General features: G+C 49.0%; 205 protein-coding genes, 1 riboswitch and 1 other annotated feature (2 of these 207 only partly in view). Of the genes, 162 read left to right on the top strand and 43 right to left on the bottom strand.

Going from position 1 to position 230686, the window contains the following annotated elements; translation table 11 throughout:
- The 7 genes from AC0YNT_RS20350 to AC0YNT_RS20320 form a co-directional block, all read left to right on the top strand.
- A protein-coding gene (locus AC0YNT_RS20350; RefSeq protein WP_475806274.1) for a UDP-glucose dehydrogenase family protein crosses the window boundary here: on the top strand, nt 1–759 show its 3' portion. Its footprint begins 600 nt before the window's first position; only the last 759 of its 1359 coding nucleotides appear in the window; its start codon lies beyond the left edge, outside the window; the stop codon is at nt 757–759.
- Nucleotides 756–1793 (top strand): GDP-mannose 4,6-dehydratase, encoded by a 1038-nt coding sequence (locus tag AC0YNT_RS20345; protein WP_475806273.1) that lies wholly within the window; start codon nt 756–758, stop codon nt 1791–1793. The genes AC0YNT_RS20350 and AC0YNT_RS20345 overlap by 4 nt, the downstream gene beginning before the upstream one ends.
- Nucleotides 1786–2493 (top strand): glycosyltransferase family 2 protein, encoded by a 708-nt coding sequence (locus AC0YNT_RS20340; RefSeq protein ID WP_475806272.1) that lies wholly within the window; start codon nt 1786–1788, stop codon nt 2491–2493. The genes AC0YNT_RS20345 and AC0YNT_RS20340 overlap by 8 nt, the downstream gene beginning before the upstream one ends.
- 2 nt (nt 2494–2495) lie before the next feature.
- Nucleotides 2496–2819: a lipid-A-disaccharide synthase N-terminal domain-containing protein gene (locus tag AC0YNT_RS20335; RefSeq protein WP_475806271.1), complete on the top strand. Its 324-nt coding sequence runs from the start codon at nt 2496–2498 to the stop codon at nt 2817–2819.
- A gap of 330 nt (nt 2820–3149) precedes the next feature.
- Nucleotides 3150–7250 carry a discoidin domain-containing protein gene (locus AC0YNT_RS20330; RefSeq protein ID WP_475806270.1) on the top strand — a complete coding sequence of 1367 codons (4101 nt, stop codon included), beginning with the start codon at nt 3150–3152 and terminating at the stop codon, nt 7248–7250.
- A gap of 184 nt (nt 7251–7434) precedes the next feature.
- The gene (locus tag AC0YNT_RS20325) at nt 7435–7701 is read left to right on the top strand and encodes an autorepressor SdpR family transcription factor (protein ID WP_441892255.1); all 267 of its coding nucleotides are present in this window, start codon (nt 7435–7437) and stop codon (nt 7699–7701) included.
- A gap of 3 nt (nt 7702–7704) precedes the next feature.
- Nucleotides 7705–8385: an SdpI family protein gene (locus AC0YNT_RS20320; protein ID WP_475806269.1), complete on the top strand. Its 681-nt coding sequence runs from the start codon at nt 7705–7707 to the stop codon at nt 8383–8385.
- Nucleotides 8386–9307: 922 nt separating this feature from the next.
- Here the strand turns inward: AC0YNT_RS20320 and AC0YNT_RS20315 are convergent.
- Nucleotides 9308–9994 (bottom strand): TetR/AcrR family transcriptional regulator, encoded by a 687-nt coding sequence (locus AC0YNT_RS20315; protein WP_475806268.1) that lies wholly within the window; start codon nt 9992–9994, stop codon nt 9308–9310.
- A 179-nt stretch (nt 9995–10173) separates the two neighbouring features.
- On the opposite strand from AC0YNT_RS20315, the gene AC0YNT_RS20310 reads away from it, so the two are divergent.
- The 35 genes from AC0YNT_RS20310 to AC0YNT_RS20140 all read left to right on the top strand — a co-directional run bounded on the left by AC0YNT_RS20310 (nt 10174) and on the right by AC0YNT_RS20140 (nt 53507).
- Nucleotides 10174–11625, top strand: coding sequence for a DHA2 family efflux MFS transporter permease subunit (locus tag AC0YNT_RS20310; RefSeq protein WP_475806267.1), 1452 nt, complete (start codon nt 10174–10176; stop codon nt 11623–11625).
- 271 nt (nt 11626–11896) lie between these two features.
- Nucleotides 11897–12694 carry an ABC transporter permease gene (locus tag AC0YNT_RS20305; RefSeq protein WP_475806266.1) on the top strand — a complete coding sequence of 266 codons (798 nt, stop codon included), beginning with the start codon at nt 11897–11899 and terminating at the stop codon, nt 12692–12694.
- A 16-nt stretch (nt 12695–12710) separates the two neighbouring features.
- The gene (locus tag AC0YNT_RS20300) at nt 12711–13610 is read left to right on the top strand and encodes an ABC transporter permease (protein WP_475806265.1); all 900 of its coding nucleotides are present in this window, start codon (nt 12711–12713) and stop codon (nt 13608–13610) included.
- 81 nt (nt 13611–13691) lie between these two features.
- On the top strand, nt 13692–15308 hold the full coding sequence (locus tag AC0YNT_RS20295; RefSeq protein ID WP_475806264.1) for an FAD-dependent oxidoreductase: 1617 nt from the start codon (nt 13692–13694) through the stop codon (nt 15306–15308).
- A complete protein-coding gene (locus AC0YNT_RS20290) occupies nt 15305–15637 on the top strand; it encodes a 4Fe-4S dicluster domain-containing protein (protein WP_167279085.1) in 333 nt (110 codons plus the stop codon). The genes AC0YNT_RS20295 and AC0YNT_RS20290 overlap by 4 nt, the downstream gene beginning before the upstream one ends.
- A gap of 46 nt (nt 15638–15683) precedes the next feature.
- Nucleotides 15684–16760, top strand: coding sequence for an ABC transporter substrate-binding protein (locus AC0YNT_RS20285; RefSeq protein WP_475806263.1), 1077 nt, complete (start codon nt 15684–15686; stop codon nt 16758–16760).
- Nucleotides 16761–16793: 33 nt separating this feature from the next.
- Nucleotides 16794–17591, top strand: a complete 798-nt coding sequence (locus AC0YNT_RS20280; RefSeq protein ID WP_475806262.1) for an alpha/beta hydrolase family protein — start codon at nt 16794–16796, stop codon at nt 17589–17591.
- 235 nt (nt 17592–17826) lie between these two features.
- The gene (locus tag AC0YNT_RS20275) at nt 17827–18432 is read left to right on the top strand and encodes a thioredoxin family protein (protein WP_475806261.1); all 606 of its coding nucleotides are present in this window, start codon (nt 17827–17829) and stop codon (nt 18430–18432) included.
- 162 nt (nt 18433–18594) lie between these two features.
- The gene (locus AC0YNT_RS20270) at nt 18595–19995 is read left to right on the top strand and encodes an ABC transporter substrate-binding protein (protein WP_475806260.1); all 1401 of its coding nucleotides are present in this window, start codon (nt 18595–18597) and stop codon (nt 19993–19995) included.
- A gap of 146 nt (nt 19996–20141) precedes the next feature.
- The gene (locus AC0YNT_RS20265; RefSeq protein WP_475806259.1) at nt 20142–21248 is read left to right on the top strand and encodes an ABC transporter ATP-binding protein; all 1107 of its coding nucleotides are present in this window, start codon (nt 20142–20144) and stop codon (nt 21246–21248) included.
- Nucleotides 21249–21277: 29 nt separating this feature from the next.
- Nucleotides 21278–24286 carry an extracellular solute-binding protein gene (locus AC0YNT_RS20260; RefSeq protein ID WP_475806258.1) on the top strand — a complete coding sequence of 1003 codons (3009 nt, stop codon included), beginning with the start codon at nt 21278–21280 and terminating at the stop codon, nt 24284–24286.
- Nucleotides 24276–25325 (top strand): carbohydrate ABC transporter permease, encoded by a 1050-nt coding sequence (locus AC0YNT_RS20255; RefSeq protein WP_475806257.1) that lies wholly within the window; start codon nt 24276–24278, stop codon nt 25323–25325. The genes AC0YNT_RS20260 and AC0YNT_RS20255 overlap by 11 nt, the downstream gene beginning before the upstream one ends.
- Nucleotides 25322–26212, top strand: a complete 891-nt coding sequence (locus tag AC0YNT_RS20250) for a carbohydrate ABC transporter permease (RefSeq protein ID WP_475806256.1) — start codon at nt 25322–25324, stop codon at nt 26210–26212. Before AC0YNT_RS20255 ends, AC0YNT_RS20250 begins: the two co-directional genes overlap by 4 nt.
- A 16-nt stretch (nt 26213–26228) precedes the next feature.
- Entirely contained in the window at nt 26229–28352 is a 2124-nt protein-coding gene (locus AC0YNT_RS20245) for an SMP-30/gluconolactonase/LRE family protein (protein WP_475806255.1), read from the top strand.
- Nucleotides 28349–30655 carry a DUF5696 domain-containing protein gene (locus AC0YNT_RS20240; protein ID WP_475806254.1) on the top strand — a complete coding sequence of 769 codons (2307 nt, stop codon included), beginning with the start codon at nt 28349–28351 and terminating at the stop codon, nt 30653–30655. The genes AC0YNT_RS20245 and AC0YNT_RS20240 overlap by 4 nt, the downstream gene beginning before the upstream one ends.
- Entirely contained in the window at nt 30652–31527 is an 876-nt protein-coding gene (locus tag AC0YNT_RS20235) for a carbohydrate ABC transporter permease (RefSeq protein ID WP_475806253.1), read from the top strand. The genes AC0YNT_RS20240 and AC0YNT_RS20235 overlap by 4 nt, the downstream gene beginning before the upstream one ends.
- 49 nt (nt 31528–31576) lie before the next feature.
- Nucleotides 31577–32539, top strand: a complete 963-nt coding sequence (locus AC0YNT_RS20230; RefSeq protein WP_475806396.1) for a carbohydrate ABC transporter permease — start codon at nt 31577–31579, stop codon at nt 32537–32539.
- A gap of 308 nt (nt 32540–32847) precedes the next feature.
- Entirely contained in the window at nt 32848–34536 is a 1689-nt protein-coding gene (locus tag AC0YNT_RS20225; RefSeq protein WP_475806395.1) for an ABC transporter ATP-binding protein, read from the top strand.
- Complete coding sequence (locus AC0YNT_RS20220) at nt 34520–36370, top strand: ABC transporter ATP-binding protein (RefSeq protein WP_475806252.1); 1851 nt, start codon at nt 34520–34522, stop codon at nt 36368–36370. The genes AC0YNT_RS20225 and AC0YNT_RS20220 overlap by 17 nt, the downstream gene beginning before the upstream one ends.
- A 174-nt stretch (nt 36371–36544) precedes the next feature.
- The gene (locus tag AC0YNT_RS20215; protein WP_475806251.1) at nt 36545–38173 is read left to right on the top strand and encodes an FAD-binding protein; all 1629 of its coding nucleotides are present in this window, start codon (nt 36545–36547) and stop codon (nt 38171–38173) included.
- Complete coding sequence (locus AC0YNT_RS20210; RefSeq protein WP_475806250.1) at nt 38170–38523, top strand: 4Fe-4S binding protein; 354 nt, start codon at nt 38170–38172, stop codon at nt 38521–38523. The genes AC0YNT_RS20215 and AC0YNT_RS20210 overlap by 4 nt, the downstream gene beginning before the upstream one ends.
- A 39-nt stretch (nt 38524–38562) precedes the next feature.
- Nucleotides 38563–39189 carry a nitroreductase family protein gene (locus AC0YNT_RS20205; RefSeq protein ID WP_475806249.1) on the top strand — a complete coding sequence of 209 codons (627 nt, stop codon included), beginning with the start codon at nt 38563–38565 and terminating at the stop codon, nt 39187–39189.
- 29 nt (nt 39190–39218) lie between these two features.
- On the top strand, nt 39219–40172 hold the full coding sequence (gene cysK, locus AC0YNT_RS20200; protein WP_475806248.1) for a cysteine synthase A: 954 nt from the start codon (nt 39219–39221) through the stop codon (nt 40170–40172).
- Nucleotides 40173–40192: 20 nt separating this feature from the next.
- Complete coding sequence (locus AC0YNT_RS20195; protein ID WP_475806247.1) at nt 40193–41839, top strand: FAD-dependent oxidoreductase; 1647 nt, start codon at nt 40193–40195, stop codon at nt 41837–41839.
- The gene (locus AC0YNT_RS20190) at nt 41836–42216 is read left to right on the top strand and encodes a 4Fe-4S binding protein (protein WP_475806246.1); all 381 of its coding nucleotides are present in this window, start codon (nt 41836–41838) and stop codon (nt 42214–42216) included. Before AC0YNT_RS20195 ends, AC0YNT_RS20190 begins: the two co-directional genes overlap by 4 nt.
- A 128-nt stretch (nt 42217–42344) precedes the next feature.
- Nucleotides 42345–43022, top strand: a complete 678-nt coding sequence (locus tag AC0YNT_RS20185; RefSeq protein WP_475806394.1) for a response regulator transcription factor — start codon at nt 42345–42347, stop codon at nt 43020–43022.
- Entirely contained in the window at nt 43019–44398 is a 1380-nt protein-coding gene (locus AC0YNT_RS20180) for a sensor histidine kinase (RefSeq protein WP_475806245.1), read from the top strand. Before AC0YNT_RS20185 ends, AC0YNT_RS20180 begins: the two co-directional genes overlap by 4 nt.
- 65 nt (nt 44399–44463) lie before the next feature.
- Entirely contained in the window at nt 44464–45591 is a 1128-nt protein-coding gene (locus AC0YNT_RS20175; RefSeq protein WP_475806244.1) for an ABC transporter permease, read from the top strand.
- Nucleotides 45588–46265: an ABC transporter ATP-binding protein gene (locus AC0YNT_RS20170; RefSeq protein ID WP_475806243.1), complete on the top strand. Its 678-nt coding sequence runs from the start codon at nt 45588–45590 to the stop codon at nt 46263–46265. Before AC0YNT_RS20175 ends, AC0YNT_RS20170 begins: the two co-directional genes overlap by 4 nt.
- Nucleotides 46266–46610: 345 nt before the next feature.
- Complete coding sequence (locus tag AC0YNT_RS20165; RefSeq protein WP_475806242.1) at nt 46611–47147, top strand: hypothetical protein; 537 nt, start codon at nt 46611–46613, stop codon at nt 47145–47147.
- A 142-nt stretch (nt 47148–47289) separates the two neighbouring features.
- Nucleotides 47290–48309, top strand: a complete 1020-nt coding sequence (locus tag AC0YNT_RS20160) for a LacI family DNA-binding transcriptional regulator (RefSeq protein ID WP_475806241.1) — start codon at nt 47290–47292, stop codon at nt 48307–48309.
- 36 nt (nt 48310–48345) lie between these two features.
- Nucleotides 48346–50538, top strand: coding sequence for an alpha-galactosidase (locus AC0YNT_RS20155; RefSeq protein WP_475806240.1), 2193 nt, complete (start codon nt 48346–48348; stop codon nt 50536–50538).
- Between the two features lie 104 nt (nt 50539–50642).
- Complete coding sequence (locus AC0YNT_RS20150) at nt 50643–51290, top strand: hypothetical protein (protein ID WP_475806239.1); 648 nt, start codon at nt 50643–50645, stop codon at nt 51288–51290.
- Between the two features lie 200 nt (nt 51291–51490).
- Nucleotides 51491–52618, top strand: coding sequence for an S-layer homology domain-containing protein (locus AC0YNT_RS20145; protein ID WP_475806238.1), 1128 nt, complete (start codon nt 51491–51493; stop codon nt 52616–52618).
- A gap of 211 nt (nt 52619–52829) precedes the next feature.
- On the top strand, nt 52830–53507 hold the full coding sequence (locus tag AC0YNT_RS20140) for a VOC family protein (RefSeq protein WP_475806237.1): 678 nt from the start codon (nt 52830–52832) through the stop codon (nt 53505–53507).
- Nucleotides 53508–53573: 66 nt separating this feature from the next.
- Here the strand turns inward: AC0YNT_RS20140 and AC0YNT_RS20135 are convergent, their stop codons facing one another.
- Nucleotides 53574–54422 carry a helix-turn-helix domain-containing protein gene (locus AC0YNT_RS20135; protein WP_167279097.1) on the bottom strand — a complete coding sequence of 283 codons (849 nt, stop codon included), beginning with the start codon at nt 54420–54422 and terminating at the stop codon, nt 53574–53576.
- A gap of 123 nt (nt 54423–54545) precedes the next feature.
- Between AC0YNT_RS20135 and AC0YNT_RS20130 the strand changes: the two genes are divergently transcribed.
- On the top strand, nt 54546–56954 hold the full coding sequence (locus tag AC0YNT_RS20130) for a glycoside hydrolase family 2 TIM barrel-domain containing protein (protein WP_475806236.1): 2409 nt from the start codon (nt 54546–54548) through the stop codon (nt 56952–56954).
- 45 nt (nt 56955–56999) lie between these two features.
- A complete protein-coding gene (locus AC0YNT_RS20125) occupies nt 57000–58079 on the top strand; it encodes a glycoside hydrolase family 172 protein (protein ID WP_475806235.1) in 1080 nt (359 codons plus the stop codon).
- A 258-nt stretch (nt 58080–58337) separates the two neighbouring features.
- Here the strand turns inward: AC0YNT_RS20125 and AC0YNT_RS20120 are convergent, their stop codons facing one another.
- Nucleotides 58338–58748, bottom strand: a complete 411-nt coding sequence (locus AC0YNT_RS20120; protein ID WP_475806234.1) for a cupin domain-containing protein — start codon at nt 58746–58748, stop codon at nt 58338–58340.
- Complete coding sequence (locus AC0YNT_RS20115; protein WP_475806233.1) at nt 58745–59620, bottom strand: AraC family transcriptional regulator; 876 nt, start codon at nt 59618–59620, stop codon at nt 58745–58747. The genes AC0YNT_RS20120 and AC0YNT_RS20115 overlap by 4 nt, the downstream gene beginning before the upstream one ends.
- Before the next feature lie 174 nt (nt 59621–59794).
- Here AC0YNT_RS20115 and AC0YNT_RS20110 point away from each other — a divergent pair, with 174 nt between their 5' ends.
- From AC0YNT_RS20110 to AC0YNT_RS20090, 5 genes are all read left to right on the top strand, one after another.
- Nucleotides 59795–61159: an MATE family efflux transporter gene (locus AC0YNT_RS20110; RefSeq protein WP_475806232.1), complete on the top strand. Its 1365-nt coding sequence runs from the start codon at nt 59795–59797 to the stop codon at nt 61157–61159.
- A gap of 672 nt (nt 61160–61831) precedes the next feature.
- On the top strand, nt 61832–62170 hold the full coding sequence (locus AC0YNT_RS20105; RefSeq protein WP_475806231.1) for a hypothetical protein: 339 nt from the start codon (nt 61832–61834) through the stop codon (nt 62168–62170).
- A gap of 122 nt (nt 62171–62292) precedes the next feature.
- Nucleotides 62293–64176: a molecular chaperone HtpG gene (gene htpG, locus AC0YNT_RS20100; RefSeq protein ID WP_167279103.1), complete on the top strand. Its 1884-nt coding sequence runs from the start codon at nt 62293–62295 to the stop codon at nt 64174–64176.
- Between the two features lie 189 nt (nt 64177–64365).
- Nucleotides 64366–65886, top strand: a complete 1521-nt coding sequence (adh, locus tag AC0YNT_RS20095) for an aldehyde dehydrogenase (RefSeq protein WP_475806230.1) — start codon at nt 64366–64368, stop codon at nt 65884–65886.
- A gap of 16 nt (nt 65887–65902) precedes the next feature.
- Nucleotides 65903–66265: a DUF779 domain-containing protein gene (locus AC0YNT_RS20090; RefSeq protein WP_475806229.1), complete on the top strand. Its 363-nt coding sequence runs from the start codon at nt 65903–65905 to the stop codon at nt 66263–66265.
- Nucleotides 66266–66350: 85 nt separating this feature from the next.
- Here AC0YNT_RS20090 and AC0YNT_RS20085 read toward each other — a convergent pair whose 3' ends face one another.
- Nucleotides 66351–66569 carry a hypothetical protein gene (locus AC0YNT_RS20085; protein ID WP_475806228.1) on the bottom strand — a complete coding sequence of 73 codons (219 nt, stop codon included), beginning with the start codon at nt 66567–66569 and terminating at the stop codon, nt 66351–66353.
- A 152-nt stretch (nt 66570–66721) separates the two neighbouring features.
- Here AC0YNT_RS20085 and speD point away from each other — a divergent pair, with 152 nt between their 5' ends.
- From speD to AC0YNT_RS20060, 5 genes are all read left to right on the top strand, one after another.
- Complete coding sequence (gene speD / locus AC0YNT_RS20080) at nt 66722–67531, top strand: adenosylmethionine decarboxylase (protein WP_441892197.1); 810 nt, start codon at nt 66722–66724, stop codon at nt 67529–67531.
- Nucleotides 67532–67681: 150 nt separating this feature from the next.
- The gene (locus AC0YNT_RS20075; protein WP_475806227.1) at nt 67682–68170 is read left to right on the top strand and encodes a CYTH domain-containing protein; all 489 of its coding nucleotides are present in this window, start codon (nt 67682–67684) and stop codon (nt 68168–68170) included.
- Between the two features lie 13 nt (nt 68171–68183).
- Nucleotides 68184–68777, top strand: coding sequence for a P-loop nucleotide/nucleoside kinase family protein (locus AC0YNT_RS20070; protein WP_475806226.1), 594 nt, complete (start codon nt 68184–68186; stop codon nt 68775–68777).
- Complete coding sequence (locus tag AC0YNT_RS20065; RefSeq protein ID WP_475806393.1) at nt 68767–69297, top strand: hypothetical protein; 531 nt, start codon at nt 68767–68769, stop codon at nt 69295–69297. The genes AC0YNT_RS20070 and AC0YNT_RS20065 overlap by 11 nt, the downstream gene beginning before the upstream one ends.
- 127 nt (nt 69298–69424) lie before the next feature.
- Entirely contained in the window at nt 69425–70222 is a 798-nt protein-coding gene (locus tag AC0YNT_RS20060) for a hypothetical protein (RefSeq protein WP_475806225.1), read from the top strand.
- Between the two features lie 43 nt (nt 70223–70265).
- Here the strand turns inward: AC0YNT_RS20060 and AC0YNT_RS20055 are convergent, their stop codons facing one another.
- Both AC0YNT_RS20055 and AC0YNT_RS20050 read right to left on the bottom strand, forming a co-directional pair.
- On the bottom strand, nt 70266–71078 hold the full coding sequence (locus tag AC0YNT_RS20055; protein ID WP_475806224.1) for an ABC transporter permease subunit: 813 nt from the start codon (nt 71076–71078) through the stop codon (nt 70266–70268).
- Entirely contained in the window at nt 71078–71977 is a 900-nt protein-coding gene (locus AC0YNT_RS20050) for an ABC transporter ATP-binding protein (RefSeq protein ID WP_475806223.1), read from the bottom strand. The genes AC0YNT_RS20055 and AC0YNT_RS20050 overlap by 1 nt, the downstream gene beginning before the upstream one ends.
- A 151-nt stretch (nt 71978–72128) precedes the next feature.
- Here AC0YNT_RS20050 and AC0YNT_RS20045 point away from each other — a divergent pair, with 151 nt between their 5' ends.
- The 16 genes from AC0YNT_RS20045 to AC0YNT_RS19970 all read left to right on the top strand — a co-directional run bounded on the left by AC0YNT_RS20045 (nt 72129) and on the right by AC0YNT_RS19970 (nt 85417).
- A complete protein-coding gene (locus AC0YNT_RS20045; protein WP_475806222.1) occupies nt 72129–72731 on the top strand; it encodes a TetR/AcrR family transcriptional regulator in 603 nt (200 codons plus the stop codon).
- A gap of 86 nt (nt 72732–72817) precedes the next feature.
- A complete protein-coding gene (locus AC0YNT_RS20040) occupies nt 72818–72997 on the top strand; it encodes a DUF3934 domain-containing protein (RefSeq protein ID WP_475806221.1) in 180 nt (59 codons plus the stop codon).
- A gap of 249 nt (nt 72998–73246) precedes the next feature.
- Nucleotides 73247–73930, top strand: a complete 684-nt coding sequence (gene tenA / locus AC0YNT_RS20035; RefSeq protein ID WP_475806392.1) for a thiaminase II — start codon at nt 73247–73249, stop codon at nt 73928–73930.
- Nucleotides 73927–74742, top strand: coding sequence for an ABC transporter ATP-binding protein (locus tag AC0YNT_RS20030; protein ID WP_475806220.1), 816 nt, complete (start codon nt 73927–73929; stop codon nt 74740–74742). The genes tenA and AC0YNT_RS20030 overlap by 4 nt, the downstream gene beginning before the upstream one ends.
- Nucleotides 74742–75494, top strand: coding sequence for an ABC transporter permease (locus AC0YNT_RS20025; protein ID WP_475806219.1), 753 nt, complete (start codon nt 74742–74744; stop codon nt 75492–75494). Before AC0YNT_RS20030 ends, AC0YNT_RS20025 begins: the two co-directional genes overlap by 1 nt.
- Before the next feature lie 39 nt (nt 75495–75533).
- Nucleotides 75534–76562, top strand: a complete 1029-nt coding sequence (locus AC0YNT_RS20020) for an ABC transporter substrate-binding protein (protein ID WP_475806218.1) — start codon at nt 75534–75536, stop codon at nt 76560–76562.
- Nucleotides 76563–76925: 363 nt separating this feature from the next.
- Nucleotides 76926–77948, top strand: a complete 1023-nt coding sequence (locus AC0YNT_RS20015; RefSeq protein WP_475806217.1) for a thiazole biosynthesis adenylyltransferase ThiF — start codon at nt 76926–76928, stop codon at nt 77946–77948.
- A gap of 41 nt (nt 77949–77989) precedes the next feature.
- Complete coding sequence (gene thiE / locus AC0YNT_RS20010; protein WP_475806216.1) at nt 77990–78634, top strand: thiamine phosphate synthase; 645 nt, start codon at nt 77990–77992, stop codon at nt 78632–78634.
- Entirely contained in the window at nt 78618–78815 is a 198-nt protein-coding gene (gene thiS / locus AC0YNT_RS20005) for a sulfur carrier protein ThiS (protein ID WP_475806215.1), read from the top strand. Before thiE ends, thiS begins: the two co-directional genes overlap by 17 nt.
- Nucleotides 78816–78819: 4 nt before the next feature.
- On the top strand, nt 78820–79599 hold the full coding sequence (locus AC0YNT_RS20000) for a thiazole synthase (protein ID WP_475806214.1): 780 nt from the start codon (nt 78820–78822) through the stop codon (nt 79597–79599).
- A gap of 41 nt (nt 79600–79640) precedes the next feature.
- Nucleotides 79641–80747, top strand: coding sequence for a glycine oxidase ThiO (thiO, locus tag AC0YNT_RS19995; protein WP_475806213.1), 1107 nt, complete (start codon nt 79641–79643; stop codon nt 80745–80747).
- A gap of 28 nt (nt 80748–80775) precedes the next feature.
- The gene (gene thiD, locus AC0YNT_RS19990; protein WP_475806212.1) at nt 80776–81603 is read left to right on the top strand and encodes a bifunctional hydroxymethylpyrimidine kinase/phosphomethylpyrimidine kinase; all 828 of its coding nucleotides are present in this window, start codon (nt 80776–80778) and stop codon (nt 81601–81603) included.
- A gap of 61 nt (nt 81604–81664) precedes the next feature.
- Nucleotides 81665–82015 carry a hypothetical protein gene (locus AC0YNT_RS19985; RefSeq protein WP_475806211.1) on the top strand — a complete coding sequence of 117 codons (351 nt, stop codon included), beginning with the start codon at nt 81665–81667 and terminating at the stop codon, nt 82013–82015.
- A gap of 84 nt (nt 82016–82099) precedes the next feature.
- A riboswitch (cyclic di-AMP (ydaO/yuaA leader) is annotated at nt 82100–82236 on the top strand.
- 184 nt (nt 82237–82420) lie between these two features.
- Nucleotides 82421–83437, top strand: coding sequence for a KamA family radical SAM protein (locus tag AC0YNT_RS19980; RefSeq protein ID WP_475806210.1), 1017 nt, complete (start codon nt 82421–82423; stop codon nt 83435–83437).
- Between the two features lie 55 nt (nt 83438–83492).
- Nucleotides 83493–84605 carry an alpha/beta hydrolase gene (locus AC0YNT_RS19975; RefSeq protein ID WP_475806209.1) on the top strand — a complete coding sequence of 371 codons (1113 nt, stop codon included), beginning with the start codon at nt 83493–83495 and terminating at the stop codon, nt 84603–84605.
- A gap of 299 nt (nt 84606–84904) precedes the next feature.
- The gene (locus AC0YNT_RS19970; RefSeq protein ID WP_475806208.1) at nt 84905–85417 is read left to right on the top strand and encodes a C40 family peptidase; all 513 of its coding nucleotides are present in this window, start codon (nt 84905–84907) and stop codon (nt 85415–85417) included.
- 253 nt (nt 85418–85670) lie between these two features.
- On the opposite strand, the gene AC0YNT_RS19965 is transcribed toward AC0YNT_RS19970, so the two are convergent.
- Together AC0YNT_RS19965 and AC0YNT_RS19960 are read right to left on the bottom strand one after the other, a co-directional pair.
- Entirely contained in the window at nt 85671–86738 is a 1068-nt protein-coding gene (locus AC0YNT_RS19965; RefSeq protein WP_475806207.1) for a CapA family protein, read from the bottom strand.
- Nucleotides 86739–86751: 13 nt separating this feature from the next.
- Complete coding sequence (locus tag AC0YNT_RS19960) at nt 86752–87801, bottom strand: YheC/YheD family protein (RefSeq protein WP_475806206.1); 1050 nt, start codon at nt 87799–87801, stop codon at nt 86752–86754.
- 216 nt (nt 87802–88017) lie between these two features.
- On the opposite strand from AC0YNT_RS19960, the gene AC0YNT_RS19955 reads away from it, so the two are divergent.
- Nucleotides 88018–88767 (top strand): YheC/YheD family protein, encoded by a 750-nt coding sequence (locus AC0YNT_RS19955; protein WP_475806205.1) that lies wholly within the window; start codon nt 88018–88020, stop codon nt 88765–88767.
- 239 nt (nt 88768–89006) lie between these two features.
- A complete protein-coding gene (locus AC0YNT_RS19950) occupies nt 89007–89828 on the top strand; it encodes a squalene/phytoene synthase family protein (RefSeq protein WP_475806204.1) in 822 nt (273 codons plus the stop codon).
- Nucleotides 89829–89987: 159 nt separating this feature from the next.
- On the opposite strand, the gene AC0YNT_RS19945 is transcribed toward AC0YNT_RS19950, so the two are convergent.
- A complete protein-coding gene (locus AC0YNT_RS19945) occupies nt 89988–90701 on the bottom strand; it encodes an SDR family oxidoreductase (RefSeq protein WP_475806203.1) in 714 nt (237 codons plus the stop codon).
- A 152-nt stretch (nt 90702–90853) separates the two neighbouring features.
- Nucleotides 90854–91195: a winged helix-turn-helix transcriptional regulator gene (locus tag AC0YNT_RS19940; RefSeq protein WP_475806202.1), complete on the bottom strand. Its 342-nt coding sequence runs from the start codon at nt 91193–91195 to the stop codon at nt 90854–90856.
- A gap of 144 nt (nt 91196–91339) precedes the next feature.
- Here AC0YNT_RS19940 and AC0YNT_RS19935 point away from each other — a divergent pair, with 144 nt between their 5' ends.
- From AC0YNT_RS19935 to AC0YNT_RS19910, 6 genes are all read left to right on the top strand, one after another.
- Nucleotides 91340–91603: a hypothetical protein gene (locus AC0YNT_RS19935; protein ID WP_475806201.1), complete on the top strand. Its 264-nt coding sequence runs from the start codon at nt 91340–91342 to the stop codon at nt 91601–91603.
- 124 nt (nt 91604–91727) lie between these two features.
- Nucleotides 91728–92192 carry a heme-degrading domain-containing protein gene (locus tag AC0YNT_RS19930; protein WP_475806200.1) on the top strand — a complete coding sequence of 155 codons (465 nt, stop codon included), beginning with the start codon at nt 91728–91730 and terminating at the stop codon, nt 92190–92192.
- 88 nt (nt 92193–92280) lie between these two features.
- Nucleotides 92281–92931 carry an HAD family hydrolase gene (locus tag AC0YNT_RS19925; protein ID WP_475806199.1) on the top strand — a complete coding sequence of 217 codons (651 nt, stop codon included), beginning with the start codon at nt 92281–92283 and terminating at the stop codon, nt 92929–92931.
- A gap of 74 nt (nt 92932–93005) precedes the next feature.
- Nucleotides 93006–93479, top strand: coding sequence for an MEKHLA domain-containing protein (locus AC0YNT_RS19920; protein ID WP_475806198.1), 474 nt, complete (start codon nt 93006–93008; stop codon nt 93477–93479).
- 90 nt (nt 93480–93569) lie between these two features.
- Nucleotides 93570–94025 carry a hypothetical protein gene (locus AC0YNT_RS19915; protein ID WP_475806197.1) on the top strand — a complete coding sequence of 152 codons (456 nt, stop codon included), beginning with the start codon at nt 93570–93572 and terminating at the stop codon, nt 94023–94025.
- Between the two features lie 70 nt (nt 94026–94095).
- Nucleotides 94096–94704, top strand: coding sequence for a polysaccharide deacetylase family protein (locus AC0YNT_RS19910; protein ID WP_475806196.1), 609 nt, complete (start codon nt 94096–94098; stop codon nt 94702–94704).
- Nucleotides 94705–94852: 148 nt separating this feature from the next.
- On the opposite strand, the gene AC0YNT_RS19905 is transcribed toward AC0YNT_RS19910, so the two are convergent.
- Together AC0YNT_RS19905 and AC0YNT_RS19900 are read right to left on the bottom strand one after the other, a co-directional pair.
- Nucleotides 94853–95482 carry a M15 family metallopeptidase gene (locus AC0YNT_RS19905; RefSeq protein WP_475806195.1) on the bottom strand — a complete coding sequence of 210 codons (630 nt, stop codon included), beginning with the start codon at nt 95480–95482 and terminating at the stop codon, nt 94853–94855.
- A 277-nt stretch (nt 95483–95759) separates the two neighbouring features.
- Nucleotides 95760–95864: a sporulation protein YjcZ gene (locus AC0YNT_RS19900; RefSeq protein WP_167279142.1), complete on the bottom strand. Its 105-nt coding sequence runs from the start codon at nt 95862–95864 to the stop codon at nt 95760–95762.
- A gap of 230 nt (nt 95865–96094) precedes the next feature.
- Between AC0YNT_RS19900 and AC0YNT_RS19895 the strand changes: the two genes are divergently transcribed.
- On the top strand, nt 96095–97711 hold the full coding sequence (locus AC0YNT_RS19895) for an S-layer homology domain-containing protein (RefSeq protein WP_475806194.1): 1617 nt from the start codon (nt 96095–96097) through the stop codon (nt 97709–97711).
- A 119-nt stretch (nt 97712–97830) separates the two neighbouring features.
- On the opposite strand, the gene AC0YNT_RS19890 is transcribed toward AC0YNT_RS19895, so the two are convergent.
- A complete protein-coding gene (locus AC0YNT_RS19890; RefSeq protein WP_475806193.1) occupies nt 97831–98472 on the bottom strand; it encodes a TetR/AcrR family transcriptional regulator in 642 nt (213 codons plus the stop codon).
- Between the two features lie 163 nt (nt 98473–98635).
- On the opposite strand from AC0YNT_RS19890, the gene AC0YNT_RS19885 reads away from it, so the two are divergent.
- From AC0YNT_RS19885 to AC0YNT_RS19870, 4 genes are all read left to right on the top strand, one after another.
- On the top strand, nt 98636–99388 hold the full coding sequence (locus AC0YNT_RS19885; RefSeq protein WP_475806192.1) for an SDR family NAD(P)-dependent oxidoreductase: 753 nt from the start codon (nt 98636–98638) through the stop codon (nt 99386–99388).
- Between the two features lie 344 nt (nt 99389–99732).
- Entirely contained in the window at nt 99733–101196 is a 1464-nt protein-coding gene (locus AC0YNT_RS19880; protein ID WP_475806191.1) for an aminotransferase-like domain-containing protein, read from the top strand.
- A 129-nt stretch (nt 101197–101325) separates the two neighbouring features.
- A complete protein-coding gene (locus tag AC0YNT_RS19875; protein WP_475806190.1) occupies nt 101326–102237 on the top strand; it encodes a D-alanine--D-alanine ligase in 912 nt (303 codons plus the stop codon).
- A gap of 21 nt (nt 102238–102258) precedes the next feature.
- Nucleotides 102259–103428 (top strand): aminotransferase class I/II-fold pyridoxal phosphate-dependent enzyme, encoded by a 1170-nt coding sequence (locus tag AC0YNT_RS19870; RefSeq protein ID WP_475806189.1) that lies wholly within the window; start codon nt 102259–102261, stop codon nt 103426–103428.
- Nucleotides 103429–103526: 98 nt separating this feature from the next.
- Here the strand turns inward: AC0YNT_RS19870 and AC0YNT_RS19865 are convergent, their stop codons facing one another.
- From AC0YNT_RS19865 to AC0YNT_RS19855, 3 genes are all read right to left on the bottom strand, one after another.
- Complete coding sequence (locus AC0YNT_RS19865; protein ID WP_475806188.1) at nt 103527–104936, bottom strand: ABC transporter substrate-binding protein; 1410 nt, start codon at nt 104934–104936, stop codon at nt 103527–103529.
- Between the two features lie 78 nt (nt 104937–105014).
- Complete coding sequence (locus AC0YNT_RS19860) at nt 105015–105854, bottom strand: carbohydrate ABC transporter permease (RefSeq protein WP_475806187.1); 840 nt, start codon at nt 105852–105854, stop codon at nt 105015–105017.
- Nucleotides 105851–106717, bottom strand: a complete 867-nt coding sequence (locus tag AC0YNT_RS19855; RefSeq protein WP_475806186.1) for a carbohydrate ABC transporter permease — start codon at nt 106715–106717, stop codon at nt 105851–105853. Before AC0YNT_RS19855 ends, AC0YNT_RS19860 begins: the two co-directional genes overlap by 4 nt.
- A gap of 380 nt (nt 106718–107097) precedes the next feature.
- Between AC0YNT_RS19855 and AC0YNT_RS19850 the strand changes: the two genes are divergently transcribed.
- The 3 genes from AC0YNT_RS19850 (at nt 107098) to AC0YNT_RS19840 (ending at nt 109643) form a co-directional block, all read left to right on the top strand.
- Nucleotides 107098–107877: a glycerophosphodiester phosphodiesterase gene (locus tag AC0YNT_RS19850; RefSeq protein WP_475806185.1), complete on the top strand. Its 780-nt coding sequence runs from the start codon at nt 107098–107100 to the stop codon at nt 107875–107877.
- Between the two features lie 150 nt (nt 107878–108027).
- Nucleotides 108028–108918 carry a DUF72 domain-containing protein gene (locus AC0YNT_RS19845; protein ID WP_475806184.1) on the top strand — a complete coding sequence of 297 codons (891 nt, stop codon included), beginning with the start codon at nt 108028–108030 and terminating at the stop codon, nt 108916–108918.
- Between the two features lie 86 nt (nt 108919–109004).
- Nucleotides 109005–109643, top strand: coding sequence for a DUF2306 domain-containing protein (locus tag AC0YNT_RS19840; RefSeq protein ID WP_475806183.1), 639 nt, complete (start codon nt 109005–109007; stop codon nt 109641–109643).
- A gap of 24 nt (nt 109644–109667) precedes the next feature.
- Here AC0YNT_RS19840 and AC0YNT_RS19835 read toward each other — a convergent pair whose 3' ends face one another.
- Nucleotides 109668–110300 carry a TetR/AcrR family transcriptional regulator gene (locus tag AC0YNT_RS19835; protein WP_475806182.1) on the bottom strand — a complete coding sequence of 211 codons (633 nt, stop codon included), beginning with the start codon at nt 110298–110300 and terminating at the stop codon, nt 109668–109670.
- Nucleotides 110301–110587: 287 nt separating this feature from the next.
- On the opposite strand from AC0YNT_RS19835, the gene AC0YNT_RS19830 reads away from it, so the two are divergent.
- The 22 genes from AC0YNT_RS19830 (at nt 110588) to AC0YNT_RS19725 (ending at nt 143705) form a co-directional block, all read left to right on the top strand.
- Nucleotides 110588–112042 carry a 4-hydroxyphenylacetate 3-hydroxylase family protein gene (locus AC0YNT_RS19830; RefSeq protein WP_475806181.1) on the top strand — a complete coding sequence of 485 codons (1455 nt, stop codon included), beginning with the start codon at nt 110588–110590 and terminating at the stop codon, nt 112040–112042.
- Between the two features lie 34 nt (nt 112043–112076).
- The gene (gene ssuD / locus AC0YNT_RS19825; RefSeq protein WP_475806180.1) at nt 112077–113240 is read left to right on the top strand and encodes an FMNH2-dependent alkanesulfonate monooxygenase; all 1164 of its coding nucleotides are present in this window, start codon (nt 112077–112079) and stop codon (nt 113238–113240) included.
- A 19-nt stretch (nt 113241–113259) separates the two neighbouring features.
- The gene (sfnG, locus tag AC0YNT_RS19820) at nt 113260–114348 is read left to right on the top strand and encodes a dimethylsulfone monooxygenase SfnG (protein WP_475806179.1); all 1089 of its coding nucleotides are present in this window, start codon (nt 113260–113262) and stop codon (nt 114346–114348) included.
- A 128-nt stretch (nt 114349–114476) separates the two neighbouring features.
- Nucleotides 114477–115916, top strand: a complete 1440-nt coding sequence (locus tag AC0YNT_RS19815; RefSeq protein WP_475806178.1) for an APC family permease — start codon at nt 114477–114479, stop codon at nt 115914–115916.
- A gap of 27 nt (nt 115917–115943) precedes the next feature.
- Nucleotides 115944–117143, top strand: coding sequence for an acyl-CoA dehydrogenase family protein (locus AC0YNT_RS19810; protein WP_475806177.1), 1200 nt, complete (start codon nt 115944–115946; stop codon nt 117141–117143).
- Between the two features lie 18 nt (nt 117144–117161).
- Nucleotides 117162–118337 carry an acyl-CoA dehydrogenase family protein gene (locus tag AC0YNT_RS19805; protein WP_475806176.1) on the top strand — a complete coding sequence of 392 codons (1176 nt, stop codon included), beginning with the start codon at nt 117162–117164 and terminating at the stop codon, nt 118335–118337.
- Between the two features lie 63 nt (nt 118338–118400).
- On the top strand, nt 118401–119483 hold the full coding sequence (sfnG, locus tag AC0YNT_RS19800) for a dimethylsulfone monooxygenase SfnG (protein WP_475806175.1): 1083 nt from the start codon (nt 118401–118403) through the stop codon (nt 119481–119483).
- A gap of 302 nt (nt 119484–119785) precedes the next feature.
- Nucleotides 119786–120868 (top strand): PQQ-dependent sugar dehydrogenase, encoded by a 1083-nt coding sequence (locus tag AC0YNT_RS19795; RefSeq protein ID WP_475806174.1) that lies wholly within the window; start codon nt 119786–119788, stop codon nt 120866–120868.
- Nucleotides 120869–120949: 81 nt separating this feature from the next.
- On the top strand, nt 120950–121348 hold the full coding sequence (locus AC0YNT_RS19790; protein WP_475806173.1) for a hypothetical protein: 399 nt from the start codon (nt 120950–120952) through the stop codon (nt 121346–121348).
- Between the two features lie 15 nt (nt 121349–121363).
- Entirely contained in the window at nt 121364–121801 is a 438-nt protein-coding gene (locus AC0YNT_RS19785) for an SRPBCC family protein (RefSeq protein ID WP_475806391.1), read from the top strand.
- A 1-nt stretch (nt 121802) separates the two neighbouring features.
- Nucleotides 121803–122177: an ArsR/SmtB family transcription factor gene (locus AC0YNT_RS19780; RefSeq protein ID WP_167279509.1), complete on the top strand. Its 375-nt coding sequence runs from the start codon at nt 121803–121805 to the stop codon at nt 122175–122177.
- A 601-nt stretch (nt 122178–122778) separates the two neighbouring features.
- Nucleotides 122779–123831, top strand: a complete 1053-nt coding sequence (locus tag AC0YNT_RS19775) for an undecaprenyldiphospho-muramoylpentapeptide beta-N-acetylglucosaminyltransferase (protein WP_475806390.1) — start codon at nt 122779–122781, stop codon at nt 123829–123831.
- 111 nt (nt 123832–123942) lie between these two features.
- Nucleotides 123943–125343, top strand: coding sequence for a threonine synthase (gene thrC / locus AC0YNT_RS19770; RefSeq protein WP_475806172.1), 1401 nt, complete (start codon nt 123943–123945; stop codon nt 125341–125343).
- A 257-nt stretch (nt 125344–125600) separates the two neighbouring features.
- Nucleotides 125601–126380 carry an SDR family NAD(P)-dependent oxidoreductase gene (locus tag AC0YNT_RS19765; protein ID WP_475806171.1) on the top strand — a complete coding sequence of 260 codons (780 nt, stop codon included), beginning with the start codon at nt 125601–125603 and terminating at the stop codon, nt 126378–126380.
- A 208-nt stretch (nt 126381–126588) separates the two neighbouring features.
- Nucleotides 126589–128895: a helix-turn-helix domain-containing protein gene (locus tag AC0YNT_RS19760; protein ID WP_475806170.1), complete on the top strand. Its 2307-nt coding sequence runs from the start codon at nt 126589–126591 to the stop codon at nt 128893–128895.
- Nucleotides 128896–128927: 32 nt separating this feature from the next.
- On the top strand, nt 128928–130586 hold the full coding sequence (locus tag AC0YNT_RS19755) for an extracellular solute-binding protein (RefSeq protein ID WP_475806169.1): 1659 nt from the start codon (nt 128928–128930) through the stop codon (nt 130584–130586).
- 308 nt (nt 130587–130894) lie between these two features.
- Nucleotides 130895–131830 (top strand): ABC transporter permease, encoded by a 936-nt coding sequence (locus tag AC0YNT_RS19750; RefSeq protein ID WP_475806389.1) that lies wholly within the window; start codon nt 130895–130897, stop codon nt 131828–131830.
- Nucleotides 131831–131847: 17 nt separating this feature from the next.
- The gene (locus AC0YNT_RS19745; protein WP_167279157.1) at nt 131848–132756 is read left to right on the top strand and encodes a carbohydrate ABC transporter permease; all 909 of its coding nucleotides are present in this window, start codon (nt 131848–131850) and stop codon (nt 132754–132756) included.
- Nucleotides 132757–132889: 133 nt separating this feature from the next.
- Nucleotides 132890–134533 (top strand): extracellular solute-binding protein, encoded by a 1644-nt coding sequence (locus AC0YNT_RS19740; RefSeq protein WP_475806168.1) that lies wholly within the window; start codon nt 132890–132892, stop codon nt 134531–134533.
- A gap of 96 nt (nt 134534–134629) precedes the next feature.
- Complete coding sequence (locus AC0YNT_RS19735) at nt 134630–136300, top strand: right-handed parallel beta-helix repeat-containing protein (RefSeq protein WP_475806167.1); 1671 nt, start codon at nt 134630–134632, stop codon at nt 136298–136300.
- A 205-nt stretch (nt 136301–136505) separates the two neighbouring features.
- Nucleotides 136506–141305 (top strand): X2-like carbohydrate binding domain-containing protein, encoded by a 4800-nt coding sequence (locus AC0YNT_RS19730; RefSeq protein ID WP_475806166.1) that lies wholly within the window; start codon nt 136506–136508, stop codon nt 141303–141305.
- A 27-nt stretch (nt 141306–141332) separates the two neighbouring features.
- Nucleotides 141333–143705 carry a glycosyl hydrolase family 95 catalytic domain-containing protein gene (locus tag AC0YNT_RS19725; RefSeq protein WP_475806165.1) on the top strand — a complete coding sequence of 791 codons (2373 nt, stop codon included), beginning with the start codon at nt 141333–141335 and terminating at the stop codon, nt 143703–143705.
- A 91-nt stretch (nt 143706–143796) separates the two neighbouring features.
- On the opposite strand, the gene AC0YNT_RS19720 is transcribed toward AC0YNT_RS19725, so the two are convergent.
- Complete coding sequence (locus AC0YNT_RS19720; protein WP_167279162.1) at nt 143797–144306, bottom strand: methylated-DNA--[protein]-cysteine S-methyltransferase; 510 nt, start codon at nt 144304–144306, stop codon at nt 143797–143799.
- Nucleotides 144303–144872, bottom strand: a complete 570-nt coding sequence (locus AC0YNT_RS19715) for a bifunctional transcriptional activator/DNA repair enzyme AdaA (RefSeq protein WP_475806164.1) — start codon at nt 144870–144872, stop codon at nt 144303–144305. Before AC0YNT_RS19715 ends, AC0YNT_RS19720 begins: the two co-directional genes overlap by 4 nt.
- Before the next feature lie 155 nt (nt 144873–145027).
- Between AC0YNT_RS19715 and AC0YNT_RS19710 the strand changes: the two genes are divergently transcribed.
- Complete coding sequence (locus AC0YNT_RS19710; protein ID WP_475806163.1) at nt 145028–145933, top strand: DNA-3-methyladenine glycosylase family protein; 906 nt, start codon at nt 145028–145030, stop codon at nt 145931–145933.
- Nucleotides 145934–145952: 19 nt separating this feature from the next.
- On the top strand, nt 145953–146699 hold the full coding sequence (locus AC0YNT_RS19705; RefSeq protein ID WP_475806388.1) for an SDR family NAD(P)-dependent oxidoreductase: 747 nt from the start codon (nt 145953–145955) through the stop codon (nt 146697–146699).
- Nucleotides 146700–146967: 268 nt separating this feature from the next.
- Here the strand turns inward: AC0YNT_RS19705 and AC0YNT_RS19700 are convergent, their stop codons facing one another.
- Complete coding sequence (locus tag AC0YNT_RS19700; protein WP_475806162.1) at nt 146968–147981, bottom strand: LLM class flavin-dependent oxidoreductase; 1014 nt, start codon at nt 147979–147981, stop codon at nt 146968–146970.
- Nucleotides 147982–148154: 173 nt separating this feature from the next.
- On the opposite strand from AC0YNT_RS19700, the gene AC0YNT_RS19695 reads away from it, so the two are divergent.
- Nucleotides 148155–148433, top strand: a complete 279-nt coding sequence (locus AC0YNT_RS19695; RefSeq protein ID WP_167279166.1) for a hypothetical protein — start codon at nt 148155–148157, stop codon at nt 148431–148433.
- Between the two features lie 116 nt (nt 148434–148549).
- Here AC0YNT_RS19695 and AC0YNT_RS19690 read toward each other — a convergent pair whose 3' ends face one another.
- The gene (locus tag AC0YNT_RS19690) at nt 148550–150016 is read right to left on the bottom strand and encodes a hypothetical protein (RefSeq protein ID WP_475806161.1); all 1467 of its coding nucleotides are present in this window, start codon (nt 150014–150016) and stop codon (nt 148550–148552) included.
- Between the two features lie 193 nt (nt 150017–150209).
- On the opposite strand from AC0YNT_RS19690, the gene AC0YNT_RS19685 reads away from it, so the two are divergent.
- Together AC0YNT_RS19685 and AC0YNT_RS19680 are read left to right on the top strand one after the other, a co-directional pair.
- On the top strand, nt 150210–150782 hold the full coding sequence (locus tag AC0YNT_RS19685; RefSeq protein WP_475806160.1) for an RNA polymerase sigma factor: 573 nt from the start codon (nt 150210–150212) through the stop codon (nt 150780–150782).
- Nucleotides 150743–151765, top strand: coding sequence for a DUF4367 domain-containing protein (locus tag AC0YNT_RS19680; RefSeq protein ID WP_475806159.1), 1023 nt, complete (start codon nt 150743–150745; stop codon nt 151763–151765). Before AC0YNT_RS19685 ends, AC0YNT_RS19680 begins: the two co-directional genes overlap by 40 nt.
- Before the next feature lie 43 nt (nt 151766–151808).
- Here the strand turns inward: AC0YNT_RS19680 and argS are convergent, their stop codons facing one another.
- From argS to AC0YNT_RS19655, 5 genes are all read right to left on the bottom strand, one after another.
- Nucleotides 151809–153503, bottom strand: a complete 1695-nt coding sequence (gene argS, locus AC0YNT_RS19675) for an arginine--tRNA ligase (RefSeq protein WP_475806158.1) — start codon at nt 153501–153503, stop codon at nt 151809–151811.
- A gap of 47 nt (nt 153504–153550) precedes the next feature.
- Nucleotides 153551–153786, bottom strand: a binding site (T-box leader).
- 44 nt (nt 153787–153830) lie between these two features.
- Nucleotides 153831–154151, bottom strand: a complete 321-nt coding sequence (locus AC0YNT_RS19670; protein ID WP_475806157.1) for a thioredoxin family protein — start codon at nt 154149–154151, stop codon at nt 153831–153833.
- A gap of 41 nt (nt 154152–154192) precedes the next feature.
- Nucleotides 154193–155146, bottom strand: coding sequence for an L-lactate dehydrogenase (locus AC0YNT_RS19665; RefSeq protein WP_475806156.1), 954 nt, complete (start codon nt 155144–155146; stop codon nt 154193–154195).
- A 551-nt stretch (nt 155147–155697) separates the two neighbouring features.
- Nucleotides 155698–156387: a glycosyltransferase family 2 protein gene (locus tag AC0YNT_RS19660; RefSeq protein WP_475806155.1), complete on the bottom strand. Its 690-nt coding sequence runs from the start codon at nt 156385–156387 to the stop codon at nt 155698–155700.
- A 1-nt stretch (nt 156388) separates the two neighbouring features.
- Nucleotides 156389–157417: a glycosyltransferase family 4 protein gene (locus AC0YNT_RS19655; RefSeq protein ID WP_475806154.1), complete on the bottom strand. Its 1029-nt coding sequence runs from the start codon at nt 157415–157417 to the stop codon at nt 156389–156391.
- Nucleotides 157418–157610: 193 nt separating this feature from the next.
- Between AC0YNT_RS19655 and AC0YNT_RS19650 the strand changes: the two genes are divergently transcribed.
- From AC0YNT_RS19650 to AC0YNT_RS19630, 5 genes are all read left to right on the top strand, one after another.
- Complete coding sequence (locus tag AC0YNT_RS19650) at nt 157611–158603, top strand: sugar phosphate nucleotidyltransferase (protein ID WP_475806153.1); 993 nt, start codon at nt 157611–157613, stop codon at nt 158601–158603.
- Nucleotides 158600–159895 (top strand): UDP-glucose dehydrogenase family protein, encoded by a 1296-nt coding sequence (locus AC0YNT_RS19645; protein ID WP_475806152.1) that lies wholly within the window; start codon nt 158600–158602, stop codon nt 159893–159895. Before AC0YNT_RS19650 ends, AC0YNT_RS19645 begins: the two co-directional genes overlap by 4 nt.
- Nucleotides 159896–160674: 779 nt before the next feature.
- A complete protein-coding gene (locus AC0YNT_RS19640; RefSeq protein WP_475806151.1) occupies nt 160675–161634 on the top strand; it encodes an ABC transporter permease in 960 nt (319 codons plus the stop codon).
- A gap of 117 nt (nt 161635–161751) precedes the next feature.
- Nucleotides 161752–162666, top strand: coding sequence for a carbohydrate ABC transporter permease (locus tag AC0YNT_RS19635; protein ID WP_475806150.1), 915 nt, complete (start codon nt 161752–161754; stop codon nt 162664–162666).
- Nucleotides 162667–162733: 67 nt separating this feature from the next.
- Complete coding sequence (locus AC0YNT_RS19630) at nt 162734–164443, top strand: extracellular solute-binding protein (protein WP_475806149.1); 1710 nt, start codon at nt 162734–162736, stop codon at nt 164441–164443.
- A 79-nt stretch (nt 164444–164522) separates the two neighbouring features.
- Here AC0YNT_RS19630 and AC0YNT_RS19625 read toward each other — a convergent pair whose 3' ends face one another.
- The 4 genes from AC0YNT_RS19625 to AC0YNT_RS19610 all read right to left on the bottom strand — a co-directional run bounded on the left by AC0YNT_RS19625 (nt 164523) and on the right by AC0YNT_RS19610 (nt 167165).
- On the bottom strand, nt 164523–165260 hold the full coding sequence (locus AC0YNT_RS19625; protein WP_475806387.1) for a DUF4247 domain-containing protein: 738 nt from the start codon (nt 165258–165260) through the stop codon (nt 164523–164525).
- A 174-nt stretch (nt 165261–165434) separates the two neighbouring features.
- Nucleotides 165435–165941, bottom strand: a complete 507-nt coding sequence (locus AC0YNT_RS19620) for a DUF4178 domain-containing protein (RefSeq protein ID WP_167279179.1) — start codon at nt 165939–165941, stop codon at nt 165435–165437.
- Nucleotides 165942–165971: 30 nt separating this feature from the next.
- Entirely contained in the window at nt 165972–166373 is a 402-nt protein-coding gene (locus AC0YNT_RS19615; protein WP_475806148.1) for a DUF350 domain-containing protein, read from the bottom strand.
- A gap of 117 nt (nt 166374–166490) precedes the next feature.
- Nucleotides 166491–167165: a PspA/IM30 family protein gene (locus AC0YNT_RS19610; protein ID WP_167279181.1), complete on the bottom strand. Its 675-nt coding sequence runs from the start codon at nt 167163–167165 to the stop codon at nt 166491–166493.
- A gap of 190 nt (nt 167166–167355) precedes the next feature.
- Here AC0YNT_RS19610 and AC0YNT_RS19605 point away from each other — a divergent pair, with 190 nt between their 5' ends.
- Together AC0YNT_RS19605 and wsfD are read left to right on the top strand one after the other, a co-directional pair.
- Nucleotides 167356–167865 (top strand): DinB family protein, encoded by a 510-nt coding sequence (locus AC0YNT_RS19605; RefSeq protein WP_475806147.1) that lies wholly within the window; start codon nt 167356–167358, stop codon nt 167863–167865.
- Between the two features lie 184 nt (nt 167866–168049).
- Complete coding sequence (gene wsfD / locus AC0YNT_RS19600; protein WP_475806146.1) at nt 168050–169468, top strand: glycan biosynthesis hexose transferase WsfD; 1419 nt, start codon at nt 168050–168052, stop codon at nt 169466–169468.
- A gap of 67 nt (nt 169469–169535) precedes the next feature.
- On the opposite strand, the gene AC0YNT_RS19595 is transcribed toward wsfD, so the two are convergent.
- The 3 genes from AC0YNT_RS19595 to AC0YNT_RS19585 all read right to left on the bottom strand — a co-directional run bounded on the left by AC0YNT_RS19595 (nt 169536) and on the right by AC0YNT_RS19585 (nt 171689).
- Entirely contained in the window at nt 169536–169712 is a 177-nt protein-coding gene (locus tag AC0YNT_RS19595; protein ID WP_475806145.1) for a hypothetical protein, read from the bottom strand.
- A 42-nt stretch (nt 169713–169754) separates the two neighbouring features.
- Nucleotides 169755–169931, bottom strand: coding sequence for a hypothetical protein (locus tag AC0YNT_RS19590; protein WP_441892047.1), 177 nt, complete (start codon nt 169929–169931; stop codon nt 169755–169757).
- Between the two features lie 525 nt (nt 169932–170456).
- Nucleotides 170457–171689 carry an aminopeptidase gene (locus AC0YNT_RS19585; protein ID WP_475806144.1) on the bottom strand — a complete coding sequence of 411 codons (1233 nt, stop codon included), beginning with the start codon at nt 171687–171689 and terminating at the stop codon, nt 170457–170459.
- A gap of 313 nt (nt 171690–172002) precedes the next feature.
- Between AC0YNT_RS19585 and AC0YNT_RS19580 the strand changes: the two genes are divergently transcribed.
- Nucleotides 172003–173112 (top strand): M24 family metallopeptidase, encoded by a 1110-nt coding sequence (locus AC0YNT_RS19580; RefSeq protein WP_475806143.1) that lies wholly within the window; start codon nt 172003–172005, stop codon nt 173110–173112.
- Between the two features lie 504 nt (nt 173113–173616).
- Here AC0YNT_RS19580 and AC0YNT_RS19575 read toward each other — a convergent pair.
- Entirely contained in the window at nt 173617–174531 is a 915-nt protein-coding gene (locus AC0YNT_RS19575) for a proline dehydrogenase family protein (RefSeq protein ID WP_475806142.1), read from the bottom strand.
- Nucleotides 174532–174666: 135 nt separating this feature from the next.
- Between AC0YNT_RS19575 and pruA the strand changes: the two genes are divergently transcribed.
- The 3 genes from pruA (at nt 174667) to AC0YNT_RS19560 (ending at nt 179613) form a co-directional block, all read left to right on the top strand.
- Nucleotides 174667–176214 (top strand): L-glutamate gamma-semialdehyde dehydrogenase, encoded by a 1548-nt coding sequence (gene pruA, locus AC0YNT_RS19570; RefSeq protein ID WP_475806141.1) that lies wholly within the window; start codon nt 174667–174669, stop codon nt 176212–176214.
- 105 nt (nt 176215–176319) lie between these two features.
- On the top strand, nt 176320–177816 hold the full coding sequence (gene glpK / locus AC0YNT_RS19565; protein ID WP_475806140.1) for a glycerol kinase GlpK: 1497 nt from the start codon (nt 176320–176322) through the stop codon (nt 177814–177816).
- 108 nt (nt 177817–177924) lie between these two features.
- Nucleotides 177925–179613 carry a glycerol-3-phosphate dehydrogenase/oxidase gene (locus AC0YNT_RS19560; RefSeq protein ID WP_475806139.1) on the top strand — a complete coding sequence of 563 codons (1689 nt, stop codon included), beginning with the start codon at nt 177925–177927 and terminating at the stop codon, nt 179611–179613.
- Nucleotides 179614–179631: 18 nt separating this feature from the next.
- Here AC0YNT_RS19560 and AC0YNT_RS19555 read toward each other — a convergent pair whose 3' ends face one another.
- Nucleotides 179632–180558, bottom strand: coding sequence for an AEC family transporter (locus tag AC0YNT_RS19555; RefSeq protein WP_475806138.1), 927 nt, complete (start codon nt 180556–180558; stop codon nt 179632–179634).
- 23 nt (nt 180559–180581) lie between these two features.
- The gene (locus AC0YNT_RS19550; RefSeq protein ID WP_475806137.1) at nt 180582–181268 is read right to left on the bottom strand and encodes a metal-dependent hydrolase; all 687 of its coding nucleotides are present in this window, start codon (nt 181266–181268) and stop codon (nt 180582–180584) included.
- A gap of 134 nt (nt 181269–181402) precedes the next feature.
- On the opposite strand from AC0YNT_RS19550, the gene AC0YNT_RS19545 reads away from it, so the two are divergent.
- The 8 genes from AC0YNT_RS19545 to AC0YNT_RS19510 all read left to right on the top strand — a co-directional run bounded on the left by AC0YNT_RS19545 (nt 181403) and on the right by AC0YNT_RS19510 (nt 192075).
- Entirely contained in the window at nt 181403–182224 is an 822-nt protein-coding gene (locus tag AC0YNT_RS19545; RefSeq protein ID WP_475806136.1) for a PaaX family transcriptional regulator C-terminal domain-containing protein, read from the top strand.
- A gap of 550 nt (nt 182225–182774) precedes the next feature.
- A complete protein-coding gene (locus AC0YNT_RS19540; protein ID WP_475806135.1) occupies nt 182775–184391 on the top strand; it encodes a response regulator in 1617 nt (538 codons plus the stop codon).
- Between the two features lie 9 nt (nt 184392–184400).
- On the top strand, nt 184401–186197 hold the full coding sequence (locus tag AC0YNT_RS19535; RefSeq protein ID WP_475806134.1) for a cache domain-containing sensor histidine kinase: 1797 nt from the start codon (nt 184401–184403) through the stop codon (nt 186195–186197).
- Nucleotides 186194–187192: a substrate-binding domain-containing protein gene (locus tag AC0YNT_RS19530; RefSeq protein WP_475806133.1), complete on the top strand. Its 999-nt coding sequence runs from the start codon at nt 186194–186196 to the stop codon at nt 187190–187192. Before AC0YNT_RS19535 ends, AC0YNT_RS19530 begins: the two co-directional genes overlap by 4 nt.
- A gap of 214 nt (nt 187193–187406) precedes the next feature.
- Nucleotides 187407–188906, top strand: a complete 1500-nt coding sequence (locus AC0YNT_RS19525; protein ID WP_475806386.1) for a sugar ABC transporter ATP-binding protein — start codon at nt 187407–187409, stop codon at nt 188904–188906.
- 86 nt (nt 188907–188992) lie between these two features.
- A complete protein-coding gene (locus tag AC0YNT_RS19520; protein WP_475806132.1) occupies nt 188993–190009 on the top strand; it encodes an ABC transporter permease in 1017 nt (338 codons plus the stop codon).
- 69 nt (nt 190010–190078) lie between these two features.
- A complete protein-coding gene (locus tag AC0YNT_RS19515) occupies nt 190079–191077 on the top strand; it encodes a substrate-binding domain-containing protein (RefSeq protein WP_475806131.1) in 999 nt (332 codons plus the stop codon).
- Nucleotides 191078–191208: 131 nt separating this feature from the next.
- The gene (locus AC0YNT_RS19510; RefSeq protein ID WP_167279199.1) at nt 191209–192075 is read left to right on the top strand and encodes a YitT family protein; all 867 of its coding nucleotides are present in this window, start codon (nt 191209–191211) and stop codon (nt 192073–192075) included.
- A 5-nt stretch (nt 192076–192080) separates the two neighbouring features.
- On the opposite strand, the gene AC0YNT_RS19505 is transcribed toward AC0YNT_RS19510, so the two are convergent.
- Nucleotides 192081–192812: a glycerophosphodiester phosphodiesterase gene (locus tag AC0YNT_RS19505; protein WP_475806130.1), complete on the bottom strand. Its 732-nt coding sequence runs from the start codon at nt 192810–192812 to the stop codon at nt 192081–192083.
- 171 nt (nt 192813–192983) lie between these two features.
- On the opposite strand from AC0YNT_RS19505, the gene AC0YNT_RS19500 reads away from it, so the two are divergent.
- The 11 genes from AC0YNT_RS19500 to AC0YNT_RS19450 all read left to right on the top strand — a co-directional run bounded on the left by AC0YNT_RS19500 (nt 192984) and on the right by AC0YNT_RS19450 (nt 205820).
- Nucleotides 192984–193313, top strand: coding sequence for a metal-sensitive transcriptional regulator (locus tag AC0YNT_RS19500; RefSeq protein WP_441892016.1), 330 nt, complete (start codon nt 192984–192986; stop codon nt 193311–193313).
- Nucleotides 193314–193333: 20 nt separating this feature from the next.
- Nucleotides 193334–193534 (top strand): copper ion binding protein, encoded by a 201-nt coding sequence (locus AC0YNT_RS19495; RefSeq protein WP_167279202.1) that lies wholly within the window; start codon nt 193334–193336, stop codon nt 193532–193534.
- Nucleotides 193535–193672: 138 nt separating this feature from the next.
- Nucleotides 193673–194605: a hypothetical protein gene (locus tag AC0YNT_RS19490; protein WP_475806129.1), complete on the top strand. Its 933-nt coding sequence runs from the start codon at nt 193673–193675 to the stop codon at nt 194603–194605.
- Nucleotides 194606–194671: 66 nt separating this feature from the next.
- On the top strand, nt 194672–195412 hold the full coding sequence (locus AC0YNT_RS19485; protein ID WP_441892010.1) for a GTP cyclohydrolase II: 741 nt from the start codon (nt 194672–194674) through the stop codon (nt 195410–195412).
- Between the two features lie 85 nt (nt 195413–195497).
- Entirely contained in the window at nt 195498–196868 is a 1371-nt protein-coding gene (locus tag AC0YNT_RS19480) for an AraC family transcriptional regulator (RefSeq protein ID WP_475806128.1), read from the top strand.
- 195 nt (nt 196869–197063) lie between these two features.
- Nucleotides 197064–198632, top strand: coding sequence for a response regulator (locus tag AC0YNT_RS19475; protein WP_475806127.1), 1569 nt, complete (start codon nt 197064–197066; stop codon nt 198630–198632).
- Nucleotides 198610–200409 carry a sensor histidine kinase gene (locus AC0YNT_RS19470; protein ID WP_475806126.1) on the top strand — a complete coding sequence of 600 codons (1800 nt, stop codon included), beginning with the start codon at nt 198610–198612 and terminating at the stop codon, nt 200407–200409. The genes AC0YNT_RS19475 and AC0YNT_RS19470 overlap by 23 nt, the downstream gene beginning before the upstream one ends.
- A 17-nt stretch (nt 200410–200426) precedes the next feature.
- A complete protein-coding gene (locus tag AC0YNT_RS19465) occupies nt 200427–201974 on the top strand; it encodes a response regulator transcription factor (protein WP_475806125.1) in 1548 nt (515 codons plus the stop codon).
- A gap of 92 nt (nt 201975–202066) precedes the next feature.
- Nucleotides 202067–203785, top strand: coding sequence for an ABC transporter substrate-binding protein (locus AC0YNT_RS19460; protein WP_475806124.1), 1719 nt, complete (start codon nt 202067–202069; stop codon nt 203783–203785).
- A gap of 173 nt (nt 203786–203958) precedes the next feature.
- Nucleotides 203959–204828 carry an ABC transporter permease gene (locus AC0YNT_RS19455; protein WP_475806385.1) on the top strand — a complete coding sequence of 290 codons (870 nt, stop codon included), beginning with the start codon at nt 203959–203961 and terminating at the stop codon, nt 204826–204828.
- An 89-nt stretch (nt 204829–204917) separates the two neighbouring features.
- Nucleotides 204918–205820 carry a carbohydrate ABC transporter permease gene (locus AC0YNT_RS19450; protein WP_475806123.1) on the top strand — a complete coding sequence of 301 codons (903 nt, stop codon included), beginning with the start codon at nt 204918–204920 and terminating at the stop codon, nt 205818–205820.
- A gap of 642 nt (nt 205821–206462) precedes the next feature.
- On the opposite strand, the gene AC0YNT_RS19445 is transcribed toward AC0YNT_RS19450, so the two are convergent.
- The gene (locus tag AC0YNT_RS19445; protein ID WP_167279207.1) at nt 206463–206606 is read right to left on the bottom strand and encodes a DUF6254 family protein; all 144 of its coding nucleotides are present in this window, start codon (nt 206604–206606) and stop codon (nt 206463–206465) included.
- 128 nt (nt 206607–206734) lie between these two features.
- Here AC0YNT_RS19445 and AC0YNT_RS19440 point away from each other — a divergent pair, with 128 nt between their 5' ends.
- Genes AC0YNT_RS19440 through AC0YNT_RS19425 form a run of 4 tightly spaced genes read left to right on the top strand, consistent with a single transcriptional unit; the run spans nt 206735 to nt 211002 of the window.
- Nucleotides 206735–208261, top strand: coding sequence for a spore germination protein (locus AC0YNT_RS19440; protein ID WP_475806122.1), 1527 nt, complete (start codon nt 206735–206737; stop codon nt 208259–208261).
- Between the two features lie 24 nt (nt 208262–208285).
- A complete protein-coding gene (locus AC0YNT_RS19435; protein WP_475806121.1) occupies nt 208286–209470 on the top strand; it encodes a Ger(x)C family spore germination protein in 1185 nt (394 codons plus the stop codon).
- A gap of 1 nt (nt 209471) precedes the next feature.
- A complete protein-coding gene (locus tag AC0YNT_RS19430; protein ID WP_475806120.1) occupies nt 209472–209696 on the top strand; it encodes a hypothetical protein in 225 nt (74 codons plus the stop codon).
- Between the two features lie 10 nt (nt 209697–209706).
- Entirely contained in the window at nt 209707–211002 is a 1296-nt protein-coding gene (locus tag AC0YNT_RS19425) for a GerAB/ArcD/ProY family transporter (RefSeq protein WP_475806119.1), read from the top strand.
- Nucleotides 211003–211423: 421 nt separating this feature from the next.
- Here the strand turns inward: AC0YNT_RS19425 and AC0YNT_RS19420 are convergent, their stop codons facing one another.
- Nucleotides 211424–211762: a winged helix-turn-helix transcriptional regulator gene (locus tag AC0YNT_RS19420; protein ID WP_167279211.1), complete on the bottom strand. Its 339-nt coding sequence runs from the start codon at nt 211760–211762 to the stop codon at nt 211424–211426.
- Between the two features lie 154 nt (nt 211763–211916).
- Here AC0YNT_RS19420 and AC0YNT_RS19415 point away from each other — a divergent pair, with 154 nt between their 5' ends.
- Together AC0YNT_RS19415 and AC0YNT_RS19410 are read left to right on the top strand one after the other, a co-directional pair.
- Nucleotides 211917–212891, top strand: coding sequence for an aldo/keto reductase family protein (locus AC0YNT_RS19415; protein WP_475806118.1), 975 nt, complete (start codon nt 211917–211919; stop codon nt 212889–212891).
- A 69-nt stretch (nt 212892–212960) separates the two neighbouring features.
- Nucleotides 212961–214115 carry an MFS transporter gene (locus AC0YNT_RS19410; protein ID WP_475806117.1) on the top strand — a complete coding sequence of 385 codons (1155 nt, stop codon included), beginning with the start codon at nt 212961–212963 and terminating at the stop codon, nt 214113–214115.
- A gap of 72 nt (nt 214116–214187) precedes the next feature.
- Here AC0YNT_RS19410 and AC0YNT_RS19405 read toward each other — a convergent pair whose 3' ends face one another.
- Nucleotides 214188–214934, bottom strand: coding sequence for a hypothetical protein (locus AC0YNT_RS19405; RefSeq protein WP_475806116.1), 747 nt, complete (start codon nt 214932–214934; stop codon nt 214188–214190).
- Nucleotides 214935–215293: 359 nt separating this feature from the next.
- Here AC0YNT_RS19405 and coxB point away from each other — a divergent pair, with 359 nt between their 5' ends.
- The 11 genes from coxB (at nt 215294) to AC0YNT_RS19350 (ending at nt 225358) form a co-directional block, all read left to right on the top strand.
- Entirely contained in the window at nt 215294–216340 is a 1047-nt protein-coding gene (gene coxB / locus AC0YNT_RS19400) for a cytochrome c oxidase subunit II (RefSeq protein ID WP_475806115.1), read from the top strand.
- A 67-nt stretch (nt 216341–216407) separates the two neighbouring features.
- On the top strand, nt 216408–218252 hold the full coding sequence (ctaD, locus tag AC0YNT_RS19395; RefSeq protein ID WP_167279518.1) for a cytochrome c oxidase subunit I: 1845 nt from the start codon (nt 216408–216410) through the stop codon (nt 218250–218252).
- Nucleotides 218249–218866 (top strand): cytochrome (ubi)quinol oxidase subunit III, encoded by a 618-nt coding sequence (locus AC0YNT_RS19390; RefSeq protein WP_475806114.1) that lies wholly within the window; start codon nt 218249–218251, stop codon nt 218864–218866. Before ctaD ends, AC0YNT_RS19390 begins: the two co-directional genes overlap by 4 nt.
- Before the next feature lie 3 nt (nt 218867–218869).
- On the top strand, nt 218870–219193 hold the full coding sequence (locus tag AC0YNT_RS19385; protein WP_475806113.1) for a cytochrome C oxidase subunit IV family protein: 324 nt from the start codon (nt 218870–218872) through the stop codon (nt 219191–219193).
- An 83-nt stretch (nt 219194–219276) separates the two neighbouring features.
- Nucleotides 219277–220209, top strand: a complete 933-nt coding sequence (gene ctaG / locus AC0YNT_RS19380) for a cytochrome c oxidase assembly factor CtaG (protein ID WP_475806112.1) — start codon at nt 219277–219279, stop codon at nt 220207–220209.
- A gap of 182 nt (nt 220210–220391) precedes the next feature.
- Nucleotides 220392–220853, top strand: coding sequence for a DUF420 domain-containing protein (locus AC0YNT_RS19375; protein ID WP_475806111.1), 462 nt, complete (start codon nt 220392–220394; stop codon nt 220851–220853).
- 171 nt (nt 220854–221024) lie between these two features.
- Nucleotides 221025–221759 (top strand): hypothetical protein, encoded by a 735-nt coding sequence (locus AC0YNT_RS19370; RefSeq protein ID WP_475806110.1) that lies wholly within the window; start codon nt 221025–221027, stop codon nt 221757–221759.
- Nucleotides 221760–221777: 18 nt separating this feature from the next.
- Complete coding sequence (locus AC0YNT_RS19365; RefSeq protein ID WP_475806109.1) at nt 221778–222167, top strand: GntR family transcriptional regulator; 390 nt, start codon at nt 221778–221780, stop codon at nt 222165–222167.
- A 3-nt stretch (nt 222168–222170) separates the two neighbouring features.
- A complete protein-coding gene (locus AC0YNT_RS19360; protein ID WP_475806108.1) occupies nt 222171–223070 on the top strand; it encodes an ABC transporter ATP-binding protein in 900 nt (299 codons plus the stop codon).
- Between the two features lie 88 nt (nt 223071–223158).
- Complete coding sequence (locus AC0YNT_RS19355) at nt 223159–224064, top strand: ABC transporter ATP-binding protein (RefSeq protein WP_475806107.1); 906 nt, start codon at nt 223159–223161, stop codon at nt 224062–224064.
- Entirely contained in the window at nt 224057–225358 is a 1302-nt protein-coding gene (locus tag AC0YNT_RS19350; protein ID WP_475806106.1) for an ABC transporter permease, read from the top strand. Before AC0YNT_RS19355 ends, AC0YNT_RS19350 begins: the two co-directional genes overlap by 8 nt.
- A gap of 300 nt (nt 225359–225658) precedes the next feature.
- Here AC0YNT_RS19350 and AC0YNT_RS19345 read toward each other — a convergent pair whose 3' ends face one another.
- A complete protein-coding gene (locus AC0YNT_RS19345; RefSeq protein ID WP_475806105.1) occupies nt 225659–226534 on the bottom strand; it encodes a helix-turn-helix domain-containing protein in 876 nt (291 codons plus the stop codon).
- Between the two features lie 189 nt (nt 226535–226723).
- Here AC0YNT_RS19345 and AC0YNT_RS19340 point away from each other — a divergent pair, with 189 nt between their 5' ends.
- Complete coding sequence (locus AC0YNT_RS19340; RefSeq protein WP_475806104.1) at nt 226724–228535, top strand: beta-L-arabinofuranosidase domain-containing protein; 1812 nt, start codon at nt 226724–226726, stop codon at nt 228533–228535.
- Nucleotides 228536–228593: 58 nt separating this feature from the next.
- Here the strand turns inward: AC0YNT_RS19340 and AC0YNT_RS19335 are convergent, their stop codons facing one another.
- Nucleotides 228594–229493, bottom strand: coding sequence for an AraC family transcriptional regulator (locus tag AC0YNT_RS19335; protein ID WP_475806103.1), 900 nt, complete (start codon nt 229491–229493; stop codon nt 228594–228596).
- A gap of 153 nt (nt 229494–229646) precedes the next feature.
- On the opposite strand from AC0YNT_RS19335, the gene AC0YNT_RS19330 reads away from it, so the two are divergent.
- Nucleotides 229647–230686, top strand: partial view of a glycosyl hydrolase family 95 catalytic domain-containing protein gene (locus AC0YNT_RS19330; RefSeq protein WP_475806102.1) — the beginning only. The gene runs 1678 nt beyond the window's last position; 1040 of the gene's 2718 nt are visible here — the first part of the coding sequence; its start codon is at nt 229647–229649; its stop codon lies off the right edge, out of view.

Here is a 230686-nt window from a genome sequence, read left to right as displayed (position 1 = left end):
AACTGGGAAAGCTCCGAGATGATTAAATACGCGTCCAATTCATTCCTAGCGGTGAAAATTTCTTTCATTAATGAATTAGCCCTTTTATCCGAGAAGGTTGGCGCGAGAATTCAAGATATTGCGACGGGCATGGGGATGGATGACCGCATCTCGCCGCATTTCCTGCAGGCAGGCCCCGGTTATGGAGGCAGCTGCTTCCCGAAAGATACGCAAGCGATCGTGGATGTCGGCAGGAAGAACGGCGAGGAGCTTTATGTAGTGCGTGCGGCGATTGCCGCAAATGACAAGCAGAAGGCGAAGATGGTCTCGAAGATCGAAGAGGTGCTCTCATTTGATGGAACCTTAAAAGGAAGAACCATTGCGATATGGGGGCTTGCCTTTAAGCCGGATACGGATGATATCCGTTATGCGCCAAGCTATGAGATTATCCAAGGACTGCTCAGCAGAGGAGCTTCCGTTAAGGTCTATTGCCCGCAGGGGATGAGATTAGCGAAGCAGCATTGGACGGAGCTCAACAGCCGTATTCAATATTGCGATAGTGAAGCGGAATGCGCACAGCAAGCAGACGCTATTGTGCTTATGACGGAATGGGAGCAGTTCCGTACGAGCAGCTGGGAGAAGCTTGTAAGAACGATGCGCGGCAATGTCTTTTTTGATATGCGGAATATGTTCACCGAGGATTCAGCTGTGCGTCAATGGTTTCAATATTACCCAGTTGGTTCAAGCGAATACGGGTATCTATTGCAGGAGGCACAATGAAAACCTACTGCGTAACCGGGGGAGCTGGTTTTATCGGCTCTCATCTTTGCGAGCAATTGCTCAGCCAAGGCCATCGTGTCATTAATATCGATAATTTCAATGACGTGTACGACTATAAAACGAAAATCAGGAATATCCTGAGTAGTACAGGATCGAGTTTTCCATATTCCTATTCGGGAGATAAAGCGGAGGATTTGGCCAAGCTTCAAGCCATGGTGGAATCGGATCATTACCGTCTGGTGATCACGGATATACGTCATATGGACGAGCTGGATGTGGTATTTGCAAGCGAGAAGATTGATGCGGTCATTCATCTTGCAGCAATGGCTGGGGTTCGGCCTTCTATTGAGGATCCACTGTTATATGAGGAAGTGAATGTGAAGGGCACTCTGCATGTGATGGAGGCGATGCGTAAGCATGGCGTTCGCAAATGGCTGTGCGCTTCTTCTTCTTCAGTGTATGGGAATAACAAGAAGGTGCCTTTTTCCGAGGAAGATGTGGTAGATTACAGTATTTCACCTTATGCGGCAACGAAGAAGTCTTGTGAGGTGCTGGGACATACTTACTACCATCTGTATCATGTCGATACGATTATGTTGCGTTTCTTCACTGTCTACGGAGAGCGGCAGCGGCCGGATTTAGCGATCCACAAATTCGCCAAAATGCTCGATCGCGATGAAGAACTAACGATGTACGGGGAGGGTTTCTCGAGACGGGACTACACGTATATTGGTGATATTATCTCCGGTATTCTTGGCGCGTTATCGTATGTTGAACAGAACACTAGCGTCTATGAAGTTGTGAATTTGGGCACGAACCGAACCATCACGCTCCGAGATTTAATTACAAGCTTGGAACAGGAGTTTGGCAAAAAAGCTCTTATTCGTACATTGCCTAACCAGCCGGGAGATGTGGAGCAAACCTACGCAGACGTATCTAAGGCGAATCGGTTGTTCGGCTATCAACCACAGACCGATTTTGCCGAAGGATTACACAAGTTTGTTAGATGGTATAGGGGGGATTCAAATGGTTAAATTATCGGTCGTAGCGCCAATATATAACGAAGAAGAGAATATTAAACTGCTGCATGAGGCCATTACGAATGCGGTGAAAGATAAAGTTGAAAGCTATGAAATTGTACTGATTAACGATGGCAGCAAGGATCGCAGCGCGCTTCTGCTGGACGAACTGGCTGAGCAGGATCCTCACTTGAGAGTCATTCATTTCGAGAAAAACTGCGGCCAAACTGCGGCCATTTATGCGGGCTTGAAAGGCTCAGCGGGGGAGCTTGTTGCACTTATAGATGCCGATTTGCAGACGGATCCACGTGATATTTTCAAGCTGATGCCTTATATTCCAAATATGGACTTCGTTAACGGCAAGCGTGTTAGACGAAGAGACACGGTCGTGAAGAAAGTATCCTCCCGTGTCGGGAATGGCGTACGTAACTGGCTGACGGGAGATCAAATCTATGATACGGGCTGCCCGATGAAGCTGATGAAGCGTGAAGTGGCAGACAGTTATTATTTGTACGAGGGACAACATCGCTTCCTGCCGACATTAGCGAAGATCAACGGCTTTAAAGTGATTGAGGTTGCGGTATCCCACCAGGAAAGACAGCATGGCGTTTCCAAATATGGCGTATTTAATCGGGCATTCGTAGGACTTATGGATGCAATCGTCATTGGCTGGCTCCGTAAACGGGTCATTCGCTATCAGATTAAAGGCCATTAATCATGTGGTGGCATTCGATAATAGGCAATGTGTCGGCTGGCAACATGGGATGGATTATCTTTGGTTTCATTGGACAAATCATGTTCACGATGCGGTTTATAACCCAATGGCTGGCAAGCGAAAAAGCGAAACAAACCGTCATTCCTCAATCATTTTGGATCTATAGCATTCTAGGCAGTGCCGTATTATCTATTTATGCGATTTATCGTAAGGATCCAGTATTCCTGCTTGGTCAACTGCCAAGCGTCTTCATCTATTTCCGTAATATTATGCTGAATCGTAAAGCACGAATGCAAACCTCGAACAGCAATTCCGTTGATCTCTGAACGTTTGATGCACCTCCGGACAAGATCATCGGCTTACCTATTTAGGTAATCCGGTGGATTTTTCCGGTGGTGCATTTTTATTTGAGAGAAGAAGGGACCAGGACTATGCGATTACAAAAGGACAAGCTCAAGAGATCGTGGCATAAAACGCTAATTATTGGCATGTTCTTCCTTTATGCCCTAGAAGTATACTAATCCGTGCATGGTGATGAAAGCGTTGCCAGTAATCGTTGATTTGGAAAGGAGGGCTGACAGGAGGCAAATCATGCGATTGACTCCAACAAAACATAGCCATGAATTGATTATCTAATATAGGGAGGAAATCAACGAATGTACACTATTTATCGGACAACGACGACGAACAAGCTGCTTATCCTGACGCTTTGCGCTGTCATGCTGGTCTCACTCGTATCGTCATTGTTCATCCGCGAAGCACACGCCGCGGGCTCTTATTTATTATCGCAAAACAAAACCGCATACGCCTCTTCGGTGGAAGGCGGAAATGCAGCAAATCTAGCGGTGGACGGTTCAACGGGGACGCGCTGGGGAAGCCAATGGGGCGTTGACCCGCAATGGCTGTATGTCGATCTTGGTGCAAATGCTGCGATTGACCGTGTAAAGATTCAGTGGGAAGGTGCTTTTGCAACGGCCTATAAGGTTCAAGTATCCAATGATGAATCTACCTGGACGGATGTCTACTCCACAACGACCGGAGACGGTGGTGTGGATGACCTGACTCTTACAGGCAGCGGACGTTATGTAAGAGTGTATGGCACGCAGCGTGCTCTTGCTGCTTATGGTTATTCCATTCTGGAGTTTGAAGTATACGGTACAGGCGGCTCGACAGCGCCTCCGGTTGACTACGGTCCAAACGTTGCGCTGAACAAACCAGTCACGGTTTCATCGACTGAAAATTCCGCCTATTTACCTCCGGGCTCAACGGCAGCTTCCAATGCTGTTGATGGCAATGTAACAACTCGCTGGTCGTCCAATGCGACAGACAGTGAATGGATTTATGTGGACCTTGGTGCAGCCCATCAGATTGGCCGGGTTGTCCTGAATTGGGAAGCCGCAGCCGGACGGGCTTATGATGTTCAAGTATCGAATAACGGCTCGCAATGGACAACCGTCTACCGTGAGCTCCACTTTGCGGGAGGCAAGCAAGAAATCCCGCTATATACAAACGGACGTTACGTTCGGATGAACGGTATCGGACGTGCAACAAGCTTTGGTTATTCCTTGCTTGAATTTGAAGTCTATGATTATATCGCAGGCCAGCCGCAGCCGACGTATACGATTCCAGCTCTGCCAACACCAACAGCTGTACAATCGGGCTCTGGCAGCTATTTAACGAATGATATGCATATGCCGCAGCCAAAATATCCGGCAAACAAATCATCCAATATTACGACACCAATCCCGTCGAATGACTGGTGGCAATCCCTCCTAATCAAGCCATATGGCGACTATCTGGTGACATTGCCGCTGAAAGCGAAGTACTTCCAGCAAGGTCTTGGTATCTTGAATCCAGGAGCAGGCTGGCTGTCTTCAGACGGCAGAGCGGTTAATGCAGATGGCAACCCGGATCTCTACGTTATGTCGAATAGCATTAATACTTCGAAGATTCAAACCCGCGTCACCGGATATGGAGACTGGTCAGTAGACGCTGTTGTAAGTGATGACGCAACAGACAAGATGAAATCTACTTTTGTAAAAGGCTCGCCTTACGTGTATAACACATTTGCCGATCCAAACTCGGTAGAGATCTATTCTTCGCTTATCACGCAATTATTCGATGATAACGGCAATTCCGTTCTGACAACAGAAGGCGCAACACTGACGGCTGACCACATTGGGGTTAAGCTTACGAATACGGATGGCAGCGGTACATCCTTTACCCGATACTATGGCATTTTTGCTCCTGCCGGAACGGTGTTTAAGAAAGTTGGAGCAAAGGTGAAAATCCAGCTTGGCAGCGGCGGGAATTACCTGTCGATTGGTGCAATGCCAACAGCTTCGAACCTTAACTACTTCTACCAGCATGCCTATGCCTACGTAACAGATACGAAAGTGAACTACAACTATAACGAATCAACTTCGCAAGTCACAACAGATTACACGTTGACGACTGCGCTTAAGCGTACAGGCTTCTCGAATCAAGCGCTGACAACGCTGCTTCCGCATCAATGGAAAGTGTCTTCGACACCACTTACAACGCTGACTTATCCTTCGGTCCGCGGAACGTTGAAAGTGCGCGAAGGCAATACATTTACAACGGTTGACCGTTTCTACTGTATCGTACCGCAGTTCACACAGCCAACCGATTCGGCTTATGACAAGTCACTTATGGTTTCTTATCTGAAAGCGCTGGATGAGGAAACAACAAGTAACTTAATGGCTGCCGATGCTTATTGGCAAGGCAAGAAGCTTCATCCGCTTGCTATGGGCGTACTTGCCGCTAATGAGCTTGGTGAGACGGCTTATCGGGATAAATTCCTGTCGCGGATCAAGTCCATTCTGACAGACTGGTATACGTACACGAATGGTGAACCGGACTACTTCCTGTACTACAACTCGGATTGGGGTACAACGTATTACAAATCCAGTGAGTTTGGCGCCAACAATGGCATTACGGACCATCACTTTACGTATGGCTACTATGTCTTTGCTTCCGCAGTACTTGCTACATTCGATGATGAATTCAAAACGAAATACGGACCAATGATTGACCATTTGGTTCGTGACTATGCGAACCCATCACGAACAGATTCCATGTTCCCGTTCTTCCGCAGCTTTGACCCGTATGAAGGCCATTCATGGGCAGGTGGTTATGCGGATAATGACAACGGCAACAACCAGGAAGCGGCAGGCGAATCACTGTTTGGCTGGGTAGGCCAATACATGTGGGGCTTGACCAATGGAGATACGGCGTTCCGTAATGCGGCCATTTATGGCTTTACGACAGAGTTAAATGCCGTTATGCAATACTGGTTCAACTACGACGGAGACAACTGGCTTCCACAATATACACACAAAACGGTTGGACAAGTGTACGGTGCTTCTAATTTCTTCGGCACCTTCTTCAACGGAGATCCGGTCTATGTATACGGTATCCACTGGCTTCCAACGGCGGAGTATCTGACAAGCTACAGTCTTCCACAAGGCAAAGCGGCTGGTCTGTATAACGGCTTTGTCGCCGATAACGGCGGTCAGGAGACAGACTGGTATCATATCGTGTGGCCGATCCAGGCGTTAAGTGATCCGCAGGCGGTCATTAATAAGTGGAGCACGACAAGTATGCAGAAAAATGAGATTTTCAACACGTACTGGTTTGTTCATAACATGGCAACACTTGGTTCCCGTACGAAAGACGTCTGGGCAACAGGATGGACAAGCGCAACGGTGTATAAGAAAGGAACCACTTATACAGCGCAAGTATGGAATCCGACGGCGAGTCCTGTAACGGTAACGTTTAAGAACGCTGCAGGTACGACAGGAACAGCAGTAGTAGCTGCGAAATCACTCGTATCCGTTAATCCGATGGTGAACTCGAATGCCGGAGATAACTGGGTTCCTGTTGGTGAAGGAGATGGTGGAGACGGAGGTGACAATGGTGGTGGAGATAACGGCAACGGCGGTACCAACACTAATGTGGCACTTAACAAAACAGTAACAGTATCGTCGACAGAAACCCCATTTGCCGGTACGAATGCGGTTGATGGCAACGCAGCAACACGTTGGGCTTCTGTAACAAGCGCTGATCCGCAAACTCTTACCATTGATCTCGGCTCCTCGCAGCAGTTGAGCCGTGTGAAGCTGAACTGGGAGACAGCGTACGGCAAATCGTATAAAGTACAAGTGTCTGCTGACGGCTCGAATTGGTCCGATATTTACACGACAACAACAGGCGACGGCGGCACGGATGAGTTTAACGCAGCAGGTACAGGACGTTATGTAAGAATCTACATGACAGAGCGTGGCACAGCCTTCGGCTATTCGCTTTATGAAGTTGAGGTATACGGTCATGCGGCAACGACATCAAACTCTTCCTTGCTGTCTACAGGCAAGACAGCGACAGCATCATCTTACCAAGATCCTTTTGTTGCAGCTTCGGCATTTGATAACGATCCGGGCACACGCTGGGGTTCGGTAACGGGCGTTGATCCGCAATGGATCACGGTTGATCTTGGGCAGAACCGCACGGTAACCAATATTAAGCTGAAGTGGGAAACCGCTTATGCCAAATCATTTAAGCTGCAAATCTCAACTGACGGGAATAGCTGGACTGATCTATACAGTACAACAACGGGTACAGGCAGCGACCTGGATCAGAATGTGAACGGCAATGGCCGTTATGTCCGTATGCTTGGCACAGAACGTGGGACGCAGTGGGGTTACTCGCTCTGGAGTTTTGATGTGCACGGGTATTAATTCTTAATATTTTCTGGGAATGTGAAGCCCTGTGGCCATTGTTGGCCTCAGGGCTTTCTTCACGGATAGTTAGGCAAAGAGAGGGGAAGATACAGAAAGTGGAGGATTATATCGCTTGCCTTAATTCGATATTTAGATTATTATCTAAATATTGAATAGAATGATTCATAAGAAGGTGAGCCGCTTGAATGATGCGTTTAAGGCGTTGTCCGACCCAACTCGTCGTCAAATCCTCCAGATGCTGAAGGAACAAGATCTATCCGCCGGACAAATCGCCGATCAATTTAATATTTCCAAGCCGAGCATTTCTCATCACTTGAATTTGCTCAAGCAAGCAAAGCTGGTCAGCGAAGAACGACAAGGTCAGAACCGCGTGTACTCGCTGAATATGACCGTCGTACAGGAAGCGATGGGCTGGTTTCTTGGGATGCTTGGGACGAAAGGGGAATGAACCATGAATGATGCAACGAATCAAATTCAACGCTGGTCGAAGCAAGACTGGATCTTGCTCGCTGTTAATGCCGTTATCTTTGGAATTGTATTTCTGCTGTTTAATCATCAGCTTCCCGATATAGTCGGAAGTCATTACAACCTCAACGGTGAGCAGGACGGTACGATGTCCAAATCGAATATGTGGCTCGTATACGCAGGTATCGGCATCGCGTTGCCAGTCTTTCTATCAGTGGTAAAAAACATTGATCCGCGTCGTCAGAACTATGCAAAGTTCAGCGGTTATTATATGCTCATTCGTTGGACCGTAAGTTTGTTTATCCATGGCGCATTTGTGCTTATGATGCTGCAAAATCTCGATTACGATCTGCCTTTTATTAATATCGTGATTGGTGGACTTGGTGTGATGTGGATGGTCATCGGCAATCGAATGGGACAGATCCGCAGCAACTTTTTTGTAGGAATTAAGACACCTTGGGCAATCACCGACGAGAATAATTGGCGCAGCACGCACCGTATAAGTGCCCGGTTATGGGTTGTAGCGGGTATTCTGATGCTCCTTGGTGCATGCCTATTTCCAGCTAAGTGGCTTATTGTAGTTCTGGCCGTTGGTATTGTGCTGAGTGTGGTTATCCCATATATGTATTCGTATCTTTTGTACACGGGAGCGAAGAAGAAAGCTTAACGGAAAAAGAAGGCTTAACAGAAAAAGCAGCTTTGCAGGGGTAATCCCGGCAAAGCTGCTTTTTAGTTTCAGGACTATAGTCACTTTCGTTGGCTACGTTCTCGCCGAGTAATCGAGCTAAGCGGGTATGCTGCATTAAATAACAATTAAATAACCAGTTACTCTCCTGGACTCGTCCCTTCGTTGGATTTCGTCCAACTTAAATCGGCTCACCGCAGACTGCTGCGAGCTGCGTTGGATTCTGTACAGTAACTTTCACCAAATCGAGCTACTCTCTCCTAAATGGGCTCATTCTGCTGGATGAAATCCAATGTAGCTTCTGTTACCTTGGTGTGACGCAGCATTGTATTGTACAAAATCCAACATAGGCAGCCGTGCAGCATTAGTAACCAGTTACTTTGCTCGGTCTGGATGTTCATATGTTGGATTTCATCCAACATATGTCGGCTTACCGAAGACTGCTGTGAGCTAAGTTGAATCTGTACAGTAACTTTCACCAGCCACAAAATGATAAAAAAAAGACCGCTCATTCGAAGACGCGGAAATTGACGGCATACGACTTTTTTCTGTTTTTAGCCGAATCGGGAAAACGCTTAGCCCGCGATTTTTCAGAAAGCAAAGGCAACTTTCTGAAAAACGCTTAACAGGCGCGATTTTCCCGAAGCAAGAGCAACTTCGGGAAAACGCTTAGACCGCGATTTTTCAGAAAGCAAAGGCAACTTTCTGAAAAACGCTTAACAGGCGCGATTTTCCCGAAGCAAGAGCAACTTCGGAAAAACGCTTAGCCCGCGATTTTTTAGAAAGCAAAAGCTTCTTTCTGAAAAACGCTTAACAGGCGCGATTTTCCCGAAGCAAGAGCAACTTCGGGAAAACGCTTAGCCCGCGATTTTTCAGAAAGCAAAGGCGTCTTTCTGAAAAACGCTTAAGCCACACCAAAAGTAACTTTACGAACCAAATAGTCTACTTTTTCCGACATAACCGTATCGTTAACCTGAGGGATTACATCGTGTTTGAAGAGCTGCTGTTTCTTGATTTGATAGTAGTCCCATATTGCGTTGCGCAGCGTAAGGTTGTTTTTCATGAGATAAAGGGGATCGAGCAGCTTCTGGAAGATCAGCTCATCCTGCAAAATATAAAGCATCGCGTTCAAATCATTCATATACCCTTCGGCAATACCTCGCTCATAAAACGACCGCAAGCGATTGTTTCGATCACTAATCGCCACCTCAATTGAGGCCATCAGCTGAGGATATACCTCACGTAAGTCATGGAAGAAAGCTTCCGTACCATAGTTTGCAATTAGAAGCGTCTGGGCAAAGGTGGACTGAAAGCCCTGAATATAGGCTTCACTGCTGCCTTCCTTCAATTGGCTCTCATCACACACGACATATCTAATATAAAGGGCTGTTAGCCGTTCGATAATCTCATCACGAGAAGGGAAGTACTTGTATAATGTCGCTTTGGACAGATCCATTGCTTTGGCGATGTCATCCATGCGAAGTCCTTGGAAGCCGTTCGCCTTTATGGGATGCAATAGCTTGGCGACATATTTGTTTTTAGTTGCTTCATCGGTGTATCGGCAGCTCTGCGTTTCGTTTGTTGTTTCCATACGCGCTCACACTCACTTCCTATGTAAGGAGTATACATGATTTTTTCGGATAAAGAAATGGACTTGTTAGTCAAAGTAAACTAATTTTGTGTAAATGAGTTTACTTTGACTAGCTTTTGCAGTATGATCATTTCTACAATAGGCCAACTGGCCAATAGAGAACAGGAGAAGAGAAACATATGAGTACTTCATCCAACCAGAATATTCGATTCTGGCCGATTATGATTGCTATATTTTTTGGTGCTTTTCTAAGTATCCTTGGGATCAGCACCATTAATGTGGCGTTGTCGATCTTTATGCAGGACTTCCATACGGACCTAAGTACGGTGCAGTGGACCTTAACCGGTTTTATGCTTTCCTTAGGGACAATCGCGCCATTGACTGGTTTTCTAGGGAATAAATTCGGTTATAAAAATGTTTATCTATATGCAATGATTGGCTTTGTTCTATTTTCCTTATTGTGTGGATTTTCTTGGAATGCCGGATCGCTGATCACCTTCCGTATTATCCAAGGTATCTTTACAGGGCTTGTTATGCCGGCAACAATGACGATTATTTTCCAAACCATTCCGAAAGAGCAGCAGCCGTTTGCCGTTAGTATCTGGGGCTTATCCGGTATGCTTGCACCAGCTTTTGGGCCAACGATCAGCGGCTGGCTTATCGAGCAATTTAACTGGCGTTGGATTTTCTTCATGAATGTGCCGATTGGTATCGTTGCGATCTTGTTCATTATCGCGATGATTCCGGATATTAGATTAGGTGCTGCCAAACAGTTAGATAAACTTGGTCTTGCTACCGTTGTTCTCAGCAGTGTTTCACTGCTAGTGGCACTGAGCGAAGGCCGGCAGTGGGGCTGGGATTCCGGTAAAGTCATTGGCTTGTTTGTATTTGGTGCTCTCATGCTGGTTGCGTTCATATGGCGTGAGCTTAAGGCAGAGAACCCGTTGCTTGATCTGAGAGTATTTAAAAACTATCGATTCTCTATTACGTTAGTTGCGAATACGATCATTACAATCAGTTTGTATTCCGGTACGCTGCTAGTGCCTTTGTTCTTACAAAACGTTCAGGCGATTACGGCGATGGACACAGGACTTATCCTGCTCCCATCCTCGCTTGTTATGGCGCTTGCTATGCCGATCGCTGGTAAACTCTATCCGCGGATTGGTGCCAAATGGATGACCATTGGCGGGCTTGTACTCATTATTGTGGGCAGTTATGAGATGACTCATTTGCATACTGACAGCTCGCATTTCTATATTATTTTCTGGATGGCTGTTCGTAACCTTGGAGTATCGTTTGCTGCTGCTGCAACAAGCACAGCTGGTATGGAGGAGATTCAACCGCAGATGGTGGGTCACGCTTCTTCCGTAACGAACTGGGTACGTAATGTGGGTGGATCCTTTGCGATTGCCTTATTTACATCACTGCTTGCTTCCCATACGATTACGCATGCTACTGATCTGACGCAAGCTGGCCAAGAGAGTGCGAAGACAATTCCGTTGTTCGCCTTTACACTGAGCGTCAACGACGTCTTTATGATTGCGACTTATATTGCTGTAGTAGCCATTCCGTTTACACTCGTTATTCGTAAAAAAGCGATGCGTGCTAAGACCGTTACGGCTGCTGCCTAATTTTATAATAGAGAAGCACCATGGCTCATGACAGAAGCCGGAAAGTCACTTTTCAGAGTGGCTTTCCGGCTTCTATTTAGGTCGTGGCTTTTTTTGTATTGACAGTAAAATACCTCCATGCTAATCTTAAAACAGAGTTAATCAATAGGAATTAATGAAATTAATCATATCGTCTACCGTTCTAACGGAGGCATTCTCTCGCATGATGAGGATGCCTCCTTTTTGTTTTCTTTTTGTCCTTCATAATGAGATAGCGAAAGTGGTGATGAAGATGAGCAGTCAAGCTGCAGCAGCGGTCAAAACGCCAGGCAAGCTGGCGCTTACAGGACTTGCGCTTATTTTTCCGGTAACCTTACTTGTCTTATGGCAGGTTCTTGGGCATTACGGTTATATCTCTGAATTGCTGTTCCCTACGCCGTATACGATTATTGATTCTGGTATTTCCTTGGCGGCCTCCGGAGACTTATGGACGAACATTCGAATCAGCGTCATAAGGGCTCTGCTGGGATTTGCGCTTGGCGGTTCGCTTGGATTGGTGTTTGGTATCGCAGTAGGACTGTTCAGAAGAACAGAAAAGCTGCTTGATCCTTCCATTCAGATGATTAGGATGATTCCAAGCCTTGCTGTCGTGCCGCTGTTTATTTTGTGGTTCGGTATCGGTGAGGAATCCAAAGTACTGCTTATTGCTAAAAGTGCCTTTTTCCCGCTCTATATCAATACGTTTCTTGGGATCCGTAATGTTGATAACAAGCTGTTTGAAGTGGCGAGAGTGCTTGGCTTCAGTCGTCTCAAGCAAGTGACTAGGCTTATCTTGCCGGCGGCGCTGCCAAACATCATCTTAGGTGCACGGCTTTCAATCGGACTTTCATGGCTGGGCTTGGTTGTAGCGGAGCTGATTGCTTCAACATCAGGAATCGGCTATATGATGTCGGATGCGCGGCAGTTTGCCGATACGCCGGTTGTATTCGTAGGGATCTTTACCTTCGCCATACTGGGGCTGTTGACGGACTCGTTGCTCGCTGTGATCGAACGACGGCTGCTCAGATGGAAAGACCGTTATGACGGATAGACAGGAGGGATAAAAGATGAGCAATTCAATTGAAGCAATAGTTCCGCCTCAAGTGGCAACAGAAACTGATCATGGAACGGGGCCAGCAGGACAGGAGAGAGCGGTTAGAAGCGGAGCGGCAAGGCGCAAATGGCGGCTATCGAAGCTTGCAGCAGTCGTACTGAAGGATATAGCGATTGGTGCTGCTATCCCAGTTATTCTCCTCATCTTATGGCAGATTGCAGCATCGACCGGATACATTTCCCCGATGTTCATGCCGTCGCCGGGTTCCATTCTGCAGGCTTTCTGGACACTTGTAACATCGGGAAATCTGCTGCATCATTTGCTGGTAAGTATGGGCAGAGCCGGCCTTGGCTTCCTGATCGGAGGAGCAGCAGGGCTTCTGCTCGGATTATTAAACGGATTGTTCAGGAAAGCTCAATATTTGCTTGATCCAAGTATTCAAGTGCTTCGGCTAGTTCCGCATCTCGCCATCGCACCGCTTATTATCCTCTGGTTCGGTTTCGGAGAAACCTCGAAAATAGCGATCATCGTGACCGGTTCCTTCTTCCCGTTATACATCAATACGTTTCTAGGGATCCGCAATGTGGACAATAAGCTGTTTGAAGTGGCAAGCATACTAGGCTTCAGCCCGCTGAAGCGACTGATTAGACTTATTATTCCGGCATCGCTTCCTGATATTCTGATTGGTGTGCGCATCTCACTGGCCGTGTCCTGGATTGGGCTTGTTGTAGCGGAGTTAATCGGCTCCCGGTCAGGTATCGGCTTCCTCATCAATGAGGCGAAGCAGAATTCAGAAACTTCGATCATATTTGTTGGTATTATACTATTTGCGGTTATTGGCAAGCTTATCGATTCTTTCATGAAAGGTTTTGAGAGCAGATGGCTGAACTGGCGTGACAGCTATAAGGGCTAATGTCTGTACGGCTGTCCTCGCCCTGCAAGCTCTATAATAATCGAAATATTCAATTAATGATTTGATGAGGGGGAAAAGGAAATGTCGATTTTATCACCAATCGGTGCTATTCAATTGCAAGCGGATGTACTTGTTATCGGGGGTGGACCAGCGGGAACATGGGCGGCGATCACAGCTGCTTCGCAAGGTGCGAAGGTTATTCTGGTGGATAAAGGCTATTGCGGCTCAAGTGGTGCAACAGCTCCATCCGGCACCGGCGTTTGGTATGTGAATCCGGATGAACGACTGCGTGAGGAGGCGAAGGCAAGTCGTTACGAAATGGGCGGCCGCCTTGCCGAGCACCGCTGGATGGATAGAGTGCTTGACCGTACGTACGAGAATATGAACCGTCTGGGCCATGCGGGATATCCGTTTCCGAAGGATGACGACGGCAATCTGCATAAGAGAGGGCTGCAAGGACCTGAATATATGCGGTTAATGCGGAGGCTGGTACAGAAAGCAGGCGTAAAAATTTTGGATCACAGCCCTGTCCTCGAGCTGCTTGTGGATCAATATGGCGTTGGCGGCGCGTCTGGCGTACAGACGCAAACCGGAGATTCATGGACGGTACATGCGGGTGCCGTTGTAATCGCGACGGGTGGATGTGCCTTCCTCAGCAGGGCACTTGGCTGCAATGTCTTGACTGGTGATGGGTATTTGCTCGCAGCTGAGACAGGCGCTGAGCTGTCAGGCATGGAGTTTTCGAACGCTTACGCAATCAGCCCAACCTTCTCATCCGTTACGAAGACGGCTTATTATTCCTACGCTTCATTTTATTACGAGGATGGTACGCCGGTGGAAGGCGCAGGTTCGAAACGCGGCCGTTCTATCATCGCCCGTAAGCTTCAGGATGGGAGACAGGTGTATGCGAAGCTGGATCTTGCTCCGGAGGAAATTAAACCGCTGCTGCGGGTAAACCAAACGAATTTCTTCCTGCCGTTTGACCGCCGTGGAATTGATCCGTTTACGGATTTGTTTCCGGTAACGCTCAGGCTGGAAGGGACGGTTCGCGGAACAGGCGGTATCCGCATTACTGATGAAACCTGCGCTACATCGGTGCCTGGTTTGTATGCAGCAGGTGATGCAGCTACACGTGAGCTGATCTGCGGCGGTTTCACTGGGGGCGGCAGCCATAATGCGGCTTGGGCGATGTCCTCTGGTTCATTCGCTGGGGAAGGCGCTGCCGCTTATGCGAAAAAAGCAGGAGACCATGCAACTGACCGCAATCTTCGTAGTGCTTCCACTTCAGTCATTACGAATACTGCAGCCTCGTCTTCGGGCAAGACGGAGGAAATTGTCCGTGCGGTGCAGGATGAGGTTACGCCGTATGATCGCAATCTGTTCCGTACGGAGCAAGGGCTGAAAGGCTCGCTCGAGCGGCTTGATGGGCTGTGGAATGACCAGCGGAATCAGTCGGTGGAGCGCTCGGCTAAGGGAGTAAAAGCACGCGAAGCTGCTGCGATGACAGCTACGGCAAGATGGATGTACAATTCCGCACTTGCCCGGAAGGAGACACGCGGCATGCACAAGCGTGAGGATTTTCCGACATTGGATGCGGGGCAGCATTATCGGCTGATCAGCGGCGGGCTTGATCGGGTATGGGTGAAGCCGGAAGCCGTCAATGAAGCACCTGCAGAGAAGGAGGTTATCGCACCATGATTGAGGTAGTAAGCGAGTCCCGGTGCGTCTCCTGTAACCAATGCGTATCGGTATGCCCGACGAACGTATTTGACCGCGGGGAGGATGGAATTCCCGTCATCGCCAGGCAAGACGATTGCCAAACCTGCTTCATGTGTGAGCTGTATTGCCCGGTTGATGCACTGTATGTGGCGCCGGATTCGGAGCAGGTGATTGGTATTTCGGAGCAGGAGGCTGAGCAGCAAGGCTTGCTTGGCGGCTATCGGGAGAAGGTCGGCTGGGGCAAAGGCAGAAAGCCTGTTGCTTCGCATGATTACATGTACCGGCTATCGCTGTTTGCAAGGTTCTAACCATTTATTGCAATTAATTATTTAACCACTGAGAGGGGTCTGTCTTATGCAGAAGAACAGAGAAAATCAAAGAGGATTGCGCGGGCCGATTAGGCTTGCCTTAATGGCGATGTTGATTCTGGCAACGGTATGGCTGCAGGCGTGCGGAGCTAACGGTAATTCGAATTCGAATTCAAATTCGAAGGAAAAGAATGCGGGTGCTTCAACAGGCACGGAGACAGCGGCAGCGGCGGATACGAACAGTAAAGTCCCATCCGTGCTGAACTACGGCTACATTGGAAGTAATGATAAGAATCTTCCCGGCGGAGCGGAAGGCTGGGGCTTTTACAAAGGCATCATTCAAGAGGAATTGAAAAAGTACGGCATCAAAGAAGTGAAGCTGACGGGCTTCCCGAATGGTCCGGACCAGACGGAGTCACTGATCAGCGGACGGCTTGATTTTGGCGGGTTGGGCGATACTCCTGCGATTATTGCGCATGGATCTGGTGCAAAAACAAGACTGATCAATCAAACAAACATTACCAATGTTGCTTACTTAATTTCTGGACCTAATGGTCCTAAGACGATTGAAGAACTGAAGGGAAAAACGATTGCGATTCAAAAAGGCTCCTATATGCACCGTTACGTTGTTGGGCTGCTTAAGCAAGCAGGGGTAACGGATTATAAGCTGGTTCATATGCTTATCCCGGATGCTCAGGCTGCACTAGCAAGAGGCGACATAGATGCATTGACGAATACGGGTTACACTGCCCAAAAGCTGCTGGCTCAAGGGTATACGCTGATTGATGATTCGACCAAGCATCCTGAGCTGCATGGAACAGGTGTGACCGTTGTATCGGAGAGCTATCTGGAGAAGTTCCCTGACTTCCCGAAGGTATGGAATGAAGCTCGTCAAAAGGCGCTTGAGGATTTAAAACAGCATGAAGAGGAGTACTACCAGTTTATTGCTGATCTGAATAAAACAACGGTGGATCTGGCGAAGAAGGTAAGCCCGATCAGTGATATTACAGTCGAACCATTTACGACAGATGGCATTACGCGCATTACCGGTACGAAGGATTTCCTCGTTGAGGAAGGTCTGGCTAAGAAGGACTACAAGATTGAGGATTGGGAAGTGAAGTAACTCGTAAGTAAGGGAAGAAGGAGAGGGATAAGCATGGGGAATCATACGCTGACCATTGAGTCATTCACATTAGTATCAAGCAAGGGGAGCCGTTTGCAAGGAGAAGTAAAAGTGTTGGATGATGGTTTGCCGCACCCGGCCATTATTGTCAGCCATGGGTTTAGAGGACATAAGGATTGGGCGTTTTGGCCGGAAGTGACAAGTCGTTTGGCCGAAGAAGGCTTTTATACGGTCAGCTATAATTTCTCTCGCGTTTCCGCTAAGGAAGATGACTTGGAAGAAGGAGCTGTTGCTGCAGCATCTACCTTCTCCCAAGAGCTGGATGATTTGGATTTAATTATTGAAGCTCTGCAGGGCGGCGATTTGCCGCTACCTTATGCGGCGGATAAAGCACGAATCGGGCTGCTTGGCCACAGCAGAGCTGGAGGAAGCAGCATTGTAACAGCGGGTGAACATGCTGAACAGGTGAGTGCGCTGGCTGTATGGAATGGCGGCCCACCACCTTCCCGCCAACCGCAGGCAGGGGAGCCGGAATCCTTGCTGGAGCAGATCGTCCGAGAGGATTGGAAGCAGAATGAGCAGCGGTTTAATATCCGGGAAGTCTTCACTAGCTTACAGCTTCCCGCCCTTATTGTGCAGGGGGATCAAGACCGCGAGCCGCTTTTGGAGCAGCTTCACTACTTCCGGCAAGAGGCACCACAACAGCAATATGTGCTTGTGCAAGGAGCGGACCATACCTTTAATGCAGTACATCCATATACAGGGGCTACCGAGCAGCTGCGAGCCGCCCTACAGGCGACGATCCTCTTCTTCCAGGAGAAATTAGCATAAGGAAGGCAGATAGATGAAAATTGAATGGGATTAAATATAATTATTGTAAAATTAAAGTAAAATCCATACTTGACATATCGGAATTATATATTATTATTAAGCTATCGTAATTATTCTTTAACCATAACTTTTGGTCGACCGGCTCACCGGAGACATTTTTTGCCAGACAGGCGGAGAATGTCTCCTTTTTGTTTTTCCATAATATTTATCTAGATTCAGAGAGGGGATTAACGAAATGGCATTTACTTTATCAATTGGGGCACAGGCTCCGGATTTTAAACTGAAGGGAACAGACGGCGGCAATTATCAACTGGACAGCTTCGCAGAGGCAAAGGCGCTGGTGGTTTGGTTTACCAGCAATCATTGTCCATTCGTCAAAGGTTCCGATGAAGTGACGCGCCAGACTGCTCTCAAATTCGGACAGCATGGTGTTGCCTTCGTAGCCATTAACGCGAACAGTTCAGCGACTAAACCAGAAGATTCCTATGAGAAAATGATCGAACGGATCGAGGAGCATCAGTTCCCGTGGACGTACCTGCATGACGAGAAGCAAGAGGTGGCCCTCGCTTTCGGTGCGCTGCGTACACCGCATTTCTATGTGTTTGACGCGGACCGCAAGCTGATCTATACCGGGCGTGCTGTCGATAATCCGAAGGATTCCTCGGCCATCACGAAATATGATCTAGAGGATGTATTGACTGAATACTTGGCTGGCCAACCGATTACGACGGAGCTTACGAACCCGCTCGGCTGCAATGTGAAGTGGGAAGGCAAGGATGGACACTGGATACCGGAAGAAGCCTGCGATCTGGTTCCTCAGCCTGCCCAACAGGCTCAATAACCAACTGATCAGGAACAGCATGACGCCCGCCTTAAGCGTTTCCTTAATGCTCAAGGGATTTCGCGAGGCGGGATTTTTACAGGTTAAATACCAATTATACATATATGAAAAGTATGTATTTAACAGCTATCATTCACTCGTCAAAAAGGAAAGGTGTAAACAATGAAACGACTTTCGGTACTGGCAGTTGCCCTTATTCTTCTGTTTGTGGCAGCTTGCTCAAGTCAATCAGACTCAAGCAACAATAACAATAACAGTAACAATACTAAAGCTCCTTCAAATAACGCAGGAAGCACTGAAACAGCCAAAGCAGATGACACGCAAGCGGCGGGTGGAGAGAAAGTAGAGATTACGGTTATGCGAGCCGGTATTACATTTACGCAGTCGGAATTCAAGAAATATTTCGAAGAGCCGATCGCGAAGAAATACCCGAATTTTACGGTGAAGTGGGTGGATGTTCCGGAAGATGTTGAGATCGAGCCGCTCATCACACAAGGCAGCATCCCGGACATTATTATTACAAGTACGGCGGGAGCGACATCTACTTACAAGGACCTCGATCTGCCGGAGGATCTGACGGAGCTGATCGCCAAGCATAATCTCGACTTAAACCGTCTGAAGCCGGTCGTGCGAGATGCGATTCAGACGTATTCGGGCGAAGGGCAGTTTTCGGTTCTTCCGCTGTCGATCAACCTGCCTATTCTGTACTACAACAAAGACATCTTTGATAAGTTTGGCGTTCCGTATCCAAGCGACGAGCAGTCGAGCTGGGAAGATATTGTCACTCTTGCGAAGCAGCTGACTAAGGATGACGGCGGCACACATTATACCGGCATTGATTTTGCATCTGCAACGGATATCGCTTCTCAGCTGGATGCGACGATTCTTGATCCAGCAACTGCCAAGCCGGATGTGACGAATGACAAATGGGTGAAGCTGTTTGGTCTCTGGAAGGAAATTTACGATATTCCGGGCTTTGTGGACGCGGAGAAACGATACCAATACGCGAATGACGATGATATCTTCTTCGTCGATAAGACGCTGGCTCTGCTGCCGCATAATGTCGCACAGGTCGTACCTCCTCTTCAAGAGCTTTATGACAAGAACGGTAGCGTTGATCTGAACTGGGATATTGCGCCGTACCCTGCCTTTGATGAGGCGAAAGGGACGAATAAGGTTGTTAACGTTCACTCCATGCTGTTGACGAAGTCGAGCAAGCATAAGGACGAAGCGTTTGAAGTTATGGCTTATATCCTGTCCGATGAGGTACAGGGAATTATGGCGCGAAATGGCCGAGTTCCGGTTATCGCAAACGATGATCTCGAGAAGCAGTTTGGCGCGGATGTGCCGGTGCTGCAAGGGAAGAAGATCGACAATATCTTCAAATCTGAACCGCGAAAAGTCATCAAACCGAACAAATTCGAGAGCAAGGTGCGTAAGCAGCTTGATACCGCGCAGCAGGACATAGCGCTGAATGGCAAAGACATCAACTCGGCACTGCGGGACGCGCAGGCCGCGATTGAGAAGCAAGTTCAGGAGTTGCAAAATACATCTTCCAAATAAACGGGCGGTGACGCATACCTCTTCACGGGATTGCGCGGCGGAGCTTATGCTTCTTGTCAGCCGTGAAGGAATGAAGGAGAGCGCGCTTGCCTGAGGGCAGGCGCGCTCTTTTTCATGCATATACAAAGCTTACGGGGGTGCAGGAGATGGCTGCTATTGAGATTCAACATTTGTATAAGAGGTACGGCAAAGACAAACACGAGGTCGTCCGGGACTTCCATCTTTCGATCAAGGACCGGGAATTTCTTGTATTTGTTGGTCCTTCCGGCTGCGGAAAATCAACGACGCTCAGAATGATCGCGGGACTCGAGGATATTAGCGAAGGCGATATTTTTATCGGCGGCAAACGGGTGAATGATCTTCCGCCCAAAGACAGGGATATTGCGATGGTGTTCCAGAACTACGCTTTGTATCCCAATTTGACGGTGTATGAAAATATCGCCTTCGGCCTGCGCCTGCGCAAACGGCCGAAGCATGAGATCGACCAGGCGGTGAAGCGAGCAGCGCGAGCGCTGGAGATTGAAGGCTTCCTCGGCCGTAAGCCGAAGGAACTGTCAGGCGGCCAGCGGCAGCGCGTTGCGCTTGGCAGAGCGATTGTCCGCGAGCCGCAGGTGTTCCTGATGGATGAGCCGCTGTCCAATCTGGATGCAAAGCTTCGCGTGCAGATGCGGGCAGAGATCATCAAGCTGCATAAACAGCTTAATGCCACCTTTATTTATGTGACCCATGATCAGATCGAAGCAATGACAATGGCCGATCGGATCGTCGTTATGAAGGATGGCGTTATTCAGCAGATCGATACGCCGGAGGTCATTTATTCCACACCTAGCAATACGTTCGTCGCCAGCTTTATCGGTTCGCCGCCGATTAACTTTCTGGCTGGACGCATTGAGGAGACGCTGCCTGGAAAACTGATCTTTCGGACCTCCCGGTTTGATCTCGAGGTGCCGCAGCCTGCAGCATCCGTTCTGCAGAAGCACCGGGTCATTGGGAAGGCGGTTACGCTGGGCATTCGTCCGGAGAATATCGGCCTTGAGGGACTGTATTCCGATTCGGTAGTGACTGGTATTTATAAATTCAGCGAGCTGATGGGTGCTGACCGATTCCTGCATCTGGATATCGGGCAGGAACGGCTTCTGCTCGTCCGCGTAAGCCCGCATGGACGCTGGGCTGATGACGAGAAAGTGCGCATTGTGCCGGATATGTCGAAGGCTTTGTTTTTTGATGTGAATACGGGTGTCCGGTTCACGTGACTTTGAGAGACAGAAAGGAAGATCCGCTTATGAATTGGTCCGCCGTCTTACATCCTGCCGCTAGACTTATAGGGCTGATGCTTATTGTGGTTGCGGTGGCGGCAGGCTGCTCGGCGGATGGGCAGCGGCAGTCAGCTGCCGCTGCGGATGTTGCGCCTGCCGGCTATGCGGCGGCTGGGGACCGGGGAACGCTGTCGCTTCCAAGGCTGAGTGAGCCGGAGGAGTCGGATGCGGAGCCTTATTATGCCGACCGAATGCTTGAGTGGAAGAAGGCCGGGGCAATGAGCGCCGCTGCTGCCGTTCCCGTCAATGTCTTGAGGCCATCGGCCGTGTCGGCGGGAGCTAATGTCTCAGATGGAAGCTATGACGGCCGCGATGAGGTGCTGAGGTGGGAAGCCGAAGACGCCAGCTGGATTGAGTATCGGCTGGATGTGCCGGAGAGCGGCCTGTATGAAATTCATGTGGACTATCATCCAATCACAGGTGCCAGCAAGACACGCCCGATTTTGCTTGAAGTTATGCTGGATGGTTTACATCCGTTCCGTGAGGCTTCATCAATTGCCTTGTATCGGAGCTGGACGGACGAACGACCGGTGAAAAAGAATGAACTAGGCGAAGAGATTCGTCCCCGCTCTATCGATATCTCAAGCTGGCAGACGGTACCTTTCAGCGATAGCGGCGCCGCTTATGCGCAGCCGCTGCTCTGGTATTTCGAGAAAGGAAGCCACTCGCTCCGGCTGCAGGGTGATGAGCCGGTAGCGATCGGCTCGCTCACGTTGGCGCCGCCTACGGAGGTTCCGGCTTATGAGGATATTGCTGCTCAGTATCCTACAGAGCAAGGGGGGGCTTCAAACGCCAAAACAACAGTTCTGACGCTGGAGGCTGAGCAGTTTACGAGCAAGAACGACCCGGCGGTACAGATGTTCTATGATACGGACCAGCGTACGGTACCGGTAAGCCACGGGAAAATTGTGTTCAACTCGCTTGGCGGTGAACGCTGGAACCAGTCTAATCAGAAGGTGACATGGACATTTAATGCCCCGCAAGATGGACTTTACAAAATAGCGCTGCGAACGCTTCAGAACCGCTATTCCCAGAAAGCCTCTTACCGGCGGATTGAAGTGGACGGCTCCGTCCCGTTCGCCGAGTTTCTCGCTTATCGGTTTGCTTATTCCGGGAACTGGAAGGGCACTGTGCTGGAGAAGGAGGACGGGGAGCCTTATCTTCTTTATTTGCACGAAGGCACGCATACCTTGTCGCTTACGAACAACTATTCGGCGGTTAGTCCGATTGTACGTGGCATCGAGGATGTTACGGCGCTGCTGCGGACAGCACAGGACGACCTACTGTCGCTGACCGGCGGGCAGACTGATAATAACCGCACCTGGCGCATCCGTCAGGAGCTTCCGGATTTGCCCACGCATCTAAGCAAGGCTGCGGAGCGACTGGAGGTTCTGTCAGATCTCATGGTCGAAGCGAATGGACGCAAGGACAGCATCAGCCAAGGGCTGGGCACCTCGGCGGCTGATTTAAGGACAATGCTGAAGAGAGAGGATGACATTCCGCGCCACATTGATGACTTTACCTCTATTCAGGAGCGGATCAGCGCTTATACGGTCAGCCTTTACCAGCAGCCTTTGCTTCTTGATCAACTATATATAGCGCCTGAAGTGCAGCCGTTTCCTCATATGACTGCTTCTCGTCTTGCGAAAGTGAAGGGAACCGTTAAAAACTTCTATTACTCGTTCAATAACAAAGATAGCATCGGCAAGCTCGATGATCAGGTGCTGAACGTCTGGGTACAGCGTGGCCGCGATCATGTGACGGAGCTGCAGGATCTCGCAGACGAGATGTTTACGCCGGAGACGGGCATCCGGGTGAAGGTGAATCTGCTCCCGAATCCTGAGCTGCTCGTCCTATCCAATGCCGCAGGGCTGCAGCCCGATGTCGCGCTTGGCTTGTCGCAGGATCTTCCGGTAGATTATGCCATCCGGGGCAGTCTGCATGACCTGTCCAAGCTTCCCGATTTCAAGGATATTTATAACCGCTACAGTCCGGGCTCCTGGCTGTCCGTCTACTACAATAAGGGCTACTATGCTGTGCCGGAAACACAGTCGTTTCAGGTGCTTTATTACCGCAAGGATATCTTGCGGAGCCTTGGCTTACAGGTGCCCGAGACGTGGGAGGAGCTGTACGACATGCTCCCGACGCTTCAGGAAAACTATAAGAACTTCTATTACGGCTGGCAGCAGTTCATCCCGTTCTTTAATCAGCATGGCGCAGAATTTTTCTCACCGGATGGACAGCGAACCGCTATAGACAGTCAGGAAGGCTTCGCCGCGTTCAAGCAGTGGACCGATCTGTTCAATACCTATGCCGTGGATAAGGAAGTGCCGAGCTTCTATGAGCATTTCCGCGACGGCTCGATGCCGATCGGCATCTCGGACTACAATATGTACCTTCAACTCTCTGCTGCAGCGCCGGAGCTGAACGGCAGATGGGGCATCGCACTTATTCCCGGCGTTAAAGAGCAGGACGGCTCGATTACAAGATGGGCCGGCGGCGACCAGTCGACGGGCGTCGTCTTCGAAAGCTCGAGGCATAAGGAAGAGGCGTGGACGTTCCTGAAGTGGTGGCTGTCCACCGATACACAGGTACGCTACGGCTCTGATCTGGAGTCAATGAACGGTGTGTCATTCCGCTGGAATACGGCCAATCTCGACGCGTTTGTCCAGCTGCCATGGAAGAAGGAGGACGCTGCTGTCATCTTGCAGGCATGGGCGTGGTATAAGGAGAAGCCGAACCTACCAGGCGGCTATCTGTTGGGCCGGGAGATCCGCAACGCATGGGTTAGAACCGCTGTAGACGGCATGAATTACCGCACATCCATGGAGACGACTGTTCTTGACGTCGACCGGGAGCTGCGGCGCAAGCAGGAGGAATTTGGTTTTATTGATCCGTCAGGCAATATTCTGAAACATATGGATATTCCGGTTGTGAATGAACCGTGGAAAGGAGTGGAGCGTTATGTCAAATAAACAGCATAAGGCTTCCGTCTCCACCTCTACCGCCCAGACATCACTCCATGTTCCGGTTGCCGTGCCTGGCGCCGTAGTGGAGACGGTGCTGGCACATAAGGAAGCCGTCCTCCGAAAGAAGGATGCCAGGCTGCTTATGCTTCTGAAAGAGATATGGTCATACCGGGTGTCCTATTTGTTCATCCTGCCGTTCATGCTCTGTTTTACCGCCTTTATTGCGGTGCCCGTGCTAGCGGCGATCGGACTTAGCTTTACTTCTTATAACTCGATCCAGAAGCCGCATTTTATCGGGTGGCGAAACTTTCAATACATGCTGTCGCAGGATTTGATTTTTCTGAAATACGCCATACCGAACACATTCAAATTCTCGCTCATCGTAGGTCCTGGAGGGTATATCGCTTCGTTCCTGCTTGCTTGGCTCATCACGCAGCTACCGGCGAGAACACAGCGCTGGTTCACGCTGGCAATGTATACGCCATCGCTTACGATCGGCATCGCGATGTCCATCGTATGGCTGCCGCTGTTGTCAGGGGACCGGCTTGGCTATCTGAACAGCGTCCTGCTGAAGCTAGGGTTAATCGAATCCCCGATTCTATGGGTGACCGACAAAGCTCATCTAATGGATTCGATGATTGTGACGACGCTCTGGTCCAGTATGGGCGTTGGGTTTCTGGCAATGCTTGCCGGACTTCTGAACGTCAACAAGGAGATGTATGAAGCGGGACGAATTGACGGTGTAAAGAGCCGGCTGCAGGAAATATGGTACATTACGATCCCCTCCATGAAGCCGCAAATGCTGTTTGGGGCGGTAATGGCGATCGTCGGAACCTTCAAGTCCGGTGCGATTGGCGTACAGCTGTCGGGTGTTAATCCGACTCCAGAGTATGCGGGCCATATGATTATTAATCACATTGACGACTACGGGTTTATTCGGTTCGAGATGGGATATGCGGCTGCGTTGTCCGTGTTCCTGCTTGTACTGATGTACTTGTCCAATAAACTGAGCTGGTCGCTGTTTGGCTCGAAGGAGGATGAATGATGGCCAGGCTGCTTGCTTTCCCTTGGAAGAGAGGAAGATGGCTTCATCGGATCGATGGTTTTCAGCTGTCTCTGTTTATCATCATGGCCTTGTTGTCGGTCTTTATGCTGCTGCCGATAGTGTACATCTTTAATCAGGCGTTTAAGCCGTACCAGGAGCTGTTTCTATATCCGCCGAGGTTTTTCGTCTCGCAGCCTTCTCTGGATAATTTCCGGGAGTTGTTCCTCGTCACGGCCCGTTCGACGGTGCCGATGTCGAGATATTTGTTCAACAGCGTATTTATCGCCGTTGCAGCCGTTATAGCGGTTACCGGAGTCAGCGCCTTGTGTGCGTTCCCGATCTCAAAGCATCGTTTTCCCGGGCATAAGCTGGTGTTCGGCGCCATCGTGCTGACACTGATGTTCGCTCCCGAGGCGGTGCAGATTCCCCGGTATTTGGTCGTAAGCGAGCTGGGAATTATGAACACTTATTTCGGGCATATATTGCCTTTATTGGCGATGCCGGTTGGCGTATTTCTGCTCAAGCAGTTCATCGACCAGATTCCGGATGCGCTGCTCGAGGCGGCAAGGATTGACGGAGCATCGGAGTTTACTGTGTTTTATCGGATCGTTATTCCGGTCTGTATGCCGGCCGTTGCTACGGTTGCCATATTGGCGTTCCAGAATGCATGGGGCAACGTGGAGTCGTCCTCGCTGTTTATGCTCGATGAGAATATGAAGAGCTTCTCGTTCTTCCTGTCCACACTGACGAGCACGCTTGGCAACAACGTGGCGCTTCAGGGCGCGGCTGCGGTTGCCTCGCTCATTATGTTCGTGCCGAATCTGATTATATTTCTGTTCCTGCAGGGGAAGGTCATCGCGACGATGACGCATTCCGGCATCAAATAAGAAGGGAGGGCAGGCCGTGCGCAAACGAATAATCACCATCGTCATATGGTCGCTCCTTGCTTCTCTACTGTGGAACGCCGTTCACCCTCAGGAGGTGTCCGCTTATGCGCCGTATACAACGGAATACAAGGACGGCTTCGGAGAAGCCGTGCGGACGCAGATGGCGTATTTGCCAAGCGGTGCATTCGGCAGGGAAATTATATTGCCGGATAAGAAGGATACTTCCAAGCTGGTGAATTCACCCCTTCAGAAGCCGCAGGACTTGTTCATCGACGGTAATAACCGTCTGTATATCGCGGATACGGGCAATAACCGGATTGTCGTTATGTCGCGGGAAGGCGAGCTGCTGCAGGTGATAGAAGTGAAGGATAGCCCGCTCAGTCAGCCGCAAGGCTTGTTTGTCGACAAAGCGGGCCAGATTTATGTAGCCGATACGGGCAACCATCGGGTTGTGAAGCTGGATCCAAGCGGGAAGCTGCTTCAGGAATTCAAGCGGCCGGAATCGAAATTCCTGCCGGACAGCTTCAAATACGATCCGGTTAAGCTCGTTGTCGACAAGCGTGGATTTCTATATGTTGCTACGCTTGGCGGCTACCAGGGGCTGCTGCAGTTGAAGCCGGATGGTGGCTTCCAAAGTTTCTTCGGCGCTAGCAAGACCGCATACTCCTTGTCGGATGCGATCAAGCGGGTGTTGTACACCCGGGAAATGTATCAGCGTGAGATTGCGAAGCTTCCCGGCTCCATTACAAGCGTCACGCTGGATAATGAGGGCTTCATCTATACGGTGACTAAGGAAGTCGCGAAGGGGCAGGTGCGGAAGCATAATATCGCAGGGCTCGACATGCTTGCTAGTAAAGGCGATTTCAATAGCGGCGGAGCCCGGCGGTTCGGCGAAATGTTTCAGGGCCGCGATAAGCCGCAGCTGAACGATTTGACGGTGGACAGCACCGGCAATATTACTGTGATTGACGCTAAGCTGAACATTGTCAGCCAATACGATGCGAACGGCAATCTGCTGTTCTATTGGGGCAGCAGCGCGCAAAGCGCGGAGCCGAAGCTTGGGGTTGTGAAGAGCCCGGCGGCGGTTGCCTCCGACACGGACAACAATCTGTATATTCTGGACGGAGAAAATAATCTCGTTCAAGTCTTCCGCCTGTCGGAATTCGGCGCATTAGTCCATAAGGCCAACGAGCTGACGCAGGATGGCCGATATGAAGAAGGCTCCAAGCTCTGGGAAGAGGTGCTGCGGCTTAACGCCCATTACACGCCGGCGCTGCTTGGCCTCGCCAAAGCAGCGTTCAAGCAGGGGGATTACAACCGCGCGAAGGGACTATTTCGGGAAGCCGGTCATACGGAAGGGTATTCCGAGGCATATTGGCAGGCGCGGCTCGAATGGTTCCAGCATCATTTCGGCCGTCTAATGACAGCCGCCGTTATTGCGTTTGCCGTGGTTTACACTGCAAAACGTGTGATCCGGCGGCGGTTGAAACGGCGTGTTGATAAAGAATCGGGGTGGTTGAAGCGCTGCTTGGCGGAGCTGAGGCATGCCTTTTATATCCTCAGGCATCCGATTGATGGCTTTACCGGCATTCGGTATGAAGGAAAAGCAGGCCTGATCGGCAGCATGGTCATCCTGCTGCTCGCCTTCGCCGCATACGGCGTAATCAAAGCCGGAACGGGCTTTGTATTCGATCCCGAAGCCTCGCTGGATCTGAATCTGCTTACCGTCTGGGTGCGGTTTGGCGTGTTGTGGCTGGGCTGGGTCGTCTGCAACTATTTGGTCAGCTCGATTTATAAGGGGGAAGGCCGCTTCCGGGATGTTGCGTACGGCAGTGCTTATGCGCTTTTCCCGCTTGTGCTTGCGGGTATTCCTCTAACACTGATATCGAATGTGCTGACGCAAAACGAGGCTTCGATCTTTCATTTCTTCCAGCTCGCCATGTACGTCTGGGTCGGTCTACTGTTGTTCTGGAAGGTGCAGAGCATTCAAAATTACAGCGTTGGCGAAACGATTGTCAATATGTCGCTCTCCATTGTTACGATGGCGGTGTGCGGCGTGCTGCTGTTTATCGTATACGGCCTCACCAGCGAACTGTTCAGCTTTATTTATTCGATTTATCAGGAGGTGTCGATCCGATGAAAAGGTATCTATCCGCTTCACGTATCGCCGCCTTGCTGGCAGCGGCTGCGGCGATTGTCATCATGGCGGTGCTTCTTCAGGCGGGCAATCCGAAGGAAGCGAGTGTATCAGCTGCTTCTAACGTTAGTACCTCAAAGACCGATGTAAAAGTTCAACTTGCTAGTGCACCCGCGAAAACAAGCACGCCTGCACCAAAGCCGGATCTGCCAGATGAGAGCCGCTTTGTTCAGGCTGGTGAATCCGCCGAGCTTCAGCTATGGGCGGACCCGTCGACCGGGCATTTCAAGGTCGTCAGCCAGACATCGGGGAACATGTGGTATTCCTATCCTGATCCTACCGAGTGGCCGAAGGAGACGATTACGGGAACATGGCGCAATCACATTTTATCGCCGGTCATCCTGGAAAGTGTAGATCTTAGTAATGCAAAGTCTCAATCACGAACGGTCAATTGGTATGATGATGGCGGCAAGCTGGATGACTTCGCTGTCCAAGCGGATGGTTTTACAGCCACCTATACCTTTACGAATTCGGGTTTCCGGATTCCGGTGTCGGTGAAGCTGAAGGATGATCATGTAGAGACGACAATCGACGACGGCATGCTGGAGGAGAGGGGGGCGCTTAGTCTGCTTAACCTGAAGCTGTATCCGCTGCTTGGTGCCGAGCCTTATACCGGAGGCGAAGGATATGTGCTGTTGCCGGACGGATCCGGTTCACTTATCCGCTTCAAGGATCATGCCTCGGCAGATAAAACGATTTACCGCGAAAGCATTTATGGGCAGGATATGGCCTTTTATGTAGACAATACGGACCGCGCAACTGTGCGGATGCCGATATTTGGTATCAAATCCGGGCAGAAGGCGGTGTTTGGTCTGCTGACCGGAGGCGAGCAATACGCTAAGCTGTTTGCCGCGCCAAGTGGCGTGTATGGCAACTCCTATTGGGCCACACCGGAGTGGCAGTACCGGATCAAGTTTTTCCAGAATACGAGCCGGAGCGGGGATGAAGGGTTTTTCACCTATAACAAGGAACGCTTCGTGGCACCTGAACGCGCCGTCCGCTATTATTTCCTCGAGGGCGACAGCAGTGATTACGCAGGAATGGCATCAGCCTACCGACGTTATCTTACAGACGAGAAAGGATTGGCGCCGCTTAGTCAAACACATCCGAACGTGCCGTTTTACCTCGATCTGATTGGAGGCGATACGAAGCAGGGCTTGATTAAAGATGATTACCTGGAAGCGACAACGACGAGGCAGGCGGGAGAAATTGTCCGTGCGCTGGCCGGGAAGGGTATTTCGCCGGTCTCGGTCCAATATGAGGGGTGGCAGAAGGGCGGCTATTCCTCCTACGGCGGATTGTTCCCGGTGGATTCCCGGCTTGGAGGCAACGAAGGAATGAAGACTTTTATCGCTGAGGCGCATCAGCTTGGAGCCGATGTTTATCTGACTGCGAATTACGAGTGGAACAATAACGGACGTAGCGGCTTCTGGGCAAGAGAGGACGGCTTGCGTAATTTGGCGGGCACGGTGCAGCAGTACCGGCCGGCACCGGAGCAGGATGAGATCACCTATACGAGCCCGCTGTTCGCAGCCAAAGCGCTTAGATCCGATCTCAAAACTTATCAATCTCTTGGAGCTGACGGCATTGTGTTTAGCGGCGGCTTCGGCAGCTCGCTGAGCAGCGATTTCAATAAAAATTACATAATCGACCGTGGCAAGGCGCTTGAGAATCAGCAGCAATTGCTGGAGGAGGTGCGGACTTCGCTCGGCGGTGCCGGCGTAACCGATGGAAGCTTCTATACCCTTGGCCCCGCTACCCGGTTCCTGCAGTTATCCGACGATTATTCCTATGATCTGTTCACGGATGAAGCCGTTCCGTTCGCCCAAATGGTGCTGCACGGGCTGGTGCCGTATACCTCGCAATGGTCGAATCTTCGCGATGAATACCGGACTGGCTTCCTGCGAAGCATCGAATATGGCGCTTACCCGTCCTTTATCTTCACTGCGGCTTCCTCCGACAAGCTGAAGCGCTCGTATTCGGTCTGGTATTACAGCACCGATTATACAGAGTGGCTGGATACGGCGGCTGAGGAATACAAGCGGTATAACGAAGCGCTGGCAGGTGTGCAAGATCAGGCGATAACCGGTCACATCACTTTGGCTCCCGGTGTGAAGGAGACTGTCTATGCGGGAGGCCGCCGAATCGTGGTCAATTACAACCTAATGAGCTATGACGGCAGTGGCGGCATTCATGTTCCTGCACAGGACTTCATTGTTCTCGAAGAAGGTGAGGTTTCCTTATGAACCAGCTTCGAAAAAGATTGAGTCCTGCCTCTTTGCGCAGCCTTGAAGGCTCTTTGTTCATTGCTCCTTGGGTAATCGGTTTTCTGGCGTTTGTGGCTTTTCCACTGGGATATTCGCTATATATGAGCTTTCATCAGGTGCAGATTACGGTTACCGGCATTAAGACGGTACCTGTTGGCCTGAGCTATTACCGTGAAATTCTGATGTCAGACGGCGGGCTGCTGTACGATGATCTGGTGCCGTTTCTAAGGCAGGCTGCGGTGATGATTCCGATTATTCTGATCTTCTCGCTGCTTCTTGCGGTGCTGCTAAATTTGAAGTTTCCCGGCCGAACCTTGTTCCGTGTCATCTTCTTCTTGCCGGTTATATTTGCTTCTGGACAAATTATTCAGGAGCTAACCGTGCAGGGTGAAGGTGGGCTGGCCTTTCTATCAGACATGAAGGTCGATACCTTCCTGCAGACGTATTTGCCGCATGCCTGGTCATCGACACTTCTTGGCCTGATTGGCTCCTTTGTGCTCGTGCTCTGGTATTCGGGCGTACAAATTCTGATCTTCCTTGCAGGCAGGCAGACGATCCCGTCCTCAGTCTACGAGGCAGCCAGGATCGACGGGGCCGATCCATGGAGCACCTTCTGGAAAATAACGCTGCCCGGTCTTACACCGTTTCTGTTCCTGAACTTGATCTATACGGTTGTTGATCTGTTTACCTTCCCGTCGAACCCGATCATCGCCAAGGTAAATACAGAAAATTATGGCGTGTCGAGTGCACTGGCCTGGATTTATTTTGTATTTGTGCTGCTGTTCCTTGGTCTTGCGGCTCTGCTGTTCAGCCGGGTCAACAAGTCGTTTGGCGGTAACGAAAGGAAATAACCCACAGATCCATATTAGCGTTCAGAGAGGAGAGAGCAACATGGCGAGGATGCTTATTAAAAAAAAAGTTGGTAACTTTCAGCTTTCGGTTTCACCAGAAAAGCTGAAGCGTGGGACAAAGACGCTGCTGCTCGGGAGAGAAGCGGATAAGGGGCTGCTGTTCCGTGTATTTATGTATCTGATTCTGGTGGATACGGCATTTATTTATTTGAAACCAATATTGTACATGATGACGACGATGGTGAAGGATGCGGACAGCCTGCTTGATCCATCGGTTATTTGGGTGCCAAAGTCGCTGTATATGGGGCATATTCAAGAGGCAGCGGCGCTAATGCAGTATGCACAAAGCTTCAGCATTAGCCTTGGGCTGTCCTTATCCACCGCTATTCTTCAGACGGTATCCTGCGCGATAGCCGGTTATGCCTTCGCGAGACTGTCCTTTCCGCTTAAGAGGCTCCTGTTCGCCGCGCTGCTCTTTACGTTCATTATGCCGCCGCAAGTCACTATTCTGCCGTCGATCCTCATGTTCAAGGAGCTGGGTTGGCTGAATACGGTGCTGCCGATGGTTGTGCCGGCTGTATTTGGCCACGGGCTGAAAGGCGCGTTGTTCGTTCTAATATTCCGGCAGTTTTTCTCTACGCTGCCCAAAGAGCTGGAGGAAGCTGCGCGGATCGACGGCGCCAGCATGTTCCGGCTGTTCTTTCGCGTCATGCTGCCCATCTCGCGTTCAGCTATGGCTGTCGTATTCCTGTTCTCACTGGTCTGGTCATGGAATGATGCCTACTATCCCGCCATGTATATGCTGGGGGCCGAGCATGTTCCGTTATCTGTCAGCTTGTCTAGGCTGTCGGCCAGCCTCGCTGGAGAGGCGGAAGGGGGAGGAATGAGCGTATTTGCGGAGCCGATCAAGATGGCAGGTTCCTTTCTTATTATATTGCCGGTGCTGTTCATCTACGGCTTCACTCAGCGATGGTTTGTTGAGGGAGTGGAACGGACGGGGCTTGTCGAATAGAATAACCCGCTTGTCCATGCTATAAGACAAGGGCGGGCGGATAACCTAACTGCAGGGAAGTGAACAGAACATTGAGTGAATCGATCCATGCCGGTTCATCGCCGGGGCATATTCACTCGGCGAAGGATTGGCGGTTTGACGATGATGATTACGAGGCAGCAGGCGGCAGGATTGGCTTTGTCGACAGATGGATAGCAGCTGTCTTTCGAAGGCTCGGAAAGCAAAAGGATAAACGTCAGGCGGCGAGCGGCAAGCCGCTTCTAATCGCCTTTTTCCAGGCGAAGTGGTATGTGTACGCATCGGGCGTCATGTTTATACTGGCAGCGAACCTGTTTCAGGCTTATTTCCCCAAGGTGCTCGGGCAGTTCACCGATGAGCTGCAGCGCGGCGCGCTGACAGCTTCTGCAATTGGCCATTATAGCCTGTTGCTTGTGGGCATTGGCATTATTTATGCGGTGCTTGGTGGCATTGGGCAGTTCCATATTATGTACGTCGGAAGGATTTTCGAATATTTCGCGCGCAAAAGGCTATTCCATCATTTCACGGTGCTCGGCGAACGCTTCTATGCGAAGCGGGGAGTCGGCAATCTGCTGAGCTATGTGATGAATGACATTACGTCCGTACGTGAGTCGATCTCCATGGGAGTCAACCAGACGACGAATACGACGCTGCTTATGATTACGGCAGTCGCGGCGATGCTGACGAGCAATATTCCGTATTATCTGATTGGCGTCTGCGTCCTCCCGTTGCTTCTGATTCCTTATATGGTGGTCCGATTCGGGCCGGTTATCCGGGAAAGGTCGCTTGCGGTTCAGGAGGCGCTTGGCACGATGACGGAATCGGCCGAGGAGCAGTTCGCTGGAATCCGGGTAACGAAAAAGTTCGCGGTGGAGCCGATTATGATCCGTAAATTCAGCGAAACGGTCGACAGTATCCGCGACAAGCAGGTGAAGCTGGTGCGGGTATCGTCAATTTTCCAGGCGCTGATCCCGTTTCTTGGTGCCTTGTCGCTCATTATTACATTCGCATTCGGATGCTATCTGACGATGAACGGAACGATTACGCTTGGCAACTTCATCGCATTAACTCTATACATCCGGATGATGATCACACCACTGCAGCAGATCGGGAATGTCATCAACACGATGCAGCGCTCAAGAGCTTCGTTAACGAGGTTGAATAATCTGTTCGGCGAGCATGCGGATATTCCGGAATTGGACAATGCCGTGGAGAAGAATTTGAAGAAGGAACCGCTGGTGATCGATCGTTTGTCATTCACTTATCCCGGCACTAACCGGGAGGTGCTGAAGGACATTTCCTTCACGCTGGAGCCGGGACGGACTGTTGGCATCGTCGGGCTTACCGGCAGCGGCAAGACAACGCTGATCAAGCTGCTGCTGCGCATCTATGAAGCTCCGCCAGGGACCGTTCGTGCGGGAGATACCAATATCCAGGACCTTACCTTGGCGTGCCTGCGTGACAGTATCGCTTATGTGCCGCAGGATGGCTTTTTGTTCAGTACGACAATCCGCGATAATATCGCGTTCCATGACCGTGAAGCTGACTTCCGCACGGTTGAGCATGCGGCCCGGACTGCACAGATCGCAAGCAGCATATCTAAATTCACCGATGGTTATGAGACAAAGCTTGGGGAACGCGGTGTAACCTTGTCCGGTGGACAGCGGCAGCGTACTTCTCTGGCTCGGGGGCTGATGAAGGATGCACCTGTGCTTATTCTGGATGACAGCGTGAGTGCGGTGGACACCGTGACGGAAAAACGAATTATTGAAGCTGTCCGCGACGAGCGGGCAGACAAAACAACAATTATTATTGCGCACCGGATTAGCGCGCTGAAGCATGCCGATGAAATTATTGTGCTTGATCAAGGCCAGGTTGTGCAGCGGGGTACGCATGATGAGCTGCTGGCAGAGCCGGGTATTTATGCGTCGCTGCATGCGATTCAGGAGGAGGGGAGCCGAAATGGCACAGGCGACTAATAATTGGCAAATGGACAGCAAGACCGACCATAGCCTCCCGGCGCCCAAAGCGTCCTATTCATCCGCATTCCGTATCCTGATCGGGTATACGAAGCCATACAGGTTAACGCTCCTTGGTGTATTTGCATGTATCCTGCTTGCGATCTTCGCTGATTTGCTTCAGCCTTATTTGGTCAAGATCGCAATCGATGATCATTTAATGAAGGGCAGCAAGGAATACACACCTGTGCTCGTAATCGCAGGTAGTTGTCTCGTCTTGTCAGCAGGAAATCTGCTGTTTACTTATCTGCAAAACAACCTGATCCAGCATGCCGGCCAGGGCATTGTGGCGGATATCCGCAAGCAGGTGTTTCGGCATATCGCCAAGCAGTCGATTTCCTTTTTCGACCGCGTTCCTAGCGGCAGTCTAATTACCTATGTTTCGAGCGATACGGAATCGCTGAACCAATTTTTTAACCAGGTGCTGCTCAGCCTGCTTCGTGACGGCCTCACGCTTACCTTCATTTTGGTGCTGATGTTTCAACTTGATCCACAGCTTGCATTGTATTGCATGATCCTGCTGCCGGTCATCGCGCTGATCGCCATCTTGTTCCGCGGCTATATGCGCCAAACTTATCAACTGGCAAGAACGAATCTTTCCCGTCTGATCGCCTTTTGTGCGGAAAATCTGGCGGGCATGGGCCTTATTCAAGTGTTTCATCAGGAGCGCGAACAGCGGCGCCGGTTTCTGGAGCGCAACCGGGCCTATTATAAAGCAAATCTGCGGGAAATCCGCACGAACGTTATGTTCAACCGAACCTTTGATATATTGGGTAACTTGTCTGTGGCGCTGGTTATCTGGTTTGGCGGGCGGGCTGTGCTTGGGCATGATCTCGAATTCGGCGTCCTGTATGCTTTCATCACGTATATCCGCCAGTTCTTTCAGCCGATTACAACGATTACTCAGCAATGGAATACGCTGCAGTCGGCTACCGTATCCGTGAACCGGATATGGGATGTTTTTGCGCAGGAACCGGAAGTACGGGAGCCATCCAGTCAAGCAACAGTGGAGCTTGAAACGTTCCAGGGACGGATCGATTTCAATCAGATCACCTTTGGATATGGGGATGGTGGGTCTGTAATCCGTGGACTTGATCTTCATGTCCGACCGGGCGAGATGATCGGGATTGCCGGTACGACAGGAGCCGGGAAGAGCTCGCTGATCAGTCTGCTCTGCCGGTTCTATGATGTAAGGAGCGGCAGCGTCTTCATCGATGGCATAGATGTTCGGGATATTCCGCAGGCCACGCTGCATCGGCTGATCGGGCTTGTCCAACAGGAGCCATATTTGTATCATGGCAGCATCGTGGATAATGTGCGTCTATTCGATGAATCGATTACGCGCGAAGAGGTGGAGAAAGCCTGTCAGTTGGTGGGCGCTGATGAACGGATCCGCCGGATGCAAGGCGGGTACGATACGATGTTGTCCGAGCGCGGCAGCGGGTTGTCAGCAGGCGAGCGACAGCTGCTTTCCTTCGCCCGTATTATCGTGTTTAAGCCGAAGGTCCTGATTCTGGATGAAGCGACGGCAAATCTGGATTCGCAGTCCGAGCAGTTGATCCAGCATGCATTGTCGGTCGTCTCGCGCGGCCGAACGACGTTCGTTATTGCCCACCGCCTGTCTACAATTCAACAGGCCGATCGGATATTGGTTATGAACAGCGGGGTAATCGCAGAAGAGGGTACGCATGAGGAGCTGCTGAAGCATCGCGGCTATTATTACAAACTTCACAGCCATGTGAAGGGGGAGACACAGCAGCAGGAACAGGAACTACAATTCATGAAGCTGTCATAAACGTTTTGACAGCTTTAAGAGTTCGGTGATATAGTAGCCTCAAATTCCTATTTATCAGGTTGGAATAGTATATGAATAAAATTCTACCGTACAAACGGAGATAAGCTTCTTAAGTGAGGCCTATCTCCGTTTTTTTATGGCTATATGCAGTACGTAATAAAGGAGGGAACGGGAATGGGAGCAAGCCCTGAAATTCAGTTCACGGCTGATGTGCTGGTGTTAGGCGGTGGACCGTCGGGCGCATGGGCGGCATGGAGTGCCGCACAGCATGGAGCCAAGGTTATTCTGGCGGACAAAGGTTATCTTGGGACAAGCGGAGCGACGGCTCCCGGCGGCACAAATCTGTTGTATTTGCCGCCTGATCAGGCGAAGCGGGACGCTGCCGTCGAGGAACGGCTGAAGGGTGGCGGCTATTTATCCGAGGCCGATTGGATCTACCGTGTAATGGAGCAGGTGTACATTAATATGGAGCTGGTGGCGGAATGGGGTTACCCGTTTCCGAAGGATGCAGAAGGCAACGTTAGTAAAGCCCATCTGCACGGGCCGGAATATATGCATCTGATGCGTCGCGTGGTCGCGAAGGCCGGTGTGAAGATACTCGATCAGCATCCGGCGCAAGAGCTGCTGCAAGATGAGCATGGCGTTGCCGGAGCACGAGGGATCAGCCGGCTCGACGGCCGCTCATGGGAGGTGCGAGCTGGCGCGGTTGTCATTGCAACGGGAGGCTGCGCGTTCTTAAGCAAAGGGCTTGGCTGCAATGTGCTGACCGGCGACGGTCTGCTTATGGCTTCCGAGCTTGGGGCGGACCTGTCGGGTATGGAGTTCTCCCGCCAATATGCGCCAAGTGCGGCATTCGGTACGGTTACGCGCGGACGTCTGCTTGGCTGGGCATCGTTCTATGATGCGGATGGACAGTCGCTCCATGACGGGAAGACCGGCCCGCAAGGCGATGATTTTCTCGCCCGTATGCTCCGCAATGGGCCTGTATACGCGACGCTGGATCAGGCAGATACGGAGGAGACGCGCAGGCTGCTTCGGCAGGCGCATCCGGTCTTCTTCCTGCCGTATGACCGGTCAGGCATAGATCCGTTCACGGAACGGTTCCAGCTAACGCTGCGTTACGAAGGCACAGTCCGGGGGACTGGCGGCATCCGGATTGTCGGGAAGGATTGTTCTACCTCTGTGCCGGGCTTGTATGCGGCAGGGGATGCGGCTTCCCGTGAGAAAACAGCCGGGGCACGTACCGGCGGCGGAGCCTACAACGCCTCTTGGGCGATTTGCTCCGGTACTTGGGCGGGGCAGGGCGCTGCTGAACACGCCCGCTCACTTGGCTCCGCCGCAGACCGTCGGGAAGTAAAGCCGACGGGGCAATTCGGCCTCGTCTCTTCAGCGCGCACGGGCAAGGTGATGGAAGTTCGTGATTTAACGGAAAGCATACAGCGCGAGGTGCTGCCGCTGGCAATCAATTATTTCCGAAGCGTTCCGACTATCAAAGGTGCGCTTGACCGGCTTCATGCGCTGTGGCCGGAGGTATACGGGCAGCCTCCAGATTCGGTACAGGGCAAGGTTCGTGCCCGGGAAGCGGCGGCCATGGCTGCAACGGCACGTTGGATGTACACGGCGGCGCTTGCCCGTACGGAGACCCGCGGCATGCATACGCTGGCGGAGCATCCGGCGATGGATTCGGATCAGACACATCGCCTGCTCGTATCCGGGGTGGAGCATATAACGCTCCGCAAGGAAAAGGTGGCTGGCGGCGGCAGGCTAAAGCCGGCTGAGGAAGAAGGGAGGCTGATTCTGTGATCGAGCTTATCAGTGAGAATAGATGCATCCAGTGCGGGCTGTGCGTCAAGGTATGTCCTACGAATGTATTTGATGAGGACGATGCCGGAATGCCGGTGATCGCCCGGCAGGAAGACTGCCAAACCTGCTTTATGTGCGAAGCTTATTGTCCGGTTGATGCAATGTACGTATCGCCGCAGGCTGATATTTCTGTACAGGTGAATGAGCAGCAACTCATCGTTGACGGCCTGCTCGGCAGCTGGCGGGCAACGATCGGCTGGGGACCTAATAGCAAAGGCTCGATGGCGGCGAACGATACTGTTCCTCTATTAAACGGGCTGAGAGATAGAAGACGTGCTGCACAGGCTTAATGGCATAAGATTTTTTAATGATGAGAGGAGAATATACTCATGACACAACTATTTGTATCAAACGAAACGCGGTTGACATCTTACCTGCCGGAGGTTGCAGCCAAACGGCAGCCTGATCATCCGGTCCACCCGCTTATTCTCAATCGCTGGTCGCCGCGCTCGTACTCTGATCGTCCTGTAACGGATGAGACGCTGTTCACCGTGCTGGAAGCTGCCCGCTGGGCGCCTTCCTCGAGCAATGTGCAGCCATGGCGTTTTTATGTGGCAAGGACGGAAGCGGAGCATGAGACATTCCGCGAATTTATCCGCCCTAGGAATCGTCTATGGACAGACAAAGTGCCGGTTCTGCTGCTGATAGCTTCTGAGAAGCTGAAGGAGAACGGCGATCCGAACGGCGCACATGCTTTCGACAGCGGTGCAGCCTGGAGTATTCTTACGCTTCAAGCTAATCTGCTTGGCTTGTCGACACGCGCAGTAGGCGGCTTTGATGCAACCAAGGCCCGTGAAGTATTAGGGACGCCGGAGCATATCGCGCTTCATGCGGTTATTGCCCTCGGTTATCAAGGGGAGCTTGCGACGCTGGATGCCTCGTTCCATGAACTTGAAATTCCGAACAGCCGCCGGTCGCTGCAAGACAGCCTGCTTCCAATAGCGACGAACGTATAAAAGTAAAGATGGAAGGCGGCTGAAGCATTATGACTAAAGCAGCACGCAATATTACAGAGCTGATCGGGGCAACGCCAATTGTCAGGCTGAACCGGATCGTGCCTCAGGGCAGCGCCGAGATTTATTTGAAGCTGGAGTTTTTTAATCCGGGAAGCAGCGTGAAGGATCGGATTGCCCTAAGTATCATTGAGGAAGCGGAAAAGGAAGGCAATCTTCAGCCCGGTGATACGATCATCGAGGCGACAAGCGGTAATACGGGCATTGGCATCGCGATGGTCGCTGCCGCCCGGGGCTATAAAGCAATTCTGGTCATGCCGGATACAATGAGCCTGGAGCGCCGTAACCTGCTGAAAGCCTTCGGCGCCGAGCTTGTCTTGACGCCGGGTACGGAGGGGATGGCAGGCGCTATCCGAGTGGCGAATGAGATTGTGGACCGGAATCCTTCATATTTCCCGGCTCGTCAGTTCGATAATGAAGCGAATGTGAAAATTCATCGCGAAACGACTGGACCGGAAATTATCGAGTCGATCGAATCGCTGGATGGAAGGCTGGATGCGTTTGTTGCAGGGGTCGGCACCGGCGGAACGATCACCGGAGCGGGAGAAGTACTGCGCAGGCGGTTTCCCGATATTCATATTGCCGCAGTGGAGCCGGAGGGCTCGTCGATCTTGTCCGGCGGTTCGGCCGGTCCACACAAAATTCAAGGAATTGGTGCCGGGTTCGTGCCCTCCATTCTGAACACGGAAATTTACGATGAAATTATACCGGTCAGCAATGAGCAGGCCTTCGAAGCGTCCCGCCTTGCCGCCCGTGAGGAAGGCATTCTTGGCGGGATCTCGTCAGGTGCAGCCATATATGCTGCTTTGCAGCTGGCGCAAAGACTTGGGGCCGGCAAAAGGATTGTTGCGGTTGTTCCAAGCAACGGGGAACGTTACCTGTCAACAGTGCTGTACCAGTCGGAAGATAAAGCAGACGGCGTATAGGGCCAAGAAGGAGGAGAAGGATGAGTGATTCAGCGAAATTGCAGCTAACGGCGGATGTACTGGTCATTGGCGGTGGTCCGGCAGGCGCTTGGGCAGCCTGGAGCGCTGCTACTAACGGGGCCAAAGTCGTGCTGGTAGACAAGGGCTATCTCGGAAGCAGCGGCGCTACGGCGCCAGGTGGTACAAACCTGCTTTATTTGCCGCCGGATAAGGAAATGAGGGAGCTCGCCGTAGAGCGCAGGATGAAGCAGGGTGGTTATTTGGCGGAGCCGGCATGGATTCATCGGGTGCTCGACCAGGTATATACGAATATGGAGCTGATTGAAGAATGGGGTTATCCTTTCGTACGCGATGAGAACGGCACCCCGATGCGCGACCATCTGCATGGTCCGGAATATATGTCGATTATGCGCAAGGTTGTAAAGCGGGCCGGGGTGAAGGTTCTCGACCAATCGCCTGCTCTGGAGCTGCTCGTCGATGAGTTTGGCGTAGGCGGCGCCCGGGGGGTGTCAAGGCAGGACGACCGGACATGGGAAGTACGAGCCAATGCGGTTGTTATTGCAACTGGGGGCTGCGCCTTCTTAAGCAACGGACTTGGCTGTAACGTATTAACCGGCGACGGTTATTTGATGGCCGGGGAGCTTGGGGTGGAGTTCTCGGGGATGGAGTTTTCCCGCCGATATGCACCTGCTCCGGCCTTTGGCTCGAATACCCGTTCAAGGCTGCTTGGCTGGGCAACCTATTATGATGAGCATGGCAATGAAATGAAAGGGGCAAGGCAGGGAGATTTTTTGGCTGAGTCACTGCTGAAGGGGCCGGTCTACGCGATTATGAACAAGGCTGATACGCCTGAGAAGCAAGCTCTCTTAAGAAAATCCCATGCAATCTTTTTCCTTCCGTACGACCGGGCGGGCATAGATGTATTCACTCAGCCTTTCCCGCTAACGCTGCGCTACGAAGGAACCGTCCGCGGTACGGGCGGTATCCGTATCGTAGGTGATGACTGCGGCACGACGGTTGGGGGATTGTACGCCGCAGGCGATGCCGCGACTCGCGAGCGTATTACCGGCTCAGCGTCGGGTGGTGGCGCCTTTAACGCCTCTTGGGCGATTTGCTCGGGAACATGGGCGGGTAAAGGAGCAGCTGCTTATGCCTTATCCCACCGAAGCAGTGCTGCGGCACGGGACTTGAAGCCGGCTGGCAAGTACGGCCTTGGTGCCCCTTCGCACCACGCCGAGGAAGCACAGGCGTCTTCCGTTACTTCGCAGGAGCTGATCAAGGAGATTCAAAATCAGGTACTACCGCTTACCACGAATTATTTCCGCACCGAGCCTGGGCTGAAGATGGCTTTGCATCGGCTGGATGAAGTGTGGAAGCAGGTGAATAACCAAGCTCCACAGAACATGCTGGAGCAGGTGCGCGCACGTGAGACGGCGGCGATGGCGGCAACTGCCCGCTGGATGTATACGGCTGCCCTGTCACGGAAGGAATCCCGAAGCGGGGGGCTTCATGTGCTGGCGGAATATCCGGACCAGGACGAAGCGCAGCAGCACCGGCTGCTCGTATCGGGACTCGAAGAGATTCATATTCGGACGGAACAGGTGCCGGAATCGAGTAACGCCATAACTTCAGATGCGGCAGCAGCCGAGGGGGTGCAAGCAGGATGATCGAGTTAGTGAGTAAGGAGCGTTGCATATCCTGCAATATTTGCGTCAAAGTATGCCCGACAAATGTATTTGATAAAGGCGATGACGGCGTACCTGTCATTGCACGGCAAAGCGATTGCCAGACCTGCTTTATCTGCGAAGTTTATTGCCCGGCAGATGCGCTTTATGTCTCTCCGTATGCCGAGCAGACGGTAGAAGTAAACGAGCAGGAGCTCGCGGACAAAGGTGTACTAGGCAGCTGGCGTGCCATTATCGGGTGGGGACCAGGTCGTACGAAGATCGCGGCGATTGATACGACGCCGTTCATTGACCGGATCCTGCCTCCTCGGACTGTCCGTCCGCAAGGTGTATCGGAAGTGCTGCGTGGCGGGAGCTAAATGAAAGGAATAGATGGAAGGAGCAAGGCCTAGGGAATCGTAGAGACCCTGGGCCTTGTTTTGGTTTGTTTGGTATTGTGCTATGCTATCAACGAAAAAGTACTGGAAATAGACAGGGGGTTAATATGATGAATCACCTTCTCCTGGCTGACGATGATCCCAATATCAGAGAGCTTGTCCGTTTCGTTATGACCCGTGAAGGTTATCAGGTGCATGAAGCGCAGGACGGGGCTGAAGCGATAGAGGTGATGACACGCGCGCCGATTAATCTGGCCATTATTGATATCATGATGCCGCATCTGGATGGGTTTGAGCTTTGCGAATATATTCGGGAGCACTATGATATCCCGATTATTATGCTTACAGCCAAGGATCAACTGATTGATAAAGAGCAAGGCTATCTCAGAGGGACGGATGATTACGTGACCAAGCCCTTCGAGCCGGAGGAGCTGCTTTATCGGGTCAAGGCTCTGTTTCGCCGTTATACAAAGGTATCTAATGACATCATCCGAATGAATCGCATTACGATTGACCGTAAAAACGTAGAAGTTACCGATGGCAAATCGGTTCTATTGCTGCCGATGAAGGAATTTGAGCTTCTCGCCCAGTTAGCTCAGTATCCGGGCCGGCTCTTCTCCCGTGACGAGCTGATTCGTCTTGTATGGGGGGCGGATTTCGAGGGGGATGACCGAACGGTTGATGTTCACATCAAGCGGCTCCGCCAGCGTTTTGCCGATTATGCTGATGATTTTACGATACAGACGGTACGGGGAATTGGCTACAAGGCAGAGGTGAGAGGCAAATGAAGTCATTGTACTTTAGGGTCTTTTTCATGACACTAGCTGTTATTCTCGTCAGCAGTATACTCGGGTTTCTGGTCTCTAACTATTATTATCATATAAAGCTTAAGCCTTATAACGATGACAAGCTGGTCAGTATTGCTGAGCAGATGAAGGATTTCATTGAGGCGGAGCCTGCCGATATGGATCGTTATTTGCGCAATGCAGCAACGCTTGGCTATGAGATTTATGTGACGGACGGGCAGGGAGAATCGCATGATTACGGCCGGAGCTTTCGTGAGCATGACTTGGACAATCAGGCTGTTGCAGCTGTTCTTGGCGGAGGAGTATACCACGGCGTAGCACAGTTTCCAAATAAGCCGTTCATAACCGGATTTTTTGAAAATCGGTTAAGCAACACCGTTGGCGTGCTCGTACAATCACCCGATAAGAAATATGCCTTGTTTATGCGCCCTGACGTTCTGCTGCAGTTCGGCGAGCTTCGCACCTTCTTTGCTCTGATTGGGTTGTTGACGGTGATCATTAGTGTTTTATTTTTTATAATCAGTACACGTTATTTGGTCAAGCCCATTACACGGCTGACGGAGGCAACCAAACGGATCGCACAAGGGAATTACAATCTTCGCCTGCCAAAAAGAAGGCGCGATGAAATCGGACAGCTTGCCGAACATTTTATGACAATGAGTAAGGAGCTCGAGCGGGTTGATCAGTCACGTCAGCAGTTTGTTTCGAATGTCTCACATGAAATCCAATCACCACTTACCTCTATCCAAGGGTTTGCCAATGTATTAGCTGAGCAAGAGCTTCCGAAGGAGGAGCGTAAGCATTACGCCTCGATTATTGAAGCTGAAAGTCGTCACCTCTCTGTACTTAGTAAGCAACTGCTGATGCTCTCTTCGTTGGAACAAGGGCAGGAGGCGTTAAACAAGAAGGACTTCCCCTTGTACAAACACATTCGCCAAGCCGCACAGGTTATGCAGTGGCAGCTCGAGGAGAAGGAGCTGCTGCTCAAGCTGTCCATTCCCGAGTCCATCACACTTTACGGAGATGAGGTGCTGCTGCAGCAGGTGTGGATGAATCTGCTGGGTAATGCAGTGAATCATATTCCACCAGGGAGAAGTATTGATATTCGGGCGGAACAGATGCAATCCTATACCATCATTGTTGTAGCGGATACAGGTGAGGGTATTCCTTCTGAGCATCTGCCGTTTCTGTTTGACCGTTTCTACCGAGTCGACCGCGCACGCGAGCGTGCTTCAGGCCGGACAGGCCTGGGACTTGCCATCGTGAAAAAGATTGTGCAGCTGCACGAAGGGGAAATCGAAGCAGGCAGCTCACTTGGTGAAGGCACTTGGTTTACGGTGAAGCTCCCCCAATTGTAATGATTCGTTCATACGCCGTTCATTTTCGCTTCCTAAACTTGAGCCATTAAAGGGAGGGAAGCATCATGTATCTGGCCATTCGTGAGATTAGATTCGCCAAAGTTCGTTATTCGCTGATCGCAGCTATTATGCTGCTGGTCGCCTTTCTTGTATTGTTCGTTACCGGGTTGGCGCAAGGTCTAGCCTATGATAATGCAGCATCCATTCAGAATATGAACGCTACGCATTTTGTGATGGAGAAGGATTCCAATCATCGCTTTACACGGTCTCAGATTAAAGAGCAGGCGTTGACCCAGGCGGAGGCCATAGTTGGCGAGAATAATGTGCAGCCGCTGGGTGTTCGGATGACAACGGTGACGGCTGAAGCTAGTGCTCTCAAGCTTGATGTAACGCTGCTAGCGATTAGACCTGAAGGCTGGCTTATGCCGCCGGTTGTTGAAGGAAATGCCCTTGAAATGAAGAGTGAAGGAAAAGTGCTTGTGGACGACAAATTGAAGGATTCGGGGATTCGGATCGGTACTGTGATCGTAGACCAGATATCTGGTATGAAGTGGACCGTCAGTGGTTTTGTAACCCAGCAATCATTCAGTCATTCACCTGCGGTATTCCTAAGTGATCGAGACTGGCAGCAGCTTCAGTTGCTATCATCGACGAGACCAGATGTCAGCGGGACGGATATCGATAAAGCTTACAGCGCTCTTGCTATTCATGCGGATAAGGAACAAGTTGAACGTCTTGCAGCCGTATTGCCGGATGCTGAGATCGTGACCAAATCGGCTGCAGTCTCTGCGATTCCGGGCTACAAGGAAGAGCAAGGCTCGCTAAAGATGATGACTGCATTTTTGTTTGTTATTTCTGCATTTGTGCTTGCGGTGTTCTTCTACGTCATTACCATACAAAAGAGCAGCCAGTTTGGCATTCTGAAGGCCATCGGCACACGTACGACTTACTTGCTGTTAAGTGTTACCTTACAAGTCCTGCTCTTATGTGCAGGGAGTCTTATTATCAGCGTACTGCTCATACTCGGAGTAAAAGCATTGCTGCCAAGCGGCATGCCGTTTCAGCTTGATGCTTCTACACTAGCCATTTCTTGCAGTGCTTTTCTCGTCATGTCTCTCGCAGGCTCCTTGTTTTCCGTATGGAAAGTGGCCAGAATTGACGCCTTGGATGCGATCGGGAGGACAGCAGCATGAGAGAAAGAATGATTCTTCATAATATAACCCGTAAGTTCGATGATGGCGGTATACAGCGTACGATCCTTGATCAGTTGAATTTGTCTGTGTCGGAAGGGGAGCTGGTTGCCGTAATGGGACCTTCTGGTTCCGGTAAAAGCACATTCCTGTCCATAGCAGGTGCGCTTCTAGAGCCTACAAGTGGAGATGTTCTGCTCGATGGAGAATCGATCATCGGTAAAGATAAGCAGGCACTCTCGGATATGCGGCTGCATAAGCTTGGGTTTATTTTTCAAAGCGCGAATTTACTTCCTTATCTAAAGATTGAGGAGCAGCTGTTGTTTGTGGCCAAACAAGGAGGTATGGACAATACGCAGGCAGTTGGAAGAGCGAGGGGGCTGCTTCAGAAGCTAGGCATGAGCCAGCGCAGCCAAGCTTATCCAGATAAGTTGTCCGGAGGGGAACGCCAGCGTGTCGCCATTGCTAGAGCACTTATGAACGATCCGGCTGTGCTCCTGGCTGACGAACCAACGGCAAGTTTGGACGCAAACCGGGGGATGGACGTTGTACGCATGATTGCAGGCGAGGTAAAGGAGCAAGGGAAGAGCGCGATCATGGTCACGCATGACGAGCGAGTTCTGACGCTTTGCGACCGAGTGTTGTACTTGGAGGATGGGAAGCTGGTTGAGCGTTAAACGCGCGCTGCTGTTGGTCGCCAACTGAATTGAATGCGCTATGTTGGATTTCATGCAGGATAAGCCTCCGTTCTCTCTCGGGAACTTGAGCTACGTTGGATTTCATGTAGTATAATCTGATTGTTTCGGCGGTAGAAGCTCCATTCATCGATTTTTAATTGGAGAAAATCCAACGTAGCTAAGCCGCCGTTTATTTTGGCCATCTTCTATTGGAGGAAATCCATTGTACAAGGCTCTGGAGTCTGTTGAACTCTAGAGCCTTGTTTATATTTGAACCTTTTTCACCATTGTGCTCGTTATAACCCGTATAGTAATTTCTAGGAGTGGAGAGGAGCAGCATTGAGCATGAACAGAACATTGAAAATATCCGGAATCGTATTATTTATTCTACTGGCTGCAGCCGGATTGATCATATGGAAATATGACTTTCCGAAGAAGATTAATCTTACATATCCAGCGGTCGAGTTCAGAGCAGGAGATCCGTCTTCGGTAGATAAAACAACGATTACGATCAAAGGGACGCTGCGCCGGAAGCTGTGGCGCAATGAAAGCTTTTCAGGGCAGATTGAGATTGCGAAGTATGAAGTGACAAAGTCGAGGATGGCTCCGCTTATCTTCCATAAAGACATAAATAATGGTTGGGGAGTTTTAACTTATTTTGATGAAGTCTATAAAACGACGGGGGCAATTAAAAGTTCAAATATTGTAATGTTAAGCTCAATTTGGAAAACAAGTGAGTTTGAGAGCTTAAAGCTGCTACTCAATGAACCAGTTGGACAAAGTCCAAGTCAAGGAAAAGACCTTGAAATCATGGCACCAGCTACTGATTACGAAAGTGCTCTTGCCTTAGACAAACAGTATAAAGAACGCAATCAGAAATAAGTAAGCAAGCGAAATCGAGTGAAGCATGCGATGGCCAACTCGGCCACACGAGCTTCGCTCTTGTTTGTTTTCGGCCAATTTGCTACAATAGAATTGTAGTTTAGTAAATTTATTAACTAAATTTTAAGTGAATGAGGCATATATGGCTACAATTAAACAAATTGCAAGCGAAGCAGGCGTCTCGTCTGCAACGGTATCCCGTGTGCTGAATAACGACTTATCGCTAAGTGTCAGCGAGGAGACACGCAGCCGCATCTTTAATATTGCCGAACAGCTGCAATATAAGCCATCGCGCCTTAAGCGAATGAAGCAGGACAAGCTGCTATCGACGTTAAAGATTGGCCTCGTTATGTGGTCAACGCTTGAAGATGAGCATAGTGATCCTTATTTCAGCGCCATCCGGCGCGGGATTGAGACGCATTGTGAGGAGCTTGGTATTGCGATTGACAAGGTTATACGAGGTGCTTTGAAGTCCGATATGACACCGCTTAACGAGCTGGATGGCCTTATCGTCGTTGGCTCAGTTGATGATCAGGAGGTTAATCGGCTTTATCCGCATCGGGACAAAATTATCTTCGTAAACCATGATCTTGCTCCGGATGACTGTGATTCCGTTGAGCTTAACTTCGGGCAGGCGATGAAGGAAGTGCTCCGTCATTTGCACGAGCTTGGGCATACGGAGATTGGTTTTATCGGAGGCAGCTCGAATCCTGTCTTGCAGCGGGAACAGGGGTATCAGGAGGATCCGCGTACAAGGATATTCGCAGAGCTTCAGCAGAAGCGCGGATTTTATAATCCAGAGCTTATGTATTTGACGGATTGGTCCTCGAACGGAGGATACGAAACGATGCTTCGAATGCTGGATGCCGGGCATAAGCCTTCGGCCTGTTTCGTAGCCAGCGATCCGATGGCGGTAGGTGCTCTTCGCGCTCTTCATGAGCGTGGTTTGCAAGTGCCTGAGGATATAGCGATTATCGGCTTCGATGATATTGAGGTATCCGCTTTTCTCACACCGCCGCTTACTACCGTCCGTGTCCATACCGAGCTGATGGGTCGGACGGCTGTGCAGTTATTGCTCGAGCGGGCAGAGGGCAGAGAAGTGGCCTCGCATATCACGATTAATACGAAGCTGATCGTCCGAGAGAGCTGCGGAAGTAAGTAAACAAACTTTTACCCAACATGAGGAGGAACTAAGACAATGGCTATTTTTTATGATAAGGAACTAAATCTATTTCATCTGCAATCAAAGAATACAAGCTATGCTTTTCAAATTCTGAAGCAGGGTTATCCCGCTCATATCTATTGGGGCCGTAAAGTAAAAGGCTTGCAGCTTGATCGTCTGCTTCAGATTAAAGAAAGAGCATCGTTTAGTCCGAACCCTGATCAAGGTCAGCTGAATCTGTCGCTGGATGCGCTGCCGCAGGAGTTCCCTTCTTACGGAACTACGGATTTCCGCTCGCCGGCTTACCAAGTGAAGCTGCCAAACGGCTCGACGATTTGCGAATTGACGTATGACTCCCATGTAATCTTCGACGGTAAAAAGAAACTCGACGGCTTGCCTGCCGTTTACGTAGAATCCGACTCGGAAGCTCAGACGCTTGAACTGACGCTGAAGGATGATCTGACAGGACTTACTGCTGTTTTGTCCTATACCGTATTGGAGAATCATGACGCGATTACGCGTTCTGTGAAATTCATCAACAGTGGTGAAATGACTCTTGATCTGCAGCGTGCGCTTAGCATGAGCGTTGATTTTGTTCATGATCACTTCGAAATGCTGCAATTGTCCGGCGCTTGGGCGCGTGAGCGTTATGTGCACAAACGGAAGCTTGAGCCTGGTATGCAGTCTGTTGAGAGCCGCCGCGGTTCTTCCAGCCATATGCAAAATCCTTTCCTCGCGCTGCTTGCTGAAGGGACGACAGAGGATCATGGTGATGTTTATGGCGTTAACCTTGTCTACAGCGGCAGCTTTATCGCAGGTGTTGAGGTTGATCAATATCATTCTTCGCGTTTATTTATTGGCATTAATCCATTTGATTTTAACTGGAAGCTTGAAGCAGGTCAGCAGTTCCAAACACCGGAAGCCGTTATGGTCTTCTCGCCGGAAGGACTTGGCGGTATGTCCCGCATTTATCATGAGCTGTACCGTACAAGACTTGTTCGTGGTGAGTTCCGTGACAAGACTCGTCCAATCCTCGTGAATAACTGGGAAGCAACGTACTTCAACTTCAACGCAGACAAAATCGAAGCAATAGCAACAGCCGGCAAAGAGCTTGGCATTGAAATGTTCGTGCTGGATGACGGCTGGTTTGGCAAACGGAATGCGGACACCACCTCGCTTGGCGACTGGTTTGTAGACCGTAACAAGCTGCCGAACGGACTTGAGGATCTTGTTGATCGGGTGAAACGTCTGGATATGCAATTTGGTCTGTGGTTCGAGCCAGAGATGATCTCGCCGGAGAGCGAGCTGTACAAGGCACATCCGGATTGGTGTCTCCATGTAGAAGGACGCCGCAGATCGCAGGGCCGCAATCAGCTTATTCTCGACTACTCTCGCCAAGATGTTAGAGACTACATCGTGAAGACCGTATCGGATATTCTGTCGAGCTCGCCAATTACGTATGTAAAATGGGACATGAACCGCAATATGACGGAGATTGGTTCGGCACTTCTGCCGGCGGATCGCCAGCGTGAGACTGCTCATCGCTACATGCTGGGACTTTATGAAGTGCTTGAGACAATCACTTCTAAGTTCTCGCATATCCTGTTCGAAAGCTGCTCAGGCGGCGGTGGACGGTTTGATCCAGGTATGCTGTACTACATGCCGCAAACGTGGACAAGTGACAATACCGATGCGGTATCCCGTCTGAAAATCCAATACGGTACGAGTATCGTTTATCCGATTAGTACGATGGGCGCCCATGTGTCGGCGATTCCGAATCATCAGGTAGGCCGTAAAGCATCTCTTGAGACAAGAGGAAATGTAGCTTTGTCCGGTAACTTTGGTTATGAGCTGGACTTGACGGTGTTCACAGAGGAAGAGAAAGAAGCTGTGAAGGAGCAGGTTGCTCTTTATAAAGATGTGCGGCCTCTCGTGCAATTCGGTGATTTCTATCGGCTGCTCAGCCCATTTGAGGGTAATGAGACGGCATGGATGTTCGTATCGAAGGACAAAAGCGAAGCATTTGTTGTCTATGTATCTGTCCTTCAGGAGGCGAACGCCAAGCTTGACCGTATCCGTCTGAAAGGGCTGGATCCTAACCTTGAATATGCACTTGATGGAGAAGACGGTGCATATGGCGGTGACGAGCTGATGCACGCAGGTCTGCAGACACCACTGTTCCACGGTGATTATGCAAGTAAGGTATACCGTTTCCGCGCGGTGAAATAAGTAAGAAGACTCTGAAGGGATAGTTCCTTTCAGAGTCTTTTTTTGTGTGAAGGTTTGTATAAATTTTGCTAATGCGCATATGTATGGAACGGGGAACGAGTACAATGGTAGTAAGTCAATCGGAGACGAAGGAGGTTATGATGAAGGTGAATATTCGCAGTTATCCGCTTAACCGGATGATGACAACGAGGAACCTCGCCGCTTTGCTGATAGCTTTCATGCTGACTCCTTTGATTTTGACCATACATGCCATGCTCCAGCAGCGCTATTCTCAGTCGGCAATTGAGGACAATATATTTTCCAAGAACAGTTACCGGATCACGAGCCAGCAGCAGTCAATTAAGCTGGATTTCCGGATTGATCCTGCTTATATTCCGCGGAAGCCTGGAGAGGTGTTTCAGCTACATAAACTTATTTACAATCATCATCATACGAAAATTTATTTGGAGACAGTTGCCTGGCACAACCCGCCTAAGAATTCAGACAATATCTACATTACATTAAAGTTTGATCCTACTTATCTGTACAGCAAGGGCAGCTTTGTTACGAGCACGATTTTTAACGAGGATCAATCTTATCGTGATGTGATGTTTCTTCCGAAGTATTATGCCGATGACGGCAGTGTGATCCCGATTAATGATGGGAATAGCAGCCGGGAAGTGTTTATCCCAACCGAACAGCTGAAGGGCTTGAGCGGTGGATTAACATTAAAGTATGAAGGATTTAATCTGGTTAAATACGAGAGGCTGTAACGTTTGATTCATAGTCCAGATGATGCATTGCAGCTCAAATGGAGGGGCTGTCCCACGTACATGAAGATGACGCGGGGACAGCCCTTTTTTTGTTGAAAAATGTGGTATTTGAGTTACTTATTCTCTCTGGAACTAGAACATCTCATTTGGTATTATCGTACAGGGTCTATTTCTATTACATACCAAGAGAGGAATATCGCATGAAAACTTTTTACCGTAATTTTCTTTTTACTATGCTCGCAGCAGCTGTTCTGCTTGCATTCCCATTCCAGGCTTCTAAAGTAAGCGCTGCGTCTGCGGAAGACACCTGGTATACATATTTACCGATGGATATTGACGAACATTGGGCTTATGATGCGCTTGATAATTTCGTTTCAGCGGATCTGCTTAAGGGATACGTTGATTCCTATGGTGATACCTATCTGAAGCCGGATATGTCCATCAGCCGTGCGGAGTTCGTATCCATTCTGGTACGCGCACTTGGCCTGACTACAGAAGAAACAGGCAAAACCTTCACTGACGTTCCTGCCGGCAAATGGTACTCTGAGCCGATCGCGGTTGCAAGCTCCCTTGGTATCGTTAACGGTCTGAACGAAACCAAGTTTGGTCCTAATGAATTGATCAAACGTGGTGAGATCGCGACGATGGTTGTTCGTGCCTTCACCTCATCCGTATCGTTTGAAGGCGAAGCGAAGGTATTCTCCGACGTTCCGGAATATTTCGCTGCACCGTTCATTACGCAAGCAAGTCAGGCGGGCATTGTTAAGGGTGCAACGGCAACTACATTCAAGCCTTTTGCCAACGCAACTCGCGCTGAAGCTGTTGTAATGATCCAGCGTGCTCTTGATCTGCAGAAGAGTGATCTGCCTGAGGATGCTGTATTTAGTGCCGTAATTAATGATGATAACACCAAAGAGGCAGAAGCGATCAACACAGAGCAATTCGATAAGCTCAGCGAGATTCAGGCACAATATTTTACTGGTTACGAGTTGGCCATTCTTAGTTTAGACAATGATCTTTATGAGACATTTAAAGAGGAAGGCATCAAGATTACAGTGGAGCTGACTGCACCGGAAAGCTTTGAGGTTATATCCAAATCGAGCCGTTTTGCTGTTATTCATTCGACAGGCGGCTCCTATATCATTAATATTGTAGCTCCGGATATGACGCATTCTCAGCGGATTCCGACTGACGCCACTTACCATTTCAAAAAAATGCAGGACAACAGCTGGAAAATTTATAATGTGTCTGAAGATGATCCGGAATACAGTGATGAAGAATTCGGAGAATTCGGATTAAAAAAAATGCAAGTCCCAGCAGCGGATTAACTCATTCCGCCACGTTACGAAAGCGGTGCACTCTGCACCGCTTTTTTTTGATTTCTCGAAAATTCGGATAATATCGATATTAAGCTGAAGTTTGAAGGATTTAACTTGGTTAAATACGAACATAGCTAGAGGGCGAGGGGGGTGGCATGCAGCAACTGCACTACCTTTATTTCGATGAATGATAGGGTATCGCTTGAAAGGAGAGTGTCAAATGATTATCCAGCACTTAGCATTACACACAACTGTTTTGTCTGAGCAAAAGCAATTCTATAGCCAGCTTCTTGGCCTGAAGCTGACAGAGGAATCAGCAGATTCTTTCACTGTCCAAGCAGGTTATACCAAATTAACTTTTAATCAGACTAATGAGAGAAGCATCTATCATTTTGCCTTTAATATAGAAGAGAACAAGTTGATGGATGCTGTTCACTATTTGAAGAAACGGACTCCGCTGCTTAGTGACGGCAAGGACGAGGTATTTCATTTCCAGGATTGGAATGCCCATGCCTGTTATTTCTATGATGCCGCAGGCAATATTGTTGAGTTTATAGCTAGGCATAACCTCGTCAGTCAATCGCATGGTTCTTTTTCCATTACAGATCTATTAGGCATCAGCGAGCTAGGCTTACCAGTAGAGGTTGTTGCGGACACGGTTGCTTATTGCTCGAAAGAGTTGGGCCTTGCTCCTTGGCGAGGCAACGGGACAACTTTCCAGCCTATTGGAGATGAGCATGGCATGTTTATTGCTGCAACTGTTGAGCGCACCTGGTTCCCTACGAATGAACAAGCGGGAATTACACCGTTCTCGATAACGATAGCTGGGAAACGCAACAACAAAGTTGTTATCCCTGGCTATCCCTATGAGATAGTAATCTCCAGCTCTCCCACATAAATTGCAGTTCCCGTAACGACCGCTTGTCTGACTGATCGGATGGAAGCGGGAACGCTGTTACATCTTTTATAGAAACTGCTTCTTATATTCGCTTGGCGGAATGCCAACCGTGCTGCGGAAGATCCGGCTGAAGTACAGCGGATTATCGTAGCCAACAACAGCTGCAACTTCCTTCACATGGAGAGAGGATTCGGAGAGGAGCTTTTTCGCTTCATTCATCCGAATGTCGGTAATATATTTCATCGGCGTCATGCCGGTTACTTCCTTAAACTTATGAATAAACCGGAATACACTTAAGCTGCATTCTCCTGCAAGATCAGAGATACTTAAGTTGTCGCTGTATTTTTCATGCATGAAGGCAATCATCTGATTAATATCAGGATGCCGGCCTTGTGATCCCAGCTCGTCTGTCGACTGCAGTCTTCTCCCTAGAAGGGTAAGCATCTCGAGCAGATAAGCGGTTGTCAACTGACCACGAAGCGGCATATGGCTGTTTAGTTCTTGTATGATTTTTTTAAACAATGCAATCACTTCGTCTATGATTCCAATCGTATGAATGGACTGCTTCAGCAGACCAAATTGCTGCAAGTAATCATAAGCACTATATCCGGTAAAATGAATCCAATAAGCTTCCGTTCCATCCTCCGCTTGATAGCTGTAATGCTGCGGCTGCCCCGGGGTGTAGATGACGAAGTTCCCGCTTGTCACCTCGATCGTTTCATCTTGAAAGCGAAATAATCCTTTTCCCCCTGTAATATAGATCAGTTGAAAATCAACTCGCCCTTGATCCCGATTACGCGACAAGCTTTTGGTTTGAAGCCTTTGATAACCACACCAATTGACCGCTAGAAATTGCTCTGTATTGTTAAGGCCATGCTCCTGCCAACTATGCGCATCGCCGGAAATACTGATCACAAGCCTCACACTCCTGAAACAATTTTGTGTATGTTTACAGCAATTTGATTCATTCTATATTCCCTATTATAGCTCTATAATCTAGGTGAATCGCAATTTTGTGAATGCGAAAGGGGAAAGAAGATGAACAAGGGGCGTATCATTAATAATATCAATTTGGGCTGGAAGTTTTATAGAGGCGATGAGCCTAGTGCTTGGTATAAAGGCTTTGATGATTCCAATTGGCGCAATGTCACTCTTCCTCATGATTGGTCCGTTGAGGAGCCGTTCTCGGAGGAGCATTCCAGCGGAACTGGCTACTTGCCGGGTGGAATAGGCTGGTACCGGAAATCGATATCCCTCCCTTCGGATCTCCAAGGTAAACGTGTCTTCATTACTTTTGAAGGCGTTTACAATAATTCGCAGGTGTGGTGCAACAGCTATTATATCGGGAAAAGGCCTTACGGCTACAGCTCGTTTACTTATGATATAACCAATTTTATTTCATTCGGCGACAGCCCGAATGTCATTACGGTGAAAGTCGACCATAAGGACATTGCAGATTCCAGATGGTTCACTGGCTCCGGTATTTATAGAGATGTATACGTGACCGTTACGGATCAGGTTCATATTGATACATACGGTGTGTTTATCACCACGCCAGAAGTATCGGAGGAGCAGGCAACGGTGGCTGTTGACGTTCGATTATCGAATGGAAATGCCAAGGATGAGTCTGTACAGATTCGAAATGTGCTCTTGGATCAAGCAGGGCAAATCGTTCAAACCGTGAACAACAGCGTAACGGTATCGGGTGAGTCTACAAAAGATACGGAGCAGTCCATGATTGTTGCGAATCCGAAGCTTTGGTCGCCGGATACTCCTTATCTTTACACCATGCGGACAGAAGTGAGCAAAGACGGCGAGTTGATCGATCTTGTAGAGACACCGGTCGGCATTCGTTGGTTCGCATTTGACCCCGCTCAAGGCTTCTTCCTTAATGGCGTTAATATGAAAATGAAAGGCGTATGCGTTCATCACGATGCAGGTGGTCTAGGTGCCGCTGTTCCGGCAAAAGTATGGGTTCGCAGGCTTGAAGCTTTGAAGGAAATGGGCTGTAATGCAGTCCGGATGAGCCATAACCCGCCAGCTTCTAACTTGCTGGATCTGTGCGATCAGATGGGCTTCCTTGTTATTGACGAAGCATTTGATGAATGGGAAGGCGTGAAGAATAAATGGTCAACCGGCCATAACGTCTACCCGCCGAAGCATTTTGGCTATTATGAGGATTTCCCGCAGTGGGGTGAGATTGATCTGAAGGAGATGGTGCTGCGTGACCGTAACCATCCATCGATCATCATGTGGAGTATCGGCAATGAGGTCGATTACCCGAATGATCCGTATTGCCATCCTTATTTCGAGACAATGACCGGCAATAATGATGCGAACAAACCGGCTGCCGAGCGGCAATATGATCCGAATAAGCCAAACGCGGATCGTCTGGCAACGATTGCGAGACGACTTGCGAAAGCAGTCAAGGAATGTGATACAACTAGACCGGTTACAGCAGCACTAGCCTTCCCAGAATTATCGAACTTAACAGGCTATGCAGAAGCGCTCGATATCGTAGGCTACAACTACAAAGAGCATATGTATAAAGATGATTTGCAGCAATATCCGGATCGGGTCACTTACGGCAGCGAAAATAGCTCCAGCCTCGAAGCCTGGCTTGCTGTCCGGGATAATGATGCAATTAGTGCCCAGTTCATCTGGACGGGCATTGATTATTTGGGTGAAGCAAGAGGCTGGCCAGTGCGGGTAGCTGGTGCCGGATTTATGGATACAGCCGGCTTTAAGAAGACGAGCTATTATTACCGTCAAAGCTTATGGAGCGATAAGCCAGTCGTCTTCCTCACGGCGATGAAAGCTGACGAAGCGGAGAAGGGATCAAGAAGATGGACCGGCGGCGATCCGTATTGGAATTATGAAGCGGGAGAACTGATGAGAGTCAGCTGTCATACGAATTGTGAAGAGGCGGAGCTGTTCCTGAACGGGCTGTCGCTTGGCAGCAAAAAGCTGGCGGATGCCCCGCGGTTGTATCTGACGTGGGAAATCACCTATGAAGAAGGTACGTTAGAGGTGGTTGCGAAAGCGCAGGATGGAGCTATCCATAGTTGTACGCTAAGTACGGTATCGGAACCGGCTCAATTGCAGGTGAACGTGGATACTGTCGAGCTTCATGCCGATGGACAGGATATTGCCCATATCGAGATTCAGATTACGGATGAAGATGGCCGTCCAGTCTATACAGCTGATTATCCTATTGCCCTGTCTATTGAAGGTCCTGGTGAAATTATCGGGATGGAGAATGGCAATATTCAAGATTTGGAGCCGTATAGCTCAAGAACTCGGAAAGCCCATCACGGCAAGCTTCTTGCCTATGTAAGAACCACAACGCAGGTTGGAGAGATCGTCGTGACCGCGGAGGCAGAAGGACTTGGGACTTCGAAGGTAACGATCAGATCGGTAGATATTGTTGAAACCGTGCAAGCATAAGCAGGCATCGCAGCCTATTCATCTCTTGGGAGGGATTTAGCAAATATGAACGCATTTAACGGACTAGGCATGGGACTTGGTAATTTGGCACGAGTATCAAACGCGGTAACGCGGTCGATTTCGCCGGAAAATTTTACGGGCGAGAAGGGCAAGGGAGCAATGGCGACGGAAGGAACGGGTGCTCAGGCAGCCCGTGACTTAGGTTTAGGCTGGAAAGTGTCCCCTTCCGTAAAAATCGAAGGACATGAAGAGTTCACGATGGGCGTCATCGACGGGCCGGGTATGATTCAAAATATTTGGCTGACCTGTCCTCATCAGGCAGTAAGATCCCTTATCTTCAAGATTTACTGGGATGAGGAAGAGGATCCATCCGTATGTGTGCCGGTAGGTGATTTCTTCTGTAACGGCTGGGGTGAACGGGCGCTGGTCAATTCGCTGCCAATCTCGGTTAATCCAGCTGGAGGCTTCAACAGTTATTGGGAGATGCCTTTCCGCAAGAAGGCACGAATTGTCATGACCAATCTGTCGCATGAATCTACGTTCCTGTATTACCAGATCAATTACACGCTTACGGAAATTCCAGAGGACATGGCTTATTTTCACGCGCAGTGGCGTCGCAGCAATCCAGTGAAATATAAGGACGTTCATACGATTGTTGACGGCATTAAAGGTAAAGGTCATTATGTCGGCACTTATCTTGCCTGGCAGGTCAACAGCAACAACTGGTGGGGAGAAGGCGAGCTGAAATTCTACATGGATGGGGATAAGGATTATCCAACAATCTGTGGAACAGGTACCGAGGATTATTTCGGCGGGGCTTGGAACTGGGATATGAACGGGCAATATGTAACGTACTCCACGCCATTCCTTGGCATGCATCAGGCGATTAAGGCGGATGGCTTGTACAAGGCGAACCAGCGCTTTGGCATGTACCGTTTCCATGTGATGGACCCGATCCGTTTCGAGGAAGATTTTAAAGTGACGGTGCAGGCACTAGGCTGGCGCTCGCATGGACGTTATCTGCCGCTGCAGGACGATATTGCGTCGGTTGCTTATTGGTATCAGCTTGAGCCGCATGCTGCTCATCCGGCTATGCCAAGCCTCGATGAGTTGGAGATTATTTAGCTTTGTGAAAATGAAGGGTGGTGCCCCATAAGTCATGAAAATGACGATGGGGCACCACCTTTTTGTTTTAGGGTTAAACAGCAACCTGCGCATTTTAATGTTCTTTCGATCGCCATTGCTCAGGGATTCCTTGAATCAACGAGGTAAGGTTGGAAAGGATCGATGTACAAAAGTGCAAGGAGATCGAGAAATAAAGGTGAGCATGGAATATCTTCGACTCAAACAACAAGCCTTTTGGGACGGCATCTTTTTTCTATATTATAGGTCCAATAGTTCTGACTGATAGTGTTCGAACAGCCGTTTCATAGCTTCCATACTTCTATCGGAGGTTGAATGTATGGCCTCAATTAACTCATTAATTCGAGTTGTCATGATGAGGAGATATTTTGCTTCCTCGGTCCCCGGATTCCAGTAGGTATGGGCGGTCCCTCGAGGAGCGATTACCGCATCACCAACTTGTGCCTCAATCATCTGCTCTCCAATTTGGAAGCCAAGTATCCCCTTCAAAATGTACCAGGCTTCGTCATCCTCATGATGAATATGCAGCGGGGCAATCTTCATAGGCTCAGCTCCTGCTGTACATCCTTCGGCTGTCCATTCTGCCATGACGAGATTTGCTCCTGCGTTCGCTAATAATTGCCCAGCTAACGGTGATGAAATGATAGTCATATTGGCTGCCCCTTCCTCATATCACGTGGAGATAAGCCCCTAAGCTGACGGAACAGCTTCGAGAAGCTGTTAATGCTGCTGCATCCGACTTCGGCGGCAATATCTGTGACGCTCATCGATGTATTTTTCAGCAGGTACTCTGCTTTATTGACTCGGTTCAGATTCATATATTGGACCAATGTTTGGCCAGTCATTCTCTTGAACATCCGGCAAAAATGGTACGGGCTCAAATGAACGAAGGAAGCTGCCTGCTCAACAGTGACACGTTCAGTCATGTCGGATTCAAGAAGAGTAAGCAGCTCCTTGAACTGGTCAGTCTTCGTACGAAAAGCATTCATCTCCGTGTCACTGCGCTGCTTCACGGTAAACTCCCGGCTGAGCCAGGTGAAGAGCAGTTGGCAGTAGGAGCGGACGGCAAGCTCGAAGCCAGGGCGCTTTTGCTCGAATTCGTCGGCAAGCTGCATGGCGATCTGTTTCAAAAGCGGATAAAAGGGATCTGTCTGCTCGATCCGGTTCGCGATCATCGATAAGCCGTTCGTATACGGAGCGACCAAGTCTACAATATGCGGCTCCTTCAGCCCCAGCATGGATGGGTTAAACACAAAAGCATAGACCGTGAACGGTTCATTCGGATGAAGCGAAGTGGCGGAGTGCAGTTCACCGCTGTTGACGAACAGCATATCGCCGGGTTTGGTCGGGAAGGGTTGTCCCCCAATTTGATAAACGACTTCACCACTATCTACATAGATCAGCTCGAAATGCTCATGCCAATGAAGCCTTAGTGAGCATCCGGGCCGGAAGGTGGGGTGAAATACATTGATTGGCAGAGCAGGGTCGGACATGATTGTATTTTCCCATAAGTCTCTTCGCATGATGCAACCTCCGGCAATCAGATTAGCAAGATTGGGATAATAAAGAACAAGAAGTATTAAGACATTAACGGTTGAAAGTTCTATATTGATTAATGTTATCACAGATTCAAGAATTGTTGGATATACGATTCGTTGAGCAAAATTGTTTAACAAGCTGGGAGGCAGCAGACAGTAATGGTTCGCATCAAGACAGACAAATCTCTTTCGTTATACACACTCGCTTGGCCGATTGCTATCGAGTTGATTTTACAATTTCTAATGGGAACTGTGGACTCCTTGATGGTCAGTAAGCTTGGGGATAACGCGGTATCGGCAGTAGGCGTATCCAATCAGGTTATGCGTTCTTTGTTAACCATCTTTGTGCTGATAAACGGTGGTGTAGGCATTATTATTGCGCGGAAATGGGGAGCGGGCGACCCGAATACAGCACGTCGTGCAGCGGCTATGGCTATAAAAGTTGGGGTTATTGGTGGAGCGCTTGTCAGTGTCTTGTTTGCTTTTGGCTCGGGGGCGATTGTGCATCTCATGGGTACACCTGCCGAAGTGGTGCCACAGGCAACTACCTATATGACGTTTATTGGAGCATGCTCCATTCTAACAGAGATGACCATGATGCTGACGGTGATGATCCGAAATACAGGCAATACGCGTGGGCCGATGATGATTGCTATTGGGATGAACGCAGTCCATGTTCTACTGAACTATGTGTTTATTTTCGGGGAGTTTGGTGTTCATCAGATGGGGATTGAAGGGATTGGGATCTCGACCATCATCAGCCGCCTGCTTGCGGTAATCGTTGGAGTATGGCTGCTGCTTCGATCATTCCCGAGTCCTTTTCAGCGGAGTGACTGGCGTGGATTCGACCGTCCGCTGCTGAAGGAAATGATCGGAATTGGTCTGCCGAATCTGGGTAATGCTGCATCATGGGGGTATTCCCAGATCGTAACGCTGGCCATCGTATCCTCGATGGGAGCTGTCCAGCTCGCGGCATTTTCTTACTTCAACATTATCCAGCAGCTGCCTTGGCTGATTGGTAATTCAATTGGGATGGCCGTTCAAATTCAGTGTGGACAGTTATACGGCGGAAAGCGGTATGACCAGGTATACCGAGCGCCTTATAAAGCCGCAGCAATTGGAATTATACCGACACTTACGCTTGCGGTTCTGCTATATGTATTTGGGAATACGACGGTCGGGTGGTTCACTTCTGATCAGGAGATTACGAGCTTGCTACTGCCATTATTCCTCTGGTGTATGGTCTGGCAGCCGATGCGTACATGGACGTATTCGTTCAATCAGTCTTTGATGGCGATAGGTGAAGCTAGGTTTGTTGCGCTGAGTAGTGTCCTTGGCATGTGGATCTTTGCAACAGGCGGAGCTTATGTATTTGGCGTAGTGCTCGGAATGGGTGTCAAAGGCGTATTATTCGGCTTATTGCTCGACGAGTTCCTCCGTGCGATCCTCGTCGGTTGGCGCTGGCTCGGCCGCCGCAAGCTGCCTCGGCAAGCCGAGCAGCCAGCTGCTGTTCAGACAGTGTAGACGAATGTTGGTCAGGTATCTCACAAGGGAAAACTCCTGGGAAGATTAGCTGTGTTATGCGATGAGACCCTGTGGGGGTCTTATCGGGTGAAAGTTAAGTGAAGTTAGTAATCATAAGACCCTGCGAGGGTCTTATTTTTTTGAAATTGGCAGAAAACTGCCACGTTGTAATCGGTATGAGGTCCAATAAGACCCTGCTGGGGTCTTATCGGGTGATCGTTAAGTGAAATGAGTAATCATAAGACCCTGCGAGGGTCTTATCGCTATGCATCCATGTACCAAACCTATCGTCTTTTTAAATGACTTATGAGACACCTCTTTTTTTGGTGCAGCGGAACACTACGTTGGAAAATATCCACCATAATGGCGGATGGATTTGCTGCTCAAAAGCTGCGTTGGAGTTCATCCAATGAAATGGACGCTATAGAGGCAATTTGCTCTCTTGAGGTCTTTTCTATTGGATGAAATCCAGTCTGCGATTGACAGTGGAGTGAATACGGGCGATTATGTTGTACGAAATCCAGTCTGCGTTTGGCAGGCGCTCGAAGAGATGGCTGTGAAGTAAAGTGGCGCTAGAGCAGCACCGGTGCTGTGCATCACATACTCCTAAATGAAGGGATTACCAGCTTCAAGCTTGAACTAGTATGCTAATCAAGCATTGGAGGAATGTAATTGTACCGGTATGTTCTATTACTCGTGTTTGTGCTAGTGGCAGGCTGCAGCAACCAGAATAACACGATTCAAAAGAATAGCAGTTCAACAATCGCGCTTGAGCAATATTATTTCTCGGGCATAGAGGAGCGGATCAATCAGTTAAGCGCAAAGCTCCTCGCAGACGGTTATAAAGTTAGTGCGCCGGTATCGTATGAACATGAAGGCTCAACCGAATATTCTATATATTCAACGAAAGAAATACCTAGAGGTCAGATTGCGGTTGAAGATCAGAAAGCCGAGCGTTACGCGGATGAATTCGATGTAGGTTATGACGGTAATGGCTTCGCTTTGGAATAAGGAGGACGTCTTCCGGTTGACACCGAAAAACCCGTTATTATATAGTTAGATTATGGATTAGCACTCTGATATTGAGAGTGCTAACGAACAAGTTTAATAACTGAAGGGAGAACGTTATCTCAATGGAAAAGCAACAATTTAAAGCAGAATCGAAGCGCCTCTTGGAGATGATGATCAACTCTATTTATACACAGCGCGAAATTTTCTTAAGAGAGCTGATCTCGAATGCCAGTGATGCGATCGACAAAATTTACTATAAGGCACTGACAGATGATCAACTGGTATTCAACAAAGAAAGCTATTACATAAAAGTAACAGCTGACAAAGCAAACCGCACGCTGACTCTCTCCGACACGGGGATCGGCATGACGCAGGAAGATCTGGAGAACAACCTTGGCGTCATCGCAAAGAGTGGATCGCTGGCGTTCAAGAAGGAGAACGAAGCGAAGGATGGCCACAACATTATTGGCCAATTTGGCGTAGGCTTCTACTCAGCGTTTATGGTAGCGGACAAAGTTGAAGTAATCAGTAAAGCGCTGGGCGAGAAAGAGGCTTACAAGTGGGAGTCGGAAGGCGCTGACGGCTATTCGATTACACCTGCGGACAAAGAAACAGTCGGCACGGACATCATTATGACGATCAAGCCAAACACTGAGGACGATAACTACGATGAGTTCCTTGAGGAATACCGCCTCAGAGCCATCATCAAGAAATACTCGGACTTCATCCGTTACCCAATTAAGATGGATATGAAGGGCCAGCGTCCGAAAGAAGGCAGCGAAGGCGAATTCGAGGAATACCAAGAAGAACAAACCGTCAACAGCATGGTGCCGATTTGGCGTAAAAATAAAAGTGAGTTGACGCAGGAAGACTACGATAACTTCTACTTCGAGAAGCGCTACGGCTTTGATAAGCCGCTGAAGCATCTCCATATTAGTGCGGATGGTGCTGTTGTTTATAACGCGATTCTCTTTATTCCAGAGAATACGCCATTCGACTATTACACGAAGGAATTTGAAAAAGGTCTTGAGCTGTATTCGAACGGTGTCCTCATTATGGACAAATGCGCGGATCTGCTGCCGGATTATTTCAGCTTCGTGAAAGGGATGGTTGATTCCGAGGATCTGTCGCTGAACATTTCCCGGGAACTGCTGCAGCATGACCGTCAATTGCAGCTTATTGCGAAGAACATTAAGAACAAAATCAAGAGCACGCTGCAAAGCCTGCTGAAGGAAGACCGTGAGAAGTACGACGGCTTCTACAAGTCGTTTGGCAGACAGCTGAAGTTTGGCGTGTACAACGACTACGGCGCGAACAAAGATACACTGCAAGACCTGCTCTTGTTCTACTCCTCGAAGGAGAAGAAGCAAGTTACGCTGGATGAATACGTATCACGTATGCCGGAAGATCAGAAGTACATCTACTATGCAGCTGGCGAGTCGATTGACCGTCTTGAGAAGCTGCCGCAAGCAGAGATCGTGGCGGACAAAGGCTACGAGATGCTGTACTTCACAGACGATATCGATGAGTTCGCGATCAAGATGATTGGAACGTACAAAGAGAAGTCGTTCAAGAACGTATCAAGCGGCGACCTCGGCATCGAGTCGAATGCTGAAGAAAAGCAAGCTGAGGAAGAAGCAGCAACGGAGAACAAAGATCTGTTTGTTTCGATGAAAGAGCTGCTTGGCGACAAAGTTACAGGCGTAAAAGCTTCGAAACGTCTGAAATCCCATCCGGTCTGTCTTTCGTCAGATGGCGAAGTAACCATCGAGATGGAGAAAGTGCTGAAGGCTATGCCTAACGGCCAAGACGTGAAAGCGGACAAAGTGCTGGAGATCAACGTTAACCATGAAGTGTTCCAAGCACTCAAGGAAGCTTATAGCAATGACCAGCAGAAGCTGAACCTGTACACGAACATTTTGTATAACCAAGCCCTTCTTATTGAAGGCTTGACGGTGCAGGATCCGGTTCAATTCACGAACGATATTTGTAAAATAATGGTGTAATCGTCTGCATCAGCAGTAGAGGCCGGCCTTAGGACAATGTCCTGGGGCCGGCTTTTTGCGCATTCGTTCTAACATCAACCTGCCACGCATAAGCTTGTATCACTATGGTAGCGTTTACCAAATACCTATGCGACGGAATCTATCAATAACGCTAGCAAGCTACTTTTCGAAAAGGGAGATGGTTAGCCAATGATTTACGCTGAGCCGGGCAAGCAGGATTCGAAGATTTTGTTTAAGAAACGGTACGACAATTACATAGGGGGCCGCTGGACGCCGCCAACGCAAGGCCAATATTTCGATAATGTATCTCCGGTGAACAATGCGGCCTTCTGTGAGGTGGCTCGCTCCACATCGGAGGATATTGAGCTTGCTCTTGATGCGGCACATGCGGCAAAAGCCGATTGGGGACGGACATCTGCAGCAGAGCGCGCTAATATTTTGAATAAGATTGCAGACCGGATCGAGAGCAACCTGGAGACATTAGCTGTTGCAGAGACTTGGGATAACGGCAAGCCAATCCGCGAATGCCTTGCGGCGGACCTGCCGCTTGCTGTTGATCATTTCCGGTATTTTGCCGGCTGCATAAGGGCACAAGAAGGCTCGCTCAGCCAGCTCGACAACGACACGGTTGCTTATCATTATCATGAGCCGCTAGGCGTCGTTGGCCAGATCATTCCTTGGAACTTCCCGCTCTTGATGGCGACTTGGAAGCTTGCGCCAGCGCTTGCGGCGGGCAACTGCGTTGTCCTTAAGCCAGCCGAGCAGACACCTGCGTCGATCTGTGTTCTGATGGAGCTGATTGAAGATTTGCTGCCTGCAGGTGTGATTAATATTGTAAACGGTTTCGGCCTGGAAGCCGGCAAGCCGCTGGCCTCAAGCAAACGGATTGCTAAAATCGCCTTTACCGGCGAAACAACAACGGGCCGTCTTATCATGCAATATGCTTCACAAAATCTCATTCCCGTCACGCTGGAGCTTGGCGGTAAATCTCCAAACATCTTCTTCGAGGACATTATGGCGAAGGATGATGCTCTCTTTGATAAAGCGCTCGAAGGATTCACGTTATTCGCGCTAAACCAAGGGGAAGTGTGTACCTGTCCGTCCCGTGCACTCATTCAAGAGTCGATCTACGACAGCTTTATGGAGAAGGCGCTGCGGCGAGTTGCATCGATCAAACAAGGCAATCCGCTGGATACGGATACGATGATCGGGGCTCAAGTCTCGACAGAGCAAATGGAGAAAATCCTAAGCTACATCGACATCGGACGCCAGGAAGGGGCCGAATGCTTGATTGGCGGAGGCCGGGCAGCAATTGGAGGCGACATCGCAGATGGCTACTATATTCAGCCGACGGTGCTTCGCGGGGACAACAGCATGCGGATTTTCCAAGAGGAGATTTTTGGCCCAGTTGTTGCTGTGACGACCTTCCGTTCGCCGGAAGAGGCGCTCGCGATTGCGAATGATACGCTGTATGGTCTTGGCGCAGGCGTCTGGACAAGGGACATTAATGCGGCGTTCCGGATGGGACGGCAGATCGAAGCGGGCCGCGTCTGGACGAACTGCTATCATGCTTACCCGGCACATGCGGCATTTGGCGGCTACAAAATGTCCGGTGTTGGCCGCGAGAACCATAAGATGATGCTGTCGCATTATCAGCAGACGAAGAACCTGCTCGTCAGCTACAGCCCTGACGCGCTTGGCTTTTTCTAAGTTGGCAGCGGAATCCGTGTTAAAAGTACTCGCCACGGAAAGTGCGCTTGAACTGATCGATCGGCTGCGGGCGAAGTATGGCGACGTCATGTTCCATCAATCAGGTGGGTGCTGTGATGGCAGCTCGCCGATGTGTTTTCCGCTAGGCGAGTTCTTGATTGGTGAGCAGGATGAGCACCTTGGCGAGATTGGCGGCGCACCCTTCTATATGAGTAAAGCCCAATACGATTATTGGAAAAATACACAGCTCATTATCGACGTTGTGCCTGGCCGCGGCGGGATGTTCTCGCTGGAAGGACCAGAGGGACTCCGCTTCTTGACGAGGTCTCGTATTTTTACAACTGAGGAACTGCGCAGCTTAGGTCTGCTTCAAGCGTAAACGGCTCTTCTTATATTTTAAAGAAAAAAGGTCCCCGCATGCCTGCGACAGGCAATGCGGAGACCTTTTTTCGTGTGTGCACGAATTAGTTAACTGCTTCGTCTTCTTCCTCTTCTTCATCCTCACCGTAAGCACCGACACGGTAATCATCCGTCTTCTCGCCGTCTTCCCAAACCTCGACGAACAGTGCATCACAGTTCTCGAAATCTTCAGCTTTCAGAGCGAGCACTCTTTCCTCGTCATCACCGACGTATACATTTTCCATCCCGTCTTCCGTGAACGAGAGAACAACAAAAATTTTCAACTTGCAGGCCCTCCTATGCAATTGTTATTGAAGCAGTATACCATATTGGGCTTATTCAGTGCCTCTCATTGTTCGAGATTCATGCCAATATTTGAATCAGTCGCGGAAAATTGGGTAATAGTAGTGGAGGAGTAAGGAACGGGGGGATTGCGGTGAAGTTTACGCCCGAGCAGCGGATCACGCTGCATGGTTTCAACAATTTGACGAAGTCGCTTAGCTTTAATATGTATGACATCTGTTTTACGAAGACGAAGGAAGAGCGCGAGGCCTACATCGCCTACATCGATGAACAGTATAATTCGGACCGCCTGACGAAAATTTTGAAGCAAGTAGCCGATATTATTGGGGCGCATGTCCTGAATATCGCAAAGCAGGATTATGTTCCTCAGGGCGCTAGTGTAACGATTCTTGTCTCGGAAGGGCCTATCGTTGAAGTGCCGACGGAATCTACGTATGACGAGTCGCCGGGGCCGCTTCCGGATAATGTTGTGCTCCAGCTCGACAAAAGCCATATTACCGTACATACGTATCCTGAATATCATCCAAGCGAAGGGATCAGTACATTCCGTGCCGATATTGACGTCGCTACCTGTGGAGAGATCTCGCCGCTTAAGGCGCTTAATTATTTGATCCATTCGTTTGATACGGATATTATGACGATTGATTACCGGGTACGTGGTTTTACGAGAGATATTGATGGTAACAAGCTGTTTATTGATCATGATATCAATTCGATTCAGAATTATATTCCGGACGAGGTTATTGATCAATACGACATGATTGATGTGAACGTGTATCAGGAAAATATTTTCCACACCAAATGCAAGCTGCGGGAGTTTGATCTGAACAATTACCTGTTTGGCTATACGAAGGACAAGCTGAGCATGGACGAGCAGAAGGAAATTACGGAGCGGCTCACGGACGAGATGTACGAGATCTTTTATGGCAAAAATATTAAATGAGGTTACGGACCGGGGGATGAGGCTTCTCCCGGTTTTTTGGCACGTCCATTTAGCCGTTCACCGGCATGAAACGCGCTCCACCACTAATAGATGGCGAAATCACCTTGTGGTATGATTAAGCAAATTCATAATTATGGGGGAGAATGTTTTATGACATTTGAGATCGAACGGAAGTTTCTGCTCGCAGTTCCTTACGAGTCTATTGGAGATCGCATTCAGGTGCGCTCGGAGCAGCGGATTGAGCAGACTTATCTGGCGCTGGAAGAGGATCAAGAATTACGTGTGCGTCGGATTACGGATGTCGGCAGCGGTGAAGTGACGTATACCCATACGTTCAAGAAGGGCTTTGGTATTAAACGTGAGGAAATAGAGTATTCGATTAATAAAGGGCTGTACGAGCAGGTCGTGACGGCTTTTGGGGCGGTAGCTCTGACGAAAAATCGGATTACAGCGGACTGGAACGATATCGTTATTGAGATCGATATTTACGACCAAATTCAACTGACGGTGCTGGAAGTGGAGTTTGATTCCGAAGAATCTGCGAATTCGTTTGCTGCACCGGGCTGGTTTGGTGAAGATATTAGCAGATCGAAGGAATACAGCAATAAGACGGTCTGGAAGCAGCTGCAGCAGAAGTAGGGAGGCGAGGGACATGCGGAAGCTTGTGTTTTTCGTTGGTGGAGCAGGCGCAGGGAAAACAACGCTGGCCAAAGCGCTGGCACGTAAGCGTGGTGTGACGGTACTGGATATGGACACGATGCTGCGTCCGGCTGCCGTACAGATTATGACTGTTGCAGGTCTTGATCCAAATGACCGTGATTCGGAAGAGTATAAGGTGCTATGCCGAGACCTTGGGTACCGGATTACGATGGATGCAGCGCTCGAAAATATTGAGATAGGTACCGATGTCTTTGTCATCGGACCCTTCACCAAAGAAACAAGCGATCCGTCTTGGATTGTGAAGGAATTAGCGGCGATTGGCGCCTCCCTTCATGATGTAGAAGTGAAGGCGGTTATCGTCTATTTGCAGGATGATCGGCTGCATTATAACCGGATCGAGCAACGTGGGCTTGAGACCGATCAATATAAGCTGGAACACTGGGACTCCTTCAGCCGCTCGCTTGTCAGACGAACGCTCGCTTGGGAGCTGCCGGAGTCATCGGTCTTGTACTATGATAATTCGCGGGAGTTAGATGAATCGGCGTTAGAACACCTGGAAAGGTTCGTGTTTGGTGATGTTATTTGATCCTACGATATTTGATAATTTGAAGGTTGCTTTGGAGAACCAGATCTATGATTTGGATAACCTGGATGAAAGAATCCGGGTTGTTGATCGTGTAGACAAGCTGGATATGGCGGTAATGTCCCGTGAGTTCGCGCTGCAGTTTGTGCTGGCTGGTGCGGAGCGGGAGAAGTGTGTGAAAGCCGAGGTTAAGCTTGATACGACCCTTCGTGATTTGGCTACTGAGCTGCTGGAGCTGCAGGAAGGAGATCCGCCGGGCTGCAGGCTCCGCTTGCTGTTCCATCTGTCAGTGACGGATGTGGAGGTGCAATGCCGCTTGATTGAAGAGGCTGTCAGGGAGAAATGGGGAACGGAGCTATTGCTCACTCAAAAGCTCAGCTTCATCTATGGTGAAGAAAGCGGACGTTACAGCAACACAGTAGAGCTTCGCTTCAACCGCCGCATTGACGAGGAGCAGATGAACGACCTGCCTGAGCTGCTTGAGCATATGATATCGACGCTTGAGGCGCTGGAGCTCCTGTAACCTCGGTACCCGGAAGAAATAAGACCCTGACAGGGTCTTATTTGCATTTCAGTTTCATTAAAGGTTCCGACTCCATAATAGGTTTTGTAAGCAGGACAAACTTAAACCTACTGAGGAGGAAATGAACATGAACAAGTACGTAAAAACATTTGGTATAACAGCAGCCATGGCGGTAATGGTACCACTAAGCGCATTCGCGGCAACCAGCCCAACAGCATCGACAACAGGAGCTGCTGCAACGGCACAAGTCCAAGCTGATGGCAGTATGAAACAAGCAGACGGGATGCATGGCCGTGGCGGATTTGGCGGTAAATTCATTTCTGACTCCGTATTGACGCTACTTAACCTGGATCGTGAAACACTCAATGAGAAGCTTGCTGTGGGCAGCACACTTGCAGAAATCGCAGCAGAGCAAGGTGTAGCGAGTGACGATCTGAAGGCGGCTTTAACCTCAGCATTCGAAGAGCGTCAAACCAATGATAAGAGTCAATTCTCTGCGAATTTAGATAATCTGATCAATACAGAACAGCTCGCCACAGGACGTGAAGACCGCAGAGGACGTGGTTTTGGACATAACCTGGATGCTGCTGCAACTGCGCTGAATATGACGGAAGATGAGCTGAAAACAGAGCTGCAAGCCGGCAAAACCATTGCAGCCATTGCCGATGAAAAAGGCATTAGCGAAGATACGGTGATTGCAGCGCTCGAAACAGCGATTAATGCTGACATTGATCAAGCTGTCACAGATGGCAAGCTGACAGCAGAGGAAGCGGTAACGAAGAAAGAAGAAACTGCCGCACAAGCTCAAAGCATCGTAAATGGTGAATTCAATCTCAAAGGTGACGGTTCGCATCATGGTGGTGGCATGAAACAGAAAGCCCAAACAGAAACAGACGATACTACAGCTGCTGAGACCAACGCTTAATGTAAGGCACGTAAATCGTCAGTAATCCCGGTAAATACCGCTGCTACAGCGGCAAATCACGTTTGCTGAAGGCGATAATGCCTGCGGCAAAGCTGGCGAGACCAATAGCAAGTAAGATTATTGCTGCAAGCAGCGGATGCCCGTTACCCGCAGCGATATCGCTTGGCCGGTACAGCGAGAAGATCGAGGCGTATCTCAGCCACTCGACGCTGCCGCTGATTTTGCCAAGCATATCGAGGGCGAACATCCCAAATACAATAAAACCAGAGGTGCCGAGAGCTTTTTTCTCATCGTTTATGATCGAAGACAGGAGAAAAGCGATACCACTTGCAGCTATAAACAGCATCCAAGCAACGACATTCATTTGAATATAACGTGCACCGTTAAATTCATACTTATCTCCGATAAACCAGATATACCCAAGCATTCCTGCTGCAGTTGTCACAACCATAATAAGCAGAAGTCCTGTGGACAGCACGCCTGCTTGCGTTGTGGCAACCTGCCGGCGGGTTGTTGGCGTGGAGAGCAAGTAAGCCATTGAGCCTTGATCCACTAAGCGGGCCATCAGTCCAGTAGATAGCATAATGCTGAAAATAGAAAGCAGAAGAGGTAATATAAGTCCGTAATATTCGCCAGAGATGAAGGCTTCCATACTGCCAAAGCCACCTTGAATATTAAAGGCGTTTACGATACCCTCGGGCATCGATTCCAGCAGTTCATTAAGTGCTCCCGTATTGTCCGCAATGCCGGGATAAAGCCAGAACATAAGCAGAATATAGAAGGCTGAGCCAAAAGCATAATTGCTCATCCCCTTCGCATGAATCTTCATCATTTGCTTGAATAATGGGAGGTTCATCAGCTAACAGCCCCCTTGTCAGCGCTTCGGTCGTAATATTGCATAAAGACATCTTCGAGATTTTGCGCCGTGATGTCCAGGCTGCGTACTTTATATTTCGCGGCTTCATGAATAAGCTCGTTGTAATTACCCTGCACAGCCACGGTCACCCTTCTTCCATCATGTGACTCTATCGGCACATTGCCACTCTGCACGAACGAACCCGCATCTTCCACATGCTCGAATACAATCACAAGCAGCTTCCGCTGCATCGATTGCAGCTCATGAATATTATTTGTTGCCACTAGGCGTCCATCCTTAATGATTGCGGCGCGATCACAAGTCCGTTCGATCTCCGGGAAGCTGTGTGACGACATGAGGAAAGTTGTGCCCCGGGCTTTCTCTTCCAGCACAAGCTCGATAAAGAGCTGCTGCATCAATGGGTCAAGGCCGGAAGTGGGCTCATCCAAAATAATAAACTCCGGGCTATGCATAAAGGCAGCGACGATGCCAACCTTTTGCTTCATCCCTTTGGACATTTTCCGGATAGGAGTATTCACATCGAATTGAAGCCGATTAATCAGCTGCTCGCGTTTCACAGAGCTGTCCACGCGCTGCATACGGGCCAGAAAATCTAAAAACTCCTTCCCCGACATCCCCTCAATAAACGCAATCTCTCCCGGCAAATACCCAACCAGCTTTTGCACCGCACCTTGCTTCTCCCAAGTATTAAGCCCCTTAATGGCTGCACTGCCGCGATCGGGCTTCATGAAGCCCATAATGTGGCGGATCGTTGTGGATTTTCCCGCACCGTTAGGCCCAAGAAAGCCAAATACCTCACCTTGCTCCACGGTGAAGGAGACATCAGTAATCCCTTTACCACCTGGAAAAAGCTTCGTTAAACCGTCTACGACCAGCATGCTGACCGCACCTCTTTTCGAAAAAAGTTATGAAATAATTAATGTCTTATATTTCATAATTATGATAGGCTTGGCCCAAACAGAAGTCAATGGGTTATGAAATATTTATGTGCTATAATTTCATTAATTCCTATTAAAGCCGGAGGGTAAAATGAACGGATTTGAAAAAAGAGCCGAGCAGCTGAAAGCAAGAATCAGGACGGTCGTCCTGGAGATGCTTCAAACCTGTGAGCCTAAAAATATTCGCATTGCCGATATCGCCGCAGAAGCAGGTGTGTCTCAGGTAACGATCTATAATTATTTTGGCAATAAGGAAGAGCTTATTCGGGATGTCTTCAAGCAATATTACTGGGGCAAAGTGGAGGAGTTTGAACGTTTTGTTGAAGGTCAGCCGTCCTTTAAGCAGTTTGTGGAGTACATCATTCTTGAGGATAAGGAGGCTTTCCGCAAATTCACACCAGCTGCCATTCAGGAAATGATGCGCTCGGACGAAGAGATCAGCCGGGATATCGATGAGATTTACCGGACGAAGGGTTTGCCGCTTGTTACCAAGCTTATTGAAGGCTACAAGCAAAAAGGAGAAATCTCGGATAAAGTATCAACGACTGCGATATTGGCCTATATCAACATGTTTAACGCACAATCTCGTATGCTGCTCGAACAAGCAGAGCAGAGCGGCCAAGGAGATGTCTTTTTTGAAGAGTTTATTCATCTGTTCTTCTACGGCATATGCGGGATTGAGCCTAGCCTCTAGGCAAATGGATTTATTGTTAGATTGCTATTCCTGCCTTGCTATTGGTACAATACACCGTAGTAGAGAAGACAAGGGAGCTGTATCGATTGACGAAAGCAAAGAAGAGCGGTATCGGGCAAGGAACGGGCAAGAAGGGCTGGAGCCGCTGGGATAAAGCAGCAAAGCAGAAGAGCGCCAAACGGATCTTCGGCAAAGGAACCAAAGCTGCAACTGACAAGAAGGAAGAAGCTGGCGGAGCCGGAGGCGGAGAAAAAGCAAGCAAGTGATTGCCTAAATTTCACATATCCGTTATAGTTGATTCAATTGCATAATGCGTGCGGGTGCTGGATAAAGTCCGGCTGAGATAGGTAACTTGTTTGCCTGACCGTTAATCTGAACCAGGTAATGCTGGCGTAGAGAACCGATTGAATTGTAACCATTCGTGTATTCTCGAGTGGTTTTTTCTGTTGTTCGAACGCCTTCATGTTTAGTTACCAATGGTTACTAAAGCAGAGGAGTGACAAGGAACAATGCAAATGCAAACACAAACAAGCAAGTTTAGCGAAAGACTGTATGAGAGCTCGAAGGTGATCTGGGAACAGAGCCATCGGCATCCTTTTCTCGAGGACTTAAAGGCTGGGATGCTGGATCCCGCGAAGTTTATTTTTTACCTCAAGCAAGACTACATCTACTTAATCGATTATGCCAAAATGTTCGCTTACGGCAGCATTAAGGCAGCGAACCTCCAAACGATGGGGAAATTCTCTGAGCTGTGCCACTCGATTCTTAATGTGGAGATGGGGCTGCATCGGCAGTATGCCGAGCGCTTTGGCGTCACCCAAGAAGAGCTGGAGAGAACGGAACCAACACCCACGACAATCGCTTATACCAAATACTTACTCGACGTTGCCGCGCATGGCTCTCTAGCTGAGGTTGCGGCTGCGGTGCTGCCATGTATGTGGAGCTACCGTGAGATTGGCGTTTTGTTCGCAGCTGAGCCTGGCGTAATGGACCATCCGCTTTACCGTGATTGGGTCCTGATGTACAGCTCTGAGGAGTTTGGCGAGCTGACGGACTGGTGCATCGGCATCATGGATCAACTGGCAGACGGATTACCAGAGCAGGAGCTTGCAAAGCTCGAGCAGCATTTCATTATGGCTTCCAAGCTTGAATATATGTTCTGGGATATGGCTTACAGGCTGGAAGGCTGGCCGGTGTGAGCGGGCAGCAAGTAACCGTAAAAGAAAGGTATGCAGGTTTATCGGTTAAGGGATTAACCTACCGATTTGATGGCGAGGAGCCGTTGTTCGAAGGGCTTGAAATGGACATTCCACAAGGGCAATTTGTCAGTATCGTGGCGGCAAGCGGCATGGGCAAAACAACCCTGTTTCGCCTGCTGGCGGGTCTTCTCCAGCCAAACTCCGGCACGATAAGTGTAGCTGGGGCTGGGCAAGGGCATGGGAAAGGAAGCCGCAGCGGGATTGGCTACATGCCACAACGAGACTGTCTGATGCCTTGGCGGACTGTGCTGGATAACGCAGCAATTGGGCTGGAACTTGCAGGAATATCAAAGCGGGATGCCCGAAGCAGAGTGCTTGAACTGCTGCCGGAATTAGGGCTGGCTGGTACGGAAGCGAAATATCCACATGAGCTGTCTGGAGGTATGCGGCAGCGGGTATCCTTCCTCCGCTCGCTGCTGGGCGGCGGGGAACTGCTGCTCCTTGATGAGCCATTCAGCGCACTTGATGCCATGACACGGGTCAGCATGCAGCAATGGCTGCTGCAGGTGTGGGAGAAGCATCGGAAGACGATTCTGTTCATCACGCATGATATCGACGAAGCGCTTCTGCTGTCGGATCGAGTGTTAATTGCAGCAACACGGCCAATCACCAAGCTGGAGGCGCTTGAGGTCGACTTGCCTCGTCCACGTACATACGAGACCACATTGGATGAACGGTTTGTGGCGCTCAAGCGGCAGCTGCTCCGGCAGCTTGGCCGGATCACCTCCACCTTGGAAGGAGGTGACAGCTGATGCGGAGATGGACAGAGAAGCTGCCGATTCTTTTATTTATTGTTCTTTTAGCGGCGTGCTGGGAAGTGGGAACGATGGTATTCGATATTCCACCTTATATCATTCCAAGGCTGTCGGATGTTTTCGCCGCGATTGGGGATAACGCAGCACTTCTAGGCAAGCATTTTGTCATAACGCTGTGGGAAGCGCTGCTTGGCCTAACCTTCTCCATCCTATGCGGCATGTTATCTGCGATCTGGATTGACAGCTCAAGCCTCGCGCGTAAGACGATTTATCCGCTGATCGTTGCTTCGCAGACGATTCCGATTATCGCGCTGTCGCCAATTATGGTCATGTGGTTTGGTTATGAGATGGGGAGTAAGGTTGCGGTCGTTATCTTATTTACATTCTTCCCAGTTGCGGTTAATACCGCAGATGGATTCCGTACAGCAGATCGCGAGATCGGAGAACTGCTTCGATCGATGGGTGCGGGAAGGGCACAGCTGTTCCTTAAATGGAAGATTCCTTCCGCGCTGCCTTCCTTCTTCACAGGACTCAAGATGGCAGCGGCCATCAGTGTTGGAGGTGCAACACTTGGCGAATGGCTTGGCGGTGAAGCTGGCCTTGGCGTATTTACGAAACGAGCGGCAAATATGCTGCGCGGCGACGATGTGTTCGCCGGAGTGCTGCTGCTGTCCCTAATGGGAGTTGCTTTATTTATTGCTGCACAATTCATAGAGAGACTGGTGCTTGGGCACCGGCGAAATGGTTAGAGTCAGTCATTTGAAAGGCAATTGAGGGGAGTTTTAATTATGTTTTGGTCTAATAATCGATTCATCAAATCAGGATTAGCCGTAGGACTCATATTCACTTTACTGCTGACAGCTTGTTCATCCACGAAGGACAGCAATAATTCCGGCAGCAGCGCAGGGAAAGAAAAAGAAACGGAAGAGTTGACCGTCTTATTGGATTGGTATCCCAATGCGGTACATACCTTTTTGTATGCGGCGGAGGAGCAGGGATATTTTGCAGAAGAAGGGCTTAAAGTTAAGCTGCAGATGCCTGCCGATACGACGGATGCGCTGAAGCTGGTAGCCACGGGCAAGGCTGATCTGGCGCTCAGCTATCAAATGCAAGTTGCATTAGCACGAGCGGAAGAGATTCCGGTTGTCTCCGTTGGGGCGATCGTCCGTCATCCGCTGAATCAGCTGTTTGTGCCGGAGGCATCTGGCATTAAGAGTCCAAAGGATCTTATCGGGAAAAAAATCGGTTATCCATCCGCTCCGCTTGATGAAGCGCTTGTTAACACGATGGTGCAGGCGGACGGAGGCGATCCGTCGAAATTAGATTATGTAGATATCGGCTGGGATCTGATCCCTGCGATGACGACAAAACGTGTTGACGGTATTATTGGTGGTTATATCAATCATGAGAAGCTGCTGCTCGAGAAGGAAGGCGAGAAGCTTACCTCGTTCAACCCAGCGGATTATGGTGTGCCAGATTATTATGAGCTTGTGCTGACGGCAAGCGAGAAAGAGCTCGACAGCAAAGGTGACACGATAAAACGTTTCCTTGCAGCTGCAGCCAAAGGTCAAGCGTATACGGCAAGCCATCCGGATGAAGCCTTACAGCTGCTGCTCGATAAGCAGAGTACAGACTTCCCGCTGGATGCTGATATCGAGAAGCAAAGCTTATCTATTTTGCTCCCGCTGATGGACGCGGGTGAAGAAGCTTTTGGCAGCCAGACGGAGGAGTCCTGGAACAAGGTGATTAATTGGCTGACGGAGCATGATCAGATTAAGACGCCGGTGAAGGCGGCGGATGCTTTCCGCAATTTGTAGGCAATATTGATTGATGCTTACGAAGTAAGAATCGCCACAATGGCCTTAAAGAGGCCATTAGTGTGACAATTCTTTAAGCGAATGCTTACGAAGTAAGAATCGCCACAATGGCCTTAAAGAGGCCATTAGTGTGACAATTCTTTAAGCGAATGCTTACGAAGTAAGAATTGCCACAATGGCCTTAAAGAGCCCATTAGTGTGACAATTCTTTAAGCGAATGCTTACGAAGTAAGAATTGCCACAATGGCCTTAAAGAGCCTATTAGTGTGACAATTCTTTAAGCAAATGCTTACGAAGTAAGAATTGCCACAATGGCCTTAAAGAGCCCATTAGAGTGACAATTCTTTTTAGGAGGTTTGGCAGATGGATGAGAGACTGGAGAGATATTCAAGGCAGATGCTGTTCGCCCCTATCGGCGAAAGTGGTCAGCAGAAGCTGAGCGAAAGCGCCGTATGCATCATTGGCATGGGCGCGCTTGGTACCGTACTGGCCAATCATATGGTTCGGGCAGGCGTTGGAATGGTTCGGATCGTGGACCGGGACTATGTGGAGAAAAGTAATCTGCAGCGTCAAATGCTGTACGACGAGGATGATGTACGGGAGGGGTATCCAAAGACGATTGCTGCCGAGCGGAAGCTTCGCCGGATCAACTCGGATGTGAAGATTGAAGCGGTAGTGGCGGATGTAACGGTCCATAATATTGACGATTTGCTTGACGGTATGGATCTGGTGCTCGACGGTACGGATAACTTCCAGACACGGTTCCTGCTGAATGATGCCTGTTTCCGCAAAGGTATTCCTTTCACCTATGGCGGTGCAGTAAGCTCGCGCGGCATGAGCGCGATTCTGGTGCCGGGCAAGACGCCTTGCCTGCGCTGCTTCCTGCCTTCGGCAGACAGCGGCGGCCAAACCTGCGATACGATTGGCGTTATTGCACCGGTTGTTGATATTGTCGCCTCCTACCAAGCGGTAGAGGCGCTTAAATATTTGGTTGAAGCGGACAAAGCAAGACGAAACAGTCTTGTTACGTTTGATCTGTGGAGCAATTACTACTATGAGATGAAGCTGGGTGAAGCGGCAAAAGAATGCCCTTGCTGTCAGCTCAAGGAATACCCGGCGCTGCAAATGACTGAGACGGATCAGACAGTCTCGTTATGTGGACGCAGTACGGTTCAGATCAGTGGACATGGGTCTATTAATCTGGAGCAATGGCATAAACGGCTGGAGCCTGCTGCGGTAAAGGTAGAGCTTAACGCGTATTTGCTGAAAGCCGAGCTGCCGGAAGGCGAACGGCTTGTCCTATTCCCAGATGGCAGGGTTCTTGTGCAGGGGACAGAGGATATTGTACGTGCCAAGACGTTGTATGCCCGGTATATCGGCTATTAAGAAAACCATTCATTAACACATAAGAGGGAGATGAGAGCAGGATGAAGGAGTTTCGTCTGTATGCGATCACGGGAGAACAGTTCCACCCAGGCCGAGAAATGCTGGAAGTGATGGAAGAAGCGATTAAGGGCGGTGTAGACATCGTTCAATTGCGGGACAAAGACAGCAGCCCTGAAGTAGTGCTAAATAAAGCAAAAGCGCTGCGTGAGCTGACCCGAAAATACGGTGTGACCTTTATCGTGAATGATTATATCGACATTGCGCTGGAAGTAGACGCAGACGGTGTTCATCTCGGACAGGATGATGTATCGCTTGTGGAAGCAAGACGCCGTGTTGGTAATAAAATCATCGGAATTTCCACGCATGCGATTGAGGAAGCGCTGCTTGCAGAGGAGCAAGGCGCCGACTATATCGGCGTTGGTCCAGTATTCCCAACGAAGACGAAGGTGGACGTTGTTGATCCAGTGACAGTTGCTTATGTGAAACAGGTTACGGAGCGGGTTAATATCCCATATGTTGCGATTGGCGGTATTAAGCTCAGCAATGTGGATGAGGTTATTGCAGCAGGAGCTACCCGTATTTGTGCGGTCAGTGAGATCGTCGGAAGCTCTGATGTCGCAGGTACCTGTCAGGCCTTCCTCCGCAAGCTGGAAGGAGCGGGGCAATCTCATGCAGCTGATCATTAATGGTGAGGCCAAAGAACTGGAAGCACGTACGATTCAGGATGTTGTTGTCCATTTTGGCTTAGAAGGGCGGCCGCTAGTCGTGGAAGCAGACGGCGAGATTATTGCGAAGGAACAGTGGCCGGACATCGAGGTTCGACCGCTGATGAAGATCGAGCTGGTTCATTTTGTTGGGGGAGGCTGAGCAGATGAAGAAGGATGTATGGCATATTGGAGGACATGAGCTGACCTCGCGGTTTTTTATCGGGACGGGATTATTCCCAAGCCCCTATGTGCAAAAGGAAGCAATCCGGGAGTCCGGGGCAGAAGTATTAACCTTCGCCATTCGCAGGATTAACCTCGCATCAACGGAGGATGATTCGATCCTGCAGCACGTGGAAGGTGAATCGTTCCAATACCTGCCGAACACGTCGGGAGCCAGCACAGCAGAGGAAGCGGTGCGGATCGCAAGACTAGCTCGTGCTTCAGGACTTAGCGATTGGATTAAGGTAGAGATCAGCGCGAATGAGCGCACGCTGCTGCCGGATCCGCTTGAGACACTGAAGGCAACAGAAATTCTGGTAAAAGAAGGATTTACGGTTCTCCCTTATACGTCGGATGATCCGATTCTGTGCAAAAGGCTGGAGGAAGCCGGAGCAGCAGCGGTTATGCCTGGCGCCGCCCCTATTGGTACAGGTCTTGGGATTCTGAACCCTTATAATATTGGCCTTATCGTAGAAGAAGCGAAGGTGCCGATTATCGTGGATGCAGGTCTTGGATCGGTCAGCGATGTCGCGCAGGCGATGGAGCTTGGTGTCTCTGGCGTATTAATGAATACGCCGGTAGCGAAGGCGAAGGACCCTGTTGGCATGGCACGGGCGATGAGACTCGCCATTGAAGCAGGCCGTCTGTCGTATTTGTCTGGACGGATATCGAAGAAGCGTTACGCCTCTGCAAGCAGCGGGCATGAACAGTTTATTGTGAAATAGTCATATCATCGTGGATTAATAAATAGAAAGCTGGTTTAACCATGGGAGAAACAATTGTCATTATGGGCGGAGGCGTTGTTGGTCTCTCCTGCGCTTTTGAGCTGCAGAAGCGGGGGCATCAAGTGACAGTAGTGGAGATTGGCCGCTGCGGCGGGCAAGCCTCCGGTGCTGCTGCCGGGATGCTGGCGCCTTACTCGGAAAATGTAGAAGGGCCGGACGACTTTTTCCATCTGTGCAAGGAAAGCTTACGGCTGTACCCGGCTTGGCGGGATGAGGTTCGCCGCATATCCGGTCGAGCCTTTGAATACACCGAATCGGGCAGCCTTTATATTGCCTACCATGAAGCTGATCGCCTGGCTCTAGAAGGGCGGCGTCTCTGGCAGAATGAGCATGCTTCAAGTGGTATTGTGCTGGAGGGGGATGCGTTGTTCCGTCAGGAGCCTATGTTGTCGCGCGAAGTAAAAGCAGCCCTATATACACCAGAGGAAAGCCATGTGTATGCGCCGGATTATGTTCTGGCACTTGAGCATGCATGCCGATTAATCGGTGTTCAGATCTTTGAGCAGCTAGGTAAGGTGACTGTTGCCGAATGGCGTAACGATATCGTTGTTGTCTCGCAGGATGGACAAAGCTTCACTGGCGATCGGCTCGTTGTATGCAACGGCGCGTGGGCGCAGGAACTGGAAGAGGCATTTGATATACGCATTCCGGTATACCCGATCCGTGGACAGATCTGTGCGTATGAGGCGGAAGTGAAGCCGGTGCAGCATATGGTGTTCTGCAATCAGGGATACCTCGTTGCCAAGGAGAACGGTACACTTGTCTGCGGTGCATCCGAGGATGTAGCGGGGTTTGATACAAGTGTAACGGAGCGTGGAATCGAGCGGCTGCGCAAATGGAATAAGCAGGCGTTCCCGTTCCTGGCGGAGCAGGAGCCATTCCATCGCTGGGCAGGCCTTCGGCCTTCCACGCAAGATGGTTTTCCGCTGCTCGGCCCTTTACAGCAATCTGCCGGCCGTGTCGTTATGGCGGCTGGCCATTATCGCAATGGTATTTTGCTTAGCCCGGTAACGGCACAGGTCGTTGCCGATTATATCGATGGCGGTAGTCCGTTATCGGCGTTTGCGCCTGAACGGTTCACTCATTAAATACAATAGAAAGGAGGTTAGAATTAAGATGTCGGAGTACATAAACGGGAAAGTGGCAAGAGCTTTGACGATTGCTGGTTCAGACAGCGGCGGCGGAGCCGGTATTCAGGCAGATTTGAAAACGTTCCAGGAGCTAGGCGTGTACGGCATGTCTGCCCTGACTGCAGTAACTGCGCAAAATACACTTGGTGTTCAAGGCGTATTCCCGCTTACAAAGGAAGCAGTAACGGCACAAATTCATTCCGTAGGCAGCGATATTGGTGTTGATGCGATGAAGACAGGAATGTTATTCAGCGCGGAGATCATCGAGGCGGTCGCAGAGGCGATTGTTTTCTTCGGTTGGACGAAGGTAGTGATTGATCCTGTGATGATTGCCAAAGGAGGAGCTTCACTGCTTCAAGCGGATGCGATCCGGGCGCTCACCCGCAAGCTGCTCCCGCTTACAATGATTATTACGCCTAACATTCCAGAAGCCGAGTATCTAACTGGGATGGGAATCCGCAATAAAGCAGATAAGGTAGAAGCAGCGAAGAAGCTTGTTGATTTTGGCGCCAAATATGTCCTTATCAAAGGCGGGCATGAAGCAGGAGCAGAAGCGGTTGATTTGTTGTTCGACGGCAGCAGCTTTAGCGAGTTGTCGGGCAAGCGAATCGAAACTGCGCGTACACATGGCACCGGCTGTACGTATTCGGCAGCTCTGACAGCAGGCCTCGCAGAGGGACTTGGAATAGAGGAAGCAGTACGTCAAGCAAAAGCGTACATTCAAGCAGCTATTGAGGATAGCATTGCTATCGGCAGTGGACATGGCCCGACCAACCACTGGGCTTACCGACGCAGAGGACTTGTCCCTCAATAGCATGTCTTGTCCTAATTCCGCTCTTTTGATCATAGATATGAGAAAGAGGAGCGTGAATAATGTGGAAGACAAGACGGTTAAGCGATATTACCGATTAAAGCAGAAGCAGAAAGAGATTGAGCAGGAATTATCTGAGCTGCGCGGTGAAATTGTGAAGCATTGTACCGAGCAGGAGCTCTCGGAACTTGAGATTGGAAGCTATAAAGTAAAGATTGTCTCACAGGAGCGCAAGGAATTCGACGAGACAAAGCTGTTCGCAGCTCTTCCGGATCCGGAAGTATGGCGGCTGCTCTCAAAGCCTGACTCCTCCAAAATCGCCGGTCTGATTAAGTTGAATGTTATTTCAGAAGATACAATCAAAGATACGTATTCCGTAAAGCACTTATCTCTTCTTCAGGTGGATAAAAAGTGAGTGAGCATAGCAGGGATCCCGTCCGCGAAATTTGGGCGGGATTTTTATTTACTTAATTATTGACAATATTAAGAATTGTGAGATAATTACAATAAGCTTAGTTCTCGGTACGCCGAGAAGCGGGGAAACCAATCTTTTGGGGCGAATCAGCCAGTCTTTGGCTGTAGGGAACCATCTATCCCGAGTCCGTCAGCTAACCTCGTCAGCTTGAGATGGGTCTTTTGCGAATAACATTGCGAATTATTAGACCCTTTAACAGGGTCTTTTTCTGTTTAAAGGCCCACATGCACACAGAGCATGCCTATGCTCTGTGCTGCTGGGGTCTTTTTTTATTTTTCATGGGGGTGGGATGGACTTCCCGGCAAGTAGGTGAGAAAGTCAACAAACCTTTTGGAGGGATGACGAATGGTACAACCAATGGCTGATAAAGGAAGATCGGCAGGGCTGTCAGAGGCGGAGAGAGAGCGGCTTAAGAAGCATTTTCGCGTCAATGATTACTACTTAAACTTGATTGACTGGGATGATCCGAAGGATCCGATCCGTAAGCACCTGATTGCAACAGCCGGGGAAGCTCACGGAGAGACCTTGGAGGACACTAGTGGCTGTAAGCATGTCTACCATTCGATGGCGTTGCTTTCCGTCTCCCATGCTGCAGAAGGACTTGCCTATATTGCAGAACATACCGAAATCCATAAAGTTGTACTGACTGGTGGAGACAGCCTCTTATTAGCTACATCTAAGCTGCGCCGAATTATTGAACAGCTGCGGGAAATGGATCATGTAGGTACGATCCGACTGGACTCTAGAATCCCGATCTTTAACCCGATGCGGATCTATGAGGATTCCGAGCTGTTAGATATGCTTCATAAGTTCTCAAGTCCAGAGAAACGGATTTATATCATGACTTCCATTAATCATCCGCGCGAAATAACGTTAGAAGCGAAGAAAGCCTTTAATGCGCTGCATCAGGCAGGAGCTATAGTCGTCAATCAAACCCCTATTGTTAAAGGCGTCAATAATGACCCGCTTGTACTAGGCAAGCTGATCGATCAATTGTCCAGAGCCGGGATTACGCCTTATTCCTTTATCGTTAACCGTCCTCATACCGCATACGCTGATTCCGTTTTGTCTCTGAAGAGCATTTTTTCTATTGTAGAGCAAGCAAAAGTACTGACCGCAGAGCTTGGCCAGCGCATCAGATTGTTAATGGCGCATACCTTTGGCAAGATTGAGCTTCTAGATATTGAAAGCGGCAAAGCCTATGTAAAATATCATCATTATAAAGAAGATGGCAATGGACGTTTCATGATGCTCGACTGTCCCCCAGAGGCTGCTTGGATTGATGATTTGACCGATCATGATGACCATACGGTATATATATCGCAGGAACAACTTCCTAAAGTGAATAAAGGATGTTCTTGAATTGAAGTAGAAGTAGTTAGGGATAGTAACTCACATCCCGGGAGGCTTCTATTTAATGAGAGAGTACAGTCAAGAACTAGTCAGTGCTTTACAGGCTCAGCAGGAAGAAGTAAGTTTGAACGGAACATCGGTTATTGTAAAAGGTAATCCGGAAGAGACAAGAGCAGGTTACTTGGATCCGTATGAGCTTAAACTGATCAGGCAGTGGATGGATGTCAGCCAGCAACAGGACCCACCTGCCGCGCCGCCTACACCGGAACAGCAGCTTCAGCTCATTCGAGATTCAATGGGTTTTCCGAATCGGAACTTGAATACGGTCGAGATATACACGGGTTATGAACGGATACAGCTTGGCGATAATGAGGTTGGCCTTTGGCGGTATTATCCGCGTAAATCGATGCGCAAGCCGAACAAACCCTGTCTCATTTATATTCACGGCGGCGGATGGATCGGCGGAACGGTATTTGCGGTTGAGAATCCATGCCGGCTGATTGCAGAACTGGCGGATGCTGTCGTCTTTAATATTGATTATTCGCTGGCACCGGAGCATAAATTCCCGAACGGTTTTAATGATTGCTTTAACGCCGTTCAATATATTTACGAGCATGCGGAAGAGTATGGCATAGACCGGAACCGGATCGCGGTTGGCGGCGATAGTGCTGGTGGCAACTTAACTGCAGCAGCAGCGCTCAAAGACCGGGATCTAGGCACTCGTATGATTGCCCAGCAAGTGTTGATCTATCCATGTGTCACCTTCCTTAATGATGTGAAAGGTTATCGCTGGGAGCTGTCGCAATTCGAGATGTCGGAAGAGCAAAGGGCGATGATTGATCCGATGCTTGGCATCGGACGACCTACGAAGGCTGATCCTGAAGGGAAAAAAGCATGGGAGCTTTATCTGCCAACCGAGGAGGACGTCCATAATCCCTATGTCAGTCCGCTTCTAGGGGACAGCAAGGGATTGCCGCGTACGCTTTGCATAGGAGCAGAATTTGATGGTTTGCGAATTCAGTCGGAAGTTTACAGCAAGCAGCTTGCTGAAGCGGGTGTTCCGGTTAAGACGATTCGTTACAAAGGCTGCACCCATGCGTTCATCGATCGCTTAGGCTTTGTACCGCAAGCCGAAGATCTGTGTATCGAGATTGCCGAAGCTTTAAAAGCATTATAATAGAAGAGGCACGGCTTTAAGCCGTAAGTGAGCCCGCTCTCTAATTATGGAGAGTGGGCTTAATTGTGAGAAAATATGAAAATTACGGATTATAGCATACGAACCACGAAGCAACAAGTAAGAAAATACTCATCAAAGCTCATATGATTCTCAGAAAGTGGGTGAACCTCATGAAACACCTAGTTTTCAGCATTCTTAACGCTTTCATTTACCGCTCGTTTCCAATTTTTGCGGGTACTATCCAGCTCTGAGCCTCTTTATAATTAGCCCTATCAACGAAGATAGGGAGTGAACAACAAATGAAATTTATGACAAAAATCGCGATGCTCTTGGTGGCTATCGCATTACCGGTAACAGCGCTGCTACATACGACGGCGGATGCCGCTTCGATGTCTGCAGATGCGAAGAGAGCAAAGGTTGTCCAAACCGCAATGAACTTGAAAGGTCATGTCAATTATGTAAGCTGGCAGAACCGTCAAGAGAAGAAAGCACCTTACGCAACAGATTGCTCCGGCTTTACTGCACTTGTATATAAACTTGCTAACGTTGGCGTTACTCTTGTAAACCGTGATGATGATGATCAAGCTAAAGTAGGTACAAAAGTAGGCTACGGCAACTTCAAAAAAGGCGACCTGTTGTTCTTCTGGAACAGCGGTTCGAAAAACCATAAAGACGTAGGTCATGTCGGTATCTACATCGGCAATGGAAAAATGATTCACAACGCAAGCCCTTCGGCTGACGTTATTGTTTCGGATGTTAACTCCAGCTATTATAAAACTCGCTTCATCGTGGGAAGACGCGTAATTAAATAAGGATAGCTTATTGATCGAGTTAACTAGCAAACTGCGTATTCGTATGTTCTTTCGACCGCTGTTGTTCGAGGGATTCCTTGAACGAGTTGGTTATGGTGGAATCCCCCGAACAAAGGCGGACGTTTCACTTCTCAAGAATCATACGAACTACTCCGTTTGGGTTTTAACTAAATCAAAAAAGCTAAACCTTATTATTACCTTTAGAGAAAACCGAAACAAAAATGGCCGTACGGGATATCCGTACGGCCATTTTTTATATGATTTCCGCGCTGAAGGAGGAGGGATCGCTAACGATATGATGCTTAACATGCTGGAGCATACGCTTCATACGGATGGCTTCTGGGTTGGTGGAATCCAGCTTTTTGAGATGTTGGGATAACGGGACGACCTTGAATTCACTTCGGCCGCCTGATTTTAATATTCGTGTCCACGTTGGAATGAAGTCGATCTTTTTAATACGGATCGAGCCGTCGTCCAATTTGCGAACTTGGAGCTGTGTAATGAGTCCTGTTAGGGTGTGGTCATTGTAGTAGAGGCGTGTTGAGATAATATTGCCGAGGGAATAGATAGCGAATTTTTGGATACCTGAGCCACTTTTATAGAAAACAGCCGGCTGGATCGTATGCGAATGAGCTCCCAGAATAATGTCTGCGCCATGTTTGAATAATAATTGCACCATGTCCTTTTGCTTTTGAACCGGATAATTGGCATATTCTCTTCCCATATGGAGAGAAACGATGATCAGATCGACTTTTTTAGCTTTCAACCGTTTCAGGTCGGAGACCATTTTGGTCGGGTTAATCAGATCGACTGCCCATTTATGGTCAGAAGGAACAGGGATTTTATTTGTTGTTTTCGTATAAGCGAGGAAACCGATCTTGATTCCCTTCACTTCTTTGATAACAGCTTGCTGCGCTTCACTAGGTGTACGGTACGTCCCGGTATGGGCAATACCTTTGTTATCTAGTATTCGGAGTGTCCGTTTCAGACCATTAATACCGTTATCCATACAATGGTTGTTGGCCGTTGAGACGAAGTCGAAGCCAAGATTTTTGAGTGTATCGGCAAAAGCGTCCGGACAGTTGAACATCGGCCAGTTCGTCCGCGGATGCCGCTTCACTACGCTGTAAGCGTCATCGGATGTTTTGCCCGCGAATACGGTTTCCAGGTTACCGATGGTCAGATCGGCGTTACGCAGGTAAGGGGCGATTGGCTCAAACAAATGGTCGAAGGAATAACCCTTCTCGCCTTTGCAAGAGTTGATGATTCGCGTCTTCATCAGGAAATCCCCGACCGCGGTTATCGTTATTTCCGTGCTCATGATTCATCTCCGTTTACTTGATGGTTTTCGGCAGCAGGCTGCGGGCATATTGAAAATGTGTATGCAGGGTTTGCTCCCACACCTTTTGGCCGTATAACTGCCTCATTATCATTTTCCCTGGTTTGATGTTAACCTCGAGCAGCCATAGTTTGCCGTGTGTATCAACTGCGAGGTCGATCCCAAGCTCGCAGAGCCGGGAACGATATGATCTCTCCATAAAGGAAGGAATGTATTCTGAAACCTCTCGAATCGAATTGGCGAGAGCGTCTCCTTTTTCGTCACCAAATTCTTTTTTTAGATAGGATCTCGCTTCAAAAGCATGACCGCCGCTCTTCAGGTTGGAGGTAATTCGTCCACGCCTTGCTTCACGCACGGCGATCCCCGTCGTTTGCCAGTCCCCTTCGTTTCTCTTTAGCATAAGTGACCGAATATCGAAGACAATACCCTGCTTGTTGCGGATATCGATCCACTGCTGCATGATATGCCGTTCTTTGCTTATGACCCTTTGGACATAAGAACGGAGACCCGCGGCATGCATCGTTTGTGTCATCTCTCCGTTGGTCTGAACTTTGAAATGATCCTTCTCCACGGTTACGCGAACGATACCTCTTCCGCCCCAGCCACTAATAGGTTTGAGCATGACGCTTCTATATTTTTTAAGAAAGAGGATAAAACTGCCCGCATTTTTCACCGGTTCTGTGGGTAGCAGATAAGGCTTTAGTACAGAAGACGAGACCAGATGCTTCTGAATCCGGATCTTATTGCCGATGCCGTAGCCGGTAAAAGGGAAAGAAGGTGCTTTTTTGACCAGAGTAGCTCTAGCGACATCGGAACCTTTATAAAACCCGATATCCATATTGATTTTTGGAAATGGCATGGTCTGCTTGCTCCAGGTTCCTCCGCGATAAATGTTGCCGGTAATTTTTCTGGTCGTTAAATTAACATCCCTAGGGGTGTATACAAGAATGCCGCTGAATTTCTCGGTGAGAGCCGATTTGGCATGTCTGGCAAAGCTGCCCGGATGGCCAATCCGATGAGTCATGATTCCTAAGATGTCGCTCATCTGTCGTTCTCCTGTCCTGTGGCTTGGGCTGATATCGGAACTGTATATTATCATATGAAGCATGACATTTGTCCGGCATGGGATAAATGCCTATTCCTAAACGGGCAGGAGGCTAATGAAGGTACTTTTTACTCGTTCAAGGAATAGTATGGAGCAAGCGATTAGCCTAATGTATAAGGACATGTAACCGCTGTTGCCAACGGAGGAGATTCCAACATGAAAGGCTATATGATTAAATATCCGGGGAGAAAATGGTTAAAGCATGTGGCACTGTCGGGTGAAGAGGAAATTCGGGATTTACTGCCGGATACCGAGCAATTCACGCCAAAAGGCTTCATTAACATGATTGAACTTTATCCCGTTCTGTTCGTGAAGCCGGATCTCGGTATGAAGGGTCAGGGCGTTATGAAAGTCACCTATAAAGACGGAACAGTTGTCATTCGTACCGAAGGGAATCGTTATTCCTACCAGAGTACGAAGGTGGCCGCCTTTAAGCTGAAGCAATTGATCGGATCGAAAAAATATATTATGCAGCAAGGCATTGATCTGATTCAGATCGACGGGAACCCGATTGATTTTCGCATCCTTATGCATCTGCGGAGGGATGGGACGTGGAAGTTTTTTGGCGTTATGGGCAAGGTGGCTGCACCTAACCGGTTTGTGACCAATCACAGCAGCGGAGGAAAAGCGATTCGGCTGCATCATGCGCTGGGCATCACGAAGCAGGAGTGCGGATCATGGGAGAAACAGCTGCGTGATTATGCTTACAAGATCGCGCTGGGGATGAAAAAGCATTTTCCACTTATTAGCGAGCTTGGCCTTGATATCGCTATCGATAAGAGCAATAACATTTGGCTGCTGGAAGCTAACACCAGGCCGCAGTTCCAGCTGTTCCGCCACCACTCCAATCCAAAGCTATACGCGCAAATTGCCTCTTCAGTGAAGCATATCCGGGCGGACGAGTGAGCTGGGACGTAGTTATAAAAATATCGGATGGTGTATAATGGAAGTGATCAGCATGTGAAGCACTCCGCTCTTTTCCGTCACTGATGGAGAGGGGCGGTTATTTTTATTTTTAGGGGGATGATTTGCATGAGATCAGCTCCTTTTAGACTATAATTGGGTCGAATTACGTCGAATATTTTACTTTTGGGGAACCGTTAAAGTATGATGGATACATAGAGTTTACGTGAGATTACCGTGGTATGGAGGGAATTCCCATTACGAACATTATGTTGAACGATGCAATGACGATGTTGAAGCTGACAAGCCGGACTTTTTATATTCCAATCAGCAAGCTGATACCTGAATTGAGAGAAGCAGTGTCGTCTGCTTACCTCTGTATGAGAGCGATTGATGAGGTCGAGGATGACGAGAAAATGCCGGCACCCATCAAGAAAGAACTCCTGCTTGGAGCAGCTGAGGCGATGAAATCGCCAAACATGGAGGAAGCGCTTCACCAGTTATGGGAGCCTCACCGCGATGCGCTGCCAGAAGTAACTTTGCGAATGAACGAATGGGCGCAGCTTTGCCCCGCAGGCATCGCGCCGACGGTATTCAACTATATTAGGATGATGGCCGAGCAGATGTCGGAGTGGGTTGGCACGTCGTGGAATATCCATACGGAAGAGGATTTGGACAAATACACATACAGCGTTGCTGGTATGGTTGGCGAGATGTTGTCCGATATTTGGCGCTGGTATGACGGAACCGAGACTGACCGGGACAAAGCGGTAGCATTTGGCCGTGGTCTGCAAGCGGTTAATATTATGCGCAACCGTGCGGAGGATCTGGAGCGTGGTGTTGACTTCTTCCCGGATGGCTGGGATTTGAAGGATATGCTTCGTTACACCCGCCGCAACCTGAAGAAGGCAGATGAATATCTTGCTGATTTGAAAAAAGGTCCTGCGCGAAGCTTCTGCCAAATTCCATTGTCGCTCGCACATGCTACGACTAACCTTATTGCTATCGGCGGCAATAAATTGACTCGGGATGCCGTGCTGAAGATCGTCAGCAAGATCAAGTAACCTTATAAAAAGAAAGTGCCCCACAGCATCGGGCTGTGGGGCTAAGTATTTATATTATTAAAAGGGGGGTTGAGACCTATTATAGGCGATGTTCATTAAAGAAAGATGAACATTAGATTGCGAAAATGTTACAAATATTAACCAAACGATTCCAATCGCCTAAATTAGTCTATGCCCGCCATCCACATGAAGGACGGTTCCTGTAACAAAAGTATTCTGAATTAGAAACAATACGCTTTGAGCGACATCGGATGCAGAGCCAACACGTTTCACCGGAAGCTTATCGGCAATCGTATCGTAAAATTGCTCGCGAGCATCCAGCGACATCTTGCTGCGAGATGGAGTATCGATAATACCAGGCGAAACCACGTTAACGCGAATTGGAGCTAGCTCAAGGGCAAGCGTCTGTCCGAGATTCGAAACGGCGGCATTCACCGCACCAAGCGCCGCGGAACCAACCATCGTTTTATAAGCGACCACTCCAGAAAACAAAGTAATCGATCCGTTTGCGGTCAACTGTGAAGCTCCATATTTGGCCGCATAATATTGCCCCCAGAACTTATTTTCAAACAATTGGCGGGATGCCTCAGAGTCTGTCACCAGAAACTTACCACCCGATGTCTCCGCTGCGCTGATTACCAAATGATTATAGCTTCCGATCTCCTCGAAAAACCCTCTCACTTGTTCTTCATCCGTCGTATTCAGTACATGAATGAAAACAGAACCATTTAACTGTTCTTTAGCTGCCTGCAGCTTTGCCTTTGAGCGACTTGCGATGACCACATCAGCGCCTTGTTCAAGAGCTTGCCGTGCCGTTTCCAGTCCAATTCCCGAGCTCCCTCCAATAATAACAACCTTTTGATTATGCAGCATACCGATTCCTCCCAAGTGGAATGATTTGAAACTATCCTTTTAATGAGCAAAGCATAGCTTTAATAATTCCATTTGGGAAGTAGTGTTATTTTATTCACATAGTTTCCGAAAAGTAAGTTTTGGATGACAATGCGGCATACACGGTGCTGAAATTATTTTCCTTGTAGGGTAAGTCCAAACCTTTTCAGCTCTATAAAAATACTTTCCAACTGCCTGCCTCGCTCAGTCATCGTATATTCCACTCTTGGAGGAACCTCCGGATATACGGTTCGTTTAACGATGCCCTGTGCCTCCAGTTCTTTAAGCCTTAGCGACAGCGTCTTGGGGCTGATGCCCTCCATTCCTTTCAGAAGATCGCTGAATCTCAAGGTTCCTTCCAGCAGCAGATCACGGACAATAAGAAACGTCCATTTTGTACCGATGACGTCTAGTGTGGCTTCAATCGGACAGGGCTCACCGGGAGTCCCTTTATTTAATACAATCGGTTCTAGCATGCTGTAACCATCCTTTTCTGACCCGTTTATTTCTCTCATAGTAGCATCATAATAGGCTGCTGTGTAGGCGTACATGTCCAAGCCAATTGCCAATCCATGAATACGATAAAAGGCAAGTATTCTCTAGTAAAAGGGGGGATGGACATGGGCTTGAAAGGTAAAGGTGTGCTGGAAAACCAGGTCTATTCGAATCGGGTTGTTCGATCGGAATTCGATAAGAACTGGAAGACAGTCATTACGAGAAGCGGGTATGTCGTCTATATTGCGCAAAGAAACCACGCTCAAGTGACGGTGCTGCTGACTACAGGGGCGAGAAAGCTGATAACTTTTAACAAGGGCGGAAAAGTTATCGTAGGCTCAGGCGGCATTAGTCATTACAGCAAACCGCATTTGGCACAGGATATTTAAGCAGCGCGGCCTCTTGGAGCCGATTGGAAGGGCTAGGTATGGCCAAGCCATACGGTATCCAAGAGGAGGCTTTTTATAGTAAAATGTGCTTGTTAGCAATCGGATGCAGGGAGAGGAAGTAACCATGAACGATTTGATGAAAACATTACTTGCGCAGGAAGAAGAGCTGCAGTTCGACTCATTTACGCATGATGATGCACTGCAATTAGGAAATATCGTCGTGCAGCATGCGAAGGATGTTATTGGCAAAGGGATCGCCGTACATATCGAGAACGATGAGCATCCGCTCTATACCCATTACATGGCAGGTACTTCAAAGGAAAATATATATTGGGTGAATACGAAGAAGAATGTTGTGAACCATTTTGGCCACAGCTCTTTATATGTTGGTGAGATGTTCCGTGATCAAGGGACAACCTTCCCTGAAAGCTCCGGTCTTCCACTGTCGGAATACCAAGGGGAAGGCGGCTCGTTCCCGATTGTTGTCCGCGGCCAAGGAAAGATCGGCACTATTACGGTATCCGGTCTAACTGGTGAGGAAGATCATCAAGCGGCGGTTGACGGGATCCTTAAGTTTTTGGCGAGGTAAAATAGATGAGTACGTAAGGAACAAACACCTCCGATTCAGCATCTTGAATAATGGGGGTGTTTTTTCATTCGTTATTTGGAGGCAGACGATGAAGATAAAGGCGATATTTCTCGACTTTTATGGAACGTTAGTGCATGAGGATGACGATATTTTGCCTCCGATCTACGAGGAAATTCGTCAAAGCTCTTCCGTTGATTGCGACGCTCGGGAGATCGGTCAATACTGGTGGAAGTCGCTCTCCAGCTTGTTTTCCGTCAGCTATGGGGATGCTTTCAAAAGTCAGAGGGAACTTGGACTACAGTCGCTTGCTGAGACAATTGAACATTTCCAATCTGGCAGTTCGGCAAAGCAGCTTATCAGGCAGCAGTTTGAGCATTGGATGAGGCCGGAGTTATATGAGGATACGCTTTCGTTCCTCACGACTTTCAGCCATCTCCCGATTTATATTTTATCTAATATCGATACAGCTGATATTGCAGCTGCGGCTGCTTTTCACGGCATTGAGGTCACAGATGTTCTGACGAGTGAAGACGTACGGGCTTATAAGCCTCGCCCGGAGTTATTCCTTGAAGCTATGAGAAGATACGGCTTAAAGCCGGAGGAGATCGTACATATCGGTGACTCTTATGTAAGTGATGTTGTTGGTGCAAGTGCGCTGGGCATTAAGACGATTTGGTTGAATCGGCTGCATAAGCGGAGCCACAAGGGGCGAAGCCGGACTTTATTTGTCATGATTTAAGAGAAGCGGAGCAGTGGATGCTTCAGGCTATGGAATAGAACAAAGGATTACAGCAAGGAGGACTACTATCTACTATGATGAACAGACCGCTTACAGGAATAGGAGCAACCTATGAGCACAATAAGCTGCTCTTGGACAGCTTTCGCAGATGGACAGGCCAAGATTTGGTGCAGCTAGAATTGGATGGAGAGAAGAGCTTGGAGGAGCAGCTTTTTAATGCTCCTCGGGTTATTTTATCGCATGGTTCGGAGAATGATCCGGTATTGAATTATGGCAATCGAATGGCGCTGGAGCTGTGGGAGATGGACTGGGAGCAAATGACGAGCACGCCGTCACGTTTGACAGCTGAACCGATGGAGCGAGCGGAGCGTGATCGGTTTTTCACGCAAGTTACTGCTAATGGTTACGTAGATAACTACACTGGTATTCGGATCTCCAGCACAGGGCGGCGTTTCTATATTGTCAATGCTACCGTTTGGAATTTGGTGGATGAGGACGGAGTCTATCGGGGGCAAGCGGCAACCTTCCAAGATTACCGGAACCTATAAGGGGTTCTATAGAAGTTAGAACTGCACGGGCAGCAATAGTCTTGATACGATAAAGACGTTCCATACTTTATTTAAAGGAATGGTGCCTTTATGTCGATTCGGATACCGTGGTACAGATTTATCAAATATTTTTCTGCCAAGCTGTTTGGCGTTGGAGTTGGACTGCTTGTCTTTTACTTTATGTTCATGGGCTTCAATCCGGAGGTATGGTCAGCAATAAGCAGGGAGTTGATCGGTTATCCGGTCTGGACCTTTTTCTATGGATATGCTTTGTTATTTTCTATCTTGGCTGATTATTTGGCACGCCTAACGAGGCGAGGACGCAGCTTCTTTCTGCCGGTATTTTACTTGATGGGAGGCTTTGTTCCGTTTTTCTGGTGGGATGCTGCAGTTGTTGTGATTGCTGGTTCGGTTGGGGCATTCATGTCGATGATCGTGTTTGGAGCTTCCTTTCTTATCCGCAGACATTGGCCTTTCTCAGGAATTGGAGCGGGGCTGCTGCTATTGCTTCATATTGTCTTGATTGTAAGCTATCGAGCGGTGTAGGCTAGAATAGATGAGGGAAGTACGGGTAGTCTTTTTTTACAATAACTGATTTGAAGGGGGAAACAGCATTATGAATATTCAAATGGTGGATACGACAAACAAAGTGGTTGCGTTTACATTCGACGATGGTCCAAATCCGACTTATACTCCGCAATTGCTCGAAATTTTTGCTGAAGCCGGCGGTAAGGCGACCTTCTATATGATCGGCGAGCAGATCGCTGCCCATCCGGAAACAGCAAAGCTTGTTCATGAAGAAGGGCATGAGATTGGTAATCATACGTATACACATCCGAATATGACAGAGCTGTCTGATGAAGAAATCTTAAGCGAGTTGTCCCGTACGGAGGAGCTTATCATGCAAGTGACGGGTTCGCGGGCTGCCACAATGCGGCTTCCTTATTTGGCAGGTGACGAGAGAGTTCATGCCCTTCTTGTTCGGGAAGGCTATCCTGCACTAGGGGCATTAAACATGGATGCGAAGGACTGGGACATGCCAGGCGTCCAGCATATTCTCAACCATACGCGTGACACCGTCCGTAATGGAAGTGTCCTGATCTTCCACGATGGTTACGGCGACCGTTCACAGTCAGTGGAGGCGGTACGTGTACTAACGAAGGAGCTGACAGCAAACGGTTATCGGTTAGTGACGGTGAGTGAACTGCTTCGTATGGGAGAGTAAGGTTATACTTGCGAAGACAATTGGTGGCTTAACGATGCGCGGCATCGTTAAGGGCGTAAACTTCCGGTGAATGAAGCTTTGGGCAGATGTCATGCAAAACAAAAAGCCATGACCCGCTGCAATCGCAGCAGGTCATGGCTTTTTTATTTTACTCCGCAGTAGGTGGTCGCTTGCCTTTCTGCAGATCTTTTATTGAATAGCCGAAGTCCATTTGCAGATGGGGGTAATCCCTGAAGCTTGTCCAGTCTCCGCCCCAGGTAAAACCAAGCTTTTTCGCGGTTGTAACTACTTCCATCCAGTCAGCCTTTCCGTTGCCGTTCCCGTCATATTTCATATCCCAGATTACATCGCCGTCAGGCTTCACAAGCGCAAAGTCGACTGCCAGCCCATAGTTATGGAATGAAGCGCCGCCTTTGACGTTCGTCACCACCTGTCCAGGCTCTGAACGTCCCTGCTTGTAGAGAACATTCTGCTCCTCGCTTGAGCGATAGTCATCCGTGATCAGGATCTTGATACCGATCTTGCCGGTTTGGGCGACAAGTGCATCCGCTTTCTGTGCAACAATTGGGTTAAGGGAGGTAATCGACGTGCTTCGTTCTGCTTCTGGTGCGGCGGGTGCCGGTTGGTCCTGTATAGAATCTATCCATCTCCATCCCATTATGATAATAGCGATCAGAATGAGTGAAGTCATTACTTTGTTGCGCTTCTGCGCCGGTCTCATATAAGGCGGGTTTATTCGGCCAACCGTGGCTTCTCGCCGGGACATAGGTTCGAGCATTGCTTGCTTCTCCTTCCAATCTATCTCTAGTAATCTATAACTCTCTCTATCTATCATGGGCAATTATGTACGTCATTAAACGTTCGGATCGTTATATTGTAACATAGTGAAGGACATGCTACCCCCGCCCAAGGTTGGGGAGTTGCTTAGGGGGCTGGCTGGCGAGTGGGCAATTATAGTGATCGGAAGCAGTCTCTGTAAAAAACACAAAAGGCCCATAAAATGGGCCTTCTGAGTGAAGATTAAGGTGCTTCTGCTGGTGCGATTATTGGATTAATTAACGGTAACCGCCAAAGCCACAACCACAAATAATGATCACCAACAGTATGAAAAGCACCAGGATGAAACCTGTAGAGTTAACACCACCAACGTAACCGGACATTATACATGCACCTCCTTACGTCTTGAGTACTCTATAAGTTATGACGATTTGCTCCATGGTGCTTGGGTGTTTGTTCCTGAGGCATTTGACTAATTATAAATGCACATTAATGATGCGTGTACCAGACAGACAGCTGATGCTTGGCTGATTGCCATTTTCTTGCCGATGATCCCTCGTCTGAACTTTGTTACCATGAAGAGAGTATCTATAGCTAATAGGGGGACAATCTCTTGATTCAGGACAAGTTTAAGAGATGGATCGCAGGTGCTGCGGCTGTGTCTTGTTTCATGGGGGCAATACCGGCAGGTGCTGCAGCAAGCTCTAACAAGCTGCCTTTTAACGACATCGCAGGCAGTTTCGCGAAGGATGCCATCGTACGTTTATATAATAAAGAAATATTAAGTGGTACCACAGAGAGTACCTTCTCACCAAAAAAATCCGTTACACGTGCTGAATTCGTTATCATTCTCGATCGAGTTCTTGGAATAGAGCCTGTTCATAGTGCCATTAACCCGTTTAAGGATGTATCGGAAAAAGCCTGGTACTATGATGCGATCACAGCCGCTGTCCAGGTCGGACTAGCTGATGGAACGGGTGCACATACCTTTGAACCAGCGAAGGCTGTTACAAGGCAGGAGGCAGCGGTGCTGCTGGTCAGAGCGCTCAAGCAGTCGGGTATTAGTGGTTCGACATCGGCTTATGTAGATGAAGAAGAGATCGCAAGCTGGGCGGATTCGGCAGTTGGCGCTGTCCGGACACTTGGACTAATGAGTGGTGACGAGAATGATCAATTCCGCCCAAGTGACGGAATGAGCAGGCAGGAAATGGCCGCGGTCATTGATCGTGTACTGCAAAACGTGAAATGGGCTGCAGCACTTAATCAACAATCAAATACGACGCGGATCCAGATGGGCTGGCAATATGGCCAAACGACTGCTCAATTCGAACAATCTGTCGTACAAGCCAAGGTGACAACTTTATCGCCAAGGTGGTTCTTTTTTGATCCAAATGGTGTGGTAGCAGATAATGCAGATCAATCACTCGTCACTTGGGCGAGCAAGAATAAGAGGCAGATTTGGGCGATGGTCGGCAACCGTTCGAACCAGGAAGTTACGCATCAGAATTTGTCTAACGTAACTTACCGCGGGAAAGTTGTAAGTCAACTGACGAGTTACGTGCAGAAATATGGGCTCAAGGGACTTAATATTGATTTCGAAAATCTCGCTCCTGCGGATCGCGCGTCGATGACCGCTTTTATCACGGAACTAAGCACGCAGCTGCACAAGATTGGTGCTGTTGTCTCTGTCTGTGTTTCTCCTGATCTAGGAAGTGACTGGACAGATGGCTTCGATTACAAGGCGCTTGGAGCAGTGGCCGATTATATAGTTATGATGGCTTATGATGAGCATTGGAGCACCAGCCCGAAGGCGGGGTCAGTTTCATCAATGCCTTACGTGAACAATGCCGTAACAACGCTGCTCAAAGTCGTCTCTGCCAATAAAGTCATTCTGGCATTGCCTTATTATAATCGGGACTGGACGATCACCAAAGACGGCAGTGTTATTGCAACGGAGCTGACATTGGTTGAGCAGGATAGTCTTGTCCGAAAGAGAGCTCTAAGGCCGACCTGGGATGCTGCTGTGCAGCAATACACGGTCTCTTATCAGCTAAACACCCTTAAGCATCAAATATGGGTGGAGGACGGGCGATCTCTTGCAGCCAAGTACAAAACGGTGATGGATCATAATCTGGCTGGCCTTGCTTATTGGTATATGGGAGGCGCAAGCCCGGATATTTACACAAGTCTTAGTAATGCGGAACGTTTCTACAGATTAAATTTTAATTAGCTTATGGATTAACGCCCTTATTTATTAATTATATTTTGATAATAAAAGAACGCTTCCCGGGCAATATGCGGGCAAGCGTTCTTTTTTTGTTTTGTGCGATCGCACAGCTTATGGGCTCTTTAGCTCTTTACATATTCGAGGAACATCCCTTTAAGGATGAGAAGCTGAGGCTTTGATTCGAGATCCGATTCGAACAGCAAAATGTTGTTCTGCAGCGATAACTGCCGCGAAAATTGGCCAAAGGTGTTCATTATCGTCGTCAATGTTTCTTTGATCTGCAGATCTGATCGGATTGATCTATCTTCGATGCCGGATTGAACAATGGACGCAAAATGCTGCGAGATTCGCCGATGCAAGGCTACGAACGTCTCCATGTCCTCGACCGGCTCCTGTGAATGAGCAGCATAGCTGTCGAAGTCGATCATGAATTTGGCGCTGGCGCGGTCATGCTCCGCGATAAGGAAGTCGAATAGACGCTCCAACTTGCCAAGACAAGGCAGTGACAGCGCAGCGGTCGCCATGAAAGCGTCGTGAATTGGCTGCAGCAGCTTGGTCGCCACCGCAACGATCAGCTTCTCCTTCTTCGGGAAATACCGAAACAACGTAGCGATGCCAATATTGGCCGCGTCCGCGATATGCTGCATGGTGGTTTTTTCGATTCCCCGGTTTATAAACTCACGCTCAGCAGTATCTACAATTACTAGCAGCCTTTGCTGTTTGCCGTCGTTTCTTTCTTTCACGTACCGTTCTTTAGCATCCATAAGTCGTTACCTTTCATGGGCCAATTAGCCTTTAAATATATCGTTATTATAACGATGCCAACTCCTTCTAGGCAAGAAGCGTTGAGTTTGGTCTGACATGATGATATAGTTTATATCATAGTGATATACACACTATCATTTTATTTCTGGGGAGAGATGATCCATGAGTCGTCTAGCAGATAAAGTAGCTATTATTACAGGTGCGGGAAGCGGTATGGGCCGGGAGGAAGCACTGATTTTCGCCCGCGAAGGCGCGAAGGTGGTTGCAACCGACATTAATGAAGAAGCTGTGCAGGCTGTCGTGAAGGAAATCGAGGCGGAGGGCGGCATTGCAACGGCAATCGCGCACAATGTGGCATCCGAAAAGCAATGGATCAGCATTGTTGAAGCGGCGATTGAGTCTTATGGCCGAATCGATATTCTCGTCAACAACGCAGGTATTTCTTTCGCGGTTGGTATGCTTGATACAACAGTGGAGCAGTGGGACAAAGTGATGAATATTAACTTATCGAGCGTGTTTCTTGGGATGAAGCACGTCGTTCCTCATATGCAGAAAAATAATGGCGGTTCGATTGTTAACATTTCGTCGATCGCCGGTATTACCGGCAGCCAAGGTGCTGGCGCTTATACAGCATCGAAGGGTGCTGTCCGCATGCTGAGCAAGGCGGCTGCTGTTGACTATGGCAAGGACAACATCCGCGTCAACTCCGTGCATCCTGGCTTTATCGAGACGCCAATGAGCAAGGAGTTCGTTAATAATGAGCAAATGCTTGGATGGTTCTTGTCCCAGACCGCATTGCCACGTGTAGGACAAGCCGTTGAGGTCGCGAAGGCAGTCCTGTTCCTTGCATCGGATGACGCTTCGTACCTGACAGGCATCGAATTGCCTGTCGATGGTGGTGTGACAGCGAAGTAAGGATAAATGAGCATAGTGGGAGGGGCTTTTAGGTGGCCCGTTCCCGCGAAACGTAGTCTAAGAACCACGCCAGAGTCGAAAGACGTCTGGCGTGGTTCTTTTTCTTGCGGCTATTTTATGCCATGATAAGCTTATGAAGTAAGAATCGCCGCCAAAGAGAGCGGCAATTCTTTAAGCTTATGCTTACGAAGTAAGAATCGCTGCCAAAGAGCGCGGCAATTCTTTAAGTTTATGCTTACGAAGTAAGAATCGCCGCCAAAGAGCGCGGCAATTCTTTAAGCTTATGCTTACGAAGTAAGAATCGCCGCCAAAGAGAGCGGCAATTCTTTTTAGGAGGTGATCGGGTGTATTCTGATATTCAATTTGCGGGCGACCGGCCGGTATCGATACAGGTTAAGGATTATATGAAACGGCTTATGATAACGGGCGCGCTGCAGGCGAATCAGAAGCTCCCGTCCACACGAGAACTAGGACTGCTGATGAATGTCAGCCGCAATACAATCGTGACCGCTTATGCGGATTTAGTGGAAGAAGGCTTTATTTATGCCGTTAAAGGCAAGGGCAACTTTGTCACGCAATCGGCGGGCGGCGTTGCTGCTGAAGATGGAAGTGGCAAAAGGCTGGAATGGCGGGACCTGGTTAGCAGCTTTGCCCTCACAGCCGAGGAGCATGATCTGATGAAGCATGGCATCCGCGCGAAGCGGGGGGCTATTTCTTTTACAAGTATCGCTCCGGATGAGAAGCTGTTTGATCTGCAAAATGTAAAGCGTGCATTCCTCGACCGGATGTCGCTTGAAGGCAACATTATATTGAATTATGGCTACGCCAAAGGTTACAAACCGTTGATCGATTTCCTGTTGCGTTACATGGAGAACAAAGGCGTCGATCTGGCTGGCAAAGATATGCTTATTACAAATGGCTTTACGGAAGGGTTCGATCTTGTCCTGTCTGCACTTGGGAAGCGCAGCGGGAATGCGCTTTGCGAGAACCCCACTCACCATACGGCAATAAAAAATATGAAGATGCACCAATTCGCCATTACTGGCGTAGATATGGAGCCTGACGGCATTAGCCTAGACCAGCTTGAAGACGAGCTTGGCAAGCGGGAATACGATCTTGCTTATCTTGTCCCTTCGTACCATAACCCGACGGGGATTGTGATGTCCCATGTGAAACGGGCGGAGACGATCCGTTTGCTGAACGAGCGTCAAATCCCAATTATTGAAGACGGGTTTAACGAAGAGCTGCGTTACTCTGGTGCTCATGTCGCTCCGCTTATCGCCTATGGCGGCAATCGAAATAACGGGACGATTTACTTAGGCAGCTTCTCCAAAATCCTGTTCCCCGGCCTTCGAGTCGGATGGATTCTGGCGGATAAAGAGCTGATCGACTACCTCGAAAGCGTCAAACGTGCGCGCACGATCCATACGTCGACACTCGATCAGTCTTTGCTGTATCAGTATCTTCATAACGGCAATTTCGAGAAATACCTAAAGCGGGCCAAATCGGAGTATAAGCGCAAATATGAGCTGGCAGTGGAAAGCTGCAAGACGTATTTGCCGCTAAAGAGGCTTTCAGGCGATGGAGGTCTCCACCTGTTTGTTGAGTTTGAAGAAGCATTCTCCACGAGGGAACTGCTTCAGGCTTGTACCGATGAAGGCGTGTTGTTCACGCCAGGCGATATTTTCTACACCGATGGTGGAGGACAGCACACGATGCGGCTTGGTTTCTCCCGCGTATCCGATGAGAATATCGTCAAAGGGATTCAAATCATAGGCAAGACTGCGAAAGATATTTTAGGGTGTTAAGGTCAGGGTTAAGCTTACGAAGTAATTTCGCTTCGCAAAATTTTAAGCTTACGAAGTAATTTTGCTTCACCGAAATTTTTACTGCTTAAAATTTAAATCTCACAAAATTTTTAGGAGGGCAATAACATCATGAAGAAAATCGGAGTTATTATGGGCGGTATTTCGTCCGAGAGAGAAATTTCGTTATTAACAGGCCAAGAAATGATCGCGAATCTGGATCGCAGCAAATACGAAGTATTGCCGATCGAGATTAACAGCAAACGCGATTTGATTGATAAAACAGCAGGCATCGACTTTGCACTGCTTGCACTGCATGGCAAATACGGCGAAGACGGTACTGTGCAGGGCACACTGGAATCATTGGGTATTCCTTACTCTGGCTGCGGCGTGTTGTCGAGCAGTGTGAGTATGGATAAAGAGCTGGCCAAAAAGCTGATCCGCTTTGACGGTATCCTGACAGCAGATTGGATTAATGTCGCCAGCATGGAAGAACTCGCAGCGGCGAACGTAGAGCGTCTTGGCCTGCCAGTAGTCGTTAAGCCTAACTCAGGTGGTTCCAGTATTGCGACACGTCTAGTAAAGTCGCAGGATGCCATTGAGGAAGCGGTAGCGGAAGCCCTGCATTGGGATGAGTCCGTCATGATCGAGCAATTCGTTGGCGGGGATGAAATTACATGTGCCGTACTGAACGGCAAGCTGCTGCCAATCGTATCGATTCAAGCGAACTCTGATTTCTTCGATTATGAGTCCAAATACCAGGATGGCGGAGCGACAGAGCAAGTTATCGAATTGCCTGCCGATGTGCATGCACGCGTTGAAGCGTCTGCCTTAGGCTGTTATAAAGCGTTAAAATGCAGCGTGTACGCACGTATCGATATGATTATCACAGACGGAGTTCCATATGTGCTGGAAGCAAATACGCTGCCAGGCCTAACGAAGAACAGCCTGCTGCCAAAAGCGGCAAAAGCAGCTGGTATCACATTCAGCGAGCTGCTTGATTACATCATCGATTATTCTCTTGAGGAGAGAAAAGAGAAATAGTCGGCTAGGGAGAGGATTAATATGCTGACGAAGAGCACTTGGGTATCGCCGCTTGTACGCGATTTGCCGCCATCGGGCATTCGCAAGTTTTTTAACGCGGCTGAGGGGAATAAGGAAATCATATCGCTTGGGGTTGGGGAACCCGATTTTGCAACGCCAAAGCTGGCAAGAGAAGCTTGTATCCGCGCACTTGAGCGGGGCCGGACGATGTATACGCCTAACGAAGGGCTGATGGAGCTGCGGGAAGAGATTGCAGCGTACATGTACGGAAACTTCGGAGTAAGCTATGAACCGGCCAAGGAAGTGCTGGTTACGGTAGGCGGCAGTGAGGCGATTGATCTGGCAATGCGTGCGATTCTCGAGCCTGGCGATGAAATGATTATTCCAGTACCTGGTTACATTGCTTACGCACCCATTTGCACGTTGAACGGAGGGGTCCCTGTTGAGCTGGAGATGACAGCGGACCAATCGTTCAAGCTGACGGCAGAGGCATTGCGGCAGGCCATTACCCCGAGATCCAAAGTGCTCTTCGTCAACTTCCCAAGCAATCCGACGGGGGCAGTCATGACGTATGAAGATTGGCTTCCGATCATTAAGCTTGTGGAAGAGCATAACCTCATCGTGTTGTCCGATGAGATTTATGCAGAGCTGACCTATGGCAGCAAGCATACGAGCTTTGCTTCTCTTCCGGGGATGAAGGAGCGGACGGTTGTGATCAGCGGCTTCTCCAAAGCTTTTGCCATGACAGGAATGCGGGTGGGTTATGCATGCGGTGGTCAGGAACTGATCGCAGCGATGACGAAGATCCATCAGTATACGGCGCTTTGTGCGCCGATTATCGGTCAGATTGCAGCTATCGAATGTTTGCGGAACTGCATGGAGGATAAGGATGAAATGGTTGAGGCGTTTAATCAGCGCCGGCGGTTGTTTATCAAAGGCTTGAGCGAGATTGGGCTTACTTGCCGCGATCCGCAAGGTGCGTTCTACGCTTTCCCATCCATTGCTTCAACGGGTCTCAGCTCCGAGCAGTTCGCTCAGCGGCTGCTGCAGGAAGCGAAGGTGGCTGCTGTGCCAGGCTCGGTGTTCGGACGGGGCGGTGAAGGCTTCATCCGCTGCTCCTATGCTTCTTCTGTATCGAATCTGACAGAAGCGCTGGAACGTATAAGCCGCTGGATCAGGACGGAAGTGTAGTTTTGCCGTTTAGCAAAGTAACAATCGGCCATAATCAAAAAACGCCCTTGGGAGTATATGTCCCAAGGGCTGTTTCTGTTTGAAGAAGCTTTCAATGCTTATTTGGATACCGTCTTGTTATAGATATCGATTTTCTCTGTAATTTGTTTTGCCGCATCATCAAGCGCAGCCTTAACATCCTTCTTGCCTGAGAATACTTCTTCGATCGCACCTTCCACCGTCTGGCGAGCATCTGGGAATACGCCCATAACGGCGCCTTGGCTTGCTGTGCTTGGCTTGGAGGCATGAAGCTGGTCAACAGCTGTCTGGAACTGTGGATACTTCGCCAAATTATCTTTTACGATTTGCTCGTCATAAGCTTTTGTTGTGATTGGGAAGTAACCTGTGCTGATATGCCACTCCGCTTGAACAGCTGGCTCAGCCAGATACTTGATGAATTCCCAAGCAGCCTTCTGCTCTTCAGCCGACTTGTTATTCAGAACCCACAAGCTCGCACCACCTACGACAACACCACCTTCGGAAGAAGTGTCAGGCTTAGGGAGGAAGGCTGTGCCAACTTCGAACTTGCCTGCTGCACCATCAACAATGCCGCGCAGCGATGCAGTCGAATCCAGTGTCATGGCGATTTGGCCGGCCAAGAACGCTTTCTTTGTATCATCTGTCTTGCGTCCAAGATTCAGAGCAGACTTGTTATCTACCATGCTCTTCCACCAAGTCAGCGTAGTCGCAGCTGCTTCCTGGTTCACGAGTGATTCCGTAGCGGAGCTCTCGCGGCCGTTGCCGTTATTGACGAGGTCCTTACCTTGATTAGCGAGAAGTTGCTCCATGAACCAGCCGTAGATGGCAAAGGACGCTCCTGTTACGTTGCCCTCGGTCAGTTTTTTGGCATCGTCAGCAACCTCTTGGTAAGTGGTTGGCGGAGTTTCAATACCGGCTTTTTTGAACAGGTCCTTGTTATAGTAAAGAATAGGGTTGGAAGTGTTAAAAGGCATGGAATATTGCTTGCCGTCAAACGTGTAGTAGCTGCTAATATTGGGCTCCAGCGAAGAAACGTCATATTTTTCTTCATCGATGAATTGCTGCACGGGCGTAACCGCACCGGAATCGATCATGAATTTCGAACCAATCTCATACACCTGGATCAAGGATGGACCGGACTTTGAATCCATGGAAGCTTTGAGCTTGTTCAAGCTCTCGTCATAAGTGCCTTGGAAGACGCCCTCTACCTTGATGTCCGGATGTGAAGCGTTGAAGTCACTGACCAGCTTATCCGCCGCTGTGCCAAGCTCACCGCTCATGGAATGCCACCAGACCACTTTGACCGGCTCTTTGGCTGGTTCCGTGGAAGCTGCACCAGCGTTAGCCGTGCTCTCCGTATTGGAAGCTGATACAGTAGGTGACGGATCGGTGTTTTGACCGCCGTTATTCGGATTTGATGCACATGCAGATAGAGGCAGCACGAGCATAGCCGCCACAGGTAATACCATTTTCCAATTGCGATTAATCATGTTGAATCCCTCTCCCTCTCCATTTGAAAAAAATTTATATATGTGGTAAGTCCCGTAGGACGAGTACCCGGATCAAATTCAGCCCTTAACCGCGCCAGCGGTTATGCCACGTACAAGCGGCTTCAAGCCAAGCGCCAGAAGAACGAAAGAAGGCACCAGAACGAGCGCCACACCGCTAAGGACCAGATTCCAGCTTGTCAGCTCCTCAAACTGGAGCATAGCGATTCCGATCTGGACCGTTCTCATGGCATCACTGCTCGTAGTGAGCAACGGCCATAGGTACTGGTTCCATCCGTTCAGGAAGACATACACAGCAAGCGATGCAGCAGCTGGTCCGGATAACGGCAGCACGACGGAAACAAAGTGGCGGAAATGTCCGCAGCCGTCGATGCGCGCCGCTTCGAAAAGCTCACGGGGCAGCTGCATGAAAAACTGGCGGAGCAGGAACACACCAAATGCCGAGGCTGCGAACGGCACTATGAGTCCTTGGAATGAATCGAGCCAACCCCAGCTTTTGACCGTTAAATAGTTGGGAATAATCGTTACTTCCCATGGAATCATCATGGTGCTTATGAACAAGGCGAACCAGAAGCGGCTGCCGGAAAACCGGATATATACGAATGCGTAAGTGGCGAGAGCGGCCGTTAGGACTTGAAGCACCATAATCGCGGTCGCCAGAACAAAGCTGTTGAAGATAAAGCCGAAAATAGGTACGGTTTCGATCGCGTTCTTCAGCTCTCCCGTGTAAAGACCGGAAGGAAGCAGCTTAGGCGGATATTGACTTGCCTCGTCCGGAGTCATGAAGATCTGAGTAAGCAGATACAGCAGTGGTCCCAGCACGAGAAGCGTTAAGAGAATAAGCAAGCCGTAATGGCTGAATAACCGTAGCTTACTACGCGGATGACTAAGTGCCTTCACTGGTAATGCACCTTCTTTCCAAGTGCGAGGAATTGTACCGTCGTCAAGAGAAGCATCAAGATGAACAGGACGATGGCCAGCGCACTGCCGGTTCCGAACTGGTAATTGATGAACGCTTCCCGATATATGGAGTACACCAGTACATTTGTAGAGTCGGCAGGTCCCCCGCGGGTGAGAATATTGATTTGCCCAAACGATTGGAAGGCGCTCATGATTGACACTACTGCAAGGAAGAAGAGTGTCGGCGATAGCAGCGGCAGCTTAATGGAGAAAAATGTTCTCCACATCGAAGCGCCGTCGATACGTGAGCTGTCCATGACATCGTTGTCGAGTCCCTGAATGGCAGCGAGGAGCAGGACAAACGGAAACCCCGAATTCATCCATATGGTCATAAGTGAGACGGAACCAAGAGCCGATCCGGGATCGGTCAGCCACTCAATTGGTCCGATACCGATCTCACCAAGCAAGTAATTAAGCATGCCAAGCGACGGATGGTACAGGATCATCCACAGAATAGATGCTGTTCCGACCGAAAGTGCCAGCGGAATGGAGAAGATAAAGCGGAAGATCTTGCTTCCTCTGCCTGTGGAATGGACAAGGCTGGCGCATAGCAAGCCAAGGACAAGTCCGGCAGGAACAGTCAGCAGTGTGAATTTGACCGTGATCCAGATGCTGTTCCAGAAAGCGGAGGATTCCATCATCCGTGAATAATTGTCCCAACCCACATAAGCGGCTACTCTGCCGCGAGGATCGGTGAGCTGAAAGCTCAAATAGACGGACCGAACCATCGGGTAAAATAAAAACAAGATGAATACGACAAGGCTAGGTGACAGGAATAGGTAACCTAACAGCTGCTCCCGCATCCGTCTTAACCTGCCTATGTTGCTAGAGGTTCCGGCCGAGACCACGGAGGCCGGAGACAAGACTTGACTAGACTTGTCCGAATAGAGGGATGTGTTCATATGTGACTGAAACCGCCCTTCCTAGAGATTGTTTAGCCGGATTCGGCTTGGCAAGTCCAACAATAACGACCTTTTGTAACCTCAATGTCAGCGTTTTATTAAGATTAGGAAAGGTGATAACGTTTTATTGAAAATGAACCGTATCTTTCTAAAGATTTATTTACATTACCTTTTTAGCAGGGACAGACTTTACGATAGGGTCTATAATCGTGATCAACGGGATTGCCAATTGTAACGAAATGAAGCCCGTGCCGGGAGGAGACAAAAGGATGTTAGGGGAAATGGAGCAATGCATAATGGTGAACAGTCCAATCGTAATTGGGCATAGAGGCGCAGCCGGAGAAGCGCCAGAGAATACACTGGCAAGCTTCAGGCTTGCAGCTGAGCAAGGAAGCCATATGGTAGAGCTGGACATCCATATGTCGCAGGACGGCAAGCTCATCGTCTGTCATGACGATACGCTGGACCGGACGACAGATATCTCCGGGGCGATCCGCTCCTTGCATTCGGATGTTATCCGTGAGGCGGATGCGGGGAGCTGGTTCTCGCCTTCTTTTGCAGGGGAACGAGTTCCGTTTCTGGAGGAAGTCTATGACCTGCTCCCGGAGCACATTGAAATCAATGTTGAAGTGAAGGATTCCGGAGGAGCGCTTTTTGATGAAGTTCTGCTGAACTACCTGCGCGGCGACAATCGGATAGATCGCACAGTCGTATCCTCCTTCGACCACAAACTGCTTCTTAGGCTGAAGCAGGCAGAACCGGAGCTTCGCATCGGACTGCTGTATGCTGCAGATCTCATCCATCATGCTTCATATGCAGCGCTGCTGGAGACGGAGGTCTGGTCACTTCATCCGCATCATGGCCTCATCGGGGCATGCGATGCCGAGGATGCGGTCGCAGCAGGGCTTCACATCTATCCTTACACGGCCAATCGTTCTGCTGATTGGGACAGGCTTCTCTCCATTGGCGTAACAGGCATCATTACCGATTATCCGGGTCGATTAAAGGAACATCTAAGCCGGCTTAATCTCATAGGCGTAACAAACAGCTTGCACGGATAACCCGTGCAGGCTGTTCTTTTTTTGCAATGACATACTGTTTTTCTGCGGAGCTGGAACGTTGCAGACGACTGGGCAGCGGGTATAGTATGAAGGAAGGCGCTTGTGCGAGATACTAGACTAATAGTTAATGTTAGAGAGGCGGTGAATGAGATGCCTATACATATCGGGCTTGCGGGCTGGGGAGATCAGGATGCGCTCTATGGTCCAAGTGTGAAAGCAAAGGATCGGCTGAAGGAATATGCGAAGCATTTTACTCTGGTGGAGGTGGATAGCAGTTTCTACGCGATTCAGCCACGGGAGCGGTTCGCCAAGTGGACGGAGGAGACGCCAGAGTCGCTGCATTTTATCATAAAAGCTTATCAAGGGATGACCGGCCATCAGCGTGGCCCGGCAGCGGCTGCTGCGGCGAATGATCCGGATGCTACCTTTGCGGCTTTCCGCGAGTCGATTGAGCCAGTGATAGAAGCTGGGCGTCTTAGAGCAGCTCTTTTCCAGTACCCGCCTTGGTTTGATTGTACCCGGGACAATGTGCGGCTGCTGCGCGAGACGAAGCGGCTGATGGAGGGCATCCCTGTCGCACTGGAGTTCCGGCATCAAAGCTGGTTTACACCAGAGTATCGGGAGCGGACGCTTGATTTCATGCGCCAGGAAGGCTGGATTCATAGTGTATGTGACGAGCCGCAGGCAGGTTTAGGGTCGATTCCAACCGTGCTGGAAGCAACGGATGCGGCTATGACAGTGGTTCGGTTTCATGGGCGTAATGCGAGCGGCTGGAATCAGGGCGGTGCGCCCAACTGGCGGGATGTCCGTTATTTGTACCGTTATAACTCGGACGAGCTGCGGCAATGGGCGGATTATCTCGGGCAGCTTGAGGAGAAAAGTGAGCATATTTGCGTGATCTTCAACAACAACTCCGGCGGTGATGCTGCTGATAACGCAAAGCAAATGATGAACCTGCTTGGATTGCTCCGCCCTGACGGACGGGACCCGCTTGAACCAATTGAAGAGCCTCCCCAATATGAGCAGCTCGATCTGTTCTAATACCGCCTTAATATGCAGCATGAAGCTGGCATACCTCGTGGTACACTTAAAGATGTTATTTTAGCTGTGTTAAGCGAGGTTGCTCTATGAAAAAAACAAAAACATTATACTTGGCCATGGCCATCGTGTCCTTTGGATTTATTCTATATACGACTTATAGTAACTTCATTCGTGATCCCGAGGCGTCCGGGTTCCTTGGTCACAAAACAAACATGAAGCATGTTTCTGTTTGGCTCAAGGTTATGGATGTCCACATTGCGGGTGCCTGCGTGGCGATGATTGCGGGACTGCTAAATTTTTCGAGATGGATAAGAATGAACTACGCGAAGGTTCACCGCAAAATCGGCTATGTGTACGTGACTGCTGTAGCTGTGGTTGATCTGACCTCCGGATACATGGCGCCATACTCGACAGGCGGGAAGATCAACAGTGTTGCTTTTAATATGGTGAATATTATTTGGTTGGCAGTTACCGTTATAGCAATCGTGAAGATTCGGAAAAAACAAGTCGAGGCCCATCGGAAGTGGATGATCCGCAGCTATGCATTTGTGTTCACCAATCTGTTCATTCACCTCATTACGATAGTTTTTCATAAAGGCATTGGAATGACTTATACCGTCAGCTACACGATTGGGGTGTACAGCTCGATCGTGCTTCTGCTCCTGCTGGCGGAGCTTGTGATCAGGCAAAGTAAAAAGACCCGGAAAAGCCGTAATCTTGGCTGATTCGGTTTTTTTTTGTCCGAATTCCTATGCTCTCAGCAGTCCCATTGCATCATAGGGACCAAGTATGGACAAGCGAGTCAACTGCAATGCCATATGACGGGACGAATAGACCATCCGCTGCTCCAGCCATTTGCGCGCCATATGGAAGGTGGAGAAGCTGATATAATCGAGCAGCAGATCAAGAGGGACGGACTGTTTCTGATCCATGCTGAGCGTTGTAATTCGTTCGTAAAAAGCTTCGCGGATGACGCCAAGCAGTGAACCCGCGTAGTCTGCTCCGGCAGTTGCTGGATTAATCCTCGTCAGAAGAACACGGTAGAATACTTCGTTCTCTTCCATGTGACTGAACAAGAGAACGAAAAAAGGATCCGGCGCATTAAAGTCTGGTATGTAATTCCCCGAGCCGCTCCGTTCCGTAACGATAAGCGCGTTTAATTGACTTAATTTATCCTTTACCATATGGTCAAGCAAATCAAATTTATCGCTATAGTAGGCATAAAAGGTAGAACGGTTCACGTTCGCTTTCTCGGTAATATCCTTAATAACAATTCCCTCGATACCCTTCTCCAGAAGCAAGGTCAGGAACGCCTCGGAAATAAACTGCTTGGTTCTCGCAATTCTTCGGTCCGTAATGAATTGGTTTTGTTGGACAGACATGCCCCATTTCCCTCCAATCAGACAAAATTGATCATAATGTTGGATATCCAACTTTTAAACAAATAAGAGATGGCTAACCCTGCTTGAAGTCAGCCAGACAGATTGACGCAGTTTGTGTGGATATCATTTTCAAATCCTACAAAATTGCTAAAAGTGTTGATTTTACAACGTTTAAGACGTAAGTAACGGTTGCTGTAAAATGATTATTAGCTATCATAATAAACAAAACCAATTAAATCAATTGGGATAGTGAAAATTTATTTTAAAGGTGTAAAGGGGAGGTTCGCTTGCGAGGAGAGGCTTTTCTACAGAGCTTAAATGACGGCCGTAAAATATGGCTGGAAGGCATCCAAGTGCCAAACGTGCCTGCGCATGCGGCATTCAAGGGAACACTCGATACGATCCGGCAGCTGTTCAATATGCTGGACGATCCAGCTGTCCGTGACAGCGTTGGCTACAAAGTGGAGAGCACGGGGCGTTATGCCCACAGCTCTTTCCTTGTTCCGTACACGCAGGAGCAGCTTGCACAGCGCAGCGGCTCCTTCAACCGCTGGTCGCAGGAAACGCACGGAATGATGAGCCGTTTGTCGGACTATGCAAGGTCGCTTGTAACCGGCTGGTACGCCGCCCGGGATGAGCTTGGCCAGCTGGACCCTCAATTTAAGGAGAAAATTACGCGTTATTACGAGCAAGCCCGCGACAAGGATTTGTTCCTGACAACGGCGATCATCGATCCGCAGATCGACCGTTCCAAGAGCCTCGACGACGACCGGATCGCCGAACGATTCCTGCATGTTGTGAAGGAAACGAGCGAAGGGATTGTCGTCCGCGGCGCCAAGATGATTGCGACGGGCGCGCCTTATACGCATGACTTTATTATTTCGTCCTTCCTGAAGTTTGAAGCCGCGAACCGAAACCATGCGCATGTGCTAATCGTGCCGGCCAACTCGCCGGGGCTGCACATTGTGTGCCGGGAATCCTTCGCAAGCGTTAGCGAGCGGAATCATCCGCTAAGCGCGAATTACGACGAGATGGATGCGGTGCTCTTTTTCGACGATGTGCTGATTCCTTGGGAACGGGTTCTGCTGTACGGCGACGCGCAGAAGGTATTGACCCTGCGGGCGAACAAAACCGCGAATGCGCTGGCGTTCCATCAGAATATCGTCCGGTACGTCGCTAAGCTGGAATTTGTGACGGGAGTTGCCTTTGCAGTCACGGAATCTATTGGCGCGCAAGGCTTCCTCCATGTGCAGGAAAAGCTAGGCGAGCTGCTCACGCAGATCGAAGTGATCAAAGCGCTTGTTATTGCGTCGGAGGCGCAGGCGAAGCCGGACAAATCGGGCGTGCTTGTGCCGGAGATGTCTTATATCGATACAGCCCGGAATATTGGGACGAAATTTTATCCCCGCGCAATTGAGATTTTGCAGCAGGTGGGCGGCGGCGGCTTCGTTCAGGCGCCATCCGGCATCGAGGACTTCTACGGTCCGCTCGCGGACCTGATGCACAAATATTACGAAGGCGCGACGGTCAGCGCGGAGAAAAAAGTGCAGCTGCTCAAGCTCGCTTGGGATTTGATCGGCAGTCCGCTTGGATCGCGGCATGAGCTGTATGAACGGTTCTACGCGGGCGATCCCGTGCGCGGCTATGCGAATCAGTTCCTTGGCTTCGATAAGGAGCGTCTCACCGCTCCGGTATGGGATTTGCTGAAGAAGGCCAGCAAGGACGGCAAGACGCTGGTCTGAACCACTATTGAATAAAGAAAGGATTGATAAAACGATGGAATTATTCTGGTTTATTCCAACACATGGCGATGGACGATATCTCGGAACAAGCGAAGGGGCGAGAGCGGTCACGTACAGTTATTGCAAGCAAATCGCACAGGCTGCCGATGAGCTGGGCTACAGCGGCGTTCTGCTGCCAACCGGCAAATCATGCGAAGATGCCTGGATTGTTGCTTCGACTCTTGTGCCCGTTACGGAACGGCTAAAATTTCTGGTTGCCGTCCGTCCCGGTTTGACGCTGCCGACGGTTGCAGCAAGGATGTCGGCCACACTTGACCGATTCTCGAAAGGCAGATTGCTCATTAACGTTGTAGCAGGCGGCGATCCGGTAGAGCTGGCCGGTGACGGCCTGTTCCTTGACCATGACACGCGTTATGAGCTGACGGATGAATTCCTTCATATCTGGCGTAAGGAGCTGGAAGGTGAAAGCGTTGATTTTGAAGGGGAGCATCTGAAGGTAGAAGGCGGCAGGGTGCTTTATCCGCCAGTGCAGAAGCCTTATCCTCCACTTTATTTCGGCGGATCATCGGAAGCGGCGATGGACGTGGCGGCTGACCATGTAGACGTCTACCTGACCTGGGGCGAGCCTCCGGCAGCGGTTAAGCAGAAGGTAGAGAAAATGCGCGAGCTGGCTGCGGCCAAAGGGCGCCAGCTGAAATTTGGCATCCGGCTGCATGTTATCGTCCGCCCCACGGAAGAAGAAGCATGGCGGGCTGCGAACGAACTGATTGAGCACCTGGATGAGGAGACGATTGCTTCGGCGCAGCAAATCTTTGCGCGTATGGACTCGGAAGGACAGAAACGCATGAGCCAGCTGCATAACGGCGACCGTTCGCGGCTCGAGATCAGCCCGAACCTGTGGGCAGGCATCGGTCTTGTGCGAGGCGGAGCGGGAACAGCTCTTGTCGGCAGCGCCGAGCAGGTTGCGGAGCGGATCAAGGAATACGAGGAGCTGGGCATTGAGACTTTTATTTTATCCGGCTACCCGCATCTGGAAGAAGCGTATCGGACCGCCGAACTGCTCTTCCCGCTGCTACCGCTGGCTAAGCGGAACGGCGAAGATGAGCGCGCCTTCATCAGCCCGTTTGGCGAGATGATCGCAAACAACGAGCTTCCTGGACGCGCGCCGAAGGCAGAAGCGGCTGTCTCGGGCAAATAACGGCAAAGGGGAAAAGTAGATGAGCGCGATTGAATTTGGCTATTGGGCACCCCTCGAGGACGGCGGACTGCTTGCGACAAAGCTGCCGCAGCGGACCAGCTCCTCCTTTGAGGCGAATATCCGGTACGCGGAGCAGGCGGAGCGTACGGGCTTTGACCATATGCTGCTGCCAACCAGGTTCGTGGCCAGCAGCGACTCGGAGAATCAGTGGGAATCTCTCACCTTCGCGGCGGCGCTTGCGGTGAAGACACGCAAGCTGGGGCTGATTGTTGCGGTAGCTTCGGGTCTTATCCCTCCGGCGATTGTAGCCAAGATGATGACGACGATTGATCATCTGAGCGGCGGCCGTGCGGCGATTAATGTTGTAAGCGGCTGGTTGAAGGGTGAGTACATTGCGCTCGGCCAGCCTTGGCTCGATCATGATGAGCGGTACCGCCGCTCGGAGGAGTTCATCCGCGTGCTGCGCGGGTTGTGGACGGAAGACCGGGCAACTTACGCGGGAGATTTCTTCCGGCTGCGCGGGGCGGATTTCAAGCCAAGACCCTTGCAAGCGCCTGGACCAACCATCTATCAAGGGGGTAACTCGAAAGCAGCGAAGCAGATGGCGGGCCGCGTATCGGACTACTATTTTATGAATGGCAATACGCTCGAAGGCCTGAAGAAACAGATCGATGAAGTCAAGGGATACGCCGATGATAACAATCGCGAGATCAAATTTGGCGTAAATGCCTTCGTCATCGTGCGGGATTCGGAAGAGGAAGCCAAGCAGGTACTGCGCGACATTATTGAAAATGCCGATGCGGCGACGGTTGAAGCGTTCCGCGAGCAGGTGAGGCATGCCGGACAGTCGGCAGGCGACCGCGAAGGCATGTGGGCGAACTCCACGTATGAGGATTTGATCCAGTTCAACGATGGTTTCAAGACCGGGTTGATCGGGACGAAAAAGCAAGTGGCAAGGCGCATTCTTGAGCTGAAACAGATCGGCATCGATCTGGTGCTGGCAGGTTTCCTGCATTACGACGAAGAGCTGGAGTGGTTTGGGGAGCAAGTAATTCCGCTTGTACGTCAGCTGGAGCTGGAAGAGAGCGTCAGCGCAATCGGCCGGTAGTACCGGCGCGCGTTGGACAATGGAATACAGATAGATCCGATCGGACGACCGAAGGCTCTCTCCTTCCTTTTGCAGGAATACGCGAGAAGTCTTTTTGTTGTTTATAAACGATCGGGAGGAATGGGATTATGAGTAGTTTGGAAAAAGAAACAGTTGTTCAGGCGGGGGGCTCGCTCTCTCCGGTACGCAAATTGACGCTATTGGATGCCATTGGATCAACCCTGGCGCAAATGGCGCCGGCAGCGGCGATCTATTACGGCCTTCCCGTTATCTTCATCGCGACGGGTATCGGTTCGCCGTTAACGCTTCTCCTATCGGCCGTGGCGATTATTATCGTCGGGCTGAGCCTTACCCGTTTTTCGGCCAAACATCCTTCAAGCGGTTCGCTCATCAAGTATATCGGAATGTCGTTTGGCGGGGTAATTGGTACCGCAGCGTCTATCGTGTTTATTGCAGGAACGATTTTCCTGGCTGCTTCGGCATTTATCGAGCTTGGCGGCTGGACCGCGGATTCGCTGGCGTTATACGGCATTCATGTTCATTGGGCGATCCCGACGGTTGTCCTTGGCGTCCTGATCTGGGGACTGACGATTATCGGCATTGACCGTTCGACCAAAATCGCCGGGATTGCGCTAATTATCGAAGTGCTCGTCCTGCTTGGCGTTACAATCTATATCCTGCTTGATCCGCCTAACGGATTATCGCTGAAGCCATTCGCGCCTTCTTCGGTGACGGATGGTCTTGCAGGGGTAGGGCTTGGATTCCCGCTCGCCATCTATCTGTTCATCGGCTTTGAGAACTCCGCTGCGCTAGCCGAAGAAACGCAAAATCCGAAGCGCAACGTCAAACGAGCCGTTCTGATTAGCATTGCGGTCATGACAGTATTCTATCTGCTGGTGAGCTATGCCGTGATCGCCGGCTTTGGCAATAACAGCGAGGAACTGGTGAAAAGCTCGAATCCGTTCATGACGCTGGCAGACCGTTATTTGGGCGACTTCTCGTTCCTTGCGGTTATCGCAGGCTTTACGAGTATCGTAGGCATGACGATCGCCTGCTTGAACGGCTTCTCGAGGATTGCGTTCAATTCAGCACGCGAAGGGCTGATTGCCGTGAAACTCAGCACCGTCTCCAAATGGCAGACGCCAGCAGGTGCTTTGTCGCTGCTGAGCGGCCTCGGAATCGTATTCGCTCTGCTGTTTGGTTTTGCGGGCGATACGTGGGTCACCGGCTTCGGGTACCTCGGAACGATTGGCACGATTCCGCTGCTGCTTATTTATGCGCTGCTTAATATTGCGGTTATCGTTTATCCGAATGAAGAGCTGAATGTGTTCCAGCGCTACGTGCTTCCGGTGCTTGGCGTGATCAGCATCGCACTTCCGATCTGGGCCATGATTCAGCCGGGGCAGCCGAAGCCGGTCAGCTACTTCCCTTGGGCGATTGCGGTTATCGTCCTGATCAGCCTTGTCTATGCCTGGTTCCGCGTGAAGCGTGATCCTTCGCTGCCGTCCCGCGTTGGGGCTGCAGTCGAGACATCTGGAGAATATGAGGCGAAAGCGTCATCGTTATAAAAATATTGTTATGAAGGAGGTATTCGTATGGCAAATCACACTTTTGCAGCACAGCCGGATTACGGGCAGCTTGCTGCTTCTATCAGGGAAACCGTTGATGATGTGATCCGCCCGAATGCGGAACGAATTGATAGAGAGGGTGTATTCCCTTCAGAGAATTTGCAGGCACTTGCGGGGAAAGGCTGGAACAGCCTGATCATCCCAGCGGAATATGACGGCCTCGGGCTGGATTATACTGCATTTGCGCTTGCCGCCGAGGAGATCGGCAAAGGCTGCCCGTCGACTTCTCTGATCTATGTCATGCATGTCGGCGCGGCGCAGACACTCGTCTATTATGGGACGGAGGATCAGAAGCGGCGCTGGCTGAAGCCGGTTCGCCATGGGGCAATCGGAACCCATTCGATGAGCGAGAAGGCAACGGGCGGGCATACCTGGTTCAACCTAAGCGAAGCGAAACGCGACGGTGAGGATTATATTTTGGATCTGGAAAAATCGTTCACGACCAGCGGAGGCCATGCAGACTTCTACGTGCTTCAGACCCGTACTCCGGGTGCGCAGCAGCCGACGGACCTCAGTTATTTTATCGTCGATGGCAAGGATCCCGGGATTACGGCTGGTCCATGGGAAGCACTTGGCGTGCGCGGCAATCAGAGCGGCCCACTTAAGCTGGATCATGTCCGCGTGCCGCGTGCCGACCTGCTTGTCGGAGAGAACCGAGCGATTGAGATTGCGTTTAACGGCGTAGATCCGCTCTATCTTCTGGGTATTGGTTCGGCGTGGATCGGGGTTGCTTCGGAGGCGTTGTCAATCGTGGTAGAACGGGTAAAAAGAACGGTGCACCGCGACTTCAACCGCAGTCTTGCGGACTATCAGGTCATCCGCCAGCAGCTGGCGAACGCGAAGATTGGCCTTAGCGCGCTGAAGCCTTGGCAGCTCTCGCTTGCCGAGAAGTATACCCGTTATGAAGCGGAAGGCAGACCGCTGGGCGAGCTGTGGTACGAAGCGACGGAGTTCAAGATTCATGCCACGGAGGTAGCGAATCAAGTCGTATCGATTGCGATGGATGTAACGGGCGGTTACGGCTACAAAAAAGGAACAATAGAGCGGCTCTATCGCGATGTGCGGGCAGGTCTCGTGCTTGCGCCATCCAACCATTTGGCACGCGAATTGGTAGGCAAGGAGCTTGTTGGCCAGCCTCCCGAGCTGTTCACGCAGGGCGGAGAGTAAATGGGAGGAGACTGAAGCATGACAACTAGAACGGCTCTAGATTATTTGGTTGTTGCAAGGGAGCTTGCGGACCGCTTTCGCGAAGATGCCGCGGAACGCGACAAGGAAGGCGGAACGCCAAAGCTGCAGCGCGATTGGATCCGGGAGAGCGGACTTCTGAAGCAGCTCATTCCGAAGGAATACGGCGGGCACGGCGGGAAATGGTCCGATGTGCTCCGCGTTGTTAGGGAGTTCGCGCGGACGGATGCGGCGCTGGCGCATGTGTACGGTTACCATTTTCTCTGCCTGATCGCCCCGCATCTGGCGGGTAGGGAGGAGCAGAAGCGGTATTTCTACGAAGTAACCGCAGCGAACAACTATTTCTGGGGGAACTCCTCCAATCCGCTTCAGAAGACGATTATCGGCGAGCGTTCCGGGAACGGCGTAATGGTTAACGGCTCGAAGGGATTCAGCTCGGGTTCTCCGGATTCGGATCTGCTCGCGATCTCCTGGAACGACAGCGTGACCGGCGATTATTACGAGGGCATTATTCCATCCGGACGCGAGGGCGTTGAGATTATAGACGATTGGGACAACATGGGCCAACGCCAGACGGGCAGTGGCACCGTAAAGTTCCATGACGTACGGGTGGAGCCCCATGAAATACTCGAGACCCCCTATGCGGGTCAGACGGTGTTCTCAACGCTAGTTCCGCAGCTATCGCAGAGCATTCTGGCGAGTATTTTTATCGGCAGCGCGGTGGGAGCTTTGGAAGAGGCAAAAAGCTATACGCTGGAGCATGCGCGGCCCTGGTACACAACCGGACTCGAGCGGGCTGCGGAGGAGCCTTCAACCTTGAGTCGTTACGGCGAGTGGTGGGCGGACTATCAGGCGGCTCTGGGACTCGTGGAGAAATCAGACCGTCTGCTTGATGCCGCCTGGGCGAAGGAAGAAGCATTGGGCGAGATTGAACGCGGCGAGCTGGCCATATTTGTCGCTGCAGCGAATGTACAGGCTGGCAAAATGGCGCTCGAGGTGACCAGCCGGATATTCGAGGTGATGGGGGCAAGAGCAACGGCGTCGAAGTACGGCTTCGACCGGTTCTGGCGCAATGTGCGGACCCACACGCTTCATAATCCGGCGGAGTTTAAGCTCCGGAACGTGGGCAATTGGTATGTGACCGGCACTGCACCGTTACCTGGTTTTTACTCCTAAGGGACTGGCATCTTAGATTCGAACGTAGATAGTTCAGCTATTATTCGAAGGAGTGTGAATGCGATGTCTTTGCAATTTGCTTATTGGGTGCCGAATGTGAGTGGCGGCCTTGTAATCTCCAATATTCCTCAAAAAACAGGATGGTCGTTTGAAGAGAATGCCCGTTACGCAAAGATGGCGGAAGAAGCGGGATTTGATTTCGCCCTGCTTCAGACGCGGTTCGTTGCCAGCTATGGTGCGGAAAACCAGCTTGAAGCGATTACGCTGGCCTCTGCGCTTGCGGCCGTAACAAGCAGAATCAAACTAATCGCTGCTGTGCTGCCGGGGCTGTGGCATCCCGGTACAGTTGCCAAGATGTTGGCGACAATTGATCAGATCAGCAACGGCCGCGCTGCCGTTAATGTAGTGAGCGGCTGGTTCAAGGGAGAGTTCCACAACTATGGAGAACCTTGGCTCGATCATGATGAGCGTTACCGCCGTTCGGAGGAATTCATTCGAGTCCTGAAGGAGATGTGGTCGGAGGAGAAAGCAAGCTTCCGCGGTGACTTCTATCGCTTGAATAACGCACCTATGAAGCCAAAGCCTGCGGCAGCTCCGCCAGTGTTCCAAGGCGGCAACTCCGCTGCGGCACGCCGGATGGCAGCAAGAGTATCTGACTGGTATTTCATGAACGGTAATACGCTTGAAGGCTTTAAGACGCAGATTGATGAACTGAAATTGGAAGCAGCGGCGAACGGCCGTGAACTCAAGTTTGGTGCGAATGCGTTTGTCATTGTACGTGATACTGAAGAGGAAGCGCGCCAAGTATTGCACGATATCGTCGAGTATGCGAATCCGGAGGCGGTGGAAGGGTTTCGCAGCCAAGTCAACTTCGCAGGGAAAGCATCACCGGAGCGGGAAGGCATGTGGGCGAATTCGGATTTTACGGACCTTGTCCAATACAATGACGGCTTCAAGACGGGTCTGATTGGTACGGTGGAGCAGGTAGCAGACCGTATTATCGAGCTGCGCAAAATCGGTGTGGATCTAATCCTGACTGGCTTCCTGCATTATGAAGAAGACATTAAGGCATTTGGCGAGAAGGTTATACCACTCGTCCGTGAGAGGGAAGCAGCGCTTGGGCTGGAAGCGTCCGCTGTGGTGTAAAAATACTGGAAAGACCGGAGCTGATTGCTCTGGTCTTTTTCTTTTTCATTATGAGATGAAACTAATCCTCGACTTTCGTTGTCTAATTTAGAGCAGCGGCGTATTGAGACGCTGGATGCATAACGGTGGGAATAACGAATCAAAAGGTAACTGAGGAGCTGGGAAAGTCTAATTTGCAGTTGGAATTTAAATGGAGCTAAAATTGGCGATTACTGAAATTCCATCTTTATTTTGACCACAATAAGAGTAAGTGCATCAAGCTCAGTCAGCCTCTGTAACCATGGAATAGAGGAGTGATGGGAATGAAAAAGAGGTTAATGTCCGTTATTTTACTTGCAGTAGGGGCGTTATGGCTTACCTCCTGTGACGGTAATAAGTCGTCTGTCAAAACAGGAGGCACGCAAGTCTCTGGTGAGCAGGCTTCTTACCAAGTTGTGGCGGAGAAGCTGCAAGCGCCGTGGGTGATCGCTTTTGACGGTGACGTGATTTATATTAGCGAGCGGGACGGTAATGTTGTGCAGGTTGAGAATGGGAAACAGACACGTATGCCCGTTGAGTTCCGTAAGAACGTTCATGCCGAGGGTGAAGGAGGCTTCCTCGGTTTCCTTCTTGCTCCTGATTTCCAGAAGTCGAAGGAGGCTTATGCCTACCATACGTATGAAGAGAACGGCAAAATTCTGAACCGTGTCATTGTGTTGAAGCTGGAGAAAGGCACTTGGACCGAGTCGCAGGTGCTGCTTGAAGGCATTCCGGGTTCGTTTAATCATGATGGCGGGCGTATGGCGATTGGTCCGGACGGGTTGCTGTACATAACAACAGGCGATGCGGGTCAAGAAGAGCTGGCACAAAACCTGCGAAGTCTCGCTGGCAAAATACTTCGTATGAAGCTGGACGGCACGATTCCGCCTGGCAATCCTTTTCCCGACTCCTACGTCTATTCCTATGGACACCGTAACCCGCAAGGTCTTGCTTGGAGCAGCTCTGGTATGCTGTTTGTCGCGGAGCACGGACCATCAGGGGACCCCGGTGGGCATGACGAGATTAATAGTATTGTGCCTGGAGGGAATTACGGCTGGCCGGTCGTTATTGGGGGCGAGCATCGTGATGGGATGATTGATCCCGTCTTCCACACAGGGGAGGACACCATTGCGCCATCGGGAATTGCGATGAATTCGGGTAACAATTTGCTGATCGCTGCACTTAGGGGAGAGAAGCTGTTTCGCTACAATACGCTGACGAAAAAGATGTCCGTTGTACTTGAGGGTGAAGGACGGCTGCGTGATGTTCAGGTGCATAATGGCGGTATATATGTCATCACGAATAATACCGATGGCAGAGGGACACCATCTGATAAGGATGATCGGTTGCTGCTTCTGGCGAAATAAGGTTATTGACAGGAAACCGAATGGTTTCCTATAATGAAAAGCGAAACCAAAACGTTTCCTATTGGAGGAATCGAGTTCAGTATGAATGAGGAATTGGTGAAGAAGCTTCGCTATAAGTCCGGACAAGCTTCGGTGATCAATGCACCTGAGGGCTATCGTCTTGGGATTGAGACGGCACCAGCTTCGGATACAGGATCGGAAGCTGTTGGTCCATTTGAGTTTGTGCAGCTGTTCGTGAATAATGCGGCAGAACTTGAGGATAGTCTTCCTGGCGTGCTTCCTTTGCTGGAGGAAGATGCGGTGTTTTGGATTACCTATCCGAAGCAGAGCTCGAAGGTGAAATCAGACCTTAATCGGGATACTCTTGCAGCTATTGTACAGGAATCGACGCCATATCGGCCGGTAAGCAACGTTGCAGTAGATGAGAAATGGTCAGCGCTTCGTTTTCGCCTGAAGGAAAAAGTGAAATCTAAAAACTAATCGGAGGTTTGATTAATAATGAGTAACTCAACAAACACATTGCCTGACGTTCGTCAGACAGTTGAAGTGAACGCACCAATTGAAAAAGTATGGAACGCGGTATCTACTGCAGAAGGGATTGCAGCTTGGTTCATGCCGCCCAGCAGTGACTTCAAGCCGGAGATCGGCTGTGAGTTTCATCTGGAAGCTGGCCAGTTCGGCCAATCTCCATGCAAAGTAACAGAGGTGGATCCGCCTAATAGGCTGACTTTCAACTGGGGTAAGGACTGGACGCTGACGTTTGAGTTGAAAGAGTTGGAAGGCGATAAGACTGAGTTTACGTTGATCCATGGCGGCTGGGATGCAGACAAGGTTACGGAGTTTGGACAAGCGCATACGCAAGTACGCGAGCATATGGCCGGCGGCTGGGTTGGCATCATGAAGAAGTTTGTCAGCGTTGTCGAAGCTGGATAATATGGCGGCGGAGCCGAAACACGACGTTTTCCAAGCTATTGCTGATCCAACCCGCCGCAGCCTGCTGCAGCTGCTAGTCGATCAGGAAATGCCGGTAAATGTGATCAGCGGTCATTATTCAATGAGCCGGACGGCCGTGTCGAAGCATCTCCGTGTACTTGCAGAAGCTGGACTGGTGAAGGAGCGCAAAGTCGGGCGTGAGACACGCTATCGGCTGGAGCCGGAACCACTGCTTGAGCTGAAGCGCTGGCTCAGCTACTACGAGCGCTTCTGGGAGAACAAGCTTCAGGCGCTCAAGCGCTTCGTCGAAGAGGATATGCCGGCCGGCGAGCCGTCAGGTCCGCTGCAGGTTGTTGAAGGAAAGCAGGAAGAATAAGCGGAGGAAGCCGCGATTGGACGAGCTATGCTCGGAAGATCGCGGTTTTTTTGTTTTTGCACCGCTAGAGGTAACTGTGGGAGATGTAAGCTCCAAAGGAATCTAACGAGGCCAAACCAGTCAGGGGATGCGCCTGCTTGGTTTGTAAGTCCGAAAACAGCCTTAGACAGGCAGATACACGGAGAAAACATAACCGTAAGGCTGAATTCAGCCTTACGGTTCGGTCAAAACGCAATAGCTAGCTGCTTGAGAGCTGTAAGTCTGATAACAGCCTTACAGCTCGGTCCAAATGCAATAGTTGAGGCTGTTTAGGAGCTGTAAGTCCGATATCTGCCTTACAGCAGCAGCTGTGTGTGGAAAAGATAGCCGTAAGGCTGAAATCATCCTTACAGCGATCGAACGCTTAAAGGTGGGAAGCCGTGCATAGACATTAGCCTATGCTCACTTCCGATGGAAAGTTTTCACGCACACTGGAAATTTACAAGCTTACTGGCTTACAATAGACTTCGATAAGTGGGTCTTTATGCTTTCGAAGTAAGAATCATCACGACCGATGGTTGGGTGATAATTCTTTTTAGGAGTGAGCGGTGTGCGTAAAATTATGTTTACAGGCGGCGGATCGGCAGGGCATGTGACGGTTAACCTGGCGTTGATCCCCCATTTTATACAAGAAGGCTGGTCGGTGGACTACATAGGCTCGGAAGCGGGCATTGAGAAGCAGCTCATCGAGCCGCTCCAGAATGTGCGTTACCATGGCATTGCAACGGGCAAGCTGAGACGTTATCTGGATTGGCAGAACGTAAAGGACCCGTTCAAGGTCATCAAGGGTGCGTTCCAAGCTTACCGGATTATTAAAAAACAAAAGCCAGACGTTCTATTTTCCAAGGGTGGATTCGTGTCCGTTCCCGTTGTGATTGGTGCAAGGCTGAATAAGGTGCCGGTACTGATTCATGAATCCGATCTGACGCCGGGTTTGGCGAATAAGATTGCGATTCCGTTCGCGGCGGGGGTATGCACGACATTTCCGGAGACGCAGCAGCATCTTCCTGACGGGAAGTCCCATTACGTTGGAGCGGTCATCCGTGATCAATTGAAACAAGGTGACGCGGCAAAAGGCCGCAAGTTTGTTGGCTTCGTATCAACCAAGCCGGTTCTGCTCATTATGGGCGGCAGCCTTGGTGCACGCAAGATCAATCAGGCGGTCCGGGCATCACTCAGCAAGCTGACAGAGAAATTCCAGATCGTCCATCTATGCGGCAAAGGGCAGGTTGAGCCAACCCTACAGTCCCCTCAGTACAAACAGTTCGAGTATGTGAATGAGGAGCTGCCTGATCTGCTGGCAATGTCGGATGTGATCATTTCGCGTGCGGGATCAAACTCGATCTTTGAGTTCCTGTACCTGCGTAAACCGATGCTGCTTATCCCTCTTACGAAGGAAGCAAGCCGCGGCGATCAGATTCTGAATGCGCGCTCGTTCCAGTCGGCAGGCTTCTGCGAAGTGCTCTACGAGGAGAACATGACCCCAGAGACGCTCGTTAGCAGCGTAACCGAGTTGCATGCGAACCGTGATAAATACGTTGATAATATGCAGAAAAATGATAACAAGGACGCTTTGTCTAAGCTTATTGGCCTCATCAAAAAGACGGCAAAATAATCGCCCGATGAACTCGAATGACCGCTATTAACCAGCAAGTATGTCTTGTGGTTATGGCGGTCTTTTTCTATAATAGGGGAAAGGTTAGGCAATAGTAGGAGGGAATTACAAATGGAATATATCAGTACTCGCGGTAATGTGGGCAAAATCGGCTTTGTCGACGCATTCCTTATGGGTCTTGCAGACGACGGCGGTCTTCTCGTACCTTATGAAATTCCGGTCGTTTCCGCGGCTAAGCTGAAAGAATGGCAGGAGCTCAGCTATCAAGAGCTGGTGCTTGAAATTTTCTCGCTTTATACGAATGATGAAATTCCTTATGAAGATCTGAAGAAAATGGTATACGACGGCTATGCGACGTTCCGCCATCCGGAAGTAACGCCGGTGCATAAACTCAGCGACAGCCTCTATTTGCTGGAACTGTTCCATGGTCCTACCTTTGCATTCAAGGACATTGCGCTCCAGTTCATGGGCCAATTATATACGTATGTGTCCAGTAAGCAGAACAAGAAGATTCATATTCTGGGCGCAACTTCCGGCGACACCGGCGCTTCGGCGATTGAGGGTGTCAAAGGTAAAGAAGGCATCAAAATTTGCATCCTGCATCCGAACGGCAAAGTAAGTAAAGTGCAGGAGCTGCAAATGACGACGGTTCAAGAGGACAACGTCCTGAACCTGTCCGTTGAAGGCAACTTCGATGACTGCCAGCGCATTATTAAAGATCTGTTCGCTGATCTGGAATTCAAATCGACGAACCATCTGTGCGCGATCAACTCAATCAACTTCGTGCGTATCATGGCGCAGACGGTCTACTACTTCTATTCCTACTTCCAAGTAGCGAAGCAGACAGGCAACTCGGATGCAAAAGTGAACTTTAGCGTTCCAACAGGCAACTTCGGCGATATCTTCGCAGGCTACCTGGCGAAACGTATGGGTCTGCCGGTTGATAAGCTGATTCTGGCGACTAATGAAAATAACATTTTGGAGCGCTTTATCAAGGAAGGTGTGTACAAGCCGGGCGATTTCCGTTCGACATACAGCCCTTCGATGGACATTCAGGTTGCTAGCAACTTTGAACGTTACCTCTACTATGTACTGGGTGAAAATCCGGAGCAAATCCGTTCCATCATGGACGGCTTCAAATCAGATGGGCAAATCGTTGTATCCGGCGATGCGCTCCGTAAGGTACAGGAAGAGTTCGCTGCGCATGGCGTACAAGGCCAAGAATGCCTCGACACCATTGCAGCTTATAACAAAGAGACAGGCTATCTGCTGGATCCTCACTCCGCTTGTGGTGTAGCAGCATCGAACCAATACGCAGAAGCTGACACAGTGACAATCTCACTGGCAACGGCTCACCCTGCGAAGTTCAACGAAGCGATCGAGCTGGTTGGTATTGAGCAGGAGTTCCCTGCACCAATTCAAGCACTCTTCAACAAACCACAGCGTCAGACGCTTGTTGACGGCACGCAGGAAGCAATCGTACAAGAAATCGTGAAGTTCTATAACGCTTAATCGATAGTTGAAAAAAGGGCTCTTCGAGCAACCGAATGTTACATTCGGATTGCTCGGAGAGCCCTTTTTTGTTTTATCGCCCTGGAATTAACGGATTAATCGTCAACTTAATGGAATTCTGATCAAATACGAAATTCTATATAAATGATAGAATATCTATAACATAGACGGAGGAACACCTGCAATATTACGGATAAATAAACAACAAGTTGATAATTTGATACAAATGAACCGTTGCCTGGAGGGGAGGGAGAAGAATGTCCATGCGGTTTAAGGAGAAGGTCGTCATTGTCACGGGCGGCGGATCGGGAATCGGTGAGACAAGCGCACGTCTGTTTGCTGCCGAAGGGGCGTTCGTTATCATCGCAGATTGGAACGAAGAGGATGGGCAGCGGGTGGCCGCATCGTTGAATGCGGAATTTAGCTGCATGATTCCCCGGTCGATTGCAGTCCAGACAGACGTATCCCAGGAGAGGTCAGTCGCTGCGTTAATGGAACGGACGAGGCAAATGTTCGGAAGACTCGACGTGTTATTTAACAATGCGGCGGTTATCCATCCGAAGCCGATTGAGGAGATAAGCGAGTCTGATTTCGACCGCTTGCTTACTGTTAATTTGAAGGGCGTCTACTTGACGATTAAGCATGCGATACCGCTTCTGCGCCTCTCGAAAGGCTCGATTGTTAATATGGCTTCGCTTGGCGGACTTGTCGGCCAGCGGAATAATCCCATCTACGCTGCATCCAAGGGCGGATTGATCGCGCTGACCAAGTCGCTCGCGCTCGACTTCGCACCGGATGGCGTGCGGGTCAATTGCGTTTGCCCGGCCGGCGTGTCGACGCCGCTGCTCGAGACGTGGACGAGGGAGCAGCCAGACCCGGCGGCAGCGGCGAAGTCGCTAGGCGACATGCATCCGCTCGGCCGCCCGGCCACCTCAGAGGAGGTCGCGCAGTCGGTGCTTTACCTGGCGTCGGAGCAGGCGGCATTCGTGACCGGGGTCGCCCTGCCCGTCGAAGGCGGCGCCTCGCTTGGCTACTAACCAAATATAAAGGAACCGGACGGTAAGCGAAGAGGCTTCGTATACAGTAGAATAACTTGATGAAGACAACTGTGAATCTATCTTATGGCAGTTGTCTTTTTGCATAAATTGTGGTTATTTTATATAGAGATAGGAAGCCGATTCCGAAGATAGTAACTGTCTTTCAAGTTATAATGTAAGCGCTTTAAATACAGGAGGGGGCTATTCTGTGCCGAAGCATTCCACCATTTTTCGCAAATTCCTCGTTTCGTACATAATCATTCTAATCATACCGAGTATTGCCGGCTTCGTATCCTACCGCACGTCCATCGAAGTTACGCAATCTGTCTCTATCGAGAATGGCGTTACACAATTGGAGCGCAGCAAAGAAATTTTGGAGAGAAGGATGGCGGAGGTCGAAGGCTTCACGAGGCAGCTGGCTTTGAATCCAGATTTGAACACGCTGATGAACGAGAAGATTGAAGGAGATCAAGAGAACGTGTACGGCATCTGGAACGTGATGAGGCAGGTCATGCCTTTCAGCCAGACGAACGACTTCCTGCAAAATTATTTTATTTACTTAAGTAACTATGACGTCATCTTGTCGCAAGGCTCCGCTTATTTCCGGCCGGAGCATTACTATGACAATTTCCGATACAACGATATGTCTTTGGCTGAATGGAAGAGTACGGTGCTGAATCAGCATCATGGCAGTGAAATTATGCCGCTTCGCCCGTTTACTAACAATACGAAGCAAACTTCGGTCGTGACTTATATGCAGTCGCTTCCGCTGGACAGCTTCAGCGGCACGTCGCCTGCGACAGTTGTTGTCATCATAGATGAAGAGAATATATCGAGTTTGCTCTCCGGACTTGAGGAGCGGTATGGAGGTTGGACTCATATCAGCGACGCGCAGGGAAATACGGTCAGCCTGCATGGCATTGATGAAAAGGCAGCACATCTGCTAAACAGGGACGCTAGCTTCGACCCTGCCAAAGTCAGTCAGTTCTACAACGACGACCTCGTTATTACGATTCACTCAGACAAGAATGATTGGGTATATCAGGCGGGCATTCCGCGCCATGTCCTAATGGAAAATGCGAATCAAATCAGAACAATGACATGGCTTGTGACCGGTGCTGCCCTTCTGCTCGGTTTGCTTGCCGGCTTGCTGCTTGCGTACCGAAATAGCGTACCAATCAACCGCCTACTAGGTGTCATGAAGGAGCACTTTGGCAAGGAAGGCATAACGGGGCGGAACGAATTCGATTTCCTCCAGGGGAACATTTCGAGGATGATTACAAGCAACCGGCATTTGGAGAACGAGCTTAACCGGCAGCTACCGCTCGTCCGTGACGGCTTCCTGAAACGGTTGATCGCTGGTGAGTTCCAGTCAGGAGAGGAGATTGCCGCGGCTGCTGCGCAAGCAGACGCACATTTCCAGTCGCAGCAAGGGTTCGTCGGCATGCTGCGAATTAACGGCTACTCCGGTATGGACAGTGTAGAAATTCTTAACGAGCTGACAGCCGCGCGGCTGATCGTGAAGCAGATGCTTCTTGAACTTGGCAGTGACTTTCTTATGACGGATCTTGGGTCAGATCGGATCGTCGCGATTTGTCCGGCAACTCGTGAGGAGAACGAGTTCGAGGAGAAGTCCGAACGGGAGACAATCACGGATACATTCGAGAAGCTGATAGAGCTTGCCTACCGGGATTACAAAATTCATCTTACTGCATCCTTCGGTGAACTGTTTCAAACACTGCTCGAGGTGAGTCATTCTTCTGAGCAGGCGAAGCAGACGATGGATTATGCTGATTACGATAACAAGCAAAGCATCGTATGGTTTGGAGACTCGAACCTGGAGACGGCTACGTATTATTATCCGCTTGATATTGAGCAGCGCCTGATCAGCACGATCCGGGCGGGCGACCGGGAAGAAGCGGGGCGTATGGTGCAATCCGTCATCGAGAAAAACACGGATAACCGCCATCTGTCGATTGAGATGAAGCAGCAGCTGGTAGGTGAGCTGAAGGGAACACTGCTTAAGCTGCTTGATCAGAAGGCATTCCTGGAATCGGAATTGCAGCTTACACTCAAGAATCAGATCGTAAGTGTGCAGGCGTCGAATTCGGCAGCTGTCATCCAAGAGGAGATTATTGCAATCGTCGATGCGCTATGCGGTGTCATTAGCAGCAAGAAAAGTCATGCTCATATCCAAATTGTTGAGGAAATTAAACAGTTCATAGCCGTGTCGTATGGGGATTCGGAGCTGACGCTGTACCGGATCTCAGAAAATTCGGAGAGGCCAGAGAAGTATATTTCTCAATTGTTCAAGGAAGTGACGAATACGAACATTTCGGATTATTTGGAAATGGTCAGAATCGAACATGCATCCGAGTTGTTAAGGACGAATGCATACACGGTGGACGAAATTGCCGAACGCGTCGGGTATAATAGTGCTCATTCCTTCCGCAGGGCATTCAAGCGGGTAATGGGTATCGCGCCGAGCTCTTATCGGCAGTCCATCAAAATTTGAGGTGCCGCTAAGGAATCAAGGGGGATCGGATTGTGATCAAAAACATCATAAGCACCATTGTTACCGCCCTGGCAGGCATCCTGCTGTTGACAGCTTGTGCAAATACGGAAGGGGCAGTTATGGATGCTAGAGAAGTCGGTACTGGTGAGGCAGGCGCACCACTGGCTATTCGTGTATTTGCCCAGCAGGAGAATGGCATCGATCTGGAGACGAATACGTTCACAAAGCTGCTCGAGGAGCAATTCGGCGTTAAGTTCGACTGGGAGATCGTGTCGGGGGAAGGTGCTAAGGAGCAACGGCAAATCTCGCTAGCTGGCGAAGATTATCCTGACGCGTATTGGTTAACTACTTATATCGACCAGTTCTCACAGGCCGACTTAATGAAATACGGCAAGCAAGGAGTCATTATTCCGCTTAACGAACTTATTGAGCAGTATGCGCCCAATATTAAGGCCGCGCTTGAGCGGGATCCGGCGTTAAAGGCGCTGCATACGGCACCGGACGGCAACATATACGGCCTCGCTAGTTATTCGGATTGCTTTCATTGTTCCTATCCAAACAAAATGTGGGTAAACTCCAAATGGCTGAAGCAGATGAACCTGGAGCCGCCGGCAACAACGGAGCAGTTCAAGCATATGCTTGAAGCGTTCAAGCTCGGCGATCCGAACGGCAATAGCCTGCAGGATGAGGTACCGCTCAGCGGCTCGACCGAGAACTTCGGCGTCCACATCGTCCCTTACCTAATGAACGGTTTCATTTACCATGATGACCGTACTTTCCTCGGCTTGGCAGACGGGAAGCTGTATACGGTTGTTGACAAGCCGGAATGGAAGGAAGGGCTTGCTTATATCAAGTCTTTATATGACGAGGGATTAATCGATCCAGGCGCATTCACGCAAAATTCGGAAGCGCTTCGAAAAGTCGGCGAGAACGCAGCAGCGGAAATTCTTGGCGCCGCAGCTGCCATGCATCCGGATATATTCGTCTACGGTGAGCGCAGCGCTGATTACGAACCGCTTCCTCCTCTCGCTGGCCCGCATGCTGCTTATGCGTCGTTCGTTGGAGGCGGCCTTAGTCCAGGGGCGAAATTCGTCATCACAAGCAAAGCAACGGAGGAAGAACAGATTGCATTAATCCGGATGGTTGACTACATCTATACGCCGGACGGACAAACGATCGCTCAGTCGGGACTAGAAGGAACAGGCTGGAGAAAGCCGGAAGCCGGAGAAATTGCGCTGGGTGAAGGGGTTCAGCCGAAGTATGCGGCCATTCCAAACGAGGTGGGCACGCACGGACAAAATTCCGGCTGGAGCGGGATGGCACATTTTTACATGCCAAGGGAATACCGTGACAGCTGGGTGGCTGCGAAGGATATTTTCGCGAATACTGGCTACGAGCGCAGACTTTATGAGGCATCGCTCCTCTACGAAGGGCATGAGCCGGAGGAGGTGTTTCCGTACTGGGCAGTGTGGATCGCTCCCGAAGAAGCAGACGAGGTGGCTATGCTCCAAACGAATCTCAAAAACTACATCGAACAAAGCACACTGCAGTTCATTACAGGCAACCTGGATGTAGACAAGGACTGGGATGAGTACGTACAAGGGCTGAAACAATTGCAGATCGGCCGCTATGTGGAGTTGATGCAGCAGGCGTATGATGATTACAACAAAGAGAAAAGGAAATCCCCATAAAAATAGCGGTTCAGGGTTAGCGCCCTGAGCCGTTATTTTTATGGGGATTTTTCATATTGGCTGATGTGAGCTGTGTTCCATGTTCAATGTTGACCGTACCCATTGTTTATGCGGAAAAGGTACGTTTTCCGGCTGAATTGGCCCTTCAAAAATGGGGGATTTGTACGCTAAACGACCCAAATGTACCTACCTGCATGAGAGTGCTCTCCCCTATGATCAGGGTATAGAAAGCGCTGTCAAAGCACTAGGGTACAACATTTTGAGGAGGGATCGTTCTGCTGCAACAACCTACTACCAAACATCAACCGATTAAGCCGGTCTATGCGAAGAATGGGTATGGCAGGCAGTTTGCCAAAAGCTTGCGGTCGCATTGGCAGCTATATTTGCTCGTCATTCCGCCGCTGCTGTTTTTCATTATTTTTAAATATGTACCGATGGCGAACGCGGTGCTGGCATTCAAGGAGTACAACGTCGTCAAAGGGATCTGGGGCAGCCCTTGGGTTGGATTGAAATATTTCCGGATGTTCTTCGACAATCCGATCTTCTGGACGCTGATCCGCAATACGCTGCTTCTGAGCTTCTACCAGCTGCTGGCTGGCTTCCCTATACCAATCGTGCTGGCACTCATGCTGAATGAGATAGGGAATGGCCGCTTCAAGCGATTCGTGCAGATGGTCACGTTTGCACCGTATTTCATATCCACGGTCGTTATGGTGTCCATGATCATGCTGTTCATGGCACCACGGCTTGGTTTTATCAACGTTGCGCTCCAATACTTCGGGTTCGAGCCGGTTAACTTCTTGGGCGAGCCGGGTATGTTTCGATCGATCTACGTATGGTCGGATATTTGGCAGACGGCAGGCTACGCAGCAGTTATCTATCTTGCGGCACTTGCGGGCATCGATCCGACGCTGTACGAGGCAGCCAAGGTTGATGGAGCATCACGCTTTCAGAAAATCTGGCATGTCGATCTGCCCGGTATTCTTCCAACCGTTACGATCATCCTGATCCTGAACGTCGGCAACATCATGTCAGTAGGCTTCGAGAAAATTTATTTGCTTCAAAATTCGCTGAACTTGCCTACGTCCGAGGTCATCGCGACCTATGTGTACAGCATGGGCCTTCTGAACGCCAACTACAGCTTTGCCACGGCAGTTGGCCTGCTTAATTCCGTCATCAACCTTATCCTTTTGGTCACGGTGAACAGCTTGGCGAAACGAATTTCGAATAACAGCATCTGGTAAGCAAGGGGGAATGGGACATGGCAAAATCAATGGCAGCACCTAAATCAAAAATTCGGGAATCAGTCGGCGACCGCATCTTTGTCTTCGCGATCTACGTGATATTGAGCCTCGTGCTCGTCGTCGTCTTGTATCCGCTTATTTACATCGTCAGCAGCTCGATCAGCAGTCCGGCGGCCGTTGTATCCGGCAAAGTCTGGCTTTGGCCGGTAGACCTCTCGTTCAAGGGCTTCCAAACGATATTGAAAACGCCGCTCATCATGACTGGCTATGGCAATTCGCTTTTCTACATGTCGGTGGGAACGCTCATCAGCGTCATTATGACGGTCATGTTGGCTTATCCGCTGTCGCGCAAGACGTTTTTTGGCCGCAATGGCATCCTCATGATTGTTATGTTCACGATGCTGTTCGGCGGAGGACTTATTCCGACTTACCTGGTCGTGAGGGAGCTCGGCATGATAGATTCCCGCTGGGCACTGCTTATACCAAATGCGATCTGGGTATGGCAGGTCATCATCGCGCGCTCCTTCTTTCAAACGACGATTCCAAGTGAACTGGTTGAAGCAAGTGAAATCGACGGATGCAGCGACTGGCGATTTCTGGCGAGCGTCGTCATCCCGCTCTCAAAGCCGATATTGGCCGTACTCGTCCTCATGTACGCCGTTGGGCAGTGGAATGCGTACTTCGACGCGCTGATCTACTTGAAATCCGACAATCTTTATCCGCTGCAGCTCGTGCTTAGAAGTATCATCATACAGAACAACAGTGCTGGTGCGATGGATATCAGCGTGCAGGTGCAGAGGGCACAGCTAGCGGAGCTGCTCAAATATGCGCTCATCGTCGTAGCTACGCTGCCTGTCCTGATCATCTATCCGTTCGTACAGCGCTACTTCGTGCAGGGTATGCTAGTTGGTTCTGTTAAGGGCTGATGGCCGTTCGGCGGTTATTTCGTTAAGGAGGTGGGGGCGATGTAGCCATATGTGATACATCACAATGTTTGATGCTGCAAGCCCAAAGAAATCGGCTTCACAACTACGGTCACTATGCAAAGGGGAGCAAAAAATGAAAATGAAGAGCTGGAGTTTATTGTCGATTATACTCATCCTGTCTATGGCGCTGTCGGCCTGCTCGAGCAATAACGGTCAGTCCGGAGGTAATTCGTCAGGGACGAATGCTTCAACCAAGCCGCTAGAGGTCAGTGTATTCGCTGTACAGGAGCAAGGTATCGACCTGCCAACGAATAAGTACACGCAGTTTGTGGAGGATAAGTTCAACATTAAATTCAAATTCGAGCTGGTACCTTCTGATGGGGCCAAGGAGAAACGCCAAATTTCGCTTGCGAGCGGAGATTATCCGGATGCCTACATTCTGACGCATTATATCGATCAGTTCTCGCAAGCTGACTTGTTAAAATACGGAAAGCAGGGTGTCATTGTACCTTTAAACGATCTTATCGACAAATACGCGCCGAACATTAAGGCAGCCATGGAGTCTAATTCGGATCTCAAGACGCTGAATACGGCACCGGACGGCAAAATTTACGGGCTTGTTGCCTATACACAATGTTTCCACTGCTCCTATCCAAGCAAAATGTGGATTAACACCGAATGGCTGAAAAAGTTGAACCTAGATATGCCAACTACGCCAGAGGAATTCAAAAATGTCCTGAAAGCGTTTAAGACACAAGACCCGAACGGCAATGGTGCAGCGGACGAAGTGGCGCTGAGCGGTTCTACTGAGGAATTTGGCGTACGCGTACTTCCATTCCTGATGAACGGATTCGTCTACGATGACGACCGCAACTATTTGAATATGTCAGGCGGTAAAGTGGAGTCTGCGGCGATCAAGCCTGAATGGAAGGAAGGGCTTACTTACGTTAAATCCTTGTATGATGAAGGATTGATTGATCCAGGTGCATTCACGCAAAACGCGGAAGCATTCAAAAAAATCGGCGAGAATGCTGACGCTGAAATCTTGGGCGCTGGCGCTGGCATGCATCCGGCTATCTTCATCGATCTGGGAGGACCTCGTTCTGCAAAATATAATCCGGTACCACCTCTGAAAGGGCCAAACGGTGCCTTCGGTACACATGACAATGGAGGAGTCTCTCCAGGCGGGAAATTCGTAATCACGAACAAGGCGAGTGAAGAGGAGCAGATCGCACTCATTAAGCTTGTGGACTACATGTACACGCCGGAGGGACAGACCAATGCAGGCTCCGGAATGAAGGGCATTGATTGGGAAGACCCGGCACCTGGCGACAAGGCACTTGGTGAAGACGTTAAGCCGATGGTCAAAACGATTCCGAGCAAAGAGGGTGAAAAGCCTCGGAACGCAGGCTGGTCCGGCATGGGTCACTTCTACATGCCGAAGGAGTACCGAGACAGCTGGGTGCAAGGAGAGGACATCTATGATTCAGCAAACTATGAACGCAGGCTGTATGAAGCGACGAAGCTGTACGAAGGCAGCGAGCCGAAGGAGCTGTTCCCGTTCTGGTCGATCTGGGTTGACCCGGCACAAAGCGATGAAATGAGCATGCTGCAGACGAACATCCGCGACTACATCGAACAGAATGCGCTTCAATTCGTTACAGGTAACAAGGATCTGGACAAAGACTGGGATAGCTATGTAGAGGGCTTGAAAAACCTCAAGCTTGATCGCTACCTCGAAATTTTGCAAGCTGCTTACGACGCTTCGGCAAAGTAATCGGCATAACCATAGGAACAACAGAATCGGACGCTTCTTTGTGAAGCGTCCGATTCTATTGCAAGCAGAGCAGAACGACAAGCGAGGTGGGATTGAATGGACATTTCTCCTGTGGTAATCCGATTGGCTGATTTCGGGGGCAGGCCGAATTCGGGAGAGGATGCGGCAGCGGCGATGCGTGGTGCACTTGAAGCAGCTGCTGTTATTGAAGGCCCCGTTGTGCTCGCTTGCGAGCGGGGACGGTATGATTTTTACCCTGAGCAGGCGGCCAGAGCAAAGTACTACATTTCAAATACAGCCAGTGAAGAGGAGAATCCTGACGTTACAAGAACGATTGGAATCTTGCTGAATGGCATACGAAACATGATGCTAGACGGCAATGGCTCGTTGTTCGTCTTCCATGGCAAGCAGACGATGATCGTAATCGACAGCTGCGAAGAGATTGCCATTCGTAATTTACGAATGGATTTCGCTTATCCGACGGTTGTCGAGATGACTGTGGAGGCGATAGGTGCAAATTGTCTTGACATGGCGGTTCATCCGGACAGCCGGTATGAAATCGTAAGCGGAGCGTTATATTGGTTCGGCGAGGGATGGCGATTCCAGGACGGGCCAATGCAGGAGTACGACATGCTGACGGATACGACATGGCGAACTGGCATTTTATCGGCCTCGGCGGTCCGTGTAGAGGAGAGAGGGCCAGGGAAGCTTCGGCTGTTCTATGAGGCCGGGTGCATGCCTACGACGTCAGTCGGGCGAGTGTTCCAAGCTAGAGACGGCATTCGCGACCAGGTCGGCGCGCTTATCGTCCAGAGCAGCAAGGTTGCATGGAGCGATGTTGGCGTCCATTTCATGCATGGGCTTGGCCTTGTCTGCCAATTCAGCGAGGATATATCATTCGAACGTATGGAGCTGGCTCCGCGTCCGGAGACAGGGCGGACCGTCGCGGCTTTCGCCGATTGCATCCATGTATCGGGCTGCCGGGGAGTTGTCCGCGTGGCGGACAGCCGATTCGTTGGTGCACATGACGATGCTATTAATGTGCATGGCACGTATATGCGTGTCGCGGGACTGCCTGCGGCGGATGAGGTGCTGCTTCGATTCATGCACCCGCAAACCTACGGCTTTCCCGCGTTTTTTCCAGGAGATCGTATCGCATTTGTTCGTGTTGGCACGCTGACCAGCTTCGCGGAAGCTGTTGTGTCCGAAGTGGAGCTCCTTGAGCCACGCGTCATGCGGGTGAAGCTGGATAGGGACGCGCCGCAGGATATGCGTTCTGACGACGTTGCGGAGAACGTGACGTGGGCACCCGAGGTGGAGATTGTCCGTAACCAGATGTCCCGCATCCCGACTCGTGGTGTGTTGGTTACGACTCGCCGGAGGGCATTAATTGAGGAAAACCGATTTGAGAGGATCACAATGAGTGCGGTGCTTGTCGCGGGCGATGCCGGAAGCTGGTATGAATCCGGGAGTGTAAATAACCTGACGATTCGGGGTAATTCGTTCTTTGAGTGCGGCGAGGAGGATCATGCTGTCATTGCTATTTCTCCCGAGAATACAGAACCGGCGTTTGTGCATGCCCACATTAAGATCGAAGACAACCAATTCGACATGAGGGCTGCACCCGTCCTTGATGCTCGTTACACGAAGGATCTGACGTTCGTGAATAATCGAATCGCTCTTCACGGGCAGGTTCGGGAAGCCGGAGCAGCGATACGATTGATGGGCTGTGATGAAGTGTCTCTGTCATGCAACCATTATATCTGATTTGCGGCAATTGGTACGCCGAAAGGGTGAATGCCCCTCTCGAAGCAGGAGGATTGTACGGAAAATGAAAAAATGTACCTATTGGAGCAGGCGTGCATTCAGCTATTATCGACTCGAAAGTAAGCGCTGTCATCATGTAAACGGGTATTTGCCTAGGGAGGGAAATTAAGCGGATTGCCATTTATGATGAAAAGGGGATGAAAGATTGAACGGATGGATGAGGATAACACGGTTATTGGTGATTATCGTATTGGTGGCGCAGTTCGGTATCGGTGTTGGTGTCGTCGCACCTGGAAGCGGGGTGGCAGAGGCGGCCAAGAAGGAATTGGCGGCAAAACCTTATATGGGCTGGAGCAGCTACAGTATGCAGGTCTACTCCGGCAACGGTCAATGGATTACTGCAGAGCAGATTAAGGCGCAGTCGGACGCGATGCATGTGAAGCTGCAGCCGTACGGCTATGAATATATTAACGTGGATGCGGCGTGGAACGGAGGAATGGACGGATACGGACGGCCGATTCCAAGCACAACGCTATTCCCCGATGGCCTGCAGGATGTCATCGACTACGTTCATGCGAACGGGCAGAAGTTCGGCCTGTACGGTATTCCGGGCTTGTCACCGGATGCTTACAAACAGGATCTTCCCATCTATAATGCTCCCGGCTGTTCGATGAAGGATATTGGCGACCCTACGAAGGGATCAGACTATTGGGGCTTCGGCTACAAGATCGATTACTCCAGCCCGTGTGCACAAAAATACATCGATTCAATCGCCAATCTCTATGCTGAATGGGGCGTCGACTTTTTAAAGTTCGACAGCGTCACGCCGGGGTCCGGCATTAGTGACTTGTCTTTGGATGCGCGGGATGACGTGAAAGCCTGGTCACAGGCACTTGAGCAGCATGATATTTGGCTGGAGCTGTCCTGGGCGCTCGATATCAAGTATATCGATTTCTGGAAAAAGTACGCCAACGGGTGGCGTGTCGATTGGGATATCGAATGCTATTGCGGTAACGGGGGCCTGACCGCATGGCCGAATATCTCACGGCTGTTCCCGATAGCGGAGAAGTTTTGGCGTTATGCCGGCCCGGGTGGCTGGAACGACTTCGACTCACTCAACATCGGGAACGGTACGATGGACGGTATTACGCCGGATGAGCGCAAGACAGCAATGTCGTTCTGGGCAATTTCGTCGGCGCAGTTATATATCGGTAATGATATGACCAAGCTGGACGATTACGGTCTGGAGCTGCTTACGAACGAAGAGGTTATCGCCGTCAATCAGGCAGGACATCCAGGACGCCCGGTGTCGATCGGTACCGAGCAGCAGGTGTGGTATGCCAATAACGGTGATGGGACATATACGGTCGGCTTGTTCAATCTAGGCGGGGACAAGGCAACCGTATCCGTTGATTGGAGCGATATTGGTCTTACAGGTCCGGCTTCCGTCCGCGATCTATGGAGCCATAAGGAGCTCGGCGAGTTCGAGAGTGGCTACAGCTCGGCTGATCTCGTATCGCATGGCTCGCGCCTTCTGAAGGTAACGGCATTGGACGGTAAGGTCGCCGTGAACGACGATGATACCGCCATGAAGTATACGGGCGAATGGACACGCAACGGCGGCAAGGAAATGGCGGCTGACAAGCAGAACCTCGTGATCGGTATAAGCGATTCGGAGGCAGAGAATAGCTCCATCAGCCCGGTGTCGGCAAGCTTTGACAAGAAGGAGTCTGAGCAGAAGAATGTCCAGACGACAATGACGCTGAATGGCAATACTCTGGTCGCCATTACGAATGGTGGAGCTGCACTAGCGGCAGGCACTGACTATACGGTAGAGGACAATGTAATCACAATTAAGAAGGATTATTTGGCCTCGCGGTCAGTCGGAACGACGAATTTGTCCTTCGTCTTCAGCGGCGGTACTGCCCAAAGCTTTGCCATAGCCGTCAATGACACGACGACGCGGGACAGCCGGGTGACGCCAGGCGCAGTAAGCTTCGACAAGAAGGTGGGCAGCGACATCCTCCTGACGGTCTCGCCGAACGGTAATGTTTTGACGGGAGTAAGCCTGGGCAATACAGCGCTGACGGAAGGCACCGATTATACGGCGGTTGATACACAAATCACTATATCTAAGAGCTATCTCTCTTCGTTGCCGACGGGCACGTCTGAGCTCAAGTTCGAGTTCGACGGCGGTGAGGATCAGCGAGTTGCGTTGGTCGTCAGGGATACATCCGCAGGCGGAACGATTTCCTATAACAACGATCACCCCGACATTCATTATGCTGGCGCCTGGAATCGGAGTTACAACCGGGGATTAGGCGATTTTATGGATGACGTCCATTTTGCAGAAAAGAATGACCAGGACTACATCGAATTTACGTTCACGGGAACGGGAGTCGAGTACGTAACGGAGCTTGACCCTTCGCAGGGCGACATGGATATATACGTGGACGGTGAGTTTAAGCAGACGGTTAGCACATCAAACCTCGGTCGACTGGCGCAGCAGCCGGTCTACAACATCACGGGGCTGCCTAATGGCGAGCATACGTTGATGGCCGTCAAAAAATCCGGTATCTTCATGCTGCTCGACCGGTTCGTTGTAAGTGTCCCGGATCAGTTTAGTCCAGCTGTCGTAAACTTCGATAAAGCAGAAGGTGCACAAGCAGACGTCACGATCGCGGCACCGGGCACGGGCGGCGGTCTCAGCGGGATCACGAACGGTGCGACTACGCTCGCGAAGGATACCGATTATACAGCAGCGGACGACGAGGTTACGCTGAAGAAGGAATATTTGGCATCTCTGCCGGTCGGCACGACCGCTCTCTCGTTCACATTCGCTCAAGGCGCGACGCAGACACTGACCGTTGTCGTCAGTGATTCGTCGGCTTCGAACAGCACGATCAGTCCAACGAGCGGCAGCTTCGACAAGAAGCAGGAAGCGCAGGCGGATGTTACGGTTACAATGGATTTGGCAGGCAATGTGCTTAGCTCCGTTTCGAATGGCGCCACGCTCTTACAGGAAGGCACCAACTACGATGTAACGGATAGTCTAGTCACACTTAAGAAGGATTATTTGGCAGCGCAGCCGGTCGGCGTCACAAGCCTGACCTTCGTCTTCGACCGAGGCGCTTCGCAGAAGCTCTCGATTACAGTGAGCGACTCGACGCCGAAGAACAGCTCGATTACGCCGTCACAGCGAAGCTTTGACAAGAAGACTTCCTTGCAGGCAGACGTAGCAACTGCGATCGCACTCAACGGCAATAGCCTGACTGGCGTGTCTAATGGGGCCGCTGATCTGACGGAAGGCGTTGACTATACATTTTCCGGCAACGTTGTGACCGTCAAGAAAGAATATCTCGCGAAGCAGCCGAATGGGATGACGAACCTGACCTTGACGTTCAGCGATGGGGTGCCGCAGACGCTGGCGGTCACCGTGAGCGATTCGGACAGAGGTCGTTATGTTGCAGTAAATAACGACGATACTGGTATTTCGTATAAAGGTGCTTGGCAGAGCAGTCGGAACAGAGGCCTTGGCGACTACAAGGACGATGTACAATACACCGAGAAAGACAATGACTACTTGGAATATTCGTTCTCTGGTACGGGCATTGAACTGATTACGGAGAAGGATCCGTCGCAAGGGTATATGGATATTTATATTGACGGCGAATTCAAGCAAACGATTAGTACTTACAATGATAGCAAGCAGGTGCTTCAGTCCGTATACAGCATAAATGGGCTGAGCGACGGCACGCACACGATTAAGGCGATCAAGAAATCGGGCTACTACATGCTGCTGGATCAATTCAAGGTGAAGACGGCCGATCTATTAGGCCCGGATTCAGCTGGCTTCGATAAGGCTGGTGCTGCTGATATAACAACGACACTTGTTGTGGACGGCAGTAACCTGATCGGCATCGCGAACGGTGGAGTGGCCTTGACAGCGGGAGTAGATTATACGATGTCGGGCAGTCAGGTTACGATCAAGAAGGAATATTTGGCGGCTCAGCCGAGCGGCTCGGTCAGCCTGACATTCTCCTTCGGGGGCGACCGTCACAACGATGTGCATTACACGGTGACCGACGGCGATTATTACGAGTATGCGTTTAAGGGAACCGGGCTGGAATTGATCATGCCAAAGGGGCCTTCGCAGGGTGAGATCGATGTGTACGTGGATGGAGAGAGAAAGAAGACTGTGGATACCTACCATACAAGCCGGTTGACGAAGCAATCCGTGTATAGTCTGTCCGGGCTTAGCAACAGCGTTCATACCGTTAAGGTGGTTAAAAAATCGGGCGCCGAAATGCTTGTGGACGGCCTCGACTTCATCGTCAAAGCGGATACCGTGACGCCAACCCCAACGCCTGATAACTCCGGCAATCCGGGAACGCCGTCCTCTACTGAACAACATACGGCCTATATGAATGGTTATGACGATGGCTCCTTCAGGCCGAATAACAACATCACCCGCGCCGAGATCGCAGCGATTCTATCAAGGGTAATTGAGCTTGATGCGAGTGAAACGGCGCTTGTTTACAGCGACGTGGGCTCTTCCCATTGGGCTAAAAAGGCAATCGAAGCTGTGACGAAGATGGGCCTGATGCAAGGCTACGGCGACGGCAGATTCGGACCGGAACGATTGGTTACCCGCGCCGAAATGGCGAAGCTGGCATCGCTGCTTATAGAAAAGCCTGTAGGCGAAGGCAAAGGCTTTGCGGACATTGAAGGCTCATGGGCGAAGGCGCATATTCAGGCCGTGCAGGCTTCAGGAATCATGAATGGCTATGCGGACGGTACATTTAAACCAAATAACGCGCTGACGCGTGCCGAAGCAGTGACCATCATTAACCGGATCCTCGATAGAGGACCACTCGAAGGTGTAGATCCATCCCCTTGGAAGGACGTGCAGCCAAGCCACTGGGCATATGGCGATATCGTCGAAGCGACAACGAAACACACGTTCAAGGCGCGGACTGGCGGCGGCGAACAATGGGCCGAGTAACGAGATAGTGAAGCGGAGGTCAAAGGGTTGAACCTACATGAACGAATGAGCAGACATGATTTGATTTACAGCAAGCCGGCACCGACCTTTTTCGAAGGGGGACTGCTGGGCAACGGAGGTATGGGGGCGGTCGTAACGACCCGCCCCGATGCTGTCGTCATCCATTTTGGCCATAACAACGTATGGGATATTCGAATTGCTGAGGACCACCTTGATGAAATCGGGAATTTCGAAAGCCTGTTCGCTAGGCTGAAGCAAATTCCAGCAGACTTCAAATCGCTAAGCGAGGAGGACTGGTATCGCGATTACGTCGCGATGACGAGTGAGAACTACAATAATCCTTATCCCCGTCCAATGCCGTGTGGTTCACTGCTGCTGGGCTTCGACCGGCGCAGGGTAGAGGTGCTTGGGCATACGCTCCGCATCGGGAACGGCTTATGCGAAATCCGATTTTTAGTGGAGGGCCATCCCGTTTCGGTGCAGCTATTCGTCGATCAGGAGGCAGATCGCTTATGGATCGCATTCGGAGAGTCGGACCGGCCGGACCTCGCCGCGTCGCTGTTTAATCGGATTAAGCTTATCCCAGATCCAAATACACCGGAAGAGCTGCCGAGTCCGCTAGGCTTCGTCGACCACTCCTCGCGAAGGTTAACGTTCCGCCAAAGGCTGCCTTACTCCCGCTGGGAGGCGGACTGGGGCGCAGGTGATACTCGGGATCGGGCCTTCCGGCTATCCGTGACTGTGGCTGCATCCGCCGAGCTTGCGGGTAACGTCGAAGGGCTCGAAGCGAAGCTTGCGGCAAGCGACAGTTTCATCGTCTGCGTCGAGCTGGAGGAGGGGCTGGATGCCGATGTATCCGAAGAAGCGCTGACGAAGGTCACTCCATCCAGGGAGGCCTTTACTTCCGCTTTCACGGCGGCTTGCTCTAGCTGGAGCGAATACTGGTCGCGGTCAAGCGTGACTCTCGAGGATGATTTTCTCGAGCAGGTATGGTACCGCAATCTGTACTTTTTCCACTGTTCCGTTAAGCCGGATGCGACTTGCCCGGGGTTGTTCTCGAATTGGAGCTATGGCAAGATCGGATCCGAATGGCATGGCGACTATCATATGAATTACAACACACAGCAGCCGTTCTGGCTCGCTTTTTCCAGCAATCATATCGATAAGCATTTGGCGTACGTCAGCATGGTTGAGCATGTGCTTCCGATCAGCCGCAAATGGGCCAAGGACTATTACGGCCTGCGTGGGGCATATTTCCCGCATTCCGCTTATCCAGTCGAAATGAAAGTTATGCCGTATCCTGTTCCGCATTGGGGCTGGGAGGTATGCGAGACGCCGTGGACGGTGCAAAGCCTTTGGTGGCATTACCTTTACACGATGGACCGGACTTTTCTGGAAGAGCGCGCCTTCGTGCCGATGAAGGAAGCAGCCTTGTTCATGGTTGATTATATGAAGCGGCCGGACGCTCAGGGCGAGGCTTGGGGAGATGACCGTTACCATGTGTTCCCGACTGTCGTGCCGGAGCTGTACGAGCTGACGCCTGGCTTCAAGAAGAACCACGACTGCATCGTCGATCTGACCCTAACGAAGTTTTTGTTCCACGCCTTCGAGAAGGCGTGCAAAGCGCTAGGGTGGGAAGAAGAGGAGGCTGTGTTGCTTGACGAGATCCGCGAGGTGCTAGGCAGATTCCCGGATTATCCGACTGCAGAGTCGCAGCGGGGTACCGTATTCGTATCTGTACCAGGCGAGGATCCCGAAGTCGTGTATAACGTGCCGAACGGCATAACGACCGTGTTCCCGGGAGAGGAGCATGGCCTGCATTCTTCGCCGGAGGATTACGAGGTCGCGGTCAATTCGTATCATAATCACCGTAACGAAGGGGGCAATGAGCTCGTCTTCTACCATATGGCCGGCGCGCGGCTTGGGCAGTTAGATCTGGAGCGCTTCAAACGACAGATCAACTACTGCCTGTTGCCCAATGGCACATGCACGGACAAATTGCTGGAATCCGGCGGGCGGTATTCGGATACGACCCCGTTCGATTACATGGCTCCGATGGGCATCTGGTTTGAGAACTTCGCGCTTCCTGCTGTTATCAACGAGTGCCTGATGCAGAGCTATAACGGCATCATCCGGCTGTTCCCGAATTGGCCTCCGGATCGTCGGGCTTCCTTCGAGACCCTGCGGGCCGTCGGCGGATTCCTCGTCAGCGCAGCCTTCGAGAATGGGCAGGTGCAGGCGGTAGAAATCGTCAGTGAAGCCGGTTCGCGGCTGCGGGCTTACAATCCGTGGGAAGGTGGAGCGATTTGCCGGATCGGCGAACGCGAAGAAAGTCTGGAAGGGCCGGTTCTTGAGCTGGACACGGCAAAGGGCGAGACTATTCGCATGACAAGGGCTTAATAGAGTACTTGTTAATTAGAAAAAGGACGCCGAATCGCGTCCTTTTTTGCTTTCGAAGCGTTGATGAATCGACTCCAGCTCGAACGATGCGTTAGCCGCGCTTTTGCTCAAGCTCTAGCAAGGCTGTCTTCATCGGTAAGCCTCCGCGGTAGCCGGTCATCGATCCCGTCTTGCCAACGATCCGGTGACAAGGAAGGACGATCAGAAGTGGGTTGGCGCCTACTGCCGCCCCTACTGCACGTGCAGCCTGCGGCCGGCCGATGGTCTCAGCCAATTCGGAATAGGCAGCTGTGTTGCCATATTGGACCTCGCTCATCGCTTGCCACACCCGCTGCTGGAACGGAGTACCTACGAGATCAAGAGGCAGAGTGAAGACATCCAGGCTTCCTTGGAAATAATGTGAGAACTCATGTGTATACCGCTCCATCTCCGTATCATGCCGCACTAATTCATATCCCGGAAGGCGGGCTTCCGCCCATTCGGCCAGCTCATCGAAGGAGGCTCCTTGCGAGCCTACATAACAGAGGCCATTATCTGTAGCGGCCAAATGCAGGTTCCAATCATCATGTTGAAGCAGGGTCCAATATACGTTTTTAGTCATCGTTCAAATTCAGCTCCTCGGTATTGGGATGGGGTTAGTCCAGTTATAGCTTGAAATCTTGTTGCAAAATGAGCCGCGTTCATAAAGCCTACTTGACCTGCTATGTCCGTAATAGGCAAGTCGGAGGAGGCAAGAAGTTTCATCGCCTCTTGAATTCGGATTTGCTGAATATAGGCAGCGGGTGTTACACCCGTTAATCTTTTGAAGGTTCGCTGTAAATGGTAAGGGCTCAAGTGAAGCACATCTGCAAGCACCGATAAGGTAAGCGGCTCGTTGTAATGCTGTTCGATATAAGTGCGCGCCTGACCCTCCCATTCTTCATCCGGCAGCAGCTGCGAAGCGGGCTTGCATCGTTTGCATGGACGAAATTGCTTAGACATGGCTTCCTCTGCATGATGAAAAATTCGAATATGCTCACGATTAGGAGGCTTGGACTTGCAGGATGGCCGGCAAAAGATTCCCGTTGTGGTCACTCCATAATACCATTGCCCATCATAAGTGCTGTCATTCGACAGAACGGCAAGCCATTTGTCTTCCGGAATGCAGGCTGTTATGCTATTTTCCATTTTTGTCACCTCTACGCTCAGTATACCTCGAATGGGGAAGGATTCGTTAGCAAGTGCGAATGAAACCGCAAGAATACGAAAGCAGCCGGTCTGTTTGGTATGGTTGAATAGTCGTAGTAGAATTAATTGTATTAGCACATAAAAGGAGGATATCCATGACGAAGTCAGCTCTGCTTCAAATACAGGTGCCAGAGCCTTTTAGTTATGGTGAGACAATCAGCTACCTGCAGCGATCACCAAACGAGCCGTTATATCAGGTGGAAGGCGATAAGGTTTATCGGCTTATCCCAATAGGGGAAGAGCCAGCGGTAGTTGAGATCGGGGAGTCCACTGATGGCGGAACTCTTCTTGTGCGGATAATTGGTGAGGAAACGGTTAGTGAGCAGCGGCAGATGGAAATAAAGGCTTTTATCAGGGAATGGTTTGATTTCGATCATGATCTGCTGCCATTTTACGAGATGGCCCGTCAGGATTCTCTGCTTAGTCAAACAATCAATCGTTTCCACGGCCTTCGGAATATTGGGATTCCTGATCTATTCGAGGCGTTATGCTGGGGGATTATCGGACAGCAGATTAATCTGACGTTTGCCTACAGGCTGAAGCGCAGGTTTGTGGAGGTCTATGGACAAAGTACTGAGCGGGAAGATCGGACATTCTGGCGGTTCCCGGTTCCCGAGACAATTGCGGCGTTAAATTCGGAGGATATGGCCCCTATGCAGATGTCAGTCAAAAAATCCGAGTATCTGATTGGTGTTGCGCAATTGATGGCGGATGGATCATTAAGCAAGCGGCAGCTGTTGGCACTTAGCGATTTTGAGACCATAGAGAAGAGGTTGACAGGCATTCGCGGCATCGGGCCTTGGACAGCCAATTATGCGCTTATGCGCTGCCTTCGGCTTCCGAATGCTTTTCCAATCGCGGATGTAGGTCTGCATAACTCAATTAAAGCCCTTACCGGAAGCAGTGTGAAGCCAACGATTAAAGAGATTAGGCAGATGGCGGAAGGCTGGAAGGGCTGGGAGTCTTATGCGACATTTTATTTGTGGCGAATGCTTTATTAGGGAAGGGGTATAGATGAAGATGAGGTTTGATGGGAAAGTTGTTGTCATTACCGGTGCGGGCAAAGGGATCGGAGCTGCAGTTGCTGCTGGTTATGCAGCCGAAGGTGCACGTGTTGCGGCTGTCGAACGTGACGCGGAACTGGTGGAGCAGACGGTAAGAAGCATTGTAACTGCGGGAGGGCAGGCTGCTGCTTTTACGGCAGATATTAGCCGACCGGAGGCGATTGAAGAGGCTTTTCAGGCCATTGAAGAGCAATTAGGACGAGTAGATGTGCTGATCAATAACGCGGGACTAGGGATTTGGAAATCCCCCTATGACCTGGCCTTGGACGAATGGGATTATGTAATAAACACAAACCTGCGCGGCACGTTCTTATGTGCTAAGGAAGCAGCCAAGCAGATGCGTCAGCATGGAGGAGGAGCGATCGTCAATTTGGCGTCAACACGTGCGCTAATGTCCGAGCCTAACTCTGAAGCGTATGCGGCGTCAAAAGGCGGGATCGTCGCGCTCACACATGCGCTTGCTGTGTCGCTAGGTCCCGATCATATACGGGTGAATGCAATCAGCCCGGGCTGGATCGAGAATGGAGATTACGATGCGCTACGTCCAGAAGATCATTCGCAGCATCCTGCAGGACGTGTCGGCAGGCCTGACGACATTACCAGAGCATGCTTTTATTTAACCGATCCGGCCAATGATTTCGTAACCGGCATCAATATGGTAATCGACGGAGGTATGACGCGGAAAATGATCTACGAGGAATAGTAGACAGTCTGACTCCGCCACACTAGCCGCGTTCTGCTGCAGTCTGGTGCTGGTGTAATTCCTTCTGAAGTTATGTTGGATTTTGTACAGCACAATCTGCTGTCAACTTGTCCAGTTACTGCTGGGTTGGATTTCATCCAACGCAATCAGCTGCTTTAGAAGCAAAGAGGCGAATAGAACGCAAAACGCTGGATAGAATCCAACGCAGCTTCTATTCGCCTCTTTTGAGTGTTCATTTTACTGGATGGAATCCAATGTAGCCGGCAGCTTACTTAGACCCCTGCAGACCAAACGCCTCAGCGATCAGCCGATACGACTTCACACGCGCGTCGAAGTTGTGGATCGAGCTCATGACGAGTACCTCGTCGGCGTTGTATTGCTCTGCAAGCTGTAGAATACCAGCTTTTACCTGGTCCGGCGTACCGATAATCCGGCGTTCCCGCGCGGAATTGATGCGGTACAGATCGGCCTCCGTATAGGGATAGTCGTAGGCGGTTTGAACAGAAGGGAAGCTGATCTGATCAACGCCATTCTGAAGAAGGAGGAAGAAGAGGTCGGTACTAAGCGCCAATTCATTCGCCTCTTCCGGTGTATCTGCACAGATCGCAAGAGCAGCAACCATCGAATGCGGCTTCTCATTAATGACAGACGGCTCAAAGTTTTCTTGGTAATGCTTCATCGCTGCTTCTCCACCCGGTGTACCGAAGAACTGCGCGAAGGCGTAGCTGGTTCCAAGCTGGGCGGCAATACGTGCGCTCTCGTAGCTGGACCCAAGCAGCCAAACCTCGGGAATCTGCTCGATGGCAGGGGCTGCATGCAAACCGGCAAAAGGATGGCCTTCCGGCTGCTTGCCGCGCAAATATCCGATTAAATCCATGATTTGTTGTGGATACTTGTTAATATCAACGTATTTGTTTTCCTGCAGCGCTCTTGTAGCTATCGGCATACCGCCGGGAGCACGGCCAAGACCAACATCAATCCGACCAGGATAAAGCGCTTCGAGCAGCTTAAAGTTTTCTGCAACTTTGTAGGAGCTGTAATGGGGGAGCATAATGCCGCCGGAGCCTACACGAATGCGTGATGTAGCTGCTGCCAGATGGGCGATTAGAATTTCCGGACTAGAGAAGGATAACATCCGTCCTGCATGATGTTCCGAAATCCAGTACCGGCCGTAACCGAGTTTGTCGGCTTCCTGTGCCAGACGAGTGGTGTCTTTCAAAGTGCTTGCTGCAGTCTGTCCTTCGTTAATATGAGACTGGTCGAGAATACCCAGTTTGATCATGAGTGCGCTGCACCTCCTATGCAAGTAAGTATGTGTAAACTAGATTATACTCTAATTTAATAACTGTTACAAAATTTTGTACAGTAGCTCGTGCTAGGGCGTAAATATTGACTTCGGGCGCTATAAAGGGTATTATTACACAAGCTTGAATACGAACAGTAAGGGTGAAAATCTTGAATTCGAAACTTCAAATTAAGAGCGTAACCTTAGCGGACAAAGACATGAAATCCGGTTTATTCCAGTACATTATGACGCTTGCAGACGGTTCCAAAGCAAGACTTTTCTACAACTCCAAGCCTGAGTGGCATTTGACAGGCGTAACTCGTCTGCTCAACGTTCCATGCCCGCTGTGCATGAAAGACTACTACTGCAACTGCTTTGAGAAAAATGCAGCCTTTTTTGACCGTCAAGTGACTGAGAATGAATTGATTCCTGCATCCATGAGAGCTTAAGCTTTATAACATGATGAAACGGCTTCGTCTAAGCGTGAATCGATACTGTCTATTAAGACAGCGTCGGTTCATCGCTGGGACGAAGCCGTTTGTCGTTTTCATACAGAGTTATAATGTTATTCCCGAGCTCCACCTGCTACGATACGAAAGTAATATTGTGCAGTGTCATCACAGTAGGAGGTGGGATCCAGAGTTTGTGGTGCACATACCATCATGTGATTAGCCGTCACCGGAAGCTGCTCGTCAAAGATCGTATAGACCCCTTTTTCATCAACGCCGAAGTTGTTCTCGCCCTTCACTGCATAACTCCATTGCTGACCTTCCTCCATTAGCTCCAGCTTCACATACCGATGATCGCCGCCTGTAGGTTTTAATTTCATCAACTGAAGGCTCTGGATTTGCTCGAAGAAATAATCAGCCAAGAGCTGTCTAGGAAACTGTAACCATTCTTTCGTCGAGCTGTGCTTCAGATCAACCGAGTGATTCGAAGCATGGTAAACAGCCGCTGTATGAATGTAGCGGCCTTTGGCATCCACATCCACCAATTGGATTTCCAGTTCCTTAACCTCGTCGTTGTCAGTAAGTATCGTCTCAAAGCCCAGTATCCTCGCCTGATCACTAATTGTGGCACGGGCTGCAACCATTTTCCATACCCCTTCAAGTCCAAACTCCTCAATAGATACATGTTGGAGGACAGTGTGTTTAGCCTCTGAATTGTAATGATTAACGATCGAAGGCACCGTTAACTGCAAGATATACATAAGCAAGCCAAGCAGCGCAGCTTGATGTTTAATGGAATGATTGGGCCTTGGCTTTCGGAAGCATAACAGGTATATAGCAAAGCCGATCGGCAGCCGAACATGATTCACACCAAACGTAAATCCTCCAATCAGCAAATGGCCGATAAGCTTCCACACCAAGTTGTTTTCCGGTTCTGAGCGCTTCCGGTAGAGCACAATCAGACTACCAACAACCAGTATAATAAAGAGGATAGGGAGCCAGATCGAGGAAGACGTTCCATTTAACTGCTGGTATCCATACAAGTAATAGCCCGTATAGCGGATATTTGCTCCCTGATTAAACTTCTCAAGCTCGGTATTTCTGATGTTGATAGAGGTTAGATTCCCTGGCCCTTCACCTGCGCCATAGCTATCCCCAAGTATATCTTTTCCAGAGGTATCGGTGACTTGCCACTCAAAGCCTGATGAGTTAAGAACAGAACCCTTTGTGATTAGAGAAGTACTTAGCAACTGCCCGGAAGATTTATTCGGATGTGGTCTAATATCCAACTGAATATAGAAGTCGTTTTCGCGTTTTACGATCTCATCTAGAATGATGTCTGAATCGAATTTCTTTGCAATTACAAGATTGAGCTTCTTCACTCCAATCTCCGGAATCCATTCTGGTTGCAGAAAGAACTCAGCTGATACGCCCTCCTTAACAAGAGACAAGCTGTAACCGTCCTGATTAATGATTCGTTGGTACACCGCTTCGCTGCGGTTATGGTAGAACCAGTATGCTGTGACTAGGGTAATAATCAGAAAAATAGCTACCGCCAATTTCCATGTCTTTTTCCAATTCAAATCGAGATTCCCCGCTTTCAGTCCGATCATTGAATGGATTGATAAACCTATAATTATATACAATGGAAAAACCAGGAAGGTTGCGGTAAGCTTGAAAATTAACAGGTTTTAAAATAATGTCCCCTTGGAGCATAGGCGAGGTGTTATATAGAACAAATGGAAAGGAAAGGGGGAGGCATAGACGGATACGGAAATGATTGAGAAGTGGATTGTCTCGGTACAAGATGGGCGTACTGAGAATTATGCGGCAATCGTCGAATTGTACCAACGCCGAATTTTTATATACTGCTGCAGGATGCTCGAGAACGAGCAGGAGGCAGAGGACGCGGCACAGGATATTTTCGTAAAAGCGTATCAGTCGATTCAGAGCTATAGGCCAACGGCCGGGTTCTCAGCATGGTTATACAAGATCGCCTACCGGCACTGCTTAAATGCTCTTCGAAGGCGTCGTTTGCAACTACATAAGCGCGCTTTGTTCCAGCCGGACAAATCAGTAGCGAGTCCTGAAGAGATCGTAGATCGACAGTTATTCAGCCCACCACTTGATTCTGTCTTAAAGCGTCTTTCTATTGTGGAGCATAATCTGCTTGTTCTAAGTGTGTTCGAGGAAAGGACAAGTGTGGAGATAGCAGCCATTATCGGTAAAAGTCCAGAATCGGTTAAGAAACGAATCGCAAGGACCAAACAGAAAGTACGGGATATGCTGGAGAAGGGGGGGGAGAAGGAATGGATCGTACAACGATCACTGTTGAAAACGAAGCTTTAATCCGTTACGCGAAAACGGAGGCTGATTATCCGGACATAGACATCACACAATCCGTTATGGAACGGATTAATCAGCTGAGCAATAAGGACCCAACCGGCAGGCGCCGGAGGCCGATCCGTCGCTCAGCGGCTATAACTGCTATTACTGGAGTCATGTTGATAGGATCGCTGACAGCTTATGCCGCTACGGAGTATGTGCAAATTCATGATTCTAATGGCCGGACAGTTATTGAAGCAGTCGCTGAAACTCCAATTTACCCTCTGCCCAAAGATATAGCCGAACAGCTCGATGCTTACCGCCAGCGGGTGTTGAAGCTGCTGAAGCCGGGGCAAATGCTCGCCTATTATATTAATGATGACAAGTTGAATTCGAATGGATACGACAAGACTAATCCAATCAAGTTCGAGTTTAACCTTTCCTACAGATCTTACGATGATTATGTACAGAAATTGCGGCAATTATCAGGGCCACGGTTAGAGATGCCGGATTACCTGCCGGAAGGTTATGTGTTCAAACATGGGCAGATCTCTCCGAGGCCACCGATGCGCGGTGACAAGGATCACTCCGCCTACGATAAGCTGCAGAAGAAGCTTTTGGAACGGGTAGCCGCAGAAAAGGGAGCGGATAAGCTTATTGTCGAACCAGTGGACTGGACGAATACACTTGGTGTGAATTTAAGTTTTACTAACGGATCCACTGTACTAAACTTAATGGCTCAGATTGGTCCCGACATTCCGCAGCATGGAGGAAAGGCAACCGTAGCTCAGTCAGCTTCCGCTACCTCAGAGACCGTTCGGATCGGGGGACAAGAGGCTCTCTATAGGAGCGACGACAGTCAGGGTGCTGATATCCCTCACTATTTGTTCTGGTATGATGAGCAGAAGAACATCTATTATACGATTATGGATAGTATGGGCAGCGAACTAACCCGGAAGGATATGATACGGATTGCTGAGAGTATGATTAAGCAGGCTGGAGAATAAAGTATGGAGGCAAGTTCGCTATAGCGAACCTGCCCCTTTTGATTTACATCTCTTTTAAAGCCTTAACCCCAAGCATCTTCAGCCCATCCTCAAGGCATTCTGCCGTCATCTGGACAAGCACGAGCTTCGCCCCTTGCTCGGCTATGTTACCGGTAATGATCTTCTCATGATGATAGAACCGATTAAACGTCTGTGCCAATTCGATTAGATAACGGGCGACGACCGATGGCTCATACCGCTGTGTGGCTTGGGAAAGGGCATCGGGGTAGTGCATCAGAGCTTTGGCAAGCGGCCAGGCGTAATCGCTAGAAACGAAGCTGAAGTCGGATATTGCCGCTGTACCAGCTGCTTCGGACTGCAAGCCTGCTTTGCGCAGTAAGCTTTGCGTCCGGGCGTAGGTGTATTGTACGTATGGCCCAGTCTCACCCTCGAAGTTAACAATGTCCTCCAGTGAGAAGTTCACTTCATGCAGCCGTGAATGGAACAAGTCGCCAAAGATAACGGCACCTACGCCAACCGCCTCGGCAACTTCACCCTTATCGGTGAGAGAAGGGTTTTTCTCTTCGATTATGCGCAGCGCATGCGCTGATGCTTCATCCAATACATCCTCAAGGAAGACGACTTTCCCTCTGCGAGTAGACATTTTCTGCCCATCCATCAGCATCAATCCAAACGGGATATGCTTGCATTGCTTCGCCCAGTCGAAGCCCATCCGCTCCAGCACTAGGAATAGCTGGCGGAAGTGCAGCGACTGCTCTGCACCTACGACATACAGCAACTCGTCTCCACGCATCTGTTCATGCCGGTAAATCGCCGTTGCAAGATCACGGGTCGCATAAATCGAGGAACCATCCGATTTCTTGATGATGCATGGCGGCAGTCCCTCCTCATCAAGACGGACGACCAAAGCACCGTCACTTTCCTCAAGCAGCCCAAGCTGTGACAACTGCTCGACGACGGCGTCCATTTTATCGTTATAGAAGCTTTCTCCAAGATAATGATCGAAGGAAACCCCAAGACGGTCGTATAGCTGATTAAACGCTGCAAGGCTGTCATCGATGAAAAGATGCCAATAGCTGTGCGCCTCCGGATCACCGGCTTCCAGCTTCACGAACCATTCACGCGCCTCATCCTCCAGCTCGGGATGGAGCTTTGCTTCTTCATGAAAACGGACGTAAAGCTCGAGATAGGCTTTAATCGGGTCTTCGGATTTCTGAGCAGGCTCTCCCCAATGAAGGTAAGCAGCTATCATTTTGCCAAATTGGGTTCCCCAGTCGCCTAGATGATTAACGTTTACCGGTTCATAGCCCACCTTGCCTAGCAGACGATAAAGGGCGTTTCCGATCATCGTCGAACGCAGATGTCCGATGCCAAACGGCTTTGCGATATTGGGAGAAGACATGTCGATAATGACACGTTTGCCAGACCCCAGATTGGGGAAACGCAGACCCTTCTCACGGTGTTCATTAGCGAACCGCTTAATAACCTCAGCACGGTTAAACTTGAAATTCAAATATGGACCGGCAGCCTCTGCAGTCCACAGCTCGTTTTGAACAGAATTACTTAACTGTTCGGCAATTTGAATAGGGCTTTGCTTTAACGTCTTGGAAAGAGCAAAGCAGGGGAAAGCGACGTCACCAAGCTGTTCGTTAGGCGGGAATTCCAAGAGCTCAATCAATTGCTGTTCTTTTAAAGAACAATGCTTTGCTAAGGATGCCGCAATGAATTCTTTTAACATAAGAAGACCTCCAAATTGTTTGTGAAAACATAAAAAACCCCGTCTCGGAAAGAGACGGGGTTGAATCCGTGGTACCACTCTTGTTGCTTATTGAGGGACTATGGAAGTCGCGTCGTTATAAGCATCTCGCCGTTGTAACGGTACTGAACCGGGCGGGCCTACTGTAAGGTTCGGCCAGCCATCTCCCGGGTCCTCTTCCCCTTAATTGTCATCACCGGCTTTCACCACCCCGGCTCGCTGCTCATGAACATCATAAGGATACTGTCCCGTTCCTCGATATTAGTTATAACGAGCATCATACTGGATATTATCTGAAAAATCAATCTATTATTTCGTTCGACTGCTCAGAATGTTGATGAACGATTGGCAGGCCACAAAAGTCCGCATAACGGTAATCGGCTGGCCATCTTTGTAGAGCGCAAGGGCAGGGACAGAACGAAGCTCCAGAGGAGCGGCAGTCTGCGGGAAAAGATCAATATTGACCGATGTAACGGTCATTTCCTGACGAAGGGCAGGAGCGACGGCCTCTAGTTGTCCTGCAATGGTGTGGCAGGGAGTGCAAAAGGTACTGCGGTATAGAACAAGCACGGAGCATCCGCGCTGGATCTCTTCTTGGAGCTGCAGATCGGTACACTGATTTAATGTCATGTTAGGATTCTCCCAGACTTGGAATGATGCCTACCATTGTATCATCCAAGTGACAACTGCTCAATTGCACTCCTAATCGTGCTGCACGAGAATATCATCTGCTGCTCTTCCTCCGGAGATAAATTCAGCTCGACGATCTCTTTGACACCGTTGTGGGTAATGATAGCGGGAACGCCAGCTGCAATGCCAGTCTGGTTATATTCCTGCTCCAACACCGAGGAGACAGCGATGATGCGATGCTCGTCGTACAGTATGGAGCGGGTAATATAGGCAAGTGCGTTGCCGATGCCATAGTGTGTTGAGCCTTTGCGGGTATAAATCTCCCAGCCGGCGTTTTTGGTTTGTAGTGCAATCTCATCAAGCTTAAGATGGCCGAACCTGACCGGATGCTGGGTCAAAATATCTTGAATCGGCTTCCCGCCAATCGTCACATGTGACCAGGCCGGGAACTGTGATTCCCCATGCTCGCCAAGCACATACCCGTGGACGCTTCGCGGATCAACAGGGAAATGTTCGCAGAGTAGTGTTTTAAGTCGAGCGGAATCAATGGAGGTGCCAGAACCAATGACAGAGCTGCGGGGAAGCCCTGACAGCTTCCATACGACATAAGTAACGACATCAACTGGGTTAGCAGCTGCGAGAAAAATACCGCTAAATCCGCTGTCCATAATCTGCGGAATAATATGTTTGTAAATGTCAGTGATCGAGATTAACATGCCCATCCGGTCTTGACCTTTCGGCGGATAGCCTCCGGCGCATAAGATGACCACATCCATATTCGAGCATTCCTCATATGTGCCTGTGTATATTTTGGTACGGCTGTGAACGAAGTCCATCCCGTGTGTCATATCGAGCGCCTGTGCGATCGCGCGGTCCGGCGTACGGTCAATAAGCATGATTTCATCACATATCGACTGATTGATAAGGGAATACGCGCAGCTTGAACCTACATTGCCAACCCCGACGATCGCTACCTTGCGCGCTTTACTCCTCATTGCCATCCAGCCCCTTAACAGTTGTTGTTACACTAATATATGGGCTTGCATACGAATCATGTGACAAAGATAGGTAGGTGTAAAGAAGGGTGACACGGAATGCTTGGATTCCTTGTCTGTAGCGGATCTAAGGACTGTAAAGTTTGTCTGTAGAGGGTGAAACTGTTCCGCTTATGAATAGTTGATATGAATTTGATGTGAAAATTCAAAATACAGCGTGTTATTCGGTGATAAAAGTAAAAAAAGGACGCTCATTTAGGAGCACCCATGTAATCTTCATTTTGTTGTTTTGTCCACAGACTAGCCCGCATGCAAGTTCAAGTATTGGCCGCCTATATGGCTACATCGCCAAGGACAGTGTCGGGCATGTCGGCATAAATCGCGCCGGGTTGATCGGCTAGTTTTCGTTGATGATCACGATGAGCTCTTTTTCGGCCGGGCGTGAAGCTGGCTGGAAAATAGGATTCAATAGAAACGTTGAGGGTGCAATGTTGCAAGGCCAACTCCCGAAGGCCGATTGACCTCGCGTGCTTTAACTGTGCATGCCATGCCTAATTTACGTACCGTCTGTAATGCTTCGTCTTAAGAACAAGCTTGCAGTGCGACATATAGAGGCGCGTGCTTTTCTTTTGCGTATGGCTTTTGATATCTTTTCTTCTAATACAAACATAGTGCCGCTTGGATACGGAATACACTCGAAAGCCTCTGCGGACGCACCGCCCGACCCAGCCGGAATCCGTGCCGACCGCTTTGAACTCGGGAAACGGGACACGCTCCCAGACCGATTTCCGGAAGACCAGCGTGCCGCCCTTGATGCTGCGCACGTATTTATTTTCGCCCCCCTTGCGGAAAACCATCAACGAACGACTGGCTTCGAAGTAAAGGAAAGAGGAATTTTTTCCTACGATGGATGCTTTACCGCTTTTGATAGCACCGGCGGTTTCACGCAAAAACGCGGGTCCGTAATAATCGTCATCGTCAAACTTGGCGATGATGCCGTCCTCGGCCAAATTTATGGCGTAGTTCAGGCATTTTCCGAGCTTGTGTTCTTGAGGAAGTTGGATCACTCTGATTTCGTTCTCCGGATATTGGCTTGCCCGCTCCTGATAGGGCCCGATATCCATTTTGTCGTTATTCAAGACGATAATCATTTGTTTGTCCTTCCAAAGCTGCCGGTCGTAATTCTCGAATACGTTATCGATGCATGAGGGTCTCATCGTACACGCGATTACGGTGACCATCTTACTTATCAACTCCATTCGGCGTAGCTAGAAGCTTTGCTTTACGTCTGTTCCATAATGTATTGTTTTTAATTTTATACAATTTTTTATCGATGATTTTTTGGTATAAACTTACGAATCGATCTGTCATGATGCGGTCGGAGTAGCGGGTCCTGGCATAACGTCTGCATTCGCTGGCTTTGGGCAGCCTCTTCTTGCGGTACTTAACCTTCAACGCCATTTCGGATGTCGTTCTGCATAAGAGCTGAGGCATTCCTGTCAGCACCTCGGCAACGCCGCCTTTCCTGAATCCTAGCACGGGCGTGCCACTGGCCAGTGCTTCGATGAGGACTAGTCCGAAGGGTTCATCCCAAGTCGACGTGAACAGGACGCAGCTTGCATTGGCGAGCAGCTCGCGTTTGCGGTCTCCGCCGACGGGACCAATATAACTGATTTTTTCGCCCAGATGAGGTTTGATTTTAGCATTGAAATAGGATTTATCGTTCAGCGTGCCGGCAATGATGAGCCGCATGCCTGTTTTTTTAGCAACCTTAATGGCAAGGTGTACGCCCTTTTCCTTGATTAATCTTCCCATGAAGAGCAGGTAGTTTTGTTTGTCTTTCGTGTAGGTGTAATCCTCCATGCGGATGCCGTTATGGACGGCATAGCCTTTTCGTTTGCCGTATTTACGGAGGATGAATTTGCTGACGTATACCCGAAGCTGCACGTCTCCCTTGATCCCTTTGGAATGGGAATTGCTGATCGTCGGAATAGGCGGGTTCGCTTTCGCAACGATACCGTAGTGATCGTGTATGATATCCACGTCAGGCGGGAGATTTTTAATAATAAAATCCAGCTGCTTTTTCGGATCATCCGACTCGTATTCGAACGTTTGGGTAGCATTCGAGGTGGATCCTTTCTTCGCAAACAGAAACACTTCATGCCCCCGGTTGACCAATTCTTCCGTTAAATAATGCACATCGCGCTGCGTGCCCCCATAATCCTTCGGCGGTACGGGAATCGTATTCGTCGATATTTGAGCAATTCTCAAACGTCTGTCAACTCCTTAGGTCAGTCTCTTCCCATAGGCATTCCTTGTAGGATATGAATGAATTCCTGTGCAGGGCACGGCGCTTTCACCGATCTCAGCGTTCTATTTTAAATCGTGTACAGGGTATGGCCTATACCAAATGAAAGCAGTTTTCATAGAATAGTAGAAATGGATAGAAAGAGGTGAGAAGCTGTTGAAAGGATTAATTCTCTGTGCAGGGAAAGGAAGTCGCTTATATCCGTTTACCAATAATCGGCCTAAGACACTTATACCTGTCGCCAATACGCCCTTGTTGCAATTATCGATCGTGAAATTAATGGAGCTTGGAATAGATCGTATCGGCATCGTCATTCATCCATCTCAAGAAGCCGACATACGCGGGCAATTCGGCGAGGGAGAAGCACTTGGCGTCTCGATTACGTACATCTATCAGCATGAGGCAAAGGGGATCGCGAATGCGCTAAAACAAGCGGAAGACTATATATCGGGCGAAGCGTTCCTACTTCTACTCGGGGATAATTTGATTTCTGCTCCGTTATCCGATCTGAAGAACGACGTCGAGCTTGGCGGTGTACAAGTATCCTTGCTGCTCGCGGAAGTTGCAGTCCCACAGGATTACGGCATCGCGGAGATCCAAGATTCGCGCATCGTAGGTCTGGAAGAGAAACCGGCGCATCCAAAGTCTAATTTAGCGGTATTAGGGGGCTACGCGTTTACGAAGGAGATCTTTGGCGCCGTCGACGAAATCACGCCCTCTAAGCGGGGCGAGTACGAAATAACGGATGCGATTCAGTGGTTGATCGAGCAGCAATATGTCGTCGCTTACCATGTTACCGACCAATTGAACATCGACGTCGGCACGATGGATCGATGGCTGCTGGCCAATCAAAAGTTGTTGGACGAGCAGGCATTGAAGAAACGGGTTCACGACTCTGTCCGGCTGGAGCGCTGCACAATCGTGGAGCCAGTATCGATCGAGAAAGACTGCGTGCTAAAGGATTGCCGGATCGGCCCTTACGTTTCTGTGGGCGCGGGCTCGAAGCTGGAAAACTGTCAAATCGAGAACAGCATCATATTGAATGGGGTTCATATGAAAGACCTCCCAGTCCCTATTAAAAATGTTATTATCGGCGAACATTCCATTGTCGCCGGGACACTCCTTGATAAAGAGGTGAAGGAGCCTTGAAAATTCTGATTATCGGTACGGGCTATGTAGGAGCCACGACCGCAATGGTATTTGCCGAGATCGGCTGGCAGGTAACCGGACTAGATATCGATGCAGGCAAAATCGAGCGGCTAAAGAAGGGACAACTGCATTTTCACGAACCTGGACTCGAAGACCTGATTGCCAAGCATGTGCACAGCGGCCGCTTGCAGTTTACGACGGATAAAGAATCCGCCATTAAAGAACACGACGTTATTTTCCTTTGCGTCGGAACGCCATCGCTGCCGGATGGAAGCGCAGACCTGCGCTACATTGGGCAAGCCTCCGCGGATATCGCGCGTTCGATGAAAGGCTATAAACTTGTCGTCACCAAAAGCACTGTCCCCGTCGGAACGCAAGAGCAGATCAAAAAGTGGATAGAAGAGGCGCAGCAAACAGCCTATCCCTTCGATGTCGCTTCCAATCCCGAATTTCTGAGGGAAGGCAAGGCCGTCGAAGACGCTTTGCGGCCCGATCGTATCGTGATCGGTACCGATAGCCAGCGGGCAACCGAGCAGCTTAAAAAGCTGTATTGGCCTTTTGCGTGCCCTTGGATTATAACCACGCCGAGGACCGCAGAGCTTATCAAGTATGCATCCAATTCGTTTCTCGCAACTAAAATATCGTATATGAACGAGCTTGCGAGACTTTGCGACGAGCTGGGGGTCAATGTAAAGGAAATTGCCGAAGGAATGGGCCTTGATCCCCGGATCGGGCCAAGCTTTCTGCAAGCCGGCCTGGGTTATGGAGGCTCCTGTTTTCCTAAAGATGTCTCGGAATTGGTTACGACTTCGAGAAAGCATCATGTAAATCTTCGTATTCTGGAGGGAGTCATAGAAGTCAACCGCACGCAGTACGCCTCTTTGCTCGACAAGGCGCGGTCGCGCCTGGGGGACTTTGCGGATAAAACCATTACGGTTCTAGGGCTTGCGTTCAAGCCGGATACAGACGATATTCGGGAGGCGCCGGCTATACGGATCATCGATCAATTGTTACTCGAACAGGCCAACATTCAGTTGTTTGACCCCTTTGCTGCTTTGCCGGTGCACGCTTCCTACAAGGCGGTTAAAGTCTGTTCCTCAGCCGAAGAAGCCTTAAGAGGCGCGGATGCGATTATACTGTGCACGGAATGGCCCGAGTTCGGACAGCTGAATTGGAAGAAAGCGAAGAAGCTCCTCCGGCACCCCAACTTCTTTGACGGGCGCAATATGATGGATGCTGCGCGGATGCGCGGAATCGGGTATTATTATCAAGGCATTGGCAGCGGTCATTAAGAATCATTCGTTTCTTATAGTTATAAACGAAGTTTCATTGGCCCTGTTGGGTGCAAGAGAAGCTGCCGGACAACAAGAATATCTGTATCTATTCATTTAGGTGTGAAATATAAAGATCGTGACAGGTGGGCTACAATATGCTTATAAACCACTTTGAGGTTGTAATCATCCTCCTATGTCATTTAAGTTTAGTTGTACTTCGTTTTCTAGGTTGCGCGACAACAGTGTATCCAGCGTTCCTGCGGTAGTGTTTTGTGAAGCTGTAAAAGGAGTTGCCGCGGCAGCTCCTTTCGTCTGTATATAGCCCTTCATTGAAGGGTGATACGGAATACTATGGCACACATGGATTCCTTGATATACATAGGAAGTAAGAGTGGGCACGTCGGGAAGTTGATAAGAAAGTGAATGAACATCGGGTGTAAGATGTTGGTTATAGTACTTTAGTCTGGGTTATATAGGCGGATGTGCAAATTATTTTCTTCATTTTCTAACACAATACGACAAATATATTAAATATGTTGTATAGGTTTATATAAATAAGTTGTAACACAAAAGGAGGGCAAATATGAGGTGATATTAGAAAATAAAGCTCTTTTTCCAAAATAATCCCTAAAATCGTTCATAAGGGTATTGAAATAACATATTGAATATATTATATTAATATCAGAAAATGAAACCGCTTTCTTTGAATGGGGGAAAGAAGCTAAAACCACATGAAGAGCAAGAGCTGCGTATGGGATGTACATTAGCCTTAAACCTATTAGGAGGTGGGATGGAAAATGATTGTGAATGAAGCAAGGGTTGAGGCAAGAGTCGAGGCCGTAAAGCCAAAAAAGAACACAACTTGGTCGAAGGTTTGGAGTTTCAGGGCTGCCTATCTATTTATGTTGCCAGCTGTTATCTGGTATCTGGTGTTCAGCTATTATCCGATGTACGGCATTTTGATTGCATTTAAAGATTTTAAGTACAACCTCGGAATAATGGGGAGTCCATGGGAAGGACTGCGGTACTTCAAGCAGTTCTTGAATGATTCTAGTTTTTATACTGTCCTCAAAAATACGCTGTCCATCAGCGGACTTAAGCTGTTGTTCGGATTTCCGGCGCCATTAGTCCTTGCTTTAATGCTTAATGCTGTGATGCGCAGCAAAATAAAGCGGATCTTCCAAACGATTTCTTATCTGCCCCACTTTGTATCCTGGGTCGTTGTCGTAACCCTGATGCAAAAGATTCTTTCTCCCAACGTTGGTCTTGTTAATGACATCCGTGAAAAAATGGGTCTGGACTCGATCTTTTTTATGGGAATGCCGAACTTATTTTATCCACTCGTCATTTCCTCTGACATATGGAAGGGCATCGGCTGGGGATCGATCATTTATTTGGCCGCACTAACCAACATTGATCCACATTTGTATGAAGCCGCAGAAATGGACGGGGCAGGCCGCTGGAGCAAGCTGTTCAAAATCACGCTGCCAACCTTGGTACCTACGATCGGTATTCTGCTCATCTTCTCCTTAAGCGGCATTCTAAATGCTGGATTTGACCAAATATGGCTAATGCAGACGCCTGCTACCTTAAGCGTCTCTGAGATATTGGACACCTACGTGTTAAAGACGGGTATCCAGCAAGGACAATTTGCTTATTCCACTGCGATCGGCTTGTTCAAATCGGCGATCTCGCTGGTCCTTATTATAACAGTTAACAAGGTAGCCAAGAAGGTAAGCGACGTGTCTTTATGGTAACAATGGCCTGAATAGCCATTAGGTGATAATTCATTTTAGAGGATGCTTACGAAGTATGAATCATCACAATGGCCAGAACGTCCATTAGGGTGATAATTCATTTTAGGAGGTGCGGGAATGGGCACGAGAAGAATGTCGGCAGCCGATAAAATTTATTCGAGCTTGAACTATACCGTGCTGCTCATATTTTGCTTGACGGCACTGTACCCCTTTATTTATTTTTTAGCGCTTTCGTTTAATGACGGTTATGACGCCATGAAAGGCGGCATTTACTTATACCCTCGAGTTTTTACACTTGAGAACTACTCCAAGGCATTTAATAATCCGCAGATCTTAAATGCCTTTACGATCTCCATTTCAAGAACTTTTATCGTTACCATATGTTCCGTCATGTTGACTTCTTTACTCGCTTATGGTCTTTCACGGAAAGGTCTGCCCGGAAGGAAATATATCGTCTTTTTCTTCTTCTTTACGACCTTGTTCAGCGGGGGATTGATTCCAACCTTCATTTTGTACCGTCAAATTCATATTATCGATACGTATTGGGTACTAGTCTTACCTGTACTGTATGACTTTTTTAACGCCATCGTAATGAAGACGTTCTTTGACGGAATCCCTCCCAGCTTGTCGGAGTCGGCCCGGATCGACGGGGCAAGTGAACTACAGGTATTTGCACGAATCATTCTCCCGCTATCCATGCCGGTATTGGCTACCATAGCTTTGTTTGTAGGGGTTGGCGTGTGGAACGACTGGTTTACCGGTCAGTTCTTCATCTCCAAAGAAAACCTTCAGCCTGCAGCGACGTTCCTGAACAAAATGATCAGCGAAGCGTCCTTCCAGACCATGACGGGTTCAGGCGGAGGTTCGTCTATCCAAAACATGAGTCAAACCCAAATGGAGCTGCGGGGTGTAACGCCGGAAGCGCTCCGAATGACTTTTGTCATTATCATAACCACTCCGATCCTCTGTGTGTATCCGTTCCTTCAAAGGTTCTTCGTAAAAGGTGTACTAGTAGGTTCGCTCAAAGAGTAGTCGCGAGGGGTATAAAAGGCACTGCCTTTTATATATAAAAATTTAAAAAACGAGAGGGGCTTGTCAAATGCGTAAAACCAGATTAAAAGGTTCTCTTAGCCTAGCGGCTGCGATCCCGCTGCTTGCATTGTCGATGACGGCGTGCAGCGATAATGGGGGGAACAACGAACCGAATGCAACAACAGGGAACACAACGAACACAACGAACACGGGGCAAAATGAAGCAGAGGCACCCAAGCAGGTCACGTTATCGTTCCTGAGCGCCTGGAATGGCGGTGGAGCAAGCTTCCCGCAAGACCAGGTTAACAATCCGGTAGCCAAAGCGATAAGAGACAAAACTGGCGTAACGCTCAAGCTGGAATCGATCACGACAAGTGAAGTCGAGAAGCTGAACACGATGTTCGCTTCCGGCACGGTTCCGGATATCGTGAACGCTCCGTACTGGTCGACTACTGGCGGTGAAGGACAAGTCATTAAGAAAGCCGCTCTGGAAGGTCAGCTTCTTGACTTAACGCCTTATCTCGATAAATATCCGAATATTAAGAGATTGGTCACGACTGGCATTGCCAAGGACTTTGCTGAGTTTGACATGAACAGTCCGGATCTGGAAGGCAAGCAGTATATTATTCCAACGGAAACGCCTGACGGTTCGATCGAAAGCATTCATAACTGGAATTATGGTCTTTTTGCCCGCGGCGATATTTTGAAAGCGTTGAATGTCAATGCGGCGGATATTGATACGCAGGAAGAGCTGTACGACTTGCTGCAGAAGATCAAAAACGGAAATTTCAAAGATATTAGCGGCAAGCCGGTTATCCCTGCCGGTACGATGCACAACGGCTGGGATTCCAGCCAATTCACGAAAGGCTGGACAGGTTACAATATTTCGGACTTCCGTGAGGAAGACGGCAAGCTGAACTTCTGGGCTTTATCTAAAGACGAGGAAGACAAAATGATGTATATGCGCAAATTGATCAAAGACGGATTATTTGATCTTGAAGCGTTCAGCAATACCGACACGACAGCCAAAGAGAAGCTGACTACCGGCAAGCTGGCTGTATTTGGAGCTCAACCTCTGCTCGGGGATTTGCAAAAAACGCTGTATAAGACCAATCCGGAAATGCAATACGAGCTGCTTGGTCCTTTTAAAAATAAGAACGGTGAAATCGCGACGCAGGTTGAGAAGCCAGGACGCTCCGGATTCCCGGCTATCTTCTTGAGCGCAAAAATCAAAGACCCAGATGCGGCATTGCGTTACCTTGATTTCGTAAACAGCGACGAAGGCCGTCTGCTCGCGTACTGGGGGATTGAAGGCAAGGATTATACGATGGTGGACGGAAGGCCGCAATGGATTCCGGACGTGAAGAAGCAATTTGACGAGAATCCGGATTTGAAGCGTGACGAAGGACTTAACTTCCTTCCGGGAAGATTCATTGGCGCATTCTCCGATAGTGTAACCTGGCCGAAGTCAGATGCTGACAAGACGCAATGGGATAAGCTGGAGGAAAGCTTCTCTGTGAAAATGCCGATGAAAATTATTGATAAAGTAAGTGCCAGCTACCTTGAAAGAGATTGGCCGAAATATCAGCAATATCGTGATAAAATAAACGGCTTCGATTTCAATACGGAATTACAGAAAGCCTACTTCGCGAAATCGGATGAAGAAGCTTTGAAAATCCTTCATAATGCCCAGAAGAAATTCAAAGATGCTGGCGTTGAGGAAATGACCGAGTTTGTAGCTCAAGAGGCTGCAAAACGGACGGATATTGGTTACTAAAAGCAAGCTGGCATTAACATAACTTATAACAAAGAAACCGCCCGATAGCTCGGGCGGTTTCTTACTGTGTCGTATAGCGTCATCGCCGTCGCGATATGCGGCCGGAGCCTTTGCGGATCTTCGGCGTTGATTTCTTCGGCTTGGTGAACACGGAACCTGACTTCTTCGAAGAAGAAGAGCCTCCGGTAACGACCTTACCGGTCGAGCCGCCGCTTGAACTGCTGCCTGAACCTACAGCAGAAGAATCCGCGTTCTTCGAACGCTTGAAGATCGTTCCGGTCCGATTGACGGTCATCGGTGGAGCTTTTTTCAAATCCTGATCCGTTGGCGTGTGATAGGTCGTTTTTGGTTTATAAGTGTCTTTCGACGAATAACCACGATAAGTACCTTTTCCATAACGGCCATTATCGAACAAATCATTAAGTACGCTGGCGAGCAAATAACCTTGAAGGAAGCTGCTGCTGTAGTTATTGCGCACATATTCCTTGGAGTCGATCTCAATCAGCGTATCGGCTGGATCATCCGGAGCCTGCTGGATCTGGATAACTTCGTCGTTGTAGACGAGGAACATCCGCTCGTTACTTTCCGCGGATTGCTGCTCCGGCTTTTTCTTATCAACAAGCTGCTTTGCGACCTCTGGAACGGTCTGGTCCGCTGCACGGTAGACATAAGAAGTCTGATTGCCCGAGCCGTTCACCGATTCAAGCGGATATTGCTCCTTCACGGTGTCAGAGATGGCGCAGGCAGCAAGCATTGGAACGATGAAGCTGATTAATAATAGGATTTTGATGCTATGAAGCCACCACTTCTTGCTCATCATGCTTCTTTCCTCCTAAAAAGAATTGCGAAGCAATTCTTACTCCGTAAGCAATCGCTTAAAGAATTGCGAAGCAATTCTTACTCCGTAAGCATTAACTTAAAGAATTTCCACGCGCTGTTTAGTGGAAATTCTTACTTCGTAAGCAAAGCTCTATGCTCCGTAAGCAATGCTTTATGCGCCCCGAATGACACGGACATCAGCAGGGAGCACCGATTCACCAACATACAGCATGAAGCGCCCATCGAGCCATTCCACACGGAGCAGTTTCATATCGTCGGATTGATACTGCCACACGTACTGCTCTCCACCTTGCATAAACGGCGTCTTGCCGTTTGCTGCAATAACGCCAGAGAAGTTCTCTTCCATGTGATAAGCCCTGTCGTCCAGCTCAAGTGTTGTTGGCACCTCATCAAAGGTGTCGAGACGTCCGTCAATCTGCTCATACAGGGCATATACGGTACGCTCACGTTCTTCTATCGACAGGTAGCGAATGTCTGTCCCATCCTGCAGCGTAAGAACTACAGCGTTACGACTGCGGTTCCGGCTGCTGCCTGTCACCTGGTAAGTCACAAGCGAGACTTCACAGACATCGCCTGGTGCGAGTGAAAGAATACTTTTCTCAACTTTGACTGGTTCGGGCTTAGCTATAATATTTTTAATCCGTTTGAAAATACTCATAAAGGTTTACTCCTTCGTACGTTCGTTCTGTTATACGGAACCAATGATCAGGGCGCCTGCAATATGAAGGGTACCCGCGATAAGCGCGTAGCCGATCTTGCCATCATGAATGCCTTTATCCAGCTGGATACCAGCGACTGCGCCAAAGATAATACGGAAAATAGCTTCAACAATGAGCAGCGTAATGAACGATACAAGCGAGATCACAAGGGCTTCCCACATGTAAGTCGCCTGTCCGATCGACGAGGCCAAAATATACGCCTGCGCGCCTAGCTTCATCACAAAACGAATCGTTACTGCAATATTACCATCTTTCATTTCCTTAAAATCATGGTATTTCGTGGACAGCGAGTCTAAATACATGAGGATAAACAGCAGAAGCGCCCCAGCGCCGGTCCATACCGGAATTTGCAGCAGATCCGTCCAAGTCATTACAATTTTTCCCCCAATAAAAAGTAGTAGAACTGCAAAATCCGCCGGCGCTGCCGGAAAAGCACTAGCGCCGGCGGACATGATACGTCAGTCCATTTTATTCAATACGGTTATGAGCTATTCCTTCTTCTCGTATTGCTTAAGAAGAGCAGCAAGCTCATCTTCAACCGCTTTGTCTTTGCCAAGAGCGGCGAACTCATCATCCAGCGATTTGCCTTTGGATTGTGCCATCTCGTTGCTTGCTTCCGCGCGTGCTTCCGCTTGAAGCATTTTTTCTTCCATACGCTTCAGGCCTGCACTTGCCGAATCGGAGCTGAAGCCTGCGAGCGATTTGTTGATATGCTCTTGCGCTTTCGCCGCCTGGTAGCGGGCAACAAGTGTTTCACGTTTGTTCTTCATATCTGTCAGCTGTTTACGCATTTCGTCGAGCTTCCCACGAAGGTTGTCAGCCATTGCTTTGTTGTTATCGAAGCTTGTTTTATACTCGGCAGCCTTTGCTTCTGCTGCTTTCTTCTCTTCCAGAGCACGGCGGGCAAGGTCAATGTTTTGTGCTTGTGCTGCGATATGCGCTTGCTCACCGCGTTTTTCCACAAGTTGAGCTTGCTCTTCATACAGCTGTTTGAATTTCTTCTCGAGGGCAATTTGAGCGGCTACCGCTTTCTCCGCATCTTCGAGGTCTTCTTGCATGTCACGGATATATTGGTCAGTCAGTTTGATCGGATCTTCAGCTTTCTCAATCAGAGCATACACATTCGATAAAGTAAGGTCACGCAGTCGTTTGAATACAGACATTTTGGACATCCTCCCGCATTTTTCAATTTTCAATATTTGATCTTATAACACCTACATACGATTATACGCCTGAAATAGTTTCATTTCGATAGCTCGGGAAAAAGTGGTGCCAGTGAATGATTGAACTAAATTAGAAAAGTTTGGTAAAATCAAGGAAATTGGGCATTCATAATTAAGGGAGATGAGCAGAATGAGTCATGAAATAAGCAATCAGTACGACTATCATATTTGGGCAAACAATAAGTTGTTCGGGCACTTGAAGGAACTGCCACAGGAAGTATACCATGCAGAGGTTCAAAGTGTATTCCCATCCGTCTCGGCTGTGCTGGAGCATCTATATGTAAGAGAAGAGATGTGGCTTGGTGTTATATCTGGTGAGAGTACAGATCAGGTCATGCAATTGGTTAACCGGCTTACGGATGAGGTGAAAGGTATTGGGGTCTCGGAAATGGCAGAGCGTTACGCCAATCTGGCAGGCCGTTTCCGTGATTATATGTCCGGTATCGACAACCTGGACAAGCTTACAACCATTACCCATCCACGTTATGGCTCCATGACAGCACCATTATCTGGCCTTATTCAACATGTTGTGAATCATGGGACGTATCATCGGGGTAATGTGACGGCAATACTAAGACAACAGGGACATCCAGGCGTAGCAACGGATTATATATTTTTTCTATACGGACAATATAACTAGCATACACCTCAAGGAAAAGATATCCACAGAGTTATCCACATTATCAACATAGCTGATTCCCCAATAAAATTAAGCTTTTGCAAAAATTGCTCACATATCCACAACAAAGACTGTCCACATAAAGTCCTAGGCCGTAAGTCAGGTTGATATATGCAAAAAAGGTAGAGATTTGTCGGAGGTTCATTTGAAATCTTGGATTCGGTTGGAATGGCTGGTCGTGATCACCGCAGTTGTTGTCTTATTGCCACTATTATTCCTAAGCCCAATTGGCATTGCGAATAACGGGGACTTTTACCGTATCATGCTTGCGGGTGGAATAGACTTCGCAGATACTGGTGAGTCCTATCACGATAAATACTTTGGGTATTTTCATGCGGTGTATCATTATGGGCCATTCTCCGTGGGCAGTTATATCTCCTCGCAGATTGTTGTTGTGTTCGCAGCGGGTATGATCGGCAGGCTGATGAATGCGGAGCAGTTCGATATTCGGATTCTGTCGTTCCTTTATTCTCTCCTCTATATCACGGCTTTATATGTGCTGGTTAAATACAACAAAGAGCGCTCAGTTCTGTTTAATACAGCACTTATAGTAAGTATGTCGCTGATTTTTCTGGATATCGGCTACATCGCTTATTTCAACTCTTTCTTCGGAGAAGCAGTTACTCTGATTTTTATGCTGCTTACTTTTGGGTTTGCGCTAGCCTTAACACGTTTGGACAAGCCATCGGTCTGGATGCTGACGGCTTTCTTCCTATCGGCTGTCTGCCTTATTGGCACCAAGCTGCAAAATGCACCAATTGGCATTCTGCTTCTATTGCTTGGTTTGCGTTTCTGGAAGCTTCGGGCCGATCAGGCATGGCGCAAAGCGATAGTGGTCTGGTCTACAATTTTGCTGCTAACCACAGTGACGATGTATGCCGCCGCGCCAAGTGAGCTTAAGCATATTAACCTGTATCAGACTGTGTTCTTTGGCATATTGAAGGATTCACCTGATCCAGAAGCAGATTTGAAGGAGCTTGGTTTGCCGGAGGAATTTAAGGTGAACGCAGGGACGAACTTTTTTCAGCCAGATACCGTCATTAGGCAAAATGATCCCCGTATCCTGAAGGCGCTGAGCAGCATTAGTCACAAAGACGTTCTCTTGTATTATGCGAAGCATCCTTCAAGATTCGTGCAAAAGCTGAAGCGAGCCGCGGAGAACGGAATGAGTATCCGGCCGCTTTACTTGGGCAGCTATGAGAAGTCTGCGGGCAAGCCTTACGGTGAAGTGAGCTACACCTATAGTGGCTGGAGTACTTTCAAGCTTAAGCATATGCCGAATAATCTATGTTTTATTGCGGCGTTTGCTGCTGTTTATCTAGTGATTCTGGGTATGGAATATGTAAGGCGGAGGCGCTTGGTACGGCAGAAGCTTTTTTTAGAAACCCTGCTCGTTTTGGCTTTGGTTGGAATGTTTGGTTTTGCGGTCCCGCTGCTTGGCGACGGAGAAGCGGATATAGGGAAGCATTTGTTCCTGTTTAACGTCTGCTTCGATATGATGGCGGTGACTGGCTTGTTGTACGTGGTGTGGAGAATGTCGAAGCTATTATCTCGGAAAAGCTGAGACAAACAGCAGGGCTGTCCGAACGGAGGAGACTCCATTTGAACAGCCCTGTTGTTGTTACAGATGATTAGCGTTGCGCACCTGGACGAATACGGACGACACCAATCTCGGAAGCATTGATGGCAAACGCATTGCCGCCTTGGTTGATTATTGCTTTAGCGGATTGACCAACACGCACGTTAGTTGTGCCTTTGCTCCATTTGACAATGTTTTTATCAGCTGATTTTGTTCTTTTACGACCCATTTGAATCACCTCCTCGCCTGAATTGAATGAAACCTCGAGGCTTTAACGGCGGCGTTTCTTTTGTTTGGCCAACTGTTTCATAATTTGTACGTTAACGGCGTTGCTCGCAAGTACATTTCCAGCTTCTGCAGATGCAGAAGCACTTTGATAGATATTAATAACGATATAGTTGTTAGGGCCGACACGGTATCGATACGTTTTTACATTTTGATGATTCAAGGACGTTCCTCCTCTGACAGCAGCACTCTCTATAATCTATGTTTCATTGAGAGATTCCGTCTCGGCTAATAGAAGGGGAGGGAGAATTGATGATGGGTTACGAAGAAAAGTATCTCCTTCCGGTTGCTGTTGTTATCTTGATATTTTGAATGATATCTCTAACGGTAATATCTAGATAACAAAGGCAAGCGCTTCGCTCCTCCAGGAGATACTATTTCTTCAATACCATATCAATTGGTAGGGAAACAAAAAGGGTGGAACAGGAAGTAATGACCTGTTCCACCCTATATTTTTTATAAATTAATCGATAGGATCCAAAGAGAAAATATCTCCTGGAAGAGTGTAACGCTTGCCTTTGAAATCGTGATAAAACCTAAACTATTCCAATCAAATTATCACGATTTCAACAGCAACTGGAAGGAGATATTTCTCTATGAGATCACGATCGATTATACCTCCACGATTTCAACAGCAACTGGAAGGAGATATTTCTCTATGGGATCACAGTCGATTAACCCCCGTCGATTAGAACGCCCAATTACCGTTCAACAGAATTGGTTCGCGTGTACCATCGTCTGTGACGCCATAGAGGTTGAGCTCGGCGGAGCCAACCATGAAGTCGGTGTGAGCCATACTTTGGTTGAGGCCTCTTGCGAGCAGCTCTTCGCGCGACAAGCCGGCGCCGCCTTTGATGCAGGAGGCATAAGCGCTGCCTACCGCCAGATGGCAGGAAGCATTTTCGTCGAAGATTGTTTTATAGAACAAAATGTTCGAGTCCGAGATTGGAGATTTATGCGGCACAAGTGCGACCTCACCGAGGAACTTCGCGTTTTCATCGGTTTCAATCAGGCTTTTGAGTGCTTCCTCGCCTTGCTCTGCGACTACGTTTACTACACGGCCATTCTCGAAGGTGAACGAGAAGTTATCGATGATGTTTCCGTTGTAGCTAAGCGGCTTCGTGCTGGAGACCGTCCCGTTAACACCAGTGCGTAGCGGAGCCGAGTAGACTTCTTCCGTAGGCAGGTTTGGAACGAACCAAGTACCTTGTTCATTTTGCTTGCTGCCGCCAAGCCATACTTGATCCTTCGGCATTTCAAGTGTGAGATCAGTGCCTGGTGCTTGATAGTGAAGATATTTATAAGCCTTATCGTTTAAGTATTTGGCTTTGATTTTGAGCTGCTTAATATGGGCTTCCCAAGCTGCGATTGGATCAGGCTGATCGGCACGTACCATTTGGAAAATCGTATCCCACAGCTTTGTAACTTGCTCTTCTTTCGGCAGATCCGGGAATACTTTAGCTGCCCAAGCGGCAGACGGTGCAGTAGCTAGAGACCAAGTGAATTTGAAGGCTTGTGCCATTTGGCGGTATTTCTCACTTGCCGTACGTGCAGTGCGGTCAGCCGTGCGGATACGTTCCTGCGGTACGCCGCGGAGCAGATCGGGATCGGCAGATCCGATGGTAATGGAGGCTGCTCCATTTTCCGCCATCTCGGTTTTTTCCCCGGCAGACCATTTAGGCTCTTCTAGGAAGGATTCGAGTGGTGCAAGATCATAATGAAGACGGGATACCGCGTCATCTTGCCAGAACACCTTAACTTGATAAGCGCCAGCTTCGTACGCCTTCTTGACAACGAGTCGAACGAGCTCAGGCGCTTCAATTGTCGCATTAACCATAACCGATTGCCCTTGTTGTATGTTCGCTCCGATTTTTACGATGATGTCCGCATAGTTGTTTAATTTTTGCTCAAAAGTCAGCATGGGCTTCATTCCTCTCTCGTTATAAATATGTATAGTTTCCTGTGGACCCTATAGCTATAGTATGAACTTATTTTTGGGTAATTTCAAAATTGCTAGAGGCGGAAGGGAATTGGCCTGCATTGGAGTGATAATGAGGCTGACTCACTAAATAGTGAGGTTTTCTGCTGCTCAGAGTATTTTAAACAGGCTGATGGGACAGAAGGAACTGAGCGAGGGAGATGTTGGCGTGTTATCGTTTGGTTACTTGCACGGTACGGCGTTATAATAGCTAAGTAGCAAGTTGGCTTTAAGTTAAGAAACGGAGTGATCAATTATGGAATCCATTTGGCAGCAAAGAAAAGGGCAGCTGGCTGCTTATTTGAGAGAGAACGGCATAGATATCGCCTTCATTACGTCTTCGACGAATGTATACTATTTTACGGGCTTTTATTGCAACCCGCATGAGCGCTTCCTAGCGCTGGCTTTGGATGCGCGTACGGGTGAAGAAACGCTGTATATGCCGCTTCTTGATCTTTCCGCGGCGGAGCCATTTGGCGGTGATGCGAAGTTAGTACCGATCTCCGATACGGAGAACGCTTATGACGTGCTGAAGCAGCAGACCGGAGCAGGTGTATCTGTAGTTGGAATTGAAAAAGAAGCCGTTTCAATCGCGAAAGCCGAACGGCTTGGCGAAGCTTTGGGCGGGGCACACTTCGCGGATTTGGAAAGCTTTATCCTGTCGCTCCGTATGAACAAAAGCGAAGAAGAGATCAGCAAAGTTCTGGACGCAGTCGTCATGGTTGAAAAAGTCGTTGCCTATGCAGCTTCGCATGTCAAACTCGGAATGACCGAGCTGGAGCTGACAGCGGAGATTGAATATCAGATGCGCAAGCTTGGTGCGGATCGTCCCGCGTTCGAATCAATCGTATTGACTGGTGCTAGATCTGCGCTGCCGCATGGTACACCGGGTTATGACACGATTAAACATGGTGACTTCGTACTGATTGATATCGGCGTGCAGACAGGCGGCTATTGCTCGGACATTACAAGAACGTTTGTGATGGGCGAAGCTTCAAAAGAACAGCGTGCGATCTATGATACGGTGCTAGCAGCTAATATGGCCGGGATTGCTGCGGCAAAAGCTGGCGTAACGCTGGCATCTGTTGATAAAGCTGCTCGTGATATTATTGAACAAAAGGACTTTGGGCCGCTCTTCACACATCGCCTCGGCCATGGATTTGGTATGGATGTACATGAGCAGCCATCTGTATCCGGGCTTAATCAGTCTTTGATTGAACCAGGACTGCTGTTTACGATTGAGCCAGGTATCTATGATCCGGTCATCGGCGGCGTCCGAATTGAGGATGACGTATACATTCAAGCGGATGGTTCCGTGCGAGTATTGACCAATTATCCCAAGGAGCTTATCTTGCTGGGGAGTTAACCTGAAAAATAGTGAATAATGAACGGCGCCCTGATCTTAGATGCGAGTCTAATAATTGGGGCGCTGTTTTGTTGGTTCGGGCAACGATTAGGCTGTATTTCATACAGTAGAATCCAGGCTAGGGCCACTAACGATGAAGCCAAGGCTGTATTTTATACAATAGAATTCTCTTTAAAAAGATGCAGGGTGCTTAGAATGGTTTTTCTATTGGACAGAATCCAATGTAACACTTTTCAGACATGATCCAACTTGATTTTGACTGTATGAAATCCAGTATACGAGAGTATTGGCCAGAGCCTTTGGTTGCTGCAGCAACAAATAGTGAAGCATTTCATCTACAGTTCCGTGCTAGACCGAATCTCGTTAAAAAGTACTGGGCTATCTTATATATAAAGTGCTGAAACGCCACCTCACCAACTGATTAAACCAACTGATTTACCGACCGACTTACCGACAAAGGGCAAAGTCTACACGATTCCGTGTAGACTTTGCCCTTTGCGGTTATCAAAACATATTTTTCAAAACCATCATCAAATTAGCTGGTTTCTCCGCCAGACGGCGAGTGTAATACGGGTACCACATGGTGCCGTAAGGGACATAGCAGCGGACGCGGTAGCCTTCCTGCGCAAGCTCGGCTTGTTTGCTCATTCGAAGGCCGTACAGCATTTGGAATTCGAAGGTGTCCTTATGAATATTGTTTTTCGCGGCATAATCCTTGGTCCAGTTGATGATCTTGTCGTCGTGAGAAGCGACTGCTGTATAGACGCCGTTCTTCAGCCGCAGCTCAATGAGCTTTTTGAAGTTATCGAGCACCTGGCCCGCGTTCTGATAAGCCACTTCAGCAGGCTCTTTATAAGCCCCTTTTACCAGCCTCAGATTTACCTTCTCCTTGCTAAGTGCCTTGACGTCCTCTTCTGATCGGAACAAATACGCTTGAATGACCGTCCCGGCATTCATCAGCCAGCCTTCATGGAGCTTCCGGATGATGTTAATGGTGGCTTGCGTATAAGGGGTATCTTCCATATCGAGACGGACAAAAATCCGGCTGTACTTGGCTTCCGATACTACCGCACGAATGTTGGCGTAGCACTGCTCCGGGTCCAGCGCCAGACCAAATTGAGTTGGCTTCAGCGACACGTTCGCATTCACTTTCCGCTTGGCAATCTCCCGAATGATCTTCAGATACTCTTCCCGATAGCCCGCAGCCTCGCTGAGATCCTTAATCCCTTCACCAAGATGGTCCAGTGTAACCATAATGCCCTGCCCGTTCAGCTCTTCCGTTCGATCCATTGCTTCCTCCAACGTGTCACCGGCAATAAATTTGGAAGCAAGCTTACGTCCGTAGCGGATGGACAAATGCTCCACAAGCTTATTGTTTGAAATCGTCAGCAATGTTCGGCGATAAAGGCCAGCACCCATTGTCTATCACTCCTTTCTTCGCTGTCCGGAAGTCATTCATTACTTCATCTATGCATGACTTCCAGATAAGACATATCATCTTGCCGGATGAACTATAAATGAATTAGTGAGCATGTATCGAAGGGGGATGCGGGTATGAGGGCAACATTTAAGAACGAGCCATTCACAAACTTTCAGCTTGAATCGAATAATAAGGCGTACGATGCGGCGTTGGAACTGGTGGGGACGAAGCTGGGCAGGGATTATCCGCTGATTATCGGGGGTGACCGGGTAACAACAACGCGTATCGCTGCATCAACGAATCCGGCATCAAAAAATCAGATCATCGGCAACGTATCGCAAGCAAACGCAAGCCTTGCGGAGGAAGCCATTCAGACGGCGGCACGTACTTTTGACAGCTGGAAGCATACAGCTCCAGATGAGCGCGCTCGTTATTTATATAGAGCAGCGGCGCTGCTGCGGCGGAGGAAGCATGAATTTTCCGCGTGGATGACGGTTGAAGCGGGCAAAACACGCGCAGAGGCCGATGCTGATACGGCGGAAGCAATTGATTTTATGGAATTTTATGCACGGGAAATGCAGCGTATTAGTAAGCCGCAGCCGCTAACCCCTCTTGATGAAGAGGAGAATCAACTCTATTATATTCCGCTTGGTGTCGGTATTGTCATTCCGCCGTGGAATTTCCCTTTAGCCATTATGGCGGGCATGACTACAGCTGCTCTCGTATGTGGAAACACGGTTGTATTGAAGCCAGCCAGCCCAACTATGGTTATTGCTGCGCAGTTCGTCGAGCTCCTTGAAGAAGCCGGTGTCCCCGCAGGTGTCGTCAATTATTTGCCGGGTCCAGGCAGTGAAGTTGGTGATTATCTTGTTGACCATCCGCTCACGCGATTTATCAGTTTTACCGGCTCTCGTGAGGTTGGATTACGGATTAATGAGCGGGCAGCGAAGACACAGCCGGGGCAAAAATGGATCAAGCGTGTAATCGCCGAGATGGGCGGGAAAGATGCCATTATCGTGGATAATGATGCGAATCTTGATCTGGCAGCAGACTCCATCGTCGCTGCGGCATTTGGCTTTTCCGGGCAAAAATGTTCGGCCTGCTCAAGGGCGATCGTCCATGAAGCAGTGTACGACGAAGTGCTTGCCAAGGTGATCGATCGGACACAGCAGCTTACTGTCGGAGATCCTGCTGCGGTTTCAACAAATGTAGGAGCGGTTATTGATGACAAAGCCTTCCGTAAAATCCAGGAATATATCGAGATAGGCAAAGGGGAAGGACAGCTTGTAGTTGGCGGTGCCTCTGATGATTCAGTAGGCTATTTCATCGAACCAACGATCTTTGCGGATGTGGCGGCGGATGCTCGAATCTCGCAGGAGGAAATTTTTGGTCCGGTGCTGGCTTTTACAAAAGCAGAGTCGTTCGAGGATGCCCTCCAGATCGCCAATAATACTGAGTTTGGCTTAACCGGTGCGGTTATCTCGAATAACCGGGAGCATTTGGAGCTGGCGCGGCGGGATTTTATGGCAGGGAATTTGTATTTGAACCGCAAATGTACCGGGGCGCTGGTGGGCGCTCATCCGTTTGGAGGGTTTAATATGTCTGGTACCGACTCCAAGGCGGGTGGACGGGATTATCTGCTTCTCTTCACGCAGGCGAAGATTGTATCGGAACGATATTAACGAAATGTGAACGCTCTCGAAGGGAGTTTGGCTCAGCGCCTCGAATAGAATACAATAGTTTGTAATACTTGGGACTGCAGGATAGTAAAAAGGGGATCGATGACAATGACGCAGCAGGAAACGTATATTATCGCGCTTGACCAAGGAACGACAAGCACACGTGCGATTTTGTTCGATAAAGAGGGGGTTCCGCGTGCTGTTGCTCAAACGGCCGTAGATTGTACCTTCCCTCATCCGGGCTGGGTCGAACAGGATGCCGAGCAGCTGTGGGAAACGTCGCTTCAGGTCATCCGCGAGCTGCTTGCGACGGAGGGGCTGACAGCGGATCGGATCGCCGCGATTGGTATATCAAATCAGCGGGAGACGTCCATCATTTGGGAGAAAGCAACGGGCAAACCGATCTATAACGCAGTGGTCTGGCAGTCGCGCCAGACGTCGGGCATTTGTGAAGCGCTGAAGGAATCCGGTCATGAATTAGCAATACGGTCGAAAACAGGACTGCTAATTGATCCATATTTCTCCGGTACAAAGGTGAAGTGGATGCTCGATGAGGTTAAGGGAGCACGCGACAAAGCTGAGGCTGGCGAGCTGTTGTTTGGTACCGTGGACAGCTGGCTGATCTGGAAGCTGACCGGCGGGGCTGTCCATGTGACGGATTATTCGAATGCTTCGCGAACGCTGCTTTATAATATCCACGAGCTGAAATGGGATGAAGAACTATTGGAATGGCTCGACATTCCGGCTGCGATGCTGCCAGAGGTTCGCTCAAATTCGGAGGTCTATGGAGCAACGGATGCAGCTTTGTTCAGCGGCTCGATCGCAATTGCAGGCGCTGCGGGTGACCAGCAGGCGGCTTTGTTCGGGCATGGCTGTTTTGAGAAAGGTGAAGCAAAAAACACATACGGTACTGGCTGCTTCATGCTGATGAACACCGGTGCTGAGCCGATTCGCTCGGAGCATGGGCTGCTGACGACAATTGCTTGGGGCATTAATGGGCAGGTTGAATACGCGCTTGAAGGCAGTGTCTTTGTTGCGGGTTCGGCCGTACAGTGGCTTCGCGACGGAATGGAAATGATTGAAACGTCAGAAGAAAGCGAAAGGCTAGCCGCGTCGGTCGACTCGACCGAAGGCGTCTATGTTGTACCGGCCTTTGTGGGGCTCGGCACGCCTTATTGGGATAGCGAAGTACGCGGTGCAGCGTTTGGTATTACGCGCGGGACGCGGCGTGAGCATTTTGTCCGGGCGACTCTGGAGTCGATTGCTTACCAGACAAAGGATGTGCTGGACGCAATGGAACAGTCGGCGGGAATTCCGCTGCAGGCACTTTGTGTGGATGGCGGGGCCATTCGCAACAATCTGCTTATGCAGTTCCAGAGTGACCTGCTTGAAGTGCCAGTCGAAAGACCGGTAGTCAGCGAGACAACGGCGCTTGGGGCCGCTTATTTGGCGGGTCTGGCGGTAGGCTATTGGCAGGGCCGTGAGGAAATACTAGAGCAGAGGCGGCTTGAAAGCGTATTTGAGCCGGTAATGGCGCCAGAGCGAGTAACCGAGTTATATGCAGGCTGGCAGAAAGCCGTGCAGGCAGCATTAGCTTTTCGATAAGAAGATAGAAGGGGAACCGTGGCAGTTCTTCATGATGCGTAATAGCATAATGAAGAATGTTCGCGGTTTTCTTTTTTGGCTAGTATAAGCGATAGGGGCGGTTGGCGGATGGCAAGCGGGAACGGGCAACAGGGCGGCGCAGACAATTTTAACGCATTAAAAAGAGATGAGCAGTTTAATAAGCTTCTGGCCCAGGAGTATGATCTGCTTATTATCGGTGGTGGAATTACAGGAGCGGGAATTGCACTTGATGCAGCAACACGTGGGCTGAAGGCAGCGCTTGTGGAGATGCAGGATTTTGCTGCGGGTACGTCCAGCCGTTCCACGAAGCTGGTGCACGGCGGACTTAGATACTTGAAGCAGAAGGAATTTGGCGTTGTAGCTGAGGTTGGTAAAGAGCGCGCCATTGTGTACGAGAACGGACCACATGTGACAACACCGGAATGGATGCTGCTTCCGATCTACAAGGGCGGAACATTTGGAACATTCAGCACCTCAATAGGATTACGTCTCTATGATTTCCTTGCTGGGGTCAAACGCGGCGAGAGGCGGAAGATGCTTGGTATGAGCGAGACCACTCGGCGTGAGCCACTTTTGAAGCAGCAGGGGCTGAAGGGCAGCGGCTATTATGTCGAGTATCGGACGGATGATGCACGGCTGACGATCGAAGTGTTGAAAAAAGCGGTTGAGCTTGGGGTACATGCCATCTCTTATGTAAAAGCTGATTCGCTTCTCTATGAGAATGGGCGGGTTGCAGGTGCAGAGCTTCGAGATCAATTAACGGGCAAGATCGGCCAGGTGAAAGCTCTTGTCACCATTAATGCTGCGGGCCCTTGGGTAGACACCATTCGGGAGAAGGACGACTCCAAGAAAGGGAAAACCCTTCATCATACAAAAGGTGTTCATCTGGTGTTTGATCAGAAGCGCTTCCCTCTGGAGCAAGCGATCTATTTCGACTCCGACGACGGCAGGATGCTGTTTGCGATTCCTCGCGACGGGAAGACCTATATTGGCACGACCGATACCGATTACCGGCTTGATCTTGCCCATCCACGTATGACAACCAAGGATCGGCAGTACATCCTGAATGCGGCTAATGACATGTTTCCATCACTGAAGCTGAAGGCGGAAGATGTTGAATCAAGCTGGGCGGGTGTACGTCCTCTTATTCATCAGGAGGGGAAAAGTCCTTCGGAGATTTCGCGGAAGGATGAGGTGTTGGTGTCACCGTCGGGCTTGCTGTCCATGGCAGGCGGCAAGTTGACCGGCTATCGGAAAATGGCCGAAACAGTTTTGAATCAAGCCGCAGAGCAGTTCGCTAAGGCAGGGCGGGAAGACATTGGCGAGAGCAAAACGATGACGCTGCCAATCTCGGGCGGCGATGTTGGCGGGTCAGCTGGTTATGAGGCGTATGTGGCGGACAAAACAGCCACCGCCGTCGCTGCCGGGCTGGCTAAGCCGGATGCGGAGCGGTTTGTGCGGCGTTTTGGCTCGAATATGGATACCGTTCTTCGTCTTATGCCGGAAGCGCAGGAAGAAGCGATCCGCAGAAGGCTGCCGGTGACACTTCTGCTGGAGCTTCTCTATGCTATTCGTTATGAGATGACTTGCAGGCCTGTTGATTTCTGGATCCGCCGGAGTGGCAGTCTCCTGTTCGACCGCAGCCGTGTGCTGCGCTGCAAGGACAGCGTTCACCGCTATATGGCGGAGCTATTCGGCTGGTCAGATGGAGTAAGCGTCGCCTATGCGGATGAGCTGGAACGGGAGCTGCGAATGGCGGTTACCCCTGAAGAGTAGAGTGGTGCAGCTCCTATCCTATATTGGGAAAAGAGTCCCCGACAGTTGAATAATGATTGTTAGTGTTACACTGCTGAGCAGGGTGGAGAACAGCACCGCTTGAGCGGCAAAACCTGGCTCGCAATTGTACTCCAGCGCAAGTGCGGCGCTGTTCCGTGAAGTTGGTATCGCACTTGCAATAAAGAGTGCCTGTGCGGTTATACCATGCACATGCATGAGTTCAAGCAGCAACCATGCGATGGCTGGGGCTGCTATGAGACGAAGGAGGCTGCTCCATATGACGGTAATCGTGTGGAGCGACAGCATCGTAGAAGCCATTTGTGCACCGATTGTGAGTAAAGCGAAGCTGAGCATTCCGTCGGCAATAGTCGTTAAAGGTGTCAGAAGTGGTTCTGGCATCTCAATATGGGCAAGGCGTAGGAGAGAACCGGCTATAATGGCATAGAGCACGGGCGTTTTGACAAACTGCAGCAGGGACTTCTTAAGGCCGCTTGCTGCTCTGCTGGCATTAACTAGACCGAAGGTAAAGGTGGCGAACAGTTCAAAGGTAACGACCATCATCTGGATCGACATCGCGAACGGATCATGCTTGAACGCCATTGCATTGACGGGAATCCCAATGTTCCCGTTATTTGTTAAGGAGATGCTGTTAGAGAAGCTGGCGGCAAGCGGCCTCGGATGGCGAAGGATCCGGCTGACGCCTTGGCCGATCAGCACGATAACTACAAATTGCGCGGCGAGGAATACGAATATGGTAGCAATCAGAGAAGCGGTAAGCTCGGCTTCATACACTTTTACAAAGGCAAGTGCAGGGATGTAGTAATACATAAGCATTTTGGAAAAGCCGCCAAGCTCGAACTTGAACTTACGGTGAAGCAGCGCGCCGATCGCAAGCGGGATAAGGATTGGAACGATAATGTACAGGAATGTATGCAGTATACTCATGAGTTCATCTCCTTTGACGTTGTTTAGATGGTCAGATGCTCGCCAGGTGAAAGCACTTTGCCAGTGAGCCCTTTTTGCTGAAGCATGTGAACGAAGGAGGGTGCATCCTGCTTAATGACCGGGAATGTATTGTAGTGAATGGGGACAACACAGCCGGCACCAAGCCATTCCGAGGCAATAGCGGCATCACCAGGATCCATCGTGAAGCGTCCTCCAATTGGCAGAAAAGCAATATCAATATCAAATCGTTCGCCGATGAGACGCATATCGCCAAATAATCCCGTATCCCCGGCATGGTAAAGGGTAACTCCGCCCATCTGCAGAATGATGCCAACTGGTGATCCTGTATAGATGACATTACCTTCCTCAGAGAGGGAAGATGAAGTATGAAGGGCAGGCGTCAGGAAGACGTGCCCAAACGGGAAGTTCCAGGCTCCGCCAGCATGCATCGGCTCGGCCTGAATACCTTGATGTCCCAAATGGATCGCCAGCTCTTCAACGGCGATAATGGGGGCATTGTTTTGTTTTGCCAATGGAATGGCGTCGGTGATATGATCGGAATGACCGTGTGTCAGCAAAATGTACTGGACTTTAACCTGCTCTATGCGCTCAGTGGCGAGCGGATTGCCGGTCAAAAATGGATCGATGATCACAGAATAGTTGCCTTGGGTCACTTGGATGCAGGAATGGCCATGATAAACAATATCCATAAGGAGACCTCACTTTCGGATGGTGAATTATAATTTAATTTTACACGAACGTTTATATTTATGTTATATTATTAATAACTCAAGTATGTCAATCATTTCCTGATACTTTTTTCTCGAGGGGAGTTGTGGGACAGTTGTTGTCGATAGAAAAACAGTTGCTCTATCTCCTTACAAGCGGGGATGGAGCTGGGGCGGGTGCGGCTGTCAGCCGTCTTATTGAGGTGTATGAAGCGCGGGGGATATCTCATCAGATCGTGCGTAACGCGCTCTCTAAGCTGAAGAAGGAAGGGTATGCCGAATCGGCGGAACGATCCCGGTATAGGGCGACACCGCTTGGCGAGGAGTTTATCCGGATAGTTAATGCCAAGCCCGGTCTATATGAGAAGGAATGGGATAGGCAATGGTGCATGGTACTCTTCGAGATACCAGAATCGGAGCGTCGGCGCAGGGACAGCTTCCGGACTGAGCTTTTGCAGCTGGGGTTCGGCTCGCTCTACAAAAGCGTCTATGTCTCGCCGTGGGATTACCGGGAAGAGGTCATCCGGCTTGGCGAGCAGTGCGATGTCAGCAGTTGCATAACTGTGACAAATACAAGTATTGTGCATAATGACATCACGTCAGAGCAGTCGATTCGTCTATGGCCGATTGAAGAATTGCAGGAGATGTATCGGAGAAAAGAGAGCTGGTTCCAAGAATACTTAGAGCCAGCTCTTGCGCGGCTTGAAGATACGGGAACAACTGAGGGTTTGCAGCTATTTGTCTATTTCCTTGAATTGGGCGATGTGATCGCAGAGCTCGGCTTACGAGATCCTATGCTCCCTAATGAACTGCTTCCAGACAATTGGACAGGCAAGCAACTGATGCAGCAATTCCAGGCCAGCCTGCGGCAAATAGCGCTGGCGATACCTGAGCAGTCTCCATACCGCGCCTTTGTGGCGCATTTTTTGGGACGGTAGTGCACAGAGTTGCTAGGCTGTGAGGTAACTTCCTACTACTGCCTTTGCTGGAATGCTGCAAGTGCTGCAACAATGAGGATGCCTCACTAATTAGTGAGGCATTTCGCGTTGTAGGTTGCCTAATGAGCCATTTTTAGACTAACTATGAGGCTAGCCTCACTGTTAGTGAGGGTCAACGTGTGAATAAGGCGATAAACCTCACTAATACGTTATGCGGCGTAGAGGCTTTCTCAAGAGCCAATTCTTTGAGTGGTCGTGCGGGTTCTCAGCACGACTTTTTTCTTACTCTACCGGTTAAAGTCAAACGGAGCATTTTGAATGATTCTGTAGAAGCGTAGCTTATGCTTACGAAGTAGCTTTCTTGCAGAAAGCTTTTAAGCGTTCGCTTTTGCTCAGGAATTCTAACCTTATTAAAAATTGTTCAAAAAAATCCCTGAGCAATGGCGATCGGAAGAACATTCAAATGCGTAGTTTGACATTTAACCGCACCCGATGATTATAATTAAAGCGCATACAATTCCAATCCTGATAGGTACTAGGGGGAACTACCTTGTATACGATATTGCTGGTCGATGATGAAGCGGTCGTAAGAGAAGGCATCAGGGAGCGCATCCCATGGGGGGAGCTTGGCTTCGAGTGCGTGGCGGATTGCGAGAACGGCGTACAGGCATTGGAGGAGATCGAGCGGCTGCGGCCGCATATTGTGCTGACGGATATTAATATGCCGTTTATGGATGGGCTGGCGTTATCCCGGCAAGTGATGAATCGTTATCCGGATATGAAGGTTGTGATTCTGACCGGTTACGATGATTTCGAGTACGCGCAGCAGGCACTTAAGCTGAAGGTGAAGGATTTTATTCTGAAGCCGGTTACGGCTGCCGAATTGTCAGCGATGCTGCATAAGCTTCGACTAGAGCTCGATGAGGAGAAGCAGGAGCGGGAAGATCTGGCCCGGCTGCAAAGCCAGTTGAACGAGAGTATGCCGCTGCTCAAGGAGCGCTTCCTCGAACGAATGTCGACGATGGCGCTAAGCGAGAAGGAGATGGCCTCGCGTCTGCGGTATTTTCAGATTACTCTAACAGGACCTCACTATATTGGACTAGCCATCGATACCGATCGTCTAGATGAGCAAGGTGGGGCGGATACGGACAAGGAGCTGCTCCGTTTCGCCGTGTACAATATTGCACAGGAAATTGTAAGTGAGGAGCCGGATTCCGCGCTGTTCCGAAGCAGAGAAGAACGGGTTATGGTCATCCTGGGAGGAGAGCGCGAGGAGCTTCTTCAGGAGAAAGCACAGGAGCTTGCGGATCGGATTCGGCAATTGGCGGTTCAATTTCTGAAGTTGACCGTATCGGTGGGAATCGGGACTACGGTTCAAGGATATGCACGGATAAGAGTATCCTGCAAAGAAGCTGTTGCCGCGCTGGACTACCGGTTAATCCTTGGTGATAACAGCATCATCAGCATCTCGGATATGGAGAAGCGGCGCAGCTCCCCCGCGGGTCATCCGCCGGAATTCGACCGTGAATTAATAGCCGGTATTAAGACGGGTACAACAGATGAGGTTGAGCGTGCGATCGAAGCACTTATCAATCATAACAAAGCGGAGCTTACAAGTATTGATCAATGTTATTTGCGTATCCAGAAGACGATTCTCGCGGTCATGCAGACCCTTGGTGATATCGGCTGTAAGGAAGCAGATGTCTTTGGGGCGGGTGTAAATCCCATGACCGAAATCTACCGATTCAGGACGATGGAAGAGATCGGGGATTGGCTGAAGACGGCATGCCGGCAGGCAGTTTATAGCGTAACGGCCACACGAAGTGACCAGTGCCGTTCACAAATTGAGGAAGCCATCTCCTATTTGGAGAACAATTATGAGGATGAGGATCTATCGGTCAAAGCCGTCTGCAAACATGTCCTTATGAGCGTCAGCTATTTCAGTGCGGCCTTCAAAGCCCAGACTGGCAGGACGTTTATTGAATATCTCACAGCTATCCGTATGGACAAAGCGAAGGAGCTGCTGAAGTTCACTAGCTTACGAACCTATGAGATTGCTGCCAGAACCGGCTACAGCGATGCGCAGTATTTCAGTGTATTGTTCAAGAAACATACGGGGGAATCACCAACGGATTACCGCCACAGAACAGCTGCGGAACAGGCGTGAGGTGCGCATATGGAGTTATTTAAATTTAAAAGCATTCAGACCAACATTGCCGCTGCTTCGGCCTGCCTTATTCTATTAACCGCTATTCTGCTAGGCGTCATTTCTTATCAATTATCGGCCTCATCCGTTCGTGAAACCGCTCAAGATTACACCGCAGAGCTGATTCGCCAAGTAAATGCTAATATTCAGACCTATATCACCAGCATGGAAAATATATCGATGCTCGCGCTCAGTAACGAAGACGTGCGTGAGCTGGTAAGTGAAGAAGGACATAGCAATACAAGCGCGGAAGAGCTCGCCCGTGAGCAGCGGATCTCGGCTTATTTCCACTCCATCATGGCCTCTCGCAAGGATATCGCTTCGATTAACGTTATCGGCTACAATGGCCGATTTGTCTCGGACCGAGAGCATGCGGAGCTCAATCCAAACATCAGGCTGGAGGAGCAGCCTTGGTACCAAAGCGCACAAGGAGCATCCGGCCGGATCGCCGTTTCCTCCTCCCATGTTCAGCATATGTTCAAGGACGAGTACGATTGGGTGGTTTCACTCAGCAGGGAAATGTGGAGCAAGGATCAGACAGAACCTCGTGGTGTGCTGCTGGTGGACCTGAACTTCAGCGTCATCAACGATACGTTGAATAACATCGATCTAAGTAAACGGGGATACGTATTCATCGTTGATGAGGACGGCAATATCGTGTACCATCCGCAGCAGCAGCTCATCTACAGCAACTTGAAGTCGGAGAAAATTGACGAAGTACTGGCCAAGGGAAGCGGCAGCTTTATGACCGATGAAGGAAAGACAAGCCGAATATATACAATTCAAGATACGGGCTTTGGTTGGAAAATCGTCGGAGTATCCTATGCGAACGAACTGATCGGCAATAAGCGTGAGATGCAGTTATCCATGGTAGCTGCGGGTATTTTCTGTCTCATCGTTGGTTTATTACTCGCTGTCTTTATTTCCCGTAATCTGTCGCGCCCGATTAAGCAGCTGCAGGAGCATATGAAGAAGGTCGAGAAAGGGATATTCAACATCCGGGTGCCAATCGGCAATCCAAGAGAAATCGCCTCTCTTGCCCGGACCTTTAACCTGATGGTCGTCAAGATTGAGGAGCTGATGAGCCAGGTTGTCCGTGAGCAGGAGATTAAGCGAAAGAGCGAGCTGACGGCGCTTCAGGCACAGATTAATCCGCATTTTTTGTACAATACGCTGGATTCAATTATTTGGATGGCGGAAGGGAAAAAGACCGACGAGGTTGTTCTCATGACCTCCGCCTTGGCGCGGTTATTCCGATCTTCGATCAGCAGAGGACAGGAGCTTGTCTCGATCCGGACAGAGATTGATCATGTCGCCAACTACTTGACCATTCAGAAGATCCGGTACAAGGACAAGCTGGATTTTCACATTGAGGTGGATCCGGAAATTTACCACTACCGTACGCTTAAGGTGCTGCTGCAGCCTTTGCTTGAGAATGCGATCTACCATGGCATCAAGAATAAGATTGGGACGGGCACGATTCATGTCACCGGTGGCAAAAGAGACGGCTATATCTGGTTCGAGGTCAGTGATAACGGCGTTGGTATGGAGGCAGAAGCACTCCGTTCTATATTGGAGCCAAGACGAAGCGATCGGGAAAGCAAAGGGGTTGGAGTCGTTAATGTCCATGAGCGGATTCAGCTGTATTTCGGGAAAGATTATGGTCTCTACTACAAGAGTGTTCCGGATGAAGGGACAACCGTAATGGTCCGAATCGCGGCAATCGAAGGTGATGGTTATGCGGGAGGAGGGGAGCTTGGCGCATGAGTGAATACCGGCGCAGATCAGCATCAGCTGTACTTGCAACGATCCTCATACTTGCTGCTGCTTTTGGGATCTACAAATGGGCGGTCAGCCAGAAGACGGAGAAGCCAGTAGATATCATCGTTACGGTAAAAGCAAAAGGGCAGATGATCGACTTTTGGAAGGTGCTTATTACAGGTGTCGAGGAAGCTGCCCATGAATTTGGGGCGAATGTATCGGTTATTGGTCCTCCTACCGAGACGGAGATTGATGTTCAGATTAAGCAGCTGGAGCAGGCAATTCAAGAGAAGCCCGATGCGATTGTAATGGCCGCAACCGACTATAACCGGCTTGTCCCGATAGCCGAGCAAATCGTTAAGGCAGGTATCAAGCTAATAACAGTCGATTCGGGTATTAACAGCGACGACTCGTTAAGTTCTATCGCTACGGATAATATTGCAGCAGGGGAGAAGGCCGGGGAGGAAATGGCTAAGCTGCTGCCGAGTACGGATTCATCGAAAATCGCCATTATGAGCTTTGTCTACGGGACCTCCTCACAGATGGAGCGGGAGAAGGGTGTACGTCAATGGCTAAAGAACAATACGCAAATTGAAGTCGCTAACACGTACTACAGCGAGGGACAGCTGGACATAGCTTATAACCTGACGAAGGAGCTTTTATCTAAAGATCCAAGCATCAAAGGTATTGTTGGGCTGAACGAACCTTCAACGGTTGGCGCTGGAAAGGCGATCATGGATCTGGGTCTTAGCGGCAAAGTAAAGCTGGTTGGCTTCGACAGCTCGGTGGATGAAGTGAAACTGATCGAGGGCGGCGTGCTGCAGGCGACGATTGTGCAGAAGCCTTATAATATGGGCTATCTTAGTGTGAAGACCGCAATAGAGGCGGTACGGGGGAAGAAGATTCCGAAGCAGATTGATACGGAATCGGTCATTATCAATGAAGACAATATGTATACGGAACAAAATCAGAAGCTGCTCTTCCCCTTTGTGGGAGAGTAGCTTTTTTTCAAATTCTAAGAATTTATAAGTTTCATCCTATAACTAGGGCTTAGAATTCTCCGGAATGAAACGCGCCTTGCTGCCAAAGTCGGCGAAGCCGTTTCACCTTGCCGAAACAGATTTTTTTCAACTATTCAAATACATTATTCCATTCTGGCTTTGAGGACGCAGATTTACAATGAGCATAGTAACAGCGGGATGGAGTGGTGTTGGTATGGATGATGTGCTCATTCAAATGGAAGACATCGATAAGCAGTTCCCCGGCGTTCAGGCTTTGAAGGATTGCCGTTTCGAATTAAGGCGGGGCGAGGTTCATGCGCTGGTTGGAGAAAATGGGGCTGGCAAGTCGACGCTGATGAAGGTACTGACAGGGGTCTACCAAAAGGATACGGGCCGGATTTTGTACGACGGGATCGAGGTGGAGGTTCCAAATGCGAAGGCCGCGCAGAATCTCGGAATTTCAATTATTCACCAGGAACTCAATCTCGCTCCCGATCTGACCGTTGCCCAAAATATATTCATTGGCCGCGAGCCAAGGCGGGGACTACGGCTGTTCCTTGATGAGCAGGAGCTAAAGCGCAAAGTGGAGCGATTATTTGAGCGGCTTAATATGGATCTCGATCCTAATGAATCTGTCGCAAATCTGACCGTAGCGAAGCAGCAAATGGTCGAGATCGCTAAAGCCTTATCTTACGATGCCAAGGTGCTCATTATGGATGAACCAACGGCAGCGCTCAGTGATTCAGAGATTGATGACTTATTCATCATTATTAATCAGCTGAGGAGCAGCGGGGTTGGCATTGTCTATATTTCGCACCGAATGGATGAGCTGAAGCGAATTACCAACCGCATTACTGTTATGAGGGACGGTCGTTATATCGATACGGTTCCAACGGTAGATGTGACAAATGAGCAGATCATCGCGATGATGGTCGGACGTGAAATTTATGACAGCACAAAGCAGAATCGGATAGAGGGTACGAGTGAGACCGTTCTGGAGGTTAAGGGCCTCAGCCGTAAAGGTGCGCTACGGGACATTAACTTCAAGCTTCGCAAAGGGGAAATTATCGGGTTCGCTGGTCTTATTGGAGCGGGGAGAACGGAAGTAGCAAGGGCGATTTTTGGGGCTGATCCGATAGATGCGGGTGAGATTACTGTGCGTGGACGCAAGGTTGTATTGCGACAGCCATTTGACGCGGTGCAGGCTGGTATCGGCTACTTGTCCGAAGATCGCAAGCGTTATGGCTGTATTGTGGAGATGGATGTGAAGACCAATGTCGCTGTCGCTTCGCTTAGGCAATATGCCAATCCTTTTGGCTGGGTGAACAGAGCGAGAATTGCGAAAGCGGCCGATCAGATTGTCGACATGCTGAAGGTGAAGACGCCGCATATTGACCAAGAGGTTAAATTCCTCTCAGGCGGCAACCAGCAGAAGGTTGTCATTGGCAAATGGCTGACCCGAGATTGCGATATTCTTATTTTCGATGAACCAACGCGTGGGATTGATGTAGGGGCAAAAAGCGAAATTTACAAGCTCCTTAATGATCTGGCTGCCAAAGGCAAGTCGATTATTATGATCTCTTCCGAGCTTCCGGAGATTCTTCGGATGAGCCACCGCATTATTGTCATGTGTGAGGGGCGCATCACCGGTGAATTGGATCGCGAGGAAGCGACGCAGGAGAAAATTATGCGATATGCGACTTTAAGAGCTTAAGGCAGAGATTATGCTTACGAAGTAAGAATCATCACAGATGGCATATAGCCATCTAAGGTGATAATTCTTTTTAGGAGGATTCACAGATGAAAATGCAGCCGAAAGCCGAAATAGCTGGTGTTGGCAGCAAACAAACCGGCCTTATTCTGAAGCCGGGCGCCCTGCAGCAGGTGCTTGCTTTTGCCAGCCTGATCGTCCTTATTCTCGTATTTACATTCGCATCCAGCAACTTCTTTCAATTCTCGAATATCGTTGGCATTCTGCTCTCGACAGCCGTTACCGGCGTTCTGGCGCTAGGCTCTACTTATGTCATCATTACAGGCGGCATTGACCTGTCTGTCGGAACGGTGATGACCTTAAGCGCGGTTATGACTGGCGTGTTCATTACATATTGGGGACTGCCTGTTCCGATTGGTATTGTTGGGGGCATCTTGACTGGTGCGATCTGCGGCCTGCTGTCCGGCGTGATGGTAGCCAAGCTTAAAATCCCGCCTTTTATCGCAACCCTTGCGATGATGATGATCGCCAAAGGTCTTGCTCTTGTTATCTCCGGCACGAAGCCAATCTACTTCAATGATGATCCGGTGTTCAGCGAAGTGTCGCAAGGCTCGTTGTTTGACAAGATTATTCCGGGGTTCGCGATTCCAAATGCGGTCGTTATCTTTTTTATCGCTGCGATTATCGGAAGTGTAATCTTGTCGAAGACGATTGTTGGCCGATATAACTTTGCCCTCGGCAGCAATGAAGAAGCCACAAGGCTGTCGGGTGTTAACGTGAACTATTGGAAAATCGTCATCTACACCATTACGGGGATTTTCACCGGTTTGGCAGGTATTCTGATTGCTTCCCGCCTCAATTCCGCTCAGCCTGCGCTTGGCTCCGGTTATGAACTTGAAGCAATTGCTGCGGTTGTCATCGGGGGAACGTCACTTAGCGGCGGAAAAGGCACTATCGTAGGTACGGTCATTGGCGCTCTCATTATGAGTGTGCTGACGAACGGGCTGCGTATCTTATCTGTGCCGCAGGAATGGCAGACCGTTGTTGTTGGGATCGTCATTTTGCTTGCGGTGTATGCAGATATTCTGCGCCGCAGGAAAGCTTAGAATCGCTAGAGACTCTGGTCGTTCAGAGATTCTATAAATGAAATTATCCAAATCAAAGGGGAGATTTCGGTGAAGAAGTTTACGGCATTAGTACTTGTTACGGCAATGGCTATCCTGCTGCTTAGCGCATGTGGCTCGAACAATGATTCGAACAGCAAGTCGAGCGGGGGTAATGGAGGGACTAAGGCAAGCGGGGACAAAATTTATATTCCGGTTATTTCAAAAGGGTTCCAGCATCAGTTCTGGCAAGCGGTCAAATCCGGGGCAGAGAAAGCAGCAACAGAGTTCAACGTCGAAATTACGTTCGAAGGACCGGAGACAGAAGCACAGGTCGATAAACAGATCGAAATGCTGCAAGCTGCTCTCGACAAGAAGCCTAGCGCGATTGGCTTTGCTGCACTTGACAGCCAGGCATCCATTCCTCTCCTGCAAAAAGCGAAGGACGCAGGTATTCCGGTCATTGCCTTCGACTCTGGTGTAGACAGCGACATTCCGCTGACGACGGCTTCGACAGATAACGTAGCTGCTGCAGCGCTTGCGGCTGACAAAATGGCTGAGCTGATTGGCGGCTCCGGCGAGATTGGTGTCATCGTCCATGATCAGACATCCGTAACTGGCGTTGACCGTCGTGACGGCTTCGTGAACCGAATCAAAGAGAAATATCCCGATATTAAGATTGTCGACATTCAATATGGCGGCGGCGACCATCTGAAATCGACGGATCTTGCGAAAGCGATGATGCAGGCGCATCCGAATCTGAAGGGCTTTTTTGGCTCAAATGAAGGCTCTGCAGTTGGGGTGATTAACGCGGTTACCGAGCTGAAGAAGGAAGGCCAAATTACAATAGTAGGCTTTGACTCCGGTAAAGCACAAATCGATGCGATTAAGAGCGGTGTGATGGCTGGAGCGATCACCCAAAATCCGGTAGGAATCGGCTACGAAACGGTGAAGGCAGCGGTAGAGGCGATTCGCGGCGAGAAGGTCGAGTCTACGATCGATACAGGCTTCTATTACTACGATAAAACCAATATCGATAACGAAGAAATTAAAGCGGTATTATACGAATAAGTAATGGAATATTAGATAAAAATAGCAGCCGAGTGTCATATTTACTGACGCGCAGCTGCTTTTTTTCTGCCCGTTTTTTTGAAATGACCTTAGGATTGTGTTAGGCTTAAAAGAAAAGGCTGGAGGTCACGATGGCAAAAGAGCATAGAAAATTGTCTGCGTTAGAGATGTTGAAAAGGGTCATTTTTATCACGATTGGTTCTGTATTAATGGGTGTAGCACTGGAATTATTCCTCGTACCTAATGATGTAATTGATGGTGGTATTACCGGTATTTCCATTATGGTATCCGAATTGACCCACTTACCCCTTGGTCTATTCATATTCCTCTTGAACATTCCATTCCTGTTCATTGGCTTTAAACAAATCGGCAAAACCTTTGCCTTTTCTACCCTTTACGGTATCGCCGTTATGTCAATTACGACTCAGCTGCTTCACCATGTAGATGCTTTTACGGAAGAAAAGCTGCTTGCCGTTCTATTTGGCGGTATTATACTTGGTGCCGGTGTTGGTCTTGCTATTCGCTTCGGCGGCTCGCTTGACGGAACGGAAATTGTTGCGATTCTTGCATCCAAGAAATTTGGTATGCCGGTCGGGCAGATCATTATGATTGTTAACGTATTTATCTTTATTCTCGCTGGATTTGTGTTTGAATGGAATTCCGCGATGTATTCGATGGTCACGTATTATTTGGCGACCAAAGTGATGGATATCGTTGTTGAAGGTATTGAGGAATCGAAATCAGTTACGATTATTTCAAGCGCTTATGAAGAAATTGCCGAGACCATTATGACACGTCTTGGACGGAGTACGACTTATATCCAAGCAAGAGGCGGTTATTCCCGCGAAGAGACACAAATGGTCTATTGCGTAGTGAGCCGTCTGGAAGTTGCGAAGCTGAAAGCCATTGTACATGACATTGATACAAGTGCGTTTATCGCGATTGAGAATGTGGCAGACGTACAGGGCGGCGGTTTTACGAAAAAGAGTATCCACTAAGAGGCTTAAAGCTTGCTTAGGACAGCAGTGAGCCGGTCCGGGTAATCGGTAATGATGCCTGCGACTCCTGCTTGTATCAGGCGAATCATCTCGGCCGGTTCATTGACTGTAAATACATTATAAATAACCCCTTGCTGGGCAGCTTCTGCGACCCAGTCCGGCAGTACTGCGTAATGTGAGGCATGCAGTGCGGCTGCCCCGATCGATAAAGCATATTTCCACGGGCGGTATAAGCCTTCCATATACAAAATGCCAGTTGGAATGTCAGGCGCAAGCCGTTTGCATTCGATCAGCGAGTAGTGATTGAAGCTGGAAAGTATAACCTGATCCGTCATACCGAAGGCACGTACGGTATCGATGACTTTTTGCTCCAAACCGGGGTATTGCACGATACCGTTTTTTAACTCAATATTGACGAAGGTTTGAGTCCGCTTCGCCAGGGTAAGAAGCTGCTCGAGCGTTGGAATCCGTTCGTCCTTGAATGCAGGAGAGAACCAGCTTCCGGCATCCAGACGCAGCAGCTCCTCGGACTGGACGTCAGCGACAAGCGCGTTCACACCCGTCGTCCGCTTCAGCTTCTCATCATGAATGAGCACAAGTTTACCGTCCTTTGTCATCTGGACATCTGTCTCAATCCCCGTTGCGCCAAGCGCGATCCCCCGCTCGAATGCGATCATTGTATTCTCCGGATAGTTGCCGGAAGCGCCTCGATGAGCATAATTCATTAATGTCGTCATAGTCGTTCTCCCTCTCCCATCACCATCATAAAATTGAATTAATTCCACTTTACTTTGGATTTGTTTGCTGTGTATTAATCTTCATTTATTCTTATGCTAAAATCGCGGATTGCATACCCCTAGGGGGTATGATATGATAGATCTAAGGCATACCCCCTGGAGGTATTTACGATGATTGAACAAGAGAAGACCGAGCATTGCCATCAAGAACAGCCGGAGCAAGAACGGAAGAGCCATCACTCCGATAAAATGAAATCTAATCTTGTATCTCGCCTGAATCGAATCGAAGGTCAGATTCGTGGTGTAAAGGCGATGATTGAGAAGGATACGTATTGTGATGATGTGCTTAATCAGATTGCTGCGGCGCAGTCGGCACTCAATAGTGTTGGGAAGCTTCTGCTGGAAGGTCATCTGAAAAGCTGCGTGATGGAACGCATTCAGGCGGGAGAAAGTGAAGTAATCGACGAGCTGCTTGTGACAGTAAATAAATTAATGAAATAAGATCAGGAGGGATCTAAGTTATGGCAAACGTTACATTGAAGGTAGAAGGTATGTCGTGTGGACACTGTGTGAGTGCAGTTGAGAAGGCAGTTACCGGAGCAGGAGCAAGTGGTTCAGTTGATCTGGCAGCGGGCAAAGTAACTGTTCAGTATGACGATAAGAAAGTAACCCTTGAAGCGATCAAAGGTGCTATTGAAGAACAAGGCTACGATGTAGTTTAAGCTCCGAAAGCGTCTAACAGCACCTCTTAAGAAGCCTCCAAACCGCTGATTAAAGCGAGTTTGGAGGCTTCTTTGCTGATTATCAAATACCGGCTGTGGGTATATTGATAGGGACGATGGAAGGAGCGAATGAAATACATGCAACAGAAACGACATCGAAAAAATCGGCATCGCACATTACATATAGGACTTATGGCGGTTCTCTTATCCGCTGGCTATACAACGGGTAACACAGGCTGGGCGGCTTCTGCTTCTAAGGCTGATGCCTCAGCTTTAACAAGTTTTGGTCAAGTCAGCAATCGATCAACAGATAGAGAGACCGAATCCCATCACCACCATACAGAACATCACAATCAAGCTAATGAAGATGGCCAGAAGCAAGCAACTGCTGTGGAGTGGAGCTTCTCGCCGAAGCAGCCAGTTGCTGGAGAGAGTACCCTTATTGAACTTGCTATTGCGGATGGAAATGGTCAGCCCGTTCAAAGCTTTGCGCTTAACCATGAGAAGGAGATCCATTTAATTGCTGTCAGCAGCGATTTAAGTGAGTTTCAGCATCTTCATCCGGCGGATGAAGGATCAGGTCATTTTATGGTTGAGGCTTTATTCCCGAAAAGCGGAACGTACAAGCTGTTTGCTGATTTTATCCTAGAGGGTGGCGAGCATCAGGTCGCTCAGACCGAAGTTGTGGTAGGAGGTAAGACGGCTGCTGCACAGCGGCTGGAACCTGACAAACAATTGGTTAAGACGATAGCGGGAACGCAGGTGACTTTGCAAACCGATGCGCTCCGTGCAGGACAAGGAACATCATTAACGTTCTCATTCAAGGACGCGGTTACCGGCAAGCCCGTACAGGATATGGAGCCTTATCTTGGTGCGGCCGGGCATGTCGTCATTATAAGCTCTGACCTCAAGCAGTACTTACATGTTCATCCGAAGGAAGGGCAGTCAGCTGGACCGGTGGCAGCATTTGAAACAAGTTTTCCTGCACCGGGTCTCTATAAAGTATGGGGCCAATTCCAACGGCATGGCGATAACTTCATCGTTTCCTTCACTTTAAAAGTTGGGGAATAAGCATAGCAGCAGTCACCCTTGAGCAACCTAGGTCAATAATGGAAGTGAAGGGATGGTTTGTGAATCATGAACGATAAGATAATCTCGATCCTTGAAGGCAAAATTCGGCATGTGGAGAGTGAGGACGGCGAAATTTATTTGGTTGGTCCGATCAAGCTGCCGGTAAATCTTGATGAGGAAACGGTCATTTTCCATTGGTACTGCTGGCTGCTGTGCAAGGAAGAGACGGATAAGCTGGAAGATATTATTCACAAGTTGTCAGGCGCTAATCTCGCGGAAATGCAGCAGTCCAGCGTACTTGTCTATGGCGATTTCGAGCATGCGGAAGAGGCCTTTATCCGGATGCATAGCATCTGCCATACCGGTGATATCTTCGGCAGCAAGCGCTGCGACTGTGGCTATCAGCTGCATCAGTCGATGAAGATGATCGTATCGCATGGCTCGGGAGCGTTATTCTATCTGGCTAATCATGAAGGCCGCGGCATTGGCCTATTCAGCAAAGCGATGGCTTATTTACTGCAGGAACAGGGCTACGATACGGTAGAGGCAAACTTGAATTTGGGCTTTGTTGATGACTCACGCAACTACAGTGATGCGATCCGCGTGCTGCGTGCCTTGCGGCCAAAGAATAAGCCGGTGACCCTGATTACGAACAATCCGAAAAAGCTTGAGGCACTCCGTTCTGCGGGGCTTGATGTGGAGGACCGAATCCCGCTGTGGGGTGATGTGTCTGAATATAACGAGAAATATTTGCAGACCAAAATCAACCGGTCCGGCCATCTGGTCAGCGGCTGTCCGGATCAGTAGCTGTCCATCGTGCATTCGTCCTATTTTACCCGTGCTATGATATAATCCATCTAAAAGCGAAGCGATGGAAGCGGGGGCGAATCGCGTGACTTGGCAATCGAATCGGGACGGGGCAATACCTGAAGTGAAAGGTGAAATGGCTCTTGAAAACTTCCGTTTAGCGTTCCAGCTGGTGGGTACGCATTGGCGGACAGTAGACAAGGGCTGGTCCTATTTCGAGCATCAGCATCCGCTATTGGAGCTGAATTTGGTGCTGCATGGGCGCCAGCTAACGACGGTTTCCGGTGTTGAATATGTGCAGCAGGCAGGAGATTTACTGCTCATTCGTCCTGATGAGGTGCATTACAGCCGCAACGCGGCGGATGAGCCAATGTCCTATTTCGCACTGCATCTTGATGTAGATGATCCAGATTTGTATTACCTGCTCGGCCGGATTGAGCAGCACCTGTTCGAAGCAGGTTCAACGATTGTGCTGCAGCTGATGCCCCATATTAATGAACTGATGGAGATCTGCTCTATTGAGCCCGGCAATGATATTGTGAGACGGATTGATATCCGGGTGAAGATCATGCAAATCTTGTTGATCTTAACGATGGAGGCAAGAAGCTTAACGCAGCCGCATCCAGGGCGAAGCGGAAGACCGCAGGGTGAATATTCTGTTCCCTTATTACGTCACCGCGAGCAGATCTCGCTGGAGAAGAAAGTACAGACCTTATTTTCCGAACCTTTTATGCGGGATGTCCAGCTGGACGAAGCGACGTTGCCTTCCTTTCGCTGGGCTGGGGTATTCACGTTACAGATTGAAGAGAAATCGTTCTGGCAGTCTACCGATCGCTTCTGGATGAAGGAGCAGCTGACGGAGAATATGAAGGAGCTTGGAACCATCGTCGTTATAGAGGATGGACCCTTTATGAATGTCGCTGTCCTTACCTCGAAGCATACCGTTCCGAATATGGAAGAGATCGTATTGAAGAAAAAGAGGGAATTCGAGGAGCGCCTTGGTTTCCCGATTAGGCTTGGCTTTGGCGGCATTACCGCTGTCGTATCGGAACTTCGCTCCTTATATAAGAACAGCCTTCGGCAGCTTGGCTACACCGAGGCAACAGATGAACCCATACTTCGTTATGAGTTTGTCAGCCGAATTATCCGTTCCGCGATGCAGATGATCGAGACCGAGTATGGGAATAAAGAGCTTTCCCTTGCAACACTTGCCAAGCGTCTTGGTGTGACGCCTAATTATTTGAGTGGACAATTCAGTTTGCAGACGGGTGCAACCTTTACTCATCATTTGACAAGTATTCGAATCCGCCAGGCTAGTCGGCTGATGCGGGAGACGAATATGAAAGTCTATCAGGTTAGCGAGCAGGTGGGATATACCGATCATGCTTACTTCAGTCGTTTGTTTAAAATGATGGTGGGAGTAAGCCCTGCTAAATACCGGTTATCATCCACTTAAACCGAAGGTCTAACAGCCCTGGAAGAAGTTTTCTTCTTCCAGGGCTGTTATGGTTTTGAGCTGCTTAATTACGTAAACGCTTACATTTCGTCGTAGAATAATCCAATAAATCTTAGTTCTGTCACATTGCTGATGGTTTGCCCCTATGTGAAACTTGTTTTAGATGAAGATTAACGTCTGAAAGGTGGGGCTCCCATGTACAAAGTGCTGGTAGTTGATGATGAACCGTTCATGCTGGAGGGCTGGAAGACGATGGTCAATTGGGAGGCTCATGGCTTCGAGCTAAGCTGGGCCGTATCGGATGGCAGGGAAGCATTGGATGTGATGGAGCATGAAGTTCCCGATCTCGTATTTACCGATCTGCAGATGCCGGTTATGGATGGACTTGAGCTCATTCGGCAGATGAAGCAGAACCCTGAGCTTAAAGATACAACAACGGTTATCGTAAGTGGATATTCCCGCTTTGATGCTGCACAGTTTGCGATTCGGCATCAGATTGAACAATATTTGCTCAAGCCGCTAATTGAGGAAGAGATTCATGAACTGCTGGACACCCTCCGTCTAACGTTGGATGAGCGTCAAGCGGCAGACCATTTAGCCGGTGAGGCTGAGTCATTGTCGGCCGTATTTGTAAGAACGCTGCAGGATGATGAGGACTCGCGGATAGCCCTGCTGCGGATGATGAATTGTCCAGCTGAAGCGGCGGGAAGGCTGCTGCTGGTGGACCGAACTGGCGGAGCTTCTTCGCCAAGCAAAGCAGAAGTAGAAGCTATCTTGCCGGAAGGCTTCGGTTGTGTTCAGGATGCCGCGGGCTTGGTGACTCTACTGATCTGGTCCAATCAGAGGGAAGCTCATTCAAGCCAAGAGCTGGATACGGCTGTTCGGATGATGGCCGCAAGGCTGGCAGGAGAATGGCCTTCATGTCTAATTTATATCAGCAGCAGGACAGAAGGATGGCGTCATCTGTCACAGCTGAATAAGCAATTGCTGGAGCTTCGAAGCCGAAGCATGTATAAGGGACAGCTTGGTGTTTATTGGTATGATGGGCTGTACGAACAAGGACATTGGCGCTGGGGGGATGCGGCTAGCAGGACGGCGGTACTGCTAAGCGCGGTTGAGCAAAATGATGAGGCTGCGATTCGAGGTACGGCGGAATCGTTGGCAGTCTTTATTATCGGCGCGGTTGAACCGGCAGGAAGTCTGGCTGCAAGCCTGTCTTATCTGCAGGGTGGATTACTTCGTGCTTATCACAAAGCAGGCGGCAACACTGATCAGCCACCGGAGTGGCTTATGCTCAAGTATGGCAGGAATGACATGCAGCAAGCAGGAGACGTTACCCCTCTAAGTGAACGAATTGCAAAGGCTTGCCTGCAAGCAGCCGAACAGATTGAAGATTTGAACAGTAAGCGACCGGAGGGGCGCCTGCAGGAAGCAGTCACATTTGTCACCACTCATTTCCGCAATAAATTGCAGTTGAAGGAGTTGGCGGAGCAATTTCGTTTGAATCCGGTATACTTGGGCCAGCAATTCAAGCGGCTTACCGGCTACTGTTTTAATGATTATGTTCATCTCCAGCGGATTAAGGAAGCGAAGAAGCTTTTGCTTCGGACCGACTTGAAGGTATCGGTCATTGCTAGTGAGCTAGGCTATCACAGTACGGAATACTTCGGCTCTGTCTTTAAATCACTTACGAAAGTATCGCCTTCGGCTTACAAATCGAATCAAAAAGGTGACTGGCGCGATGATGAACCGGCTGTTTACTAATAAAATTAATGATATTCCCCTGAATCAGAAGTTTCTGATGATCTACGTGTTTTGTGTCCTCATCCCGATTATTACGATCAACGTGTTTTTCTACCAACAGAACTCCAATGATATACGGATACGTGAACAAGAGAACTTACGCAAATCGATCGACCGTGCGGCTGCAGAACTTCACAGCATGATTGACGAAAGCGTGGCGGTCAGTCATTCGATCGAAGGTGATGATTCACTAAATGAGGTATTGGATAAAACATACGACAGCCCTGTTTCCTCCTATGACAGCTATGACAGTGTGCTGCGAAATAAGCTGAAGCGTTACATGCCGGTCTATCCGAATATACTCGAAATCCGAATTTATACGTATAATCTCTCCATTCAGACCGGGAGTAACTATTTTGTCATTAACCAGGCTGTGGAGAAGAGCACTTGGCTTGAACCGATGCTCAAGCAGCCGGGTCATGCCTTCCGTGTGATGGCTTATACCGAAACATCGGGCGCAACAGGCTTCTCCAAAAAAATCAGCATCATCAGCGATATGGATCAAGGCTTTAGTGTGGTTAGACCGGAGTACCGTAAATTTCTAAGAGTCGATCTGAACGTGGACAAAATTTATGACATTCTGACAAGAGAAAGCGAATCTCTGCATCTCGAGCTTGTGAACGAACAGAACCAGGTTGTAGCTGAAACTGGTGATCGCAACAAGGAAGTGTATGAAGCAGATGCTTCTGATTGGGGCTCAAACGATGTATTGGTGTCGAACCTCGGTACGGTTAGTTATGTGCAGGGTTGGAAGCTCGTCGGACGGGCAAATAATGACCGCATTACAAGTCTGCTGGATGAAGCAAGACGATCGATCCTTTGGCTGGCGGTTATTAGTACCTTGATCCCGTCACTCCTGATTTTCGTCATGCTCCGTTCTTACCATTACCGGATCAAGAAGCTCGCGCGTCATATGGATCGTTTGCGCAACGAGCGCTTCGATCAGATCACGCTGCCGGAAGGGAAAGACGAGATTGGTGGATTAATTAACGCCTACAACCTCATGACCATGAAGATTAATACCTTAATTAATGATGTGTATAAGCTTGAAATTCATCAGAAAAGCCTGGAGGTTGAGCGGGTGCGGATGGAGATGAACATGCTCCAGAGCCAGATGAATCCGCATTTTCTGTTTAACACGCTTAATGCCTTACTGGTTGTTGCGACAAAGAACGGCTATAAGGATGTTACTGAGATTATAAAGAGCTTGTCGCTTCTCTTGAGAAGACTGCTCAGACGGGCGGATGATCTTGTAATGCTGAAGGAAGAGCTGCAATTTACGCTTATGTATTTGCAGATCGAGAAATTCCGGTTTGGCGACCGGTTCGATTATGTCGTAGACGTAGATCCTCTTGCGATGGAAATGCGTGTACCGATCATGAGCATTCAGCCTCTCGCTGAGAATGCCTGTAAGCATGGTCTGCAAGCGATAAAAGGCGGAGGTATTGTACGTATTGAAGCCCGTCTTTCCGAACGCGGGCTTACGGTCTCGGTAACGGATAACGGAATTGGCATGGAGCAAGAGGAGCTGGAAAGAATGCAGCAGGCGGTTCGTTCTGAGCATGCGATGGAAGGGCATGTCGGTATACGTAATGTGTATCGGAGACTTGAGCTCTTTTACCATGAATGCGTACAGTTTCGGATGTTGAATGGCCCGGAAGGCGGGCTGTCCGTTAGTTACCAGATTCCGCTTCAACAGCTTGAGCAAGCACAGGCGAAGCCAGGGGCCGCCTCGTAAACGAAAGGGGGAGCAGTATGTACCGTGTTCTGCTTGTTGATGATGAACCACTTGCCATTGAAGGGCTTCAACTATTAATTGACTGGAAGAAGAATGGATTTGAAGTAGAGTCCGTCTGTGGAGATGGCGAAGAAGCGGCGCAGTTGATCCGTGAGTCGAAGCCTGATCTGGTTGTGACGGATATTCGAATGCCTTCGATGGATGGTTTGGAGCTAATTGCACAGATGAGATTAGAAGGAAATAAACAGACCAAATTTGTTGTGATGAGCGGCTACAGTGATTTTGAATATGCAAGAAAAGCGCTTCAGCTTGGCGTTTCTCATTATTTGACCAAGCCAATTATGAGTGAAGAGGCCGATGAAGTGCTTGAGAGCCTAAGTAAAACGATGGAGGAAGAGTCGCGTAAGCGGCGTACGCTGCTATATACCGAACGTTATGCGCAGCGCCGAGCACTATCTGCCCTTATCCGGGGTGAGGAATTGTCCGAGGCCGAACAAGCTGCGTTGGAACGGATCAAAAGGGGAGTGGGAGGCTGGGTCTATCTGCGTGTGGAGACAGAAGAAGATGAGCTTGATTCTGCTATTGAAGCGATTGAAGGGCTTGATGAAGAGGGCGGAATGACCGGTTATATGACGGAGCAGGATCTTGCTTCCTTTGGTTTGGTATGTGCACTTCAAGATGACAGCAGACAGGCATTACGGGAAGCGGCGGCATTCTTGTACCAGCAGATACAGGGCAAAATCGGAGGAAGGCTTAGTATAGCTGTCGGAAGCCCGGTGAAGGATCCGGCCGGATTAAGCACCTCGTTCCGTCATACGATGGAGGCCAGTATGTATTTATTTTTTGACCGGAGGCAGCAGCCCGTCTTTTACGATGAGATTAAAGAGTTGGCTTTTGGCTATGATTCGCATCTATGGGAAGCGGCAGAAGTTATTGTTGAAGCAGTGGAAACCAATGATGAACAGCAGATAGTAAAGCGGCTGCAGCGAGTTTTTGATGATTTTACAAATCAAATGACGATGCCGGCTCTAATTTCGGCTTTTTCGACTCATATTATGGTGCAATGCTCCGGGATCTACAAAGAGCTTGGCGGTGATGCTGATCAGCTTATTGAGCGTACGGGCTCTCCGCTTGTTGGCGCGTATGAGCATTCTTTACTCAAGCTGCATGCGTTCTTGCTGTCCTTTTGTCTAATGTGCAGGGAGGAGCTGTCTATACTTCGCAACAGGCAGCATGGCGGAACGATAGCCAAGGTGGAGGACTATTTGCGTCAGCATTACCGTCAATCGATTACGGTGAAGGAAATCGCGGAAATCTTTTTCATGAATCCGGTCTATTTGGGTCAGGCCTTCACGAGGAAATACGGCTTCAGCATTCATGAGTTTATTCATGGTCTACGGATGGAGGAAGCGAAGGAACAGCTGCATACACAAGAGATGTCCGGGGCGGCTCTTGCAGAGCGATTAGGCTATTGCAGCTATCAGCATTTCTTGAAGCAGTTTGAGAAGAAATACGGGATGAAGCTTGCTGAGTACAAAAAAACAATAATGGACCTTAAATCGTAGGGGGATAATGCTTAACTCTGATTATGATGTAAACGCATACAACTGCTTCATAATGAAGAAGCAAAGATCACAACTCATAGGAGGAAAAGCAAATGGGGGTTAAAGTAAATAAACCATTATTGACATCCATGGCAATCGCTCTCGCATTAACCTTAACCGCAACGGCCTGCAGTAATGGGAATAACGGTGGGAATAACAGCAATAATGCTTCGACAGCACCATCTAATGCAGCAACTAATAATACAAGCAGCCCGGTGGCGACGGACGAAGCACTGAAACCAATTGAGATTTCAGCATTCATAGGTGCTCCTGGTCAAGCACCTACACCTGACAACAAGCTGTTCAAAATGATTAAAGATGAACTAGGCATTACGTTTAAGCAGGAATTCCTGGTTGGCGATCTGGAGCAAAAGCTAGGCGTTATGATTGCCGGTGGCGACTACCCTGACCTGATCACAGCTAATCCGAAACTCGTAACTTCGGGCGCGGTCATTCCGCTTGAAGATCTTATTGAACAATATGCTCCAAAGCTGAAAGAGCACTACGCGAAATACTGGAATCAAATGAAAGATCCGTCTGACGGACATATTTACTGGCTGCCAAACTATGGTGCCTTCCAAGGTGAAGTGAATGAAACCTGGTACAGCGGTCCAGCCTTCTATATTCAAAAAGCGGTTTTGAAGGAATTTGGTTATCCAAAACTGCAAACGCTGGATGAATACATGAAACTGATTCGTGATTATGCAGCGAAATATCCTGAAATCGATGGACAGCCAACAATCGGCTTCTCGACACTTGCATCCGACTGGCGGACATTTGGCCTTCTGAATGCACCAGAGCATTTGACTGGACATCCAAATGATGGCGGCGTTGTAGTCGACAACGGTGTTGCAAGCGTCTTCGCAGATAAAGACATTTCGAAAACGTATTATAAAGAACTGAACAATCTGTACAACGAAGGTTTGATGGATAAAGAAGCTTTCACGCAAAACTATGACCAATACCTCGCTAAGCTGACAACCGGCCGTGTACTCGGTATGTTCGATCAGCACTGGAATTTCCAGACAGCGGAGGATTCCCTCAATACACAAAACAAATCGGAACGCACATATGTAGGCTTACCGCTTGTCTATGATACAAGCACAAAAGACTACTACCGCGACCGTGCACCAATCAACTTGAACAACGGCTTTGGTATTTCCGTCGATGCAAAGGATCCTACTCGCATTATTCAAGCACTCGAAGCACTAATGGATGAGAAGTATCAAAAAATGTTCACTTGGGGCGAAGAAGGCGTTGACTACTCCGTTGGCGCAGACGGTAAATTTACACGTACCCCTGAGCAACGTACTCAATATGACGACCCGGCTTGGAAGCTTGCTAACCTTGGCAACGGGATCTTCACTTACCTTCCAAAACTCGAAGGCACTTTGAGCGACGGCAATGCAACAACACCAGGCGGCGACCCACAAGAGTTCTATGACAGCTTGAAAGATGTCGACAAAGAGGTACTTAGTGCGTACGGCCATAAAACATGGACGGAGTTCTTCTCCTCACCACCAGATAATCCGATCTACTACCCGGCTTGGCAGATCGACCTGATTGATGGTTCGGATGCTTCGATCGCTAACAAGAAAATGACGGATGCTTCACTCAAATTCCTGCCTAGAGCGATCATGTCCAAACCAGATCAATTCGATAAAGTATGGCAGGACTATGTGGATGAGTATAAGAAAATCAATGTAAAAGCATACGAAGACCGCATCAACGAGCAGATTCAATGGCGTATTCAAAACTGGTCGACTAATTAAGAAGCAAGCAGCAGAAAGCGGAAGGTATGAAGCAGACTGCCTCATGCCTTCCGCTTTACCTATGGAGCGGAGGAAGAGAGATGGCAAAACTCGTTGATACATTAGCGCAGACGGCTGCTGCCCAGCCGAGGAAAACTCGTAAATACCGGTTTTTCAGAAACCAGGGTCAGCTTATGTGGATGTCGCTGCCCGTTGTCCTTTATGTCATGCTCTTCTCGTATTACCCGATATGGGGCTGGACGATGGCCTTTCAGAATTATAAACCGGCTAAATCATTTGCTCAGCAGGAATGGGTAGGATTAAAGCAGTTCAAGTTCTTGTTTACGGATGACGGATTCCTGCGCGTACTTCGCAATACGATTGGCATGAGTGCTATTAATATGGTGCTGGGGTTTGTAACGGCAATTATTTTCGCGATTCTGTTAAACGAAGTGAAGCACAAGCTGTTCAAACGTTCAATTCAGACAATCTCGTATTTACCGCATTTTCTATCTTGGATTATCGTTACGGGGATTGTTGCGAGTTCCCTTTCCGTTGATGGCGGTATCGTAAACGTTCTGCTCATGAAGCTTGGCTTCATTAATGAGCCGATCCTATGGCTTAGCGAGCCTAAATATTTCTGGGGGATCGTTGGCGCCTCGCATGTCTGGAAAGAAGTTGGTTGGAATGCAATCATCTATTTGGCGGCGATTACGTCCATTGATCCATCGCTGTATGAGGCAGCGGAGATCGACGGTGCTAACCGTTACCATAAGATGTGGTATATAACGCTGCCGGGCATCAAGTCTATCGTTATTATTTTGCTCATTATGAACTTGGGCTGGATTCTCGAAGCCGGCTTTGAGGTGCAATATTTACTTGGCAACGGCGTTGTTGTCGACTGGTCAGAGACGATTGATATTTTCGTTCTGAAATATGGCCTCAAGCAGAGTAACTATTCACTGGCAACAGCGGCAGGTATATTCAAGACGGCTGTCAGTATTACCTTAATCTTCGCGGCGAACACCATAGCGAAGCGATTCGGCGAAGAGAGACTTATTTGATGAGATTACGCTTACGATGCAAGAATCATCATATACAGCCTAATCTAGGCTGTTTGCATGATAATTCTTTTTAGAAAAGGGGGATAACGATGAGAAAAAAAACAGTCCAGCTTGAGCCAGCGATATTCGGTACGGTCAACACGATTATTATGATTGCGCTGGCCGTAGTCACACTCTATCCCTTCTTGAATACGCTCGCCGTATCCTTTAATGCGGGGCTTGATACGATTCGAGGCGGTATTTATGTTTGGCCGAGGATATGGACTCTCCAGAACTACAAAGCGGTATTTATAACAGGGACAGTGTTTAATGCTTTCTATATTTCGGTTGCCCGTACGATAATAGCAACGCTGCTCAGCTTGTTCCTGACAACGATGCTGGCATATACCGTCAGCCGGAAGGAATATGCCTTCCGTAAGGTGATTACGATTATTATCGTTATGACGATGTACTTTAATGCTGGTCTAATCCCGTACTACTTCTTAATCAAGGATCTTCATATGCTGAATACCTTCATGGTGTACGTTGTGCCGGGTCTTGTCAGCGCATTTAATATGATCGTTATCCGTACTTATATTGGTACGTTGTCGGAAAGCTTGATCGAATCGGCAAAAGTTGACGGCGCAGGCGACTTCCGCATCTTCATGCAAGTTATTCTTCCGCTTTGCCAGCCGGTGCTTGCAACCGTGGCTTTGTTCGTAGCGGTGGGACAATGGAACTCTTGGTTTGATACCTTCTTGTTCACTTCTTCGAAGCAGGAGCTCAGCACACTCCAGTACGAGCTCATGAAGCTTCTCTCTTCGTCGATGAACTCGAACAGCAACCCGGCTCTCCAGAACGGTGCCGACCCGAACGCGGCAAAAGCGATGGTTACACCACTCTCCATTCGCGCTGCAATCACGATTGTAGCGTCCGTACCCATCCTGGTCGTGTATCCGTTCCTTCAAAAGTACTTCGTTGTTGGTATGCAATTGGGTAGTGTAAAGGAATAGTCGGGCATTATACGCAATCTGCGCATTCGAATGTTCTTCCGATCGCCATTGCTTGAGGATTCCCTGAATAACGAGAAAAGGTTGGAATCCTCAAGCAAAAGCGAACGCTTAAAAGCTTTCTGTAAGAAAGCTACTTCGTAAGCATAAGCTACGCTTCTACAGAATCATTCGAAATGCTCCGTTTCTATAAAGCCTGAAGGATAAATAATCAAAGCAATAGCGGTGTAGGAATAACTCCTGCACCGCTATTGCTTTTTTAGTACAGCAGAATCTAATCGAGTGATGAGTATTTCAGCATTCAAATAAAATAGTTGGTATCGCTAATCGTGATAGAGGTTGTTTTCGGCTTATCTGTTTTAAATGGTTTATGTTCTTGAGGTATTTTTGAATGGTTTTGTTCGTGTAAGGCCGATATCGACCTTACACGAGTAAGTGATAGGTTGGTGAGGGAGCGGAGCGGGCATAACGTACTGGAGAAACGGAGCGTATGCTTCCGAAGTAGCTTTCTTTCAGAAAGCTTTTAGCGTTCGCCTTTGCCCCTGAATTCATCCGCTAAGCGGATAATTCGAAGAAATTCGGGGGCAACAGCGATCGGAAGGACGTTATGCCCGCGCAGCGGCTGCCCAGCTTAATCACAAAGCATTAATAAATCTCTACATTATTAGGATTATTTCGGCCAACTTCCTTACTTAATTCCTCGAATGATTTCACTTTTCCATGTGTCGGATGCTGCGTATGCTTGCGTTGCTTCCATGCGTTTTCTCTGCGGTTTTTTGGCGATGTCATGATTACAACCTCCCTTCCTAAGCTATAGGTTGGCGCTTTGAGCGGCGAATCATGCAGAAGAGAACGCTCCTCATAATTTAGGCGAATTAGGAAATGATAACCTGTAATAATGAACGGTGGTGACAATAGTGCCGACGAAACCGAAAGCCAGAAGTATGCCAGAGGGCCAATTGGATCATCACGCCATTGATCAATTCAAGGACGTACCTATCCGATCAACCATCGAAGAAAACAATAAAATCATGGAAGAGCTATTTAAGGACAGCTCGGATATCGTCCTCCGTAAATTTGATATCGAAAATGGCCCCAAAGCGATGCTGTGTTACGTTGATGGTATGGTAACGACGAGTGCCGTTGATGCTGCATTGCAGGCGCTTATGATATTTGAAGGTGACGCTTTTACCATTGACCGGATTACCGAGCAGACACTTCCGGTTACCCAAGCCTCCAAGATCCAGTTTTATAAGGAGCTTTTAACCAACCTTTTATCAGGCGACAGCATTCTATTCGTAGACGGACAGGATAATGCGGTTTGCCTAGGATTGCGTGGCGGTATACGCCGCAGTGTTGCTGAGCCGGAGACAGAGACGGTTGTTCGTGGTCCGCGGGAAGGCTTTAATGAGCATCTTCGGACAAATACGTCATTAGTACGCAGTAAAATCAAGTCTCCCCGGCTAAAGATGAAATCTTTTGTAATTGGGACAGAGACCAATACCAACATCATTCTTGCTTATATGGCCGGAATTGTGAATCCGAAATTAGTCGAAGAAGCGGAGAAGCGTTTAAGCAGGATTCAGATCGACGGTGTGCTGGAAAGCGGATATATTGAAGAATTTATCCAGGATCAAGGCTACTCACCTTTCCCACAAGTACAGACAACAGAAAGACCTGATACGGTTGCAGCGGGTCTACTAGAGGGACGAGTTGCGATAATGGTCGATGGAACACCGTTTGCCTTAATCGCTCCTTTTGGCTTTTGGCAGTGGCTGCAGGCCAGTGAGGATTACTATGAGCGGTTCATGGTCTCCACTTTATTGAGGTGGCTCAGAATGGCAAGCTTGTTTATTGCCTTACTGTCCCCAGCATTATATATCGCGGTTTCGACTTTTCATCCAGAGATGATTCCAACGAACCTATTGCTTAGTATTGCAGCATCACGTGAAGCGATCCCCTTCCCAGCCGTGGTAGAGGCACTCATTATGGAGATTGCCTTCGAAGCCCTACGGGAAGCGGGCGTCCGGCTCCCTCGAACTGTCGGTCAAGCAGTTAGTATTTTGGGAGCGCTGGTTGTTGGTCAAGCCGCGGTACAGGCGGGGATTGTGTCAGCTGCGATGGTTATTGTTGTATCGATGACGGGGATCGCTTCCTTTACCCTTCCCCGTTATAATGCGGCCATCTCTATTCGAATGCTGCGTTTCCCAATCATGCTGCTTGCCTCTGTTTTTGGTCTGCTTGGCATTATGATTGGCGTCATGGTTATAGTTGGTCATTTGGCGAAGCTTACAACATTTGGAGTTCCTTATCTTGCTCCAGTAACACCGGTAGATGTTTCAGATTTAAAAGATGTTCTAGTACGTGCTCCATGGTGGAAGATGAGAAAACGGCCGAAATATTTGGGGTCAGATAATATCAGACGCCAAGATCCACAGCAATAACAGAAGAGGAGGAGAGTCTAATCTATGAAGATAATCAGAATATTGCGCAAGTCTTTAATAGGTATTGCCCTTCTAGGCATGCTCCTCCTGCTGTCGGGCTGTTGGGATCGGCGTGAGATTAATGACGTGGCATTTGTACTTGCCAGCGCTATTGATAAAGAAGGAGACAACATCCGGATTAGTGTGCTCATTCCGCTGCCCGGGAATATGGGAGGCACCGGCTCCGGAGGCGGCGGAGGCTCTGGAGGGCAGAAGCCGTTTGCGATCAAGACAGAAACGGGCAAAACGATACGGGAAGCCGTATCGAAACTTCAGTACCGTTTGCCAAGGCATTTATTCTTTGGGCATCGTCGGGTAATTATCGTAGGTGAAGATCTGGCAAGGAGTGAAGGGGTCTCTACGATTATCGATGCGGTTACGCGCATGCCGGAGAACCGATTAACTGCTTTTATCGCGATATCCCAAGGGAAAGCGGTAGATGTTCTTAATGCGGATACCCGTCTTGAGCGTTTTTCAGCGGAATCCATGAGGGAGCTTCTTCAATCGGAAGCAAGTGTCCGAGTTTCATTAAAAGATGTCATTAGCAAAATTATTGCTATTGGCGAGGATGCCTTTTTCCCTTATGTGGAGAAAGTGAAGACGAAAATCAAAGGTCAGGAAGCGGAAGACGTGATGATCGAGGGTTTTGTCTTAACCCATGACGGAAAGATGAAAGGTATCGTTAAAGGTAATGCAGCTATCGGGCTAAGACTTCTGAATCGCCAATTCCGCAAATATGACGAGACGTTTAATGATGAAGGTAATTACCTTACAGTAGCAATCAATCAGGCTGATGCGAGAATTAAACCTGTTATCAAGAATGGGAAGTTGGCTTTCCGAATTCATTCGATGGTAAAGGCAAGTATTAATGAGGATCGTAATTTAGATCGGAACTACGACGATTACAAGCAGCGCAGGCAGATTGAGCAAATGGTTCAGCAACGGGTGGTTGATAATATAAAGCTCGCTATTGCGGACATGCAGCGTACCAATAGTGATGCTATAGGGTTTGGACTGTATGCGTACCGAGCTTACCCTCAGTTGTGGACAAATGAATATCGTAAAGAATGGGCGACGATTTTCAGAGAGATCGAATTTGAAGTGACAGCGACAGCGAATTTGTTCCGACTAGGCATGACCAGTGAAAACCTGGGAAGGAAGGATCAATAGGATGGATATCGGATTTATCGTATTAGTGATCGTTCTCTTGATCGGCACTGCTGCTGTTAAATGGAAAAACATGAAGAATACATCCAGCAAGATGATGTTTTTCACCATCGTTGGCTTGATTGTTATATTGATCATCATCTGCATCAAACATAAAGCTTACTCCATCATGAGTGTGTCCGTCATGCGGAATATGGTGATGGGTATGTACGATTTGATGAAAGAATAGGGGAGCTAATATGCAAGATCGTATGAAAGTAACCACACTGCAGATGTCGCTGCTCGTCGCATCATTGCTTATTGCTTCTAATATGATTACCATGCCAACAGCGTTAACGATGGCAGCCCAACAGGATGCATGGTATGCCTATTTGTTTTCGATCCCATATGGGATCGGAATGGCTTATATCATGTGGAGAATGGTGCGTCTTAGTCCGGAGAAAAACATGTATGAAATCATGCAGCAATCCTTGGGTAAATGGTTTGGAGGATTGATGAACGGGGTTTTGATTGCCTATTTATCTATAGACTTGATCACACAGCTTCGCATCTATAGTGACTTCTTCAGTTCCTCCATCTTGCTGCGAACGCCGCAGATTTACATCCTGCTGATGACGATGCTGCTGCTAGCCTATTATGCAGGAGGTTCCATGGAGCATTTGTTCAGGACGAATGTGGTGTTTATAACCTTATTCATAGGGTTCTACACGCTGACTCCCATATTTCTGCTTAATGAAATTGATTTGAATAAGCTTCAGCCATCCCTTAGTAATGGTGTTATTCAACCGTTAAAGGGAGGGTTTTTAGCAATTGGCTCATTTACGGATCTTATTGTGTTTGGTGCTTTTCTTCACCATGTGAGAAAGCCACGTGATATTTATATGGCGATGAAGACAGGTGTTATCTACTCCGCGTTTATGCTTATCATCTGGTTATTCTGTGTTGTCAGCGTTATCAGTCCGATCCTTTCTACACGGCTCATCTATATTGGATGGATTCTCGTTCAGCAGATTCATGTGACAGACTTTTTGGATAGAATAGATTTATTTTTAATCAGTCTGTATGTTCCGATCCTCCTCATTAAATTTGCTGCATTGTATATCGCTATTTTGACGGGGATTGCTTCTTATACGAAACAAAAAAAGTTCGACTTTATTAATCTGCCGATAGCGATTGTGGTTACCATCCTGGCATCAATAACGTTCAATAACACGGATGAAGTTTCACAGTTTTACGCGTTTGGCATCACGCCAATCTCGATTTGTGTTCAGTTTATATTCCTTGCGGGCTTATTTATTGGTCTAGGGATTAGGAAGAGAAAAAGTCAGCCAGCTGACCTCAAAGTAAACGGCTCGGGGATCGGGGTATGGCTGATGCTGGCCGGGGGAGCAGCGGTTATTGTTGCTGGTGCTACGGTTGGCAATCAGCATGGTTATTACGGTCTGATCAGTGCCATTTTATTCGTCTGCTTCCTGCTGGTATGTGTGTATTTCAGTATGAGGGAGTTTGTAAAATCAATGGGGAAAAGGACATAGACATGGATAACGGCACCCGAGAATCGGGTGCCGTTGGTTTGTGTAACGTATATTTAACCTCAGCGGCAGTATCGACTGACCGCAGGTTCATATCCCTTGTTAATTTGCAACAAGATTAATGTGAGATGATTATCTTGCGCATACTTTTGGATTGCTTTGTGTAACGGACAAAGCAGCTTGTAAGCATACTCTAAAACAACGAAAGCCCTGCCTCTCTTCCGTCCTTGCGGCTCCTAGACCGCGCCAGTGTGAATCAAAGTTCTTACTGTACGTAAGGATTTGGAATTAACAGAAAAGAAAAATCTTATTCGAGGAAATCTTGAATTTTTCTGTTTTGGAGGGATATACAGGGGTTAAATATAACACAACTTTTATAGTATATATCTATAAGGCAGAAAAAGCAAGGAAAATACAAAAATTGTTAGGTCCACTTTGCGGCCCAAAGCTTCATTTGCTTCAAGATATGATGGAGATCCTCACCTTTAGGTGTTAGGGTGTATTCTACTGTAACGGGAACAGTCGCAAATACGTGACGCTCAAGCACACCTTTTTCCTCAAGATGGCGAAGGGTACTAGTGAGCGCTCGTGGACTAACAGCCGGAATCAGACGCTGCAGTTCGCCAAATCTCCTTGTGCCGCAGAACAGTTCTCTGATTACAAGAAAAGCCCATTTTCCTCCGATAACGTCCAGCGTTTTCTCAATGTTGCATTCAATGGTGACAGGTTCCTTTGGTACGTAATTATCAGCATGCATGTTCATTCAAGCCCCTTCCTTACATAAGGATATATAACTACATTTAGTATAGTATATATATTAGAAATAATAAATTGAAAAAACATTCACTACTTTAAAAAAGATACGGACTGTCATACACTAAGCCTTGAAAGATACTAGGCGGGGAGATGAACAGACGATGAAATATAGAAGACTTGGGAACAGCGGCCTTAAAGTAAGTGAGATCGGACTAGGCAGCTGGCTCACATACGGAGATGCGACGGAGAAAGAGACGGCAGGACAATGTATCCGGCTTGCTTATGAGAGCGGTATCAATTTCTTTGATACGGCTAATGCCTACAATCGTGGAGAAGCTGAGAAGGTCATGGGGGATGCGCTAAAGGATTATCGTCGCAGCAGCTACGTGCTTGCTACCAAAGTATATTTCCCTATGGATGCAGGGCCCAATGACCGTGGACTATCCCGTAAGCACATTATCGAGCAATGTGATGCAAGTCTGAAGAGACTTGGTACTGATTACATCGATTTGTATCAATGCCATCGTTATGATCCGGAAACACCTGTCGAAGAAACGCTGCGCGCTTTAGATGATCTTGCTGCTTCTGGCAAAATTCTATATGCGGGTATTAGCGAATGGACAGGCGCTCAAATTACCGACGCTGTTGGAATTGGCAAACGGCTTGGCCTTCGTCCGCTTGTGTCTAACCAGCCTATTTACAACATGATTGAGCGTTATATCGAGAAGGAAGTATTGCCGGTAAGTGAGCGTGAAGGATTAGGTCAGGTTGTGTTCTCTCCACTTGCGCAGGGCGTATTGACGGGGAAATACAAACCGGGTCAAGCTGCTCCCTCGGATAGCCGTGCAGCCAATAAACAGACGAACTTTGTTATTAACAGCTATATGCGTGATGATGTCCTGACTTGTGTGCAGCAGCTGGAGCAGCTCGCAGCAGAAATCGGAGCGACGTTGTCGCAATTTGCGCTTGCTTGGGTGCTTCGCCAGCCCGGAGTGAGCTCGGCTATTATTGGTTCGAGTCGTCCTTCACAAATCGAGGAAAATTTGAAGGCAGTTGATCTCACTTTAACGTCTGATATTCTTGCGCGTGCAGATGCGATTTTGTCTGAGATTAACGGCTTTGCTCCACTTCGTTAAGAGTCAATCATATTATTTCATTCCTTCATTTAAATAAGGTATGATGGGTTCAATGAAGGGATGGAACGTATGGAACGTATGAAGCTGTATTTGCTTAGAGGTTATAACTTCTTTTATTTCTCGATGTTCGCGATGTTCTTGTCTTTCCTTCCGTTGTACTTCGCGGCGAAAGGCATTTCGGCATCAGAGATCGGAATGATATTAGGGACGGGCAGCATTATCGGCGTAATCTCCCAGCCGTTATGGGGAATGATCAGCGATAAATATAAAACGATAAAAGTTGTTCTGCTGATCCTGCTGACCGCATCCATTGGTCTAGGAATTTTGTTATTCTCGGTTTCGCTCCTGTCTGCGGCTTTTGTTTTGACTGCTGCTATGTACTTTTTCTTAATGCCTGCCGATCCTTTGACGGAGAGCATGAATTTTCGTCTCGCGGAAAAGAGTGGGGTAAGCTTCGGCTCAATCCGCATGTATGGAGCACTAGGCTATGCCGTTGCTTCCTATATAATTGGTTACGTTGGTGACCAGTACGGCATGGACAGCTTCGTGTATTTGTATGCTGCTTATGGAGTCATTACGTTGGTATTGTGTATTTCGTTACCCGAAACACCTGCAGGAGGGAAGCCAGTTGCTTGGCGTGATATGCTGCCCTTTTTCCGGGACAAGCGTACGGTACAGTTTCTACTGCTCGTCTTGTTAATTGCGATCCCGCATCGGATGAATGACAGCTATGTTGGCCTGTATGTTCAAAGCCTTGGCGGAGGAGTAGGGATGGTGGGGCTGGCCTGGTTTATTATGACGCTGGCTGAGGTGGTCTTCTTTGCTCTGATCCACCGGTTTATCAAACCGGGCAGAGAGCTCCAGGTCATCTCGGTTGCCGCAGGTGTTTACGTCATTAGGTTTGCGTTGTCGGCCTGGTGGGATGATCCGGTAGCTATAGTGTGGCTTCAACTGCTGCAAGGGTTATCATTCGTCTTGTTCTATGCCGCATCTATTCAATATCTATATACCTTAATCCCAGAGCAGTGGAAAGCAACCGGACAAACGATACTCGCCATGCTGCTGTTTGGCATATCAAGTATTATATCTTCTACAGTTGGCGGCTGGCTGTTTGATTGGATAGGGGGACCCGCACTTTATGTATGCATGTCAGTCTTATCCTTCATTGGGGTATGCTGCGGATTACTTATACAGAACAATCAAAAAAGGACCAGGGCGACCTAATGGCGACCTGATCCTTTTTCATTTTCACTATATTAATAGGAAGAGATTTTTTTCGTTTAAGCTTGAGCGGATTTAATTTGTCGGGATAATAGACTGCCCGCCACGGTGTTTGGCACGCATATTTTCGTAATCTTTAATTTGCTGCGGCATAATATTGCCTCCAGCAAATTGGTACTTCACCAAGGTGTTAAAGTCTTGCAGCCATGGAGTTAGAGAATGATTCATCCAAGCCTGCTTGGCGTATTCATTAAGTTCATTTACAAAATCCATATTTGCGGAGATATGGACTTCTTGAACAGCAGGTGCAAGCTCCCTTACTTTTACGGCTACGGTCTGTTTAAGCTCATCGGACAGCATACTGTGATCATTGACAGTAAATAAGGAGTTATACGGACTAACCAGCTGGCGATTATCCCAACGCTGGCTGCCTGTATCATGGTTGTATACGCCTTCACTTGAACCGCTTCGATTCTGCTCGTCAGTATGGCCTGTACTTTTGGTCCCAACTGCGGTCCAGTCAAGCGCAAGGCCAACATAAGCATTCTTGTCGGTCAGCATGACAATTGATGAGCCAACGCCGCCAAGCTTAGATACTTCATTAGAAAGTGTGTTGCTGTATTCGAAAAAGGTGTTGTCGTGCTGATACGGATTGTTTGCGGAAGAGGTGCCATACATCTTGCTGCCAAGCATTTTGGCATCACCGGCTTTACGGCTGCCATAATCATGGTCACTGCTTTGGATTTGCTTCTCATAGCCACACGCTGCAGTCATGCTAATTAGTAAACAAGAAATCAATAATCCGGCCACTCGTTTGTTCAAGACAAATCAGCCTCCATTCGGGCGGTTATAGGAATAGGTTCTGTAGGGAACGATGAAATATACGCTTCAACCTCCATACATAATTGACCATGGGTTTGGTGCACAATGTAGGGTAGGGAAACGGTGTAAGAAAATGCTTTGTCAAACCCGCGAAGCCATGAAAATACGGGGTTTTTGACAGCTTTGAGAACAATTTGTGAACTCTCTGTGGAACATTGACAAATAAGTACAGCAACTTTATATTTAATAAAGTGATTTAGTTCCAGTAGTTGTCATAACATCTGTGAAACACGCAGTTTGCCGCATTATTCCTTAAATGATAGCATCTGCGAAAACGTCAAAAGTGGGGTTGATTATTGATGAATCGGTGGCAGTTTTTTAGAAAGCTTACGCCGCTTCTGGCCTTGATGGTGCTCGTGCTGTCGGCATGCGGACGGAGTGACCTGTCCACGCTGAGGCCCCAAGGTCCTGTAGCGGAAGAGCAATTCGGACTGATGAAGCTGGCGATCTCGATCATGTTAATCGTGATTGTTGTCGTGTTTGCGATTTCTTTCTATGTAATTATTCGTTTCCGCAGACGTCCTGGCGACAAGACGATTCCGAAGCAAGTAGAAGGTAACCATAAGCTGGAGATTATTTGGACAGTTATTCCGATTATCCTCTTGATTATCCTTGGTGTACCAACTATTCAATCGGTATTTAACCTCTCAAAGGATCACACAAAAGATCCGGATGCGGTTAAGGTTGTCGTTACGGCTCACCAATATTGGTGGGAATTCGAGTATCCTGAACTCGGTATTAAGACTGCGCAGGAATTGGTTATTCCTAAAGGCAAGACAATTTCCATTGAAGCGAAATCAGCAGACGTTCTTCACTCGTTCTGGATTCCGTCTCTTGCCGGTAAAATCGATGCTAACCCAGGAGCAAACGTTAACATTATGTACTTCTCGGCTCCAAAAGAAGGCGTTTACTTAGGTAAATGTGCTGAGCTTTGCGGACCTTCGCATGGCCTTATGGACTTTAAAGTAAAATCGGTGGACGAGTCTTCGTTCGACCGTTGGACTGCAGCATTGCAGGCTCCGACTGCGCTTCCAAGCGACCCAGCTATTAAAGAAGCCTTTGTCAGCAAATGTTTGACTTGCCACGCTGTAGGCGATCAAGGCGGTCCTGCATTCCCTAACCTGACAGGTGTTGGTAGCCGTGAGACTGTCGGCGGTATCCTCGTTAACACTGATGATCCGAAATATTCCAATGAAGGTTCGACGTATGACAACCTGCATCGTTGGATAGAAGATCCGTCGGCTGTAAAACCTGGCACACTTATGCCTAAGGTTGACTTAACACAACAAGAGCTAGACGGAATTTCGAAATATTTATCGGAACTTAAACTCGACTACGAACAATAATCATCGGTGATTAAAGGAGGTACCTACCTTGGCTCATGGACATGCGGTTAAACGTTACTCCGGCCTGATGGACTGGCTGACAACGGTTGACCACAAAAAAATCGGTATTTTGTATTTAATCGCCGGAGGTTTTTTCTTCCTTGTCGGCGGTTTGGAAGCGCTACTTATTCGGATTCAACTATGGAAGCCGCTTAATGATTTCGTTAGTGCGGATACATATAACGAGCTGCTTACGATGCATGGTACAACAATGATCTTCCTAGCGGCGATGCCAGTCATCTTCGCTTTGATGAATGCGATCGTGCCGCTGCAGATTGGCGCACGTGACGTTGCGTACCCATTCGTAAACGCAATTGGTTTTTGGACATTCTTTTTTGGAGCAGTACTTCTGAATGTAAGCTGGTTTACTGGCGCAGCACCAGATGGTGGCTGGACAGCTTATGCTCCGCTCTCGGGCTCTACTTTCAACGGCGACCACGGTATGGACTATTACGTACTTGGTTTGCAGATCGCCGGTATTGGTACACTTGTTGGTGGTATTAACTTCTTGGTAACGATTATTAATATGCGTGCTCCAGGAATGACCTTCATGCGTATGCCGATGTTTACATGGTCGGTATTCATTACTTCGGCACTGATCTTGTTCGCATTCCCAGCTCTTACAGTTGGCCTTGCGGCTCTCATGTTCGACCGCGTATTTGATGCAAACTTCTTTGATCCTTCAGGCGGCGGTAACGCAGTCCTCTGGGAGCATATTTTCTGGATCTTCGGGCATCCTGAGGTTTATATCCTCATCCTGCCGGCCTTCGGTGTTATTTCCGAGGTTGTCAGCACATTCTCACGTAAACGGTTGTTCGGTTACAGCTCGATGGTATTCGCAACCATCCTGATCGGCTTCCTTGGCTTCATGGTATGGGCGCATCACATGTTCACAACAGGTCTTGGACCAGTTGCGAACGGCTTGTTCTCCATTGCAACAATGCTGATCGCTGTACCTACTGGTATCAAGATCTTTAACTGGCTGTTCACCCTTTGGGGCGGCTCGATTAAATTCACAGCAGCGAACCTGTTCGCTGTTGGCTTTATCCCAACATTCGTAATGGGTGGTGTAACCGGCGTTATGCTGGCTGCTGCTCCTGCGGACTTCCAGTACCATGATTCATACTTCGTAGTTGCGCATTTCCACTACGTTATCGTAGGCGGACTTGTACTTGGTCTATTCTCAGGCTTGCACTACTGGTGGCCTAAGATGTTTGGCCGCATGTTGAATGAAGGTCTTGCAAAGCTGACGTTCTGGACATTCTTTATCGGCTTCCACTTAACGTTCTTCATCCAGCATTTCCTTGGTCTGATGGGTATGCCTCGCCGGATCTGGACTTATCTGGACGGACTTGGCTTCAACGAAATGAACATGATTAGTACAGTTGGCGCAATGCTGATGGGTCTTGGTACAATTTTCTTCCTTCTGAACGTCGTTATTACTGCATTCAAACCTAAGAACGCAGCAAACGATCCTTGGGAAGATGGACGTACTTTGGAATGGACGATTCCTTCGCCAGCTCCAGAATACAACTTCAAGCAAACTCCGCTTGTTCGCGGTTATGATGCATACTGGAAAGAAAAAATGGACGGTCATACGGAAATGACGCCGGCTGAGCCGATTGGTTCAATCCATATGCCATCCCCATCTATTCTGCCTTTGTTCATGGCGATTGGCTTGTTTATTACAGGTCTTGGTCTTATGTACTCCCATGGCGAATGGGGTAAAATTGCTGGTATTGAAGCAGGATTTGTAGTAGGCGGTATTGGTTTGATCATTACATTCGCATGTATGATTATCCGCTCGCTGATCGACGATCATGGCTTCCATATCGAACCAGAAGAACTGCAAGATAAGGGGGTAAAAGCATGAGTGCACATTCCCATACTGAAGGCCAATTGCCTCATGAGCCTGAAAAAGCAACCCTCGAGGGTCGCAATAAGATTCTTGGTTTCTGGTTATTCCTTGGTGCGGAAACGGTATTGTTCGGAACGCTGTTCTCAGCGTTCCTGGCACTTCGCGATCAAGTGCTGGATGGACCAACATCGCAAGAGCTGTTCGAGCTTCCGCTCGTTGCGCTTGCAACAGGCTTGCTCTTAACATCCAGCTTGACGAGCGTATTCGCTACACAAGCACTGCACATGCAAAAGGTTAAAGCGATGATCGGCTGGCTGATCATTACCGTAATTCTTGGTCTTGGTTTCCTTGGTCTTGAGATTTATGAGTTCTCGAACTATGTACACGAAGGCCATGGCTTTACAACGAGTGCATTCAGTTCCTCGTTCTACACGCTGGTTGGCTTCCACGGCGCTCACGTAGCGTTTGGTATCGTGTGGATCTCGCTTATTATCGGGCAATTGTTGAAGAAAGGCCTAACGGTTACGACTGCTCCAAAAGCTTACGTGGCCGGCATTTACTGGCACTTTATCGACGTTGTCTGGGTATTTATCTTCACCGTCGTTTACCTGATGGGAAAGGTGGGCTAATCCATGGCAAGCAATCTCTCCAACACCACGGAGGAAGAACGTCCGGTACGCCATAAGGTCGAAGGACCTAAGAAACACATCATTTCCTTTATCTTCTCAATCCTGCTGACACTGATCGCTTTTGCGGCAGTTGCCGGCGGTGAGATTAACAAAGACTTCATCTACATCATTCTTATCGGCTGCGCAATCTTGCAAGTCTTTGTACAGATGGCGTTCTGGATGCATATGAAGGATCGCGGTCACACTTTCGCGATAATCGGTATTTTGTTCGGCGTATTCGTCGTATTCACTTGTGTTATCATGGCCGAGTATTGGGCTTGGTGGTAACATTAACGCATAATTGAAAAGAGGAGGGTTCCCAGTTTTCGGGTCCCTCCTCTTTTGCAGATATTTGAAAGGAGCTGTCATCAATGCTAGGCTTACAGTATTTCAGCTTTGAAGAGTTGTGGACCCCATGGTTTATGTTCTTCATGATCGCCGTTGTAATTCTCTACTTCTATCTGATCGGACCATGGCGAGAGAAGCATGCACCACAGGAAGATAAGGCAACGATGTGGCAAAAGATCATGTTCGTAGCTGCAGCAATCATGTTCTACCTTGTTCAAGGAGGACCTTTCAACTTGATGGGTCACATGATGTTTACGTTTCATATGATTGATATGTCTGTCTCTTATTTGATTGTGCCGCCTATGCTGCTTCTCTCGATTCCCAGCTACATCTGGCAGCGAATGTTTGCTGCTCAAAGCTGGAAGAAGCTCAGTTTTATGATGCATCCAATCGCTTCTATTCTGACTTTTAATATGCTGTTCTCGATGTACCATGTACCGCTTATCAATGACTATGTGATGACGCATTTTTGGCTTCACAGACTTGTTTATCTCATCTTATTAGTTGCTGCCATGCTAATGTGGGCTCAGATTGCGAACCCTGTTCCTGCATGGAATAGACTGACTGATCTGAAGAAGATGGCTTACGTATTTGCGAACGGTGTATTACTCACACCTGCATGTGCCTTTATTATTTTCGCCAGCACTCCGATGTATGCGGTGTATAGTGATCCCGATACTTGGGTGAAGGCGATGGGGTATTGCGTAACCGGTGATCCATCCGTGCTGCTTGACAAGTTTGCTGGTCCACAGTTCTTTAATCTTCTTACAACTCCACAAGAGGATCAACAGCTTGGCGGTATCGTTATGAAGCTGTTGCAAGAGTTCATGTACGGCGTTATTTTGGCCTATATCTTCTTCCATTGGTTCAAACGTGAGCATAAGGATGACGATGTAACAAATGTGACAAATGAAGCGCCAATTGAGTTACCCAACTTGAACAAAGGCACGGTATAATAGAGCATAGCAGATGTGATAATTCTTTAAGCGTATGCTTTCGATGTAAGAATCATCACGAATAGTCTAGTCCTAGACTTTCGTGTGATAATTCTTTAAGCGTATGCTTTCGATGTAAGAATCATCACGAATAGTCTAGTCCTAGACTTTCGTGTGATAATTCTTTTTAGGTGGGATAACCATTGGACAAGTACACACTTTTTCCTACGATCAGTACGAGCTTTATCGTCATAAGCGCGATTCTGGTCGCGATCGGCTGGAATCTGGCAATTAAACGGAAGCTCGATCAACATAAGAAGGTGATGATTGCAGCGGCTATTGCTGCGATTATATTCTTCATTATCTATTCATCTCGGACGATTATTGTCGGTAATACCGAATGGGGTGGACCGGATAATCTGAAGCCCTATTACTTAACCTTCCTGATCTTCCACATCGTCCTTGCTACGGTTGCGGCTGGGTTCGGTATAACAACACTTGTGCTAGGTTTTAACAGCAAGTTTGCGAAGCACAGGAAATGGGGAAGAGTCACTTCGGTGATTTGGTTCTTTACCGCAATAACTGGTGTTGCCGTGTACATCTTGCTTTATATGATGTATCCAGGCGGTCATACCAAACCGATGATTGATGCGATTTTTGGTTAAGAGAAAGCTAAAAAAAGAATGCCTGTCTCTCAATGTGAGAGATGGGCATTCTTTTTTAAAATCGTTAGATGTAGTTTTGGTAATTTCTGTTGACTCTTAACCTTTCTGTAAGTATACTGTGCTTATGGATATACACAGTATAATGACTGTGCTTCGGAAGGAGAGGGGCATTTGAATACTCGGCAAGGAGCCTGGCATATTGCGAAACATGAGCTAAGCAGAGATTGGATTGGAATCGTGTTTACCGTTTTATTTTGCTTATATCTCTCTTTGATCACTACTGCAGTATACAACGATGAGGATGGTGCGAAAGCACTGCCATGGATACTGGATACTGTCTTCATCGTAACGTTTCCAAGTCTCGGATTTGTTATGAATCGAACAACGATGAAGTTCTGGAAGGAAGACACCTTCACAGGTAAGCTGGCGGAGTGGAGGACACTGCCAATTCCACTCTCTCATCTGGTAATAGGCAGATTGATGCAGCTGGTTATTGTGCTGACTGTGGTGCTTACGGTATTTTTCACCATTCAATATGTACTCGTTGACCGTCTGCATGATCAAATTTCCATTGGTGCGTATCTCTTATTCGTTTTATTTTGGTACTTCTATGCGTTATCGATGGCAGTTACTTATGTATATTGGGAAATTGGACATACGGGAAAAGCATACGCGTTGTTCTGTTATATCAGTGTTGTGGTGTTTGCATTGATCTGTCTGGTGATTGGAATTGCAAAAGTTAACATTGTGCTAGGTCTTCTTAATGAGCTTGAAGAGGGGCATTGGTGGTATACGGCAGCAGCTTTCCTTGTTTGCATCATCACTTTGTTTACAGGATTTAAGATTATCAAAAGGCGGCTTAAGCATCGTCATTATATAAATAAGAAAATATCGATGAGCTCTTGATTGGAAGAGGGTGAAGCTGTGTGGCTGCCAATTCATATTAACGAACAAAGTGCGGAACCGCTCTATTACCAGATTGAAGTGCAACTAAGAGCACTGATCGTAAGCGGGCAGCTGGAAGAAGGAACTTTATTACCCTCTATACGGGAGCTTGCGCAGCTGCTCAAATGCAGTGTCATTACCGTACGGCGTGTCTATCAGGATCTTGAGAACGAAGGACTGCTTCGAACAAAACAAGGAACCGGAACTTATGTAGCCCGTATCGAACAAAATGCGATGGACCGCTTCCGGCTGGATTCTGTTATTGAAGGAATAGAGTCAGCTATTGATGCTGGTAAGCTTGTGCAATGTACGAAGGAAGAGCTGATGCAGCTATTCCAAGAGATACTTGAGCGAAAATATAGGGGGTAGAAGATGACGGACCATGCGATAAGTTTGACGGATGTGGAGCTCAGACGCCAGCATTTTCAACTGGGACCTATTCACCTTGAAGTACCGAGAGGTTATGTGACCGCCATTGTAGGACCAAATGGTTCGGGCAAAAGCTCGACGTTCCGGCTGATCCTCGATCTATTAAAACCTGATAATGGGGACATTATGCTGCTCGGTGAGAGCATCGCAAGTGAGGAGGATTGGCAAACGAAGGGGAAGGTTGGTTATTTGCCGGAGATGTTCTCCCAGCATGATGATAAAGTTAAAGCTTCCTTTAAAACAGATTTTGTGAAGAAGTGGTACCCGAACTGGGATGTGAATCGGTATCAGGAGCTGCTTAGGCTGTTTGAGGTAGATGACGGTATCAAGCTGGGCAGGATGTCTAAAGGAATGCGGCGCAAATACGAATTGGCCTTAGTATTGTCTCATCATCCTGAACTGCTGCTTCTTGATGAGCCGTCCTCTGGGCTTGATCCGCTGGCGTGGCGCACGATGATCGATGTGCTGCACCGCTATATGGAGCCAGGTGACCGTACGATCTTGATGGCTTCTCATATTATTGAAGAAGTTAAGCGGCTCGCCGATTATATCGTATTTATGATTCATGGGCGGGTGCTTGGTGTATACGAGAAGGATGAGTTGTTCGGCAGCTGGCATGCTTTCTATATGCAAGGTGATCGTAAAATTGCAGAAACGATGCCGGGACAATGTGGAATTGAGCAAGCGGGTGGCGGCATGCTGCGAGTAATTACGCGGCAGGCGCCAGAGGCAGAAGCGTGGTGCGAGAGGGAAGCCATTACAATCTCACATCGGCAGGCGCTGCAACTAGATGATATTTTAGCTGTATTGGTAGAGCAGGAACGGACGAGGCTCCGATCATAGTCTTGCTAAAGCTTTCGAAGTAAGAATCATCACAAACAGCTAGTCTTAGCTGTTTGTGTGATAATTCTTTTTAGGAGGAATAGAAAAGATGAAGCCATTAGTAGTAGACCAGGTGCATAAACAGTATGGAGATAAAAAAGCGGTCAATGGAATTAGTTTTCAGGTTGAAGAAGGAGAAATTTATGGATTGCTGGGAGCGAATGGTGCCGGCAAAACAACCACGATGCGGATGGTACTGGGACTGATTTATCCGGACGAAGGTAAGATTTTGTACAATGGAAAACCATATACGAAAGAGCAGCTCCGCATGCTTGGTTATTTGCCGGAAGAGCGCGGGTTATACCCACGGGTGAAGGTGAGCGACCAATTGATCTACCTTGCGCAGCTGCGCGGGATGTCGAAACATGATGCTGACGCTAATCTGAAGCAATGGCTTGATCGATTCGAAGTGCCGGAATATTACGGAAAAAGAATCGAGGAGCTGTCCAAAGGCAATCAGCAGAAGATCCAGTTTATCGCTTCTGTTATTCATCGTCCTCGAATCGTTATTTTGGATGAAGCCTTCAGCGGTCTTGATCCGGTGAATGTTGAATTGCTCAAGTCCACGGTTAAGGAGCTTCGGAATTCCGGAACATCGATGCTGTTCTCGACTCACCGTATGGAGCATGTGGAAGAGCTGTGCCGGAACATTACAATTCTTCATCACTCGAATCCAGTTCTGCAAGGCAGTATAAGAGAGATTAAGAAACGTTATCCTCGGGAAAAAGTCATCCTGCGAACGGAAGATGAAGTAACAGGCCTTGAAGGAATCAGCGGAGTTACAGGTGTAAAAAAGCATGAATACGGCTATGAAGTAGGCATTGTGGATGAAGCAGCTGCAGCGAATATTTTACGTCATACGCTTGAACAGACGATTGTTAATAAGTTCGAAATTATGGAGCCAACGTTAAACGAAATCTTTATTAAAGCGGTAGGTGGTGATTTGCATGAATAGTTTCTGGACAGTAGCTGGCTTTACAATGAAGAACAAGTTTAAAGGGAAGTCTTTTTTAATTACGACTTTAATCTTTGTTGTTATCTTATCCATTGGTGCTAACTTGCCTTATATTATTTCGTTGTTTGATAAAAGCAGCGGTAAAGCGACAAATATCGGTTATGCGATAGATGCTAGAGCAATAGAAGGAACGAAGATTGCGGAGCAGCTTAGAGAAACCTATGCAGGTCAGGAGAAACCGGCTATTAAGTTGATCGAATTCCCGGACGCAGGCTCGACCGAGCAAAATGAGAAAGTTTTGAGAGAAGCAGTCGCAGATAAGAGCATAAAAGGCTACCTCGTGTTCAGTTCAGTTAACGAGTCTGGTCTGCCTGACCTTACTTATAAATCCGAGAAAGAACTGAGTGATAAGACCAGACAGTCTCTTGAACAAGGCATTCAAGTCGTGAAGACAGAGATGGTGCTCAAAGACAGCGGGTTAACCGAAGAACAGAAGACAATGCTGCTCAGCCCGGTTGTTATTAATGCTCTGCAAATTACGGCAGATGGTGCAAGTACAGGCAAGACCGAAGCCCAGAAAGGGGTCGATATCGGTTTTGTAACCTTCTTGTTGATGTTATTGTTCTTCGGAATTATGATTTCGGGACAAATGATCGCCTCCGAAATTACAGCTGAGAAAAGTTCGCGTGTCATGGAGATCATCGTAACAAGTGTATCGCCGCTTAAGCAGATGTTTGGTAAAATATTCGGCATATTCGTCGTAGGGCTGACACAAATCCTGGCTTATGTTGTTGTCGTAATCATTAACATCAACTTGCCGCATAATAACTCGGCATTCCAACAATATGACATCGACTTGTCGAAAGTAGATCCGACTCTGCTCGTATATGGCTTGTTATTCTATGTATTGGGCTTCTTGGTCTACGCATGCTTATTCGCTGCAGTAGGCTCGATCGTCAGCCGCACCGAGGATTTGGGGCAGGCGGTTATGCCGATCACATTGCTGTCGCTTGCCGGCTTTTATATCACGACGTTCAGTATTTCAACTCCGGATACGATGCTAGTAAAGGTAACCTCGTTTATCCCGTTCTTCTCGCCATTCGTTATGCTGCTGCGAGTGGGACTCACAAGCCCGCCAATCTGGCAGGTGCTCGTATCGATTGCAATCCTGGTTGTAAGTATATACGCAGCAGGCTGGCTGTCGGCGAAGATCTACCGGACCGGCGTACTTCTGTACGGTAAACGGCCGAGCTGGAAAGAATTGAGAAAAGCGATGCGGGCTTATAAAGTTTAAAAGCAAAAACGGTTGAAACTACTAAGAGATGAGTAATATCTACGATTGAGACCGATTATATTACCCTTTGAGACATTTATACAAACAAATGAGACAGAAAATATATTTCCCAGTTGGATCAGTCTTTGGTCCTGCTGGGTTTTTATTTTACTTACAACGTATATAACGTTAGATTCGTGATCAAACCATTCTTGGCATTTCATTACCTAGATGAAGACGAAGAAATAATGTTGTTTGACACCATAAATACGAAGGCTAAGGGAATTGGGATCTCTTTAAGTAAATACCTTCACCGAATGTTTATTTTCTATAGATCCGGCTCATGTATTCCGATGGCGAGCAACCCATGATCTTACGAAACACTCTACTGAAATAAAATGGGTTTTTAAATCCAAGCAAATCACTGATTTCCGAAACATTGCGCTCGGAATCTTTCATAAGTCCGATTGCTTTGTTCATGAATAGTCGGGCGTTGTACCCGTGAATTGTAGATCCTGTTTTCAGTTTGAAGATTTCGCACAGATAGCTGTAATTCATATCGAGACTAGCCGCAAGTTCCTTGGAGTTGATCTCATAATTATTCTTGTTCCCCAGATAATCGATAATTCGCAGAACCGTACGGTCGGATTTGGTTGGCGGGTGTTCTTTCATAGATTCTTGATATAGCTTTAAATACAGCTCCATGGTTTGCAAGCTCAGGGAAAGTGCCCGAAAGGGATCGGAGGAATGAAATAATTGAATAAGAGCATCCAGTTTATTTTCCAATATTTTAGTTTGAGATAGCGCTCCATGTTTGGGCAGCGCAATGAACTTTCGATAATCTTCTTGCACATCCATGACGGTAGGGGAGGCAAACAGCTTATTACTATTCAAATCATGCAACGTATCCCAATCCCAATTTAAATGACCGAAAAAATGAATCCAATACCAGGATGTGCCTGCAGGCGTTTTTGGCTCCCCCCAGTGAGACATTCCACTTTTTAAAAAGAGGAACTGCCCTTTTTTAATGATATACTCCAACCCTTCTTCCCATACTTCCATCTGGCCCTCGGCGACAAAGAGAAAAACATCAAAGTCGAGCATTCGACTCGGGTGTGTGTACAGGTTATTTGTCGTGTGAAATCCAAATTCTTTGATTTTAAGTATCTGATCAAAGCGTAAAATAACTTCGTGCACATGAAAAATCCCCTTCATTTTGATGCGGTATCGCTAATTGTAAGATGCCCCTCGTACTTTGTCTATAACTTTGTTAAACCCAAATATAATATATGTAATCCAAATGGAGGGAATTCAAAGCGTGGACTTTCCCCTTTAAAATAGGGGGGTGCAAGAAGTATAGACAATCGCGAAAAAGAGGGGGAATCAATGATGTTCGTCAATTTTAAACTTGATGAAGTCAAGCTTACTGACCAAACATTTGCTTATCGAAGAGCACTCGTAAAAACGTATATATCTGAATTTAACGTGGATCGCCTTATGCATAATTTTAAGATCAATGCGGCTATCCCGTCGAATGCTGAACCCTTAGGTGGCTGGGAAGACGGCGAGTGCGGTCTGAGAGGTCATTTTGTGGGACATTTCCTCTCAGCTTGTGCAAAATTAGCTTTTGCCGATCAGGACGGACTGTTAAAAAGCAAGGCATCCGCGATAGTTGACATGATGGAATTATGCGCCAAACCAAGCGGATATCTGAGCGCGTTCGAAGAAGAAAAGCTGGATATCTTAGAGTTTGAGGAAAATAGAAATGTATGGGCGCCTTATTATACCCTACACAAAATAATGCAGGGTTTAGTCGACTGTTATTACTATTTGGGTAACACCAAGTCATTGCATCTTGCTGTTAACTTAGCCCTTTATGTTTATCAGCGATTCGAGAAGCTCTCTTATTGGAAAATCGATGGAATTCTCCGCTGTACAAAATTGAATCCGGTGAATGAATTCGGGGGGATAGGAGATACGATCTATACTTTATATGATTTGACAGGGGATGATCGGCTGTTCGAGCTGGCTAACAAGTTCGACAGGATGTACTTTGTTGATAGGCTTGAAGCCGGACACGACATCCTTGAAGATCTTCACGCCAATACGCATCTTCCCATGGTCATTGCAGCTATGCATCGGTTTTCGATCAGTGGTGAAACGAAATACAAAGAAATGGCCATAAATTTTTATCAATTTTTGCAAGGAAGGACCTTCGCCAACGGTAATAGCAGCTCCAAGGCTACTGCTTATATTCAAGGTAGTGTCTCTGAGAAATCAGAGCATTGGGGAGGCTTCGGTAAGCTTGGGGATGCTTTAACTGGCGGCGAAAGCGAAAGTTGCTGTGCTCATAATACGGAGAAAATTTTGGAGCGATTGCTTGAATGGTCCGGGGCGGTTGAATATCTGGATCATCTGGAGACGCTGAAATATAATTCCGTCTTGAACAGTGCAAGTGCGAAAACGGGCCTCTCACAGTACCATCAGCCTCTTGGCAATTGTGCGATTAAGAAATTTAGTGAGCCATATGATTCTTTCTGGTGTTGTACCGCGTCCGGAATTGATGCGATGAGCGAACTTCAAAAAAACATCTGGTTTAAAAACGAAGGCACGATCTTGCTTAATGCTTTTATTTCTTCTACGGTTATTTGGAGAGAGCAGAAAGCGGTTATCTCACAAACTAGCGAATTTCCTAACAATCTAACTTCTAGGCTCGTCATCGAAGTTACGGAACCTACGTCATTTAAACTGTTGCTGAAAAGACAAGCCATTAAAGGGATTAAAATCAATGGCACGCCTATCGATGTAATGGAGGACAACGGTTATATCATCGTAGAGCATACCTATAATAATCGCGATTTCATCGATATTGATATCCATGCAGCCCTGAAACTGGTTCCACTTCAGGGCTCCGAAGATATTTCGGCAGTAATGTACGGCAATATTCTACTTGCTCAGGTTGGCCATCAACGACTACAAGAGGATATCACCGACTCTAACCTCCTCGAGAAATTCATTGAGCTTCCAACGGTGGATTTGGCTTTTTCCGTAGAAGGGCATCGGGAGATGAAATTCATTCCGCTGTATCGAGTAGAGGAAGAAGAATACACGGTTTATAGGGATTGGACGGGGCAAGCAATGCAGCATGGTCGTTTTTCTAATGCGATAGACGGCAGTTCGGCTTACAAGAAAGAATAAAACGTAAAAACGTTAAAAAATCGATGCTGTGCCTTCTCCAAGAGATAAAATGTTCGCTTTAGTCAGCCGTTTTGGGAATTTGAGCAGAACGCGATAGGCGATACCGGCTTGCCGGCATTCCATAGTTTATTTTGAAAGCCGAGCAAAATTGCTCTAGAGACGAATATCCGACCGTTTCTGCGATATGGCTGATTGTCATGGTCGTCGTGGTAAGAAAATGGGCAGCTGCGCTTAACCTGGCCATGTTACGCTTTTGGGTAAACGTCATGCCGTAAAATTGTTTGATCGTTCTTTCCGTTTGTCTAACGCTTAAGCCCAATGTGCTCGCAAGCGCTTGTACGGTAATGAAGCGATATTGAGACAGAAAGCCGTGTTCGATGGTGGCCAGTCGATTGTCGTCCGGCGTTTGCAGCGGTGTCGGCGAGACGGAGACGGCCGTCTGGTCCCCCATATAATTCCGTATGAGCTTGATGACAATCTGTTCGAGAATGGTGCCCACATACCGGTGATATCCGATGGACTTGGAAGTCGTTTCGAATGAAAGCTGTTCGAACAGCGCCATCAAGTTTTGCGAATCTTGGCCGAACCAGAATGGAGTTTGCGCGAATGTTTCGGTCATGATATCAAGTTCCCGATCCCGAGTAGGCTCGTGATCCAGCAGCTCGAAGCAAATACAGTATTCCGACATAGGATCCGATAGATTCGTGATCTGCTCATGGACGACATCAGGGCCTGTCATAAACAAGGTGCCGGGGATGATCGGATAACTGTGGCCGTTTGCAATCAACGTTCCTTGCCCGAGAGGAATAAAATGCATTTCATAGCTTCGTTTGCTATGGAGGTGTTCCGGAAAAGAACGATAAAAAATGCCCAACTTGATATAGAGCACATTCAGTGCAAGCCCGCCGACTGTGATCTTCAGATTCGTATTTTCCAAGTGGATCGGCGGTAAATTCATGTTCCATTCGCTCCTCAGATCAATTATGTTCCCATTATAACAGATCTGTGAATTTGCGACATTTAGAGCGAGGATCTGTCGTTCTAGTGAATGCCGCTTTATATGAGGCGGTCGTTATAATAAAGGTCAAACGAGGTGAAGGAGAGTAATAGCATGAAGAAAGATTCGAACTCTGTACGCCTGTACGACAAAGGAAATTACGCCGGCGCCTATACCGAGATTCCAGCTTCCAATCCCGGTCGGGCGTGGCGAGACGGGATGGTTAGCGGAAACGGCGAGAACGGGTACGTCACGTCGGGATCGCCGTATGAGGATACCTTTATTTTTCAATATATGTGGTTCAACTATCCGTCCGGCGATCCGAGAGCGATTCCGGAAGAACTGACGGGACAGCTAGCCGAGGCCAGGAGGAATGTTTTTCATCTTAACGATCAATGGAAGATTACTTTTCCGGACGGGTCAACCAGGAAAAGAACCTTTTTGTACAGCTATCATCCGGGACACCAGCTCAGATTAAACGCCAAGAACAAGGGAACCGTGTCCGGCTATGAAAGATGGACGAACTATGAGACGGCGGAGACCGGCGTCCGTTATTCCGATGAATGCGGCGAGTGGATCCGAACCTCCTTTACGTCCAGGGAAGACAACGTATCGATTACGAAGATCGCGCAATCTTCCGCCGGTGCCAAAATCAACATGATCATTTCCATCGATGACATTTCGGGCATGTACAAAGCGCGGGACGGGGTGTCCGAGCTGACGGCGCTCCAATACAAGAAGCTGGTTGACCCGAATGCGAACTATATCGCGCAGGTTGCCCATTATCCGTCCTACCCGGGCAGCGAGTTGATCGATGGAGGATACGCGGGCCTGACCCGGGTTGTGGTCGTTAACGGAACTCAGAAGAGAGTGCTGCTCGCGGACACGAATGAACCGATGAATGTCGGAGAGGAACGGAATCCGGCGATTCAAGTGATCGATGCCGAAGCCGTCTATTTAATCACGCAATCGAACCGAACATTTGATATGGGCAAAATCGATGATTTTGAAAGCTTGACGCGATACCCGATCGTTGACGGTCTGCTTAAGAATACGAATGCCGTCGCTGAAAAATATAAGGACGTTTCCGGCAAATTTGATTACAATGCGGCCCTTGCGCCTCATGCGCTAAAGCATGCCGCGGAATTTAACGC

This window comes from Paenibacillus sp. J22R56, assembly GCF_056269375.1.
Note: the sequence above shows the minus strand (reverse complement) of the source record. Positions and strands in the feature narration are given on the sequence as shown.

Coding starts and splice junctions, on each gene's coding strand:
- AC0YNT_RS19620 (WP_167279179.1), bottom strand. CDS start 165,941: ATGAGTATTTTCAAACGGATTAAAAATATTATAGCTAAGCCCGAACCA.
- AC0YNT_RS19950 (WP_475806204.1), top strand. CDS start 89,007: ATGGAGGGAATTCCCATTACGAACATTATGTTGAACGATGCAATGACG.
- AC0YNT_RS19450 (WP_475806123.1), top strand. CDS start 204,918: ATGAGAAAAAAAACAGTCCAGCTTGAGCCAGCGATATTCGGTACGGTC.
- ctaG (WP_475806112.1), top strand. CDS start 219,277: ATGCTAGGCTTACAGTATTTCAGCTTTGAAGAGTTGTGGACCCCATGG.
- AC0YNT_RS20285 (WP_475806263.1), top strand. CDS start 15,684: ATGCAGAAGAACAGAGAAAATCAAAGAGGATTGCGCGGGCCGATTAGG.
- AC0YNT_RS20190 (WP_475806246.1), top strand. CDS start 41,836: ATGATCGAGTTAGTGAGTAAGGAGCGTTGCATATCCTGCAATATTTGC.
- AC0YNT_RS20110 (WP_475806232.1), top strand. CDS start 59,795: ATGGTTCGCATCAAGACAGACAAATCTCTTTCGTTATACACACTCGCT.
- AC0YNT_RS19355 (WP_475806107.1), top strand. CDS start 223,159: ATGAAGCCATTAGTAGTAGACCAGGTGCATAAACAGTATGGAGATAAA.
- AC0YNT_RS20315 (WP_475806268.1), bottom strand. CDS start 9,994: ATGGAAACAACAAACGAAACGCAGAGCTGCCGATACACCGATGAAGCA.
- AC0YNT_RS19965 (WP_475806207.1), bottom strand. CDS start 86,738: ATGAGCACGGAAATAACGATAACCGCGGTCGGGGATTTCCTGATGAAG.
- AC0YNT_RS19975 (WP_475806209.1), top strand. CDS start 83,493: ATGAGAGAGTACAGTCAAGAACTAGTCAGTGCTTTACAGGCTCAGCAG.
- AC0YNT_RS19510 (WP_167279199.1), top strand. CDS start 191,209: ATGGCAAAAGAGCATAGAAAATTGTCTGCGTTAGAGATGTTGAAAAGG.
- AC0YNT_RS19520 (WP_475806132.1), top strand. CDS start 188,993: ATGAAAATGCAGCCGAAAGCCGAAATAGCTGGTGTTGGCAGCAAACAA.
- htpG (WP_167279103.1), top strand. CDS start 62,293: ATGGAAAAGCAACAATTTAAAGCAGAATCGAAGCGCCTCTTGGAGATG.
- AC0YNT_RS20125 (WP_475806235.1), top strand. CDS start 57,000: ATGAACGCATTTAACGGACTAGGCATGGGACTTGGTAATTTGGCACGA.
- AC0YNT_RS19700 (WP_475806162.1), bottom strand. CDS start 147,981: ATGATCAAACTGGGTATTCTCGACCAGTCTCATATTAACGAAGGACAG.
- AC0YNT_RS19915 (WP_475806197.1), top strand. CDS start 93,570: ATGTCGATTCGGATACCGTGGTACAGATTTATCAAATATTTTTCTGCC.
- AC0YNT_RS19905 (WP_475806195.1), bottom strand. CDS start 95,482: ATGCTCGAACCTATGTCCCGGCGAGAAGCCACGGTTGGCCGAATAAAC.
- AC0YNT_RS19430 (WP_475806120.1), top strand. CDS start 209,472: ATGGATATCGGATTTATCGTATTAGTGATCGTTCTCTTGATCGGCACT.
- AC0YNT_RS19665 (WP_475806156.1), bottom strand. CDS start 155,146: ATGAGGAGTAAAGCGCGCAAGGTAGCGATCGTCGGGGTTGGCAATGTA.
- AC0YNT_RS20300 (WP_475806265.1), top strand. CDS start 12,711: ATGAGCAATTCAATTGAAGCAATAGTTCCGCCTCAAGTGGCAACAGAA.
- thiO (WP_475806213.1), top strand. CDS start 79,641: ATGGGAGAAACAATTGTCATTATGGGCGGAGGCGTTGTTGGTCTCTCC.
- AC0YNT_RS19870 (WP_475806189.1), top strand. CDS start 102,259: ATGCTGACGAAGAGCACTTGGGTATCGCCGCTTGTACGCGATTTGCCG.
- AC0YNT_RS19505 (WP_475806130.1), bottom strand. CDS start 192,812: ATGACGACATTAATGAATTATGCTCATCGAGGCGCTTCCGGCAACTAT.
- AC0YNT_RS19685 (WP_475806160.1), top strand. CDS start 150,210: ATGATTGAGAAGTGGATTGTCTCGGTACAAGATGGGCGTACTGAGAAT.
- AC0YNT_RS19525 (WP_475806386.1), top strand. CDS start 187,407: ATGGATGATGTGCTCATTCAAATGGAAGACATCGATAAGCAGTTCCCC.
- AC0YNT_RS19485 (WP_441892010.1), top strand. CDS start 194,672: ATGAACGATAAGATAATCTCGATCCTTGAAGGCAAAATTCGGCATGTG.
- AC0YNT_RS20275 (WP_475806261.1), top strand. CDS start 17,827: ATGGCATTTACTTTATCAATTGGGGCACAGGCTCCGGATTTTAAACTG.
- AC0YNT_RS19470 (WP_475806126.1), top strand. CDS start 198,610: ATGATGAACCGGCTGTTTACTAATAAAATTAATGATATTCCCCTGAAT.
- coxB (WP_475806115.1), top strand. CDS start 215,294: ATGAATCGGTGGCAGTTTTTTAGAAAGCTTACGCCGCTTCTGGCCTTG.
- AC0YNT_RS20020 (WP_475806218.1), top strand. CDS start 75,534: ATGTTTTGGTCTAATAATCGATTCATCAAATCAGGATTAGCCGTAGGA.
- AC0YNT_RS20050 (WP_475806223.1), bottom strand. CDS start 71,977: ATGCTGGTCGTAGACGGTTTAACGAAGCTTTTTCCAGGTGGTAAAGGG.
- argS (WP_475806158.1), bottom strand. CDS start 153,503: ATGTTAAAAGAATTCATTGCGGCATCCTTAGCAAAGCATTGTTCTTTA.
- AC0YNT_RS19415 (WP_475806118.1), top strand. CDS start 211,917: ATGAAATATAGAAGACTTGGGAACAGCGGCCTTAAAGTAAGTGAGATC.
- glpK (WP_475806140.1), top strand. CDS start 176,320: ATGACGCAGCAGGAAACGTATATTATCGCGCTTGACCAAGGAACGACA.
- AC0YNT_RS19500 (WP_441892016.1), top strand. CDS start 192,984: ATGATTGAACAAGAGAAGACCGAGCATTGCCATCAAGAACAGCCGGAG.
- AC0YNT_RS19550 (WP_475806137.1), bottom strand. CDS start 181,268: ATGGATATTGTTTATCATGGCCATTCCTGCATCCAAGTGACCCAAGGC.
- AC0YNT_RS19615 (WP_475806148.1), bottom strand. CDS start 166,373: ATGACTTGGACGGATCTGCTGCAAATTCCGGTATGGACCGGCGCTGGG.
- AC0YNT_RS19900 (WP_167279142.1), bottom strand. CDS start 95,864: ATGTCCGGTTACGTTGGTGGTGTTAACTCTACAGGTTTCATCCTGGTG.
- AC0YNT_RS20225 (WP_475806395.1), top strand. CDS start 32,848: ATGTTTATACTGGCAGCGAACCTGTTTCAGGCTTATTTCCCCAAGGTG.
- tenA (WP_475806392.1), top strand. CDS start 73,247: ATGCAAACACAAACAAGCAAGTTTAGCGAAAGACTGTATGAGAGCTCG.
- AC0YNT_RS19925 (WP_475806199.1), top strand. CDS start 92,281: ATGAAGATAAAGGCGATATTTCTCGACTTTTATGGAACGTTAGTGCAT.
- AC0YNT_RS20215 (WP_475806251.1), top strand. CDS start 36,545: ATGGGAGCAAGCCCTGAAATTCAGTTCACGGCTGATGTGCTGGTGTTA.
- AC0YNT_RS20130 (WP_475806236.1), top strand. CDS start 54,546: ATGAACAAGGGGCGTATCATTAATAATATCAATTTGGGCTGGAAGTTT.
- AC0YNT_RS19555 (WP_475806138.1), bottom strand. CDS start 180,558: ATGAGTATACTGCATACATTCCTGTACATTATCGTTCCAATCCTTATC.
- AC0YNT_RS20230 (WP_475806396.1), top strand. CDS start 31,577: ATGCTTATTAAAAAAAAAGTTGGTAACTTTCAGCTTTCGGTTTCACCA.
- AC0YNT_RS19420 (WP_167279211.1), bottom strand. CDS start 211,762: ATGAACATGCATGCTGATAATTACGTACCAAAGGAACCTGTCACCATT.
- AC0YNT_RS19635 (WP_475806150.1), top strand. CDS start 161,752: ATGGGCACGAGAAGAATGTCGGCAGCCGATAAAATTTATTCGAGCTTG.
- AC0YNT_RS19720 (WP_167279162.1), bottom strand. CDS start 144,306: ATGACTAAAAACGTATATTGGACCCTGCTTCAACATGATGATTGGAAC.
- AC0YNT_RS20250 (WP_475806256.1), top strand. CDS start 25,322: ATGATGGCCAGGCTGCTTGCTTTCCCTTGGAAGAGAGGAAGATGGCTT.
- AC0YNT_RS20345 (WP_475806273.1), top strand. CDS start 756: ATGAAAACCTACTGCGTAACCGGGGGAGCTGGTTTTATCGGCTCTCAT.
- AC0YNT_RS19980 (WP_475806210.1), top strand. CDS start 82,421: ATGGTACAACCAATGGCTGATAAAGGAAGATCGGCAGGGCTGTCAGAG.
- thiD (WP_475806212.1), top strand. CDS start 80,776: ATGTCGGAGTACATAAACGGGAAAGTGGCAAGAGCTTTGACGATTGCT.
- AC0YNT_RS19410 (WP_475806117.1), top strand. CDS start 212,961: ATGGAACGTATGAAGCTGTATTTGCTTAGAGGTTATAACTTCTTTTAT.
- AC0YNT_RS19740 (WP_475806168.1), top strand. CDS start 132,890: ATGAAAATGAAGAGCTGGAGTTTATTGTCGATTATACTCATCCTGTCT.
- AC0YNT_RS19775 (WP_475806390.1), top strand. CDS start 122,779: ATGTTTACAGGCGGCGGATCGGCAGGGCATGTGACGGTTAACCTGGCG.
- AC0YNT_RS20055 (WP_475806224.1), bottom strand. CDS start 71,078: ATGAACCTCCCATTATTCAAGCAAATGATGAAGATTCATGCGAAGGGG.
- AC0YNT_RS19850 (WP_475806185.1), top strand. CDS start 107,098: ATGGAGCAATGCATAATGGTGAACAGTCCAATCGTAATTGGGCATAGA.
- AC0YNT_RS19385 (WP_475806113.1), top strand. CDS start 218,870: ATGGCAAGCAATCTCTCCAACACCACGGAGGAAGAACGTCCGGTACGC.
- AC0YNT_RS20320 (WP_475806269.1), top strand. CDS start 7,705: ATGAATGATGCAACGAATCAAATTCAACGCTGGTCGAAGCAAGACTGG.
- AC0YNT_RS19910 (WP_475806196.1), top strand. CDS start 94,096: ATGAATATTCAAATGGTGGATACGACAAACAAAGTGGTTGCGTTTACA.
- AC0YNT_RS19490 (WP_475806129.1), top strand. CDS start 193,673: ATGCAACAGAAACGACATCGAAAAAATCGGCATCGCACATTACATATA.
- AC0YNT_RS20160 (WP_475806241.1), top strand. CDS start 47,290: ATGGCTACAATTAAACAAATTGCAAGCGAAGCAGGCGTCTCGTCTGCA.
- AC0YNT_RS20070 (WP_475806226.1), top strand. CDS start 68,184: ATGCGGAAGCTTGTGTTTTTCGTTGGTGGAGCAGGCGCAGGGAAAACA.
- AC0YNT_RS20045 (WP_475806222.1), top strand. CDS start 72,129: ATGAACGGATTTGAAAAAAGAGCCGAGCAGCTGAAAGCAAGAATCAGG.
- AC0YNT_RS19815 (WP_475806178.1), top strand. CDS start 114,477: ATGAGTAGTTTGGAAAAAGAAACAGTTGTTCAGGCGGGGGGCTCGCTC.
- AC0YNT_RS20260 (WP_475806258.1), top strand. CDS start 21,278: ATGAATTGGTCCGCCGTCTTACATCCTGCCGCTAGACTTATAGGGCTG.
- AC0YNT_RS19660 (WP_475806155.1), bottom strand. CDS start 156,387: ATGGTCACCGTAATCGCGTGTACGATGAGACCCTCATGCATCGATAAC.
- AC0YNT_RS19745 (WP_167279157.1), top strand. CDS start 131,848: ATGGCAAAATCAATGGCAGCACCTAAATCAAAAATTCGGGAATCAGTC.
- AC0YNT_RS19875 (WP_475806190.1), top strand. CDS start 101,326: ATGAAGAAAATCGGAGTTATTATGGGCGGTATTTCGTCCGAGAGAGAA.
- AC0YNT_RS20220 (WP_475806252.1), top strand. CDS start 34,520: ATGGCACAGGCGACTAATAATTGGCAAATGGACAGCAAGACCGACCAT.
- AC0YNT_RS19780 (WP_167279509.1), top strand. CDS start 121,803: ATGGCGGCGGAGCCGAAACACGACGTTTTCCAAGCTATTGCTGATCCA.
- AC0YNT_RS20265 (WP_475806259.1), top strand. CDS start 20,142: ATGGCTGCTATTGAGATTCAACATTTGTATAAGAGGTACGGCAAAGAC.
- AC0YNT_RS19790 (WP_475806173.1), top strand. CDS start 120,950: ATGAATGAGGAATTGGTGAAGAAGCTTCGCTATAAGTCCGGACAAGCT.
- pruA (WP_475806141.1), top strand. CDS start 174,667: ATGAGGGCAACATTTAAGAACGAGCCATTCACAAACTTTCAGCTTGAA.
- AC0YNT_RS20145 (WP_475806238.1), top strand. CDS start 51,491: ATGAAAACTTTTTACCGTAATTTTCTTTTTACTATGCTCGCAGCAGCT.
- AC0YNT_RS19495 (WP_167279202.1), top strand. CDS start 193,334: ATGGCAAACGTTACATTGAAGGTAGAAGGTATGTCGTGTGGACACTGT.
- thiS (WP_475806215.1), top strand. CDS start 78,618: ATGCAGCTGATCATTAATGGTGAGGCCAAAGAACTGGAAGCACGTACG.
- AC0YNT_RS19625 (WP_475806387.1), bottom strand. CDS start 165,260: ATGAGCAAGAAGTGGTGGCTTCATAGCATCAAAATCCTATTATTAATC.
- AC0YNT_RS19930 (WP_475806200.1), top strand. CDS start 91,728: ATGAACGATTTGATGAAAACATTACTTGCGCAGGAAGAAGAGCTGCAG.
- AC0YNT_RS19435 (WP_475806121.1), top strand. CDS start 208,286: ATGAAGATAATCAGAATATTGCGCAAGTCTTTAATAGGTATTGCCCTT.
- AC0YNT_RS19630 (WP_475806149.1), top strand. CDS start 162,734: ATGCGTAAAACCAGATTAAAAGGTTCTCTTAGCCTAGCGGCTGCGATC.
- AC0YNT_RS20205 (WP_475806249.1), top strand. CDS start 38,563: ATGACACAACTATTTGTATCAAACGAAACGCGGTTGACATCTTACCTG.
- AC0YNT_RS19940 (WP_475806202.1), bottom strand. CDS start 91,195: ATGCTAGAACCGATTGTATTAAATAAAGGGACTCCCGGTGAGCCCTGT.
- AC0YNT_RS19855 (WP_475806186.1), bottom strand. CDS start 106,717: ATGCGGGAGCAGCTGTTAGGTTACCTATTCCTGTCACCTAGCCTTGTC.
- AC0YNT_RS19475 (WP_475806127.1), top strand. CDS start 197,064: ATGTACAAAGTGCTGGTAGTTGATGATGAACCGTTCATGCTGGAGGGC.
- AC0YNT_RS20000 (WP_475806214.1), top strand. CDS start 78,820: ATGAAGAAGGATGTATGGCATATTGGAGGACATGAGCTGACCTCGCGG.
- thrC (WP_475806172.1), top strand. CDS start 123,943: ATGGAATATATCAGTACTCGCGGTAATGTGGGCAAAATCGGCTTTGTC.
- AC0YNT_RS19580 (WP_475806143.1), top strand. CDS start 172,003: ATGGAATCCATTTGGCAGCAAAGAAAAGGGCAGCTGGCTGCTTATTTG.
- AC0YNT_RS19960 (WP_475806206.1), bottom strand. CDS start 87,801: ATGAGCGACATCTTAGGAATCATGACTCATCGGATTGGCCATCCGGGC.
- AC0YNT_RS19835 (WP_475806182.1), bottom strand. CDS start 110,300: ATGTCTGTCCAACAAAACCAATTCATTACGGACCGAAGAATTGCGAGA.
- AC0YNT_RS19340 (WP_475806104.1), top strand. CDS start 226,724: ATGATGTTCGTCAATTTTAAACTTGATGAAGTCAAGCTTACTGACCAA.
- AC0YNT_RS20280 (WP_475806262.1), top strand. CDS start 16,794: ATGGGGAATCATACGCTGACCATTGAGTCATTCACATTAGTATCAAGC.
- AC0YNT_RS19945 (WP_475806203.1), bottom strand. CDS start 90,701: ATGCTGCATAATCAAAAGGTTGTTATTATTGGAGGGAGCTCGGGAATT.
- AC0YNT_RS20340 (WP_475806272.1), top strand. CDS start 1,786: ATGGTTAAATTATCGGTCGTAGCGCCAATATATAACGAAGAAGAGAAT.
- AC0YNT_RS19445 (WP_167279207.1), bottom strand. CDS start 206,606: ATGACATCGCCAAAAAACCGCAGAGAAAACGCATGGAAGCAACGCAAG.
- AC0YNT_RS20140 (WP_475806237.1), top strand. CDS start 52,830: ATGATTATCCAGCACTTAGCATTACACACAACTGTTTTGTCTGAGCAA.
- AC0YNT_RS19535 (WP_475806134.1), top strand. CDS start 184,401: ATGGAGTTATTTAAATTTAAAAGCATTCAGACCAACATTGCCGCTGCT.
- AC0YNT_RS20290 (WP_167279085.1), top strand. CDS start 15,305: ATGATTGAGGTAGTAAGCGAGTCCCGGTGCGTCTCCTGTAACCAATGC.
- AC0YNT_RS20335 (WP_475806271.1), top strand. CDS start 2,496: ATGTGGTGGCATTCGATAATAGGCAATGTGTCGGCTGGCAACATGGGA.
- AC0YNT_RS20305 (WP_475806266.1), top strand. CDS start 11,897: ATGAGCAGTCAAGCTGCAGCAGCGGTCAAAACGCCAGGCAAGCTGGCG.
- ctaD (WP_167279518.1), top strand. CDS start 216,408: ATGGACTGGCTGACAACGGTTGACCACAAAAAAATCGGTATTTTGTAT.
- AC0YNT_RS20255 (WP_475806257.1), top strand. CDS start 24,276: ATGTCAAATAAACAGCATAAGGCTTCCGTCTCCACCTCTACCGCCCAG.
- AC0YNT_RS19795 (WP_475806174.1), top strand. CDS start 119,786: ATGAAAAAGAGGTTAATGTCCGTTATTTTACTTGCAGTAGGGGCGTTA.
- AC0YNT_RS19935 (WP_475806201.1), top strand. CDS start 91,340: ATGGGCTTGAAAGGTAAAGGTGTGCTGGAAAACCAGGTCTATTCGAAT.
- AC0YNT_RS19455 (WP_475806385.1), top strand. CDS start 203,959: ATGTGGATGTCGCTGCCCGTTGTCCTTTATGTCATGCTCTTCTCGTAT.
- sfnG (WP_475806175.1), top strand. CDS start 118,401: ATGTCTTTGCAATTTGCTTATTGGGTGCCGAATGTGAGTGGCGGCCTT.
- AC0YNT_RS19335 (WP_475806103.1), bottom strand. CDS start 229,493: ATGAATTTACCGCCGATCCACTTGGAAAATACGAATCTGAAGATCACA.
- AC0YNT_RS19460 (WP_475806124.1), top strand. CDS start 202,067: ATGGGGGTTAAAGTAAATAAACCATTATTGACATCCATGGCAATCGCT.
- AC0YNT_RS20025 (WP_475806219.1), top strand. CDS start 74,742: ATGCGGAGATGGACAGAGAAGCTGCCGATTCTTTTATTTATTGTTCTT.
- AC0YNT_RS19845 (WP_475806184.1), top strand. CDS start 108,028: ATGCCTATACATATCGGGCTTGCGGGCTGGGGAGATCAGGATGCGCTC.
- AC0YNT_RS19705 (WP_475806388.1), top strand. CDS start 145,953: ATGAGGTTTGATGGGAAAGTTGTTGTCATTACCGGTGCGGGCAAAGGG.
- AC0YNT_RS19680 (WP_475806159.1), top strand. CDS start 150,743: ATGGATCGTACAACGATCACTGTTGAAAACGAAGCTTTAATCCGTTAC.
- AC0YNT_RS20060 (WP_475806225.1), top strand. CDS start 69,425: ATGAACAAGTACGTAAAAACATTTGGTATAACAGCAGCCATGGCGGTA.
- AC0YNT_RS20295 (WP_475806264.1), top strand. CDS start 13,692: ATGTCGATTTTATCACCAATCGGTGCTATTCAATTGCAAGCGGATGTA.
- AC0YNT_RS19360 (WP_475806108.1), top strand. CDS start 222,171: ATGACGGACCATGCGATAAGTTTGACGGATGTGGAGCTCAGACGCCAG.
- AC0YNT_RS19390 (WP_475806114.1), top strand. CDS start 218,249: ATGAGTGCACATTCCCATACTGAAGGCCAATTGCCTCATGAGCCTGAA.
- AC0YNT_RS19530 (WP_475806133.1), top strand. CDS start 186,194: ATGAGTGAATACCGGCGCAGATCAGCATCAGCTGTACTTGCAACGATC.
- AC0YNT_RS19735 (WP_475806167.1), top strand. CDS start 134,630: ATGGACATTTCTCCTGTGGTAATCCGATTGGCTGATTTCGGGGGCAGG.
- thiE (WP_475806216.1), top strand. CDS start 77,990: ATGAAGGAGTTTCGTCTGTATGCGATCACGGGAGAACAGTTCCACCCA.
- AC0YNT_RS20330 (WP_475806270.1), top strand. CDS start 3,150: ATGTACACTATTTATCGGACAACGACGACGAACAAGCTGCTTATCCTG.
- ssuD (WP_475806180.1), top strand. CDS start 112,077: ATGGAATTATTCTGGTTTATTCCAACACATGGCGATGGACGATATCTC.
- AC0YNT_RS20185 (WP_475806394.1), top strand. CDS start 42,345: ATGAATCACCTTCTCCTGGCTGACGATGATCCCAATATCAGAGAGCTT.
- AC0YNT_RS20150 (WP_475806239.1), top strand. CDS start 50,643: ATGGTAGTAAGTCAATCGGAGACGAAGGAGGTTATGATGAAGGTGAAT.
- AC0YNT_RS20310 (WP_475806267.1), top strand. CDS start 10,174: ATGAGTACTTCATCCAACCAGAATATTCGATTCTGGCCGATTATGATT.
- AC0YNT_RS19350 (WP_475806106.1), top strand. CDS start 224,057: ATGAATAGTTTCTGGACAGTAGCTGGCTTTACAATGAAGAACAAGTTT.
- AC0YNT_RS20155 (WP_475806240.1), top strand. CDS start 48,346: ATGGCTATTTTTTATGATAAGGAACTAAATCTATTTCATCTGCAATCA.
- AC0YNT_RS19710 (WP_475806163.1), top strand. CDS start 145,028: ATGACGAAGTCAGCTCTGCTTCAAATACAGGTGCCAGAGCCTTTTAGT.
- AC0YNT_RS20235 (WP_475806253.1), top strand. CDS start 30,652: ATGAACCAGCTTCGAAAAAGATTGAGTCCTGCCTCTTTGCGCAGCCTT.
- AC0YNT_RS20175 (WP_475806244.1), top strand. CDS start 44,464: ATGTATCTGGCCATTCGTGAGATTAGATTCGCCAAAGTTCGTTATTCG.
- AC0YNT_RS19920 (WP_475806198.1), top strand. CDS start 93,006: ATGATGAACAGACCGCTTACAGGAATAGGAGCAACCTATGAGCACAAT.
- AC0YNT_RS19885 (WP_475806192.1), top strand. CDS start 98,636: ATGAGTCGTCTAGCAGATAAAGTAGCTATTATTACAGGTGCGGGAAGC.
- AC0YNT_RS20075 (WP_475806227.1), top strand. CDS start 67,682: ATGACATTTGAGATCGAACGGAAGTTTCTGCTCGCAGTTCCTTACGAG.
- AC0YNT_RS19610 (WP_167279181.1), bottom strand. CDS start 167,165: ATGTCTGTATTCAAACGACTGCGTGACCTTACTTTATCGAATGTGTAT.
- AC0YNT_RS20240 (WP_475806254.1), top strand. CDS start 28,349: ATGAAAAGGTATCTATCCGCTTCACGTATCGCCGCCTTGCTGGCAGCG.
- AC0YNT_RS19605 (WP_475806147.1), top strand. CDS start 167,356: ATGAGTCATGAAATAAGCAATCAGTACGACTATCATATTTGGGCAAAC.
- AC0YNT_RS20120 (WP_475806234.1), bottom strand. CDS start 58,748: ATGACTATCATTTCATCACCGTTAGCTGGGCAATTATTAGCGAACGCA.
- AC0YNT_RS20195 (WP_475806247.1), top strand. CDS start 40,193: ATGAGTGATTCAGCGAAATTGCAGCTAACGGCGGATGTACTGGTCATT.
- AC0YNT_RS19560 (WP_475806139.1), top strand. CDS start 177,925: ATGGCAAGCGGGAACGGGCAACAGGGCGGCGCAGACAATTTTAACGCA.
- AC0YNT_RS20065 (WP_475806393.1), top strand. CDS start 68,767: ATGTTATTTGATCCTACGATATTTGATAATTTGAAGGTTGCTTTGGAG.
- AC0YNT_RS19425 (WP_475806119.1), top strand. CDS start 209,707: ATGCAAGATCGTATGAAAGTAACCACACTGCAGATGTCGCTGCTCGTC.
- cysK (WP_475806248.1), top strand. CDS start 39,219: ATGACTAAAGCAGCACGCAATATTACAGAGCTGATCGGGGCAACGCCA.
- AC0YNT_RS19840 (WP_475806183.1), top strand. CDS start 109,005: ATGAAAAAAACAAAAACATTATACTTGGCCATGGCCATCGTGTCCTTT.
- AC0YNT_RS19575 (WP_475806142.1), bottom strand. CDS start 174,531: ATGGGTGCTGGCCTTTATCGCCGAACATTGCTGACGATTTCAAACAAT.
- AC0YNT_RS19715 (WP_475806164.1), bottom strand. CDS start 144,872: ATGGAAAATAGCATAACAGCCTGCATTCCGGAAGACAAATGGCTTGCC.
- AC0YNT_RS19640 (WP_475806151.1), top strand. CDS start 160,675: ATGATTGTGAATGAAGCAAGGGTTGAGGCAAGAGTCGAGGCCGTAAAG.
- AC0YNT_RS19865 (WP_475806188.1), bottom strand. CDS start 104,936: ATGATTAATCGCAATTGGAAAATGGTATTACCTGTGGCGGCTATGCTC.
- AC0YNT_RS20165 (WP_475806242.1), top strand. CDS start 46,611: ATGAACAGAACATTGAAAATATCCGGAATCGTATTATTTATTCTACTG.
- AC0YNT_RS20180 (WP_475806245.1), top strand. CDS start 43,019: ATGAAGTCATTGTACTTTAGGGTCTTTTTCATGACACTAGCTGTTATT.
- AC0YNT_RS20015 (WP_475806217.1), top strand. CDS start 76,926: ATGGATGAGAGACTGGAGAGATATTCAAGGCAGATGCTGTTCGCCCCT.
- AC0YNT_RS20115 (WP_475806233.1), bottom strand. CDS start 59,620: ATGCGAAGAGACTTATGGGAAAATACAATCATGTCCGACCCTGCTCTG.
- AC0YNT_RS20170 (WP_475806243.1), top strand. CDS start 45,588: ATGAGAGAAAGAATGATTCTTCATAATATAACCCGTAAGTTCGATGAT.
- AC0YNT_RS19765 (WP_475806171.1), top strand. CDS start 125,601: ATGTCCATGCGGTTTAAGGAGAAGGTCGTCATTGTCACGGGCGGCGGA.
- AC0YNT_RS19670 (WP_475806157.1), bottom strand. CDS start 154,151: ATGACATTAAATCAGTGTACCGATCTGCAGCTCCAAGAAGAGATCCAG.
- AC0YNT_RS19970 (WP_475806208.1), top strand. CDS start 84,905: ATGAAATTTATGACAAAAATCGCGATGCTCTTGGTGGCTATCGCATTA.
- AC0YNT_RS19805 (WP_475806176.1), top strand. CDS start 117,162: ATGACAACTAGAACGGCTCTAGATTATTTGGTTGTTGCAAGGGAGCTT.
- AC0YNT_RS19465 (WP_475806125.1), top strand. CDS start 200,427: ATGTACCGTGTTCTGCTTGTTGATGATGAACCACTTGCCATTGAAGGG.
- AC0YNT_RS19585 (WP_475806144.1), bottom strand. CDS start 171,689: ATGCTGACTTTTGAGCAAAAATTAAACAACTATGCGGACATCATCGTA.
- AC0YNT_RS19955 (WP_475806205.1), top strand. CDS start 88,018: ATGAAAGGCTATATGATTAAATATCCGGGGAGAAAATGGTTAAAGCAT.
- adh (WP_475806230.1), top strand. CDS start 64,366: ATGATTTACGCTGAGCCGGGCAAGCAGGATTCGAAGATTTTGTTTAAG.
- sfnG (WP_475806179.1), top strand. CDS start 113,260: ATGAGCGCGATTGAATTTGGCTATTGGGCACCCCTCGAGGACGGCGGA.
- AC0YNT_RS19810 (WP_475806177.1), top strand. CDS start 115,944: ATGGCAAATCACACTTTTGCAGCACAGCCGGATTACGGGCAGCTTGCT.
- AC0YNT_RS19890 (WP_475806193.1), bottom strand. CDS start 98,472: ATGGATGCTAAAGAACGGTACGTGAAAGAAAGAAACGACGGCAAACAG.
- AC0YNT_RS20270 (WP_475806260.1), top strand. CDS start 18,595: ATGAAACGACTTTCGGTACTGGCAGTTGCCCTTATTCTTCTGTTTGTG.
- AC0YNT_RS19595 (WP_475806145.1), bottom strand. CDS start 169,712: ATGGGTCGTAAAAGAACAAAATCAGCTGATAAAAACATTGTCAAATGG.